225 protein-coding genes, 1 tRNA gene and 3 pseudogenes (2 of these 229 running past the window's edge) are annotated in these 221,072 nt (G+C 66.1%); 113 read left to right on the plus strand and 116 right to left on the minus strand.

Annotation, left to right across the window (positions count from 1 at the left end):
- The 4 genes from DU502_RS07940 to DU502_RS07955 form a co-directional block, all read left to right on the plus strand.
- Positions 1 to 1,290: the 3' portion of a type II/IV secretion system ATPase subunit gene (locus DU502_RS07940; RefSeq protein WP_121918853.1), read on the plus strand. It extends 384 nt beyond the left edge of the window; 1,290 of the gene's 1,674 nt are visible here — the last part of the coding sequence; its start codon lies beyond the left edge, outside the window; its stop codon occupies positions 1,288 to 1,290.
- Positions 1,290 to 3,035, plus strand: coding sequence for an archaellar assembly protein FlaJ (gene flaJ / locus DU502_RS07945; RefSeq protein ID WP_121918854.1), 1,746 nt, complete (start codon positions 1,290 to 1,292; stop codon positions 3,033 to 3,035). The genes DU502_RS07940 and flaJ overlap by 1 nt, the downstream gene beginning before the upstream one ends.
- Positions 3,028 to 3,897, plus strand: a complete 870-nt coding sequence (locus DU502_RS07950) for a CheF family chemotaxis protein (protein ID WP_121918855.1) — start codon at positions 3,028 to 3,030, stop codon at positions 3,895 to 3,897. Before flaJ ends, DU502_RS07950 begins: the two co-directional genes overlap by 8 nt.
- A gap of 74 nt (positions 3,898 to 3,971) precedes the next feature.
- Positions 3,972 to 4,790 (plus strand): DUF7504 family protein, encoded by an 819-nt coding sequence (locus DU502_RS07955; protein WP_121918856.1) that lies wholly within the window; start codon positions 3,972 to 3,974, stop codon positions 4,788 to 4,790.
- Between the two features lie 5 nt (positions 4,791 to 4,795).
- Here DU502_RS07955 and DU502_RS07960 read toward each other — a convergent pair whose 3' ends face one another.
- The 5 genes from DU502_RS07960 to DU502_RS07980 are packed head-to-tail and all read right to left on the minus strand — an operon-like array spanning position 4,796 to position 10,747.
- On the minus strand, positions 4,796 to 5,662 hold the full coding sequence (locus tag DU502_RS07960; RefSeq protein ID WP_121918857.1) for a CheF family chemotaxis protein: 867 nt from the start codon (positions 5,660 to 5,662) through the stop codon (positions 4,796 to 4,798).
- The gene (locus tag DU502_RS07965; protein WP_121918858.1) at positions 5,659 to 6,873 is read right to left on the minus strand and encodes a HEAT repeat domain-containing protein; all 1,215 of its coding nucleotides are present in this window, start codon (positions 6,871 to 6,873) and stop codon (positions 5,659 to 5,661) included. The genes DU502_RS07960 and DU502_RS07965 overlap by 4 nt, the downstream gene beginning before the upstream one ends.
- 1 nt (position 6,874) lies before the next feature.
- On the minus strand, positions 6,875 to 7,693 hold the full coding sequence (locus tag DU502_RS07970; protein ID WP_121918859.1) for a CheR family methyltransferase: 819 nt from the start codon (positions 7,691 to 7,693) through the stop codon (positions 6,875 to 6,877).
- Between the two features lie 4 nt (positions 7,694 to 7,697).
- Complete coding sequence (cheA, locus tag DU502_RS07975) at positions 7,698 to 9,671, minus strand: chemotaxis protein CheA (protein WP_121918860.1); 1,974 nt, start codon at positions 9,669 to 9,671, stop codon at positions 7,698 to 7,700.
- Positions 9,668 to 10,747, minus strand: a complete 1,080-nt coding sequence (locus tag DU502_RS07980) for a protein-glutamate methylesterase/protein-glutamine glutaminase (protein ID WP_121918861.1) — start codon at positions 10,745 to 10,747, stop codon at positions 9,668 to 9,670. The genes cheA and DU502_RS07980 overlap by 4 nt, the downstream gene beginning before the upstream one ends.
- Positions 10,748 to 10,996: 249 nt before the next feature.
- Between DU502_RS07980 and DU502_RS07985 the strand changes: the two genes are divergently transcribed.
- Positions 10,997 to 11,434 carry a chemotaxis protein CheW gene (locus DU502_RS07985; protein WP_121918862.1) on the plus strand — a complete coding sequence of 146 codons (438 nt, stop codon included), beginning with the start codon at positions 10,997 to 10,999 and terminating at the stop codon, positions 11,432 to 11,434.
- Positions 11,435 to 11,653: 219 nt separating this feature from the next.
- Positions 11,654 to 12,253: a HalX domain-containing protein gene (locus tag DU502_RS07990; protein WP_121918863.1), complete on the plus strand. Its 600-nt coding sequence runs from the start codon at positions 11,654 to 11,656 to the stop codon at positions 12,251 to 12,253.
- A gap of 5 nt (positions 12,254 to 12,258) precedes the next feature.
- Here DU502_RS07990 and DU502_RS07995 read toward each other — a convergent pair whose 3' ends face one another.
- Positions 12,259 to 12,687 carry a universal stress protein gene (locus DU502_RS07995; protein WP_121918864.1) on the minus strand — a complete coding sequence of 143 codons (429 nt, stop codon included), beginning with the start codon at positions 12,685 to 12,687 and terminating at the stop codon, positions 12,259 to 12,261.
- Between the two features lie 112 nt (positions 12,688 to 12,799).
- Between DU502_RS07995 and DU502_RS08000 the strand changes: the two genes are divergently transcribed.
- On the plus strand, positions 12,800 to 13,444 hold the full coding sequence (locus DU502_RS08000) for a halocyanin domain-containing protein (protein ID WP_121918865.1): 645 nt from the start codon (positions 12,800 to 12,802) through the stop codon (positions 13,442 to 13,444).
- 14 nt (positions 13,445 to 13,458) lie between these two features.
- On the opposite strand, the gene DU502_RS08005 is transcribed toward DU502_RS08000, so the two are convergent.
- Together DU502_RS08005 and DU502_RS08010 are read right to left on the minus strand one after the other, a co-directional pair.
- Positions 13,459 to 15,843, minus strand: a complete 2,385-nt coding sequence (locus tag DU502_RS08005) for a PAS domain S-box protein (RefSeq protein WP_121918866.1) — start codon at positions 15,841 to 15,843, stop codon at positions 13,459 to 13,461.
- A 96-nt stretch (positions 15,844 to 15,939) separates the two neighbouring features.
- Positions 15,940 to 16,848, minus strand: coding sequence for a thiamine-phosphate synthase family protein (locus tag DU502_RS08010; RefSeq protein WP_121918867.1), 909 nt, complete (start codon positions 16,846 to 16,848; stop codon positions 15,940 to 15,942).
- Between the two features lie 464 nt (positions 16,849 to 17,312).
- Between DU502_RS08010 and DU502_RS08015 the strand changes: the two genes are divergently transcribed.
- Positions 17,313 to 17,657, plus strand: coding sequence for a cupin domain-containing protein (locus tag DU502_RS08015; protein ID WP_121918868.1), 345 nt, complete (start codon positions 17,313 to 17,315; stop codon positions 17,655 to 17,657).
- Positions 17,658 to 17,660: 3 nt separating this feature from the next.
- Positions 17,661 to 18,839: a threonine synthase gene (locus tag DU502_RS08020; RefSeq protein ID WP_121918869.1), complete on the plus strand. Its 1,179-nt coding sequence runs from the start codon at positions 17,661 to 17,663 to the stop codon at positions 18,837 to 18,839.
- Positions 18,840 to 18,884: 45 nt separating this feature from the next.
- Here the strand turns inward: DU502_RS08020 and DU502_RS08025 are convergent, their stop codons facing one another.
- The 3 genes from DU502_RS08025 to DU502_RS08035 all read right to left on the minus strand — a co-directional run bounded on the left by DU502_RS08025 (position 18,885) and on the right by DU502_RS08035 (position 22,088).
- Positions 18,885 to 20,378 (minus strand): tripartite tricarboxylate transporter permease, encoded by a 1,494-nt coding sequence (locus tag DU502_RS08025; protein ID WP_121918870.1) that lies wholly within the window; start codon positions 20,376 to 20,378, stop codon positions 18,885 to 18,887.
- Entirely contained in the window at positions 20,379 to 20,948 is a 570-nt protein-coding gene (locus DU502_RS08030) for a tripartite tricarboxylate transporter TctB family protein (RefSeq protein ID WP_158601111.1), read from the minus strand.
- 129 nt (positions 20,949 to 21,077) lie between these two features.
- Positions 21,078 to 22,088, minus strand: a complete 1,011-nt coding sequence (locus DU502_RS08035; RefSeq protein WP_241966748.1) for a Bug family tripartite tricarboxylate transporter substrate binding protein — start codon at positions 22,086 to 22,088, stop codon at positions 21,078 to 21,080.
- A gap of 267 nt (positions 22,089 to 22,355) precedes the next feature.
- Here DU502_RS08035 and DU502_RS08040 point away from each other — a divergent pair, with 267 nt between their 5' ends.
- Positions 22,356 to 23,741, plus strand: coding sequence for an SLC13 family permease (locus DU502_RS08040; RefSeq protein WP_121918872.1), 1,386 nt, complete (start codon positions 22,356 to 22,358; stop codon positions 23,739 to 23,741).
- Here DU502_RS08040 and DU502_RS08045 read toward each other — a convergent pair whose 3' ends face one another.
- Positions 23,742 to 24,728: an aminopeptidase gene (locus DU502_RS08045; protein WP_121918873.1), complete on the minus strand. Its 987-nt coding sequence runs from the start codon at positions 24,726 to 24,728 to the stop codon at positions 23,742 to 23,744.
- A gap of 59 nt (positions 24,729 to 24,787) precedes the next feature.
- Positions 24,788 to 25,966 carry an MFS transporter gene (locus DU502_RS08050; RefSeq protein ID WP_158601112.1) on the minus strand — a complete coding sequence of 393 codons (1,179 nt, stop codon included), beginning with the start codon at positions 25,964 to 25,966 and terminating at the stop codon, positions 24,788 to 24,790.
- A gap of 87 nt (positions 25,967 to 26,053) precedes the next feature.
- Here DU502_RS08050 and DU502_RS08055 point away from each other — a divergent pair, with 87 nt between their 5' ends.
- From DU502_RS08055 to DU502_RS08065, 3 genes are read left to right on the plus strand one after another with little or no spacing between them, the layout of a single operon-like run.
- Positions 26,054 to 27,268 (plus strand): 2-methylaconitate cis-trans isomerase PrpF family protein, encoded by a 1,215-nt coding sequence (locus tag DU502_RS08055; protein ID WP_121919460.1) that lies wholly within the window; start codon positions 26,054 to 26,056, stop codon positions 27,266 to 27,268.
- 47 nt (positions 27,269 to 27,315) lie between these two features.
- Positions 27,316 to 28,107, plus strand: coding sequence for an SDR family oxidoreductase (locus DU502_RS08060; protein WP_121918875.1), 792 nt, complete (start codon positions 27,316 to 27,318; stop codon positions 28,105 to 28,107).
- A 45-nt stretch (positions 28,108 to 28,152) separates the two neighbouring features.
- On the plus strand, positions 28,153 to 29,961 hold the full coding sequence (locus DU502_RS08065) for a thiamine pyrophosphate-binding protein (RefSeq protein ID WP_124897048.1): 1,809 nt from the start codon (positions 28,153 to 28,155) through the stop codon (positions 29,959 to 29,961).
- On the opposite strand, the gene DU502_RS08070 is transcribed toward DU502_RS08065, so the two are convergent.
- On the minus strand, positions 29,958 to 31,448 hold the full coding sequence (locus tag DU502_RS08070) for an aldehyde dehydrogenase (RefSeq protein ID WP_121918877.1): 1,491 nt from the start codon (positions 31,446 to 31,448) through the stop codon (positions 29,958 to 29,960). The two genes, DU502_RS08065 and DU502_RS08070, sit on opposite strands and share 4 nt — an antisense overlap.
- 83 nt (positions 31,449 to 31,531) lie before the next feature.
- Here DU502_RS08070 and DU502_RS08075 point away from each other — a divergent pair, with 83 nt between their 5' ends.
- Positions 31,532 to 31,972, plus strand: a complete 441-nt coding sequence (locus tag DU502_RS08075; RefSeq protein ID WP_121918878.1) for a universal stress protein — start codon at positions 31,532 to 31,534, stop codon at positions 31,970 to 31,972.
- A gap of 7 nt (positions 31,973 to 31,979) precedes the next feature.
- On the opposite strand, the gene DU502_RS08080 is transcribed toward DU502_RS08075, so the two are convergent.
- Entirely contained in the window at positions 31,980 to 32,939 is a 960-nt protein-coding gene (locus DU502_RS08080; RefSeq protein WP_121918879.1) for a hydroxyacid dehydrogenase, read from the minus strand.
- A gap of 1 nt (position 32,940) precedes the next feature.
- Entirely contained in the window at positions 32,941 to 33,918 is a 978-nt protein-coding gene (locus tag DU502_RS08085; RefSeq protein WP_121918880.1) for an aminopeptidase, read from the minus strand.
- A gap of 122 nt (positions 33,919 to 34,040) precedes the next feature.
- Here DU502_RS08085 and tcuA point away from each other — a divergent pair, with 122 nt between their 5' ends.
- The 4 genes from tcuA (at position 34,041) to rdfA (ending at position 38,078) form a co-directional block, all read left to right on the plus strand.
- Positions 34,041 to 35,444: an FAD-dependent tricarballylate dehydrogenase TcuA gene (tcuA, locus tag DU502_RS08090; RefSeq protein ID WP_121918881.1), complete on the plus strand. Its 1,404-nt coding sequence runs from the start codon at positions 34,041 to 34,043 to the stop codon at positions 35,442 to 35,444.
- Complete coding sequence (locus DU502_RS08095) at positions 35,441 to 36,568, plus strand: 2-methylaconitate cis-trans isomerase PrpF family protein (RefSeq protein WP_121918882.1); 1,128 nt, start codon at positions 35,441 to 35,443, stop codon at positions 36,566 to 36,568. The genes tcuA and DU502_RS08095 overlap by 4 nt, the downstream gene beginning before the upstream one ends.
- A gap of 55 nt (positions 36,569 to 36,623) precedes the next feature.
- Positions 36,624 to 37,385: an IclR family transcriptional regulator gene (locus DU502_RS08100; protein WP_121918883.1), complete on the plus strand. Its 762-nt coding sequence runs from the start codon at positions 36,624 to 36,626 to the stop codon at positions 37,383 to 37,385.
- 102 nt (positions 37,386 to 37,487) lie between these two features.
- Positions 37,488 to 38,078 carry a rod-determining factor RdfA gene (rdfA, locus tag DU502_RS08105; RefSeq protein ID WP_121918884.1) on the plus strand — a complete coding sequence of 197 codons (591 nt, stop codon included), beginning with the start codon at positions 37,488 to 37,490 and terminating at the stop codon, positions 38,076 to 38,078.
- A 14-nt stretch (positions 38,079 to 38,092) separates the two neighbouring features.
- Here the strand turns inward: rdfA and DU502_RS08110 are convergent, their stop codons facing one another.
- The 6 genes from DU502_RS08110 to DU502_RS08135 form a co-directional block, all read right to left on the minus strand.
- The gene (locus DU502_RS08110) at positions 38,093 to 40,033 is read right to left on the minus strand and encodes an archaea-specific SMC-related protein (RefSeq protein WP_121918885.1); all 1,941 of its coding nucleotides are present in this window, start codon (positions 40,031 to 40,033) and stop codon (positions 38,093 to 38,095) included.
- Between the two features lie 552 nt (positions 40,034 to 40,585).
- Positions 40,586 to 41,590: a tyrosine-type recombinase/integrase gene (locus DU502_RS08115; RefSeq protein WP_121918886.1), complete on the minus strand. Its 1,005-nt coding sequence runs from the start codon at positions 41,588 to 41,590 to the stop codon at positions 40,586 to 40,588.
- The gene (locus tag DU502_RS08120) at positions 41,590 to 41,970 is read right to left on the minus strand and encodes a DUF5805 domain-containing protein (protein ID WP_199722663.1); all 381 of its coding nucleotides are present in this window, start codon (positions 41,968 to 41,970) and stop codon (positions 41,590 to 41,592) included. The genes DU502_RS08115 and DU502_RS08120 overlap by 1 nt, the downstream gene beginning before the upstream one ends.
- Before the next feature lie 193 nt (positions 41,971 to 42,163).
- Positions 42,164 to 42,859 (minus strand): SOS response-associated peptidase, encoded by a 696-nt coding sequence (locus tag DU502_RS08125; protein WP_121918888.1) that lies wholly within the window; start codon positions 42,857 to 42,859, stop codon positions 42,164 to 42,166.
- A gap of 570 nt (positions 42,860 to 43,429) precedes the next feature.
- Entirely contained in the window at positions 43,430 to 43,822 is a 393-nt protein-coding gene (locus tag DU502_RS08130; RefSeq protein WP_121918889.1) for a cupin domain-containing protein, read from the minus strand.
- Between the two features lie 182 nt (positions 43,823 to 44,004).
- Positions 44,005 to 44,340 carry a DUF7344 domain-containing protein gene (locus DU502_RS08135; RefSeq protein ID WP_121918890.1) on the minus strand — a complete coding sequence of 112 codons (336 nt, stop codon included), beginning with the start codon at positions 44,338 to 44,340 and terminating at the stop codon, positions 44,005 to 44,007.
- 339 nt (positions 44,341 to 44,679) lie between these two features.
- Here DU502_RS08135 and DU502_RS19185 point away from each other — a divergent pair, with 339 nt between their 5' ends.
- The 4 genes from DU502_RS19185 (at position 44,680) to DU502_RS08150 (ending at position 48,029) form a co-directional block, all read left to right on the plus strand.
- Positions 44,680 to 44,826 carry a DUF7563 family protein gene (locus DU502_RS19185; protein WP_449271750.1) on the plus strand — a complete coding sequence of 49 codons (147 nt, stop codon included), beginning with the start codon at positions 44,680 to 44,682 and terminating at the stop codon, positions 44,824 to 44,826.
- A gap of 260 nt (positions 44,827 to 45,086) precedes the next feature.
- Entirely contained in the window at positions 45,087 to 45,326 is a 240-nt protein-coding gene (locus DU502_RS18675) for a hypothetical protein (protein ID WP_121918891.1), read from the plus strand.
- 153 nt (positions 45,327 to 45,479) lie between these two features.
- Positions 45,480 to 46,793 carry a hemolysin family protein gene (locus tag DU502_RS08145; protein ID WP_121918892.1) on the plus strand — a complete coding sequence of 438 codons (1,314 nt, stop codon included), beginning with the start codon at positions 45,480 to 45,482 and terminating at the stop codon, positions 46,791 to 46,793.
- A gap of 129 nt (positions 46,794 to 46,922) precedes the next feature.
- Positions 46,923 to 48,029 (plus strand): CobW family GTP-binding protein, encoded by a 1,107-nt coding sequence (locus DU502_RS08150; protein WP_121918893.1) that lies wholly within the window; start codon positions 46,923 to 46,925, stop codon positions 48,027 to 48,029.
- Here the strand turns inward: DU502_RS08150 and DU502_RS18220 are convergent.
- Genes DU502_RS18220 through DU502_RS08160 form a run of 3 tightly spaced genes read right to left on the minus strand, consistent with a single transcriptional unit; the run spans position 48,026 to position 49,794 of the window.
- A complete protein-coding gene (locus DU502_RS18220) occupies positions 48,026 to 48,181 on the minus strand; it encodes a hypothetical protein (protein WP_166033655.1) in 156 nt (51 codons plus the stop codon). The two genes, DU502_RS08150 and DU502_RS18220, sit on opposite strands and share 4 nt — an antisense overlap.
- The gene (locus tag DU502_RS08155; RefSeq protein WP_121919461.1) at positions 48,182 to 49,339 is read right to left on the minus strand and encodes a glutathione-independent formaldehyde dehydrogenase; all 1,158 of its coding nucleotides are present in this window, start codon (positions 49,337 to 49,339) and stop codon (positions 48,182 to 48,184) included.
- Between the two features lie 5 nt (positions 49,340 to 49,344).
- Entirely contained in the window at positions 49,345 to 49,794 is a 450-nt protein-coding gene (locus DU502_RS08160) for a GlcG/HbpS family heme-binding protein (protein WP_121918894.1), read from the minus strand.
- 532 nt (positions 49,795 to 50,326) lie between these two features.
- Here DU502_RS08160 and DU502_RS08165 point away from each other — a divergent pair.
- Positions 50,327 to 52,135 carry an SLC13 family permease gene (locus tag DU502_RS08165; RefSeq protein WP_121918895.1) on the plus strand — a complete coding sequence of 603 codons (1,809 nt, stop codon included), beginning with the start codon at positions 50,327 to 50,329 and terminating at the stop codon, positions 52,133 to 52,135.
- 87 nt (positions 52,136 to 52,222) lie between these two features.
- On the opposite strand, the gene DU502_RS08170 is transcribed toward DU502_RS08165, so the two are convergent.
- On the minus strand, positions 52,223 to 53,989 hold the full coding sequence (locus DU502_RS08170; protein WP_121918896.1) for a YegP family protein: 1,767 nt from the start codon (positions 53,987 to 53,989) through the stop codon (positions 52,223 to 52,225).
- A 251-nt stretch (positions 53,990 to 54,240) separates the two neighbouring features.
- Between DU502_RS08170 and DU502_RS19190 the strand changes: the two genes are divergently transcribed.
- Positions 54,241 to 54,540, plus strand: coding sequence for a DUF7501 family protein (locus tag DU502_RS19190; RefSeq protein ID WP_449271751.1), 300 nt, complete (start codon positions 54,241 to 54,243; stop codon positions 54,538 to 54,540).
- Positions 54,541 to 54,641: 101 nt separating this feature from the next.
- Here DU502_RS19190 and DU502_RS08180 read toward each other — a convergent pair whose 3' ends face one another.
- Positions 54,642 to 55,442 carry a TrmB family transcriptional regulator gene (locus DU502_RS08180; protein ID WP_121918897.1) on the minus strand — a complete coding sequence of 267 codons (801 nt, stop codon included), beginning with the start codon at positions 55,440 to 55,442 and terminating at the stop codon, positions 54,642 to 54,644.
- Positions 55,443 to 55,823: 381 nt separating this feature from the next.
- Here DU502_RS08180 and DU502_RS08185 point away from each other — a divergent pair, with 381 nt between their 5' ends.
- The gene (locus tag DU502_RS08185; protein ID WP_121918898.1) at positions 55,824 to 56,627 is read left to right on the plus strand and encodes a TrmB family transcriptional regulator; all 804 of its coding nucleotides are present in this window, start codon (positions 55,824 to 55,826) and stop codon (positions 56,625 to 56,627) included.
- Between the two features lie 102 nt (positions 56,628 to 56,729).
- Here the strand turns inward: DU502_RS08185 and DU502_RS08190 are convergent, their stop codons facing one another.
- Positions 56,730 to 57,029 carry a HalOD1 output domain-containing protein gene (locus DU502_RS08190; protein WP_121918899.1) on the minus strand — a complete coding sequence of 100 codons (300 nt, stop codon included), beginning with the start codon at positions 57,027 to 57,029 and terminating at the stop codon, positions 56,730 to 56,732.
- A 182-nt stretch (positions 57,030 to 57,211) separates the two neighbouring features.
- Between DU502_RS08190 and DU502_RS18225 the strand changes: the two genes are divergently transcribed.
- From DU502_RS18225 to DU502_RS08200, 3 genes are all read left to right on the plus strand, one after another.
- Positions 57,212 to 57,361, plus strand: a complete 150-nt coding sequence (locus tag DU502_RS18225; protein WP_158601114.1) for a hypothetical protein — start codon at positions 57,212 to 57,214, stop codon at positions 57,359 to 57,361.
- A gap of 46 nt (positions 57,362 to 57,407) precedes the next feature.
- Positions 57,408 to 57,560 carry a DUF7563 family protein gene (locus tag DU502_RS19195; protein ID WP_449271752.1) on the plus strand — a complete coding sequence of 51 codons (153 nt, stop codon included), beginning with the start codon at positions 57,408 to 57,410 and terminating at the stop codon, positions 57,558 to 57,560.
- A gap of 333 nt (positions 57,561 to 57,893) precedes the next feature.
- Positions 57,894 to 58,322, plus strand: coding sequence for a DUF7539 family protein (locus DU502_RS08200; RefSeq protein WP_121918900.1), 429 nt, complete (start codon positions 57,894 to 57,896; stop codon positions 58,320 to 58,322).
- Between the two features lie 160 nt (positions 58,323 to 58,482).
- Here the strand turns inward: DU502_RS08200 and DU502_RS08205 are convergent, their stop codons facing one another.
- Together DU502_RS08205 and DU502_RS08210 are read right to left on the minus strand one after the other, a co-directional pair.
- Entirely contained in the window at positions 58,483 to 58,722 is a 240-nt protein-coding gene (locus tag DU502_RS08205) for a hypothetical protein (protein WP_241966749.1), read from the minus strand.
- A gap of 32 nt (positions 58,723 to 58,754) precedes the next feature.
- Positions 58,755 to 59,855, minus strand: a complete 1,101-nt coding sequence (locus DU502_RS08210; protein ID WP_121918902.1) for an SPFH domain-containing protein — start codon at positions 59,853 to 59,855, stop codon at positions 58,755 to 58,757.
- Between the two features lie 120 nt (positions 59,856 to 59,975).
- Here DU502_RS08210 and DU502_RS18680 point away from each other — a divergent pair.
- Positions 59,976 to 60,312, plus strand: a pseudogene (locus tag DU502_RS18680) (DUF7539 family protein).
- Between the two features lie 113 nt (positions 60,313 to 60,425).
- Here the strand turns inward: DU502_RS18680 and DU502_RS08220 are convergent.
- The 3 genes from DU502_RS08220 to DU502_RS08230 all read right to left on the minus strand — a co-directional run bounded on the left by DU502_RS08220 (position 60,426) and on the right by DU502_RS08230 (position 63,005).
- A complete protein-coding gene (locus DU502_RS08220; RefSeq protein WP_121918903.1) occupies positions 60,426 to 60,644 on the minus strand; it encodes a DUF1328 domain-containing protein in 219 nt (72 codons plus the stop codon).
- A gap of 597 nt (positions 60,645 to 61,241) precedes the next feature.
- Positions 61,242 to 62,222 (minus strand): calcium/sodium antiporter, encoded by a 981-nt coding sequence (locus DU502_RS08225; RefSeq protein WP_121918904.1) that lies wholly within the window; start codon positions 62,220 to 62,222, stop codon positions 61,242 to 61,244.
- A 249-nt stretch (positions 62,223 to 62,471) separates the two neighbouring features.
- Entirely contained in the window at positions 62,472 to 63,005 is a 534-nt protein-coding gene (locus DU502_RS08230) for a diadenylate cyclase (protein WP_121918905.1), read from the minus strand.
- A 215-nt stretch (positions 63,006 to 63,220) separates the two neighbouring features.
- On the opposite strand from DU502_RS08230, the gene DU502_RS08235 reads away from it, so the two are divergent.
- Complete coding sequence (locus DU502_RS08235; RefSeq protein WP_121918906.1) at positions 63,221 to 64,879, plus strand: potassium channel family protein; 1,659 nt, start codon at positions 63,221 to 63,223, stop codon at positions 64,877 to 64,879.
- 410 nt (positions 64,880 to 65,289) lie between these two features.
- On the opposite strand, the gene DU502_RS08240 is transcribed toward DU502_RS08235, so the two are convergent.
- Both DU502_RS08240 and rtcA read right to left on the minus strand, forming a co-directional pair.
- Positions 65,290 to 66,501: a CBS domain-containing protein gene (locus DU502_RS08240; RefSeq protein WP_121918907.1), complete on the minus strand. Its 1,212-nt coding sequence runs from the start codon at positions 66,499 to 66,501 to the stop codon at positions 65,290 to 65,292.
- Positions 66,502 to 66,652: 151 nt separating this feature from the next.
- Complete coding sequence (gene rtcA / locus DU502_RS08245) at positions 66,653 to 67,693, minus strand: RNA 3'-terminal phosphate cyclase (protein ID WP_121918908.1); 1,041 nt, start codon at positions 67,691 to 67,693, stop codon at positions 66,653 to 66,655.
- A 96-nt stretch (positions 67,694 to 67,789) separates the two neighbouring features.
- On the opposite strand from rtcA, the gene DU502_RS08250 reads away from it, so the two are divergent.
- From DU502_RS08250 to DU502_RS08265, 4 genes are read left to right on the plus strand one after another with little or no spacing between them, the layout of a single operon-like run.
- Positions 67,790 to 68,590, plus strand: a complete 801-nt coding sequence (locus DU502_RS08250) for a hypothetical protein (RefSeq protein ID WP_121918909.1) — start codon at positions 67,790 to 67,792, stop codon at positions 68,588 to 68,590.
- Positions 68,591 to 68,649: 59 nt separating this feature from the next.
- On the plus strand, positions 68,650 to 69,399 hold the full coding sequence (locus tag DU502_RS08255) for a ribonuclease H-like domain-containing protein (RefSeq protein ID WP_121918910.1): 750 nt from the start codon (positions 68,650 to 68,652) through the stop codon (positions 69,397 to 69,399).
- Between the two features lie 42 nt (positions 69,400 to 69,441).
- Complete coding sequence (locus DU502_RS08260; RefSeq protein ID WP_121918911.1) at positions 69,442 to 70,170, plus strand: dolichyl-phosphate hexose transferase; 729 nt, start codon at positions 69,442 to 69,444, stop codon at positions 70,168 to 70,170.
- A gap of 60 nt (positions 70,171 to 70,230) precedes the next feature.
- Entirely contained in the window at positions 70,231 to 71,082 is an 852-nt protein-coding gene (locus tag DU502_RS08265; protein ID WP_121918912.1) for a hypothetical protein, read from the plus strand.
- A 36-nt stretch (positions 71,083 to 71,118) separates the two neighbouring features.
- Here the strand turns inward: DU502_RS08265 and DU502_RS08270 are convergent, their stop codons facing one another.
- On the minus strand, positions 71,119 to 71,316 hold the full coding sequence (locus DU502_RS08270) for a DUF5800 family protein (RefSeq protein ID WP_121918913.1): 198 nt from the start codon (positions 71,314 to 71,316) through the stop codon (positions 71,119 to 71,121).
- A gap of 147 nt (positions 71,317 to 71,463) precedes the next feature.
- On the opposite strand from DU502_RS08270, the gene DU502_RS08275 reads away from it, so the two are divergent.
- Entirely contained in the window at positions 71,464 to 72,321 is an 858-nt protein-coding gene (locus DU502_RS08275) for a polymer-forming cytoskeletal protein (protein WP_121918914.1), read from the plus strand.
- A gap of 60 nt (positions 72,322 to 72,381) precedes the next feature.
- Here DU502_RS08275 and DU502_RS08280 read toward each other — a convergent pair whose 3' ends face one another.
- The gene (locus DU502_RS08280) at positions 72,382 to 74,202 is read right to left on the minus strand and encodes a PAS domain-containing protein (protein ID WP_121918915.1); all 1,821 of its coding nucleotides are present in this window, start codon (positions 74,200 to 74,202) and stop codon (positions 72,382 to 72,384) included.
- A gap of 123 nt (positions 74,203 to 74,325) precedes the next feature.
- Here DU502_RS08280 and DU502_RS08285 point away from each other — a divergent pair, with 123 nt between their 5' ends.
- Positions 74,326 to 75,507 carry a redox-regulated ATPase YchF gene (locus DU502_RS08285; protein ID WP_121918916.1) on the plus strand — a complete coding sequence of 394 codons (1,182 nt, stop codon included), beginning with the start codon at positions 74,326 to 74,328 and terminating at the stop codon, positions 75,505 to 75,507.
- 103 nt (positions 75,508 to 75,610) lie between these two features.
- Here DU502_RS08285 and DU502_RS18230 read toward each other — a convergent pair whose 3' ends face one another.
- The 3 genes from DU502_RS18230 to DU502_RS18235 are packed head-to-tail and all read right to left on the minus strand — an operon-like array spanning position 75,611 to position 77,450.
- Positions 75,611 to 76,141 (minus strand): hypothetical protein, encoded by a 531-nt coding sequence (locus DU502_RS18230; RefSeq protein WP_158601115.1) that lies wholly within the window; start codon positions 76,139 to 76,141, stop codon positions 75,611 to 75,613.
- Between the two features lie 26 nt (positions 76,142 to 76,167).
- On the minus strand, positions 76,168 to 77,292 hold the full coding sequence (locus tag DU502_RS08295) for a pyridoxal phosphate-dependent aminotransferase (RefSeq protein ID WP_121918918.1): 1,125 nt from the start codon (positions 77,290 to 77,292) through the stop codon (positions 76,168 to 76,170).
- Positions 77,289 to 77,450, minus strand: a complete 162-nt coding sequence (locus tag DU502_RS18235; RefSeq protein WP_166033657.1) for a hypothetical protein — start codon at positions 77,448 to 77,450, stop codon at positions 77,289 to 77,291. The genes DU502_RS08295 and DU502_RS18235 overlap by 4 nt, the downstream gene beginning before the upstream one ends.
- 52 nt (positions 77,451 to 77,502) lie before the next feature.
- On the opposite strand from DU502_RS18235, the gene DU502_RS08300 reads away from it, so the two are divergent.
- Positions 77,503 to 78,837: a DEAD/DEAH box helicase gene (locus tag DU502_RS08300; protein WP_121918919.1), complete on the plus strand. Its 1,335-nt coding sequence runs from the start codon at positions 77,503 to 77,505 to the stop codon at positions 78,835 to 78,837.
- Between the two features lie 217 nt (positions 78,838 to 79,054).
- The gene (locus DU502_RS08305; protein WP_121918920.1) at positions 79,055 to 80,968 is read left to right on the plus strand and encodes a SipW-dependent-type signal peptide-containing protein; all 1,914 of its coding nucleotides are present in this window, start codon (positions 79,055 to 79,057) and stop codon (positions 80,966 to 80,968) included.
- 67 nt (positions 80,969 to 81,035) lie between these two features.
- Here the strand turns inward: DU502_RS08305 and DU502_RS08310 are convergent, their stop codons facing one another.
- On the minus strand, positions 81,036 to 81,419 hold the full coding sequence (locus DU502_RS08310) for a putative periplasmic lipoprotein (protein ID WP_121918921.1): 384 nt from the start codon (positions 81,417 to 81,419) through the stop codon (positions 81,036 to 81,038).
- 164 nt (positions 81,420 to 81,583) lie between these two features.
- Here DU502_RS08310 and DU502_RS08315 point away from each other — a divergent pair, with 164 nt between their 5' ends.
- The 4 genes from DU502_RS08315 (at position 81,584) to DU502_RS08330 (ending at position 86,182) form a co-directional block, all read left to right on the plus strand.
- On the plus strand, positions 81,584 to 83,086 hold the full coding sequence (locus DU502_RS08315) for a DUF790 family protein (protein ID WP_121918922.1): 1,503 nt from the start codon (positions 81,584 to 81,586) through the stop codon (positions 83,084 to 83,086).
- Between the two features lie 192 nt (positions 83,087 to 83,278).
- Positions 83,279 to 84,547, plus strand: coding sequence for a multicopper oxidase domain-containing protein (locus DU502_RS08320; protein ID WP_121918923.1), 1,269 nt, complete (start codon positions 83,279 to 83,281; stop codon positions 84,545 to 84,547).
- A 1-nt stretch (position 84,548) separates the two neighbouring features.
- Entirely contained in the window at positions 84,549 to 85,778 is a 1,230-nt protein-coding gene (locus DU502_RS08325; RefSeq protein ID WP_121918924.1) for a ZIP family metal transporter, read from the plus strand.
- Positions 85,775 to 86,182, plus strand: coding sequence for a plastocyanin/azurin family copper-binding protein (locus tag DU502_RS08330; protein ID WP_121918925.1), 408 nt, complete (start codon positions 85,775 to 85,777; stop codon positions 86,180 to 86,182). Before DU502_RS08325 ends, DU502_RS08330 begins: the two co-directional genes overlap by 4 nt.
- Here DU502_RS08330 and DU502_RS08335 read toward each other — a convergent pair.
- From DU502_RS08335 to DU502_RS08360, 6 genes are all read right to left on the minus strand, one after another.
- A complete protein-coding gene (locus DU502_RS08335) occupies positions 86,179 to 86,988 on the minus strand; it encodes an alpha/beta fold hydrolase (protein WP_121918926.1) in 810 nt (269 codons plus the stop codon). The two genes, DU502_RS08330 and DU502_RS08335, sit on opposite strands and share 4 nt — an antisense overlap.
- Before the next feature lie 73 nt (positions 86,989 to 87,061).
- Complete coding sequence (locus DU502_RS08340) at positions 87,062 to 87,679, minus strand: carboxymuconolactone decarboxylase family protein (RefSeq protein WP_121918927.1); 618 nt, start codon at positions 87,677 to 87,679, stop codon at positions 87,062 to 87,064.
- A 255-nt stretch (positions 87,680 to 87,934) separates the two neighbouring features.
- Positions 87,935 to 88,453 (minus strand): DUF7122 family protein, encoded by a 519-nt coding sequence (locus DU502_RS08345; RefSeq protein WP_121918928.1) that lies wholly within the window; start codon positions 88,451 to 88,453, stop codon positions 87,935 to 87,937.
- Positions 88,450 to 89,382, minus strand: a complete 933-nt coding sequence (locus tag DU502_RS08350; RefSeq protein ID WP_121918929.1) for an RsmB/NOP family class I SAM-dependent RNA methyltransferase — start codon at positions 89,380 to 89,382, stop codon at positions 88,450 to 88,452. Before DU502_RS08350 ends, DU502_RS08345 begins: the two co-directional genes overlap by 4 nt.
- Before the next feature lie 62 nt (positions 89,383 to 89,444).
- Positions 89,445 to 90,335, minus strand: coding sequence for a hypothetical protein (locus DU502_RS08355; protein ID WP_121918930.1), 891 nt, complete (start codon positions 90,333 to 90,335; stop codon positions 89,445 to 89,447).
- Between the two features lie 79 nt (positions 90,336 to 90,414).
- A complete protein-coding gene (locus tag DU502_RS08360; protein ID WP_241966750.1) occupies positions 90,415 to 90,978 on the minus strand; it encodes a DUF7344 domain-containing protein in 564 nt (187 codons plus the stop codon).
- 302 nt (positions 90,979 to 91,280) lie between these two features.
- On the opposite strand from DU502_RS08360, the gene DU502_RS18545 reads away from it, so the two are divergent.
- The 7 genes and pseudogenes from DU502_RS18545 to DU502_RS08395 all read left to right on the plus strand — a co-directional run bounded on the left by DU502_RS18545 (position 91,281) and on the right by DU502_RS08395 (position 99,663).
- Entirely contained in the window at positions 91,281 to 93,170 is a 1,890-nt protein-coding gene (locus DU502_RS18545) for a SipW-dependent-type signal peptide-containing protein (RefSeq protein WP_199722642.1), read from the plus strand.
- 163 nt (positions 93,171 to 93,333) lie between these two features.
- Positions 93,334 to 93,486 (plus strand): annotated as a pseudogene (locus DU502_RS19200) (SipW-dependent-type signal peptide-containing protein); the annotation flags it as partial.
- A gap of 937 nt (positions 93,487 to 94,423) precedes the next feature.
- A complete protein-coding gene (locus DU502_RS08375) occupies positions 94,424 to 95,257 on the plus strand; it encodes a hypothetical protein (protein WP_121918932.1) in 834 nt (277 codons plus the stop codon).
- A gap of 161 nt (positions 95,258 to 95,418) precedes the next feature.
- On the plus strand, positions 95,419 to 96,237 hold the full coding sequence (locus DU502_RS08380; RefSeq protein WP_121918933.1) for a hypothetical protein: 819 nt from the start codon (positions 95,419 to 95,421) through the stop codon (positions 96,235 to 96,237).
- A complete protein-coding gene (locus DU502_RS08385) occupies positions 96,234 to 97,415 on the plus strand; it encodes a hypothetical protein (protein WP_121918934.1) in 1,182 nt (393 codons plus the stop codon). The genes DU502_RS08380 and DU502_RS08385 overlap by 4 nt, the downstream gene beginning before the upstream one ends.
- A complete protein-coding gene (locus tag DU502_RS08390; protein WP_121918935.1) occupies positions 97,412 to 98,575 on the plus strand; it encodes a signal peptidase I in 1,164 nt (387 codons plus the stop codon). The genes DU502_RS08385 and DU502_RS08390 overlap by 4 nt, the downstream gene beginning before the upstream one ends.
- A complete protein-coding gene (locus DU502_RS08395) occupies positions 98,572 to 99,663 on the plus strand; it encodes a hypothetical protein (protein ID WP_124897050.1) in 1,092 nt (363 codons plus the stop codon). The genes DU502_RS08390 and DU502_RS08395 overlap by 4 nt, the downstream gene beginning before the upstream one ends.
- Here the strand turns inward: DU502_RS08395 and DU502_RS08400 are convergent.
- Entirely contained in the window at positions 99,660 to 100,337 is a 678-nt protein-coding gene (locus tag DU502_RS08400; RefSeq protein ID WP_121918937.1) for a 6-hydroxymethylpterin diphosphokinase MptE-like protein, read from the minus strand. The two genes, DU502_RS08395 and DU502_RS08400, sit on opposite strands and share 4 nt — an antisense overlap.
- Before the next feature lie 138 nt (positions 100,338 to 100,475).
- Positions 100,476 to 101,618, minus strand: a complete 1,143-nt coding sequence (gene folP / locus DU502_RS08405) for a dihydropteroate synthase (protein ID WP_121919463.1) — start codon at positions 101,616 to 101,618, stop codon at positions 100,476 to 100,478.
- Between the two features lie 207 nt (positions 101,619 to 101,825).
- On the opposite strand from folP, the gene DU502_RS08410 reads away from it, so the two are divergent.
- Positions 101,826 to 102,416 (plus strand): hypothetical protein, encoded by a 591-nt coding sequence (locus DU502_RS08410; RefSeq protein WP_121918938.1) that lies wholly within the window; start codon positions 101,826 to 101,828, stop codon positions 102,414 to 102,416.
- A complete protein-coding gene (locus DU502_RS08415; protein WP_121918939.1) occupies positions 102,413 to 103,180 on the plus strand; it encodes an RNA methyltransferase in 768 nt (255 codons plus the stop codon). The genes DU502_RS08410 and DU502_RS08415 overlap by 4 nt, the downstream gene beginning before the upstream one ends.
- A gap of 91 nt (positions 103,181 to 103,271) precedes the next feature.
- Here DU502_RS08415 and DU502_RS18240 read toward each other — a convergent pair whose 3' ends face one another.
- Complete coding sequence (locus DU502_RS18240) at positions 103,272 to 103,430, minus strand: 4-coumarate--CoA ligase family protein (RefSeq protein ID WP_147452886.1); 159 nt, start codon at positions 103,428 to 103,430, stop codon at positions 103,272 to 103,274.
- Positions 103,431 to 103,533: 103 nt separating this feature from the next.
- Positions 103,534 to 103,977 (minus strand): MaoC/PaaZ C-terminal domain-containing protein, encoded by a 444-nt coding sequence (locus tag DU502_RS08420; protein WP_121918940.1) that lies wholly within the window; start codon positions 103,975 to 103,977, stop codon positions 103,534 to 103,536.
- A 164-nt stretch (positions 103,978 to 104,141) separates the two neighbouring features.
- Between DU502_RS08420 and DU502_RS08425 the strand changes: the two genes are divergently transcribed.
- Entirely contained in the window at positions 104,142 to 105,590 is a 1,449-nt protein-coding gene (locus DU502_RS08425; RefSeq protein WP_121918941.1) for an ATP-binding protein, read from the plus strand.
- A 17-nt stretch (positions 105,591 to 105,607) separates the two neighbouring features.
- Here DU502_RS08425 and DU502_RS08430 read toward each other — a convergent pair whose 3' ends face one another.
- Both DU502_RS08430 and gatE read right to left on the minus strand, forming a co-directional pair.
- A complete protein-coding gene (locus tag DU502_RS08430; protein WP_241966752.1) occupies positions 105,608 to 105,985 on the minus strand; it encodes an SHOCT domain-containing protein in 378 nt (125 codons plus the stop codon).
- A 239-nt stretch (positions 105,986 to 106,224) separates the two neighbouring features.
- The gene (gatE, locus tag DU502_RS08435) at positions 106,225 to 108,093 is read right to left on the minus strand and encodes a Glu-tRNA(Gln) amidotransferase subunit GatE (protein WP_121918942.1); all 1,869 of its coding nucleotides are present in this window, start codon (positions 108,091 to 108,093) and stop codon (positions 106,225 to 106,227) included.
- Positions 108,094 to 108,275: 182 nt separating this feature from the next.
- On the opposite strand from gatE, the gene DU502_RS08440 reads away from it, so the two are divergent.
- Positions 108,276 to 109,190 (plus strand): HpcH/HpaI aldolase/citrate lyase family protein, encoded by a 915-nt coding sequence (locus tag DU502_RS08440; protein ID WP_121919465.1) that lies wholly within the window; start codon positions 108,276 to 108,278, stop codon positions 109,188 to 109,190.
- Between the two features lie 19 nt (positions 109,191 to 109,209).
- Here DU502_RS08440 and DU502_RS08445 read toward each other — a convergent pair whose 3' ends face one another.
- The 8 genes from DU502_RS08445 to DU502_RS08480 form a co-directional block, all read right to left on the minus strand.
- Entirely contained in the window at positions 109,210 to 109,776 is a 567-nt protein-coding gene (locus DU502_RS08445) for a hypothetical protein (RefSeq protein WP_121918943.1), read from the minus strand.
- Positions 109,776 to 110,465, minus strand: coding sequence for a DsbA family protein (locus DU502_RS08450; protein WP_121918944.1), 690 nt, complete (start codon positions 110,463 to 110,465; stop codon positions 109,776 to 109,778). Before DU502_RS08450 ends, DU502_RS08445 begins: the two co-directional genes overlap by 1 nt.
- A gap of 74 nt (positions 110,466 to 110,539) precedes the next feature.
- Positions 110,540 to 110,908 (minus strand): VOC family protein, encoded by a 369-nt coding sequence (locus tag DU502_RS08455; protein WP_121918945.1) that lies wholly within the window; start codon positions 110,906 to 110,908, stop codon positions 110,540 to 110,542.
- 48 nt (positions 110,909 to 110,956) lie between these two features.
- Positions 110,957 to 111,655 (minus strand): ABC transporter ATP-binding protein, encoded by a 699-nt coding sequence (locus DU502_RS08460; protein WP_121919466.1) that lies wholly within the window; start codon positions 111,653 to 111,655, stop codon positions 110,957 to 110,959.
- Positions 111,656 to 111,663: 8 nt separating this feature from the next.
- Positions 111,664 to 112,428 carry an ABC transporter ATP-binding protein gene (locus DU502_RS08465; RefSeq protein ID WP_121918946.1) on the minus strand — a complete coding sequence of 255 codons (765 nt, stop codon included), beginning with the start codon at positions 112,426 to 112,428 and terminating at the stop codon, positions 111,664 to 111,666.
- Entirely contained in the window at positions 112,425 to 113,528 is a 1,104-nt protein-coding gene (locus DU502_RS08470) for an ABC transporter permease subunit (protein WP_121918947.1), read from the minus strand. Before DU502_RS08470 ends, DU502_RS08465 begins: the two co-directional genes overlap by 4 nt.
- A 1-nt stretch (position 113,529) precedes the next feature.
- Positions 113,530 to 114,411, minus strand: a complete 882-nt coding sequence (gene urtB, locus DU502_RS08475) for an urea ABC transporter, permease protein UrtB (protein WP_121918948.1) — start codon at positions 114,409 to 114,411, stop codon at positions 113,530 to 113,532.
- Between the two features lie 9 nt (positions 114,412 to 114,420).
- Positions 114,421 to 115,731 carry an urea ABC transporter substrate-binding protein gene (locus DU502_RS08480; RefSeq protein WP_121918949.1) on the minus strand — a complete coding sequence of 437 codons (1,311 nt, stop codon included), beginning with the start codon at positions 115,729 to 115,731 and terminating at the stop codon, positions 114,421 to 114,423.
- 302 nt (positions 115,732 to 116,033) lie between these two features.
- Here DU502_RS08480 and DU502_RS08485 point away from each other — a divergent pair, with 302 nt between their 5' ends.
- From DU502_RS08485 to DU502_RS08510, 6 genes are all read left to right on the plus strand, one after another.
- The gene (locus DU502_RS08485; protein ID WP_199722644.1) at positions 116,034 to 116,957 is read left to right on the plus strand and encodes an acetamidase/formamidase family protein; all 924 of its coding nucleotides are present in this window, start codon (positions 116,034 to 116,036) and stop codon (positions 116,955 to 116,957) included.
- Between the two features lie 227 nt (positions 116,958 to 117,184).
- Positions 117,185 to 120,196 (plus strand): FAD-binding and (Fe-S)-binding domain-containing protein, encoded by a 3,012-nt coding sequence (locus tag DU502_RS08490; RefSeq protein ID WP_121918951.1) that lies wholly within the window; start codon positions 117,185 to 117,187, stop codon positions 120,194 to 120,196.
- Positions 120,197 to 120,261: 65 nt separating this feature from the next.
- Complete coding sequence (locus DU502_RS08495) at positions 120,262 to 120,648, plus strand: cyclophilin-like fold protein (RefSeq protein WP_121918952.1); 387 nt, start codon at positions 120,262 to 120,264, stop codon at positions 120,646 to 120,648.
- A 213-nt stretch (positions 120,649 to 120,861) separates the two neighbouring features.
- Entirely contained in the window at positions 120,862 to 122,595 is a 1,734-nt protein-coding gene (locus tag DU502_RS08500; protein ID WP_121918953.1) for an Nramp family divalent metal transporter, read from the plus strand.
- Between the two features lie 48 nt (positions 122,596 to 122,643).
- The gene (locus DU502_RS08505; protein WP_121918954.1) at positions 122,644 to 123,087 is read left to right on the plus strand and encodes a hypothetical protein; all 444 of its coding nucleotides are present in this window, start codon (positions 122,644 to 122,646) and stop codon (positions 123,085 to 123,087) included.
- Complete coding sequence (locus DU502_RS08510; protein ID WP_121918955.1) at positions 123,077 to 123,646, plus strand: hypothetical protein; 570 nt, start codon at positions 123,077 to 123,079, stop codon at positions 123,644 to 123,646. Before DU502_RS08505 ends, DU502_RS08510 begins: the two co-directional genes overlap by 11 nt.
- On the opposite strand, the gene DU502_RS08515 is transcribed toward DU502_RS08510, so the two are convergent.
- Positions 123,639 to 124,277, minus strand: coding sequence for a CFI-box-CTERM domain-containing protein (locus tag DU502_RS08515; RefSeq protein WP_121918956.1), 639 nt, complete (start codon positions 124,275 to 124,277; stop codon positions 123,639 to 123,641). The two genes, DU502_RS08510 and DU502_RS08515, sit on opposite strands and share 8 nt — an antisense overlap.
- Positions 124,278 to 124,370: 93 nt before the next feature.
- Between DU502_RS08515 and DU502_RS18245 the strand changes: the two genes are divergently transcribed.
- Positions 124,371 to 124,547 carry a hypothetical protein gene (locus tag DU502_RS18245; protein ID WP_158601116.1) on the plus strand — a complete coding sequence of 59 codons (177 nt, stop codon included), beginning with the start codon at positions 124,371 to 124,373 and terminating at the stop codon, positions 124,545 to 124,547.
- A 42-nt stretch (positions 124,548 to 124,589) separates the two neighbouring features.
- On the opposite strand, the gene asd is transcribed toward DU502_RS18245, so the two are convergent.
- The gene (asd, locus tag DU502_RS08520) at positions 124,590 to 125,624 is read right to left on the minus strand and encodes an aspartate-semialdehyde dehydrogenase (RefSeq protein ID WP_121918957.1); all 1,035 of its coding nucleotides are present in this window, start codon (positions 125,622 to 125,624) and stop codon (positions 124,590 to 124,592) included.
- Between the two features lie 226 nt (positions 125,625 to 125,850).
- Here asd and DU502_RS08525 point away from each other — a divergent pair, with 226 nt between their 5' ends.
- Together DU502_RS08525 and DU502_RS08530 are read left to right on the plus strand one after the other, a co-directional pair.
- Positions 125,851 to 127,647, plus strand: a complete 1,797-nt coding sequence (locus tag DU502_RS08525; RefSeq protein WP_121918958.1) for an acetyl-CoA carboxylase biotin carboxylase subunit — start codon at positions 125,851 to 125,853, stop codon at positions 127,645 to 127,647.
- Entirely contained in the window at positions 127,644 to 128,576 is a 933-nt protein-coding gene (locus DU502_RS08530) for a biotin--[acetyl-CoA-carboxylase] ligase (protein ID WP_121918959.1), read from the plus strand. Before DU502_RS08525 ends, DU502_RS08530 begins: the two co-directional genes overlap by 4 nt.
- A 1-nt stretch (position 128,577) precedes the next feature.
- Here the strand turns inward: DU502_RS08530 and DU502_RS08535 are convergent, their stop codons facing one another.
- The 3 genes from DU502_RS08535 to DU502_RS08545 are packed head-to-tail and all read right to left on the minus strand — an operon-like array spanning position 128,578 to position 131,336.
- On the minus strand, positions 128,578 to 129,027 hold the full coding sequence (locus DU502_RS08535) for a universal stress protein (protein ID WP_121918960.1): 450 nt from the start codon (positions 129,025 to 129,027) through the stop codon (positions 128,578 to 128,580).
- Positions 129,028 to 129,068: 41 nt separating this feature from the next.
- Positions 129,069 to 130,082: an amidohydrolase family protein gene (locus DU502_RS08540; protein ID WP_121918961.1), complete on the minus strand. Its 1,014-nt coding sequence runs from the start codon at positions 130,080 to 130,082 to the stop codon at positions 129,069 to 129,071.
- A gap of 30 nt (positions 130,083 to 130,112) precedes the next feature.
- The gene (locus tag DU502_RS08545) at positions 130,113 to 131,336 is read right to left on the minus strand and encodes an HD domain-containing protein (protein WP_121918962.1); all 1,224 of its coding nucleotides are present in this window, start codon (positions 131,334 to 131,336) and stop codon (positions 130,113 to 130,115) included.
- A 54-nt stretch (positions 131,337 to 131,390) separates the two neighbouring features.
- Here DU502_RS08545 and DU502_RS08550 point away from each other — a divergent pair, with 54 nt between their 5' ends.
- Entirely contained in the window at positions 131,391 to 131,999 is a 609-nt protein-coding gene (locus DU502_RS08550) for a DJ-1/PfpI family protein (RefSeq protein ID WP_121918963.1), read from the plus strand.
- Between the two features lies 1 nt (position 132,000).
- Here DU502_RS08550 and DU502_RS08555 read toward each other — a convergent pair whose 3' ends face one another.
- A complete protein-coding gene (locus DU502_RS08555; protein ID WP_121918964.1) occupies positions 132,001 to 133,167 on the minus strand; it encodes an MFS transporter in 1,167 nt (388 codons plus the stop codon).
- Between the two features lie 127 nt (positions 133,168 to 133,294).
- On the opposite strand from DU502_RS08555, the gene sod reads away from it, so the two are divergent.
- The 3 genes from sod (at position 133,295) to DU502_RS08570 (ending at position 134,928) form a co-directional block, all read left to right on the plus strand.
- Positions 133,295 to 133,894: a superoxide dismutase gene (sod, locus tag DU502_RS08560; protein ID WP_121918965.1), complete on the plus strand. Its 600-nt coding sequence runs from the start codon at positions 133,295 to 133,297 to the stop codon at positions 133,892 to 133,894.
- A gap of 139 nt (positions 133,895 to 134,033) precedes the next feature.
- Positions 134,034 to 134,618: a nitrous oxide reductase accessory protein NosL gene (locus tag DU502_RS08565; RefSeq protein WP_121918966.1), complete on the plus strand. Its 585-nt coding sequence runs from the start codon at positions 134,034 to 134,036 to the stop codon at positions 134,616 to 134,618.
- A gap of 40 nt (positions 134,619 to 134,658) precedes the next feature.
- Positions 134,659 to 134,928 (plus strand): DUF5827 family protein, encoded by a 270-nt coding sequence (locus DU502_RS08570; protein ID WP_121918967.1) that lies wholly within the window; start codon positions 134,659 to 134,661, stop codon positions 134,926 to 134,928.
- Here DU502_RS08570 and DU502_RS08575 read toward each other — a convergent pair.
- Positions 134,925 to 135,503 (minus strand): MBL fold metallo-hydrolase, encoded by a 579-nt coding sequence (locus DU502_RS08575; protein ID WP_121918968.1) that lies wholly within the window; start codon positions 135,501 to 135,503, stop codon positions 134,925 to 134,927. The genes DU502_RS08570 and DU502_RS08575 overlap by 4 nt on opposite strands.
- A 68-nt stretch (positions 135,504 to 135,571) precedes the next feature.
- Between DU502_RS08575 and thyX the strand changes: the two genes are divergently transcribed.
- The 3 genes from thyX to DU502_RS08590 all read left to right on the plus strand — a co-directional run bounded on the left by thyX (position 135,572) and on the right by DU502_RS08590 (position 137,447).
- A complete protein-coding gene (gene thyX, locus DU502_RS08580; protein WP_121918969.1) occupies positions 135,572 to 136,315 on the plus strand; it encodes an FAD-dependent thymidylate synthase in 744 nt (247 codons plus the stop codon).
- Between the two features lie 50 nt (positions 136,316 to 136,365).
- A complete protein-coding gene (locus DU502_RS08585; protein ID WP_121918970.1) occupies positions 136,366 to 136,575 on the plus strand; it encodes a TRAM domain-containing protein in 210 nt (69 codons plus the stop codon).
- 131 nt (positions 136,576 to 136,706) lie between these two features.
- Entirely contained in the window at positions 136,707 to 137,447 is a 741-nt protein-coding gene (locus DU502_RS08590) for an MBL fold metallo-hydrolase (protein ID WP_121918971.1), read from the plus strand.
- Positions 137,448 to 137,457: 10 nt separating this feature from the next.
- Here DU502_RS08590 and DU502_RS08595 read toward each other — a convergent pair whose 3' ends face one another.
- From DU502_RS08595 to DU502_RS08615, 5 genes are read right to left on the minus strand one after another with little or no spacing between them, the layout of a single operon-like run.
- The gene (locus tag DU502_RS08595) at positions 137,458 to 137,730 is read right to left on the minus strand and encodes a hypothetical protein (RefSeq protein WP_121918972.1); all 273 of its coding nucleotides are present in this window, start codon (positions 137,728 to 137,730) and stop codon (positions 137,458 to 137,460) included.
- A 49-nt stretch (positions 137,731 to 137,779) separates the two neighbouring features.
- A complete protein-coding gene (locus tag DU502_RS08600) occupies positions 137,780 to 138,139 on the minus strand; it encodes a hypothetical protein (RefSeq protein ID WP_121918973.1) in 360 nt (119 codons plus the stop codon).
- A gap of 13 nt (positions 138,140 to 138,152) precedes the next feature.
- Positions 138,153 to 138,884 (minus strand): isopentenyl phosphate kinase, encoded by a 732-nt coding sequence (locus DU502_RS08605; RefSeq protein ID WP_121918974.1) that lies wholly within the window; start codon positions 138,882 to 138,884, stop codon positions 138,153 to 138,155.
- Positions 138,881 to 139,903 carry a mevalonate kinase gene (mvk, locus tag DU502_RS08610; protein ID WP_121918975.1) on the minus strand — a complete coding sequence of 341 codons (1,023 nt, stop codon included), beginning with the start codon at positions 139,901 to 139,903 and terminating at the stop codon, positions 138,881 to 138,883. The genes DU502_RS08605 and mvk overlap by 4 nt, the downstream gene beginning before the upstream one ends.
- Positions 139,904 to 139,944: 41 nt before the next feature.
- Positions 139,945 to 140,235 (minus strand): hypothetical protein, encoded by a 291-nt coding sequence (locus tag DU502_RS08615; RefSeq protein WP_121918976.1) that lies wholly within the window; start codon positions 140,233 to 140,235, stop codon positions 139,945 to 139,947.
- An 84-nt stretch (positions 140,236 to 140,319) separates the two neighbouring features.
- Here DU502_RS08615 and DU502_RS08620 point away from each other — a divergent pair, with 84 nt between their 5' ends.
- From DU502_RS08620 to DU502_RS08635, 4 genes are all read left to right on the plus strand, one after another.
- Positions 140,320 to 140,508: a hypothetical protein gene (locus DU502_RS08620; RefSeq protein WP_121918977.1), complete on the plus strand. Its 189-nt coding sequence runs from the start codon at positions 140,320 to 140,322 to the stop codon at positions 140,506 to 140,508.
- A 1-nt stretch (position 140,509) separates the two neighbouring features.
- Entirely contained in the window at positions 140,510 to 140,713 is a 204-nt protein-coding gene (locus DU502_RS08625) for a hypothetical protein (protein WP_121918978.1), read from the plus strand.
- Positions 140,714 to 140,875: 162 nt separating this feature from the next.
- Positions 140,876 to 143,608: an ATP-dependent helicase gene (locus tag DU502_RS08630; RefSeq protein ID WP_121918979.1), complete on the plus strand. Its 2,733-nt coding sequence runs from the start codon at positions 140,876 to 140,878 to the stop codon at positions 143,606 to 143,608.
- 111 nt (positions 143,609 to 143,719) lie between these two features.
- A complete protein-coding gene (locus DU502_RS08635) occupies positions 143,720 to 144,457 on the plus strand; it encodes a beta-ketoacyl-ACP reductase (protein WP_121918980.1) in 738 nt (245 codons plus the stop codon).
- On the opposite strand, the gene DU502_RS08640 is transcribed toward DU502_RS08635, so the two are convergent.
- From DU502_RS08640 to DU502_RS08650, 3 genes are all read right to left on the minus strand, one after another.
- Positions 144,454 to 147,123: an AAA domain-containing protein gene (locus tag DU502_RS08640; protein ID WP_121918981.1), complete on the minus strand. Its 2,670-nt coding sequence runs from the start codon at positions 147,121 to 147,123 to the stop codon at positions 144,454 to 144,456. The two genes, DU502_RS08635 and DU502_RS08640, sit on opposite strands and share 4 nt — an antisense overlap.
- An 89-nt stretch (positions 147,124 to 147,212) precedes the next feature.
- Positions 147,213 to 147,917, minus strand: a complete 705-nt coding sequence (locus DU502_RS08645; RefSeq protein WP_121918982.1) for a hypothetical protein — start codon at positions 147,915 to 147,917, stop codon at positions 147,213 to 147,215.
- Complete coding sequence (locus DU502_RS08650; RefSeq protein WP_121918983.1) at positions 147,914 to 148,411, minus strand: hypothetical protein; 498 nt, start codon at positions 148,409 to 148,411, stop codon at positions 147,914 to 147,916. The genes DU502_RS08645 and DU502_RS08650 overlap by 4 nt, the downstream gene beginning before the upstream one ends.
- Before the next feature lie 92 nt (positions 148,412 to 148,503).
- Between DU502_RS08650 and DU502_RS08655 the strand changes: the two genes are divergently transcribed.
- Entirely contained in the window at positions 148,504 to 149,055 is a 552-nt protein-coding gene (locus tag DU502_RS08655) for a hypothetical protein (RefSeq protein WP_121918984.1), read from the plus strand.
- Here the strand turns inward: DU502_RS08655 and DU502_RS08660 are convergent, their stop codons facing one another.
- The 6 genes from DU502_RS08660 to DU502_RS08685 all read right to left on the minus strand — a co-directional run bounded on the left by DU502_RS08660 (position 149,056) and on the right by DU502_RS08685 (position 153,963).
- The gene (locus DU502_RS08660) at positions 149,056 to 150,036 is read right to left on the minus strand and encodes a transcription initiation factor IIB (protein WP_121918985.1); all 981 of its coding nucleotides are present in this window, start codon (positions 150,034 to 150,036) and stop codon (positions 149,056 to 149,058) included. It lies immediately after the preceding gene.
- Positions 150,037 to 150,250: 214 nt separating this feature from the next.
- On the minus strand, positions 150,251 to 150,667 hold the full coding sequence (locus DU502_RS08665; protein WP_121918986.1) for a hypothetical protein: 417 nt from the start codon (positions 150,665 to 150,667) through the stop codon (positions 150,251 to 150,253).
- A 39-nt stretch (positions 150,668 to 150,706) separates the two neighbouring features.
- Positions 150,707 to 150,823, minus strand: coding sequence for a DUF1272 domain-containing protein (locus tag DU502_RS19065; protein WP_199722645.1), 117 nt, complete (start codon positions 150,821 to 150,823; stop codon positions 150,707 to 150,709).
- A gap of 61 nt (positions 150,824 to 150,884) precedes the next feature.
- On the minus strand, positions 150,885 to 152,009 hold the full coding sequence (locus tag DU502_RS08675; RefSeq protein ID WP_121918987.1) for an ATP-binding response regulator: 1,125 nt from the start codon (positions 152,007 to 152,009) through the stop codon (positions 150,885 to 150,887).
- 2 nt (positions 152,010 to 152,011) lie between these two features.
- Positions 152,012 to 152,449: a response regulator gene (locus tag DU502_RS08680; RefSeq protein ID WP_121918988.1), complete on the minus strand. Its 438-nt coding sequence runs from the start codon at positions 152,447 to 152,449 to the stop codon at positions 152,012 to 152,014.
- Positions 152,450 to 152,487: 38 nt separating this feature from the next.
- Positions 152,488 to 153,963, minus strand: a complete 1,476-nt coding sequence (locus tag DU502_RS08685) for a sensor histidine kinase (protein WP_121918989.1) — start codon at positions 153,961 to 153,963, stop codon at positions 152,488 to 152,490.
- Between the two features lie 129 nt (positions 153,964 to 154,092).
- On the opposite strand from DU502_RS08685, the gene DU502_RS08690 reads away from it, so the two are divergent.
- The 4 genes from DU502_RS08690 to DU502_RS08705 all read left to right on the plus strand — a co-directional run bounded on the left by DU502_RS08690 (position 154,093) and on the right by DU502_RS08705 (position 156,605).
- Positions 154,093 to 154,932: an NOP5/NOP56 family protein gene (locus DU502_RS08690; protein ID WP_121918990.1), complete on the plus strand. Its 840-nt coding sequence runs from the start codon at positions 154,093 to 154,095 to the stop codon at positions 154,930 to 154,932.
- The gene (locus tag DU502_RS08695; RefSeq protein WP_121918991.1) at positions 154,929 to 155,567 is read left to right on the plus strand and encodes a fibrillarin-like rRNA/tRNA 2'-O-methyltransferase; all 639 of its coding nucleotides are present in this window, start codon (positions 154,929 to 154,931) and stop codon (positions 155,565 to 155,567) included. The genes DU502_RS08690 and DU502_RS08695 overlap by 4 nt, the downstream gene beginning before the upstream one ends.
- A gap of 79 nt (positions 155,568 to 155,646) precedes the next feature.
- Positions 155,647 to 156,315 carry a thiaminase II gene (tenA, locus tag DU502_RS08700; RefSeq protein WP_121918992.1) on the plus strand — a complete coding sequence of 223 codons (669 nt, stop codon included), beginning with the start codon at positions 155,647 to 155,649 and terminating at the stop codon, positions 156,313 to 156,315.
- Positions 156,315 to 156,605: a hypothetical protein gene (locus tag DU502_RS08705; protein WP_121919468.1), complete on the plus strand. Its 291-nt coding sequence runs from the start codon at positions 156,315 to 156,317 to the stop codon at positions 156,603 to 156,605. Before tenA ends, DU502_RS08705 begins: the two co-directional genes overlap by 1 nt.
- A gap of 119 nt (positions 156,606 to 156,724) precedes the next feature.
- Here the strand turns inward: DU502_RS08705 and DU502_RS08710 are convergent, their stop codons facing one another.
- Positions 156,725 to 157,024, minus strand: a complete 300-nt coding sequence (locus DU502_RS08710) for a PadR family transcriptional regulator (RefSeq protein WP_121918993.1) — start codon at positions 157,022 to 157,024, stop codon at positions 156,725 to 156,727.
- 473 nt (positions 157,025 to 157,497) lie between these two features.
- Between DU502_RS08710 and DU502_RS08715 the strand changes: the two genes are divergently transcribed.
- Genes DU502_RS08715 through DU502_RS08725 form a run of 3 tightly spaced genes read left to right on the plus strand, consistent with a single transcriptional unit; the run spans position 157,498 to position 159,698 of the window.
- On the plus strand, positions 157,498 to 158,577 hold the full coding sequence (locus DU502_RS08715; protein ID WP_121918994.1) for a glutamate--cysteine ligase: 1,080 nt from the start codon (positions 157,498 to 157,500) through the stop codon (positions 158,575 to 158,577).
- Between the two features lie 48 nt (positions 158,578 to 158,625).
- Positions 158,626 to 159,159 (plus strand): helix-turn-helix domain-containing protein, encoded by a 534-nt coding sequence (locus DU502_RS08720; RefSeq protein WP_121918995.1) that lies wholly within the window; start codon positions 158,626 to 158,628, stop codon positions 159,157 to 159,159.
- A 56-nt stretch (positions 159,160 to 159,215) separates the two neighbouring features.
- On the plus strand, positions 159,216 to 159,698 hold the full coding sequence (locus DU502_RS08725) for a phosphopantetheine adenylyltransferase (protein WP_121918996.1): 483 nt from the start codon (positions 159,216 to 159,218) through the stop codon (positions 159,696 to 159,698).
- A 78-nt stretch (positions 159,699 to 159,776) separates the two neighbouring features.
- Here the strand turns inward: DU502_RS08725 and DU502_RS08730 are convergent, their stop codons facing one another.
- Positions 159,777 to 160,085 carry a transcription initiation factor IIB family protein gene (locus DU502_RS08730; protein ID WP_121918997.1) on the minus strand — a complete coding sequence of 103 codons (309 nt, stop codon included), beginning with the start codon at positions 160,083 to 160,085 and terminating at the stop codon, positions 159,777 to 159,779.
- A gap of 166 nt (positions 160,086 to 160,251) precedes the next feature.
- On the opposite strand from DU502_RS08730, the gene DU502_RS08735 reads away from it, so the two are divergent.
- A tRNA-Leu gene (locus tag DU502_RS08735) sits at positions 160,252 to 160,335 on the plus strand.
- 422 nt (positions 160,336 to 160,757) lie between these two features.
- Here DU502_RS08735 and DU502_RS08740 read toward each other — a convergent pair.
- A complete protein-coding gene (locus DU502_RS08740; protein ID WP_121918998.1) occupies positions 160,758 to 160,970 on the minus strand; it encodes a YgaP family membrane protein in 213 nt (70 codons plus the stop codon).
- Between the two features lie 80 nt (positions 160,971 to 161,050).
- On the opposite strand from DU502_RS08740, the gene DU502_RS08745 reads away from it, so the two are divergent.
- Entirely contained in the window at positions 161,051 to 161,611 is a 561-nt protein-coding gene (locus tag DU502_RS08745) for a Mov34/MPN/PAD-1 family protein (protein ID WP_121918999.1), read from the plus strand.
- Entirely contained in the window at positions 161,608 to 162,330 is a 723-nt protein-coding gene (locus DU502_RS08750; protein WP_158601117.1) for a M48 family metallopeptidase, read from the plus strand. Before DU502_RS08745 ends, DU502_RS08750 begins: the two co-directional genes overlap by 4 nt.
- A gap of 164 nt (positions 162,331 to 162,494) precedes the next feature.
- Here DU502_RS08750 and DU502_RS08755 read toward each other — a convergent pair whose 3' ends face one another.
- On the minus strand, positions 162,495 to 163,361 hold the full coding sequence (locus tag DU502_RS08755; protein WP_121919001.1) for a DUF502 domain-containing protein: 867 nt from the start codon (positions 163,359 to 163,361) through the stop codon (positions 162,495 to 162,497).
- 97 nt (positions 163,362 to 163,458) lie between these two features.
- Here DU502_RS08755 and DU502_RS08760 point away from each other — a divergent pair, with 97 nt between their 5' ends.
- From DU502_RS08760 to DU502_RS08770, 3 genes are read left to right on the plus strand one after another with little or no spacing between them, the layout of a single operon-like run.
- On the plus strand, positions 163,459 to 163,686 hold the full coding sequence (locus DU502_RS08760) for a hypothetical protein (RefSeq protein WP_121919002.1): 228 nt from the start codon (positions 163,459 to 163,461) through the stop codon (positions 163,684 to 163,686).
- Positions 163,687 to 163,724: 38 nt separating this feature from the next.
- On the plus strand, positions 163,725 to 165,362 hold the full coding sequence (locus DU502_RS08765; protein ID WP_121919003.1) for a long-chain fatty acid--CoA ligase: 1,638 nt from the start codon (positions 163,725 to 163,727) through the stop codon (positions 165,360 to 165,362).
- Between the two features lie 41 nt (positions 165,363 to 165,403).
- Positions 165,404 to 165,907, plus strand: coding sequence for a hypothetical protein (locus DU502_RS08770; RefSeq protein ID WP_121919004.1), 504 nt, complete (start codon positions 165,404 to 165,406; stop codon positions 165,905 to 165,907).
- Here the strand turns inward: DU502_RS08770 and DU502_RS08775 are convergent.
- Complete coding sequence (locus DU502_RS08775) at positions 165,904 to 167,136, minus strand: iron-containing alcohol dehydrogenase (protein ID WP_121919005.1); 1,233 nt, start codon at positions 167,134 to 167,136, stop codon at positions 165,904 to 165,906. The two genes, DU502_RS08770 and DU502_RS08775, sit on opposite strands and share 4 nt — an antisense overlap.
- A gap of 98 nt (positions 167,137 to 167,234) precedes the next feature.
- Between DU502_RS08775 and DU502_RS08780 the strand changes: the two genes are divergently transcribed.
- Complete coding sequence (locus DU502_RS08780) at positions 167,235 to 167,858, plus strand: ferredoxin--NADP reductase (RefSeq protein WP_121919006.1); 624 nt, start codon at positions 167,235 to 167,237, stop codon at positions 167,856 to 167,858.
- Here DU502_RS08780 and DU502_RS08785 read toward each other — a convergent pair whose 3' ends face one another.
- On the minus strand, positions 167,859 to 169,073 hold the full coding sequence (locus DU502_RS08785) for an iron-containing alcohol dehydrogenase family protein (RefSeq protein WP_121919007.1): 1,215 nt from the start codon (positions 169,071 to 169,073) through the stop codon (positions 167,859 to 167,861).
- 385 nt (positions 169,074 to 169,458) lie between these two features.
- Between DU502_RS08785 and DU502_RS08790 the strand changes: the two genes are divergently transcribed.
- Entirely contained in the window at positions 169,459 to 169,701 is a 243-nt protein-coding gene (locus DU502_RS08790; protein WP_121919008.1) for a hypothetical protein, read from the plus strand.
- Between the two features lie 4 nt (positions 169,702 to 169,705).
- On the opposite strand, the gene DU502_RS08795 is transcribed toward DU502_RS08790, so the two are convergent.
- Both DU502_RS08795 and DU502_RS08800 read right to left on the minus strand, forming a co-directional pair.
- Positions 169,706 to 170,821, minus strand: a complete 1,116-nt coding sequence (locus DU502_RS08795; RefSeq protein ID WP_121919009.1) for an ABC transporter ATP-binding protein — start codon at positions 170,819 to 170,821, stop codon at positions 169,706 to 169,708.
- A 69-nt stretch (positions 170,822 to 170,890) separates the two neighbouring features.
- The gene (locus tag DU502_RS08800; protein ID WP_158601118.1) at positions 170,891 to 172,546 is read right to left on the minus strand and encodes a TCP-1/cpn60 chaperonin family protein; all 1,656 of its coding nucleotides are present in this window, start codon (positions 172,544 to 172,546) and stop codon (positions 170,891 to 170,893) included.
- A 106-nt stretch (positions 172,547 to 172,652) separates the two neighbouring features.
- Between DU502_RS08800 and DU502_RS08805 the strand changes: the two genes are divergently transcribed.
- The gene (locus tag DU502_RS08805; protein ID WP_121919011.1) at positions 172,653 to 173,435 is read left to right on the plus strand and encodes an SDR family NAD(P)-dependent oxidoreductase; all 783 of its coding nucleotides are present in this window, start codon (positions 172,653 to 172,655) and stop codon (positions 173,433 to 173,435) included.
- On the opposite strand, the gene DU502_RS08810 is transcribed toward DU502_RS08805, so the two are convergent.
- From DU502_RS08810 to DU502_RS08830, 5 genes are all read right to left on the minus strand, one after another.
- Complete coding sequence (locus tag DU502_RS08810) at positions 173,432 to 174,667, minus strand: MFS transporter (protein WP_158601119.1); 1,236 nt, start codon at positions 174,665 to 174,667, stop codon at positions 173,432 to 173,434. The genes DU502_RS08805 and DU502_RS08810 overlap by 4 nt on opposite strands.
- A 43-nt stretch (positions 174,668 to 174,710) precedes the next feature.
- Positions 174,711 to 175,988, minus strand: a complete 1,278-nt coding sequence (gene hisD, locus DU502_RS08815) for a histidinol dehydrogenase (protein WP_121919013.1) — start codon at positions 175,986 to 175,988, stop codon at positions 174,711 to 174,713.
- A 41-nt stretch (positions 175,989 to 176,029) separates the two neighbouring features.
- On the minus strand, positions 176,030 to 176,830 hold the full coding sequence (locus DU502_RS08820) for an IclR family transcriptional regulator (RefSeq protein ID WP_121919014.1): 801 nt from the start codon (positions 176,828 to 176,830) through the stop codon (positions 176,030 to 176,032).
- 341 nt (positions 176,831 to 177,171) lie between these two features.
- Positions 177,172 to 179,175 carry an AMP-binding protein gene (locus DU502_RS08825; RefSeq protein WP_121919015.1) on the minus strand — a complete coding sequence of 668 codons (2,004 nt, stop codon included), beginning with the start codon at positions 179,173 to 179,175 and terminating at the stop codon, positions 177,172 to 177,174.
- A gap of 48 nt (positions 179,176 to 179,223) precedes the next feature.
- Positions 179,224 to 180,768, minus strand: coding sequence for a class I adenylate-forming enzyme family protein (locus tag DU502_RS08830; RefSeq protein ID WP_158601120.1), 1,545 nt, complete (start codon positions 180,766 to 180,768; stop codon positions 179,224 to 179,226).
- A 144-nt stretch (positions 180,769 to 180,912) separates the two neighbouring features.
- On the opposite strand from DU502_RS08830, the gene DU502_RS08835 reads away from it, so the two are divergent.
- A complete protein-coding gene (locus DU502_RS08835) occupies positions 180,913 to 181,668 on the plus strand; it encodes an SDR family NAD(P)-dependent oxidoreductase (RefSeq protein ID WP_158601121.1) in 756 nt (251 codons plus the stop codon).
- Here DU502_RS08835 and DU502_RS08840 read toward each other — a convergent pair.
- Positions 181,665 to 182,435: an inositol monophosphatase family protein gene (locus tag DU502_RS08840; protein ID WP_121919018.1), complete on the minus strand. Its 771-nt coding sequence runs from the start codon at positions 182,433 to 182,435 to the stop codon at positions 181,665 to 181,667. The two genes, DU502_RS08835 and DU502_RS08840, sit on opposite strands and share 4 nt — an antisense overlap.
- Positions 182,436 to 182,534: 99 nt before the next feature.
- Here DU502_RS08840 and DU502_RS08845 point away from each other — a divergent pair, with 99 nt between their 5' ends.
- Entirely contained in the window at positions 182,535 to 183,989 is a 1,455-nt protein-coding gene (locus tag DU502_RS08845) for an ABC transporter substrate-binding protein (protein ID WP_121919019.1), read from the plus strand.
- 87 nt (positions 183,990 to 184,076) lie between these two features.
- Here DU502_RS08845 and DU502_RS08850 read toward each other — a convergent pair whose 3' ends face one another.
- Entirely contained in the window at positions 184,077 to 184,850 is a 774-nt protein-coding gene (locus DU502_RS08850) for an SDR family NAD(P)-dependent oxidoreductase (RefSeq protein WP_121919020.1), read from the minus strand.
- A gap of 149 nt (positions 184,851 to 184,999) precedes the next feature.
- Here DU502_RS08850 and DU502_RS08855 point away from each other — a divergent pair, with 149 nt between their 5' ends.
- The 5 genes from DU502_RS08855 to argH all read left to right on the plus strand — a co-directional run bounded on the left by DU502_RS08855 (position 185,000) and on the right by argH (position 190,458).
- Positions 185,000 to 185,947, plus strand: a complete 948-nt coding sequence (locus DU502_RS08855; RefSeq protein ID WP_121919021.1) for a carbohydrate ABC transporter permease — start codon at positions 185,000 to 185,002, stop codon at positions 185,945 to 185,947.
- A complete protein-coding gene (locus DU502_RS08860; protein ID WP_124897051.1) occupies positions 185,937 to 186,836 on the plus strand; it encodes a carbohydrate ABC transporter permease in 900 nt (299 codons plus the stop codon). Before DU502_RS08855 ends, DU502_RS08860 begins: the two co-directional genes overlap by 11 nt.
- An 89-nt stretch (positions 186,837 to 186,925) precedes the next feature.
- Positions 186,926 to 187,861: a BKACE family enzyme gene (locus DU502_RS08865; RefSeq protein ID WP_121919023.1), complete on the plus strand. Its 936-nt coding sequence runs from the start codon at positions 186,926 to 186,928 to the stop codon at positions 187,859 to 187,861.
- A complete protein-coding gene (locus DU502_RS08870) occupies positions 187,858 to 188,832 on the plus strand; it encodes a 3-hydroxyacyl-CoA dehydrogenase family protein (RefSeq protein WP_121919024.1) in 975 nt (324 codons plus the stop codon). The genes DU502_RS08865 and DU502_RS08870 overlap by 4 nt, the downstream gene beginning before the upstream one ends.
- 369 nt (positions 188,833 to 189,201) lie before the next feature.
- Entirely contained in the window at positions 189,202 to 190,458 is a 1,257-nt protein-coding gene (argH, locus tag DU502_RS08875; RefSeq protein WP_121919025.1) for an argininosuccinate lyase, read from the plus strand.
- Positions 190,459 to 190,462: 4 nt separating this feature from the next.
- Here argH and DU502_RS08880 read toward each other — a convergent pair whose 3' ends face one another.
- Positions 190,463 to 190,705, minus strand: a complete 243-nt coding sequence (locus DU502_RS08880; protein ID WP_121919026.1) for a DUF7120 family protein — start codon at positions 190,703 to 190,705, stop codon at positions 190,463 to 190,465.
- 104 nt (positions 190,706 to 190,809) lie between these two features.
- On the opposite strand from DU502_RS08880, the gene DU502_RS08885 reads away from it, so the two are divergent.
- A complete protein-coding gene (locus DU502_RS08885; protein WP_121919027.1) occupies positions 190,810 to 192,150 on the plus strand; it encodes a hypothetical protein in 1,341 nt (446 codons plus the stop codon).
- A 6-nt stretch (positions 192,151 to 192,156) separates the two neighbouring features.
- Here DU502_RS08885 and DU502_RS08890 read toward each other — a convergent pair whose 3' ends face one another.
- From DU502_RS08890 to DU502_RS08910, 5 genes are read right to left on the minus strand one after another with little or no spacing between them, the layout of a single operon-like run.
- Entirely contained in the window at positions 192,157 to 192,726 is a 570-nt protein-coding gene (locus DU502_RS08890; protein WP_121919028.1) for a hypothetical protein, read from the minus strand.
- Between the two features lie 31 nt (positions 192,727 to 192,757).
- On the minus strand, positions 192,758 to 193,042 hold the full coding sequence (locus DU502_RS08895) for a hypothetical protein (RefSeq protein WP_121919029.1): 285 nt from the start codon (positions 193,040 to 193,042) through the stop codon (positions 192,758 to 192,760).
- A gap of 3 nt (positions 193,043 to 193,045) precedes the next feature.
- Positions 193,046 to 194,146: a TIGR04053 family radical SAM/SPASM domain-containing protein gene (locus DU502_RS08900; protein ID WP_121919030.1), complete on the minus strand. Its 1,101-nt coding sequence runs from the start codon at positions 194,144 to 194,146 to the stop codon at positions 193,046 to 193,048.
- A gap of 3 nt (positions 194,147 to 194,149) precedes the next feature.
- A complete protein-coding gene (locus DU502_RS08905; RefSeq protein WP_121919031.1) occupies positions 194,150 to 194,422 on the minus strand; it encodes a CGCGG family putative rSAM-modified RiPP protein in 273 nt (90 codons plus the stop codon).
- 53 nt (positions 194,423 to 194,475) lie between these two features.
- Entirely contained in the window at positions 194,476 to 194,892 is a 417-nt protein-coding gene (locus tag DU502_RS08910; protein WP_121919032.1) for an SRPBCC family protein, read from the minus strand.
- A 94-nt stretch (positions 194,893 to 194,986) separates the two neighbouring features.
- On the opposite strand from DU502_RS08910, the gene DU502_RS08915 reads away from it, so the two are divergent.
- From DU502_RS08915 to DU502_RS08925, 3 genes are all read left to right on the plus strand, one after another.
- Entirely contained in the window at positions 194,987 to 195,247 is a 261-nt protein-coding gene (locus DU502_RS08915) for a DUF2249 domain-containing protein (RefSeq protein ID WP_121919033.1), read from the plus strand.
- Positions 195,248 to 195,316: 69 nt separating this feature from the next.
- Positions 195,317 to 195,505, plus strand: a complete 189-nt coding sequence (locus tag DU502_RS08920) for a methytransferase partner Trm112 (RefSeq protein WP_199722646.1) — start codon at positions 195,317 to 195,319, stop codon at positions 195,503 to 195,505.
- 50 nt (positions 195,506 to 195,555) lie between these two features.
- Complete coding sequence (locus DU502_RS08925; RefSeq protein ID WP_121919034.1) at positions 195,556 to 196,137, plus strand: DUF7524 family protein; 582 nt, start codon at positions 195,556 to 195,558, stop codon at positions 196,135 to 196,137.
- On the opposite strand, the gene DU502_RS08930 is transcribed toward DU502_RS08925, so the two are convergent.
- The 4 genes from DU502_RS08930 to proC form a co-directional block, all read right to left on the minus strand.
- Positions 196,126 to 196,767, minus strand: a complete 642-nt coding sequence (locus DU502_RS08930; RefSeq protein WP_121919035.1) for a dienelactone hydrolase family protein — start codon at positions 196,765 to 196,767, stop codon at positions 196,126 to 196,128. The two genes, DU502_RS08925 and DU502_RS08930, sit on opposite strands and share 12 nt — an antisense overlap.
- Before the next feature lie 97 nt (positions 196,768 to 196,864).
- Positions 196,865 to 198,196: a glutamate-5-semialdehyde dehydrogenase gene (locus DU502_RS08935; protein WP_121919036.1), complete on the minus strand. Its 1,332-nt coding sequence runs from the start codon at positions 198,194 to 198,196 to the stop codon at positions 196,865 to 196,867.
- Positions 198,189 to 199,034: a glutamate 5-kinase gene (proB, locus tag DU502_RS08940; RefSeq protein ID WP_121919037.1), complete on the minus strand. Its 846-nt coding sequence runs from the start codon at positions 199,032 to 199,034 to the stop codon at positions 198,189 to 198,191. The genes DU502_RS08935 and proB overlap by 8 nt, the downstream gene beginning before the upstream one ends.
- Positions 199,027 to 199,803 (minus strand): pyrroline-5-carboxylate reductase, encoded by a 777-nt coding sequence (proC, locus tag DU502_RS08945; protein ID WP_121919038.1) that lies wholly within the window; start codon positions 199,801 to 199,803, stop codon positions 199,027 to 199,029. The genes proB and proC overlap by 8 nt, the downstream gene beginning before the upstream one ends.
- A 139-nt stretch (positions 199,804 to 199,942) precedes the next feature.
- Here proC and DU502_RS08950 point away from each other — a divergent pair, with 139 nt between their 5' ends.
- From DU502_RS08950 to cysS, 4 genes are all read left to right on the plus strand, one after another.
- The gene (locus DU502_RS08950) at positions 199,943 to 200,365 is read left to right on the plus strand and encodes an OsmC family protein (protein ID WP_158601122.1); all 423 of its coding nucleotides are present in this window, start codon (positions 199,943 to 199,945) and stop codon (positions 200,363 to 200,365) included.
- Complete coding sequence (locus tag DU502_RS08955; RefSeq protein WP_121919040.1) at positions 200,362 to 201,096, plus strand: TVP38/TMEM64 family protein; 735 nt, start codon at positions 200,362 to 200,364, stop codon at positions 201,094 to 201,096. The genes DU502_RS08950 and DU502_RS08955 overlap by 4 nt, the downstream gene beginning before the upstream one ends.
- Before the next feature lie 203 nt (positions 201,097 to 201,299).
- Positions 201,300 to 201,794 carry a DUF7523 family protein gene (locus DU502_RS08960; RefSeq protein WP_121919041.1) on the plus strand — a complete coding sequence of 165 codons (495 nt, stop codon included), beginning with the start codon at positions 201,300 to 201,302 and terminating at the stop codon, positions 201,792 to 201,794.
- A 46-nt stretch (positions 201,795 to 201,840) separates the two neighbouring features.
- Positions 201,841 to 203,328, plus strand: a complete 1,488-nt coding sequence (gene cysS, locus DU502_RS08965) for a cysteine--tRNA ligase (protein ID WP_121919042.1) — start codon at positions 201,841 to 201,843, stop codon at positions 203,326 to 203,328.
- A gap of 80 nt (positions 203,329 to 203,408) precedes the next feature.
- Here the strand turns inward: cysS and DU502_RS08970 are convergent, their stop codons facing one another.
- Positions 203,409 to 203,849, minus strand: coding sequence for a hypothetical protein (locus tag DU502_RS08970; protein ID WP_121919043.1), 441 nt, complete (start codon positions 203,847 to 203,849; stop codon positions 203,409 to 203,411).
- Positions 203,850 to 203,897: 48 nt separating this feature from the next.
- Positions 203,898 to 204,182, minus strand: a complete 285-nt coding sequence (locus tag DU502_RS08975; protein WP_121919044.1) for a DUF357 domain-containing protein — start codon at positions 204,180 to 204,182, stop codon at positions 203,898 to 203,900.
- 105 nt (positions 204,183 to 204,287) lie between these two features.
- On the opposite strand from DU502_RS08975, the gene DU502_RS08980 reads away from it, so the two are divergent.
- Both DU502_RS08980 and DU502_RS08985 read left to right on the plus strand, forming a co-directional pair.
- Positions 204,288 to 205,358, plus strand: coding sequence for an NAD(P)/FAD-dependent oxidoreductase (locus DU502_RS08980; RefSeq protein ID WP_121919045.1), 1,071 nt, complete (start codon positions 204,288 to 204,290; stop codon positions 205,356 to 205,358).
- 45 nt (positions 205,359 to 205,403) lie between these two features.
- Positions 205,404 to 205,688: a DUF7545 family protein gene (locus DU502_RS08985; RefSeq protein WP_121919046.1), complete on the plus strand. Its 285-nt coding sequence runs from the start codon at positions 205,404 to 205,406 to the stop codon at positions 205,686 to 205,688.
- Here the strand turns inward: DU502_RS08985 and DU502_RS08990 are convergent.
- Entirely contained in the window at positions 205,685 to 206,497 is an 813-nt protein-coding gene (locus DU502_RS08990) for a ZIP family metal transporter (RefSeq protein WP_121919047.1), read from the minus strand. The two genes, DU502_RS08985 and DU502_RS08990, sit on opposite strands and share 4 nt — an antisense overlap.
- A 118-nt stretch (positions 206,498 to 206,615) precedes the next feature.
- Between DU502_RS08990 and DU502_RS08995 the strand changes: the two genes are divergently transcribed.
- Both DU502_RS08995 and DU502_RS09000 read left to right on the plus strand, forming a co-directional pair.
- A complete protein-coding gene (locus DU502_RS08995) occupies positions 206,616 to 208,700 on the plus strand; it encodes an acetate--CoA ligase family protein (protein ID WP_121919048.1) in 2,085 nt (694 codons plus the stop codon).
- Positions 208,697 to 209,803: a phosphotransacetylase family protein gene (locus DU502_RS09000; RefSeq protein WP_121919049.1), complete on the plus strand. Its 1,107-nt coding sequence runs from the start codon at positions 208,697 to 208,699 to the stop codon at positions 209,801 to 209,803. Before DU502_RS08995 ends, DU502_RS09000 begins: the two co-directional genes overlap by 4 nt.
- Before the next feature lie 9 nt (positions 209,804 to 209,812).
- Here DU502_RS09000 and DU502_RS09005 read toward each other — a convergent pair whose 3' ends face one another.
- Positions 209,813 to 210,913: a M24 family metallopeptidase gene (locus DU502_RS09005; RefSeq protein WP_121919050.1), complete on the minus strand. Its 1,101-nt coding sequence runs from the start codon at positions 210,911 to 210,913 to the stop codon at positions 209,813 to 209,815.
- 106 nt (positions 210,914 to 211,019) lie between these two features.
- Between DU502_RS09005 and DU502_RS09010 the strand changes: the two genes are divergently transcribed.
- The 3 genes and pseudogenes from DU502_RS09010 (at position 211,020) to DU502_RS18695 (ending at position 213,766) form a co-directional block, all read left to right on the plus strand.
- On the plus strand, positions 211,020 to 212,150 hold the full coding sequence (locus tag DU502_RS09010) for a DUF7544 domain-containing protein (protein ID WP_199722647.1): 1,131 nt from the start codon (positions 211,020 to 211,022) through the stop codon (positions 212,148 to 212,150).
- Positions 212,151 to 212,377: 227 nt separating this feature from the next.
- Positions 212,378 to 212,566: pseudogene (locus DU502_RS19070) on the plus strand (hypothetical protein); the annotation flags it as partial.
- Positions 212,567 to 213,067: 501 nt separating this feature from the next.
- Positions 213,068 to 213,766 (plus strand): LVIVD repeat-containing protein, encoded by a 699-nt coding sequence (locus DU502_RS18695; protein WP_243695920.1) that lies wholly within the window; start codon positions 213,068 to 213,070, stop codon positions 213,764 to 213,766.
- A gap of 144 nt (positions 213,767 to 213,910) precedes the next feature.
- On the opposite strand, the gene DU502_RS09020 is transcribed toward DU502_RS18695, so the two are convergent.
- Positions 213,911 to 214,711, minus strand: coding sequence for a CBS pair associated ParBc domain-containing protein (locus DU502_RS09020; protein WP_121919052.1), 801 nt, complete (start codon positions 214,709 to 214,711; stop codon positions 213,911 to 213,913).
- A gap of 80 nt (positions 214,712 to 214,791) precedes the next feature.
- A complete protein-coding gene (locus DU502_RS09025; RefSeq protein ID WP_121919053.1) occupies positions 214,792 to 216,252 on the minus strand; it encodes a DHH family phosphoesterase in 1,461 nt (486 codons plus the stop codon).
- 88 nt (positions 216,253 to 216,340) lie between these two features.
- Between DU502_RS09025 and DU502_RS09030 the strand changes: the two genes are divergently transcribed.
- Complete coding sequence (locus DU502_RS09030; RefSeq protein ID WP_121919054.1) at positions 216,341 to 216,736, plus strand: DUF7522 family protein; 396 nt, start codon at positions 216,341 to 216,343, stop codon at positions 216,734 to 216,736.
- 7 nt (positions 216,737 to 216,743) lie between these two features.
- Here DU502_RS09030 and DU502_RS09035 read toward each other — a convergent pair whose 3' ends face one another.
- The 3 genes in view from DU502_RS09035 to nuoL are tightly spaced (each overlapping or abutting the next) and all read right to left on the minus strand, a layout consistent with a single transcriptional unit that may run on beyond the window.
- Positions 216,744 to 218,252 carry an NADH-quinone oxidoreductase subunit N gene (locus DU502_RS09035; RefSeq protein WP_394338918.1) on the minus strand — a complete coding sequence of 503 codons (1,509 nt, stop codon included), beginning with the start codon at positions 218,250 to 218,252 and terminating at the stop codon, positions 216,744 to 216,746.
- Positions 218,252 to 219,784: a complex I subunit 4 family protein gene (locus tag DU502_RS09040; RefSeq protein ID WP_121919056.1), complete on the minus strand. Its 1,533-nt coding sequence runs from the start codon at positions 219,782 to 219,784 to the stop codon at positions 218,252 to 218,254. The genes DU502_RS09035 and DU502_RS09040 overlap by 1 nt, the downstream gene beginning before the upstream one ends.
- Positions 219,781 to 221,072, minus strand: partial view of an NADH-quinone oxidoreductase subunit L gene (gene nuoL, locus DU502_RS09045; RefSeq protein WP_121919057.1) — the 3' portion only. 727 nt of this gene lie beyond the right edge of the window; only the last 1,292 of its 2,019 coding nucleotides appear in the window; the start codon falls outside the window, past its right edge — the gene reads right to left on this strand; the stop codon is at positions 219,781 to 219,783. Before nuoL ends, DU502_RS09040 begins: the two co-directional genes overlap by 4 nt.

Genomic DNA, 221,072 nt, shown 5'->3' on the forward strand with positions numbered 1-221,072 from the left:
ATCGAACGGGACCGGAGCGGCCTGCGCTACTGGATCGACCGGCTCCTCGATTTCCTCGGTCTCGGCAATATCCGTGTCAGCGAGCAGACTTACGAGAACATCCGCTACCGGCTCAATCGCGACATCGTCGGGCTCGGACCGCTCGAACCCGTCATGCGCGACCCGGCCAACGAGGACATTCACGTCATCGGCCCCCACCAGTGCTACGTCGACCACGGCACCTACGGCCTGATCGAGACGACCGTCGACTTCGGGACGCCCGAACAGTTCGACTCGTGGATTCGGAGCATGGGCGAGCGCATCGGCGACCCCGTCTCCGACTCCAACCCCATCGTGGACTCCACGCTCCCGGACGGCTCCCGTCTCAACGTCATCTACTCCGACGACGTGAGCGTGCAGGGGCCGAGCCTCACCATCCGGCAGGGCGACGAGACGCCGCTCTCGATCAACCAGATCACCAAGTGGGGGACGCTCTCGCCCGAACTCGTCGCCTACCTCTGGCTCTGTCTGGAGAACGAACAGACGGTGTTCGTCGTCGGCGAGACGGCGTCCGGGAAGACGACGACACTCAACTCCATCATGTCGTTCATCCCGCGGGACTCGAAGATCTACACCGCGGAGGACACCGCCGAGGTGCTCCCGCCCCACGATACGTGGCAGCAGTTGCTCACCCGCGAGGGTGGCGCCGAGGAGGATTCGGACGTGGACATGTTCGACCTCGTCGCCGCAGCCCTGCGGTCGCGCCCCGACTACATCATCGTGGGTGAGGTTCGTGGCGAGGAGGGTCGGATGGCCTTCCAGGCAGCCCAGACCGGTCACCCGGTGATGCTCACCTTCCACGCCAGCGACATCGTCTCGATGATCCAGCGGTTCACCGGCGACCCGATCAACGTCCCCGAGACGTTCATGGACAACGCCGACGTGGCACTGTTCCAGAACCGGGTGAAACAGGGAGACGACGTCCTCCGTCGGGTGACCAGCGTCCAGGAGATCGAGGGCTACTCGAAGGAGATGGACGGTGTCGTCACCCGGCAGGTGTTCAGTTGGGACCCCGTCGAGGACGAGATCGTCTTCCAGGGGATGAACAACTCCTACGTCCTCGAAGAACAGATCGCGACCCTCCTCGGTTACGCCGACACGCGCGACATCTACGACGACCTCGACTTCCGCGCCCGACTCGTCGAGCGCATGATCGAGGAGAACATCCTCGGGTACCACGAGGTCAACGAGGCCATCAAGTCGTTCCAGCGGGACGGCGTCGAGGGCCTTCCCTTCGACATCCACAAATAATGGCGTCCGAACCTGCCGCAGAGAGCGGAAACGACATCACCGCCTCGGAGACGCTCGCGTCCATCGTCGACGCGTACGAGCGCATGGACATGGAGATGTCGCGGTACATCTTCCTCATCGTCCTCCCGTCGCTCGTGTTCTTCGCCGGGACCGTCGCTGTCGCGGTTTTCGTCGACCTGCCGCTCTCCGTTCGCCTCCCCATCCCGTTGCTGGGCGGGCTCGTCCTCTTCGCGGCCATCGCGTATCCCAAGCTCCTCGTGAGTCAGGAGCGCGTCGAGATGGAGAACCAGTACCACCTCATGATGACCCACATGACGGTGCTGTCGACGACGAACATCGACCGCATGGAGGTGTTCCGCAAACTCGGGGAAGAGAAAGAGTACGGCGCGCTCTCCGCCGAGATCAACCGCGTCGTCCAGCTCGTCGACACGTGGAATCAGAGCCTCGACGACGCCTGCCGTCGGCGCGCCCGCCGCATTCCGAGTGAACCCCTCTCGGACTTCTTCGACCGCCTCGCCTACACCGTCAACGCCGGGCAGGAACTCAGCGAGTTCCTCCTCAGCGAACAGCAGGTGATGATACAGAACTACGTGACGATGTACGAGAGCACCCTCGACAATCTCGAAGTCATGAAAGACCTCTACCTGTCGATGGTGCTGTCGATGACGTTCGCGCTGGTGTTCGCCATCGTTCTCCCCATCCTGACGGGGACGAACCCGAGCATGACCGTCGGCGCCGTCATCGTCCTCTACGGCTTCGTCCAGACCGGCTTTTTCCTCATCATCCGGACGATGTCGCCGTACGACCCGCTCTGGTACTACCCGGACGACGTGCGCCCGGAGGGTGAGTGGTCGATGATCGGCAGCCTCGTCGCCGGTGGCGTGCTCTCGGTCGTCCTGATCATCCTCGTCGCCGGCGACCTGTTCGGCATCGGGCCCGGCCTGACCGACCTGCTCCCCGTCTCGTCGCTTCCCCGACCAATCTATCTGGCCATCCCCGTCACGCCGCTTGCGATTCCGGGCATCGTGTTTCGAGTAGAGGAGGAGCGCATCAAGGCCCGCGACGACGAGTTCCCGAGTTTCATCCGGGCGCTCGGTGCGAGCGAGACGGCGAAACAGTCCACGACCACGGCCGTGCTCAAGACGCTCCGGAAGAAGGACTTCGGTCCACTCACCGACGACGTGGACGACCTGTTCAAACGCCTGAACATGCGGCTCGAACCGGACCGTGCCTGGCAGTATTTCACGGCCAACACGCGTTCGTATCTCATCCAGAAGTTCAGCGAGATGTATCTCGTCGGCAGACAGATGGGGGGCGAGCCCAAACAACTGGGCGAACTCATCAGCCAGAATATGAATCACGTCAACCAGCTCAGACAGCAACGCGAGCAGGCGACGGTCACGATGATCGGCCTGCTGTACGGGATCACAGCGGCCTCCTCCTTCGCCTTCTTCATCGGCTTCAAGATCGTCGACATCCTCGCGGAGATGTCGCTCGACCTCGGCACGAGTTCCCAGATGAACGTGGGCAAACTCATCCACACCGAGGTGTACGACCTTCCATTCATCCAGTTTCTCCTCCTCGGTGTGGTGATGATCAACGCCGTCCTCTCGTCACTCATCATCCGCACCGTCGACGGCGGCCACAAGGCCAACGCACTCCTCCATTTCGTGATGCTGACGTGGATCGGCTGTGTCGTCGCCGTCCTGACCATGTCCGTCGTGGGAGGGTTGCTGAATGTCTGAACGCGTCATCGCGGACTTCGTCGGTCGCTTCTTCATGACCGACATGAGCCGCGAGGATCCGGTCCGCGGGCGTATCATCATGAGCCCGAAGCGGCTCGTCCTCGTCGGCGACGACCACAAGATAACCGTCCCGACGTCGTCGATGTTCGACATCGCCGTCGGGCACGTCCCGCCAGAGATGCGCGGGTTCTTCAACGACTCCGTCACCATCGCTTACCGTGGCGACGAGGGGCGTCGCATGGCCGTCGTCGAGGCCGAGAGCGACACGGTCGACAAGTTCGCGACGATCCTGTTCAAGGCCCACCTGAACGGCCGCACGGTGACGGTCGAACACCCCGCACGGCGTGGGGGACGGGTCGTCGACTCCGCCGTCCAGAAGGCCAAACTCACCGTCGACGACGGCGCCCTCGCCTTCTCCGGTCCCGACGTGGACTTCGCCATCGATCTGGCGACCGTGACGGATTTCGAGAAGGAGACGCGGACGCTCGGCGGCGAGAGCCGCCCCGCGCTGTCCGTCCGGCACGTCCCGGGAACCACCGCACTCGTCTCGGTCGTCGCCCTTCCCTCCGAACGGGTGATGAACCTCCTCGGTCGCTACTTCCGCCTGGAGTACAGCGACATCGTCGAGGACCTGCAGGACATCTCCCTCTCCGACGAGGAAGTGCAGGTGCTCGTGGCCATCTACTCCGCCGGCGAGGGCGTCGATCCGCTCGAAGTCGTCGCCGCCGACGCCAGTCGAACGACGATGGTCCTGAACGGCCTCCGCGAGAAAGGGCTCGTCGTCGACGGCGACGAGGGGACGGCGCTGACGCCCAAAGGCCGGGTCGTCGTCAACAGCCGTCTCGAAGAGATCAACTCGTGACGACTCCGATCGCACGGGCTGTCGGTGGCGAGCGATACGATTATACGCCGGCAGTGTCCGCTACGGTCTAGCCGATGGTCTCGCGGTGGCAGTGCCGACACTGTTCGTTCACGCTCTGGGCAGCGAACAGTGACGCCGCCGCCGACCCCGTCGCCACCCACTTGCTGCAACACGCCGCGTCGAACCTGACGAACGACGGCGTCCGGACGGCGTGGCGCTGTCCGTACTGTGACACCCAGGGGCAGACCTACGCTGGCGACGGCGCGGTCGAGGCGTTCAAATCCCACCTGTTCGAGCACGAAACGCTGGAGACTGGCGTCCACATGGCCGACGCTATCGGCAGGACCGGCAGCGCCCTGCTGATCGTGCCCACCGACGGCGCCGCCGCGGCCAACGCTCGCACGCACTTCCTCTCGCGCGGCGACGACGTACTGATCGTCACGGCGAGTCCAGCCGCGCGGCTTCGGCTGCTCGACGAGACGCTCGACTCGTGGCCCACGTCGACGAGGATCCTCACGACGGCCGCCGACCCGCTGGCGTCGACGGGGATCGACCCCGCGGCCGTTCCGCTGGAAATCGTGACGATCGATCGGCGTCCCGACCTGAGCGGCCTCGGCGAGACGCTCGCGTCGACGCTCTCGTCCCGGCGAGCCGACGGGACACTCGTCGTCGAGTTCGACATTCTCTCGGAGCTCCTCGCCACCTTCGAGTTGCAGACCGTGTTCCGCTTTCTCCACCTCCTTCTGTCGCGTCTCGATCAGGAGGACGCGCTCTCGCAGTTCTATCTCGATCCACGACGCCACCAGCGGGCGAGTATCAACGTCCTGGAGAAGGCGTTCGACCTGTCTATCAGGTCGAAGGGCACGGTGTTCACGGCCGAGCCCAACGACTGAGTGCCCTACTGGTCGTTCATCGCCTCGCTGGCGATGTTGCGCCCGCGGGCGTTGAGCGCGACCTCGCGGCGGACGCGGATCTCCTCGACCACTTCGAGTTCGATGAGCCGGTCGAACACTTCCTCCACCTCGTCCACGTCCATCCCGAGGAAGTCGGGAATTTCGAACGGCGAGACGCCCGAGTACAGCGCCATCAACACTTCGTTCTGGCGCTCGGTGAGGTCGACACCGATCTCGCTTCGGCTCTCGCCTTTCCGGAGCAGGGTTTCGAGGATCGAACACCGACGCGACGACCCGGAGATGTACGTCTGGACGCTGGTTCCCTCCTCGCTGTGTTCGACCTCCAGCACCTGTCGTTTCTCGTCTTTGACCGAGCGTTCGTTCGCCTCCATCGACCCGATGTCGTCGAGGTCGATCTCCACGAACGAGCCGTCGGCGATGGCGAGGTCGACGGCGCCCTCCTCGATTTTCAGCCGGGCTTTCTCCCACTCGGCGTCGGTGACGACGCCGCCCTCGACGGCCGGATGGCGCGCGAGGATGACCTTCCGGTCGAGGAGCGCCCGGTACAGCATCCGCTCGAACGACTCGGGCTCTTTCGCGGAGACGAGTACTACGTCCTCGGTCGCCAGCTGGAGGCTCACGTAGCCCGACACCTTCGCCACCAGTTGGTTCACGTCGGTCCGACCCTCCAGGCTCTCGATTTTGGAGAGCGGGATGGTCCGCTTGCCGCCGTTGCCCGCGAGGATCAGCCGCTTGTTCGACAGCAGGATTCGCCCGCCGGTCCACTCCGCGTCGTTCAGTTCGCGGCCGTCCTTGACGACCTGCGTGAACTTCCCGCGCGTGTCGACGACTTTTCGCTCGCCCTCGCTCATCGACGCCCTCCGAGTTTCGACAGTGCCGCGAACGCCTGTTTGCGAACCTCCTCGTCGTCGGTGCGGTCGAGCATGTTCTCCAGTCGGTCACGGGCGCGCTCGCCACCCACCTTCCCGAGGACGAACACCGCCTTCGACTGGGCGGTCTCCGAACACTCCGCGTCTTCCAGCAGGTCGAGCAGTTCGCGCTCGACCGTCTCGCCGCCGAGTTCGACGAGGCTCGTCGCCGCGAACTGGGCGGTCGTGCCGTCGTCGGCTTCGAGCGCGTCGATCAGGGCCACCACGGCGTCCTCGTACCCCTCGTCGCCGCCGACCCGGCCGAGGAGCCACGCCACGTTGCGCCGCTCGCGGGGCTGCCGGCTCTGCTCCAGCAACTCGACGAGCGGGTCGACGACGCTCCGGTCGGCCGACTCCAGCCGATCGACGATGGTCTCGCGGATGCGGTGACTCTGTTCCGTCGGCGCCGCCGCGAGCAACTCGACGATGGAGAAGACGGCCGCCCGCCGGACCACGTCGCTGTCGTCGTCGAGCGCTTCGATCAGTGGGTCGATGGCCTCCGGCCCCTGATAGCCGCCGAGCGCCATGACGGCCGCGTAGCGCACCTCGTCGTTGTCGTCGTCGACGGCGTCGAGTAGCGGCGAGAGCGCCCGGCTGGTGCCGATAGCGGCCAGCGCGTCGGCGGCTTCGCGGCGCACGTGGCCGACCGGGTCGCCGAGGCGCGCCGCGAGCGCGTCAGCCGCCGACTCGTCGCCGATGGCGCCGCACGCTCGTGCCGCGCGGGCCCGAACCCGCGGGTTCGGGTCGTCGAGCGTCTCGACCAGCGCCGGGAGCGCCCCGGCGTCACCGAGTCCCCGGAGCGCGTTGGCGGCCGCCATTCGGAGTTCCGGCCGGTCGGCCGAGAGCGTCTTGACGAACGCCTCGGCGCGCACCCAGTCGGCGCCGTCGGAATCGACCCCGGCCATCTCGGTCACCAGCCGTTCGATGGCGTCCGGGCCGATGGCGTCGAGGGCGTCGATGGCGGCGCCCCGAACTTCCTCGTCGTCGTCCTCCTGGGCCACCCGTACCAGCGCGTCGACCGCCTGTGGTTCGTCGTCGACCACGTCACCCAGAATCTTGGCCGCCCGTTTCCGGATCGACGGCGAGTCGCTGAGCTTCAGGTGGTCGAGCAGCGAATCCACGTCGCCGTCCTTCTCGAGCTGGTAGAGCGACATGTTACGTTCGTCGGTAGACGCGTCGCCGTTTGTCGACCGTTTCGACTGTCTCCCGGCTCTCCCGCGGCAGCGTCTCCGTCATCCCGATGACGAGGTAGCCCCCCTCGCGGAGCGAGGAGAGGACGGTGTCGACGACCGCTCGCTTCGACTCCGTGTTGATGTAGATGAGGAGATTCCGACAGAGGACGAGATCGACGTCCCGTTTCGGCGCGTCCGCGATGAGATCGTGCTGTTCGAAGGTGACCAGATCTTTCACGTTCTGCTGGACGACGAACGTGTCGCCGTCGCGGTCGACGTACCGCTCGGCGTCGTCGAGCGGTTCGAGTTCGGACGCCACGTCCCGGGTCTTGGTCGTCTGGTAGACGCCCTCGCGGGCCCGGTCGAGTACGTCGGCGTTGATGTCGGTTCCGACGATCTCCAGTCGGCGCGTCTGGATCTCGTCGTCGTCGAGCGCGAGCATCGCGAGCGAGTAGGGTTCGCGGCCGTCCGAGCAAGGGGCGCTCCACACCCGCGTTCGACCGTGGTCGGCCGTCACTTCCCGGAGCGCCTCGCGGATCGGCTCCCACGCCTCCGGATTGCGGTAGAAACTGGTGACGTTGATCGAGAGGGAGTCGAGGAGTTCCGTCGGCTCCTCGGGGTCCGAGCGCACGAGGCCGAGATACTCGTCGTAGCTCTCCACGTCGCGGCGCCGCATCCGGGCGGAGATCCGCCGGTCCAGATACGACTCGTTGTAGTACGAGGACTCGAAGTCGAGTTCTGCGGAGAGGTGAGCGAGCAACTGCTGGAACGCCTCGTCTTCGGTGGTTGGGTTCGGGCTCATTGGATCAGAGCGTCACCACGTCGAGGATGGGAACGATGTTGCCGTCGCCGAGGACGGCCGTCCCGCTGAGACCGGGGATGCCGCTCAGCACACCCTCCAGTGGCTTGACGACGACCTCCTCCTGTTTGTTCACGGCGTCACAGCGGAGTGCGGTCCGGCGTTCCGACTTCCGGATGCGGAGGAGCATACTGTCACCGTTGGCCGTCTGGCCGGGCACATCGAGTTCGGACGCGAGGTCGACGACCGGGTAGATCTCCTCGTCGTGTTCGATCATCGGCTGGTCGTTGATCGTCTCGACCGTCGGCATCCGGCTCACCTCGTCGATGTTCTTGATCGGGACGCCGTACTCCTCGTTACCGACCTCGATGAAGAGCACCTTGACGATGGCGACGGTCACCGGGAGTCGCAGGGTGACGGTCGTCCCCTCGCCTTTCTCGCTCTCGACGTTGACCGAGCCGTCCAGCTGTTTGACCGTGCTGTGGACGACGTCCATCCCGACGCCTCGGCCGCTCACGTCGGTCACCTCGTCGGCGGTGGAGAAGCCGGGGTGGAAGACGAGGTCGTACACCTCCGTATCTTCCATCGCGTCGAGTTCGGCCTCCGTGCGCACGCCCTTCTCCAGCGCCTTCCGCCGGAGTTCGTCCACGTCGAGGCCGCGGCCGTCGTCCTCGACAGTGACGGTGACGTGATCGCGCTCGCGGCTCGCCCGGAGTTCGATGGTGCCTTCCCGATCTTTGCCCGCCGCCTCCCGCTCCGCGGGCGGTTCGATCCCGTGATCCACCGCGTTCCGCAGGATGTGCATCAGCGGGTCGCTGATCTCGGTGAGGATGGTGCGGTCGAGTTCGATGTCCTGCCCTTCCATCCGGAAGTCGATCTCCTTCTCCTGTTCGCGAGCCAGGTCGCGGACCAGCCGCGGGAACTTGCTGATCACCTTCCGCATCGGGATCAGCCGCATATCCATCACCGTATTCTGGAGGTTGCCGGTGATCTTGTCGAGTTCCCCGAGCGTGTCGGTCGCGCTCCCCACGTCGCCGTCGCCGACGGCGCGCCGGAGCTTGATCCGGCTGGTGACGAGCTGTTCGACCAGCCCGTGCAGGTCGTCGAGTTGGTCCACGTCGACCCGGACGGAGCTGATCTCGCGGGAGGACCCGTTGCTCTCGCCGGTCTTGCCGCCCGTGTCGCTGTCGCTGCCGCTGTCGTCGCTCTCGGCGTCGTCCGCCTGCGTGTCGTCGGCGTCGGGCTCCGTGCTCGCGGTGTCGGACTCGCCGTTTGCCGCCTCGTCGCTCCCCGCCTGTGATAGCGTGGCGCCGTCGATGGCGGAGACGCGGTCGAGCGTCGCTCGCAGTTCGTCGGCGGTCGTCGAGGCGACGACCAGATCGAAGCCGCCCTCGTACTCGCCGTCCTCGATGGCGTCGGGTTCGGGCGTGGCGGAGACGAGGTCGCACTCTTCCCGGATGGCTTCGAGGACGAGCATCCCGTCGACGCCTTTCATCTCCGTGTCCCCGATTTCGACGGTCACATCGAAGGTGTCCACTTGGCCGGTTTCCGCGTCCGCCGCCGCGGTATCGTCGGCGGCGGTGGCGTCGCCGCCCGTCGCCCCACCGTTCTCGATGACGGTGCGGATATCCTCCTCCAGATCACCGGTCTCTACGTCGACGGTCCCGTCCTCGTCGATGGATTCGACGGCGAGTTCGAGGCGGTCGACGCCCGCGAACACCAGGTCCATCACCTCGGGTGTCACCGCCATCTCGTCCTCGCGGAGTTCGTCGAGGAGGTCCTCGATGGCGTGGGCGAGGTCGCTGGCCTCGTCGTACCCCATCGCCCCGAAGTTCCCCTTCAGGGTGTGGGCCGTGCGGAAGATGTCGTCCATCGCCTCCTGATCGTCGGGGTCGGACTCCAGTGCCAGCAGGGAGTTGTTGAGGTCGGTCAGCTGCTCTTCGCTCTCGTGGACGAACGCCTGTACGTACTCTTCGGTCATGCGTTAACCTCCAGTCGGGTGGCATCGAGGATGCCGTCGGGGACTTCGTCGTCGGGCAGTACGTCGTCGACCGATCCCAGTTCGATGGCCCGCTTGGGCATACCGAACACCGCCGACGATGCCTCGTCTTGGGCGATGACGTGGCCGCCGGCGTCCTTGATCGCCCGGGCGCCTTCGGCGCCGTCGGCGCCCATGCCGGTGAGGACGACACCGACGAGCGGGCCGTCGATGGTCTCGGCCGCCGAGCGCATCGTCACGTCGGCGGCGGGGCGCACGCCGTGTTCCGGCGGGTCCTCGGTCAGTTTCGTCCGGAGCCGCCCCCCGCCGGCGCCCGCGATGACGAGGTGTTTGCCGCCCGGAGCGACCAGCGCCTCGCCGCCACCGATGCGGTCGCCGTCGGTCGCTTCGCGGACGTCGTACTCGCTCGCTGCGTCGAGGCGGTCGGCGAACCGCCCGGTGAACGCGTCGGGCATGTGCTGGACGACGATGATCCGAAAGTCGGCGTCCCGGGGGAGCGCCCCCACGACCCGTTCGACGACCGTCGGCCCGCCCGTCGAGGAGGCGATTAGCACCGTCGCTCCCTCCTCGTAGTCACCGGCTGTGGTCGACGGTTCGGCCGTCGACTGCGTCGCCCGGGACGGGGCCGAGGAACCGGCTCCCCGGCCGCCGCTCACGTCCGCGCCGGCGACGGCTTTCACCTTGCGGACGAGTTGGTCTTCCTTGCTCGACATCCGCGTACTGACTTCGCCGCCGGGTTTGGTGAAGAAGTCGACCGCCCCCTTCTCCAGCGCCTCGAAGGTTACGTCGGCGCCGTCCGCAGTGTGGGCGCTGAGCATCAGGATCGGCGTGGGACGCTTGGCCATGATTCGCTCGACGGCTTCCAGCCCGTCGACATCGGGCATCTGCAGGTCCATCGTCACCACGTCCGGCTCGTGTTCGAGGACGGCGTCGACCGCTTCGGCACCGTCGGCGGCCGTGTCGACGACGCTCACGCCACCGTTTTCGAGCATGTCGGAGAGCATCGTCCGCATGAAATGCGAGTCGTCGACGACGACAGCGCGCGTCGATCCGCTCATCGACGCGTGGCCCCTCCGTCATTCGACTGTCTCGTCGCGACGGTCTGAGGCGGCCCGCCGATTCCGGGGGGGATTCGTCCGATCATACGTTGGTCACTCGTTTCCCTAGCGGTGAAATAAATACACCGGCACGGTTATCAGAACGGATAATGCGACCAGTACGCTTAATGTACGATTCGTCCTCTCGTAGAGTATGCAAACTCGCGACGGGACGAGGGAACGTGACCGTGCCGAACGGGAGGTCGACCGATGAGCGAGACGGCAGCACGCGCCCGCACCGTTCAGCTCCTCGAGTTCGAACTCGGCTCCGAGGCGTACGCGGTCGACATCGCGCACGTCGCCGAAATCGTCGACGTGAACGATCTCACGGTCGTTCCCAACTCGGCCCCCCACGTCGAGGGTGTAATGGATCTCCGCGGTAAGACGACGACAATCATCGATCCGAAAACTGTCTTCGGCATCGGCGGCGGTGGCGACGGCAAACGGATCGTGGTGTTCGACCGTGACCTGACGGCCAACGGGAAGTCGATCGGCTGGATCGTCGACGAAGTCGATCAGGTCGTCGAGGTCGAACCGGACGACGTGGAGTCGTCGCCCGTCGACGACGCCGACGACGCGGTCCGTGGCGTCATCAAACGCGACGGCGATTTCGTCATCTGGGTCCGCCCGACGGTCCTCGATGTGTAGCCTCAGCGTCCCCTCGGGGACTGCCCACGATGACGCGCTGGATCACACTGAACACGTATCACCGACGATAATTCGGCCAATAGCTTCATATACGTCGAGTCGGACCGAACAGTCGAAGAAACACCGGCGGGACGCCGATTCAGGCGCGCTTCGGTGGCTCGGTGGTCCGCCGGTCACAACGATTCCCGACCGTCCACGCGCCTCCCAAGGACTCCGATCATGACGCCCACGCTCTCAGACGCGACGGTGCTCATCGTAGACGACGAGCAGTCGCTAGCGGATCTGTACGCCTACTGGATCGACGAGTTTGCCGAGGCACACACCGCCTACGACGGGACGGAAGCGCTGGAGAAACTGGACGACTACGTCGACGTGATGTTGCTCGACCGCCGGATGCCCGGCCTGTCGGGCGACGAAGTTGTCGACGAGGTGGAAAAGCAGGGCCTCGACGTGCGGATCGTCATGGTGACGGCGGTCGACCCGGGCTTCGACATCGTCGACATGGGTATCGACGACTACCTGATCAAGCCCGTCGATCAGCCCGAACTCGTCGACACCGTCGAGCGGATGATGGTTCGGAGCACCTACGACGATCAGCTTCAGGAGAAGTTCCAGCTCGTCGAGAAGAAAGTGACGCTCGAAGCGGCGAAGACGCCCCACGAACTCGAGGAGAGCGAGGAGTACACCGAACTGAACCGTCGGCTGGAGGCCATCGAGCGTGACCTCGATTCGGCCGTCGAGGAGTTCGACGAAAACGACTTCACCGTCGCCTTCCGGGAACTGCCCGACGGCGGCCCGGTCGATTCGACCGAGGGCTAGTCGGGTTATCGGACGACCGTCACCGGCACCGGCGACCGTCGGACGACCGATTCGGCCACGCTCCCGAGCAACACGCGAGTGACACCCTGTCGGCCGTGACTCCCGATGACGATGCTGTCGATATCGTTGTTCTCTGCCCACTCCACGATGGCCCGGGACGGCATGCCGATCACCGTCTCCGTCGTCAGTTCCATCCCGTGCTCCGCGGCGCGGGCCTTCGCGTCTTCGAGGACCTTCTCGGTGCGTTCCTCGGCGGAGTCCTGCAGATGTTCGAACGTACTCGGCGCCGCCTCGATGGAGCCGTAGCCCACGTCCGTGGGGTCGATGACCGAGAGCGCCGTGATGTCGGCGTCGGGGTACTCTTCGAGGGCGAATTCGAGCGCGGCATCTGCAGGGTCCGATCCGTCTACCGGAACGAGTAGTCGTTTCGCCATGCCGTACCGTCCGCACGACACCCCCGTAAGCGTAGGGGATAGCTCCCCACCGGTGGGAACGGCAGCCGAGCGGGATAGTCAGGTTTTCGTAGGATGGCCCGCAACCCCCGGTATGGGAAGCCATCGTTCCGTCTCGCGACGCGGATTTCTGACGACCGTCGCGGGCACAGCGGCGACGGCGGCCGCCGCCGGAACCGCCACGGCGCAGGCGTCGTTCGGCGGGTGGATGAGCGACGTGGGCAACTACAGCGAGGTCACCGACGCGACCGGCCAGAGTGAAGTGACGATCACGGTCGGTGCGTCCGGTAATGGCGGGAACTTCGCGTTCGGCCCGCCGGCCGTCCAGGTCGATCCCGGGACGACAATCATCTGGGAGTGGAACGGCGAAGGCGGCCAACACAACGTCGTCGCCGAGGAAGGTGGCGAGTTCGAGAGCGAACTCACCGCCGAAGCCGGCTTCACGTTCGAACAGACCTTCGAGTCCGAAGGTGTGATCAAGTACTTCTGCCAGCCCCACCGCGCGCTCGGCATGAAAGGCGTCGTCGTCGTCGGCGCGATGCCCGACTCCGGCGGCGGTGGCGGCGGTGGTGGCGGTGGCGGCGGCGGCGGTGGCGGCGGTGGCGGCGCTCCGGCCGTCCCCGACAGCGCCAAATCCCTCGCCCTCGCCCTGACGGCCGCGCTGGTGTCCGTACTCGGACTGGCCTACTTCTTCATCCGCTACGGCGGCGACTACGGCGAAGAGTTCGAGAGCGCCTGAGCCGCGGCGGCCGACTACGAGACGATCTCGACGCCCGTAATCTCGAAGCGGGCCCCGCCAGTGTCGCTCTCGACGACGTCGATCTCCCAGTCGTGGGACTCGACCACGTCGATCTCCCAGTCGTGGGACTCGACCACGTCGAGAACGATGGCGAGACCGAGGCCCGTCCCGCCGTCGTTCGTCGAGTAGCCCGCCTCGAAGATCCGGTCGCGCTCCGACTCGGGGATGCCGGGGCCGTCGTCGGCGACGTAGAAGCCGTCCGGGAGAGGACCGACCGTGATGGTTACGGCGTCCTCCCCGCCGCCTGCGGCGTTGCTCGCGGCCTCGTCGTCCGTCGCACCGCGTTCGAAGGTATCCTCGGCGTCGTCGGCCTCCGGTCGACCGTCCGTCGAGCCGTGCTCGACCGAATTCCGAAACAGGTTCTCGAACAGCTGTGCGAGCCGCGACTCGTCGGCCATGATCGTCCGTTCGGTGCGGCGGTCGAGCGTCGCGCCGTCGGTCACCACGTTCGCCCAGCAGCGGTCGACGAACGAGTCGAGATCGATGGAGGTCAGCTCGATACCCCGGTTCCGGTGGCCGGCGAGCATCAACAGATCGTCGATCAACCGATCCATGCGCTTCAGCGCGGTCGCCGCGTCGTCGAGGTGGGGCGAGTCACACTCCTCCTGTGCCCACTCGAGCCGGCCGGCGGCCACGTTCAGCGGGCTCCGCAGATCGTGTGAGACGACGCTCGCGAGTTCTTCGAGGCGGTCGTTCTGCCGTTGCAGTTCGCGTTCCCGTTCGACGCGTTCGCTGATGTCGCGGGCGGTCGCCAGAATCGCCGTCTCACCCCGGTAGGGGATTAGCGTGGAGTTGACCTCCACGGGGATGCGCTCGCCAGATTTCGTCTCGTGGACCGTGTCGAACCGCTTGATTTCGCCCCGCGAGAACTGAGCGATCCGCGACGACACGTCCGTAGTCTCCATCTCGGGGTCGATATCCTCCGGGCGCATCGACAGGAGTTCCTCGCGGCTGTACCCCAGCCGTTCGACCGCCGTCTCGTTGACGGCTTGGAACCCGCCCTCCTCGGTGCCGACGAACACTGCTTCGGGGAACGCCTCGAACAGTTCGCGGTACTCGGCCCGCGACCGTTCGAGTTCGCGCTCGTAGCGCTTCTGCTCCGTCACGTCGAGGAGTGTTCCCATGATCGCCGGTTCGCCTCGGTAGTCGATCCGGCCGCCGTGGACCTCGAACTCGATGCTCTCACCGCTCTTGCGTCGCCCCCGGAGCGTGTAGCGCAGGTCGTCCTCCTCGCCCGTGACGCGACGACGGATGTTCCGTCGCAGTTTCTCGTGGTCCTCCTCGATCACGAGGTCGAAGGGCGTGACGTCGGACAGCAACTCCTCCTGTGTGTAGCCGAACATGGCCGCGAGACGGGGATTGACGTACTCGAACTCACCACCCTGGATCAGATACACCCCGACGAGATTCCCTTCGACCAGCTGTCGGTACTTCGCCTCGGACTCCCGCAGGTCGGCGCGGATGTCGAGTTGGTAGAGCGCGCTGGCGATGTCGATCCCGAGGTCCGCGAGGAGGTCGCGCTCGAACTCGCCGCTCCACGCCTCGTCGGTGGTGCCGACGACGAGTACGCCGTATCGCTCCGATTCGTAGTCGAGTGGAATCGCCGCGACGGCACCCGTCTCGACGCCGACGTGTTCACCCGCCTCGGCCGTCGACATAACCGGCTCGCCTTCGGTCATTGCCGACTGGATGGCGGAGGTGCTGTCGAGCGTCAGATCGGCGGCGTCCATCGCCCCAGTCGACGTGGCGGCCGACCGGGCGTCCACGCCCGTCACGCCGTCGCGGTCGCCCTCCAGCGTCCCAATCACTGCCCAGGCGTACGGTTCGACCGCGGCGAGGCGCTCACAAACGGTCCGCTCGACGGTCGCCGGGTCATCGGCCCGGACGAGCGCCTGATTCACCTCGCGGGCGAGTTTCTGGAGCCGTTCGAACCGGCTCGCACGTTCGCTCGTTCGCCGCTTCGAGACCGCCTGCACGATCCGATTGGCCAGAAGGGTGTACTGGTCCGTGACCGTCCCCTTCCGAACGTAGTCCGTCGCCCCGGCGGAGATGGCTTCGCTCGCGAGCGCCTCGCTCCCCTTGCCGGTGAACACGATGAACGGGAGCCTCGGCCATCGGTCACGAACCGCACCGAGGAGTTCGATTCCGTCCGTACCGTCCATCTGGTAGTCACTGACGACGCAATCGAACGCGTCCGATTCGAGGCGGTCGAGACTCGCCGACGGATCCGTCTCGATCGTCACGTCGAGTCGGTCGTCCTCGCGTTCGAGCAACTCCGCGGCGACGGCCGCGAAATCGGCCGTGTCGTCGACGAGCAACACTCGGATCGTCCCGTCCATCTGGCTGTTCTAAACGATGTTTGACAGCAGTCCATTTACAGTTGTTGGGTGCATCGCTCGTCTTCTGTCACCATCACAACAGAACCTGTTCGATCGTCAGGCGATCCGGTCGACGAGACGGGTCGCCCACTCGACGGCGTCGACGGCACTCGTCCCGAGGACGTAGGCGATCGGTTCGATACCGAACGCACCCTCGTGGTAGACGACGCGGGGGACACCGTCGTCGAACAGGGCGTCGAGGCGTCGTCGCCGGTCCTCGTACTCGGCGTCGAACGCGACGGCGTCGGCGTCGTCCGGGACGGCCGCGAGGAGGGCGTCGCTCGTCGCGAGATTGACCGCGCCCCTGACGGTCGGATCGGCGACATTGGCCGCTAGCAGCGTCGTCGCCACGTGGTGTGAGGCGCCGAACTCCGGGTTCGCGGGGACGTTGATCCCGCCCCGCATCGCGTGGATGCGGCCGGGGACGGCGGCCACGTCCGTCTCGTCGGTCGCCTCCGGGAGCGCCATCGCCACGTTCGTCCCGACGTTCGGGACGTGGTCTGCGATGTCCGCGTTCGCGAACTGTCGGACGGCGCGGCGGACGTTCGACAGCACTTCGCGTTCGGCCTGCACGGCCCGGTCGCGCCCGCGCACGCACAGGTCACAGCCCATCCCCTCTAGCGCCGGCATCTCCTCCTCGTGGATCGCACAGATCGGGCCCCGATCCTCGAACGCCCGGACGAGTTCCAAGAGTTCCGCCAGCGCTTCGTAATCGTCCATCGTGCCGGCGTCGAACCCTTCGGCGATCCGTTCGATCGTCGCCTGCATCCGCGGATGCTCCGCGAAGCGCTCCTCACCCCGGCGCTCACCGGCGAGATACTGGCTCACTGCCGCCTGCGATACGCCGAGTCGGCTCGCGATCTCTCGCTGTGCGAACCCACGCTCCGCTAGCGCCGCCGCCAACATCGACCGCGCCGTCGGGAGGAAGCGCTCGACGACGATCTCGCTCGGTAACTGCACTGTCACGGTTCCACCCGCTGCTGACCGCGTGCCATATCCCACTCACTCGGCGGGTGGGTCTTATACTGTCGGCCGTCGGGGCCAGTGAGCGCTCGTCGCGAGTGAGACCATATTTCCTCAGAAAACAGATATTCTGTATAAAATATGATTCTCAGATAATTATTTGGCCGGATGGATATCCAGTACCTCGGCTATTAGAGCTATTCGTGCCGTATTTCGGCGCTTCTTCTGAGGTATTTCGATGACGAAAACACCGACTGGAGACGAACGAGAGATATTGGTCCAGAAACTCTCACAAGCAGACAAACCCAGTTATCGTCGTTCGATTTCCGATCGTTGCATACTTATAATATTTCCGAGTTAAAATTATAGTATAAGTATTCAAGTATTTTCAACCGGCCGTCCGATCCAGCCGTCGCCACGTCCAGCGCCCCCAAACGCTTTAGATGGGTCACCACGACTCCACGGACATGCAACCCGTCTCCTTCGACGAGGCAGAGACGTACGAACCGGACGAGGGCTGGCGCCGCGTGTCGCTGGCCGGTAGCGACCGCTTCACGTTCGAGTGGTTCGAGAAGCCGCCGGGCCACTCCTCGCCGATGCACGACCACGAAAACGAACAGGTCTGTCTGGTCCTGCAGGGTGAGATGACCGTCTACACCGAGGACGACGAGGTGACCCTCGGCCCGTACGACTCCGTCCATCTGGAGTCGTGGGAGGCCCACCGCGTCGAGAACACGGGCGACGAACGCGCCGTCGGCCTCGACGTGTTTGCACCGGGTCGCTCGTTCGACTTCTGGACCGACCGGGAGTAGGCCGTGACTGCCCGTTTGCGCTGTTATCGCTGTAACGAGACGTATCACCCGCCCGAACAGCGCTGTGTCTGTGGCGAACCGCTCTGGTTCGACGTCGGGGATGGGTTCGCTCCCGACCCCGATGCCCCCGGACTCTGGCGGTTCCGCGACCTGTTGCCTGTCGACGACCCCGGCGGCCTCGCGCACGCCGCGGGCGGGACGCCACTCGTTCGTACTTCCCGCCTCGACGACTACGCCGGGTGTCGCGTCCACGTCAAGGACGAGGGCGAACACCCGACGGGGAGTTTCAAGGACCGCGGGACTGCCGTCGGCGTCGCCGCCGCCCTCGACCGGGACCGCCCCGCCGTCGGCACCGTCTCCCACGGCAACATGGCGATGAGCGTGGCGGCCTACGCCGCCGCGGCCGACCTCGACTGTGTGGTCCTCGTCCCCGCCGACATCCCGCCCGAACGCCTGCGGATCATCGCCCAGTACGACCCGCACGTCCTCCGGATCGACGGCGACTACGGCCGCCTCTACGACGAGTCGCTCGCCGTCGGCGCCGAGACTGGCGTCACCTTCCTCAACTCCGACTCGCCCCTCCGGGTCGCGGGTCAGAAGACGACGACGCTGGAAGTGCTGTCGGCGTTCCGCCCCGAGGCGCCGGACGCCATCGTGATGCCCGTCAGTAGCGGGGGACACGCCAGCGGCGCGTGGAAGGCGATCCGTGATCTGGCGGCCTGCGACGCCCTCCCCGCGACGCCGAAACTGTGTTTCGTCCAGTCGGCGGCCTGCGACCCGATCGCGGCCGCCTTCCGCGCCGGCGACGACGCCGTCTCCCCGACGACGCCCGGCGACACCATCGCCTACTCCATCGCCAACCCGGACCCGCCGAGCGGGACGCGTGCGCTCGCGGCGGCGCGAGCGACCGACGGCGCCGTCGTCTCGGTCACCGACGACGAGATTCGTGACGCGCGGGCGCGACTCGCGCGCGACGCCGGCCTCTGTGTCGAGACGGCGTCGGCCACGTCGCTCGCGGGGGCGCGTCGACTCGCCGCCGACGGCGTCCTCGCCCCGGACGACCGGGTCGTCCTCGTCGCCACCGGGTCGGGGTTCAAAGAGGCGTCGGCCGCCGCTTCCGATGCCGATCCGCCGACGGTCCCGCTCGCGGACCTGCAGGGTGCGGTCGCTGGGCGGCTGTAGCGGGTGGGTTCGGCGCAGTGACGAAAAGAAACGAGTTCCGGCGGGCTAGCTACTGACCGCCCGGCGGATCCGCGGGCCGACGAACGGCCCGACGAGGATGACGACGATGGCGACGACCAGCATGAGCGGGAGCGGTTCGTTGACGAAGATCATCAGCGATCCGCCCGACAGCTGGAGCGAGCGGAGCAGGTTCTGCTCCGCGATGGGACCGAGGACGATGCCGAGGACGAACGCCACCATCGAGTAGTTGTACTGGCGCATGTAGTAGCCGATGAAGCCGAGCGCCAGAATCGTCATGACGTCGACCCAGTTGTTCCGAAGCGCCAGCGCCCCGAGCGTCGCCAGCACGAGGATGATCGGGATGATGTAGTTGGTGTCGATCTGTGTCACGTAGCTGAGCTTCGTGATGACCGTCAACCCGAGGACGAGGATGACGATGTTGCCGACCAGCAGGGCGACGAACATGCTGTAGGTCTGGGGAAGCTGTGACGTGAAGAGGTCGGGGCCGGGAATGAGACCGTGCATGATGAGGCCGCCGAGCAGGACGGCCGTGGAGCCACTGCCGGGGATGCCAAAGGAGAGCGTCGGGATGAGCGAGCCACCGACGGTGCCGTTGTTCGACGCCTCGGAGGCGATGACGCCTTCCGGGCGCCCCTTGCCGAACTCCTCGGAGTTCTTCGAGACGCGCATCGCCTCCCCGTACGCGAGGAAGTTGGACACCGAGGCGCCCGACCCCGGAATCGCGCCGATGGCCATACCGATAAAGGAGGATTTGATGACGGTGATCGGGTGGTTGAAGGTCTCTTTGATCCCCTGCCGGAGGCTGCCGCTGATCGAGATGTCGGCGTCCGCGATTTTCGTCTGGTCGCGAGCGAGAATCAACATCTCCGTGATGGCGAAGAGGCCGATCAGCGCCGCGACGTAGGACAGGCCGTTCCGGATGGCGAACCAGCCGAACGTGTAGCGCAGGGTGGGTTCGATGGGTGCGATGCCGATGGTCGTCAACAGGAGGCCGAACATCCCGGCGACGAGGCCTTTCACCATCGAGCCCTGCGAGACGATGGTGATCATCGACAGGCCGAGCAAGGCCACGAGGAAGTACTCCGGCGAGCCGAAAAGGAGGACGATCTCGACGAGGACGGGCGAGATGAGAAAGAGCGCGATGATGGTGAAGAGACCGCCGATGGAGGAGGCCACCGCCGACATCGCCAGCGCGTTTTTCGCCATCCCCTGTTTCGACATCGGGTAGCCGTCGAACGTCGTCGCCGCCGCCGCCGCAGTACCGGGGACGTTGATGAGGATGGCTGCGATGCTCCCACCGTACATCGCGCCGCTGTAGATGCTCACGAGGAGGATGATGGCGCTGATCCCCTCCAACGGGAGCGTCAGCGGGAGGATGATCGCCATCCCCAGCGAGGAGCCGATGCCCGGCAACGAGCCGAAGAAGATGCCGAGGAGGAGGCCGAGAAGCATCAGCCCAACCGTCGGCCAGCTAAACGCGATGCCGACGGCCTCGACGAGTGCGCCGGTGGCCGCCATCTACGGAACCCCCGGCAGGCTGATGTAGAGGAGGTCGCCCACGAAGACGCCTCGGTCGACGGGGACGATGAGGATCTGTGCGAACGCGTAGGCCAACACGATCGAGAGCGCGGTCAGGAAGACGATCATGTACCACGGTCGCTCGAACCAGACGAGATACGCGACCACGAACAGCGGCGTCACGATGAACATCGAGAACAGGAAGCTCAGCCCGATATACAGCGTCACGAGGATACCAGTAAACAGCGCCGGCGGTACCGGCCGGTCGGGAACGTTGCTCTCCCGATGCTCCCCGGCCTCCGCTTCCTTCTCGGCACGCATCTCGTCGCTCTGTCCGCCGCCGGTAATCGATGTCGACCCCGTTACGACGGTGTGGAGCGGTTCGGGGAGGTAGTCCCGTGCCAACAACAGTAGAGCCCCGATCAACGTCGCTGAGCCGACGAACTGGGGGAAGATAGCTGTCGTCCGGCTCCACTGAAACGACCGCGCCACCATGAACCCGGAGACAACGACCAGGAACACCAGCAGGGCGTGTTCGCTGGTTAGATTCTCGAATTTCTCTTGAACCATGTCCTCTCGTACCATGCTTTTGGTCTATTATGTAGTTTATGTTCGGTGGGGACCATCTCGTCCCGGTTGTTCGTCACCGTACGGTGGTCGGGTAGTCGTAGGCGAGAAACGATGCTGTCGGGTGAGCGACTAGCTCGTCGAGGACCGCATCGCTTCGAGGTCGACGTTGTTCGGAATCTCTTCGAAGGACTGCTGGAGCACCTGGTCCGCGAATTCCGGCGGGTTGTACTGGATGATGTTCCCCGTCTCCTCGGACCACGACTGGACCGCGTCGGTCTGAAGCGCTTCCTCGACAGCGCTCGCCATCGTCTGGACCCGCTCGTCCGGCGTCTCGCCCGGCATCCACATACACCGGGTGAGCTGTCCCACGTAGTCGATGTTGGGGTACCCCTGATCCGTGACGCTCGGCACGTCGGGGAAGACGTTACTCCCCTGACTGGAGAGGACCGCGAGCACGTCGACGCGGTCGTCTTCTGCGGCGCTCAGGCCGGACGCGTCGGTCGTGATCCCCGCGGGCACCTCACCGGACGCGACCGCCTGCACGAGCGGGCCGCCGCCGTCGTAGCCGACGTAGTTCTGCCAGCCGACGCCGTACTCGTCGTTGTTCTTCATGATCTGGGCGATGACGTGGACGATGCCCCCACGCTGCTGACCGCCCATGTTCGTGACGTCGCCGTTGTTGTACGCCTCGATGAGTCCCGAGAGTCCGTCGAACCCCTGACTGGGGTTGCCGTACACGACGTACGGGGTTCGGGCGTAGCCACAGACGCCGCGGAGGGACGTGAGTTCCCAGTCGTCCGCGGGGTTCAGCATGTAGGAGACGGGCGTCGACGGCGGGTTGAACCCGCCGAACGTGTAGCCGTCCGGCTCGGCCCGTACCATCTGCCCCGCCCCACGGAGGGACGCGGACCCCGGGACGTTGTTGATCTGGATGGGGACGCCGAGAATCTCCGATACCTGCGGCATGATCTGCCGAGCGTAGGTGTCGGTCCCGCCGCCCTCGCTGAAGGGGACGATGTACTCGATGCGCTGGTTGGGGTATTCGCTGTCGCCGCCACCCCCACCGTTGCCACCGCCACCGCCACCACCGCCACCGCCACCGCCACCACCGCCGCCCATACAACCGGCCAGTCCTGCCATCGAAATACCGGATGCCGCTCCCGTGTAGCGCAGGAGATCCCTACGCGTAATGCTATCTTTCGCCATGGATTACCACACCGAATCAATGTCTTCCTCATATATATAATTATTTTCATCATATATCGGACATGTCTCCGTCGAAGTAGCGGTCTGGATAGCGATTTTTCGACTCCAAGAGAAGACACGCGTCGGGAGCAACTGTCGCCGGATCGACCGATCCATCAGTAGCTTTATACGACGCTCCCGACTCCATGGAGGCGACTCCGCATGATCGACCCGCGGGACCTCGGCGTCGTGCCGGTCGTCGGCACGGTCGTCGGCTTCGGCTGTCTCTACGGTAGCGTCGTCGGGCTCCCCATCGCCGGCCTGAATCCAACGGGGCAGCGCGTGCTCGGCCTCTTCTTTTTCGCGCTCGTGATGTGGCTGACCAAGCCCGTCCCCTTCGCCGTGTCGAGTCTGACGACCGTCTCCCTGCTCTACGTACTGGGACTCGCCGACTCCTTCGCCACCGCCGCCGCCGGCTTCTCCTCCCGGCTCATTTTCTTCCTCATTCTCCTGCTCCTCCTCGGCAACACTATCTCGAAGGTCGATCTCGACGAACTGCTCGCGCGCCGCCTCCTCGTCGCCGATTCGCCCCGCGAGACCATTCGTCTCACCGCGCTCAGCCTCCTCGCACTCTCCTTTATGATGCCCTCCGCGCTCGCCCGTGCCGTCGCCTTCCTTCCCATCGTCGAGGAACTCGACGACCTGTGGCCGGGAACGGAGAACTTCCGGTTCGACGCGCACCTCATCCTCGGCCACGTCAACCCCGTCGCCTCCATGGGCCTCATGACCGGCGGCGGCATGGCCATCCTCTCGTCCGAGTTCGTTCGCACGTCGGTCACGTACATCTCGTGGCTCGACTGGGCCGTGTTGATGCTCCCGCCCACGGCCTTCATCTTCCTCCTCGCGACGGCGACCATCCTGCTCGTCCACCCCGTCGGCGGCGGGACGTCGGCATCACGACCCGACGAGGCGCCCACCGCCGAGTCGTTCGACCGCGACCAGCGCATCGTCGTCGGCGTGATGGTCACGGTCATCGTGTTGTGGGTCGTCGGCTCCTTCCTCGGCATCCCCACTATCCTTCCCCCGACCGCGGCCGTGTTCTTCCTCGCGCTCCCCGGTATCGGCATCGTCGCCGCCGAGGACATGCGCACGGTTAGCTGGGGCATCATCTTCGTCTTCGGGACCATGTTCTCCCTGCTCGAAGTGCTGGAGTCGGCGGGCGTGCTCTCGTGGGTCGTCGGCAACGCCGAAGCGCTCCTGCCTTTTACCGCCGTTCCCATCTGGGGTACGGTCGCGCTCTTGCTCGCGCTGGCGTTCGTCGTCCGCCTCTTCTTCTCTACCGCGTCCGCCGCGCTCCTCGTCCTCTTTCCCGTGATGCTCCGCTTCGCCGACGCGTTCGGCGTCGACCCGCTCTACCTCTCGCTGTCGCTCGTGATGATCGTCGGCTCCTCGACCGTCTTCCCCTTCAACACCACCACTGTTCTCCTCACCTACGACAAGGGCTCGATGACGGCCGTCGACGTGATGGCGACGGGCCTGATCACGACCGTCTACGCCGCCGTCGCGGTCGTCCTCTGCTGGACGCTCTACTGGCCGCTGGTCGCGTAGCTACAGGAACTTCTCCGTCAACAGATCGCCGTCCCGGATCACCGTCTCCCCGTCGAGTTCCACCGTCGGCGTCCGCAACACGCCGTCGAGGTGGATGTCGCTCTTGCGCGTCCCGCCGAGGCTCTCGTTGTCGCCGATGGCGAAGTGGACGGTCCCCTCCTTCTTCTTGTCCTCCGCGAGGTTGCCGATGAGTTTCGCCTTCGGGTTCGTCCCCATCGCGAACTCCGCGAGGTTGCCGGCGTTCTCGTCGCTCCGCTCGATCAGGTCGCGCAGGTCGTCCGCCTGACTCCCGCCGTCCACGTCGGCGACGAAGCCGTCCTCGATCTCCAGTGTCACCGGTTCGGTGAGTTGGCCGAGGTTGTCCATCGACACGTCGACGACGATGGTGCCGTTGGCGGTGTCCTCTTTCGGGTGGGTCGGCGACTCGCCCGGCGGGAGCGTCGCGAACCCTTCCGCCTCGTGGTAGTAGCCGTCGAGCGAGAACGCCGAACAGCCCTCGACGCTGAACTCGATGTCCGTTCCCTGCTTGCTCGTCACCCGCACCTCCGAGGCGGCGTCGTGTACGTCGCGCAGAGCTTCGGTTACCCGCCGCAGTTCCTCGAAGTCGACGGTCATCGCCCCCTCGACCATCATGTCCTCCGTGACGCCGCGCAGGATGCCGAAGCGCGTGCCGGCCTCCGCCGCGCGCAGGCGAGAGCGCGTGTGCGTGATGGCGTGAGTGGTACAGGTGAAACACACGTCGGCGGCGGCCATCGCGTCCGCCACGACAGCCGGCGGTTCGTTCCCGTGGCTCTCCAGCAAGGGCATCACGGATATCGTCGTCGTCGCGCCGACGGCGTTGGCCGCCGTCGCGATACTTCGACCGACGCCCACCTTCCGTGCGTCGGTGACGACGAGAACCTCCTCGTCGGCGGTGACTCCGAGACAGTCCTCGACGACCGACGACGACGCGTCGATCATCTCCAGATCTAGCATCTCCTCTGGCATGGCGACCTATCCTATCCCGACGCTACGTATAAAGCTACGCGTTACCGTGGCACTCGATCTCATTCTCCCGTCAGGTGGAGGACCGCGAGGACGACGAGGCTGACGGCCAGACAGGCGACGAAGCCCGTGAAAGCTAGCCCGTAACTCGACCGCGCGGCGACGACGCCGACGTACGTCGGCGCGAAACTCCCGACCCCCGTCCAGATCATCTTCATCGCACCCAGATCCCCCGCCATGCTGTCGTCCGGAAACAGCCCGATCAGATGAGCCTGCATCACCGGTGGGTAGGAGCGCAGGCCGACCGCCACCACCACGACGCCGAGGACGGCGACGAGCGTCGATCCCGCGGTGACGAGAACGAGGAGGCCGGCGATTGCGAGACCGACGCCGCCGAGGCCGACGAACACCCGCGAGACGGTGTCGCCGAGGCGGCCAGCCACCGGACCGACGACGACGGCGACGAGGAACACCGAGGCGAACGCGGCGCCCGCGAACGCCGGATCGAACCCCTTCTCGGCCTGCAGGAAGGTGGGGAGAAAGCCCAGAAACCCCTGCCAGACGAACGAGACGCAGATGTAGGCGGCGAGGAGGGAGCGCGCCCGCGGCACGGCGAGGATGCGCCGGCCGGTGCCGCCGAGACCGAGGCTCGCGCGCCCGATCACGAACGGCCCGTCGTACCAGTAGAGCAAGCCACCGAGGACACCGACGAGGACGACGACCACGGGCAGAAAGGAGAGTTGCCAGACGCCGACGGAGATGGCGGCGACGGCGACGCCCGCGGCCGCCATCGCGCCCACCGATCCCGAGGCGGACTGGATGCCGAACACCTGCCCGCGTCGGTCACCGAAGGTGTCGGTGAGCAACGCGCGCGAGGGGACGAAGTAGAGGCCGCCGCCGAGGCCGACGAGGACGAACCCCGCCAGCAGGCCGGCGTACGTCGAGACGACGCCGAGGACGAGGAAGCCGACGACGAGCGTCCCGAGACTCGCTGTCAACACCGTTTTCCGCGAGAGCGCGTCGGAGAACCGCCCGCCGGGGTACTGGCAGGTGGCGTAGACGAACCACATGACCGTGAGGCCGAACCCGGCGCTCTCCGGTGAGATCTGGACCTCGTCGATGATGGTGGGGACGAGGGGCGGAATGGCCTCGCGGCCGAGGCGAACCGCCAGCCACCCGGCCGACACCGCGATCAGAACCCGGCCGTCCGTCCCCGCCCACACCGAGCGTTCGTGGGACACGATGGCACGGAGGGCCGTCCCCTATTTGAGCGTGCAGGTGTCGGCAAGAGGGGAACGTATATCGGCCTCATGCTCCTCTACCGATCCATGTCTTCCTCGAACCCCGGTCAGGGCGCCGTCCCGGGCGTCCTCTTCCGCGGCGGCACCAGCAAGGGTCTGTTCGTCCGCGAGGGCGTCCTCCCCGACCCCGGCCCCCTCCGCGACGAACTCGTCCTCGAACTGTTCGGCTCGCCAGATCCGCTCCAGGTCGACGGCATCGGCGGATCGAAATCCCACACGAGCAAACTGATGATCGTCGGCGCTTCCGACCGACCCGAGGTGGATGTCGAGTACACGTTCGGCCAGGTCGCCGTCACCGACCCCGTCGTGGACTGGGGCGGCAACTGCGGCAATCTCACGAGTGCCGTCGGGGCCTTCGCGGTCCATCAGGGTCTCGTCGACGTGCCCGCCGACGCCGACACGGTCGATCTCACCCTCCTGAACACCAACACGGGCACCCTGATCGACCAGCCCGTCCCCGTCGCGGACGGGGCGCTCGACGTGTACGGCGACTACGCCATCGACGGCGTGCCGGGAACGGGGCCGCGCATCCCCTGCCGCTACCGCGACCCCGCCGGCGGCGTCACGGGCGCGCTCTTCCCGACCGGTACGGCCGTCGAACGCATCACGCGCGACGACCTCGACGTGACGGTGACCGTCGCGGACGTTGGCAACCCCTGTGTCTTCCTGCGGGCCGCCGACCTCGATCTCGATGGGACGGAACTCCCCGACGACCTGTCGGAGCGACCGGGATTGCTCGACCGAATCGAACGAATCCGGGGCGTCGCCTGCGAACGCATCGGTCTCGTCGACGACGCGGCGAAGTCGCGCACCGAGTCGCCGGCCGTCCCGCAGATTGCCCTCGTTTCCGAACCCCAGTCGTTCCCCACCTCGGTCGACACCCACGTCGACGCCGCCGACATCGACGTGACGGCCCGAATCGTCACCTCGGGTACGCCTCACCACGCCTACGCCGTCACGGGAGCGATGTGTCTCGCCGCCGCGGCACGCCTCCCGGACACCGTCCCGCGCGAAGTGGTTCGGCCCGGCGAGGGCGCGGTTCGGATCGGGCATCCGAAAGGTGTCATCGAAATCGACGTCGAGTTGGCGGGTGGGGCGGACCCGCACATCGACGCCGTCACCGTCGGCCGGACTGCCCGTCCCCTGTTCGTCGGTGAAGTGCAGTACCGGTACGTCGGGGACCTGGCGTCGCTGGCGTCCGATGACGCCGACGCGACCGTGGACACTGGTGCCGACGACTGATCCACCCCGGCGGTTCACTTATACTCCCGTCGGGCGAGGAGGCGGGTATGGATCTCGGACTCGCGGGTAACGCGGCAGTCGTGACGGCATCGAGCAGCGGACTCGGAAAGGCGGCGGCGCGGTCGCTGGCCGAGGAGGGCGTGAACGTCGTGATCAACGGCCGGGACGAGGAGCGCCTCGCCGACGCGGTGGCGGATCTGCGCGAGACGGCGACGGGCGAGGTCGTCGGTCAGCAGGGCGACATCGGCGTCGCCGCCGACGTGGAGGCGCTGGTGGAGCGGTGTGTCGACGAGTTCGGCCGCCTCGACCACCTCGTCACCAGCGCCGGCGGGCCGCCGAGCAAGGCCACGCTGGAGACGACCGACGAGGACTGGTACGACGCCTTCGACATGCTCGTCATGAGCGTCGTGCGCGCGGTGCGGGCCGGCGCCGACCACCTCCGCGCCGACGGCGGCGGGAGCGTCGTCAACATCACCTCGATGAGCGTCAAGGAACCGTCGAGCACGCTCGTCCTCTCCGCGTCGGTGCGGATGGCCGTCGTGGGTCTGGAGAAGACACTCTCGCGGGAACTCGCGCCCGAAGTGCGGGCGAACACCGTCCTTCCGCGGAGCATCGAGACGGCGCGCATCCGCAACCTCGGCGAGGCGGCGGTCGAACGCGGCGAGTACGACAGCTACGACGACGTGCTCGCGGACCGCGCCGCCGACAGCCCGCTCGGCCGGCTGGGCCAGCCACACGAACTCGGTGACGTGGTCGCCTTCCTCTGTTCGGAGCGGGCGAGCTACATCAACGGCTCGGCCATCCCCGTCGAGGGCGGCGTGTCGCGGTCGAACCTCTGACCTCCATCACGACTAAGTAGGCCGTTCGCGTTTGGCGGGGTGTTCATGACTAGCAGCCCGCCACCACGGGAGCGTCGCCCGGTCGACGTGAGCGATCAGGCGTACGGCTCCGACTACATCGCCGACTTCCTGAAGGGGTACGGCTTCGAGTTCGTCGCCTTCAACCCCGGCTCCTCCTTCCGCGGCATCGAGGAGTCGCTCGTCAACTACAACGACGAGACGCCGGCGATTATCGAAACTCCACACGAGGGCTTGTCGGTCGCCATCGCCCACGGCCACGCGAAGGCGACGGGCGACCCCGCCGTCTGCATCCTCCACAACGTCGTCGGCACGCTCCACGGCACGATGGGCATCTTCAACGCCTACTGCGACCGGGTGCCCGTCGTCGCCCTCGCGGGGACCGGCCCGGTCCAGAAGTCCAAGCGCCGACCCTTCTTCGACTGGATTCACACGGCCCAGATTCAGGGCAACCTCGTCCGCGGCTACACCAAGTGGGACGATCAGCCCGCCGCCGTCGACGGCATCGACGACGCCCTCCTGAACGCCATCAACATCGCGAACACGAAGACGAAGGGGCCGACCTACGTCGCCTTCGACCACGCGATTCAGGAGGCCGAACTCGACGAACCGATCCCCCTCCCCGACTTCGAGAAGTTCGAGGCGCCGACGCGACTCGCGCCCGACCCTGCCGCCGTCGAACGCGCGGCCGACCTGCTCGTCGAGGCGGAGTTCCCCGTCGTCCTCGCCGATGCCGTCGGTGACTCGCACGAGGCGGTCGACGCCCTCGTGGATCTGGCCGAATCGCTGGGCGCGCCGGTCTTCCACTCCCACCGCGTCGGTACGCCCCACCGCTACAACTTCCCGAACACGCACCCGCTCGATATGGCGGGCACCGAGCTCTACCGCGAGGCCGACGCCGTCCTCGCGCTCGACGTGTGGAGCCCGAACTTCACGCTCACGGACACGGACCCCGCGACCCACGCCAAGACCGAGGCCGTCGAGGGCGAGTTCGACCTGATCGACGTGGGCACGCACAACACCCGCCCGTCGGGGCTGGTGTCGGACCAGTTCGCGCTCCGCGAGACGACGCTGTCGATGGCCGCCGACACGTCGCTCGCGGTGCCGCAACTGCGCGACGCGGTGCAGTCGCGGCTCGAAACCGACGACGCCGCGCGCCGTCGCGCCAACGCCCGCCTCGACGAACTCGCCGGCGTCCACGACGAGCAACGCGCGGCGTGGCAGGCCGAGGCCGAGGATGCGTGGGACGAGACGCCCATCTCCCTCCCGCGGGTGACGGGCGAAATCTGGGACGTGATCGAGGACGGGGAGTGGGTGCTGACCAACGGTACCTTCCGCGGTTGGGCGTACAAACTCTGGGACATCGACGAGTTCGACCAGTACGTCGGCAGTTACTCCGGCGGCGGTGGCATCGGGCAGGGCATCGGACAGGCTATCGGCGCGGCGCTGGCGTACCGGGAGACGGACCGCGTCCCGATCAACCTCCAGCCGGACGGCGACCTGATGTTCTACCCCGGCGGCCTGTGGACCATCGGCCACTACGGCCTCCCCATCTTCACCGTCGTCCACAACAACGGCGCGCTGTACAACTCCACGAACCACCGGATGACGCTCGCAAAACACCGGGGCCGCGACGCGAGTCTGGAGAAGGCGCTCGTCGGCACCGGCCTCTACGAACCGACGCCCGACTACGCGACGATGGCGGAGTCGATGGGCGTCACGGGGTACGGGCCGGTCGAGGACCCCGACGACCTCGCGCCGACGCTCCGCGAGGCGTGGGAGACGGTGAAAGGCGGCGACCCCGTCCTCGTCGACGTGGTCTGTCAGCCGCGTTAAACGAGGCGGAAGGGGTCCGAAATCTCGCCCTCCGTCTCGACCCAGACACTCTTCGTCTGCAGGTACTCGTCGATGGCCTCGATACCCTTCTCGACGCCCATGCCGCTCTGCTTGAACCCGCCGAAGGGCATGGTGAACGACGACTTGCGGTAGGTGTTGAGCCAGACGACGCCCGCCTCCAACTGGTCGGCCATACGGTGTCCGCGCCGGATGTCGGTCGTCCAGACGCCCGCGGCGAGGCCGAACTCCGAGTCGTTGGCTTTCTCGATCACCTCGTCCTCGCTCTCGAAGGTCAACACGGCGAGGACGGGTCCGAACACTTCCTCCCGGGCGATGGCCATGTCGTTCGTCACGTCGCCGAGGATGGTGGGTGGATAGAACGGACCGTCCGGCACCTCGCGCTCCTCGCCGCCGGTCAGGAGCGTCGCGCCGTCGTCTACGGCGCGGTCGACGTGGTCGCGGACGCCCGCCAACTGCTCCGCGGAGACGATGGGGCCCATCTCCGTCGCCTCGTCCAGCGGGTCGCCGAGGCTGATGGCTTCGGTGCGCTCGATCAGGCGGTCGAGGAAGTCGTCGGCGATGGATTCGTGGAGAAAGAGTCGGGAGCCGGCGATGCAGGTCTGGCCGCTGGCGGCGAAGATGCCTTTGATCGCTCCCGTGACCGCGGTGTCGAGGTCGGCGTCGGGGAAGACGATGTTCGGGCTCTTGCCCCCGAGTTCGAGCGTGCTGGGGACGACGTTCTCGGCGGCGGCCTTGGCGACGGCTTTGCCCGCCGTCGGCCCGCCGGTGAGCGCCACGCGGTCGATATCCTCGTGGCCCGCGAGCGCCGCGCCCGCCTCGGCGAAGCCCGTCACGACGTTGAGCGCGCCGGGCGGGAAGCCGGCGTCGAGAGCGAGTTCCGCCAGTCGGATCGCGGAGACCGGCGCGAGTTCCGAGGGTTTGAGGACGACGGTGTTGCCCGCGGCGATGGCTGGCGCGATTTTGTACGTCGCCAGCGAGAGTGGCGAGTTCCACGTCGTGATGGCGCCGACCACGCCGTACGGTTCGGGCTTCGTGTAGCCGAAGAAGCCGTCCTGCTCGATGGGCATCGTGTCGCCCTGCACCTTGTCGGCGAGGCCGCCGTAGTAGCGATACCAGTCCGGCAGGCTCTCGACCTGCCCCCGCATCTCGCGGATGAGCTTTCCGTTGGACAGGGATTCGAGGTGCGCGAGTTCCTCGGTGTGTGCCTCGATTTCGTCGGCGAGGGCAAAGAGAAGTTGGCCACGCTCCGTCGCGGACCGGTCCTGCCAGTCGTCACTCTCGAACCGGCGGCGCGCGGCGTCGACGGCCGCGTCTACGTCCTCGGCCGTCGCTTCCGGCACCGACGCCCACGCCGTCCCGTCGTAGGGGTAGGTCACGTCGAAGCGCTCCCCGGCGGTCGCGTCGACGCGTTCCCCGTCGACGATCATGCCGTACTCCCGTCCAGCCAGTAACTCCGTGTGATCCATGCCCCCATCCTCCACCCCGAACGGGTTAACGATGCGGGTGATTTCGGGCAAACCGTTATACCGTGGATTGCGAATAGGGGCCTATGACCGTCCTAGTAGCAGTCGACCGTGGCGACAAGGGGCGCGGCACGCTCGAAGAGGGGAAGCGACTGGCCGACCAGTTCGACGACGATCTGGAGGTCATCCACGTCCTGACACGCAAGGAGTTCGTGAACCTCGAACGCACGAGCGTCTCGGAGACACACGAGGCCGTCGACCCCGACGAAGTGCGTGAGATTGCGGCCACCATCGCGAGGGAAATCGCCGAGGAGGTTCTCGACGACTTCACGGCGACGGGCGCCGTCGGCGACCCCGCTGGCGAGGTGCTCTCGCTGGCGAAAAAGCGCGACGCCCGCTACATCGTCATCGGCGTTCGCAAGCGCTCGCCGGTCGGCAAGGTCGTCTTCGGGAGCACGGCTCAGGAGATTCTGATGGACAGCGACCGGTCGGTTGTCGTCGTGCCGCGAGCGAAGAAGGCGGAGTAAGGACCGATTACCGGTCGGCCGACACCGCCGTGTAGCGCTCCGGTGCGCCCGATCCGCCGAGCATCCCGAACACGTTGTCGACGAGCGTCCGGATGCTGTCGACGCGCGTCTCGGTCGTCGTCGCGGCGACGTGGGGCGTCGCGACCACGTTGTCGAAGTCGTGGAGCGGCGAGTCGGCGGGGAGGGGTTCGGTCTCGAACACGTCGAGGCCGGCGCCGGCAATCTCGCCCGCCTCCAGTGCGTCGCGAAGCGCCGACTCGGAGACGATGGGCCCCCGCGCCGTGTTGATCAGGATGGCCGACTCCTGCATCCGGGCGAACGCGTCGGCGTCGATCATTCCTCGCGTCTCCTCGGTCAACTCGGCGTTGACGGTGACGATGTCGCTCCGGGCGAGGAGATCGTCGAGCGTCGTCAGTTTCGCGCCCGTTACGTCGGTGTCCTCCTCGAAGACGTAGGGATCGTACGCGAGGATATCCATGTTGAGCCCGGAGAAGAACGCGGCGACGCGACTGCCGATGTCGCCGAAGCCGACGATACCGACGGTCTTGCCGTTGACCGTCGTGCTGAGGGCCGTCTCGTCCCGCCACCCCCCGGCTTCCAGCAGGTGGTCGTTGCGGACGACGTCGCGGGAGACGGCGATGGCGAGACCGAGGGTGTACTCCGCCACCGCGGCGGCGTTCAACCCCGGCGTGTAGGTGACGCCGACACCCAGATCCGTCGCCGCGTCGAGGTCGACGTTGTCGATGCCGGTGCCGATCTTGCCGACGACTTCCAGATCCGTGGCCGACGCGAGTACGTCGCCCGTGATCGGGAGTCGGGAGGTGGTCAGGAGTACCTCCTTGCCGTCGAGTGCGTCGATGACGGCGGCTTCGTCGGATTCGACGCCGACGGTCAGATCGAGGCGGTCGTCCACCGCCTCGTCGACCGCCCAGAACGGCTGGAGGTCCTGATCGACGAGGGCCTTCATCTCAGAAGAAGGTGAACTCGCCGTCTTCGAGGACGACCTCGCCGTCGAGTTCGAGCGTCGGTTCGGCCATCATGGCGTCGAAGTGGACGGGCGCGCGGGTGGTGCCGCCGAGGTTACTGCTCGTGCCGATGCCGAAGTGGACGTTCCCGTACCGGCCGTGGTCGTTGGAGAACCAGCCGTTGAACTCGGGGCACTCGGGGTTCATGCCGACGGCGAGTTGGGCGATATTGTAGACGGCGGGGTCGTCGTGTTCGGCCCACACGTCCGCGATGCGCTGGGCCTCGCGGCCGCCCTCGACGGACGTGACCGCGCCGTCTTCCATCTCCATTCGAACCGGCTCCTCGAGGACGCCGATGTCGAGGTTGGGGATGGCGCCGTCGAAGACGACGGTTCCCTCCGTGGTCCCCTCGACGGGGGAGACGTTGGCCTCGATGTGGACGAGCGCCGTGAATTCGCCCGGCTCGTGGGCGATGCCGGGATGGGCGTTGCCGTCGCGGCCCTCCAGCCCGACGGTCACGTCCGTCCCTTGCGGTGACGTGACACGGGCCTCGTCGGCCTCGGTGAATTTGCGGGCCATCTCCTCGCAGTGGGGGCGCATCCCCTCGTAGTCGGCGTAGAGGCCGCCGGTCTTCAGTTGTTCCGGCGTGAACTTCACCATGCTGATGAACCGGGCGCCCGCCTCCTTGGCCTCGGCCGCGGCGCTGGAGTGAGTGATCGAGCGGTGGACGGGCGTGATGATCACGTCGGCTTCGAGCATTGCGGCCGCGACGGAGGGTTCGGGCTCGTTGCCGTCGTACTCGCGGGGGTCCATCAGGCTCATCGTCACGTTCGCGTCGCGCTCGTTGGCGGCAGCGGCGACGCGTTCGGCTACGTCGGCGACTTCCCAGTCCGAGACGACGAGCACGTCCTCACCTGCTTCGATGCCCGCACAGGTGTCGACCACGATGCTCGCGCCTTTCATCTCCTGAATCGAATCCATACCCTCTCCCTGTCCGGCGGCGTCAATAAATCTATGTTCCGCCGTGTCGGCGGGCGGGACGCGGTCCCGTCGCCAGCGGAGCAAAGTAAATAAGTGCTGGCTCCACAGTCACGTGGTGACGAATGCCAGAGACAGTCACATCGGAAGTCGTCGTTGTCGGGTGTGGGATTGCGGGACTTGCGGCAGCCAACCGCGCGGCCGAACTCGGTCTCGACGTGTCGGTACTGGAGAAGTCACCGAAGGAACACCGGGGCGGCCATACGCGTTTCAGCGAGTCGTTCCGCGTCCCCTCCACCACCGCGAATCTCGAACGCTTCGGCTACGAGTTCGCGGTGCCGGACTACACCCCCGACGACTTCTACGACGATATCATGTCCCAGACGAGCGGCCGGGCGGACCCCGAACTCGCCCGGACGCTCGTCGAGGAGGCAGGCGAGATGATCGAGTGGCTCACCGAACGCGGGGCCGAGTGGGACATGGAACCGCTCAACGTCGGCTACACTGCCGCGCGGACGTTCATGGATGGCGAGGAGAACGTCGCCGCCCTCGTCGAGGCCGCGGAAGCAGACGGCGCCACCTTCTACTACCGCACCGAGGCGCGTGACCTCATCCTCGACGACGACGGGAGCGTCGCGGGCGTTCGCGCCCGAACCGACGACGGCCTCGTCGAGTATCTGGCCGATGTCGTCATCGTCGGCGCCGGCGGCTACGAGTCCTCGCCCGAGATGCGCACCAAGTACTACGGCGAGAACTACGACGCGATGAAGGTTCGCGGCAGTCGGTACAACACCGGTGAGGGCATCGAGATGATGCTCGACGTTGGGGGCCGTGCCGAGGGACAGTGGGGCGGCGCCCACATGGCCCTCATCGACCGCGAATCGCCCGAGGTGGAGGGCGGCGCCAACCGCGTCGACGGCTACCAGTACGGCGTCATCATCAACAAGGAGGGCGAGCGCTTCCTCGACGAGGGGGCGGACGCCCGCGCGCACACCTACGCCCGCTTCGGCCGCGAAATCTTCGAACAGCCGGGTCACGAGGCGTACATCGTCGTCGACGCGCCGCTCCGCGACCACATGCGCGCGACCGGGCCTTCGGAGGTCACCGTCGCCGACACCGTCGAGGAACTGCTCGCCGAACTCGGCTGTGACCGGCCGGAGCGCGGCGCCGAAACGATCCGCGCGTTCAACGAGCAGTGTGATCCGGACGAGTTCGACCCCGACGTTCTCGACGGCAACGAGGCGACGGGCATCGAACCGCCGAAGTCGAACTGGGCGCTCCCGCTCGACGAACCGCCGTACTACGGTTGGGCGGTCACCGGCGGGATCACGTTCGGCTTCGGCGGCGTGGCGACCGACACCAGAGCGCGCGTCCTCGACACGATCGGGCGACCGATCCCCGGCCTGTACGCCGCGGGCAACAGCGTCGGCGGCCTCTTCTTCGACAACTACCCCGGCGGAACGGGGCTGTCGAACGCCGCCGTCTACGGCAAACTCGCCGCCGAGGACGCCTCGGACTATCTAGGATGAGCGACCAGCGCTCCCTCCACTGTGCCATCGTCCGCGGTGGGACGAGCAAGGGCGTGTTCGTCCGCGAGTCCGAACTGCCGACGACGAACCGCGACGAAGTCGTCCTCTCGCTGTTCGGGAGTCCGGACCCCCGACAGATCGACGGCCTCGGTGGCGCCACCTCGACCACGTCGAAGCTGATGGTCGTGGGCCCGGCCGCCGAGGGCGTCGACGCCGACGTATCCTACACGTTCGGGCAGGTTGCGGTCGACAAACCGGTGATCGACTGGAGCGGCAACTGCGGCAACCTCACCAGCGCCATCGGCGCCTTCGCCGTCGACGAAGGACTGGTCGACGTGCCCGCCGACGCCGACGCGGTCGACTTACACTTGCACAATACGAATACGGACGCGCACATCGACCAGCGGGTGCCGTTGGCGGATGGGAGCGCGGCCACCGAGGGCGACTTCGAGATACATGGCGTCCCGGGGTCGGGTGCGCGAGTTGACACGACGTTCCTCGATCCGGAAGGCTCGTTGACAGATGGACTCTTCCCGCTCGGCGGGCCGACTATCGAGCGCACCACCGACGGACGGACGCTCGAACTCACGGTGTTGGACGTGACGACGCCCATCGCCTTCGTCCGTGCGGCCGATCTCGGACTCACGGCGACGGAGACACCGGACGACATCGACACCGACCCCGCTCTGCTGGACGAACTGGAGGCCATCCGCGCGGCCATCTGTGCGGAACTGGGATTCGTCGACGACCCGGCCGATGCGGCCACGGAGTCGCCGGGTTATCCGAAACTCGTGTTCGTGGCACCGCCGGCCGACTACGAAACCTCCGATGGTCGGACGGTGGCCGGCGAGGAGATCGACCTCCTCGCCCGTTACATGGCGATGGGGAAACTCCACCCGGTGTACGCCGTCACGGGCGTCGCCTGTACGTCCGTCGCCGCCCGTCTGCCGGGCACCGTCGTCGCCGAGGTGGCCGACGTCGACGACGAAGGGACGGTCACCCTCGGCCATCCCCGTGGCGCGATGTCCGCGACGCCGTCGGTGCGGACGGACCCGCCGGCCGTCGACGGCGTCACGGTCTACCGGACGCAGCGTCGCCTGATGGACGGCACTGGCTACTACTGATTGGCCGTTTCGCGATACGGAATTTTATATATCTCCCGCTGCACGTAATGGTACCATGGGCGACACGAGCACCACGGTTCAGGCGACGGGGACGACCCTCGACATCCTGCACGCCCTGCGCGAGTTGGGTGGCGCCCGCATCGCCGAACTGTCCGACCGACTCGACCTCGCACCGAGCACCGTCTACCGACACCTCGCGACGCTCCACGAGCGCCACTACGTCCGCAAGGAAGGCGACGAGTACCACCTCGCCCTCCGGTTTCTGGAACTCGGCGGCCACGCCCAGATGGAACAGCCCGGATTCGATATCGCGAAAGAGAAGGTCGATCAACTGGCGGCCGAAACCGAGGAGCGCTCGCAGTTCATCGTCGAAGAACACGGCTACCGCATCTACCTCTACACACAGACGGGAGCGAACGCGGTTCGAACGGGGGCGAATATCGGCAAACGCGGGTATCTCCACACCAGTTCCTCCGGGAAAGCGATTCTCGCCCACCTGCCCCGCGAGCGTGTCGAGGAGATCATCGACCGAATCGGCCTGCCCGCCGTCACCGAACACACGGTGACCGACGAGGACGAACTGTTCGACGAACTCGACGTCATTCGCGAGCGCGGATACGCGCTCAACATGGAGGAGACGATGACCGGTCTCAACGCCATCGGGACGGCAGTCCTCGATCCGAACGGCGACCCTATCGGCGCGCTCAGCATCTCCGGCCCCGCGAACCGCCTCAAAGGCGACCGCTTCCGCTCCGAACTCCCGGATCTGCTGCTCGGATCGGCGAACGAAATCGAACTCCGTCTGCAGTACGACTGACGAACCCTAACAGAAGTACGGCTATTAGGAAATGTTCGACGACGTGGTCGCGCTCGGCCCGACGGAACATATAACTGCCCCCCACCAGATGCTACGACGTGAATGAGTGGGCCCGGACGCCGGAGCAAAGTCGCGACAGCCATCGAAACACACGACCTCGACGGAATCGGCGCGGAACTGGAGTCGCGCTGGTCCCGCGAGCAGGATCGCTGGAGTCTGCGTCGCCTCGCGGACTACTTCAACGCCGAACTGCTGGAGCAGATGCTTCGGGAGGCCGGTGGCACCACGGTCGAGATAGATCCCGCAGACCTCTACGACCGCGTGCAGAGCGACGACCGAACGACCCGGACCGAGGCGGAACGACTGCTCGAACGTGCGGGCGTCGACGTCGACGCCCTCCGTTCGGAGTTCGTCTCCTATCAGGCGATCCGGACGTACCTCCGTTCACACCGCGGAGCCGAGCCACCGACCGACGACGGGCCGACTGTCGACGACGCCGTCGGAACCATCCGTCGTCTCGACGGTCGACTGACCTCGGTGGCGCGTGACCGACTCTCGAACCTCGACGACCTCGCGGTCGCCTCCCCCCGTGTCCTGACCTCGATCAGAGTCTACTGCGACGACTGTGGTGCCCGACTCGACCTCGACGCCCTCGACGACGGCGCCTGTAACTGCTTCGACGATTCGAACTAACTCGCTCGGACGGGTCAGATGTCGTTGATGCGCTGGTACGAATCCGAGAGCGCGGCGGCGTCCTCCGGAAGGAGCGCGACGACGAGGTTGTCGGCGTAGGATTCCAGATACTCCACCACGGCGGCGATGCGGTCGGAGTCGATGGCTTCGAGCGAGTCCAGCAGCATGAACGGGACCGTCTCGTGGACGTCGTGCACGAGATAGCCCGCGAGGGCGAACACGAGGCCCGTCACCTCTCGTTCGCTCTCCGAGAGGTGGTCGACCGTGTCTTCGTAGGTGACGCCCGACTCGGTCGTTCTGACGATGTGGAGATCGAAGACGCTCTTGGTCACTTTCTGCCGGCCGTCGCGGACCTCGGTCTGGGTCCGTTCGAGCCAGATCCGCTCGATGTTGCCGTACTCCAGTCGATCGAGGACGTTCGCCATGTGGGTGTTGAACGCCTCCGCGGCGCCCTGTTCGATGTGGTCGACCCGCGTGCGGAGATCCTCGAGTGTCGCTCGTAGTTCGTCCCGTCGCGCTTCGAGGTCGTCGCGGTCGTCGAGTCGGTCGTCGATCTCCTCGATCCGAGTGTCGACCTCCGCGAGTTCGTCCTCGAGACGGTCGAGTTCGAACTCCAGCTGGTTCGCCTCCTTGTGGAGGTCGAGAATCTCCCCGTAGCTATCGTCTTGGAGGCGCTCGACCTCGGCTTCGAGCGTCTCGATCCGGTCCTGCAGGTCGTCCCGGTCGTCGGCCAGCGACGCCACGCGCCGCTCCCGCCGGTCGATTTCGTCCCCGACCCGCTGGCGCTCGCGTTCGAGTTTCTCCTGGCGCTGTCGTTCCCGTTCGTACTCCTGGCGCTCGGCTTCGAGATCATCGATCTCCGCCGCGAGTTCGTTGCGCTCCTGGAACTTCTCCTGGCGGAGGTCGCGGAGGCGGTCGAGGGTCTCCTCGATCTGTCGGGCCTGTACGTCCGAGCCACACGTCCAGCAGGTCACCGTTCGGCCGTCGCCACGGAGTCGATCCGTCACCGACTCGTCGTCGGTCGGCGACTCGAGGAGGTCCGAGCCGTCTTCGTCCAGCATCTCCTCGTTGAACTGGAGGATGCTCTGGAGTTCGTTGACGTTCGCGTCGAGCGTCTCCTTGCGCCCGCGAAGCCGTTCGATCCGCTGTCGAATCTCCTCGATCTCGCTGGCGGCCGTCTCGGTTCCGCCGTCGAGTTCCGCGTCGATCTCGTCGCGTTCCTCCCGGAGCGACGCCAGACTCTCTCGCTGGGTTTCGAGCGAGTAGCGTACGTCTTCGAGTTTCGACCGGACGCTCTGCAGGTCGCTCAGCCGTTCCTCGAGTTCGGCCTTTTCCTCTCGCTTCTCCTCGATGTCGGCGTCGGTGGCCTCGATCTCCGCAACCGTCTCCTCTCGCTCCTCCCGTTTCTCCTCGATGTCGGCGTCGAGGCGGGAGCGTTTCTGGACCAGTCGCGTCTTTTCCTCGGCCAGTGCGTCGAGGTCGTCCAGTTCGCGCTCTATCTCTCCTTTCTCCTCGACAGCACGGTCGATCCGTCGCTGGATCTCCTCGGTGTCGACTGGCCGCATGATGAGTTCGCGGAGGTCGTCACCGCGCTGGACGGCCTGGCGCGCCTCGTTCCGTTCGAGGAGGAACGCGAAGAGGTCGGCGAGTTCGGAGTCGTCCAGATACGGGTCTCCACCGGTGACGACGTGGTCACCCTGTCGGTCGAGCGTCCGGGTGAACCGTTCGCCCTCGACGTGCAGTTCGACTCGTCCCGACTCGGCGTCCGCCTTCAGCGGTTGCGCGTCGCTTCCGAGTGCCGCCATGATCGCAAGCAGGAGCGACGTTCGGTTGGTTGCGTTCCGTCCGGAGAGAATCGTGACGCCGGGGGTGAACTCGACCCGTGTCTCGTCGATGCCACCGACGTTCTCCGCGGTGACTCTGACGGTCGATTCCGCGACTCGCTTTTCTGCCATGCCCCAACAGTGGCACATTACCGTAATAACAGTTTATGCTGTGCCAATGGCCCGGAAACCAACGAACACTCCCGATCCGGCGAAGGGGTCGGACCTGCGGACCTCCCCCCGCTATCGTGGGAGCACGGTCGTGCGCTACTGTCTTTCGAACCGATAACTCCCTTTTCTAGTCCGAAATTTTAGAACTCTATTTTTAGATACTGGAGCAGGATCGAGAGCCTTCGTAGACGTAGATTACGTTGGTTTTCTACTTTGCTCCGAATGAATCTGAATTAGTTCTGAATATCTGGACATATGGGCCATATATTGAAAAATTACTCGCATACGCTCTACCAGTGGCGAGACTATGATGGTGGCCCCACCCGATATGCATCACTCGAAAAAAACTATACCGAATTTTGGGATATCGGCGTAATCGAATCCGCTCCCTCGCGCTCGCTACACTGACCTACTGATGCAGATCTTCCCGTCGATCGGGGTCGCTGACCGATCGTTCGACCCTCGCATTTCGTATAGCGATATACGATTTATGTGTTCGGAGCCGAACGCAGTTCATGACAGTTGATAGATATTTTCTTCGTAGGTTCGACGCACGCGATCCCCCCAGTCGTGGGTGTAGGTGTCGATAATGTCGCTCGCCACGTCGCCGCGGAGATACTTGACGATGCCGCGGTCGCCGGTACGGTCCCGGAGATGGGTCGTGAAGAAGTGTCGGAAGTAGTGGGGAGTGACGTTCTCCTCGGCGCCGCCGCCGTCGCGGTGCCACCCGCGCTCGCGCGCGTGTGACTCTACGGTGTGGTGGACGACGTGCGGGGTGACGCGCTCGCCCCACCCGTCGCGCGTGCTCACGAACAGCGGATTCGCCTGCGAGACGGGATCGGGCCTGATGGCCAGCCACCGGGTGAGCGCCGTGCGTAGTTCGTCGTCGACGGGAATCACCGTCGCACGCTTGCGTTTGTTCGCCGCTGTCCGCTCTTCACCTTCGACCACGTCGCCGACGGCGCGGTCGGCAGCGACGAAGAGAGCGTCACCACGGCCGTCGAGCTGAGGGCGGATCGGGGCGTCGAGTGCCTGCCGCGTCACCGGAATCGAGCAGTCGCGCACGTCCAGATTGCAGAGTTCGCCCACTCGGATGCCGGTTTTGAGCATCGCCACCAGGAGCGCGCGGTCGAGCGGGTGGTCGACGTCCGCGAGAAAGTCACGCATCTCGGGGATACTGATCTCCCGTCGCGTCGGATCGGTGTTGATCCGTTCGTCCATCTCCTCGGCGACGAGCGTCATCGGGTTGGATTCGAACTCTCCAACCTGCGTCATGTAGGCGTAGAACCGGTGGAGGTAGGCGGCGTAGGTGGCCACGGTGCTCTCCGCGACGGTACCGCGCAGCCGGTGGATCCACGCCATGCAGTCCCGATGTTCCGCTGTCGCCGGCGTTGCGCCCCGTTCGTCGGCCAGGAACGTCTCGAACGTCCGGAGGACGCGCTCGTAGGCCGCGCGTGTGCGGTCGGTCTTCCCGTGGTAGGTCATGTCCTGTAAGAAGTAGCCGACGGGGTCGTCCATCACGCGTCCTCCACGAGTCGGTAGCCGCCGTGCCGGCCGCTGTACTGGACGACGTTCGCCTCCTGCAGTTCGGTGAGCGTCTCCTCGAGGCGGTCTTCCATGCCGTCGGTCAGCGCCGCGAGCAGGTCGTCCCACGACCGGTGGTCTTCCCCGCTCAAGGCGTCTTTCACCCGGGGTTCGAGCCCCGAAGACCCACCTTCAGCGGGTTCCTCGTCGGCCGTCCGTTCGGGTACCTCGAAATCCCGGCGACCGGCCTGGACCATCGTCCGGACGAACTCGCTTTGACTCATGCCGAGTTGCTCGGCGTGTTCGCGCCAGCGCTCTTTCTGGTAGGGCGGGACGTACGTTTTCACCGGGACGCTGTCTGCGTCTCCCATGATTCGCCTCTCGATTGCCGCACACTTCAAAGTAGTCCCACTCAGGGAGATAAGGGTCTTTAGATGTGAAAACAGGCCCTAATTTTGCCCCCGAATAGATGTAGATTTGTGTATCTAGGGTTTTTATTGGTTTCTCGATAGTGCTGAACGCACAAATACAAAATTTGCTCCCGAGGACACGCCGATCGCCCCCCTCTCACGCTTCCGCGGGTTCGATCAGCGACGGGTCGTCGTGGCTCGGATTGTTCACGCGCGTCGAGACGGGGTGGGCGGTCAGGTCGTCCGCAGGGTAGGGGTCACAGCAGTCGAGTGCCTCGTCGACATCACCGTGGAGCCACGTCGACTCCGCGTCGGGCTCGAGAATGACTGCCATCCGGTGATGGAGGTCGCTCACGAGGTCGTTGGGCACCGTCGTGACGATAGCGAACGTCTCGACGGGATCGGGATCGACCGACGCGCCGCCGTCACCGAACTCGCCGAGCCCTGTCTGTCGGATCGGTGGCTCCCACCGCGACCAGATGCCCGCCATAGCAAAGGGGCGATCGTCCTCGAAGGCGACGCGATACGGTCGCTTGTCGCCGTCGCGGTCCACCCACTCGTAGAAGCCATCCGCAGGCACGAGGCACCGGCGGTGTTCGACCGACTCGGCGAAACTCGGTTTCTCTTCGATCGTCTCCGCGCGGGCGTTGATCGACGCCATCGACGCGTCGTCGGCCCACTCGGGGAGCAGGCCCCACTGCTGGCGGGTAAATTGCTCCGGCTCCGCCCCCGTTACGACCGGGAGGCCCTGCCCCGGCGCACAGTTGTATCGCGGCTCCCGGTCCGGGGGCTGCGTTCCGAAGCGGTCGGCCAGTTCCTCGGCCGGCGTGAACAGGGTGTACCGCCCGCACATACGGCTCCCTTCGGTTGTGAGCGGTTAAACCTCCGGGTCCGCCGTGGTGCTTCGACGGCGACTCGGCGCCGTCACGGGGAGCGTTCCGAACGAGTGACTGTCGCCGTCTCCGCCGCCGGTGAGTCGGGACAGTCGAACTGTCATAACATCAGACAGATTTTATTTTTATCTGGGCCGACGCCGTTCGCCACACGACGCATAAACCACATCTCGCTATACAAATTTTGCACTCTCTGGAAGTTGAGACGACAGTGGGTTTGGAGGGCTGTGATGCGTGATATCAGCCGAGTCAGTGAACAGAAGCTGCTTCAGATCGACGCTCGAACGACCATTCTTGTCTCACTACCAACTATTTCGGGAGATTTCCGAGACTGCTACCACTCAGAACTTCGGCGCTTCCTCGGACAGACCTCGTGCCACTCGTTGTTTCCCCGGGTTGAGCTTCCGCTCTGTCTCATAGAGTCTGGTCGTGGTCCTGAAGGCGATTTTCATTAGCGACTCGATACGGGCCCTCCGATCTGATAGCCAGTCGGAACTTGGCGAAACTGGTGTGACGTGGTGGGAGTGTCCTTACGCGCTCTCTTCCATTTTGTTCCGCATGTGGTCGATAACCTCTCCGTGCTCGTGTTGTGGACTAAACATAACGACATCGGTGTCCCTCTCGGCCCGGACAGTGTGCCCCGGTGGCCAATAGTACATGTCGCCGCCCTCGTCTACTTCTTCGCTGCCGTCGGTATAGGTGACGGTCAACTCGCCGCTTATCACGTATCCCCAGTGAGGCGACTGGCAGTGGTCGTTTTCCAGTCCTTCGAGGAGTCCTGTGATATCTGTCCCCTGCTTAAGTGAGAAATATTCTGCCGCGAGGTCTCCGTAGTCGGTTGCATCACCGAAGTCCGGTTGGTGGTGAGCGATCGCGGCTGGACTGTCGATTTCGGCTGGAATGTCTTCTTTAGCTACTTTCATCGGTATCTCGTCTGTCGAAGGACGGCCACCCACATGATAGATTGACATTTTCACCGAGAACTGTTGTTGCGCGCAACTGAGTGAGTCCACAAAATGAGGAAGGTGAGTAGAGTGCACCTTGCACGATGGTTCTGCCAACTACCAGAGAGCACACCAGATGAGAGAACGCCTTCGTTTGCTAATCAGGGATTCGGCAGCGACACTTCTTCAGGGAGCGAGTCGAGCACCGTTTCGACCTGTTCGTCGGGGTGGTACCGGACGACTCCGGTTCTGTGCTCGAAATCGACGACGCCGTGGTCTGCTAACTGCGGCAGGTGGGTGTGGTGGAGTTGGATGGCGAGTGATTCTCGGTCCTGCGGTGGGCCGTTTTTGGCGTCGGAAGCTCGCCTGTGCATCTGATCGACGAGGTCGTCGAACGTCGTGGCCCCATTAGCCTCGTGGCGCAAGTGGTGGATGACCCGACGTCGGTGCTGGTCGGCGACAAGGCGGAGACACGCGTCGAGACCGTGGTTCGTCATACTGCGTTACTATTTATCAAGGTGCATCAACTGTGGCTATTTTCACACTTGAGAAAATTTTCATTATGTGAGTTACACTCCATGAGCGTACCTGTCTGCAACGATACTACATTGGTTGTTGTAGGCCCTCGAAGCCCACGTCACCCGGGTAATCAAAAACCGCCCGATTGTTAAAATCTCGTCAGTTGATGCAGTCGGAGAGCGTTAGTTCCGGTGTCCGCTCACCAGCGGAGAGATCACACATGGTACGAAATCCGTTCCGATCGCGTCGAGAAACGCGGCGCCGATAACGAACGATCACGGATTCGTCCCTACCAGGGCCTCCCAAGTGACAGAACAATGCCTGTATGCAACGACTGCGGTGGGTTCGTAACGTCACGATTTGCCCGCGTCTTCAGGGACAACGAGAACGATGTCTACGGCTGCCGCAGCTGTCTGCCAGTCACAGCACTGGTCGAAGGACATGCGTCACGGGATACCTCGTGACGGCAACGAGTGCTTCCGCTCTCGATCGATGCCTGGCGTCGGTGCGATAATTATCAACAAAACATGACAACTACACACAATTCCGTTCCAGAAACAACGCTCTACGTATGCCGTGATTGTGGAGACGGCATCGAAGATCCCAACACGAACAACTGTCCTCACTGTGGTGGATTGTTGGTGAACAGTACTGTCCCACATGATTAGCAGCGCAATCCTACGACATGAAGGGAAGTTATTCCAGTGGAGCACCAACCACGGGTATGCCCCGCTATGAGGCGTCCTTCGAGATAAACTCGAAGACTGATTCGTACGCCGCTCGACGCATGCTGGAGCAGGTATACGATACAATTCGAGAAGAATCACGGAGCGTTCGAGAAGGGACGGACGACGCCGATGAGCTCTTGGAAGCATTCCGGACGCTTCGAGACGCAGCGAAGCGACCCAAGCCAGGCCGACTGACCATTACCTACGAACAATACGACAGCGGATTCGAAGACTGATGTCGTGGACTCTTCGTCGGGGCCGACCCAACTGCCTCTGATGGACCCACGTGTACTCCGCATCGGGATCGTTCGCGATACTTAGACAGTCTAAAGCACAGAAGAACGGTAGATATCCTCCCCCTACAAGTACCGCCACGTCCGTAATTGACTATGGTAGATCTGATTTCTCTGGGCGGACTACTTCTCGCGTTCTTTCTCGTTATCATGAACGGGGTCTTCGTAGCTGCGGAGTTCGCGTTCGTGAAAGTCCGGCCCACACAGGTCAACGCGCTCGTCGAACGCGGCAAACCGGGGGCGGCACTCGTGCAGGACGTCATCCAGAATCTGGACGACTATCTGGCCGTCAGTCAACTCGGCATCACGCTCTCCTCGCTCGGTCTCGGCTGGATCGGCGAGCCGGCCGTGGCAGCGCTCATCGAACCCGTCCTCGGCCAGTTGCTTCCCGCGGGGACGGTCCATCTCGTCGCGTTCGTCCTCGGGTTCGGCTTCATCACGTTCCTCCACGTGGTGTTTGGCGAACTCGCACCGAAGACGTTCGCCATCCAGGAGGCCCCGCGTATCGCGCTCCTCGTCGCCCCGCTCATGAAGTTCTTCTACTACGTGTTCGTGCCCGGCATCATCGTCTTCAACGGGACGGCCAACTACTTCACCCGCCTCGCCGGCGTCTCGCCAGCATCCGAAAGCGAGGAAACACACACCGAAGAGGAGATTCGGATGATCCTCACGCGGTCCGAGGAGACGGGACACATCGACATCGACGAGGTCGAGATGATCGAGAGCGTCTTCGAACTCGGCGACACGATCGCTCGCGAGATCATGATTCCGCGCCCTGATGTCGAGACCGTACCCGCCTCGATGTCGCTTCCGGATCTCCGGTCGGTCGCGGCGACGGGAACCTACACACGCTATCTCGTGCTCGACAAGGACGGCGATCAGCCACTCGGATTCGTTCACGCGAAGGACATCCTGCGAGCGAGTGCAACCGAGACGGATTCGGGAGAGTCGCTCACTGCGCGTGACCTCGCCCGAGCAGTCCTCACGGTCCCGGAAACGCGTCGGATCGACGCGATCCTCGCCGACTTTCAGACCCGTGGGGAAGGCCAGATGGCCGTCGTCGTCGACGAGTGGGGCGTCTTCGAGGGCATCGTGACCATCGAAGATATCCTCGAAGAGATCGTGGGCGACATTCAGGACGAATTCGATACCGCGGCGCAGCAGCCGTCCATCGAGAAGCGGGACGACGGCGCGTACGTCGTCGACGGAGGGGTCCCCATTCAGGACGTGAACGATCGGCTCGACACTCGATTCACGAGTGACGACGTCGAGACGATCGGTGGACTCGTCTTCAGTCGCCTCGGCAGAGTTCCCGAAGTGGGCGATCAGATCGATGCGAACGGGTACGTCCTTCAGGTCGAGGCTGTCGACGACACTCGAATCGAACGGCTCGTGATTCGAGAGCAATAGGCGGTACAGTCCGGAAACGGGCGACGGCCGTCGCGCGGGGCTCCGGTGGGTCCCGTCGGACGGTCCGACGGTACACCGGGAAGCGACGGCATGGGGTTGATAACCGACTCTCACCACGTTCGATACGGCATGCACGACGACACGACGATTCCGATCACGCTCATCAGCGGGCCGCTCGGCGCCGGCAAGACGACGCTCGTCAATCGCCTCCTGAACGATCCGGGGGACAGACGCATCGCCGTCGTGGTCAACGACATGGGGGAGGTGAACGTCGACGCCGAACTGCTGGATCGGGAGACCGACGACGGCGTGATCGACCTCTCGAACGGGTGTATCTGTTGTCGTCTGCAGGACGACCTCGTGACCGAAGTGACTCGGCTCGCCGACGAGCGCTCGTTCGACTACCTCGTCGTCGAGGCTTCCGGAATCAGCGAGCCGATCCCCATCGCGCGGACGCTGACGGTCGGAACCGAGGAGCGGCGACTCCCGGATCGGTTCCGCCTCGACACCACCGTCTCGGTCGTTGACGCCTACGGGTTCTGGAAGGCGTTCGATCCGTCGGCGTCGCTTCCCGATGCGGCATCGGCCCCCGAACGACCGCTGACGGAGGTCCTCGTCGATCAGATCGAGTTCTGTGACGTACTCCTGTTGAACAAATGCGACATGGTTCCGGACGACGAACTCGACGCCGTCGAGGAGTCGATCCGGGAACTCCAGCCGCGCGCGGAACTCCACCGAACGACCCACTCCGAGGTCGACCCGGCGGTCGTCCTCGGCACCGGACGGTTCGACTTCGAGGAGGCGAAGCGCCAGCAGGGGTGGAAGCGAGCGCTCGCCGCAGCCGAAGCGGGCGAAGCGGAGGGACACGGCCACGATCACGACGACCGGCCGGCGGCCGTCGCCCACGGCGTCGAGTCGTTCGTCTACCGCCGAGAGCGACCGTTCCACCCCAAGCGGTTCGACGACTGGCTCGACGAGTGGGAAGGGGACATCGTCCGCCTCAAGGGCTTCGCGTGGGTGACGAGTCGGCCGGCGACGGTTCTCGGCGTGAGTCAGGCAGGGCCGGCCGTACAAGCAGGGCCGCTCGGCGAGTGGGGTGACGACACCCCGGGGACGCGACTCGTGATCATCGGCCGGAATCTCGATACCGACGCGATTACGGCCGCGCTCGACAGCTGTCTGGCCGACGAATCGGAGCGCGAGGTGTCGGCCGACGCCGACCCCTTCCCGCGCTAAGCGGTGAGGCCGATGTCGTCGCGGAGGTCGTCCCACGACTCGTGGAAGCCGTAGGTCGACTCGGAATCGACGGTCGCCGCCCGGTAGGTCTCGTCGTACGACAGCAGTTGCGTCCAGCCGTCGTGGAGACGGTAACTACAGTACTGACACATCTACGGTTCGAGCAGCACTTTCGTCACGCCCTCCTCGCGGTTGTCGAAGGCCTCGTACATCTCCGGCGCCTCTTCGAGGCCGACCCGGTGTGAGACCAGCCAGCTGGGATCGGCACGCCCCTCGATGATCAGGTCCCGGAGCTGGCGGTTGTACTCCTTGACGTTACACTGGCCCGTGCCGAGCGCCTGCCCCTTCTCGAAGAGGAGTCCGAAGTCGATGCCGATGCGGCCCTGTGCGGCCATGTCGTCCGGTGCGCCGGGATCCTCCGGCACGTAGAGTCCGGGAATGCCGAGTTCGCCGGTTGGTTTGACCGTCCGAATGAGGTTATTGATGACGACTGCGGGGTTCTCGCGGGCCGGATCGTAGGCGGATCCGCCCTCTCTTTCCGCGTCGACGGCCTGGTAGCCGACGGCGTCGACGCCACAGTCGACACCGCCGCCGTGGGCGGCTTTGATCTGCTCGACGGGGTCGCCCTCCTCGAAGTTGATGGTCGTCGCGTCGCAGTGTTCCTCGGCGAGCGCCAGCCGACTCGGGACGCGGTCGACGACGTAGATGTCGGCGGCACCCCGGATCTTCGCGCTGTAGGCGGCCATCAGCCCGACCGGCCCGGCGCCGTAGACGGCGACCGAGTCGCCGGGTTCGAAGTTCGCGAGTTCGATTCCGTGCCACCCGGTCGGGAAGACGTCCGCGAGCAACGAGAACGCGTCCTCGTGGTCGTCACCCTTCGGCAACTGGAGTGCGTTGAAATCGGCGTAGGGGATGCGGAGCTTCTCGGCCTGTCCGCCCGTGTACGGCCCCATTGCGACGTAGCCGTACGCGCCGCCGGCGAAGCCGGGGTTGACGTTCGTACAGAAGCCGGTCTTCCCGTTCTCGCAGTTCTCACAGTGTCCACAGGCGACGTTGAACGGAGCGACGACGCGGTCGCCGACTTCGAGGCTCGACACTGCCTCGCCCACCTCGCTGACGATACCCATGTTCTCGTGACCGAAGACGATCCCCGGTTCGGCGGCCGTCCGTCCCTCGTACATGTGGAGATCGGAGCCGCAGATACACGTCGTCGTGATGTCGATCAGGACGTCGTTGGGGTGTTCGATCGTCGGTTCGTCGACCTCCTCGACCGCCACCTCGTGTGGTCCCTTGTAGACGACGGCGTCCATCGACATCAGTGAGCCACCTCGGGCGGTTCCTCGTCACCGCGAACCGTCTCCCAGTGAGCGACGCCCGCTTCCGCGACCTCCATGTCCTGTTCGACCGCACCACCGGAGACGCCGAACGCACCGACTACCTCCCCGTCCTCGTCGAACAGCGGATACCCCCCGCCGAAGATTACCAGTCGACCTTCGTCGGTCGACTGGAGTCCGTACAGGGAGTTACCGGGCTCGGAGGGTTCGGCGAGTTCGTGTGTCGGCATGTCGAGCGCTGCGGAGGTGTACGCCTTGTTTCGCGAGATCGAGACGGACGCGAGCCACGCGCCGTCCATCCGGCGCTGTGCGACGAGGTTCCCCTCGCTGTTCGTCACCGCGATGACCATCGGGTTGTCGATCTCCTCGGCCTTCCGCTCCGCCGCGTCGATCAATTCCTTTGCCGTGTCGAGTGTGACGGATTGAACCATTACGGATACGAATTGTCCTCTGACGGGAATAAACATTTGAATTTACGTTCTGTGAGTAACACGATCACAGATTGTGCGCAGTTCGATTCTCGATATATCTGTATATTCGCATAAGGGGGCCTAAGATGCCCGTATAACTCGAATAGATAGGAAGGGATCGTTTTCGGCTTCTGAATACGTCCGACACCAGGGGTAAACGAAATATATTACATTACCTATCTCGGGAACGGACGATCGTCGGCGCGGTCGGACTACAGGTCGAAGTGGTGCGCTGCCGTGGAGCGGGCCCGCCCGATTGCGGTAGATGTCGGCACAGTAGCGGCCGCCGAGGTCGGCGAACTCACCGTCTGCCACGAGTGGCCGATGTTCGCCCGAGCAGAGCCATCCGATCAGCGGTCGCAACTGGACCAACAGTCGTCCGGCGGGTCGGGATACCAGACCTTTTCCCACGTAACGACCACTATACAGTGTGCTTTCCTTTTTACCTCCGCTGGCAACTCGGGGCCTGGCTTCGACATCGGTGACAGCGGAGATGCTGGTCGTCTTTGCCCTCATTCTCCTCGCTCTCGTTCTGTTTGCGACCGAACGGTTCCCAATCGACGTCACCGCCATCTTGATCATGGTTCTGTTGATGGTGCTCGAACCATGGACACAGATTTCCCCGCGGGAGGGAATCTCGGGGTTCGCGAACCCGGCGACGATAACGGTCCTGGCGATGCTCATTCTGAGCACGGGTATCAACCGAACCGGCCTCGTCCAGTTGATCGGCCGGAAGATGAGTGCCTTCGCCGGGACCGACCGACGTAAGCAACTCGCCGCGACGATCGGGGTCACTGGCCCAGTTTCGGGATTCATCAACAACACGCCGGTCGTCGCGATTCTGGTCCCCGTCATCGCCGATCTCGCACACGAAGGGAAGACCTCGCCCTCGAAGCTCCTGATGCCGCTGTCGTTCGCGTCGATGCTCGGGGGAACGCTCACACTCATCGGAACGTCGACGAACATCCTCGCGAGCGACATCGCGGCCCAACTCGGTGCGGAGTCGCCCGGGCTCGGATTACACGCGTTCGGAATGTTCGAGTTCACCAAACTCGGCATCATTGTCTTCGCCGTCGGAGCCCTCTATCTCATGACGATCGGCGTTCGACTCCTTCCCGAACGAATCCCGGCTGACGAGGACCTCGTCGAGGAGTACGCGCTCCAGGAATACCTCGCGGATGTCGTCGTCCCAGCGAACTCACCACTGATCGGCCAGACGGTCCGGGAGGCGCTCGGCGACGACGACCTCGATATCGACGTGTTACAGCTGATTCGCTACGGCGAGCAGTTCAACGAACCGCTCGCTCGAAAGGAGATCCACGAAAACGATACGCTCCGACTCAGGACGAACCGAGAGACGCTCGAGTACATCATGGATGCGGAAGGACTCACACTATCGGGAGGTCCGCGAACCGAGGACGACCTGCATCCGGAGGAGGAAGAACCGGTGCTCGTCGAAGTCGTCATCCCGTCTGGATCGTTTCTCGTTGGCGAGACGCTGGCGAGTTCGTCGTTTCGACAGCGCTACGACGCGAACGTGCTCGCCTTTCGCACCCGTGGAGACGTCGTCCGGGATCAGTTCGAGGAGATCCGTATTCGCGTCGGCGACACGCTCTTAGTCCAAGCGCCGCCCGACAGCCTCACACGACTCGTCGAGAACGAGGATTTCATCGTCGCCCACGAGTTCGACGAGGTGAGCTACCGGAGCGAGAAGATTCCGTTCGCGGTCGGCATCATCGCCGGCGTGGTCGCACTGCCGGCGTTGAACATCTTCCCGATCGTCGTCTCGGCACTCGCCGGCGTCGTGGCGATGATCTTCACCGGCGTCCTCAAGCCGACGGAACTTTACTCGTCCGTCGAGTGGAACGTGATCTTCCTCCTCGCCGGCGTCATCCCGCTCGGTATCGCCCTGCAGCAGACGGGCGCTGCGGCGCTGCTCGGCGACGCCGTCGCCTCGACGGCGGTGTTCCTGCCACCGATCGGCGTGCTGTGGGTCTTCTACCTCGCGACCGGGCTGTTGACGAGCGTCATCAGCAACAACGCGAGCGTCGTGTTGATGATTCCGGTGGCTGCCAACGCCGCCCAGTCGATTGGGGCGAACGCGTTCGCGTTCGTCCTGGCGGTCACGTTCGCCGCCTCGACGGCGTTCATGACGCCGGTGGGGTACCAGACCAATCTCTTCGTCTACGGACCCGGTGGGTACACGTTTTCTGACTTCCTTCGGGTCGGCGCGCCGTTACAGTTCCTCCTCTCGATCGTCACCGTCCTCGGAATCGCGTTCTTCTGGGGGGTCCGTGTATGATATGTGGTCACTCTTATACGGATGGCGAGTACCGGGTGGCCGGTGAAACAGGAGACGTGCTCACCGTCACTGGACGTGGAGAGACGATTACGAGGTCAGTCCCGCATTGGGGGCGTTCCGCTTGACGCTCTCGATTCCACGCCACGCACCGCTCCGGTCGGAGTAGCCTTCGCGGCCGTCCGCGAGGATGTTCCCGTTCCGGTGGCGGAGTCGCCACCGGTACTCGCCCGCAGTGTCCTCGTACACTTCGAAGGCGGCCCGTCCGATATCGATCAGGTCGGCTTCGGGCAGGAACCTCCGGAGACGTTCGACGGCGTCTGTGGCTCCGTCGTGAGATTCGTAGCCACTGCTGTCGGCCTTAATCCGGGTGTCTCCGCCCGCCAGTCGCCAACGGAATCCACCGCTTTCGTCCTCGTACACTTCGATCTCCGCGTCGCCGATGTCCTCGCGGAGGCTGTCAATCACGCGACGGACACCAGACCGGCTCGCATACCCTTCCCCACTGCTCGCCAGGACGTTGCCGTTGCGGTGAACGAGCCGCCATCGCCACCCGCCTGCGACATCGCGGTAGACTTCGATCGCGGTCGGATCCGGGTGCAGATAGTCTGCAGGCCCAACATACCGCCGGACACGTTCGATCGCAGTTTTCGCGCCGTTTCGGGAGGCGTACCCTTCGCCGCACCCGGCGATGATGTTGCCGTTCTCGTGGCGGAGTCGCCAGCGGTACTCGCCCGCAGTGTCCTCGTAGAGTTCGAACTCCGCCTGACTCTCCGTCTCAGCAGGGATCACGAGCCCCTCGGTTGTTTCCGGGAGTTCCGCTTCGCTTTCGATGAAGAGGGTGGTTGCACCGAGGGCGTTCCGACGAACGCTCTGCATCCCCTTCTGAGCGTTGTGCCGCTGGGTGTAGCCTTCTCCGCTGTCGGCGATGAGATTGCCATTCCGGTGGCGGAGCCGCCAGCGGTGCTCGCCCGCAGTGTCCTCGTAGAGTTCGAACTGTGCCTGACTCGTCCGGAGCGCTTGGATCTCCGCCGCGAGATCGACTCTCTCGGCCTCGGTATCGGTGATTCCCCTCTCGAGGTCGGTTATCGTTCGTTCGAGATCGACTTCGTCGGCCTTACTTGCTCGTAATTCGGCGTTTTCGTGTTTCAGTTCACTTAGTTCGGAACGAAGCGCCGACTCGCGTTCGGCAGCGGCGGCTTCCGCCTTCTCGTGTTGTTCGGTCGCATCCTGGTTTGCGTCATCAGCCCTACTTGCTCGCAATTTGGCGTTTTCGCGTTTCAGTTCACTTAGTTCGGAACGAAGCTCCGACTCGCGTTCGGCAGCGGCGGCTTCCGCCTTCTCGTGCCGTTCGTTCGCATCCCGGTTTGCGTCAGCAGCGTCTGCTTCGGCTGCGGCGCCCGCCAGTTCGGCCGCGGCTTTCTGTGGGTCCGTCGCGAGGGGAACGACGCTGCCGGCGATGCCGATGATTCCCAGCCCGGTGATGTAGGTGAGAATCACACCGGTATGTCCAGTAGATGTCGACCAGCCGCTCGGGAAGATCAACACGAACCAAGCCACTGCCAAGAGCGTGATGGCTGCACCCACGCCGACGAGATACGTCGCCATCCTGCGAAGCGGGAACCGGAGGACGGCTCCGGTCATGAGAAACGCTGGTGCCAGTGCAGCCACAGCATAGCCAATGCCACGTCCGGTCGTCGCTGCATCAGTCGCGAAGTAGGTGACGAGTCCGAGCAGGCCGAGGCTAACGCCGACCAAGAACGACCAGTAGCCGAGAACCTCGTTCGTGCTCGTCACCGTTCCGATGCGGTTTTCGTAAATCGACGTCAGCGACAGCTCTGCTGAGGATTGTGCCATACTTATCCATGGTGGTGAACGTCAATCAAACGACTACATCTTCATAATTCGAGTATTTTTGATAAAGTGGGTGACTGATCTTCGGTCCGTTCTCATCACCTGCTGTGACAACGTACTGCGGAGTCCGGAAGCCGATAGTAGCCTTTGTACGTCGTTGGACGCCAGATTGCACGTCGTCTGGTGATCGGATGTGCGATGCCTTACAAAGGCTACTATAGCCCGCCGGGACGAACCGGAGTTCGCCAGTCGACGTGGCAGAACTCGTCGATGTCGAGTTGGAACTGGAATCACTGACGTTTCCAGCGACCGGACGATATCGTTGCCGCCATCGTCGTCGATCACGTCGAATAAATCGATCGGACGACTCACATCCACCACGGGATTCCACCGAGTGGGATAACCCGGATTGCTGCCCGTTCTGTGGAACAGCCTCGCGAGACGCTGGAGCGGGATTCGTGGAACACGTCGAGACAGCCGATACGTGTCGGGAACGGTTCGAGGCGTGGCTGGAGACCATCAGCGGCGATATGGGGAGTACGTGGACGGGGTGAGCCCACGTCGATCACGACTCCTGCCCGGGAAACGAAGCCCGGTCGTACCCACTCCGGCAGAATCAGGTGACCGTAACGGCCGGTGACTGTATCGCCACTCGTTACGAGTCCGAGTCGACGGTGTCGAGCCGCCACGTGAAAATCGCTTTCAGAACAGCGACGAGGCTGTTGGTCTCGCCTTCGCCCCAGATGGCGGTCTCCGAGCGTGGGTCGGACTGACTCTCGTCCACACCGTTGACGAGCGCGCTCACGAGTGTTTTCTGTCCGTCGATCATCATGATCCGGCCAGCCGGAGTATCCGACCAGGCCCACAGCGACTCGAACATCGTCGCACTGGGAATTTCGTCTTGGATCCGCTCCTGTACCTCCGCCGAAACGCCGCCGAGTTTGATCGAAATACCGCGTTCTGCGGCGTCGCCCAGCGCGTCGATCAGGTCGTCGGTGAGTAACTCTTCGACAGTCATGTAGACGATCTCCTCGTCTGCACTATCGAAAAACTCCAAGATCCGTTCCGTGACTGCTGTCTGGCCGTCGACTGTCCAGACACCGCGCTGCGTATCTCGCCGCTCGACGGGTTCCAGTTCGGTCAGTGCGGTCTGGAGGATATCCGTACGGTGTTGGAGTTCGTGTTCGAAGGATCGACTCGCGGTCTCGGCGGAGATCGCCCAGAATTCCTTGGGGGAGGATTGCTGGACATCGACGAGTCCCCGGTCGTGCAGTTCGTCGATGGCATCGTAGACGCGGGTTCGGGGAACCTCCGATACCTGACTGACATCTCTGGCTGTCCCGGTGCCGAGGCCGGCGAGCGCCACGAACGTCCGCGCGGCGTACGAACTCAATCCGAACTGTTCGAGTTGCTCGACGGCAGCGGACTGTGGGTCTTGGGTGGGGTCGGTGTTCATCAATAGGGGGACATTCCCGTCGAACCCTGCCACGTGAGGTGGCGGGTCAGCACGCAGGAGCGAGTGGTTGGGACACAGTGCTACACTGCGTGCTAGCTGTGACGTATGAACTCCAGCCGAATATAGATGTTGTGATTAAACGGGTGAAGTATCGCTAGCGAGATTTCGTTCGCTTTCTATCGACCTATTCTCTCGAGGAGTAGTTGTGACTCTCCGAGTTACAGTAGTTTCTCCGCCCCTTGCCTGTTTGGTATGTTCTCCTTCTTTTCGAAATCATCGTCGATATGAGTGATGCGTGAGTTATGAAGTGAGTGACAACCTCTATCCGTCTTCCCGACTAACTGTTAGTTTACCCCGTTCAAACGAGGTGGTTGGGACACAATGAACGTATCCGAAAACATGGAAGAGGCGATAGAAGTACTGCAGCAACTCGGGTTGAAGGAGTACGAGGCACGGTGTTTCGTGGGACTGTCACGGTTAGAGACGGGGACGGCGAAGAAACTCAGCGAGATGACCGAAGTGCCGCGGACGCGAGTGTACGACGCGATCCGGGTGCTGGAAGCACAGGGCTTGGCCGAAATCCAGCATTCGAGCCCACAGCAGTTTCGCGCGGTTCCACTGGACGAAGCGACCGAGACGCTCCGCGACCAGTACGAGGCCCGCGTCGAACGGCTTCACGACGCCCTCGAGACGGTCACCATCATCGAGGAGGAAGACGAGGAGCCGGTCCAGCAAGTGTGGGCAATGTCCGGGAACGGCGGGATCGAAAACCGGACAGAGCAACTCATCGAGACGGCTACCGAGGAGATCGTACTCGTCGTCGGCGACGAGTCGCTGTTGACGGAGGACCTCGTCGCCAGGCTCAACGAGGTTGGGAACGACGTCGAGTTGCTCATCGGTGCCTTGAGTGAATCACTACAAGAACAGATTCAAACGGCCGTTCCGAACGCCACGACGTTCATCTCGGGCCTCGAGTGGTTACACGGCGAGAACGCCACCGAAGACGAGACCGCAATCGGTCGCCTGCTACTGGTCGACCGCTCGACGATCCTCGTGAGTTCCATCATGCCGAAGACGAAAGAGGAACAGGCGATCTTCGGCGAAGGCTTCGGGAACGGTCTCGTCGTGATCGCCCGCCGACTCATGGCACAGGGGCTCTTGACCCGGCGTGATCCCACCTCGTGAGATTGTCGGCTGTCCGTTCGTAACGGTGGTCGGCATTTCGGGGGGCCGGATTCTTTCTGTTCCGGCAGTAGACGTCTTGGAGATCGCCCGGTAGCTGACCCGTCACCGGATGTCACTATCGATGGAGTCCGGCCGTCTGTTGTGGATTCGAGGATCAATCGGGCGTAGCGTGAGGTACTCGCCGTTCTCGACCGTGACCCAGCACTTGCTGTAGACGAACGTGAGGCGGCCACCTGGCCGGGGGGTGCCGTCACCGCGCGAACCGAACAGGGCATCCAACGCATCCGGATCGAGGACTTCCGCGAGCGGCCGAAGCGACCGTTGATCAACACCTTCGACGGCGCTCACGGCACGCACCACGGCTGTGCTTGCCGATTCGTCTGCCTCGATCTCGTACTCCATACGATAGTGTCGTGGTAGACGAGGAAAGCGCATTCGATTTTTACCCAGATTATCAAAACAACTACTCGGCTCAGTTGGGAGTCCGCATTCGTCGACGACAAAATCCAACGGCTGCGATGGATTGCTACTCACGGTCACCGCACAAATTCACGTTCCGTCGTGATCCGCCCCGGGCAGATGGAATGACGGGCGTCGCCGGCTGCGCCGAGCAAAGCGACGGCTCTGATTTTGCCGGAGACTTCGGTATCGATGGGTGGGAAGCGAACACGACTATCGGCCCGGAAGTCGAGGTCGAGACGTTCGAGTGTCACCGAGATAATAACATTGAGTAAGCGAGTAAGTACGGCAAATTATGACCGTGAGTATTCTGGAGTCGGTATGCCCGAGTGCGACAACTGTGATTCCTTCGTGACCGAGCGGTACGTTCGTGTGTTTGCACCGACACATCTCGACACCGTGCGAGTGTGTCCGAGATGTGAGGATTTGGTTCGGGACGGCAACGAGACGCGCATGGCGCGCTCGACGCGGTAGTGATCTACTGCTTCGACTCGCCGGGTATGCCGCTCTCTCGGCGCTCGTCGAACCACTTCGGCACGTGCCGCCGATCCTGCTGGTTCCAATTGCCATCTTGGCTATCCCCGCGGTCGTAGTCGCCATCGCTCTCGGGGCACTCGTCTCAGTCGTCGCCCTGCAACCGACGACCGTGTTAGTCCCCATCAGTAGCTACCTCGTCAGCGTAACGAGTCTCTGGGTCTACCGGAAAGGAAGACGTGGACGACTATCCTCGAACGCCCTGTGATCACCACCATCTCGGACTGTCGGCGCCACACGAACGTTCATTGACCTGCCCGTCGTTCTAGCGGCATGGCCGAGTTTCCGGACGAACGACAGCTCATCCTCCAAGCCCGCTCTCAGTTGGACCAGTGGACGAAGAGTTCCCGGAGAGAGGCGTACGCTGAACTGTTCGACGGCGACGATCCTGTGCTCTCCCCCGAAGAGGTGCAACTCCTCGATGCGTTCGACTCCGAACTGGAGCGAGAGGGCGGCGACGGTGTCTGGGGGACCGATCAGTACGGCATCCACACGGCGGGGAGTTCGAGTTCGGATACCGCACTCGGTGTCGTCTGTGTCTATCATCCACAGATCACCAGGGATTCCGTCCTCCGCGGCGCCGACGACCTCGACGACGAGACCGAAGAGCGACTCAACGCGGCACTCTGGCAATACAGCGAGCGTGTCGCGACACTCATCGAAGCAAAGCTCGACGAGTTCGTCCGTCAAACGCAGGGGTAGGTCAGAGCCACTTCCGGGAGACCGCAGACATCTACAGTAGCCTTTGTACGTCATTGACGCCGTATCGCCAGACTGCGTGCAGTCGGGCGTGCAAACAATGCCAACTGCGACGATATTGTAGTTCAGCGAGGAGTTCCTGCCGTCGACAGCGCGGAGGCTGTCACACGCTGCCGACGGAGTTGTCCATGAACGCGAACGCTATCTCCTTCGCCGCCTCTAGGTCAGCGGCGGTTCCAAGGTCACCGTCCCGCCCCGAGCGGTGTACGGCGTATTTCCAGACGTTCTCTCCGTCTATGACCTCGTTGATGTACACTGCATCTCGGGTGTGTTCCTGTCGATAGAGGACCGTGGTGTAGTCCCGGCCCATGAGTTCGTCGTGTGTCGTCTGCTCGGTGTCCAATACCCAACCTGTCGGAGGAGTTCGTTCGGAAGTCATGCTTGGTCGTTGATCTGCTCGTCGGCGTGGTCGGCACTCTCGGATGCTCCGTCCTTGACCGCCTTGGCCTGTTTCTCTAGCTCTTCGATATCCATCTCGGCTGCTCGGTCGATTTCGCCGAGAATCTCTTTGATGTCGTCGAGTCCGACGAGTTCGCGCGTCTCGGCGTCGAACTGTAGACTGTCTAGCTGCTGTCCGTTGCCCGTCACGTCGCTCCCCGTGAGGTGCTTGCCGTAGCGACCCACCAGCGAGGTGAGTTCCTGCGGGAGAACGAACGTCGTCGATTCCCCCTGACCGATCGCTTCGAGCGTGTCCATCCCTTTGTCGATGATCGCTCGCTCCCCCATCGACTCCGCGGACTTCGCGCGCAGGACCGTCGAGATGGCGTCACCCTGCGCTTCGAGAATCTGGCTCTGCTTTTCGCCTTGCGCTCGAATGATGTTCGACTGCTTGTCCCCCTCGGCTTTCTCGACGGCACTCCGGCGTTCGCCCTGTGCTTCGAGGATCGTCGCCCGGCGGCGACGCTCCGCGCCGGTTTGCTGTTCCATCGCGTTCTGAACCTCCGGACTGGGGTTGACTTCTCGGACCTCGACCGACTCGACACGAATCCCCCATTCGTCGGTCGGTTCGTCCAGTTCCTTGCGGATGCGAGCGTTGATCTCCTGGCGCTTGTTCAGCGTCTCGTCGAGTTCCATGTCGCCAATGACCGCCCGGAGCGTGGTCTGGGCGAGGTTCGAGACCGCCGTCTTGTAGTCTTCGACCTCGAGGAACGCCTTCTTCGCATCCATCACGCGGAGGTAGACGACGGCATCCGCCGTCACGGGGGAGTTGTCCCGCGTGATCGCCTCCTGCCGGGGCACGTCCATCGTCTGTGTACGCATGTCGAACGGGTACGTGCGCGAAACGAACGGCGGAACGAAGTTGATGCCCGGCTCGAGCAAGCCGCGATACTCGCCGAACACGGTGAGTGCCTGTTTGTCGTAGGCATCGACGATCCGTACCATCTGCCAGACCGTTACGATTGCCAGCCCAAGCACCAACAGACCAACTATCCCGAATAGAGACGTGCCGATCTGCAGCGGGAGCGGGTGAGACATACGGTCTATAGTTCTTCCCGAGACTACATCAAGCGGCAATATTTTCACACTAATTCGGTTTTTAATGATGCGAGTCACACGACAGGGAGAGCAATCCAACTGGCCGTCCAAGCGGACCCGCTGACCCTCACCGGTGACGGGGACCGGAAGTCGACCCGCGGAGTGGCCGTTCTCTCCCTTGACGCGCTCGACTCGGAACTAGAGCGAGAGGGCGGCGACGGTGTCTGGGGACCGATCAGTACGGCATCCACACGGCGGGGACTTCGAGTTCGGATACCGCACGCGGTGTCGTCTGTGTCTATCAGCCACAGAACTCGACGCAGCACTCTGGAGGTACAGTGGGCGCGTCGCGACACTCGTCGAAGCAAAACTCGACGAGTTCGTTCGTCAAACACAGCGGTACATCCCGGCTAGATCCTCTTTCAGGGATCGTCCGCATCGACCTTCCTTTAGTTAGAGAATCCCGCCGTCGACGGCGCGGAGGATATCTCACGCTGGCGACCGGCGTCGCTGTTTCGAAGTCGCCGGTTCAAAGGTGGCGTGTCTCACGGAGAGCAGTTGGGGGTGAGTCTACAGAATGAACGTGACGATAGCGAGGACGACGAAGATGATGACGAGCCATTTTGCGATGTTCATACTGACTCCAGCGACCCCTCGAGCACCGAGTACCGCTGCGATGAGTGCGAGTATCAAAAAGAGGACTGCAAGCTCGATGAAACCACCCCCGAACTGCAACGGCACGGCTTGGACTGAGACAGCACTATCCAGAACTCCGTGTGATGCGGCCATAGCGCACCTACGTCTCCCGAGTATTTTAACCCACAACGTATTCATCCTCTTCCTGTTTTTGAGTAACCGGGTGACTCCATCCGTGTGGCAGTAATTCAGGGATCGCAGTCTTCTGCGTCTGGCATCCGGAATGCTAGCGATATTTCCCACCCGATTGTTACTATGTCCCGAGACGACTACGAGAGAGAACTGACAGCCGGAGGAGATTGCATCCATACTAAGCGGTGTGGCGGATGGAGTTCGTACAGGAGCCGTTCGATTAGGCGGTAGCACGGATGCTGTGACTGTCGATACGCCAGACGACCGCGAAGCCGAAGACGGCGAGATGTCTCGTACCGGGACGGTCTCCGATGAGCACCAATGAACGGGGTCACGACCTCTCGGCTGACACTGACGTCCGAAGCGACGGGTAGCGAGGACAAATCACGCCGTCTCTGCGAAGGGCAGTTGTAGCTGTGTCCCGGCCCTTCGCCGAAACGGTCGGCGAAGCCCGGTATGACTCACACAGGCCTTGTCGGGGCAGGGCTTCCCAATTCGACGATGCGCTCTGCACGGACTGTGGTTCCCGCAGGACCGCTCATCGCAGCCGAGCGTCTCTCATCCGACCAGCCCCAGCAGTCCCAGGACCCACCGTCCGGCCTCCGAGGCAGCGAACAACGCACCCTCCGGCCGCGAGAGCTGTCGGCCCGTCCACAGCGCCGCGACCATGACCACGGTGACGACGATGAGCCACGCGATGGATTCGAGCGCGACGGATCCGAACGACAGCGGCCGGACGACTGCCGCCACGCCTAACACACCGAGTACGTTGAAGACGTTGCTCCCGACGACGTTCCCGACGGACACGCCGAGCCGTCCTTGCTGCATCGCCACCAGCGAGACGGCGAACTCCGGCGTCGAGGTGCCCGCAGCGACGATGGTGCCGCCGATGACCGAGTCGGGGATGCCCGCTGCCCGTGCCAGCGTGGAGGCTGCCCCCACCATCAGGTCGCCGCTCACCAGAACCACGGCGAGCCCCAGTACCAGCAGGACCGTATCGCGTCCGCGGAACGTCACACGTTCGGTCAACGCCGTCGGTATCCCTTCTTTCTCGGGACTGAGATCCGCGTCGGAGGGGTCGGCACCGGTTCGGAGCAGGTACGCCGTGTAGGCGACGAACGAGACGAGGAGTACGGCACCCTCGACACGGACCACCATGCGGTCGAACATGACTGCGGCACCGAGAAGAGTGCTTGCGACCAGAACCACGCCGTCGCGGTGGACCAGCGACCGCTCGATCGGAATGATCCGAACCAGCGAGACGACGCCAAGTATGAACGCGAGATTGTAGATGTTCGACCCGACGACGTTGCCGACTGCAATCGCCCCCAGATCGGCCAGTGCCGCGTCAGCGGTGACCACCAGCTCCGGAGTGGAGGTACCGGCAGCGACGATGGTGAGACCAATAGTGAGCTCCGACAGTCCGAATCGACGGGCCAGCCGTACCACGGAATCGACGAGGAGTCGAGCCCCGATCCAGAGTCCGCCGACTGTCGCAACGAGGATTCCGACTTGGACAGCGGTTCCGCTGCCCACCATCACGTATCGTGAGAGATGTCCACAGGTAGCCCCATAAAACCAGTCGTCGACTGGGTCGTGAGGCCCCGTCGAAAAACGACACGCTCTCTCGTAACGGGGTACTGTCCAACACGACGGGTAGCGGTGACAAATTAGGCCGTCCCTGAGGGTACGTCGGTGTCGTCCCGGCGAGAACGGAAGTAGCAAGTCCGACTCAACGGCCACGAGTGTATTCGCTCGCCGTTGGTCAATCGATCACCGAGGGGATGGCTAGAAATCCTCGAATGTGCCGTCAGTGAACACCGTCACCCGGCCGTCCTCTTCGCTGAGTGTGATCGCCGCGATCACCTCTTGTCGGGTCGAAGTTTCCAGCGCGCTCATGTGACGTGCACCCATCCACCCCGCATAGGGAAGATCGTCGTTTCGTCGGCATTCGGCTGGAGAGAGCTGCTTGACTCGGACCATCGTCTCCTCTATCGTCCCGTCGCTGTGAACGACGACTGCGCCATCACACGATAACGCTACGTTCTGTGCAGCCTCAAGAAATGCATCGATCTCGGCAAAGACCGTTGCACAGTCCTCGACCGGCCAGCGGTTCGTCCCCATCTGAGCCGCAAAGTCGGTCATGGAACCCCGTTCGACGACGAAATAGAGTCCGGGTCCACGGGCGTAGGGATCATCCCATCGCTCAAATCCGAGGCTGATGTCCTTGACGCACCCCTCGATCCGCTCGAGTACTGTGTCGATGTCTGTACCATCAGAGTTCGGCTCCAACGTCGCAGAACTATAGATGGGTTCGACCATGCTTCTCATATGAATACGGCTGGTGGAGGAATAGTAGCCCCGAATTTCCGAATGAACTGGTGTGTTGATTAATCGGATGAATCGATCAGAGCAAGCGTTCGATGATGGCGAGGAGCGGTGCGCTCGGCCACTCAACAGTACCGCCACCTGTGACTCCCTTTTCGTTGGAGCCTTTCGGCTTTTGGTAACAGGGCCTAAAGACCAAGTCACGATCCATGAGAACCTATGAACTCGTAGATAGGCTCCCACCAAAGCGCTTCACTCGACGCCAGCGGCTCCTCCTCGTCTACGCTGTTGGGCTCATCACGATCATTCTCACCTACACTCTCCTGTACAATGCGGGAATGCGCTACTTCGAGGGGGATCAGCAGTCAGTGTTCCACTCGGCACAGATCGTTGTCGAAACCATGACCACGACCGGATACGGGTCTGACTCTCCCTGGTCGACGCCTGTCATGAATACGATGATGATTACAATGCAGGTCACCGGTGTCGTCATCGGCTTCGTGACGCTACGAGTACTCGTCATCCCACTGTTCGAACGGACACCACTCAACCTCGACGACCGCCTTTCGGCCAAGAACGACCACGTCGTCCTCGCGGAATACCAGCGCAACACGGAGGTAGTGCTCGACGAGCTCGAGGAGTTGGGCGTTCAGTACGTTCTCTTGGAGTCGGAGGAAGACGAAGCGAAGCGGCTCTCCGACGACGGCTACCAGACCATCCACGGTGATCCAGAGGACCGTGATGACCTCAATCGGGCCACTATCGAGCGTGCGAAGTTGCTCATCACAGACGCAGGTGATCGAACTGCGAGTATCGTCCTGACAGCACTGGAAGCAAACGAGGAACTCAACGTCGTTAGTTTCACCGCATCCACCCGTCGCAAGGCGGCACTGAAGGAGGTCGGCGTCGACCGGAGCGTCGCCCCCCACGCTCTCATCGGGCAACAACTTGCCGAGAAGGCGACAACACCAATCGCGATTGAGGCCAACGTCGAGAACGACGCAATAGGTGTCCGCGAGATATTGGTCCGCCACGACAGCCCGCTTCACGGTGTCCGCATCGACGAGTCTCCGGTGCCAGAACATCCGAATCTGACCCTCGTAGCCGGCTGGTTCGACGGCGAATTGCGTCTCTCACCTGCGCCCGAGGACCGCCTCACGTCGAATACGGTCCTCCTGGTGGCCGGTCCAGTGTCCGAGATCACGGCCCTCGCCAGAGAGATTGCCGGACTGAGGGAACCTGGAGACACGGCACATTCCAATGTGATCATTGCAGGACTCGGGGAAGGCGGGTCCGCGGCCGCCGAACGCCTCACGGCGGACACGGCTGTGACGACCATCGACGACGATCCGGACACCAATCCCGACATCGTCGGCGATACAACTGAACCGGAGACGCTCCGTGCAGCGGGCATCGAAGAGGCCACTGCTCTCCTCGTGACTGTCGACGACGATTCCTCGGCCCTGATGACGGTGGCGATGGCACGGTCGTTGTCGGCAGAGGTCGAACTCCTCGTTCGGATCACGGATGCGGAGAAGACCTCCGCCGCCGTTCGGGCCGGCGCGGACTACACGCTGTCCGTCCAGCGTGTGTGTGCCAGACTGGTCGCCGCGGAGATCCACGGGGAGCGTGTGATATCCCCCGTGAACCAGATCCGGCTCGTCCGAGCGTCGGGGGCTTCCTTCGCGGGTGAACAGCTCGCCGCGATCCGTCAGGATCCGAACCGCGACTGGACGGTGGTCGGTGTTGCACGGGCTGGCGAAGTTCTCACTGACGAATCCACGTGGGTTCGCCCGGAGGACGAGGTGTTCGTAGCCGGCAGCGACGATGCGATACAGAAATTCGAGCGGACAGCCGATCTCTCCTGACGGCTCCCTGTTGGGTCGATCCCGGCATCACCGTAAAGAGAGATCCGGGCGACCGACTTCCTTGTTTACCGCTCTTGTGAGGCCACATATTGCTGGACACTCATGCCGAGGAGTAGACATCGGTGAGGGGCTGCTGGAGGGAACCGACCGCAAGGTCGACCGGGTAGCGGCGGACGAGTCCACCGCTACCCGGTGGTAGAGCGGGATATGACGAGTACTGGTGCGACCGTGTCCGGGATCTGGGGCCCGCAGTCGACGAGGGTGACGGAGACGCGGACGTTACGGCAGTAGACGAAAACCGGCGGTGAGACGTGATCCGCTCGAATAGTTCCGACGGCGGCCCCTCTTTCGAGGTGTCCGTCACACCGTCCTAATCTGAACACATCGAGAGATGACCGGACGTCGTGTATTCACCCACCGAGCCACCAGCCGTAGAGCTGTTCCTGCTCGTCTGTATCCGGATGCTTCTTCGACTGGCCGTAGGTCTTCCCCTTGAGAAGTTGGCGTTCGACAGCGTTCGCTGCGAGACGGAGGGCGTGGGAGGCACCGTACCCCTCCCCATCGGCAGTGAAGTAGCCGCGGTCAGTGACCAGTCGAATCCGTGCGAGTACCAGCGGCACGCCCCGGGACTGTTCCTTGTGCTCCTGCAGTTCGATGCTGGCTTTGATCACGCTCATCTCGCCGTACTTCGAGGTCATGTTCTCGATCAGCGCGGAGACATCGTCGTAGTCCATCCCCTCCAGCAGGTCGAGACCGAACACCTGCACGGCGTTCCGGTCGTCGCCTTCCCAGGTGAGCGCTTCGATGATATCCGTTTTCGTGATGATTCCGACCGGCTCATTGGTGTCGTCGTCCGTGACGACGAGCGAGGAGATCTCTCGCTCGAACATCGTCTCGACGACGCCGTCGAGCGGTGCGCTCCGCTCGACTGTCGCGACTGTATCGGACATCAGGTTCCGTACCGGCAGGTCGAGCATCCGGTCGGAATTGCCCTCACGCGCGCCGAACCCACCACGGTTCTGCCCGCCACCGCCGCGTCCACCGAAGCTACTCGACGATCCACCCTGGCTCTTGCTACCGCCCCGTGTCGTGAACTCGATGACGTCGTACAGGCTCAGCATTCCTGCAAGGTCGTCCCCGTCGACGACCGGGAGATGGGCGATACCGGCTTCTCGAAGCGTATTGAGCGCTTTCCCGATCGTGGTTTCCGGGGTCGCACTGATCAACTCCGCCGTGTAGGCGTCGTCGACAGTCACCGCGTCGAGAAACGGACGGACAGCCTCGAGGACAGCATCGCCGGTCACCACACCGACGACACGGTCGTCGCCGTCGAGTACGGGGAGCGTTTTGGCGTCGCTCCCGATCATGAGCCGCGCGACCTCGCGGACGTCCTCGGTGCGCTCGACAGTCGGGACGTGCTGTACCTGTGAGCCGACCTTCGCAGACGGCTGGTTGGACGAGGACGCCAGCTGTCGGCGACTCACGACGCCGCGATACTCGTCGCCGTCCGTTACGACGACGGCATCGAGTTCCTGATTCTCGAACGCCCCGGCGACCTTCGAGAGCGGGGTTCCGATGTCGAACTCGGTGAACTTCGTGGAGAGTATCTCGGAGATATCCATGGGTAACTCTCTAGTACGAGGGGCGCTGGCCAGTTATGCCTGTCCCACCCCTGATTGTAGCGAGGGGGACGCACGAAGTGATGTTTGTGTACTGTATTATACTGTGTCGGCCGTCTGCATCGAGACCATTAGTCTCGACTACTGAGCCCTCTCAGTGGTCCTCGCCGAACGGCCGAATCCGGCTGGCTCGAACCCTGTACGTGCCGTCCGGCTGTGGCGTGGCCTCGATGTCGCTCCCGAACGCGCCGACGAGCTCCAGATTCGTGCGCACGTGATCAGTGAGCCGGGGGATGCGGATCCGGCCACCGGCGAACGCGAGCAACACCAGCAACTGGTCGGCCATGTGTTCGTCGACCGGGGCGGTGCCGGCGCGGAACGACTCGAACGCGTCGACAGCCTCGTCGGCCACGTCCTCGGACGTGCGCCCGCGCTCACCGAGCGCGCTGAACCCCGCGACCGTGTGGTCGTAGGTCGCCCGGAGGAGCAGGGAGGAGCCGAGCGATTCCGCCTCGACGTAGTCGACGCGCGCCACGTCCGCGGGCACGCCCATCTCGTCGAGGCGCTCCGCGGCCTGTGTCGCCTGCCGGTCGGCCACCTCCCGATCCGCGAGGTCGGCCGCGGCCTTCGAGTAGACGTCGACTCGCTCCAGGTCGCCGCGGTCGTCGATGTCGAACCGCGACAGCGACGACGACGCGACCGTCAGCGTCACCTCGCCACCCCCGGCCGGATAGAAGCCGGTGCGGTCGACGGTGAGGTCGGCGTCGAGCCCCTGCGTGGCCAGCAGCGGCAGTTTCACCCGCCGGTAGTACGCCGCGGTCGGCGCCCACTTCACGTCGGTGCCGCCGGTCGCCGTGAGCTGAACGGGGTCGTCGTCGACGGCGGCGACCGGCAGGAGCGTATCGCAGAGCAACGTGACGCTCCCCGCGGTGTCGACGTGTGCCTCCAGTGGCGACCGGCGCTCGCTACCGGGCACGAACGTCACCGTGTCGGCTCCCAGTTCGGCCCCCTCGACCTCGGCATCACAGTACGACGCGGCGAGCTGGACGGCCGCGAGATGCTGAGCGGCGAGGCCGGGATTCGGTCGGTCGTTCCGGATCGACTCGATCCGGAACGGGGTGTCCGTGACGACGGCGAGGCTCAGTGCCGTCCGGAGCAACTGTCCGCCGCCGTCCGCGCCGTCGAGTTCGAGCACGGAGCCTCTTCGACGGCGACCCACCTGAACGTATCCCCGTCCATGATCCGACCCCGCACGTATTTCGGGATTGTCACCGAATGTCGGATCACCCTCATGTCACTCGACATCCCCGCCGTCCTCGAAGACGGATTCTCCCGCCTCCTGACGCGCGTGGCCGGTCTCCTGCTGGTCGCGTATCTCGTCGTGGGCGTGATATCGACCGTCACCGCACAGACGCTCAGCCTCGCCGTGTTCGACGCGTTTCGGTCGTCGCTCCCGTCCGACGCGGCGACCACCCCGACGACACCGGGGATGGGCGGCAATGCCCTCGCTCTCGACGTGGGCCTCCCGGTCGCCATCGCCCTCTTTCTCGCGCAGATCGTTCTCGCACAGATCGTCGGCATCGTCGGCATCCGGACGTTCGTCAGCGAGGCCCGTCGCTCCTTCCCGACGGGCGTGGCTCGCAACCTGCCGTGGGTCGTCCTGAACGCCCTCGTCGCCGGCTTCATCGTCAACGTGTTGATCGGCATCGGCACCATCTTGCTCGTCATCCCCGGTATCTACCTCGCCGTGGCGCTCTACTTCGTCCAGTTCGAGGTGATCGTCGAGGAGCGAAACGCCATCGACGCCCTCCGTACCGGCTGGGAACTGACCAAAGGGGAACGCCTCGGCGTGTTCCTCCTCCTCCTCGTCATCTTCGCCATCGGTATCGCGACTGCCGTCCCGAGCATCGTCCTCGGGTTCGTCGGCGCACCGACGGTCGTCGTCGTGCTAGTGAGCGTCGTCGTCGGCGCCGTGGCCGGGGTCATCGGTGTCGCCATCGGCGCCCGCGCGTACGTGCAGTTGAAGCCCGATGGCTGGTCATCGCCGGGTGGGGGCGCCGACGCGCGGTTCCACCGCGCGCCCCGTTCGTGATCGCGAAGCGATCACGCAGTTCGCGTAAACGCTTTCTACCCCGACCGACCACTACCGCTGTGCGCATCGAGAACAGCTTCATTCCCATCCGCGGTGTGGGCGAGACGACGGAGCGCCGCCTGTGGGAGGCGGGCATCACCCGCTGGGACGACTTCGACGGCTCCGTGGTCGGCCCGACGACCGCCGACCGTATCCACGACTTCGTCGACGTGGCGACCGACCACCTCCGCCGGGGCGACGCGGGCTTTTTCGACGAGGCGTTTCCTTCCAGCGAGCGCTGGCGCTTCTACGAGAACTTCCGCGACGACGCCCTCTTTTTCGACATCGAGACCACCGGCCTCGACACCACCCATCACGACGTGACGACGGTGAGCGTCTACCGCGACGGCGACACCGACACCTTCGTCCGCGGCGACAACCTCACCACCGGCGCGCTCCGTGAGCAGTTCGCGGACGCGCCGCTGATCGTCTCCTTCAACGGCGCTCGGTTCGACGTGCCGTTCTTGGAGGAGTCGTTCGACCTCTCCATCGACGCGCCGCATCTCGACCTGATGTACCCCTGCCGCCGTCTCGACCTGACCGGCGGCCTCAAGCGCATCGAGAAGGACGTGGGCATCGACCGCGACCGCCCCGACATCTCCGGCGAGGACGCCGTCCGCCTCTGGCGCCAGTACGAACGCGGCGACGACGCTGCCCTCGATACGCTCGTCTCGTACAACCGCGAGGATACGCGGAACCTCGAACGCCTCGCCAACCACGTCACTGCGAACCTCCACGACGCCTGCTGCCCCACCGACGCAACGTTTTAGGCAAACCTAAAAGCTCAAGTGGTGGGACTCACAGGTAGGGGTATGAGCGAGTTCACCTTCGACGACGTGGCTGTCGTCATGGGGACCTACAACGAGGAGGAAGCGATCGGGAGCGTTCTCGCAGATATCGAGCGGGTGAGTGGGGGGCGGGCCGAGGTAGTCTGTGTCGACGGCTCCGACGACCGCACGCCCGATATCGCTCGCGGCATGGGCGCCCGCGTGATCGAACAGGAGCCACAGGGGTACGGCGTCGCCGTCCGCGAGGCCGTCCTCACGCCGGACCGACCGGTGGTCGTCACCACCGACTGCGACGACACCTATCCGATGGAGCGCCTGCCGGACTTCCTCGACCTGATCAACGAGGGGCACGACGTGGTCAGCGGCGACCGCATCACCCCCGGCGCGGAGACGATGCCCCGGCTCAACCGCCTCGGCAACCGCGCCTTCGCCGGCCTCGCCAGCCTCCTTCTCGGCCGCCGGCTCCACGACGTGACGACGGGGATGCGCGCCTACCGGCGTGACCTGCTCCACCGGATCGACTGGACCGAGAACACGGGGCTCTCGGCGGAACTCCTGATGCGTCCCGTCGCCCGCAACTACCGGGTGACGGAGGTGCCCATCGACTACGACGAACGCGCTGGCGAGACGAAACTCGACCCCTTCCGCGGTGGGGCCGCCATCGCGAAATCCATCCTCCGAATCGGCATCGAGGAGCGGTTCGGCACGTCGCTCGACTCGGTGACGACGACCGACACCGTCGAGCGGACGTAGCTCCCCCGCCGAGCCGCCACAGTACCTATACGTTTCCACACTGAACGGGTCGCCGACCCGATGGTCTCGGATCTCGTCGCCGTCCCCGTCCTCCTCGTGACGCTCGGGTTCGTGGGCCTCTACACCGGGTGGAAGCGCCGTGGGATCCACGCCCAGATGGCCAGCGTCGACCCGACCCCCATCCGCGAACTCGCGTCGCCGGGAACCGTCGAACTGGAGGGCACCGCGACGCCCGTTGGTGATCCGTTCGTCGCACCCCTGACCGACCGTGAAGCCGTCGTCGCCGCGTGGACGGTCGAGGAGTGGGACGAGCGAGGCGACCGCGGGAACTGGCGCGAAGTCGCTCGCGGCATCGAGAGCCCCGGATTCGAACTCGACGACGGAACCGGCACCGTCGACGTCGCGCCCGTCTCGAAGCGCGACACCGCGGGCAAGTGGACGCAGACGACGGGCGTCAGCGCCGCGGACGGCGTCCGTCTCGACGACGTGCTCGTCGAGTTCGACTCGTTTCCAGTGCAGGAGGAACTCGGCCCCGACGAGGATCCGCCGGAGAGCGTCCGCCGCCTGCACCGGGACCACGGGCTCTACGAGGACACCGGATCGGTCACCAACGCCGTCGACATCGGGAAGAAACACGGCCGTCGGCGGTATTTCGCACGGGTGATCGAACCCGGTGACGAGACGTACGTCCTCGGACACGTCCGGGCCCGTGACGACCGTCACCCCGAACGCTTCCGACCGGCCGAGGCCGTCGTGACCGCCCCCGACGATGGCCTGTTGATCTTCTCGAATCAGGACGCGGCGAGTCTGGAAGGCGAGTTCGCGTCGTCCGCGAAGGCGCGCCTCGCCGGCGGCACCGTCTCGGTCGTCGTCGGCGTCGTGATCGGACTCGTCCTCCTCGGCGTCCTCTGACACCGTCCGTTCGGCAGGTCGAGCGTGACGGCGGGCCTACCGCACGATATCCCCGATCCGCCGAGGTTCGCCGCTGAGCGAGGGCTCTTTCTCCACTATCTTCAGCACCTCGTGGTCGGTCACGTCCGGATACGACTTCCCGACCGCCTCCTCGATCAGTGCCTTCTCCAGTCGGAATTCGGTTCCTTCGTAGACGACATCGACACCGTTCTCGTCGAAGGAGAGCGCAGTCATGCGCGTCCCTAGTGGATGCCCGGGAAAAACCCTGCCGTCACGCCGCTGCCCTCGTCTGACCTCTGTCTGACGGCGGTTTCGATGCGAACACCTCGTCAGACCTGTGTCTGACGGCGGTTTTAATACGAGAAGCGTGAACACACGCGCGTGGCACTCGGGAGGGACCCGCTCGACGCGCTCGAGATTCCCGACGGGACGACCGTCGAGGAGCACGACCTCGTCACCGAGGGAGACGTGATCGTCGGCGGGCAATCGACCGTCGAGTTCGGCGTCCGCGGCCGCAACGTCGTCGCCGGCGAGCGTGTTCGTTTCGGCGGCGACATCGAAGCCGAGGGAGACTGTCGGCTCGACATGTGGTGTGACGTGGGCGGCAACGTCCTCGTCGGCGACGACGCCTACCTCGGCGAACGCGTCCACGTCGGCGGCCAGCTTATGGTCTCGGGCGATCTGGACATCGGGGACGACGTGGAGATCGAGGAGGGCTTCGAGGCCAACGGCTGGATCGTCATCAGGAATCCGATGCCGACGCTCGTGTTCTACTTCGTCGTCCTCTCGCAACTCCTGCGGATGGGCGAGACGGACGCCGCCGACGAGATTGCCGAGGCGATGTCCGACGGGGAAGAGGCCCCGGCCGACCCGCTGGTGATCCCGCGCGGCGGGAACGTCTCCGACGACTCCTGGCGCGTCTCGACGCCCGCCCACGTCGGTGACGGCTGTCGGCTCCACGGCAACGTCCGCGCGAAATCCATCGAGATGGGCGCCGACAACAACGTCTTCGGGAGCCTGCGCGCCCGTGGCGACATCGCCGTCGACGAGGATACCCGCATCCACGGCGACGTGACTACTCGTGGCGGCACCGTCCAGCTAGCCGCGGGCGTGCGTGTCCTCGGCGACGTATCCTGCAACGAACTCGAACTCCACGAGGACGCGGTGGTCGACGGGTCCATTCGGTCGCGCGGCGAGATGCGGATCGTCCGACCGGAAGCGAAACGAGAGATCGAGTGAGTCATCGGAATTATCGGCCGTTACGGTCCGGCGAGACTCTATCAACAGTTACGATAACCCCTACCAGTCGTCGCTGCCAGTCCCGGATCGCGGGAGTCGCACCGTGATGACGGTTCCCCGGGGCTCGTTCTCGTCGATGCGAACCGTGCCGTCCGAGAGGCGGACCGTCCAGTTCACCAGCCAGAGACCGAGCCCGCTGCCGTGATACAGAGGTCGTACCTCCCGGTCGCCGGTGAGGACGGCCCGCTCCATCTCGGGGATACCCGGTCCCTCGTCTGCGACGTGGAATCGGACGGCCTCCTCGTCGGCCGTCACCGCGACGCGGACGGACGGTGTCTCCGCGTCGCTGTGGACGACGGCGTTCTCCACGAGTTCCCTGATCGCCCGCGGCAATCCCTTCAGCGCGTCGACGGTGACCGACTCCGAGAGATCCAGTTCGAGCGTCGCCTCGGGGTGGTCCCGGTGTATCGTCTGCACCACCGTCCGGGCCACCTCGTTTGCGTCGAACGTCGTCGTCCGATGGCCTCCGAGGAGGACATCGACGATTTCGCGCTCCTTCTCGGCAGTCTCCAGGAGACGGCCGGCGCACTCCAGGATGCGGTCGGCGTCGGCAGATGGACGACCGTCCGTCGCTCGCTGGATGTTGGTGGCGAGTCCCCGGATGATGTTCGTGTCGTTGCGGAGGTTGTGTCGGAGCACCCGGTCGATCACGCGTAGGTGCCGTTCGCGCTCCTTGCGCTCCGTGATGTCGATTTCGACCCCGACCATCCGAGCGTCCGGCGTCCCCGCATCGAAGGCCTTCCCACGGCTAGCCAGCCAGCGCACGACGTCGTCCTCGCGGACGATGCGGAACTCCTGGTTGAAGGAGCCGCCGCGTTCGGCCGTTTGCTCGACCGTCCGTTCGACAGCGGCACGGTCGTCCGGGTGAACGCGGTCGAGGAACGCCTCGAAGGTCCCCTCGAACGTGCCCGGGTCGAGACCGAACAGCTGTTCCAAGTTCTCGTCCCACGTCGCTTCGTCCGTCTCGCGCTCCCACGCCCAGATCCCGGCGTTGGCCGTCTCTAGCGCCAGCGCCAGCCGCTCTTGCTTCTCGCTGAGTTCGCGCTCGCGTTCGAGGCGGTCGGTGATGTCGGTCATGATGGCGACCACGGCTTCCTCTCCCCCCCTACCCGGGTCGAACGGGTAGTACTCGACTACGAAGCGACGCGGTCGGCCGTCCGGCGTCTCGTGGGCCACCTCGAACTCTACCGCCTCGCCCCGCATGGCCCGCTCCAGGTACGGTTCGACCCGGTCGTAGGTCTCCCGGTCGAGCACTGCGGACACCGGCCGCCCGACCACCGCGTCGGCGGACTGCTCGTGGTGGTCGCCCCAGGCCTCGTTCACGAAGAGGTATCGGCCGTCGGTGTCGACGGCGGCCATCACGTCGTTCGACTGCTCGATGGCCGTCTCGTAGTAGCGGAGCCGTCGCTCCCGCTTCTTGCGCTCCTCGATGTCGCGTACGATGACGAGGACTCGCCCGTCGCCACCGAGGACCGCGTGGCGCAAGCTCACCTCCACCCAGAACTGCTCGCCATCGGCGTCCGCGGCGTGCCACTCGAACACCTGTGGCTCCCCTGCGACGGCCTTCCGAATGCGCTCCTGCGCCCGAGCTTCGGTGTACGGCGGATACCCGGCACTCACGTCGCCGATGGAGAGGTCCAACGCCTCGGCCCGGTCGTAGCCGTACATCTCGCACATCGTGTCGTTCACGTCGAGAATCGCACCCGTCTCGGCGTCGTGGACGAAGATAGCGTCGTTGACCAGGTCGAACATCGCTCGGTAATCCTCCGGATCCAGGCCGTCGGGCCCGTCCGACGCGTCCGCGGATCGATCATTGGACATGCCGCTTCCTTCCGCATTGGTCGGTCGCCGTGAAAGCCCTTCTCATCGACGAGAACCGCGTTCGGCCCGGCGGCCGGCCCACGCGACCGAAAGTAAATTGCCGCCGACCCGCCCAGAGTGGGTATGCTCTCTCTCGCGCTCGCGGGCAAACCGAACGCGGGCAAGTCCACCTTCTACAAAGCGGCCACGCGCGCGGACGTGGACGTGGCGAACTACCCCTTCACGACCATCGACGCCAACCGTGGCGTGACTCACGCGCGCACGGAGTGTCCCTGTCTCGCCCGCGACGAACGCTGCGGCAACGAGCGCTGTCACGACGGCAAGCGGTACGTCCCCGTCGAACTGCTGGACGTGGCGGGTCTCGTCCCCGGCGCCCACGAAGGGAAGGGATTGGGCAACCAGTTCCTCGACGAACTCACCAACGCCGACGCCATTCTGAACGTCGTCGACGCCTCCGGCGGCACGAACGCCGAGGGCGAACCCGTCGAGGTAGGGACGTACGACCCCGTCGAGGAGGTGGACTTCGTCGAACGCGAGATGGACCAGTGGCTCGCGGGCATCATCGACCGTAACTGGGAGGGCGTGGAACGAAAGTCCCGCTCCCCCGACTTCGACATCGACGAGGCGCTGACGGACATGCTCACGGGGTTCGGCGCGACGGTGGCCGACGTGGCCGCCAGCCTCCGTACTCTGGAGTACCCCGAGGACCCGATCCAGTGGACCGACGAGGACCGCGCCACCCTCGCCGAGGAGATTCGCGCGCGCACCAAACCCCTCGTGATCGTCGCCAACAAGGCCGACGTGGCGCCCGCCGAAAATCTCGAACGCCTCCGCGAGACGGACAAACCGGTGATCCCCGCGACGGCGGACGGCGAACTCGCCCTGCGCACCGCCGCGGAGGCAGGCGTCGTCGATTACGACCCCGGCGACGAGGGATTTCGGATCACCGGCGACGTGACCGACTCCCAGCGCAAGGGGCTGGATCGCATCCGCGACGTGATGGACGAGTATGGCGGCACAGGCGTACAGGACGCCATCGACCACGCCGTCTACGAGCTGCTCGACCGGATCACGGTCTTCCCGGTCCAGAACGAGACGAAGTGGACCGACGGGAGCGGGAACGTGTTGCCCGACGCCGTCCTCCTGCCGAGTGGGTCGACGCCGCCGGATCTGGCCTACGCCATCCACACCGACATCGGGGAGGGGTACCTCCACGCCGTCGACGCGCGGTCGGACCGCCGGATCGGGGAGGACCACGAACTGTCCGAAGGCGACGTGATCAAAATCGTCAGCACCGCGAAGTAGGAGGGGAGGGAAGACGAACCGAGTCGTCAGCGGGCGCAAGCAACTTACGACGCGTGGATAGTTTAACGTAGCGTTCGTGCCACTCCAGCCAGTTTATTCGAGTTTATTTTCGATTCAACCGTGTATCGAGGTCGAACTGACTGATCGTCACGTCGGCGGGGGGTCGGTCGGGGGGCGTCGCTGTACGAACGTCGAGGTGGCCGACGCCGTCGTCTACTGACGGCGTGACGGTCGCCGTCCCACCCAGCGACAGGGCGTTGCACGCCTCGCGCGTCACGAGGCCGTTCGCTGGCCTGCCGTCCGCCGGGACAATGTTGACCACGTACCGGACGCTCGCGAAGTGGTCGTTCAGGCGGTCGTGGGTCGCTCGGGGGACCGAGAGCGTTCCGACCCTGTCGACGGCGGCGCCGGCGTGGATGGGATCGTACTCGCCGTGGATCAGCCGGCGGTCGGGTTCGAACGCGAGGAGGGCGACGGTGGCGTCGACGGGGTCGCCGTCCGGTCGCGGGACGCCGACGATGATGGACTTGCGGGTGACGGTGCCGGTCGTGGCGTCGTCGCTCGCACACCCCGCGAGCGAGCCGACGGTCGCGGCCGATCCGAACGCCGCGAGCAGCTGTCGTCTGGAGGGCATCGGGACGGGGGTAGGTGACAGGCGTTCTACGCCCGCAGATCCGCGACGACGGCTTCCATCACGTCCAGCGCCTCGCGGAGCGCCTCGGTGTCGTTGGCGTAGGAGAGGCGGGCGTGGCCGGCGCCGCCCTCGCCGAACGCCTCGCCGGGGACGACGATCACGCCGCGGTCGATGCAGGCGTCGACGAACCCGTCCGGCACCTTCGGCATCGCGTAGAAGGCGCCTTTCGGCGTCGGCACCTCGACGCCCATCTCCGCGAAGCGATCCAGCAGGAGGTTCCGCCGCTCCTCGAACGTCTCGCGCATCTCGTCGACGACGCCCTGCGGACCGGTGAGGGCGGCTTCGGCCGCGTACTGCGCCGGTGCCGACGCGCAGGCCTGCACGTACTGGTGGACGCGGAGCATCCGCTCGATCCGGCGGGTCGAGGCCGTCACCCATCCCAGTCGCCACCCCGTCATCGAGTAGGTCTTCGAACAGCCGTTGACGACGACCACGCTGTCCGTGTCGGCGTAGGTGATCGGGGAGTGGTGTTTGCCCTCGAAGACGAAGGGTTCGTACACCTCGTCGGAGACACAGACCACGTCGTACTCGTCGGCGATGCGCGCGAACTCGCGGATATCTTCCTCGGGCGAGACGGCGCCCGTGGGATTGCCGGGGCTGTTGACGACGAAGACGGCCGTGTCGTCCGTGATGGCTTCCTCTACCGCCGCTGGATCGAGCGTCAGGTCGTCGCGCAGGGGGACGGGCTTTGGCGTTCCGCTCGCGACTTTCGTCAACGCGTCGTAGGAGACGAACCCCGGATCGGGGAAGATGACTTCCTCGCCGACGTCGACGTGGGCCTCGAAGGCGAGGTGGAGCGCTTCGCTGCCACCCGCGGTGGCGATGATGTCCCCGGGGTCGACGGCGATCCCCTGATCGCGTTCGTGTTTCGCCGCGATGGCCTCCCGGAGGGGTTCGATCCCCTTGTTGCTCGTGTAGGCGTCGGCCTTCCCGGCCTCGATGGCGTCGATAGCGCCCTGCCGGGCGTGGTCGGGCGCCGGGAAGTCGGGTTGGCCGAGGCCGAGGTTGATGGCGTCTTCGCCGGCGGCCTCGAACACCTCGCGGATGCCGCTGATGGAGATGGCTTCGACGCGCGGGGCGAACTCGCTCATTCCTCGCCCTCGTGCACGTCGCGCAGGGTGGAGACGTGGTCGCCCAGTCGCGACAGCGCCGCGTCGGCGTCGATGTAGCCGTCGTCGTACTCGTCGTAGACGCGTTCGGCGGCGTCGAGGAAGTCCGCCACTGCCGCGTCGAGGTCGTCGGATGACATACCCGGTTGGCGGGGCGGAGGGCATATATTTCCACCCCTCGAAGCCCGCGACGTGACGCTCCGCCTCCGGTTCGTCGACGGGACGATCATCGCCGATGGCGCCGTCCCCGACACCCTCCCGCTCACTCCCGACGACCGCGACCGGACGCTCCGCGCCCCCGCCCACCGTTACGCCGAACTCCGCTCGGCGCTCGATTCGGCCGGCGTCGACTACGAGGACCGCGTTCTGGACCTGCCGGCCCTCGACCTCACTACCGACTACGACCTCCGTAACTACCAGCGCGAGGCGCTCGACGCGTGGGACGCCAACGACCGCCGGGGTGTCCTCGAACTCCCAACCGGGAGCGGCAAGACCGTGATCGCCGTCGCCGCGATGGCCGCGCTCGGGACGCCGACGCTCGTGGTCGCTCCCACCGTCGACCTCCTGACCCAGTGGCGCCGCGAACTGGAGACGGAGTTCGACGTGCCGGTGGGGCAACTCGGCGGCGGCGAACAGCGTCTGGAAGACCTCACCGTCTCCACCTACGACTCCGCGTACCTCCGCGCCGACGACATCGGTAATCGCTTCGGCTTCGTCGTCTTCGACGAGGTCCACCACCTCGGCGGCGAGGGCTACCGCGACGTGGCGCGTCTGCTCGCGGCGCCCGCGCGCCTCGGCCTGACCGCCACCTTCGAACGCCCGGACGGCGCGCACGAGGTGATCGAGGAGTTGGTCGGCCCCGTCGTCTACGACCTCGCCGTCGACGACCTCGCGGGCGACCACCTTGCGGACTACGAACTCCGGCGGATCGAGGTCGACCTCACCGACGCCGAGCGCTCGGCCTACGAGGAAGCTCAGGGCACCTTCGTCGACTACCTGAAAACCTCCAACCTCTCGTTTTCCTCGGGGAGCGATTATCAGGAACTCGTCAAACGTTCGGGGAGCGACCCGCGCGCCCGCGAGGCACTGCTGGCCAAACAGGAGGCCCGCGAGATCATGATGAACGCCGACGCGAAGGTGGACGCCCTCGCCCGCCTCCTCGACCGCCACCGCGACGACCGGGTCATCGTCTTCACCGCCCACACCGATCTGGTCTACCGCCTCTCCGAGCGGTTCCTCCTCCCGGCGATCACCGGCGAGACGGGGGCCAGCGAGCGGCGAGCGATCCTCGACCGCTTCCGCCAGGGGACTTACAGCCGGATCGTGACCGCGAACGTCCTTGACGAGGGAGTGGACGTGCCGGACGCGAACGTCGCCGTCGTCCTCTCGGGAAGTGGGAGCGAACGCGAGTTCACCCAGCGGCTGGGCCGAATCCTCCGGCCGAAAGCGGACGGCGGCCGGGCGCTTCTCTACGAGGTCGTGAGCGCCGAGACGGCGGAAGAGCGGGTGGCCGAGCGGCGGCGGTAGCGATCCGCCCGCGACGGAGACCGCCGAAACCCGCGGACTGGAGCGCTACGATCCGTAGAGAGTAGGCAGCTCCTAACCGACAAAACCTCGAATTAATCCCTCTAACGGGGAATTAGCTATTAATTCAGAACGAGTGACATTTGGACACTCCTCGGGGGATGGAGGCCGCTCGTCGATCCGATTCGTTCGGTGGGGCCTCCGAAGGGGGAGCAAACACATGACCGACGACGCTTACAACCTGTCACGGCGGAAGGCGCTGGCCGCACTCGGGGCCATCGGGGCCGCCTCTGCGGGCACGGGTCTCGGGACTTCCGCGTTCTTCAGCGATCAGGAAACGTTCGAAAACAATCGACTCGTCGCGGGCACGCTCGACATGAAGGTCAGTTGGGCGGAGCATTACAGCGACTGGAGCGAGGACGAGGCCCAGTACGCGCACATGGAGGGCGGCGAGTTGGTCATCGACGATCTGGATGGATTCATGGCGGCCACGTTGCAGGAGCAGTATCCGCCGGGTGGACTCGGCCCGAACGAGGACCCCTGCGACGTGCTCGCTGACGTGCCGGAGGACCTCGACCTTGGGGGACAACCCCGGCCGCTGATCGACATCGAGGACGTGAAGCCGGGTGACTTCGGCGAAGTCACCTTCGACTTCGCGCTGTGTGACAATCCGGGCTACCTCTGGATGAACGGCGAACTGCTGGAGAACGCCGAGAACGGGCTGACGGAGCCCGAAGCGGACGACCCGGACGAGGGGGACGTGATGAACGCCGGCTTCGGCGCCGGGCTGGCCGGCCTCGTCGGCTCGCTCGCCGCAAGTCGGCTAGATACCGAACCGGACGCCGACGGCGACGACGGTATCGTCACCCGGAAGAACGCGTTGCGTACTGCCACCGGCGCCGGGTTCGCCACCCTCGGCGTGGGTGCCTTCGCCGGGAGCGCCGCCGCGGCGGAGGGCGACGTGCTGGGGGCCGCCGACCTGCCCGGCCACTCCGTCGGCGTCGGCATCGGCTTCGACGGCACGTACGTCTACACGCTCGACGGTCTCCAGTCGTCTACCCTTCAGGTGTACACGCCCACACCTGGCGGGAGCGAGGCGTCGCCGGTGACGGCGACGCTGGTGGCCGAGAAGAACATCGTAACCGGCGGCGGCAGTCCCGTCTTCATCAGCACCGTCGACTGGGATCAGGGCCGCGAGAGGCTGTGGGCGGCGGACAACGGCGGCGGTGCCCACCTCATCGACGTTGGCGATCCGACGGACGGATCGGAGGACGCAATCGCCGAGTTCCAGTTCTCGGCGCCGAGCGGACTGATCGACGGCCTCGCGTACGACGGCAACGGCGACACCATCTGGTGGAGTCAGGACGTCCAGCCGACCCTCTATCACTTCGAGGCGGACGGCACGCAGATCGAGACGATCACGCCCACGGACCAGAACGGCAATCCGATGGGCATCAGTGGCGTGGCGACCGGGGTCGACGTGAACGGCCGACCGACGCTGTACGTCGGGAACCACACCGGCGCCGAGCGGATCATCCGCATCTACGCCGACGACGGCACCTACATCAGCGACTTCGAGACTCCGCAGGGCCGCATCGAGGACCTCGCGTGCGACCCCAACACGTACGACACGACGGCGCTTCTCACCATGGACGCCTTCGACGACACCTACTTCGCCTTTGAGATTCCGGAGGGGTCGTGTCTGGTTGGTGGCGTCGAGGAACCCCAGCCGCCGGAAGAGGGAATCGGCGAACTCGCCGACGCCCTGCAGGTCACCATCTGGTACGACGACGACTGTGACAACATCCTCGACGACACCGAGGAAGTCGTCTTCGAGGGGTCGCTCGCGGACGCGATGGTCCAACTCGGGACCGGCAACGGAATCCCGCTCGCGGGCGACATCGACGCCGCGCAGGGCGGCGGGACCGGACGCAACTGTTACAGCGCGACCCAGCGCCACTGCATAGGCTTCCGGTGGGATCTGCCGGTGGATCACGCCAACGAGATCCAGTCCGACTCCGTCCGGTTCGACCTCGGCTTCTACACCGAGCAGTGCCGCCACAACGACGGGAGCGGAATGGGCGTGCTCAACGAGGAAGAACTCGAGGAGGAGGAAGAGGAGAACGGCGCGTAGCCCATCCCGTCGGACACGGCGTTCGACCCGGCCGAGCGCGTGGCGACCGACGAGCCGAGCCGCGACGCTACGAGACCCAGTTCGTGTTCAACGAGCCGTTGCCCGAGAAGTCGTCGTAAGCCACGTCCGCGAAGTCGAAGGCGACCTCCTGCTCCGTGTTCGCCGCGACGGTTACCTGCTGTTGCTGTTCGGTCCGGGTTTCGCCGGCCCTGACGCGGATGCGGAGCGTCCGGGTTCGCTGGGCGTTCGTCGGGTTCTGAACCGTCGCCAGCACTCGCAGGTGGCCGTCGTCGGCTTCCTCAACGTCGAGGCTGGTCACGCGTAGCGAGCGCTGGGGGGCCGCCGTCGGTTCGGACGGCGTCGGCGGCGTCCGCGGCCCCGTCGCTCGTGGCAGGTTCGAGCACCCGCTCAGAAGCGTCACCGCGATGGCGAGGACGCGGCGTCTGTGCATACGTGGCCCCTCCGCCCCGACCGGCAAAACCGTTGTTCATTACGCCAGCAACCGTGCCCCGAACGCGATCAGGAGGACGGCGAGCAGGTCGATGCGGCGCTCGCGGTTCACGGCCGGACCCTCACAGCGGCGGGCCTTTATTCCCGCCGCTCCGATAGGCGGCCGTGCTCACGAAGGACCTCCTCCGCGTGTCGCGGGCGGGCGGCGGCTACCACCCGCAGTTCGCCGAGCGGCGCCACCGACCACTGGCTGCGCGCGTGATGGGGACCTTCGAGACCCACGTCGACCGGCCGCGCGCAGACCTCGACGCCGCCCTCGCGGATCTGGAACCCGAGGCCGACCACTTCAAGCTCGTTCGCGGGTTCGCGGCGCTCTGTGACCGCGACGCCACCTTCGAGACGCGGGCGGCGGTGCCGCCGGAGCGCGCCCGTCGGGTCGCCTTCGAGGCCGCCGAAGCGGTGGGCGTCGTGAGCGAGGCGGACCGCGACCGGGCGCTCGCCCGTGCGGCCGACCGCCTCGGCGTCAGTGAGGAGCATCTCGGCGACTCGCTGTACGCCGACCGCGACCCCCGCCAGATCCTGACGGCGTTCGAGCCCCGGTGGGACCCCGACGACCTCCTCGACCAGTACAACCTCTCGCTCGCTCAGACGGCGCTGTTCGACGCCGTCGAGGTGCGCGTCCGGAGTTCGGACCCGAAGGCGCTGATCTCGGCCGTCAAACGCCTCGGCCTCATGTACGAGGTGCGCCGGACCGATTCGGGGCGCGAGGTGGTCGTCACCGGCCCGGACCACCTCTTTCGGCGCACGCGACGGTACGGTACGTCCTTCGCCCGCCTGCTCCGCTCGGTCGCCAAGAGTCCGGAGTGGCGCCTCGACGCCACTATCGACGACCGGGGGACCGACCGCGAACTCGTCTTCACCGACGAGGACGTGTCGGTGCCGGGGGTCGACCCGGTCGCGGAACCCACCTACGACAGCGGCGTCGAGGCCGACTTCGCCGCCCGATTCCAATCCCTCGGCCTCGACTGGAATCTCGTGCGCGAACCCGAACCCCTCGCCGCCGGCGCGCGCGTCATGATCCCCGACTTCGCCTTCGAGTACCGCTACGCCGACTTCACCGTCTTCTTCGAGATTATGGGCTTCTGGACGCCCGACTACGTGGAAAAGAAACTCCGGCAACTCGCGGACGTGGAGGACGTGGAACTCCTCGTCGCCGTCGACGAGAGCCTCGGCGTCGGGGAGGCAATCGAGGCGCGCGACCACCGCGCCATCCCCTACACCGGGTCGGTCCGCGTGAAGGACGTGGTCGATGCCCTCCGCCGGTACGAGGACGAACTGGTCGCCGACACACGCGCCGGCCTGCCCGACGAACTCCACCCCGACGCGGACGTGATCGGTCTCGATGCCGTCGCCGCCGATCACGGCGTGAGCGTCGACGCCCTCGACGGGGTGGCCTTCCCCGACCACGACCGCGTCGGACGGACGCTCGTCCACCCCGCCGTCCTCGACGCCCTCCGCGACCGCCTCGAATCGGGAATGTCGCTCGACGAGGCCGAAGCGGTTCTCGACGAGTACGGTCTCGACGACGCTAGCGCCGTCCTCTCGACACTGGGCCTCCGCGTCGAGTGGGAGGGGCTGAGCGGCGGGACGCTCCGGCCGTCGGAGTAGACGGCATCTCCCTGCCGGCATCTCTCCGCCGTAGCGACTCGTTATCGCCTCGTAAGCTGTCGAATCGCCATTGCCAAATTTTATCTTTAGACAAGTCTAATTCTAGATCACGATGATATCGAGTAACATACTTCGACGGCGTAGACGGGCGGCGGTACCGCCGACGCCACGCCGCGCCGCGGGAGGGGTAGGATGCCCTCGATGACGTACTCGCGGGCGCGGGAGCTCACTGAACGGTTGGAGGAACGCCTCACCGACTCTATCGCGTCCGACCTGACGGCCACGCGACGCGCGGTTCTCGGCGGTCTCGGCCTCGCCGGCGGGGCGGCCCTCGCGGGCGTCGGGCGGGCGGACGGCCACGACGCCGCGGCCGCCGGCCACGACGACGACTCTCACGGCAACTTCGGCGCCGTCGGCGAGTACCGGGACCTCGATTTCGACCCGCACGACTATCTCACCCGGTTCAACACCGGCCGTGGCGAGAGCGACAACGTCCCACAGGACGTGTACGAGGAGGATGGCCGGACGGTCCGGGAGTTCACCCTCACCGCCGTCGATACGACGGTCACCATCGCGCCGGGCATCGAGTTCTCGGCGTGGGCGTACAACGGGCAGGTGCCCGGCCCGACGCTTCGGGCCGTCGAGGGCGACCTGATCCGCGTCCACTTCGAGAATCTGGGCCGACACGCCCACACCATCCACCCCCACCTCCGCAACCTCGATCCGGCGATGGACGGCGTGCCGACGAACGGCCCCGGCGTCCTCGACACCGGCGAGTCGTACACCTACGAGTGGATCGCCCAACCCGCAGGCTGTCACTTCTATCACTGCCACTCGCTCCCGCTCAAAGAGCACATCCACCGGGGGCTGTACGGGGCGATCATCGTCGACCCCGATCCGGAACGGGTCGCGGAGCATCCCGCGGACTACTGCGACTTCCACCCCTCGCAGATCACCGACGACCTCCGCGCCGACCTCGTCGCGGAAGCGGAGACGCGGAACCACGAGTCCGACGCCAACGACGACGTGAACGAGATGGTGATGGTGATGAACGGCTTCGACACCAACTTCGACGGCGACAACGAGGTGTACGCCGTCAACACGCGAGCGTTCGCGTACGGCGTCGGAGAGACGGACGGGGAAGGGAACTGGCAGGCCGGCGAGACGAAGCGGCCCATTCAGGTGGATCGGACGCGGCGCCAGCGTGTCTACCTGATCAACACCATCGAGTTCGACCCCATCAACTCCTTTCACACCCACTCGCAGTTCTTCGACTACTACGATCACGGGACGACGCTGTATCCCACGCATCCGACGGTAGATACGATCATGCAGTGTCAGGCACAGCGCGGCATCATCGAACTCGACTACTCGACCCACGATCCGGGGCTGTACATGTTCCACGCCCACCAGTCGGAGTTCGCGGAACTGGGCTGGATGAGCTTCTTCGAGGTGATCTGAGATGAGTCAACCAGACGGCGGCACGACGATGCACCGCACCGACCGACCGCTGGGACTGCCGCGCTGGGTCGCGGCCGTCCTGCCACTCGTTCTCCTCGCGCTGATCGTCGGCGGCTTCTTCGTCGCGACGCCCTTCGCGTCGCTCGATACGGGCGGCGAACCGCTCCCCGACGTGACGGTGACCCACACCACCCTGACGGACGACGAGACGGTCGTCCTCCACGTCACGAACAACGGCCCCGATCCGGTGACGATCTCGCAGGTGCTCGTCGACGATGCGTACTGGAACTTCGACGTGCGGGGTGCGGGCGGGGACGCGACGCTCGCCCCGCTCGAGAGCGCGCGAGTCGTACTTCCGTACCACTGGAACCCCGGCTGGGACCTGGAGTTCGCGCTCGTCCTCTCCGACGGCGCGACGGTCCACCACACGCTCGTCGCGCCGAGCGAGTCGCCCGGCTTGACGACCGACCTCCTCGTGACGATGGTCGTCATCGGTCTGTTCGTCGGCGTCATCCCCGTCGCGCTGGGGATGCTGTGGTTCCCCTTCCTGCAGTCGATGAGCGACCGCTGGCTCCACGCCATCCTCGCCTTCTCCGCCGGCATCCTCGTGTTCCTCGCCATCGACGCCGGCTTCGAGGCGTTCGAACTCGGTGAGCAGGTGCCCGGCGCGTTCGAGGGACCGGCGCTCGTCGCCCTCGGCATCCTCGGCTCCCTGCTCGCGGTGCAGTCCGTCAGCGCGTGGCGGCAGGGCCGCGCAGACGGGGGTGACGCCCGCGCTCAGAGTGGGCTCTGGATCGCCTACCTCGTCGCGCTCGGTATCGGCCTGCACAACCTCGCGGAGGGTCTCGCCATCGGGAGTTCGTTCGCCCTCGGGCGCGTCTCGCTCGGCGCCTTCCTCGTCATCGGGTTCATGCTCCACAACGTGACCGAGGGGCCAGCGGTGGTGGCACCGCTCGCTCACGGTGAGCGCCCGCCGCTGACGCATTTCCTCGGCCTCGGCGTCCTCGCGGGCGCGCCCGTCATCCTCGGGGGCTGGCTGGGGAGTCTCGCTTACTCTCCGACGCTCGGCGCGCTCTTTCTCGCCGTCGGCGTCGGCGCCATCCTGCAGGTGGTCTGGGAACTCCGCGGGATGATCGGCCGCCGGGGGCGCGCGGGGACGGCGCTGAACCTCGTCACCTTCCTCACCGGCCTCATCGTGATGTACGTCACGGACCTGTTCGTCGCACTATGAACCGGCGCGCCCTCCTTCGACTCGGCGGGGCGGGCCTCCTCGCGGTGGTCGCTGGCTGTTCCGCTGCCGGCGGATCGGGCGATACGCGGCGCGTCTCGATGACTGACGACTTCGCGTACGACCCGGCGCGGATCACCGTTGACGCCGGCACCACCGTCCGGTGGACGAACGACGACGACGTGGGCCACACGGTAACGGCGTACGGAGACGGTATCCCCGCCGACGCCACCTACTTCGCCAGCGGCGACTTCGACACCGAACGCGCCGCCCGCGACGACATCACCGGTGGTCTGCTCCCCGCCGGCGACGCCTACGAACACACGTTTACCATCGCCGGCACCTACGACTACTTCTGCGTGCCGCACGAGGGATCGGGGATGACCGGGACCGTCGTCGTCCGCTAGACGAACCTCGCGAGTTCCTCGTTGAACCGCTCCGCCTCCTCCCAGAACGGGCAGTGACCGCTGTCCGCGAAGGGGACGTGCGTCGCGTCCGGCATCGCGTCTTCGAGCCACCCACCCACGTCCGTCGGGAAGATGTCGCTCTGCTCGCCGTAGATGAGGAGGGCGGGCACGTCCACCTCGCTCACCACCGGCCGGAGGTCCGAGTACGTCATATCGAGGAAAATGTCGACGGTGACGCTCGTCGGCGTTTTCGTCGTCTCCGCGTACATCTCGTCGACGAGGGCGTCGTCTATCTCCTCGGCGAACATGGCCTGCACGAACGGTTTGGCCGCCGACGCGCGGTTGCACTCCAGATTCGTCGCCAGTTCCGTCGCCTCCACGCCAGAGAACTCGCCAAGCAGCGCGTGGTCCCACTCCTCGTCGGTGTGGAACTTCGGGCTCTGGTCGACGAACACTACCTTTTCCAGACCGTCCGTGCCGAACTGGTCGACGTAGTTGAGGATCACGGCCGTCCCCATCGACCACCCGACAGGCGTCACGCCCGTCAGATCGAGGTGTTCGATCAGTTCCCGCACGTCGCGGCCGTACTGCGCCAGCGTGTGCCCCGCGTCGGTCTTGCCCGACTTGCCGTGACCGCGAAGGTCCATCGCCACGACCTGATATCCCGCCTCGACGAGGGCGTCGACGTTGCGCTGCCACCAATACGTCGAGTTCATCGTCCACCCGTGGATCAGGAGGATCGGATCGCCCTCACCGCGGTCGGTGTAGTAGATCGGTACGCCGTCGTTGGTTTCGAAGTACGCCATCCGGAAACACCACTCAACAAGACGACAGGAAGGGTGTTAGCTGTGTGGGTTGGATCGACTGGAGTCGATCCGATCAGATATCGAGCGTCAGCGCGAAGTTGGCGAACTTCGCCGCCGTCCCGGCAGTCGTCGTGAGTTCGACGATGTCGGCGTCGCTGTAGCCGTGATCTTTGAGCGCCGCCACGTCGTCGGCCGTCACGTCCGCCGGTGCGTCGACGCTCTTGACGGCGAATTCGATCGCCGCGCGTTCGCCGTCGGGGAGTTCGTCCTTCCGTTCGTCGAACTGCTGGACGATTCCGAACCGCTCGGGATCGACGTCTTCGAGTTCGGCGCTGGTCGTGTGCCACGCGATGCAGATCGACGCCCCGCGCTCGTGGGCGATGACGGCCGCGAGGAGTTCCTTGAAACCACGGTCGAGGTCCCCACCCTCGAAGACCTGACCCTCCTCGGCCCACCAGATCTTGAACGTCTCCGGATGGTGGGCGAGGATCCCGGTGAACGTGAATCCCCACTCCTCTTCGGTCGCGTACTTGTCCGGCACGTCTCCGTCTTCGAGCGCGCCGAGGATCGCTTCGGCTCGTTCCATGTTCGCCTTCGCGGCCTCCGGGGCCTCCTCGAGGATCGCCTGAACTTCCTCCGGTGCTTTCGGCTCGACGCGCGGACCGGTCTCGTGCGGGTTCTCGATGCTCATACGTGTACGAACCGCTCGCGTGTCGGTTCAATCACACGCTGCTGGCTACGTTTCCCGCGGTCTACGACGGCCTGTGGGCCAGCAGTGAGGGCCCGTTCCGGTCACTGTGGCGGGATGTGTGCGGCCCTCCGGGCGGAAACGGTGTGCCAGAAACCAGAAAATGTTGCTTGTTGACGACGCTCGCCGCCCCTATTCCGGCGGCGACAACGACGCTCGCCGCCCCTATTCCGGCGGCGATAACGACGCCCGCCGCCCCTATTCCGGCGGCGACAACGACGCTCGCCGCCCTTTCGGAATCACCGACCGCAACTCGTCGTGGACGTACAGGCCGACGCCGATGGGTTCGACGCCGCCCGCGATTTCGTGGGCGACGATCAGGTAGCCCCAGTCGCCGTCCCACGCCGGTTCGAGGTCCTCACCGGCGAGAAAGCGCGTCGCCTCGTCGGGGTCGAGGACGATCACGTTTCTCGCCGCCGCCCGTCCGAACCGCTGGACAGCGTTCGTCGTCGGCTTCCAGTGTTCCTGCCGCGTCCGCAGGAACGTCATACCCAGTCCCTCCACGTCGGTCGGAGAGGGCACGTCGTCCGCGAAGATCCAGATTTTGCCCGCGCCCTTCTCCCAGAACGTGTAGCCGTCGAAAGTATCCTCGGGCAGGCCGAAGCGGTCGACCCACCACTCGATCACTTCGTGCCGGGTCGCTCGTCCCGCCACCTCGCGCTCGTCTGCGGTGGCCGGGAGGCGGTCGAATCGCTGACCGTCGTTGGCGTCGCTCATTCTCCCACCTCCAACTTCGCACAGAAGAACCCACCCGTGTCGTTGTGGTGCGGGTAGATGCGGAGCGCCTTCTCGACGCTCGGGTCGTACTCCTCCCCTTCCCACTCGGTGACGCCGGGGATGCCGTCGAGGGGGGCGTCGAAGTCGACGAGGCGACACGCCTCCTCCTGGAGGACGTGATTCAACACGGCCTCGTTCTCCTCCGGCGCGAACGTGCAGGTGGAGTAGACGACGGTACCGCCGGGGCAGGTGGCTTGGATCGCCCGCCGCAAAATGCCCTTCTGGACGCCGGCGACGCTGTGGACGTGGTCCAGACTCCACGTGTCGAAGGCGTCGGGGTTCTTGCGGATCGTCCCCTCGCAGGAACAGGGGGCGTCGACGAGGGCGGCGTCGAACGCGTCAACGGTAGCGGGATCGTCGCTCCCCTCCCCTAGTGGTTTCAGCGAGAAGTTGCGCGCGTCCTGATTCGTGACGACGAGGTTCGTCACGCCGAGTCGTTCGGCGTTGTGGCGGAGGGCGGAGAGGCGGCCGAGGTTGTTGTCGTTGCCGACGAGAAGGCCGGAATCGTCCATTAGCGCCGCGAGTTGCGTCGTCTTGCTCCCCGGGGCGGCGCAGGCGTCCCACACCCGGTCGCCGGGCTGGGGGTCCAGAATCTGCGCCGGCAGATTCGACACTTCCTCCTGCCCGTGAATCCAGCCGTGGGCGTGGGGCCAGTTGCGGCCGGGCGAATCCTCGGGAAGGCGGAGGACGCCCGGATGCCAGTCGGCGGGTTCGTGGGCGATGCCCTCCTCGTCCAGTGCCTCGCGCACCCGCTCGACGGTTGCCTTGATGGTGTTGACGCGGACGACCGAGGGTAGCGGTCGGTCACAGGCCGCCCGGAAGGCCTCGACGTCGTCGACGAGCGATTCGTACCGCTCCAGCGGTGTCATCGGCGGGGATTCGACGGGGGAGGGTTAGTGGGTTTCGACCGGCGGTCGGGGGCCGATCCGTCTCAGTTCGCCGCACCGGCGGCGCCGTCGACGGTGACGGCGTCGGGATCGGAGGTCTCCGCGTCAGCGTCGGCGCCGCTGTCCTCCAGTACGCTCACGTCGAAGTCGGCTTCGAGTAGGCGCGAGCCACACCCGGAACACGACACGGCGATCACGTCGTAGTCGCGACAGCATGAGCGCACGACTTCGTGTTCCATGTCGACGGGGGCGTCACACGCCGGGCAGCGTTCGAGGAACAGGCGGAGCGCCCCGAGTAGTTCGCTCCGCGCGGCGAGGGGGATGGAACGCCACCGCGGCACCCAGTCGTCGAGTTCGCGCGCGGCGGCCACGTCCGCCACGAACGCGGCCCGAGATTCCCAGCGGCCGATCCGCTCGCTGTCGAGGTTGGCGACGACTGCTTCGCCGTAGCGCTGGATATCCAGCAATTCGGCGTCGAGGTCGGTCAGCGCCGCGAGTTCGACCGCGTCGATCCGCTCGATGTCGTCGTCGGTCAGCCCGGTGCGCTCGGCGTCGATTTCGTCCATCCGCGCCTCCCACGCCGTTGCGAACGCCGGCGCGAGGACGAGGTCGTCGTCGCCGTCTTCGAGGACGCCCGCCGCGACGAGCGTCTCCTCCACGTCGACCGAGGTGGGAGCCGGTTCGATCTTGTCGAAGACGGCGAGGAGCCAGTCGGGGAAGTAGCGACGGGTGAACGTCGGCGTCCCCGGCACGAGGTAGCCACGGAGGTAGATCGTCGCGAGGGCGACGACGAAGGCGACGGCGCCGAGCGGCGGAGCGACGACGCCAAGCGCCAGCGAGCCGACGGCCGCGATGGCGACGTTCGTGATCGTACACGGGACACACCGGTTCTCGCCGGTGTAGTCGGGGTTCTGGTATCGGTGAATGAATGTCATGGGTAGGTGCCGCCGACGGGCGGCGAGTTGTCGTCAGCAGGGACGCGTCGATGGGGCATAGGTATGGTCGCCTTGCCGGTCAGCGGTGGCCACGGTCCCGGAACCGGAAGAACTGGCCGACGGTCCGCCGGACGCGCCAGCGGTCGTCCCAGAGCTGGATGGCGCCGGAGACGGCGAACGTGACGAGCGTGCCGCTGGCCCAGAGCAGAGGATCGACCGCACCGACGAGCGGGAGCCCGGTCAGCGACGCGATCACCAGCACCAGTCCGAACACGCCGAGGCTCCGGTAGTACTCCCCCCACGTGATGCCGAGGCCGTTCAACACGTCCATGTGACGATCGACCTCGCGGACGGCGGGCCGGAGGTGGACCAGACTGTGGTCGCGGTCGTACTCGACGACACCGACCTCGTGCAGTTTCGGGAGATGCGTCTGGTGGAGCGAGGTGTAGACGCTCTCGCGGACGCGGGCTGGCGGCGGCGACTCTCCCGTCTCGGCGGCCGCGATGGTCGTCGAGAGGTCACGCACGGTGACGGTGCCGGGGGAGGCGTCGAGACGCTCGATCACCGCCCGCCGCCGTTCGTTGGCGAGGATTCCGTGAATCTGGCACTCCGTCATGTGTCGTCGCGTAATCTGCCCAGTCATCACAACCGAAAAAATCGAGGTGCGAAGAGGGTATAGGTATGACCGGCCAGCCACGGAACGTCGCCGCGTGTAACGATCTATTACGGTTTCACCGGGTGATCCATCCCCCGTTCGCTCCTCGTCAGGGACGCCCATCCAGCCACCTAACGAGACCGTAGATGCTGCTACGATGGCCGTAGAAGTCCCTACGGTGGCGTTTGGGATCGGGGCGGCGGTGATTACCTATACCCCCTGCCGTCGGAGGGGTGGTTGTCCCGAACCGAGGTCACGACACCGTCGGCCGCGGCGGGCAATCAACCACCATGAACGAAGACCGACAATTCAGCGTTTCCCGGCGGAAGGTACTCGCCGGGCTCGGCACCATCGGCATCGCCTCCGCGGGCGCAGGACTCGGCACCACTGCCTACTTCAGCGACCAGGAAACCTTCCAGAACAACCAGCTGACAGCTGGGACACTCGACATGAAGGTCGACTGGGAAGAGCACTACTCCGACTGGTCCGACGACGAAGCCGCCTTCGCGTCCATGGGCACGATGGAGGAACACGACATCGAACTCCCCGCGCTCACCTCCGGTGGCCAGCTCGTCGCCGACGCCAAGCCGATCTACCTGACGCTCAACGGCGAGACGGCGGGCGAGAAGCAGACCGCCAAGGACGGCCTCTGGGACGCCACCTCCGTCGAGGCGTTCCCGGACGTACTCAACGGTGACGGCTCTTACGACGGCATTCAGGACGCGTTCTCCGACGAGGAGGCGTGTGACATCCTCACCGACGTGGGTGGCAACTCCAGCGGCCTGAGCGACCCCCGCCGTACGCAGGGTACCTTCGCCGGCCAGACGACCGAGGAGGGCGACCCCCTGATCAACATTCAGGACGTCAAGCCCGGCGACTTCGGCGAAGTCACCTTCAGCTTCCACCTCTGTGACAACCCCGGCTACGTGTGGCTGAACGGCGACCTCATCGAGGCGCGCGAGAACGGTCACACCGAGCCCGAGAACGAGGACCCCGACTCCGTCGGTCCGTCCGACGAGGTGAGCGAACCCGGTGACCTCGAGACGAGTCAGGTCGAACTGCTCGACGAGATCGTCACGCGCGTCTGGTACGACCCGAACGGCAACAACCAGGTGGACATGCTCTCGGGCGAACTCGACATCATGATCGCCATCGACGCCTCCGGCTCCATCTCGGGCGACAAGAACCAAAGCGGCACCGAGGCGAACAACCTCGTGCAAGGTGTCGACGAGTTCGTCGCCGCCCTCGCGGCGTCGCCCGCCGACATCGAAGCTGGGCAGGTGCTGTTCGGAGAGAACAGCAGCCTCACCAGCTTCACCGGCCTCGGCTCGCCCGGCGCCCTGCCGACCATGGCGTCGGTGTACCCCAACAGCAACCGCGGCAACACGCCCCTGCCTGCCGCGCTCGACGTGTGCGACCAGGAACTGGCCACCGGCCGCCCGGGCGCCGACAAGATCATCGTCGCGTTCACCGACGGTGGACCGAACTACAGTGCTGACAGCTACTCCGCGGGTGGCTACACCGCGCCGCGGGACGGCGTGGGCTACTCCGAGGACGGCAGCTCCGGTAACGGCTACGACAACAACGGCGGCGGTACCGTGACCGTCGGCGAAGAAGAGGAGACGGCGCTGGTCGCAGAGACCATCCGCGACTCCGGCAGCCGCATCGTCGTCGTGAACGTCGCCGACGACCCCACCGAGGATCAGGGCAGCACCGGCGTCACGCTCCGGGAGTACCTGAGCGGCACCGGTTCCCCGTACCCCGAGGGCGGCATCGCTAGCTCCGGGTTCTACTTCGAGGTGGACCTGGCCAACTTGGAGGCGGTCGCCGACAGTCTGGCCGCGAGCGTCGCGGTCTCCGAGGAGGTGTTCTTCCAGGGCACGCTCCGCGAAGTGCTGATGGCCATGGCCGACAACGACGGCCGCGGTATCCCGCTCGACGGCGATGTCTCCACCGCGTTCGACGAGCTAAGCGATCCCGAGAACGACGCGGACCGCGACTGTTTCGCCGGCGAGGGCACGACCCACTACGTCGGGTTCCAGTGGTGGCTTCCCATCGACCACGCGAACCAGATCCAGAGCGACTCCGTGTCGTTCGACGTCGGGTTCTACACCGAACAGTGCCGCCACAACGACGGCGCTGGGATGGTCCCCGAGGAACCCGTCGAGATTCAGTCCTAATCCGACGATCCGGATCGGCTGACCCGTTCGTCCGGTCACGAGGCGGCAGTGCCGCCGCCCTCTGACCGATTCCCCGACCCCAACCCACGCGGAGCGCCCGGTACGGCGCGGCCGTGAGGCGGTTCGACGCCGCCGGTGGGTTTCCCCCCGAGGGAGCACTCCCATGACAAAACTCACACTCACTCGCCGCCGCCTGCTCGCCGGTCTCGGCACCATCGGTGTCGCTTCCGCCGGTGCCGGCCTCGGCACGACCGCCTACTTCTCCGACCAGGAGACGTTCGAGAACAACCAGTTGACCGCCGGCGAGTTCGACCTCAAGATGGACTGGCAGGTGACCTACACCGGGCCGAACGGCTTCGAGTACGTCACGGCGTCGCCGGACCAGCTGCAGAACGAAGATATCGATACGCTCGCGCGCGACAACCTGTTTCGCACGATTTCGGGCGCCGACGGCATTCGCGACCCCATCGACTCCCGCGACACCATCGCGAACCGGGCGTTTAGCTCCGACTACGACGACCTCACGGCGGATCAGCAAGCGACCGTCGAGGACGCGTTCCGGTCGCAGTTCGCCGACGTACCGCAGGACCTCTTCGAGATGCGGCCGATCATCGACCTCGACGACGTGAAACCCGGCGACAGCGGCTCGGTGTCGTTCAGCCTGCACCTGTTCGATAACCCCGGCTACATCTGGCTGAACGGCCGGCTCGTCGAGGCGCGAGAGAACGGCCACACCGAACCCGAAGGCGAGGACCCCGACACCGTCGGCCCCGCGGACGAGGTGTCGACGCTCCTCGACAACGACGTGGAACTCTTGGACGAGATCCGAGTCACCGTCTGGTACGACCTCGACGGCGACGCCGAGGTGGACACTGACGAACCCGTCCTGCTCGGCGGGAACGCCGATCCGACCGCGAATCCGACGCTCCGGGACCTGTTCGGGCTCCTGTCGACGGGGAACGGGCTTCCCCTCGACGCCACGGCAGATCCGCAGGCCGGCGCCGTCGACCGCGCTTGCTTCGCCAACTCGACGACGTACTACGTCGGGGTCCTGTGGGAACTCCCCGTCGACCACGCCAACCAGATTCAGTCCGATGGCGTCACCTTCGACCTCGGGTTCTACGCCGAGCAGTGCCGCCACAACGACGGTGCCGGGATGATAGACGCCGACGAAACCACCCCGTCCGAACCGGAGGTCGTGACGGACGACGAGTGATCGCCGCTCGACGCGACGATTACTCGCTTCACCAGCGATGGACCGGACTGACACGCCGCCGCTCTCGCGGCGACAGATCCTGTTGGGCCTCGGCGCCGTCGGCGTGAGCGCCGCCGGCGCCGGACTCGGCTCGGCGGGGTATCTCGCCGACAGCGAGCGCGCGCCCAACCTCACCGTCGCCGGCGGCCTCGACATCGCCGTCGGCTACCGGTCGACGTACAACGGCGACCTGCTGGGTGCCGCACCCGGCGGCACCGACCCCCGGGCGGACTGTGAGGCGGCCGGCCTCGTCGACGGCGACGGTGTGCCGGTCGTCGACCTCGCGGACGTGAAACCCGGTGACTGCGGGACGATCACGGCGGCGCTGCACGTCTGCGAGAACCCCTCGCGGCTCTGGCTCGCCGTCGATCTGGTCGACGCGGCCGAGAACACGTATCGGCCGGAGGAGATCATTGCGGGCGACGAGACCGCCGACGCGGGCGAACTGCAGGAGTTGGTCGAGGTGACGGTCTGGATCGACGCCGACGCCGACGGCGTCGTCGACGAGGCCGAACGCGTCGTCTACGAGGGCACGCTCGCGGGGCTGGCGACGGTGACGGCCTCGGGCGTCCTCCTGACGGCCGACGACGACGGTCCGACCTGCGCGGAGGGTATCGTCACCGTCTCGGTCGCGTGGTGTCTGCCGCTCGACGGCCCGGATCACAACCGCGCCATCACCGACACCGTCGCGTTCGACTGCCGGTTCGCGGCGGTCCAGTGCCGGCACGATCCGACCGGCTGGAACCCGTTCGGCGAGGGTGACGACCCGCCGTCGTCGACGGGCACAACTGGCAACGAAACGACGGCTCCGTCGGCCGATTCGGTCGGGTAGGACGATCCTACTGTTGCCGAACGAAGGGTACGGAAGCTATACCTAATCCCCATCGCCGCGCACTGTCGCGGTAACCCACGTTGGATGCGGGTTTCCGGCGCTGCCGGAAGCCGGTTACGGCGGTTCGACTCCGCCGGTGGGTCTCCCCCCCGGAAACTTCAATGACACACGGTTCACCACTCACACGACGGGAAATTCTGGCCGCCATCGGTGGCGTCGGCCTCCTCGCGGCCGGGCCGCGGGTAGCCGGCGCCCTCGGCTCCGACCCGTCGTTTACGCAGTACACGTACGCGCAGACGTCCGGCCCGGACCTCCGGGTCGCGTGGTACGAGCGGTACAACGGCGTCCTGCAGGAGGAGAGCAACCTCTTTTCCGACGGGCCGCCGCTGACGAACTCCTCCGACGCGTTCAACCAGTCGGGGGACGCCGGTCGCTTCGTCGACGTGACGGGGACGGACGCCGTCGCCACGGGGCCAGTCCTCTCCATCCCCAACGCCCAGCCGGGCGACGAGGGGCTCCTGCTGATCGGCCTCCGGGCCGAGGACGCTGCCGCCCGCGTCTGGCTCAGCGTCAGCGCGTACGATTTCGCCGAGAACTCGCTCGTCGAACCGGAGCGAGCCGAGGGCGACACCGACGACGAGGGTGAACTGCAGGACTACGTCGACGTGGAATGCTGGTACGACACCGGCCGCCTCGGCGTCGGTGGCTGCAACGGCGAGCGGGATTTCACCGAAGAGGCCGTCGTCGCCGCCGGCACGCTGGCCGAGGTGAGCGACGCCCTCACCGGCGGCGTCCCGCTCGATTTCGGCCTCGTGGGCGACGCCTGCATCGAGGCGGACACGCAACGCTGTCTCGCGCTTCGCTGGCGCATCGACCCCGCGGTGACGAACGTCATCCAGAGCGACTCCGCCAGCCTCGACATCGCCTTCGCGGCCACGACGTGTGACGACGCGACGAACCCCTTCGGAGGCGAGCGATGAGCGGCGACGACGGCCTCCGGATGAACCGCCGGCGCCTGCTGACCGCTATCTCGACCGTCGGCGCTGTCGGCGCGCTGACCGGACGCGGCGCCGCCGCGTACCTGACCGACCGCGAGGCGTTCGCCGATAACCGCATGACTGCGGGGTCGGTGACCCTCGCCACAGACGGCGTCGACACCGGACAGGCGAGTCTCGGGTTCACTATCGACGACTACGGCTTCGCGAACCGCGACGCGGAGACGGTCTGTCTCGGCCTCGGCGAGGACTCGAACCCCGGCTGGGTGTGGATTCGGGCCTGTCCCGACCAGTCCGTCTTCGAAGACGCTCTCGACGCCAGCCTGACCGTCGACGACGAGACGGTTTACTCGGGATCACTCGGCGGCCTCTTCGCGTATCTCTCCGGATCGGACGGCGGCGGCGTCCTCCTCACGGCCCTCGCGGGCGACGGCGACCCCGTCAATCCCGGCGCGGACAGCGCAGTCTGTCTCACGGTCGCCATCTGGGCGCCGACGACGCTCGCGGACGAACCCGGCACCGTCCGAGCGCTGAAGGCGGCGTCGCCGTTCACGGTGATCATCGACGCCTACGCCGAGCAGTCCCGACACGTGCCGACGCCGCGGCGACCGGTCGCGGGGTTGAATCCCTCGTTCACGTTCCCCGCGTGTGAACCGACGGGCGGGAGCGAAGGCGACGAGGACGGCGACGGCTACGCCATCAGCAACGTCTCACTGTGTGCATCGGGGCCGGTCGATCCGTCCGGGATCACGTGGACGGTCCTCGACCCCGACACGGGCACGCCTGTGACCGGGAGCGTCGACGAACCGTTCGCTGTGCGGATCGAATCGACCGAACCGATCCAGTACGCCGTCGTCAAGGCGGGGCCGGAGTACCGGCGCTTCGACGTCGGCGGCGCGACGACGTTCACCGTCACCTCGACGGGTGGGACGCTCCTCGACGTGCCGAAGAACTTCGCCCGATGTGCCTGCGAGGGCGACGGCGTCAAACTCGACTGGCTCGATACGACCGACGCCTTCGGGACACCCGTCGCGCTGTCGTGTGGTGACGAATCGGGTGGCAAGCCACCGGAGGACGACGCGAGTGGTGAGGAACCGACCGGGAGCGACGGTGCGCCCGAGACGAGTGGCGGCGGCAGTCCGCCGAACGGAGACGACAAATGACACCAAACATTCGGCAGATGCTGGAGCCCCGGACGATCGGACGAGCGTTGCTCGTCGTCGTCTTGCTGGCTCTGATCGCCCCCTTCGTCGTGTACGCGGTCCCGGCGACCGTCGGCGGCGAGGCGAGTTACGTGGTCCTGACGGCCAGCATGACGCCGGCCATCGCGCCGGGTGACGTGGTCGTCGTCGACGCCGTGCCCGCACGGGACGTGCGCGTCGGTGACGTCATCGTGTTCGAACAGCAGGCAGGCGATTCCATCCCGATCACGCACCGCGTGATCGCGGTCGACCGCCCGGCCGACGCTCCGCCAGAGTTCCGGACGAAGGGTGACGCGAACGAGGACGCGGACCTGTCTCCCGTGACACCCGACCGTCTGGTCGGCCGGGTCATGCTCACCATCCCGCTGATCGGGCACGTCATCCAGTTCGTCGGGACGCCCGCCGGATTCGTCGCGCTCGTGGTCCTCCCGCTCGGCCTGCTGGTCGTCTCCGAAGTCGTCGACCTGCTCCGGTCGGGACGGTCCGGTAACGTGGTCGCGAGCGACGGTGACGACGGTGGTGCTGTCTCGACGGCCGACGCCACTGTCGACGACGCGGCCCAGCCAACCGCCACCCCCGCGGACGATCAGGTCGTGATCACGCCCGCCGATCTGACGCTGACGAGCGTGGCGCTCGGCGCCTTCGCCGTCTACGCCGGCTACGCGGCCCTGCAGAACACGACGACCGTCTCGGTGACGCTCGCCGTCGCCGTCGGGGCGCTCTTTGCCCTCGCGGCTGGCATCCGCCTGTTCGGGCTCGCTGACGAGGGTATCGATGCCGGTACCGTGTCGGCCGCCGCCCCGTCCGTGTACATCCACGACGCCCGCCCGCCCGGCCCGACCGTCGACGTGGCGTCGCCGGCCGACCTGCGAGCCATCGCTGGCGCGCTCGGTCGACCCGTCCTGCGCGACGACGGCGACCGGTACGTCGTCCTCGACGGCTCGGTCACGTACGCCTGCGACGTGCCGGCGGAGCGTGACTGCGAGGACGCAGTCGAGGAGCATCCCGACACCGAACCGATGGTCGACACCGATTCGAGCGTCGTGCCGGCAGCGGCGTCGGCGTCGGAGTCGGCCACGCCCTCGTCCGCATCCCCGAACTCAGGTGGTGCCGGCCGATGACGGCGGCCGACCGCCGGGTGTTCCTGCCCGTCCTCGTCGCCTGCTGGCTGACGTTCGCGGCCGCGTTCGGCGGCGCCTACACCCTCGCGGTGTTCAGCGACACTGGCAACGTGGACGCCACCGTCGACGTGTCGGGCCTGCCGGTGATCGAACCGGTCGTGCCGCCGACGCCGCCCTCGGTCGGGGGCTTCGCTGCGGGCAACGACTCCGGCAACGCGACGGTGGCCGGCTTCTCGACGCCCGGCAACGCGCCCGGTCCAGCCGCACCGACCGGGTCGTCCGGCGGCGGTTCGGCTGCCGGCGATGCGCCGACGCTATCGAGCGACAGCGAGTTGGACTCCGCGCCACCTGCACCCACGTCCGCCGGGGACGACACCGACGGTGGTGATGGGAGCGGCGACGGTGACAGCGACACCGATACCGGTTCCGAGACGGGAGACGACGAGTCGAACGTCGGCACCGGCGACGGTGCTGCGTCCGGCGACGACACCGACACCAGTGACGCCGCGGAGACGTCCGATGCCGACGGATCGAACGACGATTCGACGGACGGCACCGAATCGGCGGGCGATAGCACGACCGGGGACGGTGACGACACGGACACGTCGAGTGACGGCGATTCGACTGGCGACGGTGACGGCGATTCGACTGGCGACGGTGACGGCGATTCGACTGGCGACGGTGACGGCGATTCGACTGGCGACGGTGACGGCGATTCGACTGGCGACGGTGACGGCACCGACGGTGGCTCGGACGACGATACCGGCGGCTCGACCGACGGGAGTTCGAGCGACGGTGGATCGGACGACAGCGATTCGGACAGCAGTTCGGACGACGGGTCCAGCGATAGCGGGTCCAGTGCTGGCGACTCGGATGACGGTAGTTCGAGCGACAGCGATTCGAGCAGCGATTCGAGCGACGGCGATTCCGGGAGCGACTCGGGAAGTTCGAGTGATGGCGATTCGGACAGCAGTTCGGACAGTGGCAGTTCGAGCAGTGGCGATTCCGGCGGTTCGAGCGGCGGCGACTCGGGTGGTAGCGATTCCAGTGGCAGCGATTCTGGCGGCAGCGACTCGAGTACCGATTAGATCGGCTCGATAGCGTCTCGCCGACCGTCGAGGACGGCGAACGCCTCGCCGCGACGGCGTTCGAGCCAGTGGAGCAACCGTTCGGCCCACAGCAGTTTCTGCCGTTTCACTGCGCCGACGCTCTCGTCGTCGAAGTCCCACCCCGGGAACCGGAGTGACGCGGCGTCGAAGGCGTCCGCGAGGAAAGCTCCCCGGTCGCCGTCCGTGAACCCACCGTAGTTTCGGACCGGTCCGCGGGGTTCGGCCTGTGTCGTCGGCAGGACGTGTTCCCCCTCGAAGCGCGGGACCCAGCGCTCGATTGCGGGGATATTGTCGCCGTGGGCGTGGACCGCGACTGGGACGCCCTCGCGGGTCAACTGGCGGGCGGTGGCGGGCGTCTTGTCCAGATCGGTCACCATCAGATCGACGGCGACGCCGGCCTCGCGGAGATGGTCGGCGGCCGTCGAGGCGGCGATCACCACGTCCGCGTCGGCGGCGATACTGGTTTCGTCGACGAGTGAGGGACCGGCACCGGCGACGGCGACGGTGGCGCCCTCGATCCGGTCGAGTCGCGATTCGTCGAAGCGGGTCACGAGGTCGGCGAGGCGGTCACGGGCCCGTTCGTCGGCCGAGCGGTCGTAGCCGAAGTCCGCGAGGATGCGCTCGTACACCGGGTGCCACGTCCGATAGTTCATCGCTCGGTCACCGAGACACCCGTCGCTGGTCGGGTAACAATAAGACCACAATAGCCGGCACGACACCAAGTACCCCTACCCGTGTGCCGCACCGGCTTCCACGCCGTTTGTTTCGAAGCGTCTGGCATAAGCTTTCTCTTACTCGATACTCTCACCGATAGCGGCCAGCGCCGCGTCTAAGGCGTCCGAGCGCCCCGTTGCAGCCTCGACGATGCCGTCGAGGTCTGCAGGCGTCCCGACCAGCAGGCGGCGGTCGCTTTCGCCGCCCGTGACAGTTACGGGAGTCGACCGGGCGGCGTCGGCGAGCATGTCACGTTCGGCGAGCGAGAGCCCCGAGAGTTCGAACACCCGGCCGACGCCGCGCCGGGCGGCTGCTGCGGTGCCGTCGAGGCGGTCGAGATGGCGCTCCATCTCCCCGACGGTCGTCACGTCGAGTTCCTCGACAGCCACGTCGTCCGTCGATCGGAGGCGCTCCCGTGCGAAGGCATTCCCGACGAGAGCGGCGTCCCGCGTTTCCGCCACGTCGTGCGTGCGGATCACGTGGGCGCCGCGTTCGACGGCCATCGACGTGGCGGCGAGGCTGACGGGCAGGGCTTCCTCGGTCGAGCGCCCGGCGATGTCGCGCAGGAAGTTCTTCCGATTGATCGAGACGAGGATCGGTCGGTCGAGAGCGCGGAACTCGCGGAGACGACGGAAGGTCTCGCGGTCGTCGTCGAGTGTCTTCGCCTCGCTCCATCCGCCGAACGCGGGGTCGACGATGGTCTTGTCGGTGAGGCCCTCGCGCTCGAGGGCGTCGTAGATGTCGTCCACGGCTTCGACAGCGCCGGGACGGGCCAGATCCGGCGGGCTGGCCATCTTTACGACCGCCACGTCGCGTTCGGCACAGACCCGGGGCATCTCCGGATCGGCGAAGCCGCAGATGTCGTTTACCATGTCGAAGCCGGCGTCGAGCGCCGCTTCGGCCACCTCGTGATAGCGCGTCTCGATGGAGAAGACGGCGTCGCCGGTGACGCTCTGGATGGCCTCGACGGCGGTGTCGAGGCGGTCGAGTTCCTCCTCGGCCGAGAGCACCTCGAAGCGCTTGTTCGCGGATTCGAGCCCTACGTCGACGATGTCGGCCCCCTCACCGATCAGGTCCTCGTCGACGTAGGCGGCGGCCTCGCCGGGGTCGTCGAAGACGCTCGGCTCGTACGGCGACTCCTCGCTGACGTTCAGCACGCCCATGATCCGCGGCGGATAGTCGTCACCGATGCCGAGGCCCGCGGCGTCCACGTTTCGCATGAGCGGCTGTGAGGGCGCGACGACCATATGCGGACCGGTCGGACGGGTGGGAGACTCCGAGCGGTGAACCGGTCGGTGTGACGGTCGGACGGGTGGGAGACTCCGAGCGGCGGACCGGTCGGTGTGACGGTCGGACGGATTGTACTCCGACCGCCGCACCGGTCGGTAGCACGCTCTTTTTATCCACCGGGCCGCTATCCGCGACCAATGGCTAAGGTCAGCATCGGGCTTCGTGGCTGGCGCTTCGAGGAGTCCGAGGTGTTCACCGAGGACGGCGAGTTCAAGCCGCTCGACGAGATTCCCGAGGACCCGCGGGAGCGGCTCGTCCGACTCACCTATCTCGTCGAACAGCCTTGCGACGCCTGTTATCTGATTCACGGGGACGAGGAGATCAAGCGCTGCGCACAGGCGGCCATCGTCTACGGCGAACCCGGCGACGAACTCCTGCTGTGTGGCGACCACGAGGCGGATTTCCTCTACTGGTACCGCGAGGACGGTGGGAAAGCCTACCGCGGCGAGCCGACCTTCCGTGACCGGTTCCACGAGTGGTTCGCCGACGGCGGGCGCGCGCCGGAGGGCTACGGCGGGCTGGATCACGTCGAGACCGATCCCGACACCCTCCCTGATCCCCCAGACCCGCAGGAGATCCACCAGCGTCTGAACGAGGACTTCGAGGGCCGACGGATCAATCTGCGAGAAGGGCGGGACGAAGACGACGAGGCCGAAGACGAGGGTGGGGAGAAGGCAGACCTCGACCTCGACGACGTCGACCTCGGAACGGATTACCCGTCGCGATGAGCCGGGAGCCGCCGGTCGTCGTCGTGGTCGACGCCAAGACGCCGGGCAATATCGGCACCATCGCCCGCGCGATGAAGAACTTCGGGCTGTCGGAGCTGAAGCTGGTGAACCCGCCGGAACTCGACCCCGACGGCGAGGCGTACGGCTTTGCCGGCCACGCCCGCGAGGACATCCTGCCGAACGCCGAAGAAGTGACCTTCGAGGAGGTGGTCCAGAACTATCACACGGTCGGCTGTACGGCGATCACCGGCGAGGACAGCCGCCGTCACGTCCGCTTCCCGTTCAAGACGCCGCGGGAGTTGGTGGCGGAGCTGCGGACCGTCGACGCCCCGACGGCGCTGGTGTTCGGCCGCGAGGGTCGCGGCCTCGACAACGAGGAACTGAGCCAGCTAGACGAGGTGTGTTCCATCCCTGCGAGCGCCGACTACCCCGTCCTCAATCTGGGGCAGGCGGCGACCATCCTCCTCTACGAACTCCGGGAGTTGACGGTCGAGGAGACCCAACTGCCCGACGTGGCGCGCGAGCGAGCGGACGAAGCCGACATCGAGCGCTTCCACGACTTCGTTGCGGACTTTCTCGACGCCAGCGGCTACAAGCCGGTCAAACGGGACAAGACGCGCCGGCTGGTCCGACGGCTCGTGGGTCGCGCCCACCCGACGGATCGCGAGATTCACACGTTGCTCGGCGTCCTCCGCCGGGCGACCGGCCAGCTCGAACACCGGTCGGAGCTACTGGCGGAGTACGACGAGCCGGATCGGTGGTGAGGGTGGGGCCCTCATAGGGGGATCGTAACTGTCCGTAGATTCTCGCCGGGACGATCCGGCGAGAATCTACGATGACTTCCGATACTCCCTATCAGACCACGCCGAGGGCGATCGCGAAGAACAGCAACGCGGCTAGCCCGAGTACGACGTGCCCCGCGACGCCGACGAGCGCCGCGAGGCCCGCGGCGACGCGTTCGGGAATCGTCAACGGTGCGCCGAACGCCTGGGTTTCGACGGAACGGATACTCATGCTGTGTCACCTCAAGTGACGATCGGCACGGGAATACGATAGCCATCCCGCCGATTCCACGATGGCGGGAATCGGCGACACCGATTCCCAGCGACTGGGATCGTCACTCCCGTGCGACCAACACCAGCGCCTCTATCGCGAGGACGGTCTTCGCGCCGTCGTTCGCCGTCGTCTCGACGCCCCAGCGGACGACGCCGTAGTCGTCGGTGCTGCTCGCCTCGTCGACGCCGTGGATGGTCGAGTGGATGGTGAGTTCGTCGCCGGGGACGACAGGCTTGGGCCAGCGGAGGTGATCGAGCCCTTTCGCGCCCAGCGTCGCCGTCTCGGCGAGGAAGCCGTCGACGAACAGCCGCATCGACATCGCGGCGGTGTGCCAGCCGCTGGCGATCAGGTCGCCGTAGATGGAATCGGCCGCGCGGTCCGGGTCGGTGTGGAACCACTGCGGATCGTACCGCTCCGCGAAGTCGAGAATCTCCGTCTCCGTCACCTCGTAGGTGCCGTACGACTCGCCGTCCCAGCGGTCGATGTCGTCGAAAAAGACCGTCATGGTCGGTCGTCGCGGGCCGGGGTGAAGTGCGTTGCTGTCGATAAACTATTTGCCGCGATACGAATCGCCGCGTGACCGCCGACTGGCTGCCGCTACCGTCGAGAAAAATCATCGCTGATAATTTTTCCACAATCTCTTAATTCCGGTCGAGTGTATGCGGCATAATGCCCGACACGGCTAGCGAGCGGATTCGCGTGCTGTGCGTCGCCGACCGGGACGAGGCCGGCGAGACGGCAGCGATTCTCGAACGTGAAACCGATCGATTCGACGTGACGACGGCGGCAGGTGTCGAGGCGGGGCTGGCCCGTCTCGACGGCGCGACCGACTGTATTGTCTCCGGCTACGATCTGTCCGATGGGACTGGACTCGACTTGTTGCGGGCCGTCCGCAAGCGGTCGCCCGATCTACCCTTCATTTTCTTTACCGATATGGGGAGCGAGGCCGTGGCCAGCGAGGCCATCTCGGCTGGCGTCACGGACTACCTCCGTCGGGACGACGAGATGGATCGACACCCGATTCTGGTGAACCGGATCTGGACTGCCGTCGGACACGACCGGAACCGGCGCGAACGCGAAGCGCGACAGGCCGAACTCCGCCGGAGCGAGCGACGCCTCGAAGCCGTCTTCGAGGACCCGAAGATGCTAGTCGGTGTCCTCTCGCCGGACGGGCGGTTACGGAAGGCCAACCGGACGGCGATGGAGTTCGTCGACGCCGACCACGAGGATCTGGTCGGCCGGCCGTTCCACGAGACGCCGTGGTGGTCCGACGACCTCCGCGAGGACGTGCAACGCTGGATCGAACGCGCCGCTGCTGGCGAGTACGTCGAGTACGAGGCCGACCACAAGCACGGCGACGACGAGATTCGAAGCGTGAGCGGTACCATCCGCCCGGTTACGGACGAGGCGGGTGAAGTGGTCTCGCTCATCGCATCCGCGCGCGATATCACCGAACGGCGGACCAACGAACGCGAACTCCAGCAACGAAACGACCGTCTCAACGATGTCGCGAGCATCGTCTCCCACGACCTCCGAAGCCCGCTGAACGTGGCCAGCGGCCATCTGGCAATCGCGCGAAGCGGTGACGACGACCACCTGTCCGAAGTGGCCCACGCGCTCGACCGCATGGAGGAACTCGTCGACGACCTGCTGACGCTCGCCCACGAGGGCGAACGGGTGAGCGAAATCGAGACCGTCGACCTCGCGGCGATGGTTCGGGACTGTTGGCGCAACGTCTCGACGACTGAGACGGCACCGCAGGTCGACACCGACCTCGTGATCCGAGCCGACCCGGATCAGCTCCGACATCTGCTGGAGAATCTCCTCGGCAACGCACTCCGCCACGGCGGCGCCGACGTGGCCGTCACCATCGGTGACCTCGACGGCGGGTTCTACGTCGCCGACGACGGTCCCGGGATTCCCGAGGCCGACCGCGAAGCGGTCTTCGACAGTGGGTACTCCACTGCGGCTGAAGGGACGGGCGTCGGGCTCTCTATCGTTCAGCGCATCGTCGAGGCCCACGGCTGGGAGGTAGCCGTCACCGAGAGCGAGACGGGAGGCACTCGCTTCGAAATCACGGGCATCGAGTGCGAATCGTGTACGCCGACGCCGAACTGATCGTACCGCCGGCAGTATCAGTGCTCGTCCCGGTTCAGCCTCTCACGACGCCGTTCGTACTCCTCGTCGCTCAGGTCGCCGCGGGCGTACGCGAGTCGGAGTTCTTCGAGCGCCTCGCCCGTCCCACCGTCCGACTCCGTCAGCGCCCGATAGACGAAGTAGCCGACGCCCACGACGACCAAGAGTGTGAGCACGCGACCCAGCAGGCCGGCGAGCAGCCACCACCCGGACCCGGACTGGCTGCCGCCCCACATACCGCCGCCCCACATGCCGCCACCCATCATCGGCCCGCCCATCATGCCGTACCCCATCCCCATCGTCAGCAGGGGAAGGAGGATCACCGCTGCGAGAAGCAACAGGAGGACGGTCTTGGCATCGAAGCTATCCGACGCCACGAGTTAGGACCCCTCCACGATGCCGGCACGTCGGTCCGGAGCACGTGACGCTCGCGTGACGATCTGGACCAGTCCACGTTCTGTCGGTGCCGTATCGCACATATTATGAACTACTGACAGGAGCTACTTAACGATATGGGGTGTTCTAAGGGGGATTTCGATATGCCGGTGTCCGAATATTGGGTCATTCGCACACGTACGGAACGAAACCCGGAGTCGTGAATGGCGGTCGTCGCGCGTTACGCTCGCTTGCCGATCTCCTCGCGGAGCACGTCGCTGACGATTTCGCCGTCGGCCTTCCCGCGGAGAGCGCCCATGCACTCACCCATGAGCGCGGAGAAGGCGCCCATGCCCTCGCTTTCGACCTGATCGGCGTTGCGTTCGACCACCTCGACGACCGCCTCGCGCACCTCGTCCTCGGAGACGCCGGAGAGTCCCGCCTCCTCGACCGCCTCCTCGGCCGTGAGGTTCGGGTTCTCCGCGAGCGTCGTGAGTACCTGATCCACGCCCTCCTTGGCGAGGTCGCCGTCCTCGACCAGCAGGAGGACCGCGCGGAGGTGGTCGTCGGTGAGGGTCTCAACTGGCACGTCGTCGCGGCGGAGTTCGGTCAGCGTCCCCTCCAGCACCCCGGCGGCGAAGGTGGCGTCGACGCCCGCCTCGACGATATCCTCGAACAGCGGCATCCGACGGCCGTAGGCCACCTGCTCGGCGAGGCCGGCGTCGAGGTCGTACTCCCGCTGGTAGCGTTCGACCTTCTCCGTCAGGAGTTCGGGCGTCTCCACGTCGGAGGGGTCGAGTTCGACGGGCGGCACGTCGGTCTCGGGGTACATCCTCGCCGCGCCGGGCAGGGGGCGGAGATAGCGGGTCGTCCCCTCCTGAGTCGCGTCGCGAGTCTCCTCCGGCACGCCCTCGCTGGCCGTCTCGGCACGGTCGGCGACGGCCTCGATGGCGAGGTCGGCCGTCTCGGGGTCGTCAGCGACGATGGCGACGGCGTCGTCGGGGCCGGCGTCGACGGCGTCGCGGAGCGCCGCGACTTCCGCCTCGGTGACGCCGTAGGCCGGGAGTTCGTCGGTGTGGAAGATGCCGCCGGCGCCGTGGCGCTTGGCGTGATCGGAGAGTTCCGTCCCGAGGCGGCGGTCGGGCTGAATCTCGTGGCCGACGAGACCGTCGAAGCCGTAGAGTGGGACGGCGGTGACACGGCCGCCTGCGTCGAGGGCACCCCGGATCACGCCGCTGTCCGTCTCCGCGAACACCTCGGTCACGTCCTGTGTCTCCCCAACCGTGGCGTCACGCTCGGCGAGTTCGGCCGCGATGTCGAGGAGTTCGACCTGTCGACCCACCTCCAGCCGGACGATTTCGTCGATCTGATCGAGCGCCTGCACGCCCTTGATCTCGACACGCGCGCCCTCGGCGATGGAGACGTTCACGTCCTGTCGGATGGTACCGAGGCCGCGTTTGACCGAGCCGGTCGAGCGGAGGAGCATGCCGATGCGTTCGGCGGCCTCGCGGGCCTGTTCGGGACTGCTGATGTCGGGCTTGGTACCGATTTCGACCAGCGGGATGCCGAGACGGTCGAGGCTGTACCGGACGCCGGCCGCCGTCTCCTCGACGCGACCGGCGCTCTCCTCTTCGAGCAGGAGGTCCTCGACGCCGACGGGCCCCTCGCTCGTCTCGATTTCGCCGTCCTGTCCGACGAGCGTGGTGCGCTGGAAGCCAGAGGTGTTCGAGCCGTCGACGACGATCTTGCGCATGACGTGGGCCTGATCGACCGCGGTCATGTCCAGTAGGGTGGCGATCTGCATGGCCACGTCGAGCGCCTCGTCGTCGATCCGGTGGGGTGGTTCGTCGTCCTCCTCGACCAGACAGGTGGTGTCGAACGCCAGATACTCGAATTCGCGGTCGACCTGACTCTCCTCGACCGCGGCCTCGTCGAGTTCGCCGAGTTCGCTCTTCGTCGGGTGAAGATACCGGGAGAAGGTCCGACTCGCTTCCTCGGGCTCCCGACGCTCGGTCGGGCACGCACAGAACAGCTTCGTCGCGGTGTCGAGTTGCTGGTGAATCTCCAGCCCCGCGACGAGTCCGAGCGCGTCGTAGTCGTACTCGCTCATTGCGCGTATCTCTACCCGGCGAGCCTAAAAGCGTTCAGTCTCGGACCGCCGCTCCCACGCTCGATCGTTCCGATTCGACCATTGTCGACAACGGACGAAATTGCGTACGTCAGGCCCCGAAAATACGGAAACTAAGGAATCTTTATCTGGCCGCGAACGGCTTTTATGTAGTGGTGGAAAACATGTCTGAAGACGTTGAACTTCGGCGCACGCAACTTGCGACGCCGGCCAGCGACCCCGACTTCATGGAGAGTGCTTCGCGGAGTGACGCGGACGAAGTCTTCCTCGACCTGGAAGACTCCGTGGCGCCCAACGCGAAAGTCGAGGCCCGTCAGCCCCTCATCGAGGCGGTCGAGGAGCACGACTGGTCCGACAAGATCCTCTCGTACCGGATGAACGGCATCGACACCGAATGGTGGTACGACGACATCATCGAGGTCGTCGGCGCCGTGGGCGACCAGATCGACGACATCATCATCCCCAAGGTCGCCGGCCCGAGCGACATTCACACGGTCGAGAACCTGCTCGAGCAGGTCGAAGTGAACAACGGACTGGACGTCGGCGCCATCGGCCTCGAACCCCAGATCGAGGACGGCGACGGCATCCACAACGTCTACGAGATCGCGCACGCTTCCGACCGCCTCTCCTCGATCATCTTCGGCCCCGGCGACTACTCGGCCGCGATGGGCACGCCCGGACTCGACATCGGGCAGTTCCCCGAGTACCCCGGCCACTACTGGCACCACGCGCTCTCGGAGTGTAACTCCGCCGCGAAGAGCGCCGGTATCCCCTGCATGGACGGCCCGTACGCCGACATCGACGACCCCGACGGCTTCCGCACGTCCGCGGAACGCGCCAACATGCTCGGCTGTGACGGCAAGTGGGCCATCCACCCGAGCCAGATCGAGATCGGCAACGAAGTGTTCGCGCCGGACCCCGAAGTGGCCGAACGAGCCGAGCGCATCGTCGAGGCCTACGCCGAAGCGATGGAAGAAGGCAAGGGCGCCGTCTCCGTCGACGGCCAGATGGTCGACGAAGCGACCAACAAGATGGCACAGGACATCGTCGCCAAGGCCCGCGCGGCCGGCATCCTGTAACTCGGTCTCCCGACTTCTCCTATTTATCGACCGGACAGCCACGGATCTCGCCCCCGCGCATCCCGTCGGCCAGCCAGTAAATCGAGAGCACGAGCGCCGCGAGCGCCAGTAACGCGAACTCCAGGCCGTCCAGCGGCAGGAGCGTCAGAATCCCCGCCGCACCGACGAGCGACAGCAGGCCGGCGAGGACGGCCGATCCGCAGGCCGCACAGCCGGCGCCGAGCGTTCCGAGGAGGACGCCGATCAGGCTTCCGCCGCTCCCCTCCGCCGACAACCGGTGTTCGCGGACGTGGTAGGCGACGAGGGCGATGTCGACGCCGACCAGTAGGGCGACGAGGAGGATAATCGATCCCGTCAGGAGGCTGTACGACGTGCCGACGAAGGGGTAGAGTTCGGGGAGAACCGACGCCGGCACGCGCCCGGCCAGTACGTCGCGCGTGAGCGCGAGGTTCTGCGAGAGGACGAAGCCCGTGAACGCCACCGCGGCGGCGACGAGGGCGACGAGGGCGTAGAGCGGCCCGCCGAGGACGAGGCGGGCCGTGCGACCCATCAGTCGCCAGTCGGCGCGGCGGGTCGGGAGACGCATTACAGCCCCAGCGCCCGCGTCACGAGGTCGAAGCTCACCGATCCCGTCGCGCGCGTCCGATACTGGCCGTCGCGGAAGAGAAAGACGGTGGGCGTGCCGCTCACGTCCGCCGCCTCGGCGGCGTCCACGTCGATACCGACGGCGTCGGCGTACGCCTCGGCTTCGGCGTCGGCGACGACGCCCGCGGCGTCCACGTCCGTCTCGGCCGAGAGGAACGACGCCGTCCGATCAAGCACGTTGTCGGCGTCGAAGGCGTCCTGTTCCGCGAAGTAGTGGCCAAAGAGCGCCCAGAACGCGTCGGCGTCGCGCGCGTAGGTGGCTTCGAGCGCGTGAATCGCGGGGTCGCCCCACGGGTAGACGAGCGGGACGGTCCGCACGACGAAGGCGGCCTGCCCGGTGTCGACGAGTTCCGACCGGATTTTCGGGACGGTGGTGGATTCGAAGGCCGCACACCGGGGACAGGACGGGTCCTCGAAGGCGACGATGGTCGCCGTCGCCTCGGCCGGGTCGGGGCCGAGTCGGGGCTGTGCGGCGAGGTGTTGGCCGACGGGGTGGTCGGCGAGGGTGGGGGTGTCGTCGCTGCCGCTTCCCCCGCCACCGCCACCATCACCGCCGGAACCCCCGAGACACCCGGCACCGAACAGGGCGGTGCCGCTGGCGAGGACGGCCCGGCGGGTCGGATCGTTCATACGCGAGGGAGGTGCGGGAAGGAAAAAGACGCTTCGCCGGGTGTGAGCGCGCGACGCACGACCCGGTCGGCCGCTTATTCGAGCGGTTCGACGAGTTCGACGACGTGACCGTCCGGGTCCTTCACGAACGCGGTGCGGGCACCGGCCGCGGGCTGGTCGCCGGGTTCCTCGACGACGCCGTAGTGGTCGATCTCCTCGAAGGTGGCGTCCACGTCGTCGACGCCGAGCGCGAGGTGGTCCCACGCCGTGCCCTGCTCGAACTCCGTCTCGCCCTCGGTTTCGGAGAGCTGAATCTCGACGCCGTCGGGGTCCGCGACGTAGCGGTTCTCGGTCTCGCCGTCCGGCGTCTCGAACGACCACGACTCCTCGAAGCCGAACTGCTCGTAGAACTCGATGGACTCGTCCGCGTCGGCCACGTTCAGACAGACGTGAATCAGGTTCATTGCGTCTCGACTTCAGCCTCGCCGCCGGTAAAAAGGTAGCTGAATGCCTCAGACGGCGAGGTAGTCCGCCACCGCGTCGACGTCTTCGAGGTCCTCGGCGTCCAGTTCCGTCTCGATCCTCCCACCATCGACGACGTAACACCGCTCGGAGAGTTCGCGGATGACCTGCAGGTTCTGCTCGACGAAGAGGACGGTCACGCCGAACTCCTCGTTGATGTTGGCGATGTCGTCCGTAATCTGTTGGACGATGGAGGGCTGGATACCCTCCGACGGTTCGTCGAGGAGCAGTAGGTCGGGATTGCCGGCGAGGGCGCGGCCGATGGCGAGCATCTGCTGTTCGCCACCGCTCATCGTGCCCGCCTTCTGCCCGCGGCGCTCCGCCAGACGGGGAAAGTAGTCGTAGACGTCGTCGACCAATTTTTCCGACTTGTGTTCGCTGATCGAGAGGCCCATCGAGATGTTCTGCTCGACGGTGAGGTCCGGAAACACGTCCCGTCCCTGCGGGATATACCCCATGCCGAGGCGAGCGCGGCGGTCCGCCGAGAGGTCTGTCACGTCCTCGCCGGCGTACCGAATCGTCCCTTCGTCGGGGGTAAGGAGGCCGATGACCGTCTTCATGAGCGTCGTCTTGCCGACGCCGTTGCGGCCCATGATCCCGACCGTCTCGCCGTCGTCGATGTCGATGTCGATGTCGCGGAGGATTGGCGTGTTTCCGTAGGAGACGTGAACGCCGTCCATCGCGAGGATCGGATCGCTCATTCTCGCACCTCCCCGAGGTAGATGCGCCGCACCTCGGGATCGTTCTCGATGTCTTCGATGGTCCCCTCGGCGAACACCTCGCCGCGGTGGAGCACGGTCACCGACTGGGCGATGGCGCGCACGAAGTCGATGTCGTGTTCGATCACCAGTAGCGTCATGTCCCGGTCCTCGTTGAGGCGGTGGACGTACTCGGCGGTCTTCTCCGTCTCCCGGATCGACATCCCTGCCGCGGGTTCGTCGAGCAGGAGGAGTTCCGGTTCGAGCGCCGACGCCATGGCGATTTCGAGCCACTGTTGCTGGCCGTGCGAGAGGTCCGTAGCCCGAGTGTCGGCGACATCGAGGAGGCCGAACTTGTCGAGGGTCTCCTCGATAGCCGCGTCGATCCGACCGCGGCCCACCTCTCGCTGGAGCGGGATGTGGACGTTCTGGCGGACGCTGAGGTCGCCGTAGACGGCCGGCACCTGAAACTTCATGCTCATGCCGCCACGGGCGCGTTCGTGTTGCGAGAGGCCGGTGATGTCCCGGCCGTCGTAGTAGATGTGGCCCTCCGAGGGACTGAGCTGTCCAACCAGCAGCTTGAGCAGCGTACTCTTCCCGGCGCCGTTGGGGCCGATGAGGCATCTGATCTCGCCGCGCTGGATGCGGAGATTCACGTCGTCGACGGCGACGAGGCCGCCGAACCGCTTGGTCAGCCCGTCCGTTCGGAGCAGGGCGTCCTCGCCGGTGGGCGTCTCCGTGGCCTCGCTTTGACCGGCCGTCACTCCGACTCACCCCCGGGAAGCCGGTCGACGAGCCACGGGAGCCGGCGATACAGCTGTGGCACGAACCCCTCGGGGAGGATCAGGATGACGAATAGGAGCAGGGCACCGAGGATGACCAGCGAGTACTGGCCGCCGAACACCGACAGCTTCTGTGAGATGAAGGCGACGGAGAAGGTGCCGATGATGGCCCCGCTGAGCCACTTGCGCCCGCCGGTAGCCACCCAGATGATGGGGAGCGCGGCGAACGTGAGTCCGAACACGCTCGGGTCGATGTAGTTGCCCCACGAGGCGTAGACGACGCCCCCGAAGCCAGCGAGAACGCCGCCGAAGGTGAACACGCCGAGTTTCATCTTCTGAGTGTTGTAGCCGAACAGTTCGGTCCGGTCTTGGTTCTCGCGGATGCCCACCATCACGTAGCCAACATCGCTGTTGACCAGCACCCGGAGGCCGAGGTAGGTCAACAGGAGCGATCCGACGACGAAGTAGTAGAACGCGGCGTCGGTGATCCGAACGGCGGTGTCACCGACTCCGATGGCGAGGCTGGGTATCTCGGTCATCCCGTTGAAGCCGCCGAGGCGAGCGGCGCCGACGGCCCACTCCTCGCCTGCCGTCTGCCCCATGAACGTGTTCAACACGAGGGTCACGGCCAGCGTGATGATAGCGACGTACACGTCGCTGACCCCGCCGTAGAACATGAAGTAGCCGACGAAGAAGGCGAACGCGCCGGCGACGGCGATTGCGACGACGAGTCCGGCGAGCGTTCCCACCGGCCCGGTCACGTTGATGCTGACGATGCCGAACGTGTAGCCGGCGACACCGTAGAACGCCACCTGACCGAAGCTGAAGATGCCGGTGTACCCCCAGACGATACAGAGGCTGAGACCGAGAAACGCCGACACCAGCAGGTACGCGGTGTTCGAGACGTAGTACGACGATCGGAGCATCGGATAGACGAGCAACAGGCCCACGAGAGCGGTGAAGCCGATCCAGAACGTCCGACCCTGCCCGAGGGTGTTCGGCCCTTCGAGGGCGTTTTGTAGGCGTTCCAGTACGCCGTCCGACGCCGTGCGATCCACGTTCGTCGTCGTTTCGCCAGCCATCTCAGGTTCCCCCTCGAACGTCTTCGAGCAGTCCGGTGATGCCGCGCGGGAGCGCGCGGATGACGAGAATAGTCGTCACGAGCAGCGCCATGCGCCCCGCGAACGTGCCGAACAGGTTCGAGAACACCGCATTGATGAACCCGAGTAGGAGGCCGGCGCCGCTCGTGCCGACCAGCACCGAGGCGCCACCGACGACGACGGTCACGAACGCCTCGACGAGGAACGTCGATCCCATGCCGGGGACGATGGTCATCGTCGGCGCGTAGAGCGCGCCGGTGAGGCCGGCGAGCGCGGACCCGATGCCGAAGGTGAGCAGGTACATTCGGTTGGTATCGGTGCCGAGCGCCCGGCTCATCTCCTCGTCTTGGATCGTCGCGCGGGCACGCGTCCCGAACTCCGTCGAGGTGAACACCCAGTAGAGGACCCCGAGGAGAACGAGGCTCGCTCCAGCGAGCAGGAGTCGATAGGTCGAGTACGAGAACGATCCGTACTGGACCGACCCGAGTGGCGTCCCGATGCTCGGGAGCGAGGAGCCGAAGACGATCCGTAACCCTTGGATCATGATGAGGCTGATCCCCCACGTCGCTACCATCGAGTCGAGGAGGCGACCGTAGAGGCGGCGGATGACGGTGAACTCCAGTATCAACCCGAAGACGGTCGTCAGCGCGACGCCGACGAGCATCGCGACGGGGAGCGGCAGGCCGGCGTGGAAACTGAGTGCCGTCCCGTACGCGCCGACGGTGATGAACTCGCCGTGGGCGAGGTTGATGACGCCCATCATCCCGAAGATGATGGCGAGTCCGATGGCGGAGAGGACGAGAAACCCGAAGCTGTCGATAAACTGGAGGAGCAGGTTGAGTAGCTGCGGGAGTACGGATGCCATCGTGCCCGGTCAGACTCCCCGTGGCGTGTACTGGGTGGTCGGTTCGTCGCTGCTGGCGCCTACCGTTTGCGTCAGGTCACACCCGGGGTACGGTGTCTCTCGGAGCCAGTACGGTTCGACTGCCTGCTGATTCCGGAACGTGATCTCGTGATTCTCGTTCGCCCGAGCCAGCCGGATCTGGTGGGTGACGTGGTGGGTCTCGGGGTCGGTCGTCACCGTTCCCTCCGGAGCCTCGACCGTCATCGGTTCCTCGTCGAGGACCGACAGGATTTCGTCTTGGTCCGTCGTCCCGGCCTTCTCGACGGCCTGCTTGTACAGGTACGTCGTGAAGTAGGAGTTCTGCGCCATCTGTCCGACGTAGTCCGCGTCCGGCCACCGCTCGTAGAAGCGGTCGACGAAGTTGCGGTTCTGCTCGGTCGGAATCTCCTGCATGTAGTTGACGCCGACGTACATGTTCGCGAGCGCGGGTGGGTCGAAGCGCAGGTGTTCGTACCCCTGCGCCATGTTGACCGTGGTGTTCATCGGCACTTCGAGGCCTGCGGCGTTCTTCTGGTTGTAGAAGGACGCGTGGTTCGAGCCGACCAGCAGGGTGACGAGGAAGTCGGGGTCGGCTTCCTGAATCCGGTTGATCGTCGACCCGAACTGGGAGACATCGAGCGGGATGAACTCCTCGTTCATTACGTTCGCGCCGATCTCGTTGGCGATCTTTCGGTACCACGCGGCGGTGATCTGCCCGAAGTTGTAGTCGGCCGCGATGGTGTAGAAGTTGTCTCCGAACTCGTCGGTGAGAAACTCCAGCGTCGTCGAAATCTGCTGTTCCGGGACTGCTCCGGTACACCACGTGTACGTGTCGCAGACGCCACCCTCGTACTGGTTGGTGTAGAAGTACAGTTGCTGGTTCTCGTCGACGATGGGACGGATCGCCTCGCGAGAACTGCTGGCGAACCCGCCGAAGAGCACGTCGACGTTGTCTCGGTTGATGAGCCGTCGGGCGAGTTCTTGGTACCGCTGGTTGTCGGACTGTGGATCGGGAGAGATCATCTCGATCTCCTGTCCGTTGATGCCCCCCTCGGCGTTGATCTCCTCGACGGCCAGCGTCTGGGCGTGGTATTTCTGGATGCCCGTCAGCGCGAAGTTGCCCGATTGGTCCTCGAGGACGCCCATCTTCAGCGTATCGGAGCCGCTACCGCCCCCCATGCTCGAACAGCCTGCGGTGAGGACGAGTGCTCCGGCCGCGCCCGACGCTTGGAGGAACTGCCGTCGGCTCGCTCGCCTGGTCGTCCGCTCGCTCGACTGTTTCGCCGTCGTATCGTTCTGCATCTGTGTCACAGAGTATCTCAGTCAGTAGGGGTAATTATACCTTTCCCTAGGTGGCCAATAAATAGTCACCAATTGGAAGAATAATTAACCGATCATGAGTCTATATCGGGTTCATCTCCTACAAATGGCAATGTTTGTTCCGGAACATGAGGATTAATACTGAAGATCAGCACATTTTTCTCCATTTGACTATTATCGGGGAGGTCTTTTTCTTTTAATCTTTTTGTTCCATATGTGTTTGTAGTCGGGTGATTTAGCAAAAAGATTTAATTATACAGTCGCCAGATGCTGTACCGATTATCGTGACCACACACGAACTAACGGAAGAGATGCAGGGCGAGTACCACTACACCGTCGGGCCGTATCCCGACCCCGTGCTAGAGATCGACCCCGGCGACACCGTCGTAGCCGAGACCCACGATGCCTTCGAGGGAGCCATCGAGACGGAAGACGACCTGCCCAGCGAGGTTCTCGGCGACTACCTCAACCCGCAGAACGGCCCCATCTACGTCGAGGGGGCCACGCCAGGTGACGCGCTGGCCATCACCATCGAGGATATCGAACCCCGCGGGCCACAGCCACGGGGGACGACCTGCACGGTCCCGTACTTCGGCGGTCTCTCCGCGACGGACCGGACGGCGATGCTCCACGACCCGTTGCCGGAAATCGTCAAGAAACTGGAGGTGACCACCGACGGCACCGTCTGGAACGACGACATCACCATCCCGTACGAACCCTTTATCGGGACGATCAGCACGTCGCCGAAAATCGACTCCGTGAACGCCCTGACACCGTTCAAACACGGCGGGAACATGGATCTCCCGGACGTGCGACCGGGGAACACCATCTACCTGCCCGTCGAGGTGGAGGGAGGGTACGTCTATCTCGGTGACTGCCACGCGGCGCAGGGTGACGGTGAACTCTGCGGTGTCGCGCTCGAACACCCGACGAATACGACCATCACGGTCGATCTGATCGAGGACTGGGAACTGGAGTGGCCGCGACTCGAATCGGACGACTTCATCATGAGCATCGGAAGTGTCCGCCCGATGGAGGACGCGGCGCGCGCGGCGTACGCCGATCTGGTGACGTGGATGGCCGACGACTACGGCTTCGACGAGATGGAGGCGTACATGCTCCTGACGCAGGTGGGACACGTCCGCCTCGGCAACATGGTCGACCCGAACTACACGATCGGTGCCGGCATCGACAAGGCGTACCTGTAGCGTTCGAAGCGTCGCACGTGTGCTATCTCGACAGACACTAAAATCGGTGTCGTCCCAGTCCCCCAGCACCCCGATGCCCTCCTTCGGTTGCGTCGGTTTACCGTGCGACGTGCTATCGAATCCGGCAACTATTACACCTCATAATTCATGACAATCGGGGGACGGCGGCGAGGGTGGGTTCACCTCCGAACGTAGGAGTTATAACCGCCGAGTTCGGTGTGCGACTCATGGCCATTGATGAACAATCAACGGGATTAGAGACCTCGGCGGATTCGCTGGGGCACGAGCATCCCGACGCTGACGAATACAAAGCACTCGCCGAAGACCTCCGGACCGGCGTCCAGGGTGACGTCTCCTTCGACGAGTACGCGCAGGTGTTGTACGCGACGGACGGGAGCATCTACCAGGCCAAGCCCGCGGGCGTCGTACTGCCGAAGACGGTGAGTGACGTGCAGCATACGGTCGAGACGGCGGCCGAACACGGCGTGCCGATCCTGCCGCGCGGCACGGGATCGTCACTCGGCGGCCAGACGGTCGGACCGGGCTGTGTCGTCGTCGACTTCACGCGCTACATGGACGACATCGTCGACGTGGACCCCGACGGGCAGCGCGCGGTCGTCCAGCCCGGGGTGGTGCAGGACCACCTCGACAACCACCTCGAACAGTACGGCCTGAAGTTCGCCCCCGACCCGGCCTCGTCGAACCGGTCGACCATCGTGGGCGGCATCGGCAACAACTCCACTGGCGCCCACTCCGTCCGCTACGGCATCACCGACGCCTACACGGAGGAACTCGACGTGGTGCTCGCGGACGGCTCGCTGATCCACACCGAGGAGATCGTCCTCGACAGCGACGAGTGGGACGAGAAGGTGTCCGGCGACGATCTGGAGGCCCAGATCTACGAGACGACCCGCCAGCTGGTGGAGGAACACGAGGAGGAAATCGAGGAGAAGTATCCCGACCTCAAGCGCTCGGTGTCGGGCTACAACCTCCAGAAGGTCATCTACGAGAACGATGCGGGTGAGGAAGTCATCAACCTCTCGAAGCTCTTCGTGGGTGCGGAGGGGACGCTCGGCGTCATCGTCGAGGCCGAAGTCTCCCTGGTCACGCTCCCCGAGGAAACGGCGCTCGTCCTCTACTGTTTCGACGACCTCGTCGAGACGATGGAGGCGGTGCCGGAGGCGCTCCAGTTCGACGTGGGCGCGGTCGAGTTGATGGACGACGAGGTGTTCCAACTCGCCGCCGACTCGACGGAGTACGCCCAGTACGTCGAGATGATCCCGGAGGGGACGAAGGCGGCGCTGATGCTGGAGTTCGACTCCGAACTCGTCGACGACTTCCACGACGCCATCGAGGAGACCAACGAGTACTTCGTCGAGAACGGCAACGCCTTCCACGCCATCGAGGCCTACACCGAGGAGGATCAGGCCGACATCTGGAAGCTCCGAAAGGCCGCCATTCCCCTGCTGATGGGGATGAAAGGCGACCCCAAACCGTACCCGTTCATCGAGGACGCGACGGTGCCGCCGGAGGAACTGGCCGAGTACGTCTTCGAGTTCGAGGAGGTGTTGGAGGACCACGGCACCTCCGCCGCCTACTTCGCCCACGCGGGCAGCGGGACGCTCCACATCCGACCCATCCTCAACCTCAAAGAGGCGGACGGCATCGAGAAGATGCACTCCATCACGGAGGACGTGACCGACCTCGTGCTCGAACATTACGGGTCGTTCTCGGGCGAACACGGCGACGGGATGGCGCGGACCGAGTTCAACCCCAAGATGTACGGGCCGGAGCTCTGGAAGGCGTTCAAGGAACTGAAGACGGCGTTCGACCCCGACTGGCACATGCATCCGGGCAACGTCGTCTACCGCGACGGCCCCGAAGACATCGGGCCCGACTCGGACCGCGGCGTCGGCGCCGACATGCGCGAGAACCTGCGCTACGGCGTCAACTACCAGTCGGTCGAGCCCCAGACCACGCTCGACTTCGAGGACGAGGGCGGCTTCTCCCACCTCGTCGAACTCTGTAACGGCTGTGGCACCTGTCGCCAGACCGACTCCGAAGTGATGTGCCCGACCTACCGCGCGAGCGAGGAGGAGATCCAGACGACGCGAGGGCGCGCCAACATGCTCCGTGCCGCCATCAGCGGCAACCTCGACGAGGACGAAATCTACTCCGACCGCTTCCAGGAGGAGGTCATGGACCTCTGTGTCGGCTGTAAGGGCTGCAAGAGCGACTGCCCGACCGGCGTCGACATGGCGAAGCTGAAGACGGAGGTCAAACACCAGTACCACCAGGAGGAGGGCATCAGCCTGCGCGAACGCGTCTTCGCCAACATCGACACCCTGTCGAAGCTCGGGTCGATGACGGCGCCCATCTCCAACCTCGCGCCGAAGATTCCCGGTGCACGCGCGGTGATGGAGGAGGCACTCGGCATCTCCCGCGAGCGCGAACTCCCCACCTTCGCGAGCGAGAGCCTCGAAGCGTGGTTCGAGCGCCGCGGTCGGTGTAAGGTCGCGCCGAGCGACGCGCGCGATCAGGTGTTGCTGTTCCCCGACACCTACACGAACTACATCTATCCCGAGGCGGGGAAGGCGGCCATCGAGGTGCTCGAAGCTGCGGACGTGTACGTCCGCATCCCCGAGGACGTGGCGCCCTCCGGGCGCGCGGCCTTCTCGTCGGGCATGCTCGATCTGAGCCGCGAGCGTGCCGAGCAGAACGTCTCGGCGCTCCGCGAGGACGTGGATAACGGCTGGTCGGTCGTGTTCATCGAGCCGTCCGACGCCGTCATGTTCCAGGACGAGTACCGCGACCTGCTCTCCGGCCCGGCGGTCGAGGCCGTCTCCGACGCCGCCTACGGCATCATGGAGTACGCGGACGTGACGGGACTGGCCGAGGTGGCCGACTTCGGCTCGCCGCGGCAGTCGCTGTCCTACCACGGCCACTGCAACCAGAAGGCGACGAACAAGGACCACCACGCCGTCGGCGCCCTGCAGGGCGCGGGCTACGACGTGGACACGCTCAACACGACCTGCTGTGGGATGGCTGGCTCCTTCGGCTACCACGAGGAGCATTACGACATCTCGCAGGCTATCGGGAGCCTCCTGTTCGAGGAAGTCGAGAACAGTCCGGGCGATCAGGTGACCGCCCCCGGCGCCTCGTGTCGCTCGCAACTCGGCGACGAGTACGACGAGCACCCGCCCCACCCGGTCGAGATGCTCGCGGACGCGCTGAACTAACCGGATAGCCCGCTCTTTTTCGCCTTTCCCCCGGATATATAGCCGTCCGCATCGACGACCCCACCATGTCCGAGGCAGACTTCGTCGTCACGGTCGACGGTACCGACATCGAAGCCACGTGGGTCGACGAGAGTCCCGAGACGCGTTCGGCTATCGCAGAGGCCCTCCCCGTCGAGGGCGAGGCGACGCGCTGGGGCGACGAACTGTACTTCCGGATTCCGGTCGACACTCCCGCGGAGGCGAACGCCCGGGCTGAGGTCGAACCGGGGACGGTCGCCTACTGGCCACAGGGGAACGCGCTGTGCCTGTTCTGGGGCCCGACACCGGCGAGTACGGGGTCCGAGCCGCGTGCGGCGTCGCCGGTCAACGTCGTCGCTCGCCTCGACGACATTGCTCCCCTGTCAGGCCTCCCTGACGGGGGTGGCGCAACGGTCCGAATCGTGGATTGCTGACACGTTTCGACTGACCGTCCCTGTTCTCCTCCGCGCTTGAGCCCCGCGAATTCGACGTTTGCAGGTTTGTCTATCCGCTTATTCGTTCAAAAACGTAAACGCGCTGGCATGCATCGATGATTATTTATGATATGACAAACCTGGATAACATGGATCGCACAGACGATGGTAGCATGACCCACGAAGTATGATCCCGCGAATCAAGGGGAGATTATGACAGACGACCACGACGAACCAAAAGTAGAAACCGACGGCGGCCTGACCGAAGACGACATCTTCACGACAGCCGAAGTCGGGGAACAGTATCGTGCGACGGTGTATCGTGACGTTGACTACGACTCGCTCGATGTCGCGCCAGAGACGAGCGAGTACCCGAGCACCGACGGCAAATGGGGCTACCGGAAATACGACCTGCCCAAAGTGCCGAAGGTGTCTCACATCGTCGGGCCGAGCGCGATCATGCTCGGCGCGTCGCTCGGGAGCGGCGAGACGATGTTCTGGCCGACGCTCGTCGCTCAGAACGGCTGGGGTCTGTACTGGGCGTTCTGGGTCGGCGTGATCACCCAGTTCTTCATCAACACGGAGATTCAGCGGTGGACGATTGCCACTGGCGAGAGCATCTTCCGAGCGTTCGACCGGTTGAACAGCTTCTGGCCGTGGTTCTTCCTCGTCGCCGGCTTCTTCCACGTCGGATGGCCCGGCTGGGCGGCCGGCGCCTCAGAGGTGTTCGCCGCGTGGACGGGCGTCGTCCCGCGTGAAGACTGGGCGATCATCGGCGTCATCACGATGGTGCTGATCTGGCTCAGCTACCAGGCCGGTCCGATCCTGTACAACGCTATCGAGAAGGCTCAGTTGGTCATGATGTTCGTCGCCATCTTCGGCGCGGTCATCCTGGCGTTCATCGCCGGCTCGATCGGCCAGTTCGCTAGCATCCCCGCGGGCGCCGTCAACTTCGGCGCGCTCCCGCAGAACATGGACATCGCGACGTTCCTCGGCGGCCTCGCGTACGCGGGTGCCGGGGGGTACGTCAACCTCGCACAGGGCGTCTGGGCCCGCGAGAAGGGATACGGCATGGGCTCCTACCAGGGCCGCATCAAGAACCCGCTCCGTGGTGCAGAGCCGGAAGAGGTTCACGGTGGCTTCACCTTCGAACCGAGCGAGAAGAACCTGCGCCGCTGGAAGGCGTGGTGGAAGATCACCCAGCAGGAACACTTCCTGACGTTCGTCATTGGCCTGCTCATCGTCGCGACGGTCGCGATGACGATCACCGCCGAGTACGCCGCCGGGACCGATCAGGGCGCCATCAACATGTGGCTCGACGTGGTCATCCCGCAGCTCGGTGCGGTCCAAGGCCAGCTGATGTACGTGGTGATCTTTATCGCCCTGTTCAGCACGCAGTACGCCATCCTCGAAGCGTTCGTCCGCAACAGCGTGGACATCATCTTCGAGGGGTACGGACGTTCGGCCGGCTGGGACCTCTCGCGGGTCTTCCTCGGCCTGCTCACGCTCTTCACGCTGTGGGGCATTCTCATCATCGTCGCGCAGTTCCAGCAGCCGTGGATCCTGCTGGTCATCGGTGCCGCCATCGCCGGTGCGATGATGTGGCCGTACAACGCCTTGGTGACCATCCTGAACACGACGCGCCTGCCCGAACACACCCAGCCCGGCTGGGGTCGCGTCCTCGCCATGTGGTGGGCGACCGGCTTCTTCGGGTACTTCACCATCCTGCTGATCGGTGGTGTGCTCAACTCGCCGGAAGCCTACGGACTGAGCTTCCCGATGTTCGAGACGACGGTCGGCGTCGTCGGAAGCGCACCGGGTGGCTACGCGCTGTGGGTCTTCGCACTCGTCGTGCAGATCTACACGATGTACCGCTCGGCCACCGCGAAGCTGAACGCCTCCGGCACCGTCGACGGGGCGGACGCCGCCAAAGGCTTCCTCTCGTAACGACCACCGACCAACCGTTTTTATTTATTTGCGTCGTCAACTGAGCCTATGGCATCCGAGACGCGCCCGTCAGGGCGTCCGTTCGAGACGCTACTGCGCTTTCTGGTCGCCTATCGGCTGTTCGTCTATCTCGGTGGGCTGATCGCCATCGGCATCCCACTCGCACTCCGGCGGGCCTTCGAGATAGGACTCTCTCCGGGTGCGCGGACCGCCATCGTCGTCGCGAGTCTCGCGGTGATGATCGTGACGTACATCGGGGAACGGCGGGTCGGCCGCGACCACGCGGAGGCCGGCACCGGCGCCGACGACCCGACGGAGTCGTACTCGCTCCGCCTCCGTGCGTCCGTCGCGACCGCCGTCTTCGGGCTCGCCGTCGGCATCTACGTCGCCCTCGAGGTCAGTCGGGGTGCCGGCGTGTTCTTTATCCTCGGTGCATTCCTCTTCGCGTACATGGGCTACCGCACCGAACTGGAGGGCGCGAATGGCATCTGACTCCGACGACGTCGACGCTGTGGAGTTCGAGAATCCCGAGGTCGACGACGCCCACCCCGACGAGTTCGAGGATCTGCCGTCGACCGACATCGAAACCGAACTCCACGTTCACTTCGGTATGGCTGGCTCCTTCCCGCTTCGTCTCGTCGATATGTTCTTCGCGGACGACGGCCTCCACATCGCGGAGTACAGCTACATCACGCCGATGTTCGGGCTTGGATTCAAGAAACACCACCGCGAGGCCAGTGCGATGCAGCAGGTGTACGACGTCCACGGCATCGACGAGGTGCTCCTCCAGGCCGACACCGTCCACTGGCTGAACTACGAGGCGATCGATCGAGTGGTCCTCCACCGCGGCGGATTCATGGGCCGGCCGAAACTCACCGTCTATCCGGCCGACGGGTCGCGCTCGCACGCGATCAGGCTCCACGAAGAGGACGACCCCGACTCGCTCGCCGAGTCGCTTCGGGAAGTCGCCGAGGGGCGGCCTTTCGACGTCGTCGTCGAGGCTGGCTCCGGCCTCGATCCGCGCGAGAACGTCGAGCGATTCTTCAGCTAACCCACCGCTCGCGGGCGCGAAGCCACCCGTGGGCGAGTGCCCCGAGACAGACACCGACGACGTAGAGCCCGATCAGCACGAGCGAGAGGGTCGCCCGCTGGCCGCGCCCCGTCGCCGCTCGCCGCCGGTCGGCGAGGGAGCCACAGCGGTCGACCAGCCCACGGACGAGGCGCGTCGGGACTGCCTCCGGGTGGCGGTCGAGCGTCGCCGCGATGGGGGGACTCGTCGCGTCGTAGACGCGGAGCAACGTCCGCCCGGTGGGGGAGGGCCGCATCACGTCGGCACGGAACCCTCGGAGCGAGTCGAGCGTCGGCCCCTCGCCGGCGGTCGCCGTCGTGATGAAACAGTTCGAGTGGTGCTGGGTGATCTTGACGCGGCCGATGTTCTCCTTCCGGTAGCGCGTGGTTTCGGACGCCGGAAACTCGTGATCCTCGCAGACGAGATACTCCGTCTCGGTGTGGCGGATAAACACATCGTCGTGGTCGATCTCTTTGCCGCTCTCGGTCACCAGATGGATGTGTTTGTCCCGTCCGTCGCCGACGCCGATCTCCGAGAGGGGACGGTCCCCGTCGTCGTCGGCGTCCGCTGACTCCGTTCCCGTGTCCGTCTCCGACCCGTCCTCAGTGCTCATAGGTAACACACGATCCGGTGGGGTTATGAGCCATTGGTTTCCGCGCCGACCGCCGGCGGATTTTTGTTGTTCGCACACCAACATGGGACGAATGTGAGCGCATTTAACGTCCTCTTGGGCACCCTCCTCTTCCGGACGATACTCGTCGCCGCTGTCCTGCTGATTCTGAAGTACATCTACGAGGGCGTCTTCATGATGGCAGGGATGCTGTTGCTCGCGCTCTCCTTTTTCGCCTATCTCTCCTTCACCGAAGCGCGGCTGATGGATTGACGCGTCGCGAGTGAAAAGGGGACCCCCGTTTACGGCGCCACGCTACAGGTAGCCGTTCTCGTAGAGCAGTTCGCCGTTCAGGACGCTGGCGCCCGCGGCGCCGCGGACGGTGTTGTGCGCGAGGCAGTTGAACTTGACACCGCGGCGGGTGGACTGCACGCCGCCGACACAGATCTGCATACCCTGACCCCGCATCCGGTCCATCCGGGGCTGGGGGCGTTCGGGTTCGTCGAAGACGTGGATGAGCTGGTTGGGGGCGCTCGGCAGGTCGACGCCGGGGAACTCCCGCATCGCCTCCTCCACCTCGTCAACGTCGGGCTCGTCCGCGAGGTCGACGAAGGCGTTCTCGAGGTGGCCGTCGAGCGTCGGAACGCGGTTACAGGAGGCCGCGACCTCCACGTCGTGCCACGCGATCTCCGCGCCGTCGAACTCGCCCAGCAGTTTTCGGGATTCGGTCTCCATCTTGTCCTCCTCGCCGCCGATGTGTGGGAGGACGTTGTCGATGATCTCCATCGACGTGACGCCGGAGTAGCCCGCGCCGGAGACGGCCTGCAGGGTGGAGACGTTGACGCGGTCGAGACCGAATTCGTCGAGGGCCGCGAGCGGCGGGATCATCGTGATCGTCGAACAGTTCGGGTTCTTCACCAGCGCGCCGTCCCAGCCACGCTCGTCCCGCTGGACCTCGATCAGGTCGAGGTGTTCGGGGTTGATCTCCGGGATGGTGAGGGGCACGTCCTCCGCGAGGCGGTCGTTCGAGGAGTTCGAGGAGATGACGTAGCCCGCGCGGGCGAAGTCTTCCTCCACGTCCACGGCGACGCTAGAAGGCAGCGACGAGAAGAGGAGATCGACGTCGTCCGGCACCGCCTCCGGGTCGGTGCGACGGACCGTCATCTCGGCCACGTCGACCGGGATGGGCGAATCGACCCGCCACTTCGCCGCCTCGCGGTAGGGCTTGCCCGCGCTCTCGTCACTGGCGGTGAGCGCCGCGAGTTCGAACGTGGGGTGGTCGTCGAGAAGCTGGATGAATCGCTGTCCAACCGCACCGGTCGCACCGAGAATGCCGACTTGTACTGACATTGGTTACCCGTGTGGGACTCTCACATAAGGCCGTTTGGATTCGGGAACAGTCCAACCCAACCAATAATTTGACTAACGACGATATAATCCCAATTAGCTACCGATATTTGAACTTTTCTCGCCCACTACGGCATATTCGGTCCCGAACTGTGAAACACCTGTCTCGAACGTCCGTATCTGTTCTCCGACCGATACACTAACGGGGTAATTGTTCGTACACGGGGACATGTTCAGGAAGGTTCTCGTCGCCAACCGGGGCGAGATCGCGGTGCGTGTCATGCGGGCCTGCGAGGAACTGGGCGTTCGGACCGTCGCCATCTACAGCGAGGCCGACAAGCACGCGGGTCACGTCCGTTACGCCGACGAAGCGTACAACGTCGGTCCGGCGCGGGCCGCGGATTCCTATCTCGATCAGGACGCCGTGCTGGAGGCGGCCCGCAAGGCCGACGCGGACGCGATCCATCCCGGCTACGGGTTCATGGCGGAGAACGCCGACTTCGCCGCCCGCGTCGAGGATAGCGAATGCACGTGGATCGGGCCGCCATCCGACGCGATGGAGCGGCTGGGCGAGAAGACGAAAGCGCGCAAGGTGATGCAGGGTGCCGACGTGCCGGTCGTGCCGGGGACGACCGATCCCGTCGAGGACCCGGCGGAGGTCGAGGCGTTCGGCGAGGAGAACGGCTACCCGATCGCCATCAAGGCCGAAGGTGGCGGCGGCGGGCGCGGCATGAAGATCGTCGAGAGTCCCGACGAGATCGAAGACCAACTCGCCGCGGCCAAACGCGAGGGCGAGGCGTACTTCGACAACGACTCCGTCTACCTCGAACGATTCCTCGAAGCCCCGCGACACATCGAGGTGCAGATTATCGCCGACCACCACGGCAACGTCCGCCACCTCGGCGAGCGCGACTGCTCGCTCCAGCGCCGCCACCAGAAGGTGATCGAGGAGGGACCGAGTCCGGCGCTCTCCGACGACCTGCGCGAACGCATCGGCGACGCTGCCCGCCGCGGCGTGGGCGAGACCGACTACACCAACGCCGGCACCGTCGAGTTCCTCGTCGAGGACGGCGAGTTCTACTTCCTCGAAGTCAACACGCGCATCCAGGTCGAACACCCCGTCACCGAGGAGATCACGGGCATCGACATCGTGAAAGAACAGATCAAGGTGGCCGCGGGCAACGAGATCGGCTTTGCACAGGACGAGGTGGAGATCGAGGGACACGCGATGGAGTTCCGGATCAACGCCGAGAACGCGGCCCGCGATTTCGCCCCCGCGACCGGCCGCCTCTCGACGTACGATCCGCCCGGCGGGATCGGCGTCCGCGTCGACGACGCGGTGCGACAGGGCGACGACATCGGCGGCGACTACGACTCGATGATCGCCAAACTGATCGTCCGCGCGAGCGACCGCGACGAGTGTCTCGCCCGCGCCGAACGCGCCCTCCGCGAGTTCGACATCGAGGGGTTCCACACCGTCATCCCCTTCCACCGACTGATGGTGACGGACGAGCGGTTCACCGAGGGCACCCACACCACGAACTACCTCGACGAGGAACTCGACCACGAGCGCATCGAACGCGCCGTCGAGCGCTGGGGGCCGGAGGAGACGGACGCCGACGACGGGGACGAGGAGGTGACCGAACGCGAGTTCACCGTCGAGGTCAACGGCAAGCGCTTCGAGGTGAATCTGGAAGAACGCGGCGCCCCCGCTATCCCGACCGGCGGCACGAAGTCGAGCGGCGGGGGCGGTATGCAACGCCCCGATGCCGCCACGAACGACGACGGCGGCGGGACGGTCGCCGCCGGCGACGGCGAGCGGATCAAGGCCGAGATGCAGGGGACCATCCTCTCGGTCGACGTGGAACCCGGCGACGAGGTGGCGCCCGGCGACGTGGTCCTCGTCCTCGAAGCCATGAAGATGGAGAACGACATCGTCGCCGAGAGCGGCGGGACGGTCAGCGAGGTGCTCGTGAGCGAGGGCGAGAGCGTCGACATGGGTGACCCGCTGATCGTGCTGGAATGAGCGACACGCGCCGCTCGCTCCTCCGGACGCTCGCGGACGCCGACGGACCGGTGTCCGGACCGACGCTCGCCGACGAACTCGGGGTCTCGCGCGCGGCCGTCTGGAAACACGTCGAGGCGCTCCGCGACGAGGGATTCGTCGTCGAGAGCGACGCCGACGGCTACACCGTCCGTTCCGTCCCCGACTACGGCGGCGACGCCATCGCGTTCGGCCTCGACGCTCCCTACGCCGTCGAGTACCACGACAGCCTCCCGAGCACGAACGATCGGGCGCGGGAACTGGCGGTCGCGGGCGAGGCGGAGGTCCTCGTCGTCGCCGGCGAGCAGACGGGTGGCCGCGGCCGTCTCGACCGGCCGTGGTCGTCGCCGCCCGGCGGCGTCTACGCCAGTCTCTTGTGTCGCCCGGACCGTCCCCCGGCCCACGCGCCCGTCTTCACGCTCGCGGCCGCCGTCGCCGTCACGCGCGCCTGCCGCGAGGCGGGCGTCGAGGCCGTCATCAAGTGGCCCAACGACGTGCTCGTGGCGGGGTCGGAGGGGAAACTCGCGGGCATCCTGACCGAGATGGAGGGGGAGGCCGACCGTATCTCGTGGCTGATCGTCGGCGTCGGTGCGAACGTCGACGTGAGCGCGGCCGACCTGCCCGAGAAAGGGGCGAGTATCCGGACGGCAGGCGGCGACGCCGACCGTCGTCGCTTCTGCCAGCGGGTCGTCGAAGCGTTTCACGACCTCCGGGCCGACCCCGACTCGATTCTGCCGGCGTGGCGCGACTACGCCGTCACCCTCGGTCGCGAGGTGCGGGTCGACACGCCCGGCGGCGTCGTCGAGGGCGAGGCGGTCGACGTGACGTTCCCCGGCGCCCTCGTCGTCCGGACGGCCGACGGCGAACGGACCGTCCACGCCGGCGACTGCGAGCACCTCCGGCCGGCGTGACTCACTCGCTGCCGACCGGGACCGTCGTCACCGGTATCGACGACGCCCGGATGACCGACTCGGCGACGCTCCCGAGCAACAGGCGGTCGATCCCGCCGCGGCCGTGGGTGCCCATCACGACGAGGTCACAGTCCACTTCCTCGGCGTAGCGAACGATCTCTCGGCTCGGCTTGCCTTCCACCACCGCCGTCTCCACGCTGACGGTCGAATCCACCGTCTCGGCGATATCGCGGACGCGCGCGACGGCCTTCTCGGCGTCTTCCCGGAGCAAGCGGTCGACGCTCTCCCACGACGACTCCATCGCCAGCCCCGCGTACGCGTCCGTACTCAGGACGTAGATTCCGTGGACTTCGGCGTCGTTGATCGCGGCCACCTCGATAGCGTGCTCGATCGCCTGCTCCACGCCGTCGGAACCGTCGGTCGGAACGAGAATCCGTTCGTACGCGCCCATGTGTAATGGTAGCACACTCCATCACATAACTCTTCACACGCTCACAGCACGACGCGGTCCACGTCGTCGACGCCTGCCCGGCGGACCACCGCGCGAACCGGATCACGGACGCCGGCGAGGTTGTCGGAGTCGCCGTCGAGGACGAGGAGTTTCGCCGCGCGGCCGGGTTCGATCAGGCCGCAGTTCAGGCCGACGAGTTCGGCGCCGTTGACCGTCGCCATCCGCAGTACGTCGACGGCGCCGACGCCACCGACTTTCGCCGCGAACTCCATCTCGCGGAACATCGACGGGCTGTTGAGCATGACGTTGTCGGTACCCAGTGCCACCGTGGTCCGGTCGAGCAGCTCGGCCATCGGTGGCACCCCGACGCCGGTGACGAGGTTCGACCGCGGGCAGACGACGACCGGTACCCCGCCGCGCTCGATCCGCTCCAGATGCGCGGGTTCGGGGTGGACGACGTGGACGAGGAAGGTGGGATCGAGGTCGAGCGCGGGGGTGAGATCCTCGGCATCCCGTTCGCCGGCGTGGATGCCGAACGGCTTGCCCGCCTCGCGGGTCGCGGCGCGCTCGGCCGTGAAGTCGGCGTCGCGGGCACCGCTGGCGCCGAAGCCGTCGCCCGCCTCCATCGCCGCCGTCGTCTCGCGGCCGAGGACCGTCGCCTCGATGTCTAGCCCCTGCAGTGCCTCACGGATCGCTTCGACGCCCTCGACGCCACCCTCGCGGAACTCGACGGTCGCTGCGGTGCCCGACCGCTCCATGAATCGGAGCGACCGCCGCATAGCTGCGACTTTCTCCGCGGTCGAGGCGTCGCGAAGCAGGCGGTGTTTGAGGCCGTCCGGCGGCGCGACGAGTTCGTCGAGCGAGAGGTCCCGGCCGGCCTCCTTGGCGATGGAGTCGCCGATGTGGGTGTGGGCGTTGACGAAGGCGGGGCAGACGATGGCGTCGGCGTCCGTGGTCGTCTCCTCGACGGCGACGATTTTGCCGTCCTCGACGACGACGCGTCCCTCGATCGGTTCGAACGCCCGGCCCCGCAGAACGGTTCCTTCGACCTCCATACTGGATGAGGGAGGGCGCAATCCTTCAACTTACCCGAACTCGTCGAGCGTCGTGTCGAGGCCACCGCGAACCTCGGTGATCGGCGCGCCGTCCACGTCGAGTCCGAGTGCCCGGACGGCCGCTCGGCCGACGCGGTCGACGGCGCCAGCGGGGGCGTAGACGCCGAGGCGCCACTGGTTGCGGCCGGCGACCCGGAGCGCGCTCACGAGCGGCGACTGCCGATCCAGACGTCTGATCTCGCCGTTGACGACCACCCGCGACGACGACTCGCGGATCTCCGGCGGCGGCGGCACGTCGACGACGACCGAATCGGGGTCGAGGTCGGCGGCCGCCGCCACCTCGCGTTCGAGTTCGCGAATTCGCTCGTGGTCGGCCTCCAGCAAGTCCTCGGGCACGTCGGGGAGTTCCGCCCACACCGCCCGCTTGAACAGGTCACGCGTCGACAGACGGTCGGCGAAGTCGGCGGTCGCGTCGGTACGCCGGAGCGTCGCTAGCAGGTCGGCGTCGTCCCACCGGCGCACCGTCTCGGCGTCGTATCCAGCCTCGCGGATCAGCCGCTCCGTCGCTCGCCGGAGCATCGCCTTCCCGATGCGTGCGACGTGATGCCGGTAGACGGTCGGGTTCATCAGCGCCCGCGCGAGCAGGAGGCTCTCCGCGGTCTGAACGTTCCCCTCCGCGAGGACGAGTTCGCCGTCGACGAACGTCAGCTCTCGGACCAGTCGCCCGTGGTCGATAGTGCCGTACGGGACGCCGGTGTGGTGGGCGTCGCGGACGAGGTAGTCCATCCGGTCCACGTCGAGTTCGCCGGAGACGAGTTGGCCGTAGCGCCCCTCGCCGGCGACGAGGCCCGCGACGGTGTCGGGGTCGAGGTCGTGTTCCCGGAGGACTGCCCCCACACGTCCGTCGGCGAGGAGGTCGGCCACGTCGTCGTGATACTTCCCCGTGTGCCGGTAGAGGAGTTCCTCGACGTTGTGGCTGAACGGGGGGTGGCCCACGTCGTGTAGGAGGGCGGCGGCGCGGATACGTTCGGCCGTCCGCCCGGCCACGCCGAGATGATCGAGCGTCTCGCTCGCGAGGTGGTAGACGCCGAGGCTGTGCTCGAAGCGGGTGTGGTTGGCCGACGGGTACACCAGCGAGACGGTGCCGAGCTGGCGGATGCGGCGGAGCCGTTGCATCGCCGGCGTGTCCAGCAAGTCCTCGGCGACGCCCGTCACCTCGATGTGGTCGTGGACGCTGTCCTTGATCGTCGCCATGGTGACACCTTCGCTGGCATGGGGTATATACTCGGGGCTCGCTTCCACTCCGCTATGCCGACGACTATCGACATCCTCGTCTACGACGGCTTCGACGAACTGGACGCAGTCGGTCCCTTCGAGGCGTTCGAGATGGCGGCCGACGCGGGCGCCTCCCTCGACACGTCGCTCGTGACGCTCTCGGCGCAGGAGCGCGTGACCGCCGCCCACGGCCTCCGGATCGACCCGGACGGCACGCTGTCGGTCGACGACCCGCCGGACGTGGTCGTCGTCCCCGGCGGTGGGTGGAACGACCGCCGGCCCGAGGGGGCGTGGGCGGAGGCCGAGAAAGGAGCGATTCCCGACGCCCTCGCCCGCCTCCACGACGCGGGGACGACGCTCGCGGCGGTGTGTACGGGCGGGATGCTCCTCTCGCGCGCTGGCGTGCTTTCCGGTCGGCCTGCGGTCACCCACGGCGGCGCGCTCGACGACCTGCGCGCCACCGACGCCGACGTGGTCGACGCGCGCGTCGTCGACGACGGCGACGTACTGACCGCTGGCGGCATCACGTCGGGGCTGGACCTCGCGCTCCACCTGATCGAGCGGCTCGCCGACGCCGAGACGGCCGAGTCGGTGGCGACGGATCTAGAGTACACCCCACAACGCGATCGGTGGGTGTCGTAGGTCACCGCGTCAGCAACGCCAGTCGGCCCAGCAACAGCGCCGCGACGCCGACACCCGCCGCGAGCGCCAGCCACCCGGTCGTGTAGCCCGCGGTGTCGACGAGGTAGCCGAACGTCGGCGGCGCGATGAGGCCGCCGGCGTTGATGGTGAGTTGCCCGCCGGCGGTCGCTTCGCCCACGCGATCCGAGGGTACCAGCGCCGTCATGCAGGCGTAGTAGGTGGCGGGAATCCCGAAGACGAACAGGCCGAGGACGGCGAAGCCGACGGCGGCGACGAGCGGCGTGTCGACGGCAGTGACGGCCACGAGACAGGCGACGCCGAGCGCCGACTGCCCGACGAGGACGAGCGCGCTCGCCCGCGCGTCGTCGAGCGGCAGGCGGTCGACGAGGGCGCCGCCGCCGATACGGCCGGCGCTCCCCGTGAGTTGCACGAGCGCGAGGACGGTCCCCGCGACGCCGGCCGCCGCGCCGACGGATTCGGTGAGATAGAGGACGACGTAGGCCGTCGTGGTCAGGATGGCGGCGCCGTAGAAGAAGCCGGCGGCGACGAGCAGTCGGTAGTCGGGACGGGCGAGCAGTCCCCGCACGTCGGGCAGGCCCATCGAGCCGGTGCCGCCGTCGCCGCGGTACCAGTAGCCGAAAGCGAGGGCGACGCCGACGCCGACGGCAGTGGCGACGAAAAATCCCCCGCGCCACCCGACGCGCGTGGCGGCCATCCACGTGACGAGGATGGCGCCCAGCCCACTCCCGACGGTCACGCCGACCTGTTTGATGCTCATGGTGAGGTTGCGCCGGCCGGGCGGCGCGACGGCGAGGACGGCCCGGTTGGTGGCAGGCATAGCCGTCGCGTACGCGCCTCCGAGCACGAGGAGGGCGAGGAGGAGCAAGGGATAGGAGGGCGCGATAGCGACGCCGGCGGCGCCGACGGCGAGACCGAGGAGACCGCCGACCATCACCCGTCGCTCGCCGTAGCCGTCGACGGCCGCCCCCATCACGAACAGCAGGAGCGTATAGCCGAGCATCGTGACGGTGATGGTGACGCCGACGAGGGTGCGCGAGAGGCCGAAATCCGAGCGGAGAAACGCCGTCGCGGCGAAGATGGCGTAGAAACAGAGGCTGGCGACGGTCTGCCAGCCAGCGACCAGTCCCACGCCGTGCCAGCCACGCATCGCCCGACCGTCCACGACCCCGACGTAAGTCCCTATCTATCCGCTCGCAGCCCTGTGGGACGTGTTACCGTACGTTTCCTCAAAGCTTAACAGCGTGCCGATACATCATCTGTGTGGAGGTTACACCATGAGCTACGAACTTGATCCACTGCCGTACGACTACGACGCCCTCGAGCCGCACATCTCGGAGCAGGTACTGACCTGGCATCACGACACCCACCATCAGGGCTACGTGAACGGCTGGAACAGCGCCGAGGAGACGCTTGAAGCGAATCGTGAAGGCGGAGACTTCGGCTCCTCGGCCGGCGCGATTCGGAACGTCACCCACAACGGCTGTGGGCACATCCTCCACGACCTCTTCTGGGACTGCATGTCGCCGGAGGGTGGCGACGAGCCGAGCGGCGACCTCGCCGCCCGGATCGAGGAGGACTTCGGTTCCTACGAGGCCTGGAAGGGCGAGTTCGAGGCTGCTGCCGGCGCTGCCGGCGGCTGGGCGCTGCTGGTCTACGACAGCTTCTCGAACCAGCTCCGCAACGTCGTGGTCGACAAGCACGACCAGGGCGCGCTCTGGGGCTCCCACCCCATCCTCGCGCTCGACGTCTGGGAGCACTCCTACTACCACGACTACGGCCCGGCCCGCGGCGACTTCGTCGACAACTTCTTCCAGGTCGTCGACTGGGAGGAGCCGAGCGCCCGCTACGAGCAGGCCGTCGAACTCTTCGAGTAAGCGCACGCGGCAGTCGTAACGCGCGACTCGGCCGATCCGACATTTCTTTCGACGCCCGCCGGACCAGTGGCGACGCCACGCTGACAGTTTCGATAACCCAACCAGACGGTACAAGCCGGGCGGCGGCGTACGGACTGACGTGACACGAACATCGCTCACCCGACGGCGCCTCGTCGTCGCCGCGGGCACGCTGACGGCCGCGCTCGCCGGCTGTGCCGGTGGGACGGACGACGCGGCCGAGCCGACGTCCACGGCGACCCCGACCGAACAGTCGGTCGCTCTCACCGATCCCGCGCCCATCCCCGAGGACGCGTCGTGTGCCGTCTGTAATATGATGCCGGCGAAGTTCCCGGACTACAACGCCCAGTTGACCGTCGAGGTGGGCGACCGCGCGTTCTTCTGCTCGTCGGGCTGTCTGGCCGCCTACTACGTCGACCCCGGCAACTTCGAGCCGTCTCACGAGGGCGCGACGTTCGCGGGGCTCTGGGTCCACGACCACGAGACGAAAGAACTGATCGACGCGCGGTCGGCGTGGTTCGTCCGCGAGACGAACGCCGAACGGGTGGACGACCCGATGCAGCGCAACCCGTTACCGTTCGCGGCCGAGAGCGACGCGCAGGCGTACGTCGCCGAGTACGACGACCTCTCCGAGTCGGATATCCTCCGCCTGACCGACTTCGACATGGATCTGGCGACGTTCTACCGTGGCCGCTTCTTCGAGTAGGTTCGGTACCGTTTACGGGGCCGACCGTCTATCCCTCCCTATGCCCCGACCCAAAGAGTCGTTCGACGGCATCTACCCCTGCGATTTCTACACGCCCGAGGAGTTGCTCGACCCCGACCAGATGTACACCATCTACGAGATTGCGCGCCTGCTCCAGGGCCTAGAGCCCGACGCCGACATCGACGAGGGCACCGAGGCCGTCCTCGTCGACTGGGCGGTGCCGTGGGTGATGAAAAACGCCGACGACCTCGTGATCGGCGAACCGCCGACGGACGACGATCCCGGGTACTACGGCCTGAAAGACGACTAAAATCGTCGCGCCGCCTGCCCCGCGCGCTCGATGGTTTCGTACGCGCCGTCGGTCACGCTCGGTCCGTGACCGGTGTGGAGTGCGACGAGGTCCGGGTCGACGAGGTCGAGGAGGGCGTCGATGCTCCGGATCAGCGTCTCCCGATCCCCTTCTTCGAGATCAGTCCGTCCGAAGGCGCCGTCGGCGAACACCAGATCGCCCGCGAAACACACCTTCGCGGCCGGCGCGTAGAGGCAAACGTGGTCGTCCTTGTGTCCCGGCGTGTGGAGGACGGTGAAGTCGTGATCGCCCACCTGGACCGTCTCGCCGAGTTCGGTGTCGACGGCGGGGTGGCTGGGATCGTAGCCGACCGTCTCGACGTCGAAGGTGGATCGGACGGCGTCGACGTTGCCGACGTGGTCGCGGTGGGTGTGCGTGAGGACGACGGTGTCGAGGTCGTCGACCCGGGACTCCGCCGCTCCGACCACGTCGAAGTTGGCGCCGGTGTCGACGAGTGCAGTCCGCTCGCCGGTCACGAGGAAGACGTTGCTGGTGAACGCCTGCACGCCGGCGGCGAGGTTCTCGATGTCGGTCATACGACTTCCTATCGGCGCCGGAGGCTTGACCCTTAACGTTTAGGTAGTCCGGGTACCCCCTCGAAGCCATGGAGGTCACACTGCTCGAAGCGACGCCCGATCCGGAGCGAGTCGTCTGCACGGCAGCGCGAAACGACTACCTCTCGGACTTCGTCGGCGACATCTCGTTCGAGGAGGCGATGGACGGTATCGAGGGGGAGACGATAGAGGAGAAGAAGCGAACGCTCATCGGACACCTGCTCGATCACGGGCACTTCGGCCCGTTCGAACACCCACAGGCTACCTTCGCGATCAAGGGCGTCAGCCGGTCGTGTATGGCCCAGATCACCCGCCACCGGCACGTCAGTTTCGACATCCAGAGCATGCGTTACGTCTCCTTCGACGACGTCGATCCGGCCGAGGTCGAGGAGGGGGCGATGGTGGTGACGCCACCCTCCGCGATCGACCCCGACTGGGTCGGCCGCAATCAGTCCAGCGGCGCCGTCGACGAGGAGACCGTCGCGGAACGCGAACGCATCTTCCGCGAGACGGTGCGCAACTCGGTGGAGTCGTATCAGGAACTCCTCGATCTGGGGATGCCCCCCGAGGACGCCCGGTTCGTCCTCCCCATCGGCACCGAGGTCAACATCGTCATGTCGATGAACGCCCGGATGCTGATGCACGTCGCGGACATGCGCGCCGCCGCCGACAGCCAGTGGGAAATTCGCGAGATGACCGAGTCCGTCCTCGACCTGGCCGCCGAGTGGTGTCCCATCACGTTCGAGCACTACGAGGAACACATGAAAGGGCGGAAGAACCGGCTGGCGCCGTAGAATCTGTCACGCCCACAACACCTTTCCGTCTATGTGTGCTATCGAATGGCATGGTTAACCGACCGGTCACGCCCGGCGAGACGCACGTCCTCGCCATCGAAGAACTCGGGTCCGAGGGAGACGGTGTCGGATACGTCGACGATTTTGCCGTCCTCGTCGACGGCGCGTCGCTCGGTGAGACGGTGCAGGTCGAGATAACCGACGTGGGCGACAACTACGCCCGCGGCGACATGGTCGACGCGGAGTTCGGGTTCGACTGATACGGATTATTGTAACTGTGTCCCGGTGGTTCGCCAAGACGGTCCGGCGAATCACCGGTATAGACTTACAATAAACCGTATGACGCCGTCCCGACCGAACCGCTTTCCACGCCGCCGACCGACGCTGGTCCATGCGCCTCACTTTCCTCGGCACCGGAAGCGCCATGCCCCTCCCGGACCGCGCCCAGACCGGTTTGTTGCTCGAACGCGACGACCGTCGTCTGCTGGTCGACTGCGGCGCGGGCGTCCTCCACCGCCTCGCCGCCACCGACCCCGGCTACGAGGGCGTCTCGACCGTCCTCCTGACGCACCACCACCTCGACCACGTCGCGGACCTCCTGCCTCTCCTGAAGGCGCGGTGGCTCTCCGGCGACGACCACCTCGAAATCGTCGGCCCGAGCGGGACGAAAGCGCTCGTCGACGACCTGTTCGACGCCTTCGACTACCTCGACGGTCGGGCCGACGTGCGGATTCGTGAGGTCGGCGCCTACGACTTCTCGGTCGCGGGCTTCGACGTGTCGGCCCACGAGACGCGGCACTCGGTCGACGGCCTCGCCTACCGATTCGGGGGTGAGGATGGCGACCTGACGATCAGCAGCGACACCGAGGCGTTCGAGGGACTGGCCGCCTTCGCCGACGGATCGGCCATCTTCGTCCACGACTGTTCGTTCCCCGACGACGTGGACGTGTCGAACCACCCGACGCCGGCGAAACTCGGCGACGTTCTCGCCGGCCACGACTACGGCCGCGTCTACCTGACCCACCTCTACCCGCACACGGAGGGTCGCCACGAGGAGATGCTGGACGCGATAGAGCGACGGTACGACGGCGACGTGCGCTTCGCGCGTGACGGGTTGCGCGTGGAGTGTTAGCGCCGAGACGCTAAATCACGTCGTTGGGGTCGTGTTCGGCCGCCATGCGCTGTGCTTCGGTCGCGTACGCTTCGCGGTCTTCGGGGTCCGTCGAACCGAGGTTCTCCGGGTCGGCGTCGACGGCGGCGGTCGTGTCCCGAACGTCGCTGAACGAGGTGAGCGAACGCTCCTTCCGGAAGTACTGCTGGCCGTCGGTCGTCGCGTACGTGAGGATGATGATGTTCTGTTCGTCGTCGGAATAGGTGCGCTCGACCAGCCAGACGCGGACGGTGTCGTCGGTCATCGTCGGACCGTAGTCCCGCCCGACGCTTGAGTACCCGGGCTATGCCACGCTACGCCGCCCGTCCCCGGTTCAGTTCGACCGACCCGTCCGCGTCGATCACCACGTCGAGTTGGTTGAACCACTCGGTCGACTGGAACGCCGTGGCGATGACTGGCTCGCCATCGAGGCGGACCGTCACCCGGTAGCGGCCGCGCCGCCACGGCGTCGTCCCGAGTTCGGCGACCTCGCCGGCCGCCACCTCGACCGTATTCGCGACGCGGAGTCGGTCGTTGTTGGCGACCCACAGCGTCACTGTGTGGGCCGTGTCGTCCTGATTGACCGCGAGCATCGTGATCGGGTCGCCGGGGCCGCCGGTACAGCCGGCGAGCGGAAGCGCCCCGAGAAGCGCGAGAAGGCGACGGCGGCGCATCACGAGGCCCCCATCACCCGATGCGCGTTCCCGGTTCGCCGCCCGAGAGGAACGCCGAGAGGTCGTCGGCGCCGAAGACGTAGGCCGGGGCGTCCAGATCGAGGAGGGTGCGCACCTTGCCGGCCATGCCGCCGGTCACGTCGGTGGCGTCGCTGCCGCCGAGGGCGTCCGCCACGGCGTCGAAGTCTTCGATGTGGTCGATCACGTCGCCGTGTTCGTCGTAGACGCCGTCGACGGTCGAGCAGAGGCCGATTCGGTCGGCGTCCAGTCCCTCGGCGAAGCGCACGACCACCTCGTCGCCGGAGATGATCGTCGCTCCGTGGTCCTCGTGGGCGATCACGTCGCCGTGGCTGACGGGGACGAATCCCTCGCCGAGCATCGTCCGCACCGCCGGGATGGGCATGTCGAGGGCGGCGTCGGCGTCGCGCCCGCCCGCCGAGAGCGGGTGGACGGGCAGGGCGGACACGTCGCGGTCGTGCAGGCGCGAGAGGACGAAGCGGTTCAAGGTCGTCATCGACCCGTGGATTTCGAGGGCGTCGCCGGCATCCGTCGTCCCCTCGGTCACGCTCACGCCGTGTTTCTCGGCGTAGTGGTGGCCGAAACTCCCGGCGCCGTGGACGAGGGCGAGGTCGTCCCGACACTCCGCGATGGCGTCGGCCGCCGCGGACAGCGCCGTGCCGTCCAGCGTCTCCGCCCGTTCCTTGTCGGTGATGAGACTCCCACCGAGTTTGAGCACCGTCGTCATTCCAGCCTCCGCACGCCGTCGGTGGTCAGTTCGGCGCGGAACGCCTCCTCGCAGCCGGGGGTGAAGCGAAGCGCCGTCAGAGTCTCTGGCGTGGGGTCGAGCGCGGCGATACAGCCGCCACCGCCCGCGCCGGTAAGCTTCGCGCCGTGGGCACCCGCCTCACGCGCCGCCCACACCATGCTGTCGAGCGACCGTGAGGAGACGCCCAGCGACTCCAGTAGGCCGTGGTTGAAGTTCATCAACTGTCCCACCTCCGCGATGCGGTCCTCGACCGGGATTTCGGCCTCTGGATCGTCGGGGTCGGGGTCGAGGAGGCGTTCGCCGGTGCGGACGATGTCGCCGATAGTGGCGAGCGTATCGTCCGCGAAGCTGTACTGCTCTTTGAGCGCGCGGACGCCGGCGACGAGTTCGCCGGTGTCACCCGCGCCGCCGTCGAAGCCGATGACGATGGGGAGATCCGGCGCCTCGATACTCCGGCAGTCGTCACCCTCGACGCGGACGGCGCCGCCGACGGCCGAACAGAAGGTGTCCGCCCGCGACGCCTGTCCGTTCTGGACCTCGGCCTCGGCGCGATAGGCGCGGTCCGCGACTTCCTCGGGTGGGAGTGGCTGGCCGAGTTCGCGTGTCGCGGCGTCGATGCCGGCGACCGTCACCGCGGCCGAGGACCCCAGCCCCGCGCCGAGCGGAATCTCGCTCTCGACGGTGATGTCGAAGCCGGCGTCGGGTCGATCCGCGGCGTCGCGGGCCTGTTCCACCGCGGCGTCGATGTAGCCCATCGCTGCCTCGACCAGCGACGCGGGCACGTCCACGTCCGGTCGGTCGTCGGTCGACCCCGCGTACTCGACGGTGAAGCCGTCGAGGCTGAGGTCGGACGCCGAGACGCGGACGTGGTCGTCGTCGCGGGCCTCGACGCTGACCGTCGCTCGTCGTTCGATGGCACAGGGGATGGCGGGTTCGCCGTAGACCACGGCGTGCTCGCCGAAAATGTACACTTTGCCCGGTGCGCTCGATACCGTCATACCCGCCCTATGCCACGGCCGTCGCTTAAGCGGTCCGGATACTACGCTTCGTCCTCGTCGAGGTCCGCGAGGTCTTCGAGTTCCTCCAGATCCTCGCCGCCGCCGAGGACCTTCTTGACGCCGAGGGTGAGGAGGACGAGAACGGCGAGGACGACGAGGAGTTTGCCGGCCTTGCGCATCGGGCAGGCGCCGCCGTCCTCGCTCTCGTCCGGATCCTTCTGCTCCGGTTCGGTTATTTCGTTCGCCGACTCGTCGCCGATGGTCGCGGGACCGATCTGTACCGTGCCGTCGCCGAGGTGGAGTTCCAGGAGGGTGAACTTCTTGTCTGCCATACTGACTGTAGTGCCACCCGCGTCTTAGCGGTTGTGTCTTCCCGCCCCCATAGCTATTTTTGCATCGCGTCTGTGGGGTGGACTATGACGCACTGTCCGCACTGTCAGGAGGAGATGAAGGCTCCAAACGGTGACCGGCTCCGTGTATCGGAGTTCTTCACTGAGGAGGCGGGAGACGTCGAGATCAGTGCACAGGAACACATCCAACTCGAGTGTCCGAACTGCGAGGCGGTCCTCGGGTATCTCGCCGTCGGAGCGGCGGCAGGGGGGTAACATGGAGTGCCCCGACTGCGGCGTGGAAAACGACTACCCCGAGACTAAGCGGTTGCTACTGGACGACGTCTTCGAGGGACACGTCGACGTCGACGCGGGGGCGCAGGAACACGTCCAGTTGGAGTGTCCCGACTGCGGTGCGGTTCTCGGTTACCTCGGATCAGCCGCGGCCATCGGGTCGTCGAACGTCCGCGGCTACTACTGAGGGCTACGATACGGCGCCGCCCGGAAGCGACCTGTCGCATGCTGGCTCCGGGGCTTGACTCCATGGACCATCGGAACGCCATCCTCCGATACGGCAGGGCGCCCCCAGCACGGTGATCGGCACCCCACAACCCACTTGGTCGTCCGCCCCTTTCTTCCGTCGATGGATCGGGCCGACGAGGATACGTCGCTGGCGGGCGTGGACGACGACGTGGTCGCCGAGGCCGTCGACGCCGACGTCCTCTCCCTCCTCGACCCCGCCGTCCGCGAGTGGTGGGTCGACCAGTTCGGCGCCTTCGTCCCCGAGAACGGCGGTTTCTTCACGCCGCCTCAGCGCGAGGCCATCCCGCTCGTCCACGAGAGGGAGAATGCGCTGATCTGTGCGCCGACGGGGAGCGGCAAGACCCTCGCCTCCTTCACTGCGATCATCAACGAGTTGTTTCGCCGGGAGCGCGCCGGGGGTCTCGAAAACGCGGTGTACTGCCTCTACGTCTCGCCGCTGAAGGCGCTCGCCAACGACGTACATCGCAACTTAGCCGAACCGCTGTCCGGCATCCGGGACCGACTCGCGGACCGCGGCGAATCGACGGAGGTGCGCCACGCCACCCGCCACGGCGACACCGACGACGCCACTCGCCAGCGGATGCTCACGGAGACGCCGCACGTCCTCAACACGACGCCGGAGACGCTCGCCATCCTGCTCAACTCCCCGAAGTTCCGGGAGAAACTGCGGACGGTGGAGTACGTCGTCGTCGACGAGATTCACGCGCTCGCGGCGAACAAACGCGGCACGCATCTCTCGGTGTCGCTGGAGCGACTGGAGAATCTGGCCGACGGCTCGCCCACCCGCATCGGCTGTTCCGCGACGGTCGAACCGCTGTCGACGATGGCGGACTTTCTCGTCGGCCGCGAGGGTGACGAGCCCCGCGACTGCGAGATCGTCGACGCCCGCTTCGCCCGCGAGTTCGACCTCGAAGTCGACTGCCCGGTCGACGACCTCGTCGGGACGCCGAACGAGGTCGTTCGGAGCCGGTTCTACGAGCAACTGCACGACCTGATCGACGCCCACACCAACACGCTGGTCTTTACGAACACGCGGTCAGGCGCGGAGCGGACGCTACAGGCCCTCCGCGAGCGGTTCGATTACGACGACGCGAACTCGGCGTGTCACCACGGCAGCCTCTCGGCCGACCGCCGGCAGGCGGTCGAGGAGGGCCTCAAGGGCGGCGACTTCGACGTGGTCACTACCTCGACCAGCCTCGAACTCGGCGTCGACATGCCTCACGTCGACCTGGTGGTGCAGGTAGGGTCGCCCAAATCCGTGGCGGCGCTCCTCCAGCGAGTCGGCCGCGCGGGCCACCAGGTCGGGCAGGTGGTCGAAGGGCGGGTGATCACCCTCGACCGCGACGACCTCGTGGAGACGGCGGTGATGGTCCGCAGGGCGGAGTCGGGGTTCGTCGACCGCGTGTTCGTCCCCGAGAACGCCTACGACGTGGCCGCGCAGCACGTCTACGGGATGGCGATCAACGGCGTTCGGCGCGAAGCCGACGTGAAGGCGACGCTTCGCCGCGCCTACCCCTACCGCGACTTCTCGGAGGAGCAGTTCGAGACGCTCCTTCGCTACCTCACCGCCGACTACGACGGGCTAGAGGAGCGCAACGTCTACGCGAAGGTGTGGCGGGACACGAACGACCCGCCGGACGGCGAGCACCACTACCCCGAGTTCGAGGTGGGCGAGCGCCTGATCGGCAAGCGCGGCCGCCTCGCCCGGGTGATCTACCTCACCAACGTCGGCACCATCCCCGACTCCTTCTCGTGTGACGTGTTCGTGCGCGGCGGGGACGAGTGGGTGGGCGAACTCGACGAGGACTACCTCGACACCCTCGATCCGGGCGACGTGTTCGTCATCGGCGGCGAGCGCTTCGAGTTCCGCTACCGCCGCGGATCGAAGGTGTACGTCGACCGCACGAGCGAGCGCCCGACGGTGCCGTCGTGGTACTCCGAGCGGCTCCCCCTCGCGTACGACCTCGCCCGCGAGATACTGGCCTTCCAGCGCGACTTGCTGGAGCGCCTCGACGCCGGCGGTTCCCCCGGCGTTCGGGTCTGGCTCCGCGAGTCGGCGCTCTCGGAGCGAGCGGTGCGCGCGCTCACCCGCCTCTACGACCAGCAGGTCGCGTTCGCCGGCCCGGAGAGCGTGTCGACGCCGACCCGCATCACGGTCGAGGAGGTGCGGGACCGCGAGGAGTACCGCCGTCGCTACTACGTCCACTCCCTCTACGGCCGGCAGTTCAACGACGGCCTCTCCCGCCTGCTCGCCGCGGCGTGTGCGAGCGAGTCGAACGCGAGCGTCACCGTCGCCGTCGCGGATCAGGGCTTTGTCCTCTCGATGCCGCTCAACCGCCGCGTCGACGTGCCCGGTCTGCTCCGGGGCCTCGCTCCCGACGACGCCCGGGTTGACCTCCGGTCTGCGCTCCGGGGGACCGACCTCCGGCAACGCTACTTCCGTATCAACGCCACGCGCTCGCTCATGATCCTGAAGCGGTACAAGGGGCACGAAAAGTCGGCGGCCCGTCAGCAGGTCGAGAGCGAGACGTTGCTCTCGCTCGCGGACGATCTGGACGATTTCGCCGTCGTCGAGGAGACCGACCGGGAGTTGCTGGAGGACAAACTCGACGTCGCGGGCATCGAGGATGTGTTGGCGCGAATCCGGGACGGCGACATCGAGGTGGTCGAACGGACGGTCGAGACGCCGACGCCGCGGGCGTTCGGGTTGGCGACGCTCGCCGCCACCGACACCGTCCTCGCGGAAGACGAGAGCGCGGCGCTCCGCGAGTTCCACGAGCGGGTGCTGGCCGAAATCGAGAGCGAGGGCGACGACTCCCCCCTCGACGAGTAGGGTGTCCGGCGCGTCGGGAACGAGCAACGCATCCCTCCGACAGGCACGGCGTGGCTGGCCTCGTCGCATCGCTGCCGAAACCTTTTGAGATATGGTAACACACCTACAAGTATGGGCTCGAAAACCTGTGTGGTCACAGGGGCATCGAAGGGGATCGGACGGGGCATCGCCGAGCGACTCGGGTCGGACGGCTGCGACGTCGTAGTAAACTACCGAAGTTCCGAGGCGGCGGCCGCCGAAACCGTCGAGCGAGTCGAGGCGGCGGGTGGTTCGGCGCTCGCGATTCAGGCCGACGTGACGGACCTCGACGCGGTCGAGGCGATGCGCGACGAGGCACACGACGCGTTCGGACCGGTGGACGTGGTGGTGAACAACGCCGGCATCACGCAAGACGTTCGGTTCAAGGAGATGTCTCACGAGGAGTGGGACGTCGTCCTCGACGTTCACCTCGACGGGGCCTTTCACTGTACACGGACGTTCTACGACGACCTGGCCGACGCCGACGAGGGACGACTCGTCAACATCTCCAGCATCATCGGCAAGGAGGGCAACTTCGGTCAGGCGAACTACGCGACGGCCAAGGCCGGCATCTTCGGGTTCACCCGGACGTTGGCGCTCGAACTCGCGCGGACGGGGTCGACCGCCAACTGCGTCGCCCCCGGATTCGTCCTCACAAGCATGGTCGAGGAACTCCCCGACGACATCAAGGACACCATCCGCGCGGACACACCGCTCGGCCGACTCGGGACTGTCGAGGAGATCGCCGAAGTCGTCGCGTTCCTCGCCAGCGACCGGTCGTCGTTCATCACGGGCGAAATCATCGACGTGAACGGCGGCAAGGACCTCTAACGTCGCGCCCAGTCCAGCATCCGGGCGTAGAACGGCTCCGATTTCAGCGCCGCGGCGTCGCCCACGAGGACGAGCGCCTTCTTCGCCCGTGTGAGCGCGACGTTCACCCGGCGGGTGTCCTCGAAGATGGGGCCGTCCAGATCACCCGTGGCGACGAAGGAGACGACGACCACCTCGGCGCTCGATCCCTGGAACCGATCCACCGTGTCCACCGCCACGTCCACCCGCCGGCTGATCTCGGCCACCTGCGCCCGGAAGGGGGCGATCACCACCACGTCGTCCGGGTCGACGCCCGCGTCGAGGTACTCCTGTACCACCGCAGCGACCCGGTCCGCTTCGACGGGGTTGGCGTTGCCCTCGCGGTGGCCATCGGGGTCGACGAAGCGGACGCCCTGACGGAGGTGGTCGGGGAGCGGATCGGCGACGCTCGGCAGGTCGGCGAGCGTCCCGCCCGCCACCGCCGGCGTCGCGGGGCGAAGCGCGCCGTCGTAGAACTCCCGGGAGGCGAACGCCTGAATCCGCTGGCTCATGCGGTACTGGCGGTCGAGCATGACCGCCGCCTCGGGATGCTCGTCGTGCAGGCGTTCGAACAGCGACCGCGAGAGGCGTTCGTCGCCCGACTGGACGACCGGCGGGAGTTGCTGGTGGTCGCCCACGAGGACGAACCGATCCGCGCGGTTGATGGCGGCGAGCGTGCCCGGTTCGGTCAACTGGGACGCCTCGTCGACCACCGCCACGTCGAAGCCCTCCTCGCGGAGGACGCGGGAACCGCAGGTGGCGGTCGTGGCGGCGACGACGGGCGCCGACCGGAGCGCCGCCGCCCGCTCGTTCGGATCGCCCCGCTGATCGAGGCGCACGTCGAGCATGTCCTCGCGGACGCCGGTCAGCGTGCCCACACGGGCCACGTCCTCGAAGCCCTGATCGCGGAGGGCGTCGAGAGCGTTGTCGACCGCGCGGTTCGTGAAGGCCGAGAGCAGGACGCGGTCGCCGCGCTCGACCAGTTCGCGGACGAGGCGGGCGATGGTGTACGTCTTCCCGGTTCCCGGCGGGCCGTGGACGAGCGCGAAGTCCTCCGCGCCGACTACCCGCTGGACGGCGTCGTTCTGTGCCTCGTTGTTGTCGATGAACGTCTCCTCGACCGTCTCGAACGCCGGCGACCGCCGGCCGAAGAGCACGTCCTTCCGGTCGGGATCACCTTTCAGGAGCGCGTCGTGGAGCGCCGTCAGCTGTCTGGATACCGATATTTCGGACGGATACACGTCCAGACGCCGCAGGTCGAGCGGTTCGTCCGTGTGGACGACCACCTCCTCACCCAGCGACTGGATGCGGCCGAGTTCGGCGTCGCCGTGGATCGGATCACCGTCGCTGGCCAGCGCCACGTCGCCCTCGCGGAGTTTCGACACCGCGCCGTCGGGCAGGCGCGCGCGGAGTTCCCAGTCGCCGCCCGGCAACTGCCGGCGGCCGAGGGGTTCGAGGTCGATCAGCGCGCGGTCCGCGTCGGCGCGCTCCTCGGGGCTTTGCTCCCACAGTTTCCGGTACTCGTCGTGGACGGCGCGGCGTTCGTCCTCGATGGCGCGGTAGAAGGCCTCGAAGTAGTCGCGTTCGTCCTCGGGAATGGCGGTGCCGACCTGTCCGGCCTTCGACTCCTGATCGAGGCGCCCGGAGACGACCATGCAGGTGTCCTGCTCGAAGCAGTACTCGCATTTCGCGTCCGCCTCGTATCCCGTCGGGACGCCGCGGTCGGCCTCCATCGCCGCGATTTCGTTGCGCGTGCGGACGACGAACTCCAGCAACCCGCGGCCGACCGAGAACTCCTTCGCGGGCGAGAGGTCGCCCGTCTCCTCGTTCCTATCCAGCGCCGCGTTCTTCGTGTAGAGGAGCGTGCCCGTGTCGGGCGGGTCGCCCGACTCTCCCAGCAACAGGGCGTACGACGCCGCCTGAATCTTGTCCTGAAACCGCGGCTCGCGGTTCGTGTTCTTCCCCGTCTTGAGTTCGACGGGCATCCCACGCCGGAGGGCGTCCGCCCGACCCTTGATGCCGAACGTGGGACTGATGAGCGTGTACTCCGAGCGCCAGTCGTCCTCTTCGGTGAGGGTGCCCTGTGCCAACCACCCCTCGATGGCGGCGGCGTTGCGCCGCACCTCGTCGCGCACCTCTTTCGATTCGCGGCCCAGCAGTCCGAGTTCGAGACCTGCGGCCTCGACGTGGTCCGCGACCGCCTCGTCCAGGTCCCGCCCGCGCAACAGGTCGCCGAACACCTCGTGGACGATGGTCCCTTTCACCACCGGATAGGCGAGGGGGACGCCCGAGAGCTTGTTCAGATAGTACATCCGCGGACACTGCACCCACGAGCGCACGTCGGTCACGTCGACGAGGAAGTCGGGTTCGAGGACGACGTAGGAGTCCCCGGAGGTGGCGTAGCCACGCTCCCCCCGGAACTCGGTTTCCTCCACCTCGGTCACGAGGAGATCCATACCTGCGGCCGCGTGGTCGGCGGTGTGGGTCCACTTGCCCCAGAGCGTGACGGTGACGGCGTCGTCGCCGTCGGCCGCCATCGCTCCTGTCTCGTCCGGCCGGACGCTCACCTCGACCAGTTCACGCTCGCCGTACCGCGTCGAGACGGCGCGCACCTCGCCCACGTCCAGAATCGTCCCGCGGAGAGTCACGCTCCAGCGTCGGTGACCGGTAGCGAAAAACCCTGTGTTGCCTATAGGGATTATCGGAAGTCATCCATGGCCAGTTACGATAATCCCTACTACCCCTCGTCCCGCACGTCGCGAAGCCGGTCGACCGCCTCGTCGTCGTCGTCCGCCGCCGACACCGCGGTTCGGCCGCCCCGTGTCGATGCCTCGGCGTCGCCGTTTCCGCCGGTGGGTACCACGTCCGTCGACCGACAGAGCGGGCACGGCTCGCTCGGATCGTCGACGGCGGTGCCACAGACCGAGCACGCGAAGGCGGCGTCTCCCGATTCCTCATGGTCGTCGGCCGTCGTGTCGGGGGTCGGAGCCAGTTCCTCCTGCTCGTTCGCCGTCGAATCGGCCGCGTCAGTGGTCGTCGACGCCGACTGATCGGCTGTCGGTTCTGCCCGCTCCCGCTCGCTCGCCGTCGGTGTCGTCTCGTCGGTCGACGCTCCGGTCGTCGCCTCGGCGTCGGGAATGGACACCGGCTCCGTCGCCGAGTCGTCGCCGCTGTGAGGGGTCTCCGCGTCCGTCGATTCGGCGTCGGGGATGTCGACCTGCGGCGTGGCCGCCGACTGTGATCCGGGCGCTGGCGGGTCGGTCCGGTCCATCGTACTCGGCGTCTCCAGCGGGCGGTCGTCGCGGTGGACGACCCGGGGCGGCGATTGCTCGGATTCGGACGCCGAGACGGTATCTGTGTCCGCTGTGCCGTCCGCTTCGTCCGTCCCGCTGCCGAAGACCGACCCGAGCCACGCCCGCAGTCGGCCGAACAGCCCCGTCATCGGTAGTGCTTGAACAGGAGGGCCTTCACGTCGTCTTTGGTCCGCACCTGCTCGGTGGAGCCGTCAGGCAACTCGACCTCGTAGCGCTCGTCACCCGAGGATTCGCCCCACTTGTCGTCGTGGGTGTCGAGCAGGCTCATCATCTCGTTCAGCATGGCATCGTCGCCGCCGCTCCCGTCCGTCGGGTCGCCGTCTTCGGTGACGACCCGCGCCGTCGCGCCGCCGTCGCTGTCGGACACGTCGTCGGATGCGTTGTCGGCCTCCGACTCGCCCGAGCCGTCGTCGACTGTCTCCGCGTTGCCGTTCTCGGCCGCGGGGGATGCCACCGATGCGTCGCCGTCCGTGGATTCGTCCGATTCGTATCGGTCGAGGAGATACTCCACGGCGTCGCGCGGCCGGACGTGACCGTACTTCCCGACCACGTCGCGCGCGAGGTCCTCCTGTAACTCGCGCAACCGCTCCTGCTGTTCGGGCGTGATCTCGATTTCGGGCATTGGCCGAGTTTGCGCCGCCCGGCGTATCAATGTATAGGGCTATGGCCGATGCGACCGACACACTCACCTGAGTCGACACCCAACGCGCACCCATGCGGGTCAGAGATTGGCAGGACATCCTCGACGACGTGACCGACGCGAACGCCGATCCGGACGGCTGGCGGGCTATCGCTGGGCAGCGGCGGAACGGTGTCGGGGAGGACCTCTATCTCGGCCACACCGGGGTCGGCGTCTACCACCTCAAGACGTACGCGAAAAATCCCTACGACGTGCGCGGTGTCGGCACGAAAATCGCCCGGAAGATCGATGACGAGATCGATCCCCACCTCCCGAACGAGGAACTCCGCCGGCGCTTCGCCGTCCAGTCGCCGCCAGAAGACGAGGAGGAGGCCGAATCGAAAGCCCGGCGACTGGAGGAAACGGTCAAGGTCCACGCCGAGGCGCCGACGACGCCAGACGATCTGTTCCGGGATATGATGGACGCCCTCGACAGCCCCGCCTACGGGCCGATGGAGTACGAACTCTCGGAGCGGCCGGACGACCTCGACGCCCTCTCGGAGACGTTCGACGAGGCCGAAGAACTCCTGACCGAAGAACTCGACGACCTCATCGAACGCGACGAGGTCGACCGCGGCTTCCAGTAGTTAGCGCGCGTCCGCTTCCGCTTTCGCTTCCAGCAGTTCCTTGTACCGGTTGCGGATAGTGACTTCGCTGATGTTGGCCACCTCGCTGACCTCGCTCTGGGTCACCGTCTCGTTGGTGAGGAGGGCGGCGGCGTAGACGGCCGCGGCGGCGAGGCCGACGGGGCTCTTGCCGCTGTGGACGCCACGCTCGCGCGACGAGCGGAGGAGTTCGCGGGCCTGTCGGGTCGCCTCCTCGGAGAGGTCGAGATCCGAGGCGAAGCGGGGGACGTACTGCTCGGGATCTGCGGGCTGGATTTCGAGTTTGAGTTCGCGGACGACGTAGCGGTACGTCCGGGTGAGTTCCATCTTGTCGACGCGGGAGACGGTAGCGATTTCGTCGAGCGAGCGGGGCGTGCCCGCCTGCCGGGCGGCGGCGTACAGCGCGGCGGTGGCGACGCCCTCGATGGAGCGGCCGGGGAGCAGGTCGTCGGCGAGGGCGCGGCGGTAGATCACCGACGCCGTCTCGCGGACGTTCTCGGGGAGACCGAGCGCGGAGGCCATCCGGTCGATTTCGCCGAGAGCCTGCTTCAGGTTGCGTTCTTTCGAGTTCCGCGTGCGGAAGCGCTCGTTCCAGGTGCGCAGGCGCTGCATCTTCTCGCGTTGACGGGACGAGAGCGTCTTGCCGTAGGCGTCCTTGTTCTGCCAGCCGATGTTCGTCGACAGGCCCTTGTCGTGCATCATCGTCGTCGTCGGGGCGCCGACGCGTGACTTGGAGTCGCGCTCACTGGAGTCGAAAGCGCGCCACTCGGGGCCGTGGTCGATCTCGTCTTCCTCGACGACCAGTCCGCAGTCCGCACACACCGTCTCGCCGTGTTCCTCGTCGGTCACGAGGTTACCGGTACACTCCGGACAGGTGGGTGTAGTTTCGGTTTCTGCTTCACTTTCCGCTCGCTCCTGCTCGCTTTCGGCCGTTTCCGTGTAGTAGGTCGTGGTGTCGCTCATTGTCACTTTCGAGGCACCACCGCCGCGGGAGAAGAGCCGAGACGAACGGCGGAGGCGTCCTTACCAGAAGTACGCACGCAACATTTATAAACATACCGGCATTGAAACGGGCGCTCTCGGGTCTATCACGGTCGAATACGTGGGTTATCCGGGTTTCCGAGATGTGGTCGAGGCGTGGGTGTGGAACATATATATGTTGCGGTGCACGGTACCGTTACCCAAGGCGCTTGATCTCGACGCGGTGCGGGCCCGAACCGGTGGGGAGGTCGACGGCGTCGACGACGGCTTCCCGGACGCCCGCCCGCCAGTCGCGGACGGCCGCGGCGTGGCGGTCGTGGTGCCGGTCGGTGGTGTACTTGCCAGCCTCTCGGAGACGGTCTGCCGTCTCGTCGGGATCGGGATACGGCGGCGGATCGGCGACCAGAGCAGTCGGATCGAGGTGGATGGCACCGGTCGTCTCGTCGCCGTTCGGTCGGTGGAGACGGGCGCGCATCCGCCCGGAGAACGGCGGCGTGATCCGCAGGACTGTCCGGTGGTCGCTCCGCCGCGTCGATTCGAGAGCGGTCACGACGTCGTCGACGGTCACCGCGATGGAGCGGATGGCTGTCGGATCGGCGTCGGCACTGTCCATTCATCCGTCACAGGCCCGCTACGGAGGAAAGCGTGTCGACTACTGTACCGGCCGCCGGCGCAGGGTACCGCCGCAGTCCGGACACGACGCCCGGTACGAGATGGGACTCACGCGCTGGTTGCAGTACTCACATTCGAACGACGACCGTTCCAACATCGAATACTCGTATGGTGTGGGGTGTGTTAAAGGTTACCACGAACGGCCGCTCGACGCGGTGTCAGGCGTCGTCGAGGTCCATCCCCGTTATTTCGAAGCGGGCGCCGCCCGCCTCGCTCTCGGTGATGCCGATGGACCAGCCGTGGGCGTCGACGATTTCCCGAACGATGTCGAGGCCGAAGCCGGTCCCGTTCTCGTTCGTCGAGTAGCCCGCGTCGAACACGTCGTCGCGCTCGGACGCCGGAATCCCGGGACCGTCGTCGGCGATGTACACGCCGTCGGGCAGTGGTCCGACGATGATGGTTACGCCGGTGTCGCCGTTCGTGGAACCGTGTTCCACGCTATCCCCGCGAGCGTTCGAGCGGGGAGTGGTCGAGCCGTGCTCGACCGAATTCCGAAACAGATTCTCGAACAACTGGGTCAGTCGGCTGGTGTCGGCGGTGACGGTCCCGCTCACGTCGACGTGGAGGTCGCTCGCCGGTGCCTCCACGCTCCGCCAGGCCGATCGGGCGATCTCTCCGATATCGACCGCCTCTGTCGCGTCGACGGCCTGCCCCTCACGGGCGAGGACGAGAAGGTCACCGACGAGTTCCTCCATCCGATCGAGGGCTTTGGCGGCCTCGTCGAGATGCTCGCTCGTCGACGCCGTGGGTTCGACGTGGTCCAGGCGTCCCTTGGCGACCTGTAACGGATTGCGGAGGTCGTGGCTGACGATGCTGGCGAACCGTTCCAGTCGCTCGTTCTGGCGCTCCAGCCGTCGCTCCTGCCGGTGTCGTTCCAGTGCGTATCGGATGGCGCGTTCGAGGAGTTCGCCCTCGAGGTGGTCTTTCAGGAGGTAGTCCTGCGCGCCCTCCTGAATCGACCGGAGCGCCGTCTCGTCGTCGGTCAGGCCGGTCAGGACGACGATGGGAAGCGGTGAAATATCACCGTCGTCGATCCGGTCGTTCAGCCGCTCCAGCGTCTCGATTCCACGACTGTCCGTGAGGCCGAGATCCAGCAACACGAGGTCGTAATCCGCCGTGGTGAGGTTGTCGACGGCGGCGTCGAGCGTCTCGACGTGGGTCACCGTTGGAGTGGTGAACGTACTGCTGGTGTCCGATCGGAGATGGTGGCGAATCAGACGCGCGTCACCGGGGTTGTCCTCGACGAGGAGAACGTGTAAATCGTCCGTGAACTCCGCCCCCATACTCACTCCGGAGGTAGTTTCACGACCTGCAGCCAGAACTCCTCCAGTTTGCCCACCACGTCGATGAAGCCGCTGAAGTCGACGGGTTTCGTCAGGTAGGCGTTCGCGTGGAGTTCGTACGACCGGAGAACGTCTTCCTCGGCTTCCGAACTGGTCAGGACGACGACCGGAATCCGCTTGAGGTCGTCGCTCTTTTTGATATCTTCGAGGACTTCGCGGCCGTCCTTCCGCGGCATGTTGAGGTCGAGGAGCACCAGGTCGGGCCGTGGGCGGCCCTCGTACTCGCCCTCGCCGCGGAGGAACTGCATGGTTTCGACGCCGTCGTTGACGACGTGGAGGTTGTTCGCGAGGCGGCCTTTCTCCAGGGCCTTCCGTGTCAGTTTCACGTCGCCGGGATTGTCCTCCGCGAGAAGGATTTCGACGGGCTCCCGCTCTGGCATAGCCGGGGGTTTCGACCCCACCCTGTTGACTGTTGCGGCTACCGTTTCGGGAAGGATACGTAGAACGTGGCACCCTCCCCTTCCGCCGATTCGACCCAGATGTCACCCTCGTGCCGGTCGACGATCCGCTGACAGATGGCGAGGCCGATGCCGGTCCCCTCGTCGTCGCGGTCGGACTGCTCGAAGATTTCGAAGATGCGCTCCTGCTGTGCCGGGGGGATGCCGGGACCGTCGTCGGCGACGGAGAACACCACCGCGTCGTCGCGGTCCTCGCCGCTCACGTGGACCGACGGCGGGTCGTCGTCGCCGGCGTGTTCGATCGCGTTCGAAATCAGGTTCTGGAACACCTGTCCGAGTTGATCCTCGTCGGCGACGACAGCCGGCAGGTCGTCGTGGGTGACCGTCGCGTCCCGTTCGTCGATCAGGAGTTCGAGGTTACGCAACACCCGTTCGAGGACGGTCTCGGCGTCTACCTCCTCGAACGATTCGCCCTGCGTGTGGACTCGCGAGTACGTGAGGAGGGCGTCGATCATCGCCTGCATCCGCTGGGCGCCGTCGACGGCGAACTCGATGTACTCGTCCGCCTCGTCGTCGAGTTCGCCCTCGTACTCCGTGGCGAGCAGGTCGACGTAACTGGAGACCATCCGGAGCGGCTCTTGCAGGTCGTGCGAGGCGACGTAGGCGAACTGCTTGAGCTGTTCGTTCGAACGTTCGAGCTGTTCGACCGTCCGTTCGAGTTCCGCCTCCGCCTCCCGAATCTCCGTTACGTCCTGATAGAGGACGTAACTCCGGGTGTGTTCCTCACTCGTGCCGTACGGGACCAGTTCGACGACGAAGTGTTTCCGGCCGTCAGGAGCGTAGTGGGTCGTCTCCGTGGTGTGTCGCTCGCCGGCTGCCGTCGCCGCCCGGAACGTGTCCATCGTCTCCGCATCGACGCCGGGGAGCGTCGGCTCGATCTCCTCTCCGCCGTTCACTCTTCCGAACTGCGCCTCGTACTCCGGGTTGGTCGCTTCGACGACCAACCGACCATCGTCGAACCGGAGGTCGACGATGGCCGCCGGGTCGTTCTCGAACAGCGACTCGAAGCGCTCCTTCCGACGCTGGCTCCGGTCACGCGCCCGTTCGACCCTCGCGGTGTTGTGTCCGACGAGCAGTCCCGCCCCCGCGCCGACGACGGTCGTCTGGAGGACGATGATCCACGGTTTCAGCTCGTTCTGGAGGCTCTGGATGCCGACCACCCAGCTCACGAGAAGCACCGTCGTCAGGGCGCCCGCGACGGTCCACGTCGCCACGGACGAGACGAACGCGTCGTCGTACGCGCCGTTTCGGAGGTTCCACACCGCGTAGAACAACCCCGACAGGAGCACGAACGGGAGCGCGTTCTCCCCCGCCGTCGAGACGAGCGTGTTCCCCTGGACCACCCAGTCCTCGTACACGTCGAACAGCAGGACGCTGGTCAACGCGGCCCCGATCCCCGACAACACGGCCAGCGACACTCGCCGGTTCAGTCGCATTCGGTGTACCCTTTCGGTAGAGTCACTTAGTCCTTCGTCGTCCGGTTCTCACGGCTGGTAATTCTCGGTGTATCGCCCCGGCCGACCGAACCGGGAACGAATATACCGGGGCGGACCGTAGCGAAGGGCGTGACCGAACACGACTCCGCGGGCTGGTTCGCCGCGGTCGATACCGACCTCGACGGTGCGCGCGAAGCCATCGAGGGAGGGTCGGCCGACGAGCCACGCGACTGGCCCGCCCTCGCCGTCGATGCCGGATTCGCCGACGACGAGGACGACTACTACGACCGACTCCACGAGGCGACCGTCCGTGCGACCCGCGAGGCGGTCCGGGAGCGCGAGCGAGCGGACGACCAGCAACTCGTCCACGCCGTTCGAAGCATGGACGACGCCGAACGCACCGCCAACGAACTCGCCGAACGCGTCGCCGAGTGGGCGGGCGCGCTGTTCGACGACGCCGGCACCGGCGTCTCTGGCGCGCGCGAGGTGGCCGAACGTGATCCCACCACTGCCGCCGAGCGTCGCGTCGTTTCGCTCGCCGAACGGGTCGTCGACCTCGCCGACGAAGCCGACGACTGCCGGGCGTTCGTCGAGCGGACGGCACCGGCCGTCGCGCCCAACCTGAGCCGGATGGCGGGTGCGGTGCTCGCCGCGCGGCTGATCGCCCTCGCCGGCGGCCTCGGCGATCTTGCGAAGAAACCGTCGGGGACGGTACAGGTGCTCGGCGCCGAGGACGCCCTCTTCGCCCACCTCTCGGGGCGCGCGCCCTCGCCGAAACACGGCGTCATCTTCACCCACGACTACGTCCGCAACACGCGGCCGGAGGACCGGGGGTCGGCCGCCCGGGCGCTCGCCGGCAAACTCGTCATCGCCGCCCGCATCGACCACTACGCCGGCGATCTGCGCCCCGAGATTCACGAGGAACTCGACGACCGCATGGCGACCATCCGCGCGAGGGCCGAGTCGTGAGCCTGCCTGACGGCGTCGACCGGCGAACCTTCGACGGTCGCGAACGTCTCGCCACCCGCGGCGATCCGGTGTACGGCGAACCGACCGACGGCCCGTGGCGGCTGTGGGACGCCGGGCGATCCAAGCTGGGGGCGATGCTGGAACTCGGCCTCGATACCGGCCTCGCGGGCGGCGAGGCGGTCCTCTATCTCGGGGCCGCGAGCGGGACGACGGTGAGCCACGTCGCCGACTTCTGTGGCCCGACCTACGCCGTCGAGTTCGCGCCCCGGCCTACGCGTGACCTCGTCGACGTGGCCGAGAACCGACCGAATCTCTTTCCGCTCCTGAAAGACGCCCGCAAGCCGGCGACGTACGCTCACGTCGTCGAGTCGGGGCTGGACGTGCTGATTCAGGACGTCGCCACCCGCGGACAGGCGCGCGTGGCCGCCCGCAACCGGCAGTTCCTCCGGGACGACGGGCGCCTCCTCGCCGCGATCAAGGCGCGAAGCGAGGACGTGACGGCCGATCCCGACGCGGTCTTCGAGGACGTGCTCGACGACCTCCGAGCGACGTACGAGGTGCTGGAGACGGCACGGCTGGACCGCTACCACGACGACCACCTCGCCGTCGTCGCTCGACCGCGAACGACCGACTGAGCGCGGTCGTCGCGGATGACGATAACCCCCTAGTACAACCCGGAAAAGATTCATTGAGTGAGGGGTTCGACTCTTCCGTATGGCCTTCACCGACGACCTCCACCCTGTCGCGGAGGCGCTGTGGGACGACATCGTCGCCCACCCGATGGTGTCGCAGTTGGGTGACGGGAGCCTCGACACGGCGCCGTTCGAGTACTGGGTGCGTCAGGACTACGTCTACCTGATCGACTACTCGCGGGTGTTCGCCCACGGCGCGGCCGCGGCGCCGACGCTGGAGCATATGGGAACGTTCGCCGAACTGCTCCACGAGACGATCAACACGGAGATGGACCTCCACCGGGCCTACGCCGCGGAGTTCGGGATCGGCGAGGCCGAACTGGAGGCGACCGAGCCCTCGCCGACGACGCAGGCGTACACCGACTTCCTCGTGCGGACGGCCGCGACGGGGACGTTCGGTGACCTCGTCGCCGCCCTCCTGCCCTGCATGTGGGGATTCAACGTGACGGCGAAACGGCTCGAAGCCGACGGGATGCCGGACGACGACCGCTACGCCGAGTGGATCCGAACCTACGCGGGCGAGGAGTTCTCGGAGCTCACGACGTGGTGCAAAGAGCTGATGGACGAGGTAGCGGCGGACGCGACGGAATCGGACCGCGAGCGGTACCGCGGCCTCTTCGTCACGTCCGCGCGCTACGAGTACCGGTTCTGGGACGCCGCGTGGCGACAGGAGACGTGGACGGTGGGCTGATGGACGAGGACCTCCGCGACCTCCACGAGCACCTCGAAGCGACCGAGGAACTGCCGGTGCGACCGGCCGCGAGCGTGTGGCTCGGCGAGGCGGCGGCAATCGCGGCGGACCTCGTCGACGCCGACCTGCCCCGCGCCGTCGTCGTCGAGCGAGTGCAGCGGGTGGCGACGCTTCTGGACGAAATCGAAACCACGGACAACGACCGGGCCGACGAACACGTCCGCGCCGCCGAGCGTGTCGCAGCGCGGATCGTCGAAACGGCAGAGGAAGACGTAGAGCGTGACAGCTGAGCGGCGCCCGCGCACAACTGCCAGCAATTGATGCTGGTAGAACGCATACCGAATCTGCCGCGTTAGGCACGCTGCCGGCCGGGATTCCTCCTATCCCGGTGTACGCGGCACGTTTTTCGTCAGGCCGGTGTCGCCTCTTCGATCAGGTCCGAGACGTACTGGTTCTCCCACTCCCGACGTGCCTCCAGTTCGCGTCGCCCCCGACGTGTCAACGTGTAATAGTTGGTTCGTCGGTCCCGTTGTCCCTTGTCGATGAGGCCTTTCTCGACGAGCGTGTCGAGATTAGGATACAGTCGGCCGTGGTGAATTTCACTCTCGTAGTAATCTTCGAGTTCCTCTTTGATCGCGAGGCCGTGGGGTTCGTCGAGGCCGGCGATCACGTACAGGAGATCTCGCTGGAAGCCGGTCAGGTCGTGCATCGTCACTCTCCCTTTATATCTCGATGCTTATATGTCTGTCGTGGAGGGACACGATTGCGCCCACCCAAACGCATATCGCCACGAGGCGGTGCCCCGGCGCGGAAATCCCCGTGATACTTGCGAGATGCTGTCACACCGTACAGCGGTTCGACGACGGAACGTCACCGTGCGCTGATACTGATAAATTCGATAGTAAATGAGATCGTAACGAAAGGATCGGCCGACGGGCGTGTGTCGGCCGTGTCGCCCCGTCGAGAAGCGGGTCGCTGGCATTATGTCAGAGGCACGCCGTTGCCATCGACCGACAGCGTGTACGTAGTATTATACGATAATATTACCGATTCATTCCCCGGTCGTCTCGGCCGAATCTCGGTCGACCGTGGACGGTTATTGCCGACGACGCGACAGGTTCGCCGGCCGTCCTCCGGCTCGGTCCACGACTTATTTAGTCGGCGGTACCGAACGGTGCGCCGATGGATCTCGGCTCCCGGGACGCGTTCGCGCGGATGGGTACGCTCGGTATCGAGGAGGAGTTCTACGTCGTCGACGAGGCGGGGCGGCCGACCGCCGGCATCGACGACCTGATCTACGGGAGCGAGCCGCCGGAACCGCTGGTCGACCGCCTCGATCACGAACTGTTCAAGTTCACGATCGAGACGCAGACTCCGCTGATCGAACGGCCGTCGGACGCGCGCGGGGAACTGTCACGGATTCGGTCGGCACTGGTCGACCACGCGACCGACCACGGGTACCGCATCGCTGCCGCCGGGTTGCACCCGACGGCGAAGTGGCGGGAACTCGACCACGCGACCAAGCCCCGGTATCGCGCGCAACTCGACCGCATTCAGTACCCCCAGCACCGCAACACGACCGCCGGCCTGCACGTCCACGTCGGCGTCGACGACGCGGACAAGGCGACCTGGATCGCCAACCAGTTGCGCTGGTATCTCCCGCCAGTCCTCGCGCTCTCGGCCAACTCGCCGTTCTGGAACGGGTTCGACACCGGTCTCGCCTCTGCCCGGGCGAAGGTGTTCGAGAACCTCCCCAACACCGGGATTCCGACCGCGTTCGAGGATTTCGACGCCTACCAGACGTTCGAGCGTCGCATGGTCGAAACGGGGTCGATCAACGACCGGGGCGAACTCTGGTACGACGTGCGCCCCCACACCGGCCACGGAACCGTCGAGGTGCGCACCCCGGACGCACAGGCCGATCCCGACCGCGTCCTCGCCATCGTCGAGTACGTTCACGCCCTCGTGCTGGATCTGGCCGACCGCTACGCCGACGGCGAGTCCCGACCCTCGCTCCGACGCGAATTCCTCGACGAGAACAAGTGGCGCGCCATACGCTACGGCCACGATGCCGAGTTCGTCACCCGCGACGGGGACGGCACGGTGTCGCTCGGCACGTTCGTCGACCGCGAGTGCGACCGCCTCGGCATCGACGGTCTCCGCGACCTGTACGAGGTGCCGAGCGGTGCCGCGACCCAGCGCCGAATCCACGAGGACGGTGGAAGCGACGCGCTCCGGGAGTCCCTGCTCCTCCCTCGCTAACCGGGAAAACCTTTTGTCCGGTGCGTTCTGACCTATTGGAGAGAACATATGTCTGATAACGGGTCCGAGAGCCTCGATAGCGACGAGGAACTGGACGACGAGAGCGAGGAGCTAACTCCCTCGGAAGCCGACGAGAACGTGTCGGCGCGCGAGCGACTGGAGGCCGAAGCCGATCGGGCGGTCACGGAGTTCGACGAGGGGGTCGTCGATCTGCTGGCCTGGGTCCTAGATACGGAGACCCGGGCTCGCATCTACGTCTACCTCCGACAGCACCCGAACTCGACGAGCGACGAGGTGGCCGAGGGGACGGGACTCTACCCCAGCACGGTACGCGAGGCGCTGGCCCAGCTCCACGACGAGGGAACCGTCGACCGGCACAAACGCGAGAGCGCGGGCGCCGGCAACAACCCCTACGAGTACGAGGCCATCGCGCCGAGTTCGCTGGTCCGGGGCGTCGTCGGACAGGTGCAAGAGCAGTTGAACGCCGTGTTCAACCTCGACCGACGGCTGGGTGAGGACGGGGACGACGACCGACCGGACGCCGAACCCGTCCGCATCACCGTCGAGGACGACGAGGAGTAAGGAGCGCCGTCCCGCTTTCGTGACCCTTTAAGTCGCGTCAATTCGTGGGCCCGGATATGCAGGTCGCCCTCGGTGGCACGTTCGACCCCGTTCACGATGGACACCGGGCGCTGTTCGAACGGGCGTTCGAACTCGGGGACGTCACCGTCGGCCTCACCAGCGACGAACTCGCTCCCGAGACGCGCCAGGTTCCCCGGCGTGTCCGTCCGTTCGAGGAACGGCGGGCCGCCCTCGAAGCCGAACTCGAACCGCTCGCGGCCGACGCCGGCCGCGAGTTCGAGGTGCGGAAACTCGAAGAACCGACCGGGATAGCGACCGAACCCGGATTCGACGCCATCGTCGTCTCGCCCGAGACGCACGCCGGCGCCGAACGCATCAACGAGATTCGCGAGGAACGGGGGCTCGACCCGCTTCGAATCGAGGTTGTCGATCACGTCCCTGCCGAGGACGGCGAACGCATCTCCTCGACCCGGATCGTCCGCGGCGAAATCGACCGCCACGGCAACCTCACGCCGGAACGGACGCCCGAAACCGAGTAGTCGGGATGGTCGGCCGTCACGAGTGCTCCCGCCGGATCGTGAGGGCGGGAAGCGACCGGCAGGGACGACGAATCCCGACTACCACTCAGGCGGCTGGAACCCCGACTCCTCCAGCAGCGCCTTCCAGCGCCCCTGCACGCTCAGTCGGGTCACGTCCATCGCCGTCGCGACCGACCCCTGTGACCGTTCTTCGCCCGCGATCAGCGCCCCGGCGTAGAGACTCGCGGCGGCGACGGCGGGTTTCGAGCGCTCCTCGTCGGGCACGTTCGAGAGGAAGAGGTCGACGGCGTTCGAGCGTGCCTCGCTCCCCAGATCGAGGCCGTCGGCCGCGCGGGTCAGGCGGGCCACCCACTCTTCGTTGTCGACCCGGTCGCGTGCCCGATACATGGTCGACTCGACGGGGTCGAGGTATTTAAATCACCGTCGCCGGAGCGACAGCTACTTGACCGTCTCGGCAGCAACGTCGATACGGATGGGTGTAACGATCATCGGTGATTCGCTACGGCGGTCCGGCGAATCACCCGCTCCGACTTACAGCCGTCCGTAGTGTCGAGCGCGGGTAGCCAAGCCAGGAAAAGGCGCAGCGCTTAGGACGCTGTCCCGTAGGGGTCCGCCGGTTCAAATCCGGTCCCGCGCACTGACTGAGTTTTCGAGCGAAGCGAGAAAACGAAGGAGGGAGCAGGAGCGGATTTGAAGCAGACGAGACGAGCGAAGCGAGTCTCGGCCCGGTTCAAATCCGGTCCCGCGCATAGCGAGACACGAACGGCGAGCAGAGCGAGCCGTGAGTGCGAGGAGAACGAACGTGAGAGGCGCATCGAGCTTTTGCGCTGCGGGCTGCCTCCGGTAGCCCTCGGCAAAAGCTCGACCATCGCCAGAACGCGGAGCGTTCTGGCTGTTCAGCCAGAAATCTTCGATTTCTGGCGACAAAAACACTCCGCGGTCGCTTCACTTCGTTCCGCTCACTCGTCGGCCCGAGCGCCGCAGGCGCTCGGTGAACGGCTTCGCTCGCGTTCTCCGAACCGCTCGCTTGTCGTTGCTCGTAGAGAGATTGGATTAGCGTTACTCGCGTGCTGTATCCACACCCAACACCCGATTCAACCCACAGAAACACGTGACAGCGTTGAACCCGAGTCCCAGCGCACCGACTCCTGCGAGCAGGCCGACCGTCCGATTCCCACCCCGAAGCGACCGAATCGCGACGATAGTGAGCACGACGGCCAATGCGGCACGGACGAGGCGGTCACGACCGCCGACGTTCGATTCGAATTCCATACGCCGTCATTGGCACCACACGCCGTTGTACGTTCCGCCCCCGCCGGAACCCTCAAAAGGAATCACGCCCCACGTCCGGTATGCGTCTGTTTCGGTCGAGCGAACTCCTCGGTATCGCCCGGGAGACGCTGGATTTCGTCCTCGAAGCCAGCGAGGAGACCCACCCCAACGAGTACATGGGCTTTCTCCGGGCGGAGGACGCGCGGAAACTCGGCCTCGACCGGAGCGGACAGGTCATCACGAACGTACTCGTGATTCCGGGCACCACCTCGAACCCGGTCAGCGCGACGGTGCGCTCGGAGATGAAACCGAACGACGTGCAGTCGGTGGGCTCGGTTCACTCCCACCCGAACGGCGTCCTCCGGCCGAGCGACGCCGACCTCGCCACTTTCGGGCAGGGTGAGGTGCACATCATCGTGGGCGCGCCCTACGAGCGGGGTGACTGGCGAGCGTTCGACAATGGGGGCGAGCCGACGACCCTCGACGTGATCGACGTGGACCTCCCCGAGGAGCGCTTCTTCGATTTCACGCAGGCTGACATCGACGCCGAACTGCTGGAGGAGGGGCGGCGCGGCGGCGTGGTCGACCCGACGAACCACGACGACGACGACAGCGGCGGCTTCCTCTCGTGGCTCCGGTGAGCGACGACGCAGCGGGGCAATCGCGGTATCACGTCGGGGTGACGGCCATCCCGTACACGGTCGACCGCGAGTCGGGACGGGAGACTATCGACCTCTCGCTGACCGGCGACGCGGAACTCGTGGTCCGGGCGCCGGTGGACGCGACGACGGCGGACGTGGCGGCGGCACTGGACGACCGGCGAGCGTGGCTGCTCGACTCGCTGTACGGCCGCGCGGACCCGGACCACGTCCGAGCGTTCACGAGCGGCGAGAGCCTCCTCTACGGCGGCCGTCGTCGCCCGCTCCGCGTCGCGGAGAGTCCGATCGACGATCCATCGCTCCAGTTCGACGGGAGTCGGTTCGTGCTCCGGGTGCCCCGCGACGGCGACGCGGGGTCGGCCGACCGACGCCGGGCCGTCGTCGACTGGTACCGGACCCGTGCGGCCGAGCTGCTCCCCGACTGTGCGCGGGGAGTCGCTGGCGACCGACCAGTGCCGAGCCTCACCGTCGACGACGTGGGACGGCGCTGGGTACGGATCCACGGCGACCGTCTCCGTCTCCACTGGCGACTCGTCCTCGCACCACGGCCGGTGGCGGCTTACACCGTCGCCCACGCGCTGGTCCGTCGTGACCACGACCCCGACGAACCGGCGTTCTGGACGGCCGTCGACGCGCTCGCTCCGAACGCCCGGGCGAGCGAGCGATGGCTCCGACTCAACGGGGCACGGCTGCACATCTGATTCCTTGGGGCTGCTGTCCCTGTGTCCGGTGTACCACCATCCGTCCGGCGGCACATCTGGACTGACGTACTGCGATCCCTCTCATACGGATTATTGTAACTGTTTATCGGTAGTTCGCCGAGGCGGTCCGGCGAACTACCGGTAATGACTTACAGTAAACCGTATCAGTCGGTGTCGTGGTTGCGATTTCGGCGGCCGTCTTCCACGTCGTCGTCCTGCTCGTCAGTTTGAGCTTTGGAGCGGGCGGCCGCCACCGTCTCGCGGGCCGTCTCCTCCAGTTCCTCGATGCCGACCATCACGTCCGCGGCGTCGAGGCGACGCTCGAACCGGTCGAGCATCCCCTCGGTGAACTCCTCGTCAGAACGCTGGCCGGTGGCGACGCCGCTGGTCACGATGGACTGGATGCCCTCCTCGACGGTCATGTCCACGTCGAAGACGTGTTTCTCGGCGACGTGGAGGACGTACCCGCCCATCACGGGGTTGGGTGCCATCGGGAGAAAGACCGTGATCATCTCCCCGTCCTCGTCGGTTGCGTCACGCACCACGTCGGGCGTATCGGCGGTCAGGAAGGCGAAGGTGTACGAGCCCTGATCGGGGAACTCGACGAGTTTCACCTCCTGGAAGCTGTCGGTGTCGCTGTCGAGGAGGAGGCCGCTCATCTCGTCGATGCTCTGGTACAGCGAGCCCACACCGGGGATGCGCGAGACGAGCGTATCGAAGAAGGCGCCGAATCCCGAGCGATTCGGCCGTCGCTCGGTCCAGACGCCGATACAGAAAATCGCCGCAAGAAGCGCCAAGACGGTGATAAGCTTGAGGGCCATCTGGGAGACGGAGCGTAGCCCGGTCACCGACGTGAACAGGCCGACGACCGGGTTGAGTTGCTGGGAGATGAAGTCGATGACGGCCCCGAGGACGACGAGCGTGACGATGAGCGGCAGGGTCACTGCGGCGCCGGTGACGAAGGCCTGCCGGGCGAACCCGCGCACGCCGTCGTACTCCTCGAAGGCGTCCATCTCGCTGGGGCGGGACATACGGTTACGTCGGCCGCGTCGGCGGAAAACGTTCTGGCGGGTGGGACGGCGCACACGGGCCACATCGCCTAAGTGGCTCACGAGTCACGCCTCGCCCATGGACGAAGCACTCGAAGTCGTCGACGTACTCGCCGACTCGGGGCTCGAAGGGGCGATCACGTGGCTCCTTCGGCTGATCGGGCTCGTCGCGGTGCTCGCCGGACTCGGACTCTGGCTGCTCACCGACGCGGGCCTCCTCGTCCTCCCCGCCGTCCTGATCGTCGTGGGGCTCGTCTTGCTCGTCGCCCCGAGCATCCTGCTCGCCCTGTCCGAACTCGCGGGGTAATCGCGGGGCTTTATCGGCGTCCTGCCGTACGGTAGCGCATGACGGGCCACGCACAGACGCTCCGGCCGTTTCTGTCGCGAGCGGCACAGCTGTACCCGGACCGCGAACTCGTCGCTCGCACCGGCGACGGGACGGTCCGGTACACGTACGCGGACTACGCCGAGCGCGTGGGGCGGCTGGCGAGCGCCCTGCGGGCGGCGGACGTCGGTCGCGGCGACCGCGTCGCGACGGTCTGCTGGAACCACCACTACCACGCCGAGGCGTACTTCGCGGTACCGACTCTGGGCGCGCAGTTGCACACGATCAACCCGCTGTTGCCCGCGGACGACGTGCGCCACATCGTCGCGGAGGCCGCGGATCGCCTCCTGATCGTCGATGCGTCCCTCGCCGAGACGCTGGCCGCGGCGTACGACCCGGATGCGTTCGAGAGCGTCGAGCAGGTGGTGGTCGTCGGCGGGGAGACGCCGGACCTCCCCTTCGACGCCGTCGTCGACGCCGACGCCTTCGTCGCGGAGCACGACCCCGACCCCGACTATCCGGCTCTGGCCGGCGACGACCCCGCCGGCCTGTGTTACTCCTCGGGAACGACGGGACGGCCGAAAGGCGTCCAGTACACCCAGCGGATGCTCTGGAGTCACACCATGGCGATTCTGACGCCAGCCGGCCTCGACATCGCGGATAGGGACGTGGTGATGCCGGTCGTTCCGATGTTCCACATCAACGCGTGGGGGCTCCCGTACGCGGCGACGGCGGCGGGCGCGAAACACGTTTACCCCGGTCCGTCGCCCGATCCGGCCGACCTCGTCGACCTGATCGAAGCCGAGGGCGTCACGCTCACCGCGGGCGTGCCGACCGTGTGGCTCGGTGTGCTGGAGTACCTGCAGGACCACGACGCCGACCTCTCCACGCTCGAACGCATCGTCATCGGCGGCGCCGCCCCGCCGGAGCGCCTGATACGGGCGTTCGACGACCGGGGCGTCGAGGTGGTCCACGGGTGGGGCATGACCGAGACGGCGCCCGTCGGGGCGGTCTCACATCTCAAACCCGACTTGCGCGACGCCGACTACGAGACGCAGTTGAGTAAACGGACGAAACAGGGGTTGATCCTTCCCGGACTGGAGTTCCGGGTGGTCGACGATTCTGGCGAGTTGGTCCCCCACGACGGCGAGTCGATGGGCGAACTGCTGGTTCGCGGGCCGTGGGTCACCACCGCCTACTACGGCCGCGAGGACGACGAGGCGTTCGAGGGGTCGTGGCTCCGTACTGGCGACGTGGTCACCGTCGACGGCGACGGATACGTCGAACTCGTCGACCGCGCGGCCGACGTGATCAACTCCGGCGGCGAGTGGATCTCGTCGCAGGCGCTGGAGAACGCGATCATGGACCACGGCGACGTGCGCGAGGCGGCCGTCGTCGGCGTGCCCCACGACCGCTGGGGTGAGCGACCGGTCGCCTACGTCGTCGCCGACGCCGACGACCGCGAGGCGCTGATAACCGACGCGTGCGCCCGGATTCGAGAGGCGTACCCCGACTGGTGGGTGCCGGATCGCTTCGAGTTCGTCGAGAGCGTTCCGAAAACGGCGACGGGGAAGTTCGACAAGGTGGATCTCCGAGACAGGTTCGAGGGCTCGCTCGACGAGACGGTGGACGCGACGCCGCCCGACGAGGCGGAGTAACGGGGAGAAAACACTTACAGGCGGGCGACGCAGGGCCGCCCATGCGGTCCCGGCTTGCCCTTCCCGCGATACTGGTCCTCGCGCTCGTGATGGCCGGCTGTACCGGCGCGCCGGCGGACGGATCGACGGCGACGGCGACGGCGACGACCGACACGCCGACCGCCACACCTCCTGACACATCCCCTCCGTCCGGCGACATCGACTTCCCCGACGGCCCGAAAGAACGCCCCGACCGGCCGTCGACGCTGAACGAATCTGCCGTGCGCGAGTACGTCCGGACCTACGAGTACCGCTACGCCTACAACTCGCTGTGGATGAACGAGTACACCGACGTGACGCTGGACTGCCGCGTCGACGACGTGAGCCGACGCGAGTGGGGCTACGAGGCCGTCGTCACGTGTACGGGCTACTCGAACACGCGGGCGCCCGAGAACGCGACGGTGACGGCCGGCCCGCACGCCGACTGGTTCACGCAGTCGTTCCGCTACCGCGTGAGCGAGGAGGCGACCGAGCGGGTCAGGGTGGAGAACCGCGACCCAGTTTAGGACCGACGCGGACTGTCCGGCGCGAGGGCGTCGTCGTAGATGGTGACGTAGAGGTCGGCAATCTCGTCGCGGGTCGGCTTCCGCGGGTTGTTGTCGGGCGACCCGGAGTCGATGGCGTCCTGTGTCATGTCGTCGACGACGGCGAGGTACTCGTCCCGCGAGGGCACCTCGCCGAAGTCGTCGAGGTAGCCGGTGAGGTCAACGTCCCGACAGAGACGGAGGATGCCCTCGGCGGCGGCGTCGGCGGCCTCGCGGGTCGGCGTGTGGGCGTCCGCGACGCCGAGGATGCGCGCCACTTCGGCGTACTTCTCCGGCGCGGCCATCGACGAGAAGTCGACGACGTAGGGGAGGATGAGGCCGTTCGCCAGTCCGTGCGGGATGTGCAGTTGGGCACCGAGCGGGCGGGCGAGGCCGTGGACGAGGGCGACGGAGGCGTTGGTGAAGGCCTGTCCCGCCTGCAACTGCCCGACCATCATGTCGGCGCGGGCGTCGAGGTTGTCGCCGTTGGCCCACGCGACGGGGAGCGAGCGAGCGATGCGCTCCATCGCCTGTTCGGCGTAGCCGTCGGGGACGCTGTAGGATTTCACCGAGACGTACGCCTCGATGGCGTGGGTGAGCGCGTCGATGCCCGTGAAGGCGGTGTGGCTCTTGGGCAAGGAGACGGTCAGTTCGGGGTCCTCGATGGCCACGTCGGGAACGACGTTCGCGGAGACGATGAGGAACTTCGTCGACGTGGACTCGTCGCTGACGACGACGGATCGGGTGGCCTCGCTGCCCGTTCCGGCGGTCGTGTTGACGGCGATGAGCGGCGGTGTCGGGTTGGGAACTCCCTCGTAGCCCGCGCGGTCGACGCCGAAGTCACGGATCGACCCCTCGTTGGTGGCGAGGATGCCGACGCCTTTCCCCGTGTCGATGGAGGACCCGCCGCCGAGCGTGACGATCATGTCGCAGTCGTGGCGCTCGTAGAGGTCGTGAGCGGTCTCGATGTTTTCGACGGTCGGATCGGGCCGCACGTCGGTGTAGACGGCGGCCTCGACGCCCGCGGCTTCGAGACGGTCGACGACGGCCTCGCCGTGGAACTCGAAGATCTGTTCGGTCGCGACGACCAGTGCCGTGTCCCCGTAGCGTGCGGCGTGGTCGCCGATCGTCTCTATCGCCCCGACGCCGAGTTCGATCCGGCCCGGCGAGACGACCGTCCGCGTCTCGCTCGACAGTACGGTGTCGTGCATACCACCACTGAAATCGGACGTGTCGGTCTTATAATCTCGGTCGCGGTCGTGGATCGTGAGTCGTCGAAGGTTTATTCCTCCCGACCCTGAATCGACGTATGCCACAGGTCACCGTCGACGCCATCGAGGAAGTCGGTACGCGGACCGTCGCGCTCGAACTCGAGACGCCCGAAGGCTTCGACGCCGAACCCGGTCAGTTCCTGCTCGTCCGGGCAACCGTCGATGGCGTCGAGGAGACGGGCTACTACACGCTCTCGTCGCCGGACGTGGAGGGCACGATGGAAGTGACCGTCGAGTACGTCCCCGAGGGGACGCTCGCGCCGTGGTTGGCCGAGCGCGAACCCGGCGACGAGATAGAGATCGAAGGGCCGTTCGGCGACGTGCGGTACACGGGCGACGGCGACGCGCTCGTCGTCGCCGAGGGACCGGGCATCGGTCCCGCCGTGGGGATCGCCGAACGCGCCCAGCGCGAGGGGTACGACGCGACGGTCGTCTTCTGGGGCGAGGAGCCGCCCCACCGCACCCGCCTCGACGCCCTCGAAGACGGCGGCGCGACGGTACTGCTCGTCGGGTCGCTCGACGAGGCCGCCGACACGCTCGCCGCGGCCGGTGACGCCACGGTGTACGTCTTCGGTTTCGAGTCGTTCGTCAGGGACGCGAAGACCGTCGCCGACGCCGTCGGCGTCGAGAACGTCCGCGCCGAGAGCTTCGGGGCGCGGTAATCACCACGCCGCGTCCAGCACCGCCCGCACGTCGTCGACCGTCGGGTCCAGTCCGTCGGGAACCGTCCCCATCAGCGCGTCGTCGATAATTCGCTCCGCCACGTCGTCCAGATCCGACCGTGCGAGGCCGTCGATGGTCCGCAGGCGAGCGGGGAGACCGAGATCGTCGCGCACGTCGGCCACTGCGTCGACGACGGCCTCGGCGGTCGCGCCGGCATCCAGCCCCGCGGTGTCGACGCCCAGCGCCTCCGCTAGCAGGTCCCGGCGGCCGTCGACGTGTTCGAACAGGTAGCGCAGGACGTGCGGGGCGACGATGCCGTGGACGACGCCCTGATGCGCGTCGTAGTTGCGCGAGAAGCCGTGGCCGAAGGCGTGAACGATCGAGAGTTTGTACGCGCCGGGCTCCGAGATGCCGTACTGGACACAGACGATGCCGGCCAACACGTCGTCGAGGTCGTCGGCGTCCATCGGGTCCTCGCGCAGGGTGGAGAGACCGGATCGCAGGAGTCGGAGTCCCCGGGCTGCGGTCCCGTCGGTGACTGGCGTCGAGTTGCTGGTGTAGAGCGCTTCGATCCCCTTGTCGAAGCCGTTCATGGCCGACGCCGTGAGGATGGACTCGGGCGTCGTCCGGTAGAGATCGGCGTCGTAGCACAGTGCGGCGGGCATGAGGCGGTCGCCGCCGACGCCGCCGCTCGCCGGTCGTTCCGCGTCGGCGTCGAGCGCGAACGTCACGCCCGCGACGGTCGACAAGTCGGCGCCAGCGAGCGTCGTCGGCACGGCGACGACGGGAAGCGGCGTGCCCGACTCGAGCGAGAGCGACGCCTCCGCGACTGCCCGCTCTCCAACCGTCTCGGGGTCGTCGTCGTGGGTCGTCAGCGTCGCCATCACTTTCGCTACGTCGAGCGAACTCCCGCCGCCGACGGCGACCAGTACGTCGGCGTCGACGGCACGGGCGCGCTTTACGCCCTCGACGGCCGTGCCGAGGTACTTCTCGGGCGTCGTCTCGTCGAAGACGCCGGCTAGCCGGTCGCCCAACCCCTCGCGAATCGGGTCCATCACTGCCGGCGTCGAGCCGACGGTGGTGCCACAGACGACGAGCGCGCGCTCCCAGCCGTGACGTGCACAGATGGACGACAGGTCGGCCACACAGCCCGGCCGACACACGATGTCGCCCGGTCGGTACGCGAACTCGAACCGTTGCCGGTCGCGGGTCATGCCCCCGATAGTCCCGCGGAGACCAAGAAACCTCCAGCCGGGAAGCTGCGCTTCGATTCCGATTAATCTACGATTTGAAGGTATTCTTTAAATCTTATGATTTTATTTTGTCAGAAATGACAGTTAATAGATATCGGCCATTTGAGCCGCTAATTCGTCCCTCTGTACGAGATTTTCGGGTCATGCGGACAGCTCCGAATATATTCGAGTAGACTAGTATAAATACTCTAAAAGGGCTATCAGCGACGTTCAGACGTTTTTGGAGTATTCGACAGATTTATTTGATATTTGACTATTCGATCAATACGTACAAAATCTGCTTATTTTGATCCCCCTCGTCCCTACGCCGCCAACGTATATGTAGGTCCTTCCCGCACGGTGTGGTATGAGCGAGCGGATCAAGCCCCTACAGTTCACCTGGCTCAAGCGGGCGGTCGTGCTGGCGGAGGTGGTGCTGGGATCGCTCCTGCTCGCGTGGGTGACCGCTCTGATCTTTCAGTCTATCGTGGCCGGGCCAAGCGCTACGGGTGCCGAACTCGCCGACCTCACCCGGACGTTCGGTCTCATGCTCCTGATGGGTACGATCCTCTTTCTGGATGGGTTGCGCCGCGGGCGTCGCTGGATGTAACCGATCAGCGCAGGAGGGCGTCGCCGGTCGTGGGATCGAACAGGTGGATGTTGGCGGGATCGATGGTCACGTCGACCACGTCGCCATGTTCGATATCCATGTCCTCGTCGACGACGGCCTTGACGCGGATGTCGTTCTCTTCGAGGTGGAGGATGAGTTCGTCGCCGGCGGTTTCGACGACGACGACTTCGATCTGCCCCGCGAGTTCGCCGTCGGTCGTGCCGTGTTCCGAGACGAGAAGGTTCTGGGGCCGGATACCGAGCGTGTAGGCGCCGCCGTCCGTCGTCGCGTCACGGATGGCACTGCCGGCCACCGTATCGACGGGCACTTCGATGTCGAACACCGCGTTGGCGAGTCGCACGGCGCCGTTCTCGTGGAACGTCTCCACGTCGAGGAAGTTCATGCTCGGCGTGCCGATGAAGTCCGCGACGAACTGGTTGGCCGGGTTCCGGTAGAGTTCCTGTGGCGCGGCGAGTTGCTGGATGGTCCCCTTGTCGAGGACGGCCACCCTGTCGCTCATCGTCATCGCTTCGATCTGGTTGTGGGTGACGTAGACGGTCGTCACGCCGAGTTCGCGCTGCAGTTCGACGAGCGTCGCCCGCATCTCCGTCCGCAGTTTGGCGTCGAGGTTGGCGAGCGGTTCGTCGAGCAGGAAGACTTCGGGGTCGCGGACGATGCTCCGGCCGAGCGCGACGCGCTGTTGCTGACCGCCGGAGAGTTGCTGCACGTCACGGTCGAGGAGTTCCTCGATCTGCAGGAGATCCGCCGCATCCTCGACGGACGCCCGACGCTCGTCGGCGTCGACGCCCTGCATCTTCAGGCCGAACTCCATGTTCTCGCGCACCGTCATGTTGGGGTAGAGCGCGTAGTTCTGGAACACCATGGCCACGTCGCGTTCCTGTGGCGGCACGTCCGTCACGTCCTTCTCGCCGAACAGGATTCGCCCCTCAGAGGCGGTGACGACGCCCGCGAGCATCCGGAGGATGGTGGACTTCCCGCTCCCCGACGGCCCGACCAGCGTGACGAAATCACCGTCCTCGATTTCCAGTGAGACGTCGTCGACGGCCAACACGTCCCCGTCGTATCGCTTCACGATGTCCTCGAGAGTGACTTTTGCCATGGCAACCAATGACAGTCACCGGCATATAAAATCATTGTGAACGGCGTCGGGTCGCCGTGACTCCTGTTGTCAGGGCGACTCGCTGACCGTCACGTCGATGCCGGAGATCACGTCGTCGATGCGGAGGATGGTGGTTGCGGCGCCTGCGGCGGTGTGGATCGATCCCCGTTTGAACGCCGCTGGCTCGACGACGCCGGCGTCGAGGGCGCTCCCGAGTTCGCGCTCCAACCCGAGGACGCCGGCGTCTCGCTCGCCCCGGCTGTGCGCGGTCCGGAGGTCGAGAATCGCGTCGGTCGGGTCCATCCCCGCGTTGCGCGCGAGGAGGCGCGGGACGGCTTCGACGGCGTCGGCCACCGCCTCGATCACCATCGACTCCCGGCCGCCGACGCCGGGTGCGGCGTCCCGCAGGTGCTGTGCGATGGCCATCTCGGCCGCGCCGCCACCGGGGACGACCTGCCCCGTCTCCAGCGCCGAGGCCACGGACGCGACGGCCGCGTTCACGTTGCGCTTGGCCTCCCAGCCCGCCATCCACGTACTGCCGTGGAGGAGGACCGAGGCGAGGTCGCCCGGCAGGTCCCGGAAGAAGACGACCTCCTGTTCGACTTCGGGGTACTCGCGCCGGGTGATCGACCCGACCGACCCCGCGTCGTCGGGGTCGAACGCGCCGAGGTGGGGGAGGAGCGTCCCGCCGGTCGCCCTGGCCAGTGCCTTCAGCCGCGCCTCGTCGGCGTTGCGGACGACGGCGATCCCCGCGCGGTCGAGGCGGGCGACGGTCGCCTCGTCGACACGGTTGGCTGCGAGGAGTACGTCGACGCCGGCGTCGACGAGCGGGCGAACCGACTCCTCGACCAGTTCGCGTTCGCGGTCGGTGAACCGCTGGAGGTCGTCGGCCGTCTCGGCCGCGATGGTCAGCGACTGACTCGTCCCGGCGTCGGCCCCAGCCTCCGACTCGATCCGGTCGTTCACCTGCTGGGACGCGGTGACGGCCTGTGTCGTCATCGCGATCGTGGCGTCCGTCAGCGACTCGGGCACGTAGTTGCCCGCGAACGACTTCTTGAGGACGAGGCCGTCGACGAACTCGCTGTCCGCCAGACTACCCGCACGCAGCGACTCGGTGCGGACGGCGTCGGGATCTAGGTGCCCGTCTGCGGCCGCGTCGCGGAGCCACGCCACGAGGGTGTCGGCGAGGGGTTCGGTGACGGTGCCGCCGAGCGTGGTGTGGACGAGGTCGGCGATCCGATCCTCGTCGACGGGGACAGCGGCCTCGTCGATGGCATCACCGGCGAGGGGGACGGCCGCGTCGATGCCGTTGATGACCGTCCGCGGGTGGAAGCCCCGGTCGATCAGGTCGGCCGCCGCCTCCAGCATCCGCCCGGCGTACACCGTCGCGGTGGTCGTACCGTCGCCGTGGCGGTCGTCCTGCGCCGCGGCGACGCGGGCGACCATCGATGCCGCCGGTGATTCGAACGGGACCTTCTTGAGGATGTACGCCCCGCTGTTCGTCACCTGGAAGTAGTCGTCTAACCCTTCCTCCTCTTTCTCTGGCTTGCGGTAGACGATCTTGTCCCGGCCGTGGGGACCGAGCGTCGTCTCGACGAGGTCGGCCACCGTCGCGGCCGCCGTGGCGTTCGCCTCGACGACGCTCTCCCGATCCGCGCCGGTGGCCTGCCCCTCGGCCATGATCCCGTCGACTCCCGTCTGGGTTCGTCCCCCGTCGTGACTCATTGTGAGTGCCCGATACTGTGTTCCGCCCCCTGAACTTTGTGGTTGCTGGGGCGACACGTTCGCCTCGACGGTAGATTTATACCCGTCACCTCGGACACTTGGCAGTATGGATTTGCAGGACACGCGAGCCGTCGTGACGGGCGGCAGTCGCGGCATCGGAGAAGCGATCTGTCTCGAACTCGCCAGCCGAGGGGTCGAAATCGCCATCGCCGACATCGACGAGGACGGCATGGCCGACACCGTCGACCGGATCGAGACCGAGACCGACAGCACGGCCGAGTGGTACTACGTCGACCTCGCCGACCCGGACCTCGTCGACGAACGGACCGACGAAATCCTCGACGACCTCGGCGGCGTCGAGATTCTGGTCAACAACTCCGGGATCATGGGGCCGACGGCGCCCCTGGAGGACGTGACCGTCGAGGAGTGGGACCAGATGATGCACGTCAACCTCCGCGGGCAGTTCCTGATGTGCCGGGCCATGTTGCCGACGATGAAAGACGCCGGCTTCGGCCGCATCGTCAACATCGCCTCCATCACGGGCAAGGCCCCGCTGTACAACCGCGCGCCTTACGCCACCTCGAAGATGGGCGTCATCGGCCTGACGCGGACGCTGGCCGACGAGGTGGGCGAGGACGGCATCAACGTGAACGCCATCTGCCCCGGGTCGGTCGAAGGGCCGCGCATCCAGCGCGTGTTCGAGAAGCAGGCCGAAGCGCGCGACGTACCCTACGAACAGGTCGAGGAGGAGGCGAAGGCGGAGAGTCCGATCGGCCAACTCGTCCAGCCCGAAGACGTCGCGGGCGTCGTCGCTTTCCTCTGTACGTCCGACGCCGACCGCATCACCGGACAGGACCTCAACGTCTCCGCCGGCCGCGTGATGTACTAGTCCCGCCAGGCCACGTAGATCACGGCGACGCCGCCCACACCCGTCGCGACGGCGACCACCAACACGGTCCACCGGAGCGACGCGACGAACCCGCGTCCGGGCGAGAGGAGGGCGATGGCCGCGCCGGTGACGAGCGGCCCGACGCTGTTCGAGAGTCGGATGATCGACTCCCCGATGCCGACGACGCCGCCCCGGAGTTCCGCGTCCACCCGGTCCGTGACGACGTTTCGCAGGAGTGAGAAGGAGAGGCCGAAGCCGACGCCGACACAGCCGACGGCGAGGACGGCGACCGGAATCGAGGGGGCCAGCGCGAACAGTCCGAGGCCAACCGCCAGCGCGACGTTCGCCGCGACCAGCGGGCGGAAGGCGCCGTCGGTGGCCGCGGTGACGCGTCCCGCCTGACTCGCCGTCGTCGCATTGACGAGGCTCAACACGGTCAGGAGCGCGCTCGCGTACAGCGGCGAGTGGCCCAGGACTTCGACGACGAAAAACGAGTTGTAGGTGAGGAACGTGATCCAGACGAACGCCGGGACGCCGAGGGCGAGGAGGACGGCGCCGAGGCGGGGACGAGCGACCGCCGACAGCACCGCGCGGACGTACGCGCCGGTGTCGCGGGTCGCCGGTCGGCCGCCGTCGGACCGGGGAGTCGACGACGGTTCCTCCAGCCCGACGTACACCAGCCCCGCGATGGGGAACGCGACGGCGAAGAGGAGGAAGGGGAAGCGCCAGGAGAGCGCGGCGAGGGCACCGGCGAACGCGGGGAAGACGGCCTGCGAGAGCGCCGAGGAACTGAACCGGAGGCCGTGGGCCGCCGTCTCCTCCGCGTCCGCGTACACGTCGCCGATGCTCGTGATGACGACGGGGATGATGCCCGAGTAGCCGACGCCCTGCACGCCCCGGAGCGCGAGAACGACGGTGTAGTTCGTCGTGAACGCGAGCGCGGACCCGCCGGCACCGAACAGGAGCAGCGACGCGATCAGGACGGGCTTGCGGCCGTAGCGGTCGGCGATGGCGCCCGCCAGCGGGATGCCGACGATGCTCGGCGCGGTGAACGCCGACATCATCAAGCCGAGACTGGCGCCGTCGATGCCGTACGGTCCCGCCAGCCCCTCCAGCACTGGCGAGACGACCACCGCGCCGATGGCACCGTTGATGTTGGCGAGGACGAGGAGGCGGAAGGTGGTATCGTCGAGGACCGACGCGCCGTCACCGAAGGCCCGTTCGAGGCTCACACTCCTCGTCAAACCGGCGCCAAAATAAAACCGGGTGCCCGCGTTACTCGTCTTCGTCGTCGCGGCGGCGCGCCTCGGCCGAAAGCTGGTGGGCGTGTGTCCCCTCGATTTCGCAGACGGCCGCGGCGTGTTCGGCCAATCGCGCCGCGCCTTCCGGCGTCGCCTCCTGGTGGGTGAGCACCTTGAGGTAGGTGCCGACCCAGATCCCGCCGCTGTACTTGCTGATCTCTAGGGTCGGGAGGCTGTGGTTGGTGCCGGCGCTCTTGTCGCCGAAGACGACGGGCGAGCCCTCCCCGAGGAACAGCGACCCGTAGTTGTGGAGGTCGTCCATCAGCGCCCGCGGTTCCTCGGTCATCACCTGCAGGTGTTCCATCGCGTAGTCGTTGGTCAGGTCGACCGCCTCGGCCATCGTGTCCGCGACGATGACCTCGCCGTTCTGGTTCCAGCACTCGCGGGCGACCTCCTCGGTCCGGAGGTCGGGCAACTGGGCGTCGAGTTCGGCCATCGCCTCCCGGGCCAGCGTCTCGTCGGTCGTGATGAGGACGGGTCGGGAGTTGGTGTCGTGTTCGGCCTGCGCGAGGAGGTCGGTCGCGACGAGTTCGGGGTCCGCCGTCTCGTCGGCGAGGATCAACACCTCGGTCGGGCCGGCGAGGAAGTCGATGCCCACGTTGCCGTACACCTGCCGCTTGGCCTCGGTGGTAAAGACGTTGCCGGGGCCGCCGACGTGATCGACGGCGTCGATACTCTCGGTGCCGTACGCCATCGCGCCGATGGCCTGTGCGCCGCCGACGCAGTAGATTTCGTCCGCGCCCGCGGCGTCCATGGCGTACAGTTGCGCGGGCTGGATGCCGCCTTCGTCGGTCGGGGGTGCGCAGGCGACGATCCGATCCACGCCGGCGATGACTGCGGGGACGATGGTCATGGCCGGCGAGGCGACGAGCGGGTAGCGCCCGCCGGGGATGTAGACGCCCGCGGACTCGACGGGAACGACTCGCTGGCCCATGCGGACGCCGGGGTGGAACTCCTTCTCGAAGCCTTCGATGTGGTCTCGCTGTTCCTCGTGGAACGCGCGGACGTTCTCGACGATCTGGTCGATGGTGTCGCGTTCGTCGTCGGTGATGTCCTCGCGGGCGGCCTCGATCTCCGCGTCGGTGACGCGGATCGACTCGCGGTCCACGCCGTCGAACCGCTCGGTGAACTCGCGGACGGCGTCGTCACCGCGCTCCCTGACGGCGGACAGGATGTCGTCGACGGCCTCGGTCACCTCGTCGCTGATCTCGATGGACGGTCGCTCCGTCTCCTTGAGGTACTCGTGTCCCATACGTCGGCGCACGACCCTGTGGGGTATAAATCTCCGTGAACTCACAGCACCTCCTCGCTCAGATCGAGCGTCTCGTAGTTCACCTCGCAGATGTTCGCGGTCTGGATGACGAGTTCCGGAATCTCGGATTCGAAGCGCTCGCCTTTCAGCCGCCCGGTCGGCCCGGAGACGGCGACGGCGCCGAGGGCGTTCCCGTCCGATCCCCGGATCGGCGCGCCGACGGCGCGGAGACCTTGCAACTGCTCTTCCTCAGCGACCGAGTAGCCCCGCTGACGAATCCGTTCGAGTTCGTCGAGGAGGGTGTCGCAGTCGGTGATCGTCTGGGGCGTGTTTGGCGGCAGGCCCACTTCGTCGATGATCTCCGCGACGCGGTCGTCGGGCGTGTACGCGAGGATGGCCTTCCCGGCGGCGGTACAGTGGAGGTGTTTCACCGGTTCCTCCCGTTTTCGGTTGTGGTACTCGACGGCGACGGCGTTCTCACCGAACCGCTCGTAGATGGGGACGAGGCGGCCGTCGTGTTCGGTCAGCAGATGGACACACTCCCCGCACTCGTCGGCGAGGTCCTCGATCTCCTCCTTGGCCGCCTGGTAGAGGTCGGAGTGGTTTCGGACGAACTCCCCGAGCGTGAGAAACCGCGGTCCGAGTCGGTAGCCATCCTCGCTCTGCACGACGAGGCCGTGATCCTTGAGCGTGGCCAGATGTGTGTGGACGGTCCCGGGCGCGAGATCCAGGTCCGCGGCCAGATTCGACACGGTCGCCTCTCCCCGTTCCCGGAGTAATTTGACGAGCCGACACGTCGTATCCACCGACTTGATCTTCCGGTGACCGTGTTTTTCGGGCATACCGTCCACGTACGATCGGGGGGGAGTTACCTTTTGGGTATGTCAAAAACGACCGTGTAGAATTCGGTCGGTAGGTCGGCTGACAGCCCACCAACTCTCCTATCGGCCATGTTGATCACTCACGTGGCCAAAAGTTTTGACACTCTCAAACAATATGGGAATACGTCGGTAGCGGGGCTGTACTGGCTGTTCGAGCTACCGACGGTCGGGTCGATTGCGCGCACACTCGAAAACACAAACACACGTACGCGTGTTATGAATCGCCGACCGACTCGCCCTGACTCGGACGGTAGCACGCCACACTCGTTTGATGATCTCAAAAACAGATGGCAGTCAGTCGATTAGCGCGCGGCCTCGATCTCGTCGAGAACGTCGGGGTTCTCGATGCTGCTCATGTCGCCCAGATCCTCACCGCGGTAGATCGACTCGATGGCCCGGCGGATGATCTTCCCGCTCTGGGTCTTGGGGAAGGCGTCGACGAACAGGACCTCGCGGGGGCGGAACGGCTTGCCGAGTTCCTCGCCGACGGTGTCGCGGATCGCCTCGCGTAGTTCCTCGCTCTCCTCCTCGCCCGCTTCGAGGACGGTGTAGAGGACGACGGCGGTGCCGGTCGTGTCGTCGGGCACGCCGACGGCGGCCGCCTGATTCACCGCGTCGTGTTCCATCGCCGCACCCTCGACTTCGGCGGGGCCGACCTTCCGGCCCGCGACGTTGAGGGCGTCGTCCGCGCGGCCGTGGAGGAACCAGAAGCCGTCCTCGTCCTTCTGGGCCCAGTCACCGTGGTCCCAGAGGTCCTCCCACGAACTCCAGTACTCGTCCAGATAGCGCTCGTCGCCGCTCCAGAGCGACTTGGTCATGCTCGGACAGGAGTCACGCGCGACGAGGAAGCCGCGTTCGTGCGTGTCCGCGATGGAGTCGCCGTGGCGGTCGACGATGTCGATGTCCATCCCCAATCCCGGCCCGCCGAGGGTGCAGGGCTTGAGCGGCGTGATCGGCATGGGCATGAGGAAACACCCCATGATCTCCGTGCCTCCGGAGATGTTGATGATCGGCGTGTCGCCGCCGCCGACCTCCTCGTGGAACCAGAGCCACGACTCGGGGTCCCACGGTTCGCCCGTGGATCCCAGCAGGCGGAGGCTGGAGAGGTCGTAGTCCTCGACCCACTCGTCGCCCCGCTTGCGGAGCGCCCGGATCGCCGTCGGGGAGATGCCGAACTGCGTGATGCCGTGGTTGTCGATCAACTGCCAGAAGCGGTCGGGTTCGGGGTGGTCCGGCGCCCCCTCGTACATGACCATCGTCCCGCCGTGGGCGTGGGTGCCCATCAGCGTCCACGGGCCCATCATCCACCCGATGTCGCTGACCCAGAAGAAGCGGTCGGAGGGCTTGAGATCCATCCCGAAGTACACCTCCTTGGCGGCCTGCATCAGCGCGCCGGCGTGGGTGTGGACGATGCCTTTCGGCTTCCCCGTCGTCCCCGACGAGTAGAGGAGCATGGACTCCTGACTCGCGTCGAGGGACTTGGTGTCGTAGTCGTCGTCCGCCTCGCCGACCGTCTCCGCCCAGTGTTCGTCCCGGTCGTCGTCCCACGGAATCTCCTCGGCGCTCGCGAGGCCGAGGCGGTCGTACACCACCGTGTGTTCGACGTGGCCCGCCTGTGCGATGGCGTCGTCGGCCGCCTCCTTCAGCGTGACGTGACTCCCGCGGCGGTAGAACCCATCGCCCGTAAAGAGGACCGAACACTCCGCGTCGCCGATGCGGGTCGCGGTGGCGTCGACGCCGAACCCCGAGAAGATGGGGACGGCGATGGCGCCCACTTTGAAACAGCCGTAGAGGATGGAGATGACCTCGGGTACCATCGGCATGTAGAGGCCGACCGTATCGCCCGTTTCTATCCCCCTGGATTCGAGGTAGTTCGCCACCCGGTTCGACTGCCGGGCGAGTTCGTGGTAGGTCATCTCGCGCACTTCACCCGGTTCGCCCTCCCAGATGCAGGCGACCTTGTTGCGGGTCTCCGAGTCAGGCGCCGCGTGTCGGTCGACCGTGTTGTGCGCGGCGTTGAGTTTCCCGCCGGGGTACCACTCCGTGAACTGCGGCCCTTCGGCGTCGTTCCGGACCGCGTCGTACCCCTCGTCGAACTCGATGTCGAGATAGTCGACGAGTTCGTCCCAGAACCACGCGACGCCGGAGCGCGGTTCGCCCGCCACCTCCGAGGTGGTCCGCTCGATCAACGCCTCGTAGTCCTCGATGTCGTACGTCTGCATGAAGTCGTAGACGTTGGTCGATTCGACGAATTCCCGCGAGGGGGTGTAGACCACTTCGTCGGTCCGCTTCTCGCGTTCTGTCATGCTCCGAAGTGTACCACGAGAGGGTAATAGGTTTTTGCGTCCGTCGAGCTACTCGTAGTGGTCGCGGTGGGCCGACGCCAACTCGGCTTTCGCGATCTTTCCCGTCGCGGTGTAGGGGAACGTCTCGACCGCGACGATGGACTTCGGTCGCTCGAACGGCGCGAGACGCGCCTCGCAGTGTGTGTGCAGGTCGTCCGCCGACACGTCCTCGCCCACCACCACCCGGACGAACGCCGTGACCGCCTCGTCCCAGCGGTCGTGCGGGAGGCCGACGACCGCACACTCTGCGACCGCGGGGTGATCGAGCAGGCACTCCTCGACCCGAATGGAGGCGACGTTCTCGCCGCCTGTCTTGATCATGTCGCCCTTGCGGTCGACGAACCGGAGGAGGCCGTCCTCGTCGACCCGGCCGATGTCATCGGTGTGGTGCCAGCCGTCGGTCCACGCCGCCGCGGAGGCGTCCGGCCGATTCAGATATCCCTGCATGACGCTCGGCCCGCGGACGACGATTTCGCCCGTCTCACCCCGGCCGAGCAGTTCGCCGTCCTCGTCCATCACCGCCACGTCCGCAAAGGGCGTCGCCTCGCCCACGTAGTTGCCCGACTTCTCGAACTGCCAGCGCGGGTCGAGGAAGGTGGTCACCAGCGTCTCCGTCTGCCCGTACACCTTCTGCAGGTCGGCATCGAAGGCGTCGACGACGCGCTCCCGCACGTCCATCTCCATCGGCATCCCGTGGACACACCGGCGCACCGACGACGCGTCGACCGCCGCCTCGGCGTCGAGGAGTTGCCGGTACATCGACGCCATCAGGTTGACGTAGGTCACGTCGTGGTCGTCGATACTCCGCAGGAAGGTGCCGGGGTCGAAGTCGTCGTAGAGGACCGTCGTCGCCCCGACGCAGAACGCCGCCTTCGTCCAGAGGTCCTGGTGGATGTGAAAGAGCGGGAGGACGCCAGTCTGCACGTCGTCGCGGCGCACGTCGCCGCCGACGAGCGTGTTCACGACCCCGTACGTGTAGGAGCGATGGGTGTGGACGACGCCTTTCGGCTTCGCCGTCGTGCCACTGGTGTAGAGGACGAGCGCCGGATCGTCCGGTGCCGGCGCCACATCGGGCGGCGACGCATCCGTGCCGGCCAGCGACGCGACGGAAACGGCGTCGGTGTCGTCCGCCTCGGTCGTGATCGTCGGATCGAGGTCACCGTCGAACGCCGCCAACTTCGGGGCCAGTGCCGGGTCGCGGACGACGGCGTCGGCGTCGCCGTCCCGGAGTTGGTACGCGAGCGCGTCGGGCGTGAGGTCGGCGTTGCAAAAGAGCGTGACGACGCCGGCTTTCAGCGCCCCGACGTGTGCTACGTACATCTCGACCCCGTTGGTCGCCAGCACCGCGAGGGTGTCGCCGTCGGTCAGTCCGCGGTCACGGAGCGCGGCGGCGAACGCGTTCGACCACCGCTCGAACGCGCCGTAGGTTACCGTCCGCCCGGTGTCGACTTCCACGAACGCGACGCCCTCCGGGTCCCGACGCGCGGCGCGCGTCGCGATGGTCCCGAGATCGCCGCGCGTTACTGGCTCGGGGGACGCGTCAGAGTGTGACATTACCTCACACCGTATCCTGCTGATCACATGAACCTTTCCGGCGTGCCGGTCGCCAACGTATATCACGCCGGGAGTGCATGGCCCTTTCATGCGAGCACACACGCACGACCGGTCGGTCGCCCACCAGCAGCACGGAGGGGACTCGTGACCGCACCGATCAGCGGCCCGACCGATCTCTCGGGGACGACGGCTGTCGTGACGGGCGCGGCCGGCGCCATCGGGCGGGCGACCTGCGACGCCCTCGCCCGCGAGGGCGCGGACGTGGTGGCGACGGACGTGACCGACGACGGGCTAGCCGAGGCCGCCGCGCGGGTCGAGGCTCACGGCCGCGACGCCACGACCGTGCAGGCGGACGTGACCGACCCCGACGCGGTGGCGCGGCTCCGCGATCGGGCGACCGACGCGGGCGACGTGGGCATCGTCGCCACCGTCCACGGCATCGTGAGTCGGACCGATCTCACCGAGATGACACTCGACGACTGGCGCACGCAGATCGACGTGAACCTCACGGGGACGATGCTGGTCGTGCAGGCGTTCTACGACGACCTGCGCGACCGCGAGTACGGCAAAATCGTCTGCGTGGGGTCGGTCGCGGGACAGGTCGGGGGCGTCATCAGCGGACCGAACTACGTCGCCTCGAAGGCTGGCGTCCACGGGTTCGTCCGGTGGGTGGCGCGCAACGGCGCACCGGACGGCGTCTACGCCAACGCCGTCGCCCCCGGACCGGTCTGGTCGCCGATGACCGAGAACGAACCCGGCTACGACGACGAGATGACGCCCCTGAACCGGCTGGGCGAACCGGAAGACATCGCGGAAGCTATCGTCTTCCTCTCGGGACAGGGATCGAACTGGATCACCGGCACCGTCCTCGACGTGAACGGCGGCATCTCGATAGGTTAGGAGAGCAGCGCGAGCAGATCGTCGTGGATCCGGCCGTTCGAGGCGACGAGTCCCTCGCTTCGCGGCGTCCACGGTTCGCCAGTGAGGTCGGTGACGCGACCCCCCGCTTGCCGGATCAGGTGGACACCGGCGACGGTGTCCCACGGGTGCGACGCGACGACGCCGAGGGCGGCGTCGACGTGGCCGCCAGCGACGAGCGAGAGCGCCGTCTGGGCGGAGCCGAGACGGCGCACGTCGCCGACGGCGGGCGAGAGAGTTCCGAGGAGCGAGCCGTAGGCGTCGCCGTGTTCGCGGCCGTACCGGAGAGTGGGCGCGACGACGCTCGTTTCGAGATCGGCGGTGTCGCTGACCGTCGCGGCGTCCCCGTCGTGGGTGACGCCGTCGGTCCCCGCGTGGTACACCTCGTCGAGCGCCGGGAGGGAGTTCGCGGCGGCGACGGTCTCGCCGTCGACGACGGCAGCGACGCTCGTCGCCCAGAAGGGAATGCCCCGCACGTAGTTGGTCGTGCCGTCGATGGGGTCGATCACCCACGCCGTCTCGCCGTCTCGCAGCCGTTTCCGCTGGTCGCCCTCCTCCCCGACGATGGCGTCGTCGGGGTACGCGTCGGCGATGCGTTCGACGATCCGACGTTGCGAGCCGGTGTCGGCCTCGGTGACGTAATCGGTAGCCGACGCCTTCGTTTCGACGTCGAGCGACGTGCGGAACAACTCCGCGGCGAGTTCCGCGCCGGCGTGTGCCGCCTCGACGGCCATGGTCTGACGGTCCATCGGCGACGACTACCCGACGACGCGGGAAGAAGCGTTCGGTCGCGGGGGCGACGTCCCCAAATGTTTATTAACGATGGATAGAAATCAGTTGGAACACCCATGGCAAGTGATACCACTGCCGAGGAGGAGGAGAAACGGTTGGAGATGCAGCGGCGTCGCGTCCTCGCCGGGGCCGGCGCCATCGGGGCCACAGCACTCGCTGGCTGTAGCGGCGGTGGTGGTGGCGATGGTGGTGACGGCGGAGACGGCGGCGGAGGCGGCGGTGGCGGTGGTGGTGGCGGCGGAAAGACGGTGAACCTGCTCACCACGTACACGTCGCCGGCGTCGAAGCGGTCGTACAACGTCGCCACCGAGCGGTTCAAACAGGACAACCCCAACGTCAACATCTCGATGGGGTACACCAACTGGGAGAACATCTACTCCCGGCTGGTGCAGGCCGCCAACACCGGTAGCTGGCCGGAGATGGCCTTCTTCATCGACAACGAACTCTCCCTGATTCTGAACGATCAGGGCTTCACCGACGACCCACAGAAGGTCATGGACCCGGTGACCGAAGTCGCGGGCGAGGTCGCCGACAACGTGCCGGAGACCCACTACCTGGCCAAGGACGGCTCGTTCTACTGCGTCCAGACGAACAACCAGACGCCGGTGTCGTGGTACCGGACGGACGTGATGGAGGACATCGGTATGGACTCCAAGCCGTCCAACTGGAACGAGGAACTGGAGTACGTCAAGGCGGCCCACGAGGCCGACAACGACCTCTACGGCACGTCGCTCTCGACGGCGCGCAACACCTACATGTCGGACATGTTCCTGGTGCGCCTGCGCAACGCCGGCGGGAACGCGCTCGACCCGGAGAAAAACGTCGCCTTCGACTCTCAGGTCACACGGGACGTGCTGAACCACTACAACGAACTCGTCCAGTACGCCGCACCGGGGAACGAGAGCTTCAGCTACGGCGAGGCGTACACCAACTACGCCACCGACAACGTGGCCCACTGTCTCTACTGGGGCCGGACGACGATCAACGTCGTCGAGCAGACGCCGGAGATCGTCGAGTACGTCGTGAACGGCCACCCGCCGAAGCCGAACAACGATCAGGCCGATCCCAACGACAACACGAGCGTCATGTCGGGCGACGGCGGCCAGTTGATCAAGGACGCCACGAACAAGCAGGAGGCGATCGACTGGTTCCAGACGTACCTCGAACCGGACATCTTCGTCGACGAGTACATGACGGGGACGCCCGGCAACACGACGCCCATCTTCACGGAACACGAGGAGCCGTGGAACAACATGGACTTCTGGAGCGAGGTCGAAAACGGCGAGCAGATCCGTGATCTGCTGGTCGAATCCGCGCGCACCTCCCACCCCAAGTGCCGCGCCGGCCCCGAGTTCCCGGCCTTCCCCGAGATGGCCGAAATCGTCCGCACGCCCGTCATGAGCGGCCCGGCTTCCCAGTACTACGCCGGCGACATCTCCGCCGACGAGGCTGCCACGGAGATGGCGGAACGGGCCGAACAGGCCGTCGCCAACTACGGAGGCGGTAACTGAAGCGTCGGCACTCACCACCGAGACCATCGCCGGCGTCGACATCTCCGCCGACGCCGGCACTTGCTACCCATCCTCCTTCTTCGCTGTCTACTCGCCGAACGCGTCGGCTGTGAACCCGTCGTCGACCGTGAGGACGCTCCCGTTCGCGTAGCTCGCGGCGTCGCTGGCGAAGTAGATCGCCGCCCCGACCATCTCCTCGGGGTCGGCCATCCGGCCGTGTGTCGTCCGGCGGACGATCTCCCCGTGTCGGTCGGTTCCCTCGTCGTAGGTGCCGCCGGTCTGTTCGGTGCGGACGAAGCCGGGGCGGATCGCGTTCACCCGAATCTCGGGGCCGAGTTCCTTCGCCGCGACCCGCGTGAACGCGTCGATGCCCCCCTTCGCCGTGGTGTACGGCACCAGATTCGGGATCGAGAGGCCGTTCGAGATGGAGGAGATGGCGATGATCGACCCCTCGTCCATCCGTTCGGCGAACGTCTGGACGGCGCGGTAGGTGCCGTCGAGTTGCACGTCGAACACCGCGTCCCACTCGTCGTCGGTCCCCTCGGCCAGATTCGAGCGAGCGATGTAGCTCTGGGAGGTGACCAGTACGTCGACGCCGCCGAGGGCGTCGATGGTGGCGTCGCGCAGATCGACGAGCGTCTCCCGATCCGTCACGTCGCAGGTCTGCTCGATGGTTTCGGCGCCGAGGTCGCGAAGTTCCGCCGCCATCTCCGCCACGCTGTCCTCGCTCCGACTCGTCGCGACCACGTCCGCACCGTCGGCCGCGAAGCCGCGGGCGAGCGCCCGCCCGATACCGCTCGTTCCTCCGATGACGACCGCGCGTTTGCCTTCGACCGTGACCGGCGTGTGTTCGTAGGCCATGTGCCACGCGTCACGGGTCGGTGACTTAGTCGTTGCCCGACGAGACGGCCTTCGCCAGTCACTCGACGGGAGGGCCGCCGTCAGTCACTGCGGACCGGATCGCCAGATCCTCCATTAATTATAATAGGTGGTGCACAGTCGTTAGCGGCATGAGCACCATACGCAGACAACGGAAGCGACTGGTACGGGGGGTGACGGACCGACTGCTCAACTGGCGGATGGAGGAGAACAAGCTGGGCTGGCTCCTGATCCTGCCGACACTCGTCGTGTTCGCCGCCATCGTATTCTTCCCCCTCATGTACTCCATCTATCTGAGTTTCCACTCGACCAGTGGGTTCGGGATGACCCTCACGTGGGTCGGGGTGGAGAACTACATCACGCTGTTGGGACAGGACGTGTTCTGGCAGTCGCTGAAGAACAACGTCCTCTGGACTATCGGCACCGTCTCGATTCAGTTGGTGCTCGGCGTCGCCGTGGCGCTCCTGCTCCACAAGTCGTTCGCGGGCCGTAACACGGTCCGCGGAGCGGCGCTGTTCCCGTACATGGTGCCGACCATCGTGGCCGTGTTCAACTTCCGCTGGATCTTCAACGCCACCTACGGCGTCTTCAACTCCATTCTCCTCATGATCGGCCTCGTGCAGGAACCCATCTCCTTTTTCGGCTACGAACTGGCGATGGGCTCCGCGGTCATGCTCGGTGTGTGGCGGTTCACGCCGTTCGTCGTCATCACGGTGCTCGCCCGACTGCAGACGATTCCACCGAGCCTCTACGAAGCCGCCCAACTCGACGGCGCCTACAAGGTCGCGCAGTTCCGGTACGTGACCCTGCCGCAACTGTACAACATCCTCGTGATCGTCATTCTACTGCGCGCGGTCTGGATGTTCCGGAAGTTCGCGCCCATCTACCTGTTGACGGGTGGGGGACCCGGCACCGCGACGCAGACGCTCCCGATCTACGCGTACATCGAAGCCTACACCGGCCTCCGGTTCGGCTTCGCCGCAACCATCGCGAACGTCATGTTCGTGATTCTGATGACCGTCGGACTGCTGTACCTCCGACGGTACTACAACACGGGAGGGACCGACGTTGAAGCTTAACATCACCAACATCAGCAACGACCTAGAGCAGCGCCTTCGAGACAGCGTACCGACCCGAGCGTACAACCTGACCGGTCGGGGGATCATGTGGGGGCTGATCGGTGCCGTCCTCGTCTACTCCCTGTTCCCCCTCGTGTGGATGGCGATCACCTCGCTCCAGCCCGAGGTGCACCTCTTCACCCGACCACCCGAAGTCGTCCCGCACAAGTGGACCCTGGAGCACTACTTCGACCTCTGGGACAGCAACCGTGAATTCTTCTTCTACTACCGCAACAGCGTCATCGTCTCCGTGCTGGCGACGACGACGACCATCATCCTCGGGACGCTCGCGGCCTACAGCATCTCCCGCTTCGAGTACCGCGGCAAGGAGTTCCTCGACAACTCCATCCTGCTCGTCTACATGTTCCCGGCCATCGTGCTGGTGGTGCCGCTCGGCATCCTCATGAACGACTACGGGCTGACGAACACGTGGTACGGCCTCGCGCTCGTCTATCTCACGTTCGCGCTCCCGTTCAGTATCTGGGTGCTCCGGGAGTTCTTCAACGGCATCCCCTACTCGCTGGAGGAGGCGGCGATGATCGACGGCGCCAGCCGGATGCAGGCGTTCGTCTACGTCGTCCTCCCCAACGCCCTGCCGGGGATCATCGCCACCGCCATCTTCACGTGGTCGCTGGCGTGGAACGACTTCCTCTACGCCTCGGTCATCATGTCCCAGAACAACATGCAGACGCTCCCGGTCGGCCTCAATCAGATGCTCAACTCCGCGAACCCGCCGTGGGGGCAGTTCATGGCCGCCAACACGCTCGTGACGATTCCGGTGCTCGTCCTCTACATCCTCGTTCAGGACTACCTGGTCGAAGGGTTCGGGGCGGGCGGCGTCAAGGGCTGAATCGGCCGTTCTTTTCGTGTCGCCGGCGACGGCGACAACCGTGCCGTCACCCCCAATAATATAGTAGTCGGGGCCGTCCGCACGCCCGTATGCGCGATTTCGACAAGACGATCATCTCGTGTGCGGTTACCGGCGCGATTCACACTCCGACCATGTCGCCTCACCTTCCCGTCACCGCGGAGGAGATCGCGGAGGAGGCCATCGCGGCCGCCGAGGCCGGAGCCAGCATCGTCCACATCCACGTCCGCAACGAGGAAACCGGCGAACCCGTGACCGATCTCGACCTGTTCCGACAGGTCGCGGAGACCATCCAGGCCAACTGTGACGCCATCATCCAGCCGACGACCGGCGGCGGTCACGGGATGACCGTCGAGGAACGCATCTCGGTCGTACCCGAACTCGAACCCGAGATGGCCTCCTGTAACATGGGGTCGATCAACTTCGGCCTCTACCAGTTGCTCCCCAAATTCGACGAGTTCGAGTACGAGTGGGAGGAGGAGTACCTCGCCAACTCCCGCGACTACGTCTTCCGGAACACCTTCGAGGATCTGGAGACCATCCTCCCCACCTTCGAGGGACACGGCACCATGCCCGAACTCGAAGTGTACGACGTGGGCCACCTCTACAACGCGAAACACATGGTCGACCGTGGCATCCTCCCGACGCCGCTTCACATCCAGTTCGTGATGGGTATCCACGGCGGTATCGCCGCGACGGCGAAGAACCTGAACCACCTCGTCGACGTTGCGGACGACCTGTTCGGCGACGACTTCTCCTTCTCGGTCATCGGGGCCGGCCGCCACGAGTTCCCGCTCGGCACGCAGGCCGTCCACATGGGCGGGAACGTCCGTGTGGGACTGGAGGACAACCTCTTCCTCGAACGCGGCCAGCTCGCCGAGAGTAACGCGGAACTCGTCGAGAAGATGGTCCGACTCACGCGGGAGGTCGCGGGCCGCGAAATCGCGACGCCGGCGGAGACGCGGGAGTTCCTCGGTACGAAGGGGCAGTCGGAGACCAATATATGAACTCCCCCGACGGCATCGACACCGCCGCCGTCCTCGGCTCCGGCGTCATGGGCCACGGCATCGCCCTCGCGTTCGCGCTCGACGGCCATCCGGTCGCGCTCTACGACGTGAACGAGGACCTCCTCGCCGAGAGCGAGGATCGCGTCCGCTCGGTACTGGACACGCTCGTCTCCGCGGGCGAAGTCGACGCCGACGAAGCCGACGCCGCGGCCGACCGCATCACCCGCACCACGTCGCTTCCCGACGCCGTCGACGGCGCCGACTTCGTCACCGAGGCCGTCGTCGAGGATCTGGATATCAAGCGGGAGGTGTTCGCGAACCTCGACGACCACGCCGAGGCCGACGCCATCCTCGCCACCAACACCTCCGGCCTCTCGATCACGGAGATTGCCGCCGCCACGGATCGGCCGGAACAGGTCGTCGGCACTCACTGGTTTAACCCACCCTACGTCGTCCCGCTCGTCGAAGTCATCCGCGGCGAGGAGACGGCCGACGAAGTAGTCGAGACGACCTACGACTTCTTCGACGAGATGGGCAAGACGCCGGTTCGCGTCGAGAAGGACATCCCCGGCTTCATCGGCAACCGCATCCAGATGGCGATGATCTACGAGGCCTTTTCACTTCTGGACCGCGGCGTCGCCAGCGCGGAGGCCATCGACCGCGCGGTCAAAGCCGGCTTCGGCTTCCGCCTCCCCCTCCTCGGTATCTTCGAGAAGGTCGACCACTCCGGCCTCGACGTGGAGCACGAGGTCGAGGAGTACCTCCTCCCCGACCTCGACCGCGGCACCGAGTCGAAAGACGTGCTCTCGGAGGCCGTCGAAAACGGCGACTACGGCCTGAAGACGGGGAAGGGCGTCTACGACTGGTCCGACGTCGACCCCGACGACATCTACGACCAGCGCGACGAAGCCCTCCTCGCCATCCTCGACCTCTACGACTCGATGGACATGGAGCGGACGCCGCGGAAGTAGCAGAACTACCTACCTCCAATATATTCTCTGAATTTTATGATTGTATGAGAATATGTATTCCGAAATTCAATATTAATTGTGGCGCTTTGAGCCTTCGACAGACCGATTTAGGCCGAATCGCCCTATTCTAAATCGGTCGGCCGTGGACTAGTGGGTCTGTCGGCTAAAAGCGCTGTATGGGTGTTCAGATGGTCACTATGGGCGCTTCTGACGAATCACATCGCGAATCAGCAAACATAACTACTCGCTTATGTATTACTGGTTAGTCTCGCTTATTGATAATTCTCACACACCACCTTCCACGTCCGCTCACCCACCGCTCCGACCGGGTACAAAACCCTTTAGTACGGTCTGAGGGTACGCGGGTACATGCTTTGGGAGAACACCGATCACTCGGCGAGTGAGGCGACACTCCAGTACACGATGGAGCCGAAAGAGTTCGAGAATCGGTTTCTCCCGTACGACGTGCTGACGAATCTCGCGCACGTGACGATGCTGAACCGGCAGGGCTTCGTCACGGACGCGGAACTCGCCGAACTCCGCGACGCCCTCACCGACCTCTACCACGAGGCCGACGAGGTGGAAGGCGAGGACGTCCACACGTTCGTCGAGGAGCGTGTCACCCAGCAGACGGAGGCGGGCAAGAAGATGCATCTCGCCCGCTCGCGCAACGACCAGATATTCGTCGACACGCGCCTGTTCATGAAGGACGCGACCATCGATCTGGCCCACCGTCTGCTGGACTTCATCGACGCACTCCGCACCTTCGCCGAGGACAAGAACATGCTGATTCCGGGCTACACCCACCAGCAACAGGCGATGCCGTCCTCGACGGGGCTGTGGGCGTCGAGTTACGTCGACGCGCTGATCGACGACCTGAAATCCCTGCGGGCGACCTACCGCATCATCGACTCGAACCCCCTTGGCGCCGCCGCGTCGTACGGCACTAGCCTCGATATCGACCGCGACCTGACGACCGAACTCCTCGGCTTCGCCCAGAAACAGCACAACCCAATCTACTGCTCCAACCGTGGGAAACAGGAGCTACAACTGCTCCAGACGCTCGATCTGGTGATGCTCGACATCCAGAAACTCGCGGAGGACGTGATCAACTTCTCCGAGGATCAGCAGTTCTTCGAACTCGCCGACGACTACACGACGGGGAGTTCGATCATGCCCCAGAAGCGCAACCCCGACATCCTCGAACTCGCGCGGGCGAAGGCGGAGGAGGTGTCGGCGGGCAAGGAGGCGATTCGGCGCATTATCGGCAAACTCCCGAGCGGCTACAACCGGGACAGCCAGCAGACGAAAGGCCACCTGATCGACGGGATCGATACGGTGCGTGCCACCGTGGACATCCTCACGCCGCTGGTCGAGAACCTCGAACGCTCGGACGACTTCGACATCGACGAGGGCATCTTCGCCGCCTACACCGCGAACCAGAAAGTGAAAGAGGGAATGCCCTTCCGCGACGCGTACCACGAGGTAAAATCGAGTCAGGAGTACGAGGTGCACTCGGAGGTGGCCGACCCGGTCCACCAGCCGGTCGGTGACCTGCGCGAGTTCTGGGCCGACGAGCGCGAGGGCTTCGACGCGATGTCCGAGCGGCTACTGACCGCAGAGTAAACACCTACAGCGTGTGTTCGTCGTCGGATTCGTTCCGGATCGCGGGGTCTTGCTGGTCGTCGACGACCTGCGTGAACAGATCTTCGTCCGGTGATTGATTCGGCGATTCGTCCGTGGTGTACGCCGACACGCCCAGCGAGAGCAGTTCCTCGACCGCCTGATCGCGGTTGATGAACTCCCCCTCTTCGACGAGCTGGCTGATCTCGATATCTACGTCGTCCGGCAACGAAACTTCCGCAGTAGGCATGGTCGGGAGTCAGACGTTCCGTCGTATTAAAAACCGGGTTCGACCGCGCCGACCCGAACACGTTCGTCCCGACGCGGAGGGTGGTAGAGTCCGTACGCGCTCCCATGGCCACCATCCCCAGCGACGTGGACACGACCAGCCAGCCACCGCTCGCCATCCCGCTCAGACAGTTCGTCGTCGCGCTGGGGTTTCTCCTCGCCGGCGCCGCGGTCGGCGTCGTCGACGCGCTCTGGGCGGTGCCCGGCCTCGCCCGTCTCGCCCACCTCCACCTCCTGCTCGTGGGCTTCGTCTGTCTCACCATCGCGGGCGCGATGACCCAGTTCGTCCCCGTCTGGTCCGGGACGGCGCTTCACTCCCGCGGGTTGGCACGCGCCCAGCTGTGGCTCGTCGCCAGCGGCCTCGTCGGCTTCGTCGCCGCCCTCCTGACGAACCGGCTCGTGGGCCTCCCGCTGTTCGGTGGCCTCGTGTTGGCGGGGTTCTGGACGTTCGCCTACAACGTCGGGCGGACGCTCGCCACGGCCCGGCCGCTCGACGTGACCGAACGCCACTTCGCCGCCGCGCTCGCCTTTTTCGTCGCGCTCACGGCGCTCGGCCTCACGCTGGCCGTCGACTTCGTGACTCCCGTTTTTGGCGGCGCAGTCGGTCGGTCCGGCGTCGTCGCCGCCCACGCAACGCTGGCGCTCTTCGGCGCCGTCCTCACCACCGTCTTCGGCGCCCTCTACCAACTCGTCCCCATGTTCGGCCAGACAGAACTCGACTCCCTCGACCGGCGTCTCCAGCGCGTCGAGACGGTCGTCTACCCGGCCGGGGTCGTCGTCCTCGCGGTCGGCCGCCTCCTCGCCAACGTGCCCCTCGCTCGCCTCGGTGCCGCCTGCCTCCTCGCGGGCGTGTTCGCCTTCCTCGTCGTCCTCGGTCGCCGCCTCCACGACGCCCGCGCCGAGTGGACGCCGATGCTGGTTCGGTACGTCCTCCTCGCGCCCGCGGCGCTCTGCTGGGCGCTCCTGACGCTCCCCGCGTGGCTCCGCGACCCCCTCGCCACCGACGCGACGTTCGGCGCGCCGGGCACCGCCCACCTCCTCGGGCTGGTCTTCCTGTTCGTCCTCGTCGGGACACTCTATCACGTCGTCCCCTTCCTCGTCTGGGTCCACCGCTACAGCGACCGCCTCGGCTTCGAGGCCGTGCCCATGATCGACGACCTCTACGACGACCGGCTCGAAACCGCCGACCTCGTCCTCGTCGCCGGCGGCGGGACGCTCCTCGTCGCCGGCGAGTGGGCGGGTCACGCGCTCGCCGCCACCGCCGGCGGCGTCGCACTCGCCCTCGGCCTCGCCGTCTTCTCGGTGAACGTGGCGCTGGTCGTGTGGCGACACGCGCCCGAGTCGCTCCGCCGCGGCGGGATGGTAGCGGCCGACGCCGACAGCGCGGACCCCACTATCGACGACTGATCGCCGTCAGAAGGGACTCGTCGCGCCGTCCCGCGCCGAGGCGTCGGGGTCGGCGAGCGTCCCGCCCGCGTCGGCGCCGGGCACGTCGCCACCCTCGCGGTACGTCGCCTCCATCTCCGCGAGACGGTCGTTGATGCGCCCGCTGGCGTCGTGCATGGGCGAGACGCGGACACGCACGAGGTCGAACTCGTGAGGCGGGGCCACGTCGTCGGCGTTCCACGCCCGGAACGACGCCGTCGCCAGCGTGTCGCTCTGCGGGCAGAACTCGGTCGTCGGCGTGAACTCCGCGCGCAGGACGGTCGGGTCGTCCGCGTCGACGGCGTACCGGTAGCCTGCGTCGGGATGTCGGGTGTCGAGATTCAGGCGCGCGAGGTTGTAGCCGAAGGTCACGTCGTAGACGGTGCGCTCCTCGAAGCGGTCCCGGGTCAGCCGGTGGAACGCGGCGTGGTCGCGCCCGGTCAACACCGCGTGCCCGGCGAGGAACGGGCCGGGGTCCGGGACGTGTTCGGGGACGAACGCGTCGTAGTCGTCGAAATCGTCGTCGTCGCTCGACCAGGGGCGGGGGACGATGGTCATAAGCGTCGATACGGCCGCCCACCGCCTACGTTCAGTCCCGAATACGTTCGGGGTCGAACAGGCGTGCGACGGTCCGATCCTCTCCCTCCGCGGCCGCCTCCCGTGCCGGCGCGAGGACGCCCGCGGCGATGCGCCCGGCCATGCGCGCGACGATCCGTCGCTGGGCCGGCGTCAGGTCGTCGAGCGCCGTCAGGGCCGTCCGCAGTTCCCGTTCCGCGACGGCGACACCACAGCGGCGCAGGCGGCGGTCGAGACCGTCCCGATCCATCGTGTTCCCGTCGCAGCCGTCGAGTTCGAGTGGTGGCTGTGTCGCCATGGATCAGTCGCTCGGTGCTGGTTCCGGAGCGTTCGGAAGCGGTCCGTCGTAGCCCTCCGGGACGTACGCACAGAGCGGGTCGCTTTCGAGCGGATCGCCCGTCGTGGCGTACGCCCGCGACCGACTGCCGCCACAGATCTCCCGGAACTCGCAGGCGCCACACTTCCCGCGGAGCGCGTCGGTATCCCGGAGCGCGGTAAAGAGGTCCGACTCGCGGTAGAGTTCGACGAGACTCCGCTCGCGGACGTTCCCGGCTGACTCGGGGAGGAAGCCGGAGGGGAACACCTCACCGACGTGGCTGACGAAGGCGAAGCCGTCGCCGGCGGTGATCCCCGTCCGGCGGCCGATGGCGTCGGCGGCGTCGCCCGTCCCGTCGTCCCGTCGTTGCTGGAGCGCGACCCGGCGGTAGTGGGGCGCTTCGGTCGTCTTGATGCCGAACGCCTCCGCCGATTCGACTTCGGCCAGCCACGCCATCACGTCCTCGGCCGTCTCTGGATCGACGGAGTCGAGGACGGCCCCGCGGCCGACGGGCACGAGGAAGAACACCGACCAGAGGACGGCCCCGAGATCCGCGACCAGATCACGGATCGCCGGGAGTTCGTCCACCGTCTCGGCGCAGACGGTTGTGTTGATCTGGAGCGGGAGGCCGGCGTCGCGTGCGGCTTCCGCCGCTTGGATCGTGGAGTCGAAGCTCCCGGGTTCGCCCCGGAACTCGTCGTGGGCGGCACGGGTGCCGCCGTCGATGCTCAGCGCCATCCGGCGCGCGCCGGCGTCCGCGAGGGCGTCCACGCGGTCGGGCGTCAACGACGCCGTCCCGCTCGGCGTCAGCGTCATCAGGAGTCCTCGGTCGGCGCCGTAGTGCACGAGGTCGACGGTGTCGTCGCGGGCGAGCGGATCGCCGCCCGAGAGGACGACTAGCTGGTTCTCGCCGAAGCGCCGTGCCTCGTCCAGGAGCGCCTTCCCCTCCGCCGTCGTGAGTTCGTCGGGGTGGCGCTCCGGCTGGGCGTCGGCCCGGCAGTGCTTGCACGTCAACTCGCACGCCCGCGTGAGTTCCCACACGAGGACGAACGGTCGCTCGTCGGTGTCGATAGCGGTTGGATTCATGGATCAGACGTGAACGCGGGTGACGTACCCGCCACAGCCACACTGATCGACGTACTCCACGGTCGCGTCGTCGAACGCCTCGCGGAGAGTGGCGTAGAGGTACGTCTCGGGGTGGCCGTGGTCCCCGTGGGTCACGAGGTTGACGTGGTTTCCGTCGTCGGTGCGCTCGACGGCCTCGACGGCCTCCTCGACCACCAACTCTCGGCTGGCGGCGTGTTCCGGGCCTTCGAGATTCGCGGACCACGAGGTGTCGTGGCGCTCGTCGTGTTGGCTCATGGATGGGGGCTAGGTGACGACGCACCCCAAATCGTCCCCCGAACACGTTCGCGCTACTCGACCGCGTCTTCGAGATAGTCGAACTGTGCGTCGAGTTCCTTGTGTCGCTGTCGCTTGATGATCGTCGAGTCGAGGAGGTCACCGACGAGAGCCACGTCGAGCGCGAAGTCGGTCGTCGCTTCCACGCGCGTCCCCGCCTCACCCGCGTCGTCGAGGCGGTAGACGGTTCGCATCGACTCGAAGATCCCTTCGCGCTGTTCGTACGCGAGAGCGGCGTCCGGCACGTCGACGCATTCGAGCGTCAGTTCGATGGTGGCGATGCCCACGCGGTTGCGAAGGTACATCTCGTCGCCATCGACGGTCACCTCGTCGAAGCCGGCGGCGAGCATGAACGCCTCGAGGTCGTCCATCGCCGCCTGAATCGTCGCCCTCGGCGCGTCGATGGTCCGCGAGACGGTGACTGATTGCATACGCGTGCCACCCGCGGCCATCACCAAAAGTCCCCGGCACGGGGCGAACAGATTCGGGACAAACTCCTCGATCCCCGCTATCCATCTATCGAGTATGTCAGGCATCGACTCGCTTCTGGCCGAAACGAACGCACCGACGACTCGAATCCACGAGGTACTGGACGTGCGCGACCTGCCGCCGCCGGAGCCGCTGACCCGGACGCTCGAAACGCTCGCCGATCTCGACGAGGGCGTCCTCGTGCAGGTGAACGACCGCGTGCCCCAGCACCTGTTCCCCCGACTCAACGAGCGCGGATTCGCCTACGAGGCGGTCGAGCGCGACGACCGCGTCGTGACGGCTATCTGGCGCGCGTGAGCCGAATCATCCGTCGCCGTCACCCCGTTACCCGTGGATTTTTATCGGCCCGACACCACCAGCCGGGTAATGAAGGAATCCCTGATGGAGATCCTCTGTGACCCGCTCGACAAGAGCGATCTCGAACTCGAGGTGGACGAGCGCGACGGCGAGGAGATCGTCGAGGGCCGCCTGATCGGCACCGTCACGGGCGAGGTGTACCCTATCGAAGACGGCATTCCGAATCTCCTGCCGCCGGACATGCGCGACGACGAATAGCACCGCCTACGGCCTGAAGTTTTTTCGTCCCCCGGTGTGACCCTCCGCCTGTGACTCCGGTGTTGCTCGTCGAGTTGAACCGTGGGGAGCTTCACAGCGTCGAAGCACCGGCTGAATTCGCCACCTCGGAGCCGTTCTCGGTCGAACTTCGCAACCACGGCGAAGCCGTCCACGTCCACGTCCGCGCCGACGACGCGCTGGCCGCGGTCGCTCGCATCGACACCGACGGCAACCTGTACGTCGAGCGCGAGACGACCCAGTCGGTCCCCGTCGGTGTCGAGGATGTCGACTCGCCGGTCACGGGTACGCTCGAAATCGCCACCGGCTACGGCGCCGAGAAACGGACCGTCGAGGTGACGGTCGAACCCCAGTCCGACGGTCAGTCGGTCGACGTCGACGAGACCCTCTCCCGCCCGAAGCAACCCAACCGCGACACCGACACGACGCCACTCAGCGAGCGCTTCGCCGGCGCCCTCCCCGGCCGGCGTGTGATTCCCGTCCTCGTCCTCGGCGCCGTCGCCATCGCCGTGGCCGCGGCCGTCGCCAACGCCGTCCGCAGTCCGCCCGTCCTCGTCGGCGCCGGCGTCGTCGTCGGTGCCGTCCTCGTCGCTCTCGTCGCCTTACTCCGGTAAGTGGTCGACGAACCACTCGGCCGCGAGGGTCGCGACGGTCGTCAGTTGTCCCGGTCCCTCGAAGAGGTGGCCCGCTCCTTCGACGACCTCGAGGCGTTTCTCGCCGGGCAGATCCGCCAACATCGCCTCGTTGCGTTCGAGTACCTCGGTGTCCTCGCTCCCCACGACGAACAGACAGGGGGCGTCGACGTCCGGCACCCGATCCGCGGCCAGATCGACGCGGCCGCCGCGAGCGACGACGGCGTCGATATCGAGACCGTCTTCGGCCGCCGCGCGGAGTGCCGCCGCTGCGCCCGTACTCGCGCCGAAGTAGCCGACGGGGAGGTCGGCCGTCTCCGATTGGTCGCCGATCCAGCGTGTCACTGCGGCGAGTCGATCCGTGAGCAACGGGATGTCGAACCGGTTGCGGCGCGTGCGATCTTCCGCCTCGGTGAGGAGGTCGAACAGGAGCGTCGCAAGCCCCTCCTCGCGGAGTCGCTCGGCTACGGCCTGATTCCGCGGACTGTGTCGACTGCTCCCGCTCCCGTGGGCGAACAGGACGATGCCCCGCGCGTCCGCCGGCACGACGAGTTCGCCGTCGAGTTCGGCGTCGTCGACCGGGATTCGAACGAATCGCTGGACCCGGCTCATCGGTGGCTTCGACGGTCGGGCCGGAGAAAAAACGCGAGCCTATTCGGACGGTAGGCCGTCCGGCAGACGACGAGACGCCCGCCCGCCGCACAGCCGTTCACTCCTCGGCTAGGTGGCCGGGAATCCAGTCACCCTCGAACTCCTCGTGGAGGTAGGGTTTCGCGTTCTCTCCGGAGTAAGTGGCGACCTGCTGGCCGCTCCCTTCGAGGTAGTATTTGTAGGTCGTGAGGCCTTCGAGGCCGACGGGGCCGCGGGCGTGGATCTTGCCCGTGCTGATGCCAACCTCGGCGCCGAGGCCGTAGCGGTAGCCGTCGGCGAAGCGCGTCGACGCGTTGTGGAAGACGCTCGCGGCGTCGATGCTCCGCATGAACGTGCTGGCGCGGTCGGCATCCTCGGTCAGGATGGATTCGGTGTGTTTCGAGCCGTAGGTGTTGACGTGGTCGATGGCGGCGTCGAGGGAGCCGATCACCTTGATCGAGAGTTCGAGGTCGCCGTACTCCGTCGACCAGTCCTCGTCGGTCGCGGGGTCGATGTCGACCACCCCGCGGGCCGCGGCGTCGCCACGGAGGGTCACCCCGGCGTCCTCGTAGCGCTCGACCATCTCGGGCAGGAAGTCGGCGGCCACCGACTCGTGGACCAACAGCGTCTCGACGGCGTTACAGACCGCCGGGTACTGCACCTTCGCGTCGAAGGCAACGTCTTCGGCCATGTCCAGATCCGCGTCGCGGTCGACGAAGACGTGACACACGCCCTCGGTGTGCCCGAGGACGGGAATCTTGGTGTTGTCCTGAATGTAGCTCACGAACTCCGAACTCCCGCGAGGCATGAGGAGGTCGATGGAGTCGTCCATATCGAGCATGGTGTTCACGTCCTCGCGGGCTTCGATGAGCTGTGCCCAGCCGTCGGGCATATCGCTCGTCGCCTCGCGAATGATCTCGTAGAGGACGCGGTTGGAGTGGCTGGCTTCGCTCCCACCCTTCAGAATAACCGCGTTGCCGGATTTCAGGCTCAGCGCGGCGATCTGGACCAGCGCGTCGGGCCGGGACTCGAAGACGGTGCCGATGACGCCGATGGGGACGCCCACCTTGTAGAGTTCGAGGCCGTCGTCGAGGCGGCGGGCCGAGAGCGTCCGACCGAGCGGGTCATCCTGTTCCGCGACGCTCCGGACCATCTCCGCGATGTCGTCGAGTTTCGACGGCGAGAGCTTCAGCCGGTCGACGAGCGCCTGACTGTACTCGCCGGCTTCGAGCAGTTTCTCGCCTTCCGTCACGTCCGTCTCGTTGGCCTCGAGGATGCGCGCCTCCTCGTCCACGATGGCGTCCGCGATGGCGTGTAAGGCGTCGCTCCGCGCCTCGTCGTCCAGTTTCGCCAGCTCCAGCGCGGCGGTCTGTGCCTCCGCGACCTTCCGTTCAGTGGCTTGCTCAGTCATCGATGACTCCGTTCACGGGAATGAATATCGTCCCCACGGATTTGCCAGTAGCGATTTTTTCCAGTACGTCCGGCTCGGCCGAGCCGGCGATGATCGCCGGAATGCCGTGTTCGCTCGCGTCGCGGGCACCCTCCACCTTCGTCTGGATGCCCCCGAACCCGACCCCGTCGCTCGACCCTCCGGCGATGAGTTCCTGCACGTGGCCGTAGTTGCGGCCGACGGCCTCGATGCGCTCCGCGTCGGGGTCCGCTTTCGGGTTGCCGGTGTAGACGCCGTCCACGTCCGTCAGCGTCACCAGCAGGTCCACGTCGACGCCGATGGCGACGGAGGAGGAGAGCATGTCGTTGTCGCCGATGCGAATCTCCTCGGTCGCCACCGCGTCGTTCTCGTTGATGATGGGGACGACACCCCACTCCAGCAACGTTTCGACGGTGTTGCGGAAGTTGGTGAACCGCTCGGGGTTTTCGAGGTCGTGATCGGTCAGCAGAATCTGGGCGACCGTCCGCCCGTACCGCTCGAAGCTCTCCGTGTAGCGGCGCATGAGGTGGCTCTGGCCGACCGTCGAGAGCGCCTGCGACTCCTCGACCGTCTCGTGGGGGTAGCCCACGCGTCCCTTGCCGGCGCCGATGGCGCCCGAGGAGACGAGCAGGACCTCCTTCCCCCGATCGAGCAGGTCGGCCACGTCGTCGACGAGTTTGTCGAGTTTGTCGTCGTCAAGGTTGGACTCGTCGTCCGTGAGCGAGTTGGTGCCTGCCTTCACGACGACGCGTTTCGCGTCCGCCGCGAGCTGTCGCGCGTGCTCGATTTCCTCGGCGTCGACGACCTCGCTCTCACTCATCGTCGAACCCGCCGGCCAGTTCCCGGGAGCGCTCGGCGGCCGCCCCCAGCGTCTCGTCGATCACCGACTCCACGTCGCTGTCCCAGAGGACCTCCATTCCCTCGATGGTCGTGCCGCCCTCGGTGGCGACGGCGTCGATCAGGGCTTCGAGGCTCTCCTCGGACCGGAGCGCCGTCTCGGCGGCACCCTTGAACGTCTGCGCGGCGAGCGTCTCCGCCGCGTCGGCGTTCATCCCTTCCGCGACGGCCGCCTTCGCCATCGACTGAATGAGGTAGTAGACGAAGGCCGGGCCGCTCCCGTTCAGCGCCGTCGCCACGTCCATGTGTTCCTCGTCGATTTCGACCCACTCGCCGAGGTCGTCGAGGAGAGCTGCCACCGTCTCGTCCGGGTCGTCCCACGCCACGGCGGCGGCCATGTTCCCCGTCTCGGCGGCGAGGTTGGGCATGACCCGGATCACCGTCGCGTCGGTGTGGGACTGGACGAACGACCGCGGGACGCCCGCGGCGATGGTGACCAGCGTCGCGTCCGCCGGGAGATCGAGGCCGGTGAGTACCGCCTCGATAGCGCGGGGCTTCACCGCGACGAACACCACCTCGGCCGTCGCTGCCTCCGCAACGTCGGTCGTCGTCTGCGCGCAGTACGGCTCGACCGCTTCGAGGGCGCTCGTGTCCAGATCACACGCCGTCACCCTGTGAGTGTCGGTCCGGGCGAGTCCCTTGACGAGGGCGCTCCCCATGTGGCCGCACCCGATGACGCTAACGTCAGTCATTCGTACACCCTCTAGACGCGGGCCCCGATATACAGACTTTGATTCACACCAGTCCTGCTGGCGTGGTGTCACGCGCTTCGATTCCCGACTACCGGGAACCGACCGTTCGAACTATGATATGTTGACACGTACTATCGTTATGGCTCAGGAGTCGACCGCCACCACTGTTACCGTAACCGGTCGGAGCGAGGGTCCGAAGCGAACCACCATCGAGACGGCGAGGACGGAGTTCGTCATCGGGGACGCCAGTCCCCTCGAACACCTGCTGGGATCGCTGGCGGCGTGTCTCAACGTCATCGGCCACCTCGTCGCCAAGGAGCGGGGAATCGTCCTCCGCGGCCTCGACGTGGACGTGGAGGGTGACATCGACCCCGCCAAGTACAAGGGTGGCGAGACGGACGCTCGCGCGGGATTCTCGTCGATTCGTGCCCACGTGACCGTCGATACCGACGCCGACGCCGACGCCGTGCAGGACTGGATGGCGACGGTGGAGGAGCGCTGTCCCGTCGCCGACAACCTCGGCGCAGGGGTGGACGTCCACGTCGACGTCGACCGGGCGTGAGCGGTCGCGGCGAGCGAACGGACGCGACGCCCACCGAACGGAGCCGCCTGTTTGCCTCTCCCCACGCACGGCGACGCGTCGCCGTCCACGCGTTCGTCCTCTGCCTCCTGTTCGTCGGCGCAGCAGTGCTGTTCCGACGCCACGCGGCGTTCCTGACCGACGCCGAGGCGGCCCGGGCGTACGTTCGCGGCTTCGGCGTCTGGGCACCGCTCGTGTTGATCTCCCTGCAGGCGCTCCAGATCGTTCTGGCGCCGATTCCGGGACAGGTACTCGGTGCCGTCGGCGGTTACCTCTTCGGGCCGTGGCTGGGCACGCTCTACAACATGATCGGCATCACCATCGGCAGTACGGCGGCGTTCTGGCTGTCGCGTCGGTTCGGCCGGTCGTACGTCGAACGGATGATCGACGACGACGCGCTGGCGACGTTCGACACGTTCGTCGAGCAACGCGGCCTGTTGAGCCTCTTCGTTCTGTTTCTCATCCCCGGCCTGCCCGACGACATCCTCTGTTTCCTCGGCGGCCTCACGCCGATTCCGATCCGAAAGCTCGTCGTGGTCGCCATCGTCGGCCGGACGCCGGCGTTCTTCCTCGCCAACGTCTTCGGCGACCTGCTCGCGACCGGTGATATCGGCGCCGCGCTCGGCTTGCTCGTTCTGGTCGGGGGTCTCTCGCTGTTCGGCTACCTGAATCGGAAGCGGATCACCCGCGCGCTGGACGGGTGGCTCCAGTGAGAGTCGGCGATGCGAGAAAAGCGACGTGTTCGGAAGCGCCAGTGGGGACCGTTGTCGCGACGGATCTGGGGGAGTTCGTCGCGTGCGTGACCACGGGACGGCGACGCATAACTGTAATCCGAACGACGATTCTGTAATATAGATGATAGACCTCGCCCCCGTCGGAGCGAGGGGTTTTTGCCGGTCGCGGTGAGTCGGCAGGTATGTCTATCGCCGAACGGACTCGCGAGGCCGTCCGCGAGCGGCCTTTTCTCCTCGACGCGCTCCGGGCGGGCGTCGTCAACTACCGCGCCGCCGCGACGATGCTCGAGCTCGACGCGAACGAGGAGTCCGTCGCGGCCGCGCTCCGCCGGTTCGCCGCCGACCTTCCCGACTACAGTCCGAGCGAGCGCTCGGTGCGCGTGACGGTCGAGCGGGGGGTCGGTATCGAGGCCGTCGACGACACCGATCACCTCCTCGTCGTCGGAGGACAGGGTGTGTACGCCGACGCCGGATCGTTTACGGCCTTGCTCGGGACCGGCGAGGTAGACGCTCGCGCGCTGGCGACGGCGCTGGATCGACTGGCGGCGGTCGGTATCGACGTCGAGGCCGCCGGCGTCGCCGGCGACCACGTACTCGTCGTCGTCGACGGTCGATCCGGGGGGCGGGCGCTCCGGGTTCTGGAGTCGGCGTTCGGGGCCGTCCCCGACCCCGCGTGAGAGCGTTTCTACAGATATTAATGCCTCGACGCGGAACGACTCTCTCATGACGCTGTCCGTGACCAACACGCTGACGGGCGAGCGCGAGGAGTTCGAGCCAGGAGGCGAGGAAGTCCTGTTGTACGTCTGTGGGCTGACGGTCTCGGACGACGCGCACCTCGGCCACGCTCGCGTGTGGACCCACGCCGACGTGATGCATCGATGGCTGGACCATCTCGGGTACGACGTGCGCCACGTCGAGAACTTCACCGACGTGAACGAGAAAATCGTCGCCCGCGTAGGAGAGGACGACCTCGGCGAGTCGGAACTCGCGGTCGCGGAGGGGTTCATTTCCTCCGTCATCGCCGACATGCGCGGCCTGAACCTGAAGCGTGCGGCGGTGTACCCGCGGGTGTCCGAACACGTCCCCGAGATCATCGACCTCGTGGAGACGCTGATCGACCGCGGCTACGCCTACGAGACGAACGGCTCCGTCTACTTCGACGTGACCGAGTTCGAGGACTACGGCAAACTGTCGAATCAGAACCTCGACGAGATGGAGGCACAGGGCGACCCCGACGAGCGATCCGAGAAGCGCCACCCCGCCGACTTCGCGCTCTGGAAGGCCGACGGCGTCTCGCCGTCCGACGTGGCCGAACACCGGAAGGACGACCGGCCGCTGGGCGAGCATCCCCCGAGCGGCGAGACGTGGGACTCGCCGTGGGGCGAGGGTCGTCCCGGCTGGCACATCGAATGCTCCGCGATGAGTACGACCCACCTCGACGACACCATCGACATCCACGTCGGCGGGCACGACCTGGTCTTCCCCCACCACGAGAACGAAATCGCCCAGAGCGAGGCGGCGACGGGCCAGCAGTTCGCCCGCTACTGGCTCCACACCGGCCTGCTCGAGACGGCCGGCGAGAAGATGAGTTCCAGTCTCGGCAACTACTTCTACGTCGCGGATGCGCTGGAGGAGTTCGGGCCGAACGTGATTCGCACGTTCTACTGTTCGACCAACTACGGGTCGAAACAGACCTACAGCGAGGCGTCGATGGCGGAGGCCGAGGAGCGCTGGGAGCGCCTCGAACGCGCCTACGAGGCGGCCGTCGACGCCTGCGACAGCGTCGACGCCCGCACCAAGGTCGAAGACGACGACCTGCGGACGGCAGTCGAGACGGCCCGGACGGACTTCGCGACTGCGATGAACGACGACTTCGGAGTGCGCGAGGCGACGGCCGCCTTGCTGGAACTCGCGACGGCGGTCAACCGCCACGTCGACGGGGGCGACGAGTACGACTACGTCGGCCTCCGAGAGGCCGTCGAGACGTTCGAGGAACTCGGCGGCGACGTTCTCGGCCTCGGCTTCGGGAGCGAGGGCGCGAGTGAGGGCGAGGCCCACCTCGCGGACGACCTGATCGAACTCGTTCTCGACGTGCGCGAGGCGGAGCGCGACGCGGGCAACTACGACCGCGCCGACGACCTGCGGGACGACCTGGAGGCCCTCGGCATCGAGGTGGAAGACAGCGACGACGGGCCGACGTATCGGTACTAACGCGTCCGGTTCGTTATGTGTCGCCCCTGGCGCATCGCCGACACCCGACGGCGACTCACCGGGCGACGGTTACCGCCGTCTCACTCCTCGACGGGCGTACACTCGAAGCGGACTTTCTGCTCGTGGGTGACGTGGCAGTGGTAGCCGCCCTCGAAACCGAACACCACGTTGACGAAGGGGACGTGCGCCAGAAACTGGCTCACGCCGGAGTAGCGACAAGCGTCAGCCGGCGTCGTCGTCGTGTCCTCGACGCGCACCTCCTCTAACCGGCACTCCTCGGGACAGGCGCCGAGTTCGCGACGGAAGGCAGCGAGCAACACCTTCACTTGCCGGATCGCCTGTGCCGAGGCCGACTGGTACGCCTCCTTCTGCGTCGTCGCTCGCGCCGACCCGGTCCCGATCCGATCGAACACTTGACTGTCCGGACACCCGCTCCACGTCCGCGTGGTGACGAACAGGCGTGCGTCCTCGATGTCCTCGTTAGTGATCGACCCTCGCCTGTGAAGCCAACTGGTTCCCATAATCTCCGTATAATACTACCCCAAATGACATTTCTTTTCCGGAGACGGCTAGACGGTGAACAGTTCCGTCTCCTCGGGGACGGCGAACAGACCCATGCGGACGCCAGCGTCCAGCCATCCGTACCCGTACGAGAACGACGCGAGCGCGTTCACGGGGTCACCTTCGTCGCGGAAGTGACGCCCGTCGTCGAGATACGACGCGGCCATCTCCCGACACTCCGCGGCGGCGGTCCCGAGCGGCGTGTCGGCGGGCGGACGGATCTCCGCCTCGTCGAGGGCGTCCGCGAGCATCCGCTCGTAGCGGTCGGTTTTCTCCTCCAGATCGGCGGGCATGGACGGCGATGGGTGGGCTGGCGGCAAGAAGGTGCGGGAGCGGCGTCGGCCCGTGCCCGCACCCGACAACGCAAGCTAAATGGGTCCGACCGACGTATCACGGGTATGAGCGAGAGCGACGGCGTCGAACACCGGCGACTCATCATCGCCGGGAGCGGAATCGCGGGACTCACGGCCGCCATCTACGCCGGCCGGTCGAACAACGACCCACTGGTGTTCGAGGGCGACGAACCCGGCGGGCAGTTGACGTTGACGACCGACGTGGACAACTATCCGGGCTTCCCCGAGGGGATCAGCGGCCCGGAGCTGGTGAACAACATGAAAGAGCAAGCCCGGAAGTTCGGCGCCGAGATCAAAAACGGCGTCATCGACTCCGTCGACGTGGCGGAGTCGGCGGGGCCGGGGCACACCTTCCACGTCACGCTGACCAGCGGCGCGGAGTACACGGCCGACGCGTTCATCGCCGCCTCGGGCGCCAGCGCGCGCACTCTCGGTATCCCCGGCGAGGACGAACTCATGGGATACGGGCTGTCGACGTGTGCGACCTGTGACGGCGCGTTCTTCCGTGACGAGAAAATCGTCGTGATCGGCGGCGGCGACGCCGCCTGCGAGGAGGCCGTCTTCCTCACCAAGTTCGCCTCGACCGTCTATCTCGTCCACCGGCGCGACGAGTTCCGCGCCGAGGATTACTGGATCGACCGCGTGATGGAGAAAGTCGACGAGGGCGAAATCGAGTTGAAGCTGAACACGGAGGTGACGGAACTCCACGGCTCGCAGGGGGAAGGTATCGACCACGTGACGATGGTCCACAACCCCGAGGGCCACCCGACGGACAAACTTGACGACCCCGAGACCGAGGAGTTCGAGTTCGACGCCGGGGCCGTCTTCTACGCCATCGGCCACACGCCGAACACGGCGTATCTGGAGGGGCTGGACGTGGAGATGGACGACGAAGGGTACCTCGAAACCGCCGGTGGCGACGGCGCCAACCAGACGGCAGCGGGCGTCCCCGGCCTGTTCGGCGCGGGCGACGTGGTCGACTACCACTACCAGCAGGCGATCACGGCGGGTGGCATGGGCTGTAAGGCCGCCATCGACGCCGACGGCTATCTCGAAGACTTGGAGCGAGAGCGTGCGGCGGCGGAGGAACCGGCGGCGGCCGAGAGCAACGACTAGTCCGTTTCCCACACGTCCTTATACCGGGCGCCCTCAGTAGCGCCCATGGTCGATACCGAGACGTACACCATCGAAGGCCCGGACGGCGACACCGACGAACTCGAACTGCCGGTCGGACTGGTCGACGCGCTCGCGGAACAGGGCGAAGACTCGACGACGGTCGTCGCGGAAATCGCACTCCTCTCTTTCGTCCAGCGGTCACACGCCATCGTCCACCACGCCGAGGGCGAGGTGCCCGCGGACCTCCGCGAGATCAACGAGAAAGCCGAGGAACTGTTCGAAGAGCAGTTCGGCATGACCTTCGGCGAGGCGACGGGACACAGCCACTAGACGAACAGAAGCGGCAGCATCGCGAGGACGCCGGTGACGACGCCGGCGGTGAGTTCGCGTTTTCCGCCCCCCGGTAACCCCTCGCCGATGTCGAGGGCTTCGGGGATGAACTCCGTGACGACGAGATAGATCATCGCCCCGGCGGCGAAGCCGAAGCCGGCGGGGAGCAACTCGCGGGCGATGCGGACGAACAGGTACGCGATGACCGCGCCGAGCGGTTGGGGAAGACTGGAGAAGACCGCCCACCAGACCATCTTCCACTCCGAGACGCCGAGCGTGCGGAGTGGAATCGAGATGGCGACGCCCTCGGGGACGTTGTGGATGGAGATGGCGACGGTCATGAAGACGGCGAGGAGGGGAACGGCCGTCCCGAACATGGCGATGGAGGAACCCACAGTCCCCTGCAGGCCGAGATCGGCGAACGCGACGCCGACGGCGACTCCTTCGGGGAAACTGTGGACCGTCAGCACGCCGAGGATGAGCAGGAGTTTGCGGAAGTCGGCCTCCTCGTACGTCCGGGGATTCACCTCGTAGCCCTCGATCACTTCGTGGGCGACGACGACGAGGACGACGCCGGCGACGAGGCCGGGAACGATTTCTAGCGGCGAGTCGGCCGCCGACAGCCCCTCGAACACGAGGCCGAACACCGACGCCGAGACCATGATCCCCGAGGCGAGACCCCACAGCGCCACGTTCCAGCGGTCGCTCACGTCGTCGACGAGGAAGAAGGGTATCGCCCCGAGACCGGTCGCGAGCGCCGTCAACAACCCGGCGACGAAGACGAAGGCGAGGTTCCCGAGCAGCGCCATCGGCCGATCCGAGGACGCCGACGCGGTTAAGTATTATCATATTCTCGATACATTTGGTCGACCTAAACCACCCCCATACCCGCCGCGTTTATGCGGCGTCCGATGGTAGCCGGAATCGATGGGAAGACTCTCCTCGCTGTTCACCCCGGAGCGGGTCGCCGTGATCGGGGCGACGGAGCGTCCGGGATCGGTCGGCCGAGCGCTCGTCGAGAACCTCCAGGCCGACTTCGGGGGTGAGATCGTCCCCGTCAACCCGAACTGCGAGACGGTGTGTGGACTGGACTGCGTCGACCACGTGGGCGAGACGGACGCGGATCTGGCGGTGGTGGCCGTCCCGGCGGCGGTCGCCGTCGACGTGGTGCGCGAGGCCGGCGAGGCTGGCATCGACGACGTGGTCGTCATCACGGCGGGCTTCGGCGAAACTGGCGGCGAGGGCGCCGACCGGGAACGCGACCTCGAAGCCGTCGCCGAGGAGTACGACCTGAATCTCGTCGGCCCGAACTGTCTCGGTATCATCAGTACGCCGGTGGGGCTGAACGCGACGTTCGCCCCCCGATCCGCACCGTCCGGATCGGTTTCCTTCCTGAGCCAGTCGGGGGCGTTCGTGACCGCCGTCCTCGACTGGGCGGCGGACCACGGCGTCGGCTTCAAGGACGTGGTGTCGCTCGGCAACAAGGCCGTCCTCGACGAGACGGATTTCGTCGAGTCGTGGGGCGACGACGAAGGGACGGACGTAATCGTCGGCTACTTGGAGAGTATCGAGGACGGCCGCCGGTTCGTGGACGTGGCCGGTGAGGTGACCCGCGAGACGCCGGTCGTGGTCGTGAAATCCGGGCGGACGGAGGCGGGGGCGCAGGCGGCCTCCTCGCACACGGGGGCGATGGCGGGGCGTGACCGCGCCTACGAGGCCGGCCTCCGGCAGGCGGGCGTCATCCGCGCCGACACCGTACAGGACCTCTTCGACGCCGCGCGCGTCCTCGCCGGCCAGCCCGTTCCCGAGACGGACGGCGTCGCCGTCGTCACCAACGCCGGCGGCCCGGGCGTGATGGCGACCGACGCGGTGGGCGACGGTCCCCTCTCGCTCGCGAAGTTCGGGAACGACACCGTTTCCCGCCTCCGCGACCGCCTCCCCGAGGGCGCGAACGTCTACAACCCCGTCGACGCTATCGGTGACGCCGACAACGAACGCCTCCGTGCGGCCGTCGACACCGTCCTCGCGGACGACGCCGTCGGCTCGGCCGTCGTCATCGCCGCGCCGACGGCGACGCTCGATTTCGTCCAACTCGCCGCCGACGTGGCCGACCTGCAGGCCGACCACGGCCTCCCCGTGACGACGTGTCTGATGGGCGGCGAGCGGGCACGCGAGGCCGACGACACGCTCGTCGAGGCGGGCATCCCCAACTACTTCGACCCCGCGCGAGCGGTCGGGAGCCTCGGGACGCTCGAACGGTACCGCGCCATCCGGGAGCGCGAGCGCCGCGAGCCGACGACCTACGACGTGGATCGGGAGGCGGCGCAGGCGGTGTTAGATCGAGCGCGCGAGCGCGGGACGACTCGTCTCGGCGTCGAGGCGATGTCCCTCCTCGACGCCTACGGCATCCCGACACCCGCCGGCGAGGTGGTCGACTCGCCCGTCGACGCCCTGGAGGTGGCCGAGGATGTCGGCGAGCCGGTGGTGATGAAGATCGTCAGCCCCGACATCCTCCACAAGTCCGACATCGGCGGCGTAAAAGTCGGCGTCGACCACGCGGACGTGTACGACGCCTTCGAGGATCTGGTCGCCCGCGCGCGCAACTACCAGCCCGACGCGACGATCCTCGGTGTGCAGGTGCAGGAGATGGTGGAGACGGAGTCGGGCGTCGAGACCATCGTCGGCACGAACCGCGACCCGCAGTTCGGCCCGCTGATCCTCTTCGGCCTCGGGGGCATCTTCGTCGAGGTGATGGAGGACACTGCCGTCCGCATCGCACCGCTCGCCGAGGCGGACGCGCGGGAGATGACCGAGGAGATTCAGGCCGCACCGCTCCTGTCCGGCGCGCGGGGACGCGACCCCGTCGACCGGGACGCCGTCGCCGAGACGCTCTGTCGCCTCTCGCAACTCGTCACCGACTTCCCCGAAATCCTCGAACTCGACGTGAACCCACTGGTCGTCCGCCCGGACGGTGCCGTGGCCGTCGACCTCAGACTCACCATCGAACTATGAGCACCTTACTCGTCACCGCGACCGGAGAAAGCACAGGCAAGACGGCGATCGCAATCGCGCTGGGCCGACACGCGCAGGCCCAAGGGCGGAGCGTCGGCTACATGAAACCGAAGGGGACGCGCCTCCAGAGCCACGTCGGCAAGACGCTGGATCGCGACCCGATGCTCGCGCGCGAACTCCTCGGCACCGACGACGAGATGCACGAGATGGAACCCATCGTCTACTCGCCGACGTTCGTCCGGAGTGCGATGGAAGGCCGGGAACAGCCAGCCGAACTCCGCGAGCGAGTGCGCGAGGGATTCGACGCCATCTCGGAGGGGCGCGATTTCGTCGTCGTCGAGGGCGGCGGCCGACTCACGACCGGCGGCGTCGTCGACCTGACCGACGCGGAGGTGGCGGACCTCCTCGACGCCGAGGTGGTCCTGATCGCCGACTACGGCTCACCGTCGGACGTAGACGACACGCTCGCGGCCGCCCGCCGACTGGGTGACCGCCTCGTCGGCGTCATCTTCAACCGGGTGGCCGAAGCCGCCTACGACGAAGTCGAGAACGTCGTCGCGCCCTTTTTGGAGCGCAAGGGCATCCCCGTCGTGGGCGTCCTGCCGCGCGACCCGGACCTCGCCGGCGTCACCGTCGCCGAACTCGCGGACGAACTCGGCGTCGAAGTGCTGACCGACGTGCCGACCGACGGCGTCGTCGAGCGCTTCCTCGTCGGCGCGATGAGCGGCGAGGAGGCGCTTCGCTTCTTCCGGCGGACGAAAGACGCCGCGGTCATCACTGGCGGCGACCGGACCGACATCCACACCGCGGCGCTCGAAGCCCCGGGGATCAAGTGTCTGGTCGTCACCGGCGGTCGCCGCCCACCGGGGACCATCCTCGGCAAGGCCGCGGAGAAGGGCGTGCCCGTCCTCCTGACGAACGCCGACACGCTCTCGACGCTCGAACGCGCCGAGGACGTGATCCGGGGCGGGCGGACGCGCGACGAACACACCGTCGACGTGATGGGGTCGCTCCTGACCGATCACGCCGACGTGGACGCGCTGATCGATGGCGCGAACGGCGATGCTGGCGACACCGACGCCGACGCCGACGCCGACGAGTGACGCCCTCGCTCAACACCGCCACCGACGATCCGTGTGGTTCAGCCGTTCCGCGCCATCCCCGGTGACGACCACCAGATCCTCGACCCGCACCCCGAACCGATCGGGGAGGTAGACGCCGGGTTCGACGCTGAACACCATCCCCGGTTCGAGTTCCGTCTCGCCGTCGGCGGCGACGTTCGGCGCCTCGTGTACGTCGAGGCCGACGCCGTGGCCCGTGCGGTGGACGAAGCGGTCGCCGTAGCCCGCGTCTTCGATAATCTCGCGCACTGCCCGGTCGACCGCCCCCGTCGTCACGCCGGGTTCGACTGCCGCAACGCCCGCCGACTGCGCCTCGCGGACGACGTCGTGGACCCGCTCGAACTCCTCGGACGGCTCCCCGTCGAAGACGATGGTCCGGGTCTGGTCGCTCACGTACCCCTCCACCCGCGTCCCGAAGTCGAGGACGACGGGGTCGCCGGCACGAATCTCGCGCTCGCCGCTCGCGTGGTGCGGGTCGGCGCCGTTCGATCCCGACGCGACGATGGTCTCGAAGGCGACGCCGTCGCCGCCGTGGGCCGCGAGCCGATCCTCGATAAAGGCCGCGAGTTCCGCTTCGGTCATGCCGACCGCGTCGGCTTCGAGGGCGCGCACCTCGTTCATCGTCGCGTCCGCGGCGTCGGCCGCCGCCCGGAGCGCGTCGAGTTCCCGGTCGTCCTTCCGGCGGCGGAGCGGGCCCAGCACCTCGCTCGCCAGGCCGACCGACGCGTCCGGAAGGCGCCGCTGGAGTGCGAGCGCGAACTCCGTCCACATGCGGTCCGCGAGGAGGATACGCGACGGCGACAGATCGTCGAGGAGGGGGTCGAGCACGGGGTCCGGACCGGTGTCGTCGTCCCACGTCCGCACGTCGTCGACCCACGTCGCCGCCCGAATCGACTCGGCTTCGAGCCGGGGCACCACGAACGTCGGGTCGCCGTCGACGGGGAGGAAACAGAGCTGGAGGCGGTCGCTCTGTTCCGCGTCGACGCCGGTCAGGTAGTAGCAGTCCCGACCGGGCGACAGGACGAGGCAGTCGGCCCCCACCGTGTCGAGGCGTGACTGTGCGCGTCTGGCCCGGCGTTCGAACGTCGTCATACCCAGACGTTCGACCGCCGGGGTATAGGAAGTGTCGTCGCCTGCGGGTCTCGCATCCCAAGAGAGATCATATGGCTTTTTGTCATTTCGTAGCGACGACTGCGGTATGCCCTCCAACTGGTACGCCTTCGCGGCCCTGTCAGATGCCCGTGACGCGACCGAAGACCTCCTCTGGCCGGTGGACCGTGGGCGGTGGCTCCGACTCGCCCTGATCGCCCTGTTCGTCGGCATCGGCGGCGGGGCGCCGACCGGTGGCGGCAACACCAATATTCCGTCGGGTGGAGGTGGCGGTGGCGGCGCTCCACCGGATATGCCGGCGCCGTCGATGCCCGACCTCGGGTCGGTCGCCGCCATCATACTCGGCATTGTCGCCGTGATAATCCTGCTGGCGCTCGTGTGGAGCGTCGTCGGCGCCGTGATGGAGTTCGTCCTGATCGCCGGTCTCCGCGACCGCGACGTGTCGATCCGCGATCCGTTCCGCGAGCACTTCTGGCCCGGCATGCGGCTGTTCGGCTTCCGCCTCGTCGTCGGTCTCGGAAGCTTGCTGATACTCGGCATCCCGCTGCTCGCGGTGTTCGGGCTCGGGATCAGTATCTCGCCCATCCTCCTCGTGCTTCTCGTCCCGCTGGTGATCCTGTTCGGCATCGTCGCGCTGGTGGCGAGCATCGTCCTCGGTCTGACGACCGACTTCGTGGTGCCGACGATGCTGACCGAGGATCGGGGCGTCCTCGACGGCTGGCGCCGTCTCTGGCCGACGCTCCGTGCCGAGTGGAAACAGACCGCCCTCTACGTCGTCGCCAAGTTCGTTCTCGGGATCGCGGTGAGCCTCGCGGTGTCGCTGGTCGTCCTCCTCGCGGCGCTGATCGTCGCGATTCCGTTCGCCCTCGTCGGCGGCGCGCTGTTTTTCGCCGCGTCAGCCGCCGGCGTCCACACCGTCGGCTGGGTGCTCGTCGGTATCCTGGTCGCGCTGTACGTCATCGTGTTGATCGTCGTCGGTCTGATCGTACAGGTGCCCGCGCTCACGTTCGTCCGGTACTACTCGCTGTCGGTGCTGGGGATGCTGGTACCCGAACTGGATCTGGTCGGCGTCGACCGGCCGGGCGAAGACGGCGAGGACGGCGACGGGGCGGCGACGGACAACGAGGACGGCGACGACGGACCGGACACCGGTGAAGAGGGCGTCGGCACGGATACCGCCGACGACTCCCCACCTCCGGCCGGCACCGTCGGGGTGTAGTTCGTCCTGTCGGCCGTCGCTACGTGGCGCGATTCGACACCTCGGGGTGCCGACTCGCCCTACGGACGTACCGCCGGTAGACGCCGTCGAAATCCGCCGTGGGTGATCGCGCTCGCCAGCCGAATAGGGAGAATAATGTAGTTTGAGTTACCAATATAAACACCTAAATAACAACTGAACAATATGTTATGGGGGTGTGAACGATGGTAACACACGATCGGCGTACGATGCTCCGCCTGTTAGGTACAGGCGTTGGCGTATCGCTCGGAGCGGTCGGCCGGACCGTTGCGACCCCGCCGGAAAACGCCGGCGGAGACGGCGGACTCAGACTGTTCAGCGACGCAGCGGTATCGAAGGCACACGAGACAGTTGTCCAGGGGAACTACGCGTACGTCGCGACCGGATCGGACGGGATGTCGGTTGTCGACTGGCGTAATCCGGGTCGACCGGAGGTCGTCGCTGAAGTCGATCTCGCGGCCGACATCGAGGAGCACCTCGATATCGACGCGCCGAGCGTCGAAATTCTCGATGTCAAAGTTGACAGGGATGTCGCCGCGCTGGCGAACAATAGCGGAGCCGAGAATCCCGGTGGTATCTCCCTGTACGACGTAAGCGACCCCACAGATCCCCAGTTCCTCGCCCAGTACGACCCTGACTTGGGGGGACCCGCTCCCGGTGCGAACATTCACAACTGCTATCTCGAGAACGGATACGCCTATCTCACGGTCGCTGAACCCTGGAACGTGGACACCGACGGGGACGACCAGCGGGACAAAATCTGGTTCTTCGGCGACACCGGCGTCGATATTGCCGACATCAGCGACCCGGAACAGCCCGAGCATGCGAGTACGTGGCTCCTGAAAGATGTCGCTCCGGAGGAAGCACAGTCGTCTCGGGCCCCGTGTCACGACGTCTACGTGCAGGACGACATCTGTTACGCCGCCCTGTGGGACGCAGGGACGGCCGCGCTGGACGTCAGCGATCCAGCGAACCCCACCCTCGTTTCGCGATTCGGCTCGGCACTCGACGCGAGCGATGCGATTCCAGCCTACGATTTCAGCGAACCGACCGGGGCATATCTCGCCCGAGAGTGGGATTTCACGGCGTATCTCACCGCTCCCGGCAACGCTCACTACGTGCAACCGTCCACGAACGGTGATCACGTCTTCGTCGGGGCGGAAACCTTCCCCAAGGACGTTGGTGTCTCGGATCCCGACGTCGACGACTACGGCGGAATCAGCGTGTGGGATACCTCCGATCTGGAAGAGCCGAGTGAGATCACACGCATCGCCCCACCGGTGATCGACGAAGACGACTCGGGGAAGTTCTTCACCTCGCACAACTTCGACGTCACGGCGAACCGACTACACACCGCCTGGTACCACGGCGGTATCCACATCTACGACATCACGCACCCGTCCAGTCCGGAGCCCATCGCCGACTACGACCCGGACGGATATGCGTTCTGGACCGCCGTCAGCGGCCGGGGCTTCACGATTGGCGGCGTTTACGGAGCTGTCTCGTCCGAAGGCGGTCTCACTGTCTTGCACGCCGACCGTGGAAAGAAACGGCCACCTGCATTCGAGGGGGGAGTCCGCCAGGCGAACCCGGCGTGATGCCGGAAGAGCAACGGGAGTAGCTACCAGCGTCCCCCACTCCCTGAACCCGGTACCGTTCCACACGAACGCATACTGCAGCCAAACGCTGTATTCAGTGCGACTGTCGAAACCGATCACCGACCACGAGGCCAGCCGACGGTCTCACCGCCCCTCTTCTTGCAGACGCTCGGTCGTCTCGATCAGCGGATGGCGCGCGTAGTCGACGACGGAGATGTCGTCGATGGACTCCAGTCCCTCCTTCTCGGCGGTGCGTTGCATCCCGAGTTCGAGTTCGTCCGCCTCGTCGATGACGATCACGTAGGCGTCCATTTCCTCGATGTCGAGGCGGTTGGCGGCCATGACGCGGTGGTGGCCGTCCGCGAGCAGAAGCGTCCCGCCGTTGTCGATGACGACCAGCGGTTCGGCAAGCCCGTGTTCGAGTTCGTAGCTCCGCCCCTGCAGTTCGTCGGCGTACACCCGCGACTGCGTCGGTGTGAGTTTCGAGAGTTCGATCTGGCGGCGCTCCTCCTCGACCTCGATTTCGTGAATCTCTTCGAGCGTGTGCATGAGCTTTCCGACTTTTTCGGGCGTCGCACGCTCGATCTGACTCCGGATCACGTCGGTGTTGGAGATGATTCCCACCAGATTGCCGGCGTCGTCGACGACGGGGAGTTTCTGGATGCCCGACCGCAGGATCACCCGCGCGGCGTCGTTGATCTTCATCTCGGGGTGGGCGACGACGAGGTCGTCCGACATCACGGTGAACACCCGTGCGTTGTCGTCGGCCGCCAGCAGATCACGGGCGCTGATGAATCCCTCGACGTGGCGGCCGTCGGTCACTGGGAAGCCGGTGTGGCCATCGCTCTCGACGATACGGCGCGCCACTTCGGCGACGGTGTCGTCCGGTGAAACCGTCGCCACGTCACGGGTCATGTATTCTTCGACAGTCGCGTTCGCGGCCATTGGAGGCCCGTACGACGCCGACTCTCAAAAGGGTGGTCGTCGGCGTCGACCCCACTGGTGACCGGGTGCAGCGGACCCGTTCACTCGTCGGCCAGCGGAAACTCGAACGCGATGTCGTCCGGATGGTCGCGACTGGGCGCACTCGGCGGGTTCTCCAGCACTTCGAACAGGCGACCGGCGATCACGTCGTCGACGATGTTCGCCAGCGATTCGGTCGACGCCTCCTCGACGGCGCCGAGGATGCCCAGCGGAATCTGTGCGCCCGCCATGTCGGCGTGCCCGCCGGCACTCCCGATGGGGCCGAGCGCGTCGCGCAACACCTCGCCCAGATCCACGTCGGTGCCGCGCGCTCGCGCGGAGACGTACACCGTCTCCTCCATGAATCCGTGGACAACGGCGATACCGATGCCCTCCATGTCGAGCAGTTTGTCGGCGGCCTGTGCCAGCACGTCGCGGTCACGGATGCGGCCGACACCGCTCGTGAGCACCTCGCCGCGCACCTCCCGGTTGCGGATCGCCGCCGCGAGCGTCGCGAGCACGTCGGCGCTCATGCTCGGCTCCTCGACACGTTCGAGGACCGACTCGTCGACGTGCGGAAGCAAGAACGCCGCCGCTTCGAAGTCGGAGTCGACGGCTTCGCGCGTGAAATCGCGCGTGTCGATGCGGATGCCGTACAGAAGCGCCGTCGCGACTTCCCGACTCGGTGTCTGTCCGAGGCGCTCCAGATATTTCGCGAGGAGCGTACTCGTCGCGCCCACGTCGCTCCGGAGGTCGAGAAAGCGCGCCTCCACCGGCGCCCGTGGTGGGTGGTGGTCGATCACCACGTCGACCTCGGTGTCCGGGTCGAGGCCGTCGTTCACGCCGGGGCGGGAGTGGTCGACGAGGGCGACGCCCGCGTACTCCGCGAGCTCCTCGGCCGATTCGACGTTCCAGAGGTCGAGATCCAGCAGGTTCACCAGCGCCCGGTTCTCCTGGTGTGAAATCTCTCCGAAGTAACAGGGGTCGGCGTCGAGGCCGACCGTCTCGGCGATGTGGACGAGTGCGAGCGCCGACGCGATGGCGTCGGGGTCCGGATTGTCGTGCATCACCACGGCCAGTCGGCCGTCGATGCTACGGAGGACGTTCAGTAGCCGACAGACACGCTCTGCTTCGTCGCCGGTGACCGAGTCGAGGAGGTGGTCGGTGACGATCCGGTGGGAGTCGACGACACGATCTGCCACCACCGCGAGTTCGCTTGCCACCTCTGTTCCTCGCCACCCGCCGCAGGCGACGATCAGGGCGTCGGGGAACGATTCGCGGGCCTGTCTGGCGGCCGCGAGGTTTCGCTCCACGTCCTCCCCGAGTACGAGCACCACGTCGGTCGCGTCGGGATACGTCTCTGGGTCCGTCGGATCGCCGTGAATCACGTCCGCGACGCCTTCGATCCCCTCGATCCGAGTCTCGTCGGGAACGACGGCCCGGAGGTTTCCACCCCACGTCGACACGACGCCCACGACGGTTTCGCCGGCGCGCCCACACCCGAGCACGAGCCGCCTCACCATATTCCTGCGTTACACCCACCATTCAAAACCCTACCGTCACGAGCGCGCCGATGGAGTTATCCTGTTGTGTTACGTGATACCAATTGACATGAGCGGGCACCACAACCTCGTCGACGCGTCGTTTCGGGAGCAACTGGTGAGCGCCTGTCGGACGGCCGTGGGAGACAGTTTGCGGAGCATCACGTACTTCACGCCGGACGAGTACGAACAGGTGTATCTCCGATCGGATCTGGAGGCCGACGCCGACCTCACGGCGACAGTCGAACACGAGGCGGCGGGCTTTCGGACGCAGATGGCCTACGATCAGAGCGAACTCGGCGACTACCAGTACACGCTCCGCGTGTTCGAGAACGGCTTTCTCACGCGCGTCATCGTCGGAAAACACGGCGTCTTCGTGACGACCGACGGGATCACCGTCCTGCGGTCGCGAGAAGTGACGGAGGCCATCGGCGCGATACTGCGCGAAACGGTAGAAGCGGCGTGAGAGAGCGTTACGCGAACAGCGCCGTCGCGGCACTCTGGGCCGTCTCGACGACGGGCCCGAACGCCGGCAGGAGCACGAGCGTCCCGACGGCGGCCACCAGCACCGCGACGTAGATGCCGAGCGGCGTCGCGCCGAGATCGAAGCTCCCGGACGGGTCCTCGATCCACATCGCCTTCACCACTCTGGAGTAGTAGAACAGCGACAGTGCGCTGTTGATGGCACCGACGGCGGCGAGCCACCAGAAGCCACCCTGGATCGCCCCGTAGAACAGGGCGTACTTCGAGAGGAAGCCGCCGAAGGGCGGCAGGCCGGCCAGCGAGAACATGAAGACCGTCATCGCGAGACAGGCGACCGGCGCCTGTGTCGCGAGGCCGTTGTAGTCCTCGAAAGTCCGGCCGACCTCCCAGTGTTCGACCATGGCGATGAACAGGAACGCGCCCGTGTTCATGAAGCCGTAGACGAGCAGGTGAGCCATGCTCGCACCCATGATCGCGCCGTTGGGACCGCCGCCCGAGAGCGCCGCGAGACCGATCAGCGCGTAGCCCGCGTGCCCCACGGAGGAGTACGCGAGCATCCGCTTGACGTTCTCCTGTGTCGCCGCCGCGAAGTTGCCGAGCGTCATCGTGACGACGGCGAGGACGGCGAAGAGCAGCGGCCAGTCGATGCCCATCGGGACGACGGCGTCGATGGGGAAGGCCACCGCGAAGACGCGGAAGGCGACGGCGAAGCCAGCCGCCTTCGACGCCGACGAGAGGAAGGCGCTAATAGGGGCGGGCGCGCCCTCGTACGCCTCCGGCGCCCAGAAGTGGAAGGGGACGGAGGCCGTCTTGAACGCGAAACCGCCGGCGATCATGACGATGCCGACGCCCGCGATGCCGACGAAGTCACCCGCCGAGCCGATGGTACTCGCTACCTCCGAGAGCAGGAGCGATCCCGTCACGGCGTAGACGAGCGAGATACCGAACGCGAAGACGGCGGAGGAGACGGCGCCGACGAGGAAGTACTTCAGCCCCGCCTCGACGCTCCCGCGGTTGTTCTTGAGGAACGCCACGAGCGCGTACGACGGCAGGGAAGCGAGTTCGAGGCTGACGAACACCGTCGCCAGCGACCCCGACGAGCCCATGAGGCTCATCCCCGTCGCGGCCAGCATCACCAGCGCGTAGAACTCCGCCTGATACGTGCGGTCGCGCAGGTAGTCGTAACTCGCCAGCGACACCATGGCGGCGACGCTCGCGAAGATGACGGTGAAGAACAGGCTCAGCCCGTCGACGATGATGGAGCCACCGTAGAGTTCGATGGCGCCGCCGGTACCGGTCTGGCCGGTGCCCGCGAGGAGGAACCAGCCAGCGACGGCGAGGGCGGCGACGCTCCCGAGAGCCGAGATGCCCGCGAGCGCCGTCGGTCGGGTCGAGTCGGGGTCGATACTGTCCACGATGAGGAGGACGAGCGCCGTCAGGCCGAGCAACAGCGTCGGCGCGACGGCCGCCCATGCCGGGAGTTGGCTCTGGAGTGGGATCACGCGAGTTCACCTCCGAATTCGAGGAGGGGATTGACCGCATCTTGGATCATCCCGAAGAAGAGGTCGGGGGCGACCCCCAGGACGATGATCGTCACCAGCAGGATGGCCAGCGGCACCGTCTCGTGGAGCGCGGCCGGACCGACCTCGTAGTCGGTTTCGAGGCGGAACGCCCCGAACAGCGTCCGCTGCATCGCGAATAGCAGGTAGCCGGCGACGATGACGATGCCGAACATCGCGGCGGCGGTGAAGAGGGGCATGGCGCCCGTCACCGTCGACTCGAAGGCGCCCTTGAAGATGAAGAACTCACCGGCGAAGCCGGCCATCAGGGGCAGGCCCATGTAGCCGAACGCGCCGGCGACGAGGATGCCGGTGGTGACCGGCATCCGGTCGGCCATGCCGGACATGTCGCCCACCATCCGCGTGTGGGTGGCGTTGTAGATGACGCCGACCGACATGAACATCAGCCCCGAGATGAGGCCGTGAGCGATCATCTGGAACGTCGCCCCACCGACGCCGTAGGTGGTGTAGGCGATCAGTCCGAGGATGACGTAGCCCATCGACGACACGGACGAGTAGGCAACGATGCGCTTGAGGTCCTGCTGGGCCAGTGCGAGCATCGCGCCATAGATGACGCTGATGACGGCGATCAGCGCGATGGGGACGGCGAAGGCCGTCGCCGTCTCCGGCATCATGGTGAAGTTGAACCGGAGCAGGGCGTAGGTCCCCATCTTCAGGAGGACGCCCGCCAGCATCACCGACACCGGCGACGGCGCCTCGACGTGGGCGTCCGGGAGCCAGGTGTGGAAGGGGACGATGGGAACCTTCACCGCGAAGCCGAGGAACATCGCCACGAAGGCGACGCTCTGGAGCGTCGCGGCGGGGATGCCGTACAGCGATCCGAGTTCGCCCGCCCGGAGCGCCTGCGCGATAGCCGGCATGTCCAGCGACGACACCGAGTCGCCGAGACCGAACACCAGCGCGATGAAGCCGATGAACATCGCCAGCGACGCGATGTTGGTGTAGACGAAGAACTTGATCGCGGCGTACTTCCGTCGGGGGCCGCCCCAGACGCCGATGAGGAAGTACATCGGCAGGAGGACGGCCTCCCAGAAGACGAACCAGACGAAGAAGTCGAGCGCCGTGAAGACGCCGAGCAGGTTCGCCTCCATGAACAGCATCAGGCCGTAGAACTGGGACTGGCGGTCGTCGATGGGCGTCCACGCGCTCACGATGGCGAGCGTCGAGAGGAGCGTCGTCAACACGACCAGCGGCAGGCCGATGCCGTCGACGCCGACGTGCCAGTTGAGCGTGTAGCCGCCGAGTTCCAGCCACGGCACCATCGTCTCGAACGCGATGTCGCCGCCCATGAGGGCGTTGCCAGTCGCGTCGAACCGACTCCACATGTAGAGGCTCCCGATGACGGGGAGCAGACTCAGCGCCGCCGCGAGGCGGCCGGCCACCCGGTCGGGAGCGAGCAACACCGCGATCGAGGCGGCGAACGTAACGGCGATCAGTGCTTCGATAATCATGCGAACCACCCTCCCATCAGTCCGAAGACGACGAGCAACGCCGTCAGCCCGAGGGTGAGGAGCACGGCGTAGTTGGTCACGACACCGGTCTGCACGCGCCGGATACGGCTCCCGGCGAACAGGCTCACGCTGGAGACGCCGTTGACGACGCCGTCGACGACGCCCTGATCGAACTTATCGGCCAAGCGAGCGATCGGTAGAACGACCGACTCGGCGATCCAGACCTGGTACTCGTCCTGGTAGTAGTTGTTGTACCAGACCGTTTTGACCGCGCCGAGTTTCTCCGTGTGTTCGTCCGGGTCGGGGACGTTGTAGAGGACGTGGGCCGCGCCCGCACCCGCGAGGGCGAGGGCGAGCGACACCGCGCCAGCGACGTACGACGCCACGTCAGCCGACGTGTAGTGCGCGTAGTCGTGGAGCAGTTCACCGTAGTGTTCGGCGGTCACGCCCGAAATCTCGCCGTGGGCGAGCCAGTCGTGCAGGTATTCGAGGTGGATCCCCGTCAGATCCTGCACCGGCACCATGTTGACGAAGCCGATGGTGGCCGCGAGGATGCCCAGCACCACGAGCGGCCCCTTCACGTTCCAGCGCACCCCGTGGGGGTCCCGAGCGATGTCGGTCCGGGGTTCGCCGTGGAAGGTCAGGAACACCATCCGGAAGGTGTAGAACCCGGTGAAGAAGACGGCCACCAGCCCCATCGCGTAGCCCGCGAGGAGGAGCGGCGAGCCGCCGAGGCCGTGGACGAGCGCCTCGTACAGCACCTCGTCCTTCGACCAGAAGCCCGCGAACGGGACGATGCCCGCGAGCGCGAGGGAGCCGGAGAGGAAGGTGTAGTAGGTAACGGGCATCCGTTCTTTGAGCCCGCCCATGTTCCACATGTTTTCGTCGTGGTGCATCGCGATGATGACCGCGCCGGCGCCGAGGAACAGGAGCGCCTTGAAGAAGGCGTGGGTGAGCAGGTGGAAGGTGGCGGCGACGTAGCCGCCGGCGCCCAGCCCCAGCATCATGTAGCCGTACTGCGAGATGGTGGAGTAGGCGAGCACCTGCTTGAGTTCCTGCTTGACGACGCCCATCGTCGCGGCGACGAGGGCGGTGAAGCCGCCGACGAGGGCGATGATGCCCAGTGCCGTCGGCGAGAGCGCGTAGAAGCCGTACATCCGCGCGACGAGGTAGACGCCGGCCGCAACCATCGTCGCGGCGTGGATGAGCGCGGAGACGGGCGTCGGACCCTCCATCGCGTCGGGGAGCCACGTGTGCAGCGGGAACTGCGCGGACTTCCCGATGACGC

Origin of the sequence: Haloplanus aerogenes (assembly GCF_003856835.1) — an archaeon.
GTDB lineage: Archaea > Halobacteriota > Halobacteria > Halobacteriales > Haloferacaceae > Haloplanus > Haloplanus aerogenes.

Excerpts from the sequence above, each read along its gene's own strand:
- DU502_RS08495 (WP_121918952.1), top strand. The coding sequence starts at position 120,262 with ATGTCCGAGGCAGACTTCGTCGTCACGGTCGACGGTACCGACATCGAA.
- DU502_RS08040 (WP_121918872.1), top strand. The coding sequence starts at position 22,356 with ATGATCGACCCGCGGGACCTCGGCGTCGTGCCGGTCGTCGGCACGGTC.
- DU502_RS08330 (WP_121918925.1), top strand. The coding sequence starts at position 85,775 with ATGAACCGGCGCGCCCTCCTTCGACTCGGCGGGGCGGGCCTCCTCGCG.
- DU502_RS08780 (WP_121919006.1), top strand. The coding sequence starts at position 167,235 with ATGCCACAGGTCACCGTCGACGCCATCGAGGAAGTCGGTACGCGGACC.
- tenA (WP_121918992.1), top strand. The coding sequence starts at position 155,647 with ATGGCCTTCACCGACGACCTCCACCCTGTCGCGGAGGCGCTGTGGGAC.
- DU502_RS08665 (WP_121918986.1), bottom strand. The coding sequence starts at position 150,667 with ATGGACAGTGCCGACGCCGATCCGACAGCCATCCGCTCCATCGCGGTG.
- DU502_RS08470 (WP_121918947.1), bottom strand. The coding sequence starts at position 113,528 with ATGGCTGGCGAAACGACGACGAACGTGGATCGCACGGCGTCGGACGGC.
- DU502_RS08755 (WP_121919001.1), bottom strand. The coding sequence starts at position 163,361 with ATGTCCCGCCCCAGCGAGATGGACGCCTTCGAGGAGTACGACGGCGTG.
- DU502_RS08455 (WP_121918945.1), bottom strand. The coding sequence starts at position 110,908 with ATGAACCTGATTCACGTCTGTCTGAACGTGGCCGACGCGGACGAGTCC.
- DU502_RS08870 (WP_121919024.1), top strand. The coding sequence starts at position 187,858 with ATGAACTCCCCCGACGGCATCGACACCGCCGCCGTCCTCGGCTCCGGC.
- DU502_RS08570 (WP_121918967.1), top strand. The coding sequence starts at position 134,659 with ATGCCCCGACCCAAAGAGTCGTTCGACGGCATCTACCCCTGCGATTTC.
- rdfA (WP_121918884.1), top strand. The coding sequence starts at position 37,488 with ATGAGTGGGCCCGGACGCCGGAGCAAAGTCGCGACAGCCATCGAAACA.
- DU502_RS08985 (WP_121919046.1), top strand. The coding sequence starts at position 205,404 with ATGGTCGATACCGAGACGTACACCATCGAAGGCCCGGACGGCGACACC.
- DU502_RS08545 (WP_121918962.1), bottom strand. The coding sequence starts at position 131,336 with ATGGCGACGATCAAGGACAGCGTCCACGACCACATCGAGGTGACGGGC.
- DU502_RS08830 (WP_158601120.1), bottom strand. The coding sequence starts at position 180,768 with ATGTCACACTCTGACGCGTCCCCCGAGCCAGTAACGCGCGGCGATCTC.
- DU502_RS08865 (WP_121919023.1), top strand. The coding sequence starts at position 186,926 with ATGCGCGATTTCGACAAGACGATCATCTCGTGTGCGGTTACCGGCGCG.
- DU502_RS09030 (WP_121919054.1), top strand. The coding sequence starts at position 216,341 with ATGAGCGGGCACCACAACCTCGTCGACGCGTCGTTTCGGGAGCAACTG.
- DU502_RS08605 (WP_121918974.1), bottom strand. The coding sequence starts at position 138,884 with ATGACGACGGTGCTCAAACTCGGTGGGAGTCTCATCACCGACAAGGAA.
- DU502_RS08450 (WP_121918944.1), bottom strand. The coding sequence starts at position 110,465 with ATGAACGATCCGACCCGCCGGGCCGTCCTCGCCAGCGGCACCGCCCTG.
- DU502_RS08035 (WP_241966748.1), bottom strand. The coding sequence starts at position 22,088 with ATGGCAGGACTGGCCGGTTGTATGGGCGGCGGTGGTGGCGGTGGCGGT.
- DU502_RS08305 (WP_121918920.1), top strand. The coding sequence starts at position 79,055 with ATGACCGACGACGCTTACAACCTGTCACGGCGGAAGGCGCTGGCCGCA.
- DU502_RS08225 (WP_121918904.1), bottom strand. The coding sequence starts at position 62,222 with ATGGTGGGCAGCGGAACCGCTGTCCAAGTCGGAATCCTCGTTGCGACA.
- DU502_RS09000 (WP_121919049.1), top strand. The coding sequence starts at position 208,697 with ATGAGCACCTTACTCGTCACCGCGACCGGAGAAAGCACAGGCAAGACG.
- DU502_RS08555 (WP_121918964.1), bottom strand. The coding sequence starts at position 133,167 with ATGCGTGGCTGGCACGGCGTGGGACTGGTCGCTGGCTGGCAGACCGTC.
- DU502_RS08740 (WP_121918998.1), bottom strand. The coding sequence starts at position 160,970 with ATGGAATTCGAATCGAACGTCGGCGGTCGTGACCGCCTCGTCCGTGCC.
- DU502_RS18240 (WP_147452886.1), bottom strand. The coding sequence starts at position 103,430 with ATGAGTATCCGTTCCGTCGAAACCCAGGCGTTCGGCGCACCGTTGACG.
- DU502_RS08770 (WP_121919004.1), top strand. The coding sequence starts at position 165,404 with ATGCGGTCCCGGCTTGCCCTTCCCGCGATACTGGTCCTCGCGCTCGTG.
- DU502_RS08725 (WP_121918996.1), top strand. The coding sequence starts at position 159,216 with ATGCAGGTCGCCCTCGGTGGCACGTTCGACCCCGTTCACGATGGACAC.
- DU502_RS08655 (WP_121918984.1), top strand. The coding sequence starts at position 148,504 with ATGCGGGTCAGAGATTGGCAGGACATCCTCGACGACGTGACCGACGCG.
- DU502_RS08620 (WP_121918977.1), top strand. The coding sequence starts at position 140,320 with ATGACGCACTGTCCGCACTGTCAGGAGGAGATGAAGGCTCCAAACGGT.
- DU502_RS08960 (WP_121919041.1), top strand. The coding sequence starts at position 201,300 with ATGTCTATCGCCGAACGGACTCGCGAGGCCGTCCGCGAGCGGCCTTTT.
- DU502_RS08995 (WP_121919048.1), top strand. The coding sequence starts at position 206,616 with ATGGGAAGACTCTCCTCGCTGTTCACCCCGGAGCGGGTCGCCGTGATC.
- DU502_RS08385 (WP_121918934.1), top strand. The coding sequence starts at position 96,234 with ATGAGCGGCGACGACGGCCTCCGGATGAACCGCCGGCGCCTGCTGACC.
- DU502_RS08065 (WP_124897048.1), top strand. The coding sequence starts at position 28,153 with ATGACTAGCAGCCCGCCACCACGGGAGCGTCGCCCGGTCGACGTGAGC.
- DU502_RS08350 (WP_121918929.1), bottom strand. The coding sequence starts at position 89,382 with ATGACACCGCTGGAGCGGTACGAATCGCTCGTCGACGACGTCGAGGCC.
- DU502_RS08490 (WP_121918951.1), top strand. The coding sequence starts at position 117,185 with ATGGCCATTGATGAACAATCAACGGGATTAGAGACCTCGGCGGATTCG.
- DU502_RS08280 (WP_121918915.1), bottom strand. The coding sequence starts at position 74,202 with ATGTCCAATGATCGATCCGCGGACGCGTCGGACGGGCCCGACGGCCTG.
- DU502_RS08340 (WP_121918927.1), bottom strand. The coding sequence starts at position 87,679 with ATGAGCATCGAGAACCCGCACGAGACCGGTCCGCGCGTCGAGCCGAAA.
- proB (WP_121919037.1), bottom strand. The coding sequence starts at position 199,034 with ATGAGTGAGAGCGAGGTCGTCGACGCCGAGGAAATCGAGCACGCGCGA.
- DU502_RS08510 (WP_121918955.1), top strand. The coding sequence starts at position 123,077 with ATGGCATCTGACTCCGACGACGTCGACGCTGTGGAGTTCGAGAATCCC.
- DU502_RS08360 (WP_241966750.1), bottom strand. The coding sequence starts at position 90,978 with ATGACTGGGCAGATTACGCGACGACACATGACGGAGTGCCAGATTCAC.
- DU502_RS08335 (WP_121918926.1), bottom strand. The coding sequence starts at position 86,988 with ATGGCGTACTTCGAAACCAACGACGGCGTACCGATCTACTACACCGAC.
- DU502_RS07985 (WP_121918862.1), top strand. The coding sequence starts at position 10,997 with ATGAGCGAGACGGCAGCACGCGCCCGCACCGTTCAGCTCCTCGAGTTC.
- DU502_RS08415 (WP_121918939.1), top strand. The coding sequence starts at position 102,413 with ATGAGCCGGGAGCCGCCGGTCGTCGTCGTGGTCGACGCCAAGACGCCG.
- DU502_RS08380 (WP_121918933.1), top strand. The coding sequence starts at position 95,419 with ATGACACACGGTTCACCACTCACACGACGGGAAATTCTGGCCGCCATC.
- DU502_RS08950 (WP_158601122.1), top strand. The coding sequence starts at position 199,943 with ATGGCTCAGGAGTCGACCGCCACCACTGTTACCGTAACCGGTCGGAGC.
- DU502_RS08165 (WP_121918895.1), top strand. The coding sequence starts at position 50,327 with ATGCTGGTCGTCTTTGCCCTCATTCTCCTCGCTCTCGTTCTGTTTGCG.
- DU502_RS08680 (WP_121918988.1), bottom strand. The coding sequence starts at position 152,449 with ATGCCAGAGCGGGAGCCCGTCGAAATCCTTCTCGCGGAGGACAATCCC.
- DU502_RS08535 (WP_121918960.1), bottom strand. The coding sequence starts at position 129,027 with ATGGGCGCGTACGAACGGATTCTCGTTCCGACCGACGGTTCCGACGGC.
- DU502_RS08410 (WP_121918938.1), top strand. The coding sequence starts at position 101,826 with ATGGCTAAGGTCAGCATCGGGCTTCGTGGCTGGCGCTTCGAGGAGTCC.
- DU502_RS08790 (WP_121919008.1), top strand. The coding sequence starts at position 169,459 with ATGAGCGAGCGGATCAAGCCCCTACAGTTCACCTGGCTCAAGCGGGCG.
- DU502_RS08240 (WP_121918907.1), bottom strand. The coding sequence starts at position 66,501 with ATGGATATCTCCGAGATACTCTCCACGAAGTTCACCGAGTTCGACATC.
- thyX (WP_121918969.1), top strand. The coding sequence starts at position 135,572 with ATGGAGGTCACACTGCTCGAAGCGACGCCCGATCCGGAGCGAGTCGTC.
- argH (WP_121919025.1), top strand. The coding sequence starts at position 189,202 with ATGCTTTGGGAGAACACCGATCACTCGGCGAGTGAGGCGACACTCCAG.
- DU502_RS08885 (WP_121919027.1), top strand. The coding sequence starts at position 190,810 with ATGGCCACCATCCCCAGCGACGTGGACACGACCAGCCAGCCACCGCTC.
- tcuA (WP_121918881.1), top strand. The coding sequence starts at position 34,041 with ATGCCAGAGACAGTCACATCGGAAGTCGTCGTTGTCGGGTGTGGGATT.
- hisD (WP_121919013.1), bottom strand. The coding sequence starts at position 175,988 with ATGGGACACGAGTACCTCAAGGAGACGGAGCGACCGTCCATCGAGATC.
- DU502_RS08395 (WP_124897050.1), top strand. The coding sequence starts at position 98,572 with ATGACGGCGGCCGACCGCCGGGTGTTCCTGCCCGTCCTCGTCGCCTGC.
- DU502_RS08445 (WP_121918943.1), bottom strand. The coding sequence starts at position 109,776 with ATGCGTCTCCCGACCCGCCGCGCCGACTGGCGACTGATGGGTCGCACG.
- DU502_RS08575 (WP_121918968.1), bottom strand. The coding sequence starts at position 135,503 with ATGACCGACATCGAGAACCTCGCCGCCGGCGTGCAGGCGTTCACCAGC.
- DU502_RS08805 (WP_121919011.1), top strand. The coding sequence starts at position 172,653 with ATGGATTTGCAGGACACGCGAGCCGTCGTGACGGGCGGCAGTCGCGGC.
- DU502_RS08070 (WP_121918877.1), bottom strand. The coding sequence starts at position 31,448 with ATGGATCACACGGAGTTACTGGCTGGACGGGAGTACGGCATGATCGTC.
- DU502_RS08920 (WP_199722646.1), top strand. The coding sequence starts at position 195,317 with ATGAAGGAATCCCTGATGGAGATCCTCTGTGACCCGCTCGACAAGAGC.
- DU502_RS08840 (WP_121919018.1), bottom strand. The coding sequence starts at position 182,435 with ATGGACCGTCAGACCATGGCCGTCGAGGCGGCACACGCCGGCGCGGAA.
- DU502_RS18225 (WP_158601114.1), top strand. The coding sequence starts at position 57,212 with ATGACGGGCGTCGCCGGCTGCGCCGAGCAAAGCGACGGCTCTGATTTT.
- DU502_RS08625 (WP_121918978.1), top strand. The coding sequence starts at position 140,510 with ATGGAGTGCCCCGACTGCGGCGTGGAAAACGACTACCCCGAGACTAAG.
- DU502_RS08265 (WP_121918912.1), top strand. The coding sequence starts at position 70,231 with ATGGTCTCGGATCTCGTCGCCGTCCCCGTCCTCCTCGTGACGCTCGGG.
- folP (WP_121919463.1), bottom strand. The coding sequence starts at position 101,618 with ATGCGAAACGTGGACGCCGCGGGCCTCGGCATCGGTGACGACTATCCG.
- DU502_RS08060 (WP_121918875.1), top strand. The coding sequence starts at position 27,316 with ATGGATCTCGGACTCGCGGGTAACGCGGCAGTCGTGACGGCATCGAGC.
- DU502_RS08085 (WP_121918880.1), bottom strand. The coding sequence starts at position 33,918 with ATGGATTCGATTCAGGAGATGAAAGGCGCGAGCATCGTGGTCGACACC.
- DU502_RS08890 (WP_121919028.1), bottom strand. The coding sequence starts at position 192,726 with ATGACCATCGTCCCCCGCCCCTGGTCGAGCGACGACGACGATTTCGAC.
- DU502_RS08630 (WP_121918979.1), top strand. The coding sequence starts at position 140,876 with ATGGATCGGGCCGACGAGGATACGTCGCTGGCGGGCGTGGACGACGAC.
- DU502_RS08110 (WP_121918885.1), bottom strand. The coding sequence starts at position 40,033 with ATGGCAGAAAAGCGAGTCGCGGAATCGACCGTCAGAGTCACCGCGGAG.
- DU502_RS08355 (WP_121918930.1), bottom strand. The coding sequence starts at position 90,335 with ATGACATTCATTCACCGATACCAGAACCCCGACTACACCGGCGAGAAC.
- DU502_RS08325 (WP_121918924.1), top strand. The coding sequence starts at position 84,549 with ATGAGTCAACCAGACGGCGGCACGACGATGCACCGCACCGACCGACCG.
- DU502_RS08150 (WP_121918893.1), top strand. The coding sequence starts at position 46,923 with ATGCACGACGACACGACGATTCCGATCACGCTCATCAGCGGGCCGCTC.
- DU502_RS08975 (WP_121919044.1), bottom strand. The coding sequence starts at position 204,182 with ATGCCCGCCGATCTGGAGGAGAAAACCGACCGCTACGAGCGGATGCTC.
- DU502_RS08795 (WP_121919009.1), bottom strand. The coding sequence starts at position 170,821 with ATGGCAAAAGTCACTCTCGAGGACATCGTGAAGCGATACGACGGGGAC.
- DU502_RS08230 (WP_121918905.1), bottom strand. The coding sequence starts at position 63,005 with ATGGTCGAACCCATCTATAGTTCTGCGACGTTGGAGCCGAACTCTGAT.
- sod (WP_121918965.1), top strand. The coding sequence starts at position 133,295 with ATGAGCTACGAACTTGATCCACTGCCGTACGACTACGACGCCCTCGAG.
- DU502_RS08155 (WP_121919461.1), bottom strand. The coding sequence starts at position 49,339 with ATGGACGCCGTCGTCTACAAGGGACCACACGAGGTGGCGGTCGAGGAG.
- gatE (WP_121918942.1), bottom strand. The coding sequence starts at position 108,093 with ATGAGCGAGTACGACTACGACGCGCTCGGACTCGTCGCGGGGCTGGAG.
- DU502_RS08635 (WP_121918980.1), top strand. The coding sequence starts at position 143,720 with ATGGGCTCGAAAACCTGTGTGGTCACAGGGGCATCGAAGGGGATCGGA.
- cheA (WP_121918860.1), bottom strand. The coding sequence starts at position 9,671 with ATGACCGAAGAGTACGTACAGGCGTTCGTCCACGAGAGCGAAGAGCAG.
- DU502_RS08235 (WP_121918906.1), top strand. The coding sequence starts at position 63,221 with ATGAGAACCTATGAACTCGTAGATAGGCTCCCACCAAAGCGCTTCACT.
- DU502_RS08585 (WP_121918970.1), top strand. The coding sequence starts at position 136,366 with ATGGTTAACCGACCGGTCACGCCCGGCGAGACGCACGTCCTCGCCATC.
- DU502_RS08675 (WP_121918987.1), bottom strand. The coding sequence starts at position 152,009 with ATGGGGGCGGAGTTCACGGACGATTTACACGTTCTCCTCGTCGAGGAC.
- DU502_RS08210 (WP_121918902.1), bottom strand. The coding sequence starts at position 59,855 with ATGTCTCACCCGCTCCCGCTGCAGATCGGCACGTCTCTATTCGGGATA.
- DU502_RS08880 (WP_121919026.1), bottom strand. The coding sequence starts at position 190,705 with ATGCCTACTGCGGAAGTTTCGTTGCCGGACGACGTAGATATCGAGATC.
- DU502_RS07955 (WP_121918856.1), top strand. The coding sequence starts at position 3,972 with ATGGTCTCGCGGTGGCAGTGCCGACACTGTTCGTTCACGCTCTGGGCA.
- DU502_RS08820 (WP_121919014.1), bottom strand. The coding sequence starts at position 176,830 with ATGCCCGAAAAACACGGTCACCGGAAGATCAAGTCGGTGGATACGACG.
- DU502_RS19195 (WP_449271752.1), top strand. The coding sequence starts at position 57,408 with ATGCCCGAGTGCGACAACTGTGATTCCTTCGTGACCGAGCGGTACGTT.
- DU502_RS08015 (WP_121918868.1), top strand. The coding sequence starts at position 17,313 with ATGCAACCCGTCTCCTTCGACGAGGCAGAGACGTACGAACCGGACGAG.
- DU502_RS08720 (WP_121918995.1), top strand. The coding sequence starts at position 158,626 with ATGTCTGATAACGGGTCCGAGAGCCTCGATAGCGACGAGGAACTGGAC.
- DU502_RS08685 (WP_121918989.1), bottom strand. The coding sequence starts at position 153,963 with ATGCGACTGAACCGGCGAGTGTCGCTGGCCGTGTTGTCGGGGATCGGG.
- DU502_RS08190 (WP_121918899.1), bottom strand. The coding sequence starts at position 57,029 with ATGGAGTACGAGATCGAGGCAGACGAATCGGCAAGCACAGCCGTGGTG.
- DU502_RS19065 (WP_199722645.1), bottom strand. The coding sequence starts at position 150,823 with ATGTTGGAACGGTCGTCGTTCGAATGTGAGTACTGCAACCAGCGCGTG.
- DU502_RS08645 (WP_121918982.1), bottom strand. The coding sequence starts at position 147,917 with ATGACGGGGCTGTTCGGCCGACTGCGGGCGTGGCTCGGGTCGGTCTTC.
- DU502_RS08730 (WP_121918997.1), bottom strand. The coding sequence starts at position 160,085 with ATGTATCGGGCACGCGACCGGGTCGACAACGAAGAGTGGGTGGCCCGC.
- DU502_RS08170 (WP_121918896.1), bottom strand. The coding sequence starts at position 53,989 with ATGGCACAATCCTCAGCAGAGCTGTCGCTGACGTCGATTTACGAAAAC.
- DU502_RS08540 (WP_121918961.1), bottom strand. The coding sequence starts at position 130,082 with ATGGAGGTCGAAGGAACCGTTCTGCGGGGCCGGGCGTTCGAACCGATC.
- DU502_RS08030 (WP_158601111.1), bottom strand. The coding sequence starts at position 20,948 with ATGGTTCAAGAGAAATTCGAGAATCTAACCAGCGAACACGCCCTGCTG.
- DU502_RS08515 (WP_121918956.1), bottom strand. The coding sequence starts at position 124,277 with ATGAGCACTGAGGACGGGTCGGAGACGGACACGGGAACGGAGTCAGCG.
- DU502_RS08650 (WP_121918983.1), bottom strand. The coding sequence starts at position 148,411 with ATGCCCGAAATCGAGATCACGCCCGAACAGCAGGAGCGGTTGCGCGAG.
- DU502_RS08320 (WP_121918923.1), top strand. The coding sequence starts at position 83,279 with ATGCCCTCGATGACGTACTCGCGGGCGCGGGAGCTCACTGAACGGTTG.
- DU502_RS08420 (WP_121918940.1), bottom strand. The coding sequence starts at position 103,977 with ATGACGGTCTTTTTCGACGACATCGACCGCTGGGACGGCGAGTCGTAC.
- DU502_RS08600 (WP_121918973.1), bottom strand. The coding sequence starts at position 138,139 with ATGCGCCGCCGTCGCCTTCTCGCGCTTCTCGGGGCGCTTCCGCTCGCC.
- urtB (WP_121918948.1), bottom strand. The coding sequence starts at position 114,411 with ATGGCATCCGTACTCCCGCAGCTACTCAACCTGCTCCTCCAGTTTATC.
- DU502_RS08400 (WP_121918937.1), bottom strand. The coding sequence starts at position 100,337 with ATGAACTATCGGACGTGGCACCCGGTGTACGAGCGCATCCTCGCGGAC.
- DU502_RS09005 (WP_121919050.1), bottom strand. The coding sequence starts at position 210,913 with ATGACGACGTTCGAACGCCGGGCCAGACGCGCACAGTCACGCCTCGAC.
- DU502_RS08710 (WP_121918993.1), bottom strand. The coding sequence starts at position 157,024 with ATGCACGACCTGACCGGCTTCCAGCGAGATCTCCTGTACGTGATCGCC.
- DU502_RS18220 (WP_166033655.1), bottom strand. The coding sequence starts at position 48,181 with ATGTGTCAGTACTGTAGTTACCGTCTCCACGACGGCTGGACGCAACTG.
- DU502_RS08005 (WP_121918866.1), bottom strand. The coding sequence starts at position 15,843 with ATGGACGGGACGATCCGAGTGTTGCTCGTCGACGACACGGCCGATTTC.
- DU502_RS18235 (WP_166033657.1), bottom strand. The coding sequence starts at position 77,450 with ATGTCATCCGACGACCTCGACGCGGCAGTGGCGGACTTCCTCGACGCC.
- DU502_RS08180 (WP_121918897.1), bottom strand. The coding sequence starts at position 55,442 with ATGAACACCGACCCCACCCAAGACCCACAGTCCGCTGCCGTCGAGCAA.
- DU502_RS08550 (WP_121918963.1), top strand. The coding sequence starts at position 131,391 with ATGCCGACGACTATCGACATCCTCGTCTACGACGGCTTCGACGAACTG.
- DU502_RS08390 (WP_121918935.1), top strand. The coding sequence starts at position 97,412 with ATGACACCAAACATTCGGCAGATGCTGGAGCCCCGGACGATCGGACGA.
- DU502_RS08935 (WP_121919036.1), bottom strand. The coding sequence starts at position 198,196 with ATGACTGAGCAAGCCACTGAACGGAAGGTCGCGGAGGCACAGACCGCC.
- DU502_RS08990 (WP_121919047.1), bottom strand. The coding sequence starts at position 206,497 with ATGGCGCTGCTCGGGAACCTCGCCTTCGTCTTCGTCGCCGGGTTGTTG.
- DU502_RS08250 (WP_121918909.1), top strand. The coding sequence starts at position 67,790 with ATGTCACTCGACATCCCCGCCGTCCTCGAAGACGGATTCTCCCGCCTC.
- DU502_RS07990 (WP_121918863.1), top strand. The coding sequence starts at position 11,654 with ATGACGCCCACGCTCTCAGACGCGACGGTGCTCATCGTAGACGACGAG.
- DU502_RS08000 (WP_121918865.1), top strand. The coding sequence starts at position 12,800 with ATGGGAAGCCATCGTTCCGTCTCGCGACGCGGATTTCTGACGACCGTC.
- flaJ (WP_121918854.1), top strand. The coding sequence starts at position 1,290 with ATGGCGTCCGAACCTGCCGCAGAGAGCGGAAACGACATCACCGCCTCG.
- DU502_RS08705 (WP_121919468.1), top strand. The coding sequence starts at position 156,315 with ATGGACGAGGACCTCCGCGACCTCCACGAGCACCTCGAAGCGACCGAG.
- DU502_RS08785 (WP_121919007.1), bottom strand. The coding sequence starts at position 169,073 with ATGACCCGCGACCGGCAACGGTTCGAGTTCGCGTACCGACCGGGCGAC.
- DU502_RS08375 (WP_121918932.1), top strand. The coding sequence starts at position 94,424 with ATGGACCGGACTGACACGCCGCCGCTCTCGCGGCGACAGATCCTGTTG.
- cysS (WP_121919042.1), top strand. The coding sequence starts at position 201,841 with ATGACGCTGTCCGTGACCAACACGCTGACGGGCGAGCGCGAGGAGTTC.
- DU502_RS08930 (WP_121919035.1), bottom strand. The coding sequence starts at position 196,767 with ATGAGCCGGGTCCAGCGATTCGTTCGAATCCCGGTCGACGACGCCGAA.
- DU502_RS07980 (WP_121918861.1), bottom strand. The coding sequence starts at position 10,747 with ATGAGCGGATCGACGCGCGCTGTCGTCGTCGACGACTCGCATTTCATG.
- DU502_RS08125 (WP_121918888.1), bottom strand. The coding sequence starts at position 42,859 with ATGTGCGGGCGGTACACCCTGTTCACGCCGGCCGAGGAACTGGCCGAC.
- DU502_RS08615 (WP_121918976.1), bottom strand. The coding sequence starts at position 140,235 with ATGGCAGACAAGAAGTTCACCCTCCTGGAACTCCACCTCGGCGACGGC.
- DU502_RS07995 (WP_121918864.1), bottom strand. The coding sequence starts at position 12,687 with ATGGCGAAACGACTACTCGTTCCGGTAGACGGATCGGACCCTGCAGAT.
- DU502_RS08905 (WP_121919031.1), bottom strand. The coding sequence starts at position 194,422 with ATGAGCCAACACGACGAGCGCCACGACACCTCGTGGTCCGCGAATCTC.
- DU502_RS08095 (WP_121918882.1), top strand. The coding sequence starts at position 35,441 with ATGAGCGACCAGCGCTCCCTCCACTGTGCCATCGTCCGCGGTGGGACG.
- DU502_RS08500 (WP_121918953.1), top strand. The coding sequence starts at position 120,862 with ATGACAGACGACCACGACGAACCAAAAGTAGAAACCGACGGCGGCCTG.
- DU502_RS08970 (WP_121919043.1), bottom strand. The coding sequence starts at position 203,849 with ATGGGAACCAGTTGGCTTCACAGGCGAGGGTCGATCACTAACGAGGAC.
- DU502_RS08160 (WP_121918894.1), bottom strand. The coding sequence starts at position 49,794 with ATGGTTCAATCCGTCACACTCGACACGGCAAAGGAATTGATCGACGCG.
- mvk (WP_121918975.1), bottom strand. The coding sequence starts at position 139,903 with ATGACGGTATCGAGCGCACCGGGCAAAGTGTACATTTTCGGCGAGCAC.
- DU502_RS08845 (WP_121919019.1), top strand. The coding sequence starts at position 182,535 with ATGGCAAGTGATACCACTGCCGAGGAGGAGGAGAAACGGTTGGAGATG.
- DU502_RS18675 (WP_121918891.1), top strand. The coding sequence starts at position 45,087 with ATGCCCCGCTATGAGGCGTCCTTCGAGATAAACTCGAAGACTGATTCG.
- DU502_RS08825 (WP_121919015.1), bottom strand. The coding sequence starts at position 179,175 with ATGACAGAACGCGAGAAGCGGACCGACGAAGTGGTCTACACCCCCTCG.
- DU502_RS08900 (WP_121919030.1), bottom strand. The coding sequence starts at position 194,146 with ATGAATCCAACCGCTATCGACACCGACGAGCGACCGTTCGTCCTCGTG.
- DU502_RS08220 (WP_121918903.1), bottom strand. The coding sequence starts at position 60,644 with ATGGCCGCATCACACGGAGTTCTGGATAGTGCTGTCTCAGTCCAAGCC.
- DU502_RS08130 (WP_121918889.1), bottom strand. The coding sequence starts at position 43,822 with ATGAAAGTAGCTAAAGAAGACATTCCAGCCGAAATCGACAGTCCAGCC.
- DU502_RS08595 (WP_121918972.1), bottom strand. The coding sequence starts at position 137,730 with ATGACCGACGACACCGTCCGCGTCTGGCTGGTCGAGCGCACCTATTCC.
- DU502_RS08285 (WP_121918916.1), top strand. The coding sequence starts at position 74,326 with ATGCTCTCTCTCGCGCTCGCGGGCAAACCGAACGCGGGCAAGTCCACC.
- DU502_RS08115 (WP_121918886.1), bottom strand. The coding sequence starts at position 41,590 with ATGGACGACCCCGTCGGCTACTTCTTACAGGACATGACCTACCACGGG.
- proC (WP_121919038.1), bottom strand. The coding sequence starts at position 199,803 with ATGACTGACGTTAGCGTCATCGGGTGCGGCCACATGGGGAGCGCCCTC.
- asd (WP_121918957.1), bottom strand. The coding sequence starts at position 125,624 with ATGTCAGTACAAGTCGGCATTCTCGGTGCGACCGGTGCGGTTGGACAG.
- DU502_RS08075 (WP_121918878.1), top strand. The coding sequence starts at position 31,532 with ATGACCGTCCTAGTAGCAGTCGACCGTGGCGACAAGGGGCGCGGCACG.
- DU502_RS08045 (WP_121918873.1), bottom strand. The coding sequence starts at position 24,728 with ATGCCAGAGGAGATGCTAGATCTGGAGATGATCGACGCGTCGTCGTCG.
- DU502_RS08310 (WP_121918921.1), bottom strand. The coding sequence starts at position 81,419 with ATGCACAGACGCCGCGTCCTCGCCATCGCGGTGACGCTTCTGAGCGGG.
- DU502_RS09040 (WP_121919056.1), bottom strand. The coding sequence starts at position 219,784 with ATGATTATCGAAGCACTGATCGCCGTTACGTTCGCCGCCTCGATCGCG.
- DU502_RS08590 (WP_121918971.1), top strand. The coding sequence starts at position 136,707 with ATGCGCCTCACTTTCCTCGGCACCGGAAGCGCCATGCCCCTCCCGGAC.
- DU502_RS08345 (WP_121918928.1), bottom strand. The coding sequence starts at position 88,453 with ATGAGCGACGCCAACGACGGTCAGCGATTCGACCGCCTCCCGGCCACC.
- DU502_RS08100 (WP_121918883.1), top strand. The coding sequence starts at position 36,624 with ATGGGCGACACGAGCACCACGGTTCAGGCGACGGGGACGACCCTCGAC.
- DU502_RS08055 (WP_121919460.1), top strand. The coding sequence starts at position 26,054 with ATGTCTTCCTCGAACCCCGGTCAGGGCGCCGTCCCGGGCGTCCTCTTC.
- DU502_RS08980 (WP_121919045.1), top strand. The coding sequence starts at position 204,288 with ATGAGCGAGAGCGACGGCGTCGAACACCGGCGACTCATCATCGCCGGG.
- DU502_RS08145 (WP_121918892.1), top strand. The coding sequence starts at position 45,480 with ATGGTAGATCTGATTTCTCTGGGCGGACTACTTCTCGCGTTCTTTCTC.
- DU502_RS07960 (WP_121918857.1), bottom strand. The coding sequence starts at position 5,662 with ATGAGCGAGGGCGAGCGAAAAGTCGTCGACACGCGCGGGAAGTTCACG.
- DU502_RS08775 (WP_121919005.1), bottom strand. The coding sequence starts at position 167,136 with ATGCACGACACCGTACTGTCGAGCGAGACGCGGACGGTCGTCTCGCCG.
- DU502_RS08765 (WP_121919003.1), top strand. The coding sequence starts at position 163,725 with ATGACGGGCCACGCACAGACGCTCCGGCCGTTTCTGTCGCGAGCGGCA.
- DU502_RS18545 (WP_199722642.1), top strand. The coding sequence starts at position 91,281 with ATGAACGAAGACCGACAATTCAGCGTTTCCCGGCGGAAGGTACTCGCC.
- DU502_RS08505 (WP_121918954.1), top strand. The coding sequence starts at position 122,644 with ATGGCATCCGAGACGCGCCCGTCAGGGCGTCCGTTCGAGACGCTACTG.
- DU502_RS08185 (WP_121918898.1), top strand. The coding sequence starts at position 55,824 with ATGAACGTATCCGAAAACATGGAAGAGGCGATAGAAGTACTGCAGCAA.
- DU502_RS08760 (WP_121919002.1), top strand. The coding sequence starts at position 163,459 with ATGGACGAAGCACTCGAAGTCGTCGACGTACTCGCCGACTCGGGGCTC.
- DU502_RS07970 (WP_121918859.1), bottom strand. The coding sequence starts at position 7,693 with ATGAGCCCGAACCCAACCACCGAAGACGAGGCGTTCCAGCAGTTGCTC.
- DU502_RS19185 (WP_449271750.1), top strand. The coding sequence starts at position 44,680 with ATGCCTGTATGCAACGACTGCGGTGGGTTCGTAACGTCACGATTTGCC.
- DU502_RS08025 (WP_121918870.1), bottom strand. The coding sequence starts at position 20,378 with ATGGCGGCCACCGGCGCACTCGTCGAGGCCGTCGGCATCGCGTTTAGC.
- DU502_RS08910 (WP_121919032.1), bottom strand. The coding sequence starts at position 194,892 with ATGCAATCAGTCACCGTCTCGCGGACCATCGACGCGCCGAGGGCGACG.
- DU502_RS08800 (WP_158601118.1), bottom strand. The coding sequence starts at position 172,546 with ATGAGTCACGACGGGGGACGAACCCAGACGGGAGTCGACGGGATCATG.
- DU502_RS09025 (WP_121919053.1), bottom strand. The coding sequence starts at position 216,252 with ATGGTGAGGCGGCTCGTGCTCGGGTGTGGGCGCGCCGGCGAAACCGTC.
- DU502_RS08715 (WP_121918994.1), top strand. The coding sequence starts at position 157,498 with ATGGATCTCGGCTCCCGGGACGCGTTCGCGCGGATGGGTACGCTCGGT.
- DU502_RS08915 (WP_121919033.1), top strand. The coding sequence starts at position 194,987 with ATGTCAGGCATCGACTCGCTTCTGGCCGAAACGAACGCACCGACGACT.
- DU502_RS08895 (WP_121919029.1), bottom strand. The coding sequence starts at position 193,042 with ATGGCGACACAGCCACCACTCGAACTCGACGGCTGCGACGGGAACACG.
- DU502_RS08855 (WP_121919021.1), top strand. The coding sequence starts at position 185,000 with ATGAGCACCATACGCAGACAACGGAAGCGACTGGTACGGGGGGTGACG.
- DU502_RS08480 (WP_121918949.1), bottom strand. The coding sequence starts at position 115,731 with ATGCAGAACGATACGACGGCGAAACAGTCGAGCGAGCGGACGACCAGG.
- DU502_RS08135 (WP_121918890.1), bottom strand. The coding sequence starts at position 44,340 with ATGACGAACCACGGTCTCGACGCGTGTCTCCGCCTTGTCGCCGACCAG.
- DU502_RS08525 (WP_121918958.1), top strand. The coding sequence starts at position 125,851 with ATGTTCAGGAAGGTTCTCGTCGCCAACCGGGGCGAGATCGCGGTGCGT.
- DU502_RS08295 (WP_121918918.1), bottom strand. The coding sequence starts at position 77,292 with ATGAGCGAGTTCGCCCCGCGCGTCGAAGCCATCTCCATCAGCGGCATC.
- DU502_RS07950 (WP_121918855.1), top strand. The coding sequence starts at position 3,028 with ATGTCTGAACGCGTCATCGCGGACTTCGTCGGTCGCTTCTTCATGACC.
- DU502_RS08200 (WP_121918900.1), top strand. The coding sequence starts at position 57,894 with ATGGCCGAGTTTCCGGACGAACGACAGCTCATCCTCCAAGCCCGCTCT.
- DU502_RS08425 (WP_121918941.1), top strand. The coding sequence starts at position 104,142 with ATGCCCGACACGGCTAGCGAGCGGATTCGCGTGCTGTGCGTCGCCGAC.
- DU502_RS08260 (WP_121918911.1), top strand. The coding sequence starts at position 69,442 with ATGAGCGAGTTCACCTTCGACGACGTGGCTGTCGTCATGGGGACCTAC.
- DU502_RS08660 (WP_121918985.1), bottom strand. The coding sequence starts at position 150,036 with ATGAGCGACACCACGACCTACTACACGGAAACGGCCGAAAGCGAGCAG.
- DU502_RS08270 (WP_121918913.1), bottom strand. The coding sequence starts at position 71,316 with ATGACTGCGCTCTCCTTCGACGAGAACGGTGTCGATGTCGTCTACGAA.
- DU502_RS08440 (WP_121919465.1), top strand. The coding sequence starts at position 108,276 with ATGTCTGAAGACGTTGAACTTCGGCGCACGCAACTTGCGACGCCGGCC.
- DU502_RS08080 (WP_121918879.1), bottom strand. The coding sequence starts at position 32,939 with ATGAAGGCCCTCGTCGATCAGGACCTCCAGCCGTTCTGGGCGGTCGAC.
- DU502_RS08530 (WP_121918959.1), top strand. The coding sequence starts at position 127,644 with ATGAGCGACACGCGCCGCTCGCTCCTCCGGACGCTCGCGGACGCCGAC.
- DU502_RS08850 (WP_121919020.1), bottom strand. The coding sequence starts at position 184,850 with ATGGCCTACGAACACACGCCGGTCACGGTCGAAGGCAAACGCGCGGTC.
- DU502_RS09020 (WP_121919052.1), bottom strand. The coding sequence starts at position 214,711 with ATGGCCGCGAACGCGACTGTCGAAGAATACATGACCCGTGACGTGGCG.
- DU502_RS07965 (WP_121918858.1), bottom strand. The coding sequence starts at position 6,873 with ATGTCGCTCTACCAGCTCGAGAAGGACGGCGACGTGGATTCGCTGCTC.
- DU502_RS08745 (WP_121918999.1), top strand. The coding sequence starts at position 161,051 with ATGCGTCTGTTTCGGTCGAGCGAACTCCTCGGTATCGCCCGGGAGACG.
- DU502_RS18230 (WP_158601115.1), bottom strand. The coding sequence starts at position 76,141 with ATGCCCTCCAGACGACAGCTGCTCGCGGCGTTCGGATCGGCCGCGACC.
- DU502_RS09010 (WP_199722647.1), top strand. The coding sequence starts at position 211,020 with ATGCCCTCCAACTGGTACGCCTTCGCGGCCCTGTCAGATGCCCGTGAC.